Origin of the sequence: Fenollaria massiliensis, from assembly GCF_000312505.2 — a bacterium.
Classification (GTDB): domain Bacteria; phylum Bacillota; class Clostridia; order Tissierellales; family Peptoniphilaceae; genus Fenollaria; species Fenollaria massiliensis.
Genome location: NZ_HG326224.1, coordinates 57672 through 288357 on the forward strand (window position 1 = coordinate 57672; position 230686 = coordinate 288357).

At 32.7% G+C, this 230686-nt stretch carries 218 protein-coding genes, 2 tRNA genes, 3 pseudogenes and 2 riboswitches (2 of these 225 only partly in view); of the genes and pseudogenes, 59 read left to right on the forward strand and 164 right to left on the reverse strand.

Annotation, left to right across the window (positions count from 1 at the left end; translation table 11 throughout):
* Window positions 1-1373: the 3' portion of an alkaline phosphatase gene (locus BN30_RS00315; RefSeq protein ID WP_019213531.1), read on the forward strand. The gene continues 115 nt to the left of window position 1, outside the view; only the last 1373 of its 1488 coding nucleotides appear in the window; its start codon lies beyond the left edge, outside the window; it ends in the stop codon at window positions 1371-1373.
* Between the two features lie 74 nt (window positions 1374-1447).
* On the opposite strand, the gene tyrS is transcribed toward BN30_RS00315, so the two are convergent.
* On the reverse strand, window positions 1448-2668 hold the full coding sequence (gene tyrS / locus BN30_RS00320) for a tyrosine--tRNA ligase (RefSeq protein WP_019213532.1): 1221 nt from the start codon (window positions 2666-2668) through the stop codon (window positions 1448-1450).
* Between the two features lie 117 nt (window positions 2669-2785).
* Window positions 2786-3139: a class II SORL domain-containing protein gene (locus BN30_RS00325; RefSeq protein WP_019213533.1), complete on the reverse strand. Its 354-nt coding sequence runs from the start codon at window positions 3137-3139 to the stop codon at window positions 2786-2788.
* Between the two features lie 129 nt (window positions 3140-3268).
* Between BN30_RS00325 and BN30_RS00330 the strand changes: the two genes are divergently transcribed.
* Both BN30_RS00330 and BN30_RS00335 read left to right on the forward strand, forming a co-directional pair.
* Complete coding sequence (locus tag BN30_RS00330) at window positions 3269-4393, forward strand: THUMP domain-containing class I SAM-dependent RNA methyltransferase (RefSeq protein ID WP_019213534.1); 1125 nt, start codon at window positions 3269-3271, stop codon at window positions 4391-4393.
* Between the two features lie 11 nt (window positions 4394-4404).
* Window positions 4405-5514, forward strand: coding sequence for a SpoIIE family protein phosphatase (locus tag BN30_RS00335; RefSeq protein WP_019213535.1), 1110 nt, complete (start codon window positions 4405-4407; stop codon window positions 5512-5514).
* A gap of 17 nt (window positions 5515-5531) precedes the next feature.
* On the opposite strand, the gene BN30_RS00340 is transcribed toward BN30_RS00335, so the two are convergent.
* Complete coding sequence (locus BN30_RS00340; protein WP_019213536.1) at window positions 5532-6431, reverse strand: alpha/beta fold hydrolase; 900 nt, start codon at window positions 6429-6431, stop codon at window positions 5532-5534.
* 134 nt (window positions 6432-6565) lie between these two features.
* Here BN30_RS00340 and BN30_RS08530 point away from each other — a divergent pair, with 134 nt between their 5' ends.
* From BN30_RS08530 to BN30_RS00545, 41 genes and pseudogenes are all read left to right on the forward strand, one after another.
* The gene (locus tag BN30_RS08530) at window positions 6566-7303 is read left to right on the forward strand and encodes a copper homeostasis protein CutC (protein ID WP_019213537.1); all 738 of its coding nucleotides are present in this window, start codon (window positions 6566-6568) and stop codon (window positions 7301-7303) included.
* 218 nt (window positions 7304-7521) lie between these two features.
* Window positions 7522-7944 (forward strand): methylaspartate mutase subunit S, encoded by a 423-nt coding sequence (gene glmS / locus BN30_RS00350; RefSeq protein WP_019213538.1) that lies wholly within the window; start codon window positions 7522-7524, stop codon window positions 7942-7944.
* Window positions 7945-9324 (forward strand): methylaspartate mutase accessory protein GlmL, encoded by a 1380-nt coding sequence (gene glmL / locus BN30_RS00355; protein WP_019213539.1) that lies wholly within the window; start codon window positions 7945-7947, stop codon window positions 9322-9324. It begins immediately after the preceding gene.
* Window positions 9325-9333: 9 nt separating this feature from the next.
* Window positions 9334-10788: a methylaspartate mutase subunit E gene (locus BN30_RS00360; RefSeq protein WP_019213540.1), complete on the forward strand. Its 1455-nt coding sequence runs from the start codon at window positions 9334-9336 to the stop codon at window positions 10786-10788.
* A 25-nt stretch (window positions 10789-10813) separates the two neighbouring features.
* Window positions 10814-12052, forward strand: a complete 1239-nt coding sequence (locus BN30_RS00365) for a methylaspartate ammonia-lyase (protein WP_019213541.1) — start codon at window positions 10814-10816, stop codon at window positions 12050-12052.
* A 66-nt stretch (window positions 12053-12118) separates the two neighbouring features.
* The gene (locus tag BN30_RS00370) at window positions 12119-12958 is read left to right on the forward strand and encodes a fumarate hydratase (RefSeq protein ID WP_019213542.1); all 840 of its coding nucleotides are present in this window, start codon (window positions 12119-12121) and stop codon (window positions 12956-12958) included.
* Between the two features lie 13 nt (window positions 12959-12971).
* Entirely contained in the window at window positions 12972-13538 is a 567-nt protein-coding gene (locus tag BN30_RS00375) for a Fe-S-containing hydro-lyase (RefSeq protein WP_019213543.1), read from the forward strand.
* A complete protein-coding gene (gene citD, locus BN30_RS00380) occupies window positions 13517-13798 on the forward strand; it encodes a citrate lyase acyl carrier protein (RefSeq protein ID WP_019213544.1) in 282 nt (93 codons plus the stop codon). Before BN30_RS00375 ends, citD begins: the two co-directional genes overlap by 22 nt.
* On the forward strand, window positions 13788-14657 hold the full coding sequence (locus BN30_RS00385; protein ID WP_019213545.1) for an HpcH/HpaI aldolase/citrate lyase family protein: 870 nt from the start codon (window positions 13788-13790) through the stop codon (window positions 14655-14657). Before citD ends, BN30_RS00385 begins: the two co-directional genes overlap by 11 nt.
* Window positions 14644-16107: a citrate lyase subunit alpha gene (gene citF, locus BN30_RS00390; RefSeq protein WP_019213546.1), complete on the forward strand. Its 1464-nt coding sequence runs from the start codon at window positions 14644-14646 to the stop codon at window positions 16105-16107. The genes BN30_RS00385 and citF overlap by 14 nt, the downstream gene beginning before the upstream one ends.
* Window position 16108: 1 nt before the next feature.
* Window positions 16109-16585 (forward strand): PTS sugar transporter subunit IIA, encoded by a 477-nt coding sequence (locus BN30_RS00395; protein WP_019213547.1) that lies wholly within the window; start codon window positions 16109-16111, stop codon window positions 16583-16585.
* Window positions 16586-16848: 263 nt separating this feature from the next.
* Window positions 16849-17592, forward strand: coding sequence for a 30S ribosomal protein S2 (gene rpsB, locus BN30_RS00400; protein WP_019213548.1), 744 nt, complete (start codon window positions 16849-16851; stop codon window positions 17590-17592).
* A gap of 9 nt (window positions 17593-17601) precedes the next feature.
* Window positions 17602-18249: a translation elongation factor Ts gene (gene tsf, locus BN30_RS00405; RefSeq protein ID WP_019213549.1), complete on the forward strand. Its 648-nt coding sequence runs from the start codon at window positions 17602-17604 to the stop codon at window positions 18247-18249.
* A gap of 3 nt (window positions 18250-18252) precedes the next feature.
* Window positions 18253-18960, forward strand: coding sequence for a UMP kinase (pyrH, locus tag BN30_RS00410; protein WP_019213550.1), 708 nt, complete (start codon window positions 18253-18255; stop codon window positions 18958-18960).
* Between the two features lies 1 nt (window position 18961).
* Complete coding sequence (gene frr / locus BN30_RS00415) at window positions 18962-19519, forward strand: ribosome recycling factor (RefSeq protein WP_019213551.1); 558 nt, start codon at window positions 18962-18964, stop codon at window positions 19517-19519.
* A gap of 48 nt (window positions 19520-19567) precedes the next feature.
* A complete protein-coding gene (locus tag BN30_RS00420) occupies window positions 19568-20245 on the forward strand; it encodes an isoprenyl transferase (RefSeq protein WP_019213552.1) in 678 nt (225 codons plus the stop codon).
* Window positions 20245-21009, forward strand: coding sequence for a phosphatidate cytidylyltransferase (locus BN30_RS08535; RefSeq protein ID WP_019213553.1), 765 nt, complete (start codon window positions 20245-20247; stop codon window positions 21007-21009). The genes BN30_RS00420 and BN30_RS08535 overlap by 1 nt, the downstream gene beginning before the upstream one ends.
* Before the next feature lie 14 nt (window positions 21010-21023).
* Window positions 21024-22043 carry a M50 family metallopeptidase gene (locus tag BN30_RS00430; protein WP_019213554.1) on the forward strand — a complete coding sequence of 340 codons (1020 nt, stop codon included), beginning with the start codon at window positions 21024-21026 and terminating at the stop codon, window positions 22041-22043.
* The gene (gene ispG, locus BN30_RS00435) at window positions 22043-23092 is read left to right on the forward strand and encodes a flavodoxin-dependent (E)-4-hydroxy-3-methylbut-2-enyl-diphosphate synthase (protein ID WP_341348915.1); all 1050 of its coding nucleotides are present in this window, start codon (window positions 22043-22045) and stop codon (window positions 23090-23092) included. Before BN30_RS00430 ends, ispG begins: the two co-directional genes overlap by 1 nt.
* A 4-nt stretch (window positions 23093-23096) precedes the next feature.
* Window positions 23097-27350, forward strand: a complete 4254-nt coding sequence (locus BN30_RS08540; protein ID WP_019213556.1) for a PolC-type DNA polymerase III — start codon at window positions 23097-23099, stop codon at window positions 27348-27350.
* A gap of 679 nt (window positions 27351-28029) precedes the next feature.
* Window positions 28030-28638: a hypothetical protein gene (locus tag BN30_RS00445; RefSeq protein ID WP_019213557.1), complete on the forward strand. Its 609-nt coding sequence runs from the start codon at window positions 28030-28032 to the stop codon at window positions 28636-28638.
* 1 nt (window position 28639) lies between these two features.
* Window positions 28640-28864, forward strand: coding sequence for a S4 domain-containing protein (locus BN30_RS09515; protein WP_019213558.1), 225 nt, complete (start codon window positions 28640-28642; stop codon window positions 28862-28864).
* A 31-nt stretch (window positions 28865-28895) separates the two neighbouring features.
* Window positions 28896-29423, forward strand: a complete 528-nt coding sequence (locus BN30_RS09745) for an SAM-dependent methyltransferase (protein ID WP_242824740.1) — start codon at window positions 28896-28898, stop codon at window positions 29421-29423.
* 4 nt (window positions 29424-29427) lie between these two features.
* Entirely contained in the window at window positions 29428-31095 is a 1668-nt protein-coding gene (gene recN, locus BN30_RS00460) for a DNA repair protein RecN (RefSeq protein WP_019213560.1), read from the forward strand.
* A 1-nt stretch (window position 31096) separates the two neighbouring features.
* Complete coding sequence (locus tag BN30_RS00465; RefSeq protein ID WP_019213561.1) at window positions 31097-31651, forward strand: NUDIX hydrolase; 555 nt, start codon at window positions 31097-31099, stop codon at window positions 31649-31651.
* Window positions 31638-32939: a thymidine phosphorylase gene (locus BN30_RS00470; RefSeq protein WP_019213562.1), complete on the forward strand. Its 1302-nt coding sequence runs from the start codon at window positions 31638-31640 to the stop codon at window positions 32937-32939. The genes BN30_RS00465 and BN30_RS00470 overlap by 14 nt, the downstream gene beginning before the upstream one ends.
* The gene (locus BN30_RS00475; protein WP_019213563.1) at window positions 32939-33541 is read left to right on the forward strand and encodes a site-2 protease family protein; all 603 of its coding nucleotides are present in this window, start codon (window positions 32939-32941) and stop codon (window positions 33539-33541) included. Before BN30_RS00470 ends, BN30_RS00475 begins: the two co-directional genes overlap by 1 nt.
* The gene (locus BN30_RS00480) at window positions 33541-34254 is read left to right on the forward strand and encodes a segregation and condensation protein A (RefSeq protein WP_019213564.1); all 714 of its coding nucleotides are present in this window, start codon (window positions 33541-33543) and stop codon (window positions 34252-34254) included. The genes BN30_RS00475 and BN30_RS00480 overlap by 1 nt, the downstream gene beginning before the upstream one ends.
* Entirely contained in the window at window positions 34247-34795 is a 549-nt protein-coding gene (gene scpB, locus BN30_RS00485; RefSeq protein WP_019213565.1) for an SMC-Scp complex subunit ScpB, read from the forward strand. The genes BN30_RS00480 and scpB overlap by 8 nt, the downstream gene beginning before the upstream one ends.
* Window positions 34773-35489 (forward strand): pseudouridine synthase, encoded by a 717-nt coding sequence (locus BN30_RS00490; protein ID WP_019213566.1) that lies wholly within the window; start codon window positions 34773-34775, stop codon window positions 35487-35489. Before scpB ends, BN30_RS00490 begins: the two co-directional genes overlap by 23 nt.
* Window positions 35486-36079, forward strand: coding sequence for a tRNA 5-(aminomethyl)-2-thiouridylate-methyltransferase MnmM (gene mnmM, locus BN30_RS08550; RefSeq protein ID WP_019213567.1), 594 nt, complete (start codon window positions 35486-35488; stop codon window positions 36077-36079). The genes BN30_RS00490 and mnmM overlap by 4 nt, the downstream gene beginning before the upstream one ends.
* Window positions 36057-36923 (forward strand): MurR/RpiR family transcriptional regulator, encoded by an 867-nt coding sequence (locus BN30_RS00500; RefSeq protein WP_019213568.1) that lies wholly within the window; start codon window positions 36057-36059, stop codon window positions 36921-36923. Before mnmM ends, BN30_RS00500 begins: the two co-directional genes overlap by 23 nt.
* Window positions 36924-38083 (forward strand): annotated as a pseudogene (locus BN30_RS10430) (BaiN/RdsA family NAD(P)/FAD-dependent oxidoreductase); the annotation flags it as partial.
* A gap of 80 nt (window positions 38084-38163) precedes the next feature.
* Window positions 38164-39162: a (d)CMP kinase gene (gene cmk, locus BN30_RS00510; RefSeq protein WP_019213570.1), complete on the forward strand. Its 999-nt coding sequence runs from the start codon at window positions 38164-38166 to the stop codon at window positions 39160-39162.
* Entirely contained in the window at window positions 39162-39710 is a 549-nt protein-coding gene (locus BN30_RS00515; RefSeq protein ID WP_019213571.1) for a lysophospholipid acyltransferase family protein, read from the forward strand. Before cmk ends, BN30_RS00515 begins: the two co-directional genes overlap by 1 nt.
* Window positions 39710-41824 carry a bifunctional 4-hydroxy-3-methylbut-2-enyl diphosphate reductase/30S ribosomal protein S1 gene (locus BN30_RS08560; protein ID WP_034450060.1) on the forward strand — a complete coding sequence of 705 codons (2115 nt, stop codon included), beginning with the start codon at window positions 39710-39712 and terminating at the stop codon, window positions 41822-41824. The genes BN30_RS00515 and BN30_RS08560 overlap by 1 nt, the downstream gene beginning before the upstream one ends.
* Window positions 41825-41905: 81 nt before the next feature.
* Window positions 41906-43264, forward strand: coding sequence for a tRNA (N6-isopentenyl adenosine(37)-C2)-methylthiotransferase MiaB (gene miaB, locus BN30_RS00525; protein WP_423219271.1), 1359 nt, complete (start codon window positions 41906-41908; stop codon window positions 43262-43264).
* Window positions 43251-45791 (forward strand): DNA mismatch repair protein MutS, encoded by a 2541-nt coding sequence (gene mutS / locus BN30_RS00530; RefSeq protein ID WP_019213574.1) that lies wholly within the window; start codon window positions 43251-43253, stop codon window positions 45789-45791. The genes miaB and mutS overlap by 14 nt, the downstream gene beginning before the upstream one ends.
* Window positions 45792-47744, forward strand: coding sequence for a DNA mismatch repair endonuclease MutL (gene mutL / locus BN30_RS00535; RefSeq protein ID WP_019213575.1), 1953 nt, complete (start codon window positions 45792-45794; stop codon window positions 47742-47744). It abuts the gene before it with no gap.
* Complete coding sequence (gene miaA / locus BN30_RS00540; protein WP_019213576.1) at window positions 47741-48694, forward strand: tRNA (adenosine(37)-N6)-dimethylallyltransferase MiaA; 954 nt, start codon at window positions 47741-47743, stop codon at window positions 48692-48694. Before mutL ends, miaA begins: the two co-directional genes overlap by 4 nt.
* On the forward strand, window positions 48687-49961 hold the full coding sequence (locus BN30_RS00545; RefSeq protein WP_019213577.1) for a methionine gamma-lyase family protein: 1275 nt from the start codon (window positions 48687-48689) through the stop codon (window positions 49959-49961). The genes miaA and BN30_RS00545 overlap by 8 nt, the downstream gene beginning before the upstream one ends.
* A 38-nt stretch (window positions 49962-49999) precedes the next feature.
* Here the strand turns inward: BN30_RS00545 and BN30_RS00550 are convergent, their stop codons facing one another.
* From BN30_RS00550 to BN30_RS08565, 5 genes are all read right to left on the reverse strand, one after another.
* Window positions 50000-50974, reverse strand: coding sequence for a tyrosine recombinase XerC (locus BN30_RS00550; RefSeq protein WP_019213578.1), 975 nt, complete (start codon window positions 50972-50974; stop codon window positions 50000-50002).
* A 218-nt stretch (window positions 50975-51192) separates the two neighbouring features.
* Window positions 51193-52743, reverse strand: a complete 1551-nt coding sequence (gene rny / locus BN30_RS00555) for a ribonuclease Y (RefSeq protein ID WP_019213579.1) — start codon at window positions 52741-52743, stop codon at window positions 51193-51195.
* Window positions 52744-52897: 154 nt separating this feature from the next.
* Entirely contained in the window at window positions 52898-54325 is a 1428-nt protein-coding gene (gene cls, locus BN30_RS00560; protein ID WP_019213580.1) for a cardiolipin synthase, read from the reverse strand.
* An 11-nt stretch (window positions 54326-54336) separates the two neighbouring features.
* Window positions 54337-56163, reverse strand: a complete 1827-nt coding sequence (typA, locus tag BN30_RS00565; protein WP_019213581.1) for a translational GTPase TypA — start codon at window positions 56161-56163, stop codon at window positions 54337-54339.
* Between the two features lie 60 nt (window positions 56164-56223).
* Window positions 56224-56619, reverse strand: a complete 396-nt coding sequence (locus BN30_RS08565; RefSeq protein ID WP_019213582.1) for an ATP-binding protein — start codon at window positions 56617-56619, stop codon at window positions 56224-56226.
* Window positions 56620-56729: 110 nt separating this feature from the next.
* On the opposite strand from BN30_RS08565, the gene rd reads away from it, so the two are divergent.
* Window positions 56730-56888: a rubredoxin gene (gene rd / locus BN30_RS09760; protein WP_019213583.1), complete on the forward strand. Its 159-nt coding sequence runs from the start codon at window positions 56730-56732 to the stop codon at window positions 56886-56888.
* A gap of 125 nt (window positions 56889-57013) precedes the next feature.
* Here rd and yihA read toward each other — a convergent pair whose 3' ends face one another.
* The 16 genes from yihA to ftsE all read right to left on the reverse strand — a co-directional run bounded on the left by yihA (window position 57014) and on the right by ftsE (window position 75402).
* Window positions 57014-57598 carry a ribosome biogenesis GTP-binding protein YihA/YsxC gene (gene yihA / locus BN30_RS00580; RefSeq protein WP_019213584.1) on the reverse strand — a complete coding sequence of 195 codons (585 nt, stop codon included), beginning with the start codon at window positions 57596-57598 and terminating at the stop codon, window positions 57014-57016.
* Window positions 57591-59975, reverse strand: a complete 2385-nt coding sequence (gene lon, locus BN30_RS08570) for an endopeptidase La (RefSeq protein ID WP_019213585.1) — start codon at window positions 59973-59975, stop codon at window positions 57591-57593. Before lon ends, yihA begins: the two co-directional genes overlap by 8 nt.
* 76 nt (window positions 59976-60051) lie before the next feature.
* The gene (gene clpX / locus BN30_RS08575) at window positions 60052-61305 is read right to left on the reverse strand and encodes an ATP-dependent Clp protease ATP-binding subunit ClpX (protein ID WP_019213586.1); all 1254 of its coding nucleotides are present in this window, start codon (window positions 61303-61305) and stop codon (window positions 60052-60054) included.
* Window positions 61306-61308: 3 nt separating this feature from the next.
* On the reverse strand, window positions 61309-61890 hold the full coding sequence (gene clpP / locus BN30_RS00595; protein ID WP_019213587.1) for an ATP-dependent Clp endopeptidase proteolytic subunit ClpP: 582 nt from the start codon (window positions 61888-61890) through the stop codon (window positions 61309-61311).
* 12 nt (window positions 61891-61902) lie between these two features.
* A complete protein-coding gene (gene tig / locus BN30_RS00600; protein WP_019213588.1) occupies window positions 61903-63192 on the reverse strand; it encodes a trigger factor in 1290 nt (429 codons plus the stop codon).
* Window positions 63193-63316: 124 nt separating this feature from the next.
* Window positions 63317-63895 carry a LemA family protein gene (locus BN30_RS00605; RefSeq protein ID WP_019213589.1) on the reverse strand — a complete coding sequence of 193 codons (579 nt, stop codon included), beginning with the start codon at window positions 63893-63895 and terminating at the stop codon, window positions 63317-63319.
* Window positions 63896-63918: 23 nt separating this feature from the next.
* The gene (locus BN30_RS00610) at window positions 63919-64731 is read right to left on the reverse strand and encodes a TPM domain-containing protein (RefSeq protein ID WP_019213590.1); all 813 of its coding nucleotides are present in this window, start codon (window positions 64729-64731) and stop codon (window positions 63919-63921) included.
* 50 nt (window positions 64732-64781) lie between these two features.
* Window positions 64782-67619, reverse strand: a complete 2838-nt coding sequence (gene uvrA / locus BN30_RS00615; protein ID WP_019213591.1) for an excinuclease ABC subunit UvrA — start codon at window positions 67617-67619, stop codon at window positions 64782-64784.
* Complete coding sequence (uvrB, locus tag BN30_RS00620; RefSeq protein WP_034450078.1) at window positions 67609-69579, reverse strand: excinuclease ABC subunit UvrB; 1971 nt, start codon at window positions 69577-69579, stop codon at window positions 67609-67611. Before uvrB ends, uvrA begins: the two co-directional genes overlap by 11 nt.
* A complete protein-coding gene (locus BN30_RS00625) occupies window positions 69576-71177 on the reverse strand; it encodes a hypothetical protein (protein ID WP_019213593.1) in 1602 nt (533 codons plus the stop codon). Before BN30_RS00625 ends, uvrB begins: the two co-directional genes overlap by 4 nt.
* A 9-nt stretch (window positions 71178-71186) precedes the next feature.
* Window positions 71187-71447, reverse strand: coding sequence for a YdbC family protein (locus tag BN30_RS00630; protein WP_019213594.1), 261 nt, complete (start codon window positions 71445-71447; stop codon window positions 71187-71189).
* Between the two features lie 10 nt (window positions 71448-71457).
* Window positions 71458-72690: a S41 family peptidase gene (locus BN30_RS00635; RefSeq protein WP_019213595.1), complete on the reverse strand. Its 1233-nt coding sequence runs from the start codon at window positions 72688-72690 to the stop codon at window positions 71458-71460.
* 11 nt (window positions 72691-72701) lie between these two features.
* The gene (locus tag BN30_RS10520; RefSeq protein ID WP_084691346.1) at window positions 72702-73193 is read right to left on the reverse strand and encodes a M23 family metallopeptidase; all 492 of its coding nucleotides are present in this window, start codon (window positions 73191-73193) and stop codon (window positions 72702-72704) included.
* 1 nt (window position 73194) lies between these two features.
* Window positions 73195-73821: a coiled-coil domain-containing protein gene (locus tag BN30_RS00645; protein WP_019213596.1), complete on the reverse strand. Its 627-nt coding sequence runs from the start codon at window positions 73819-73821 to the stop codon at window positions 73195-73197.
* Between the two features lie 8 nt (window positions 73822-73829).
* Entirely contained in the window at window positions 73830-74729 is a 900-nt protein-coding gene (gene ftsX, locus BN30_RS00650) for a permease-like cell division protein FtsX (RefSeq protein ID WP_019213597.1), read from the reverse strand.
* Window positions 74719-75402, reverse strand: coding sequence for a cell division ATP-binding protein FtsE (gene ftsE, locus BN30_RS00655; protein WP_019213598.1), 684 nt, complete (start codon window positions 75400-75402; stop codon window positions 74719-74721). The genes ftsX and ftsE overlap by 11 nt, the downstream gene beginning before the upstream one ends.
* A 95-nt stretch (window positions 75403-75497) precedes the next feature.
* On the opposite strand from ftsE, the gene BN30_RS00660 reads away from it, so the two are divergent.
* Both BN30_RS00660 and BN30_RS00665 read left to right on the forward strand, forming a co-directional pair.
* Window positions 75498-76073, forward strand: a complete 576-nt coding sequence (locus tag BN30_RS00660) for a 5-formyltetrahydrofolate cyclo-ligase (protein ID WP_019213599.1) — start codon at window positions 75498-75500, stop codon at window positions 76071-76073.
* On the forward strand, window positions 76070-77263 hold the full coding sequence (locus BN30_RS00665) for a coenzyme F420-0:L-glutamate ligase (RefSeq protein WP_019213600.1): 1194 nt from the start codon (window positions 76070-76072) through the stop codon (window positions 77261-77263). The genes BN30_RS00660 and BN30_RS00665 overlap by 4 nt, the downstream gene beginning before the upstream one ends.
* 97 nt (window positions 77264-77360) lie before the next feature.
* Here BN30_RS00665 and tkt read toward each other — a convergent pair whose 3' ends face one another.
* The 49 genes from tkt to BN30_RS00920 all read right to left on the reverse strand — a co-directional run bounded on the left by tkt (window position 77361) and on the right by BN30_RS00920 (window position 127685).
* Window positions 77361-79340 carry a transketolase gene (tkt, locus tag BN30_RS00670; protein ID WP_019213601.1) on the reverse strand — a complete coding sequence of 660 codons (1980 nt, stop codon included), beginning with the start codon at window positions 79338-79340 and terminating at the stop codon, window positions 77361-77363.
* Between the two features lie 14 nt (window positions 79341-79354).
* Window positions 79355-80116, reverse strand: a complete 762-nt coding sequence (locus tag BN30_RS00675) for a WecB/TagA/CpsF family glycosyltransferase (RefSeq protein ID WP_019213602.1) — start codon at window positions 80114-80116, stop codon at window positions 79355-79357.
* Window positions 80106-81983 carry a polysaccharide pyruvyl transferase CsaB gene (gene csaB / locus BN30_RS09770; protein ID WP_278244156.1) on the reverse strand — a complete coding sequence of 626 codons (1878 nt, stop codon included), beginning with the start codon at window positions 81981-81983 and terminating at the stop codon, window positions 80106-80108. Before csaB ends, BN30_RS00675 begins: the two co-directional genes overlap by 11 nt.
* A complete protein-coding gene (locus BN30_RS10200; RefSeq protein ID WP_019213604.1) occupies window positions 81980-82294 on the reverse strand; it encodes a glycosyltransferase in 315 nt (104 codons plus the stop codon). Before BN30_RS10200 ends, csaB begins: the two co-directional genes overlap by 4 nt.
* Window positions 82272-83807 (reverse strand): O-antigen ligase family protein, encoded by a 1536-nt coding sequence (locus BN30_RS00690; RefSeq protein ID WP_034450083.1) that lies wholly within the window; start codon window positions 83805-83807, stop codon window positions 82272-82274. The genes BN30_RS10200 and BN30_RS00690 overlap by 23 nt, the downstream gene beginning before the upstream one ends.
* 1 nt (window position 83808) lies before the next feature.
* Entirely contained in the window at window positions 83809-84303 is a 495-nt protein-coding gene (locus BN30_RS00695; protein WP_019213606.1) for a DUF4330 domain-containing protein, read from the reverse strand.
* Window positions 84287-84769: a DUF4330 family protein gene (locus tag BN30_RS00700; RefSeq protein ID WP_019213607.1), complete on the reverse strand. Its 483-nt coding sequence runs from the start codon at window positions 84767-84769 to the stop codon at window positions 84287-84289. Before BN30_RS00700 ends, BN30_RS00695 begins: the two co-directional genes overlap by 17 nt.
* Entirely contained in the window at window positions 84770-85954 is a 1185-nt protein-coding gene (locus tag BN30_RS08590) for a glycosyltransferase (protein WP_019213608.1), read from the reverse strand.
* 46 nt (window positions 85955-86000) lie between these two features.
* Window positions 86001-87134 (reverse strand): nucleotide sugar dehydrogenase, encoded by a 1134-nt coding sequence (locus BN30_RS08595; protein WP_019213609.1) that lies wholly within the window; start codon window positions 87132-87134, stop codon window positions 86001-86003.
* A 10-nt stretch (window positions 87135-87144) separates the two neighbouring features.
* Window positions 87145-87270 (reverse strand): hypothetical protein, encoded by a 126-nt coding sequence (locus BN30_RS10365; RefSeq protein ID WP_019213610.1) that lies wholly within the window; start codon window positions 87268-87270, stop codon window positions 87145-87147.
* 33 nt (window positions 87271-87303) lie between these two features.
* On the reverse strand, window positions 87304-87648 hold the full coding sequence (locus BN30_RS00715) for a type II toxin-antitoxin system PemK/MazF family toxin (RefSeq protein ID WP_019213611.1): 345 nt from the start codon (window positions 87646-87648) through the stop codon (window positions 87304-87306).
* Between the two features lie 82 nt (window positions 87649-87730).
* Window positions 87731-88906, reverse strand: a complete 1176-nt coding sequence (gene alr / locus BN30_RS00720; protein ID WP_019213612.1) for an alanine racemase — start codon at window positions 88904-88906, stop codon at window positions 87731-87733.
* Window positions 88907-90049, reverse strand: a complete 1143-nt coding sequence (locus BN30_RS00725; RefSeq protein ID WP_019213613.1) for an NAD(P)H-hydrate dehydratase — start codon at window positions 90047-90049, stop codon at window positions 88907-88909.
* Window positions 90049-90951 (reverse strand): dihydroorotate dehydrogenase, encoded by a 903-nt coding sequence (locus BN30_RS00730; protein WP_019213614.1) that lies wholly within the window; start codon window positions 90949-90951, stop codon window positions 90049-90051. The genes BN30_RS00725 and BN30_RS00730 overlap by 1 nt, the downstream gene beginning before the upstream one ends.
* Window positions 90944-91693 carry a dihydroorotate dehydrogenase electron transfer subunit gene (locus BN30_RS00735; protein WP_019213615.1) on the reverse strand — a complete coding sequence of 250 codons (750 nt, stop codon included), beginning with the start codon at window positions 91691-91693 and terminating at the stop codon, window positions 90944-90946. The genes BN30_RS00730 and BN30_RS00735 overlap by 8 nt, the downstream gene beginning before the upstream one ends.
* On the reverse strand, window positions 91686-92552 hold the full coding sequence (gene pyrF / locus BN30_RS00740) for an orotidine-5'-phosphate decarboxylase (protein ID WP_026880601.1): 867 nt from the start codon (window positions 92550-92552) through the stop codon (window positions 91686-91688). The genes BN30_RS00735 and pyrF overlap by 8 nt, the downstream gene beginning before the upstream one ends.
* Window position 92553: 1 nt before the next feature.
* Window positions 92554-92976 (reverse strand): aspartate carbamoyltransferase regulatory subunit, encoded by a 423-nt coding sequence (locus BN30_RS00745; RefSeq protein ID WP_019213617.1) that lies wholly within the window; start codon window positions 92974-92976, stop codon window positions 92554-92556.
* Complete coding sequence (pyrB, locus tag BN30_RS00750; RefSeq protein ID WP_019213618.1) at window positions 92976-93899, reverse strand: aspartate carbamoyltransferase; 924 nt, start codon at window positions 93897-93899, stop codon at window positions 92976-92978. The genes BN30_RS00745 and pyrB overlap by 1 nt, the downstream gene beginning before the upstream one ends.
* Before the next feature lie 56 nt (window positions 93900-93955).
* Window positions 93956-94636, reverse strand: a complete 681-nt coding sequence (locus BN30_RS00755) for a hypothetical protein (RefSeq protein ID WP_019213619.1) — start codon at window positions 94634-94636, stop codon at window positions 93956-93958.
* A 167-nt stretch (window positions 94637-94803) separates the two neighbouring features.
* Entirely contained in the window at window positions 94804-95985 is a 1182-nt protein-coding gene (gene grdD / locus BN30_RS00760) for a glycine/sarcosine/betaine reductase complex component C subunit alpha (protein WP_019213620.1), read from the reverse strand.
* 10 nt (window positions 95986-95995) lie between these two features.
* The gene (gene grdC, locus BN30_RS00765) at window positions 95996-97537 is read right to left on the reverse strand and encodes a glycine/sarcosine/betaine reductase complex component C subunit beta (protein ID WP_019213621.1); all 1542 of its coding nucleotides are present in this window, start codon (window positions 97535-97537) and stop codon (window positions 95996-95998) included.
* 118 nt (window positions 97538-97655) lie between these two features.
* Complete coding sequence (gene grdB, locus BN30_RS00775) at window positions 97656-98966, reverse strand: glycine reductase complex selenoprotein B (RefSeq protein ID WP_084691347.1); 1311 nt, start codon at window positions 98964-98966, stop codon at window positions 97656-97658.
* A gap of 34 nt (window positions 98967-99000) precedes the next feature.
* A complete protein-coding gene (gene grdA, locus BN30_RS00780) occupies window positions 99001-99477 on the reverse strand; it encodes a glycine/sarcosine/betaine reductase complex selenoprotein A (protein ID WP_083304710.1) in 477 nt (158 codons plus the stop codon).
* 45 nt (window positions 99478-99522) lie between these two features.
* Window positions 99523-100809: a glycine/sarcosine/betaine reductase component B subunit gene (locus BN30_RS00790; RefSeq protein WP_019213626.1), complete on the reverse strand. Its 1287-nt coding sequence runs from the start codon at window positions 100807-100809 to the stop codon at window positions 99523-99525.
* A 56-nt stretch (window positions 100810-100865) separates the two neighbouring features.
* Window positions 100866-101180, reverse strand: a complete 315-nt coding sequence (gene trxA, locus BN30_RS00795) for a thioredoxin TrxA (protein WP_019213627.1) — start codon at window positions 101178-101180, stop codon at window positions 100866-100868.
* A 52-nt stretch (window positions 101181-101232) separates the two neighbouring features.
* Window positions 101233-102174, reverse strand: a complete 942-nt coding sequence (gene trxB / locus BN30_RS00800; RefSeq protein WP_019213628.1) for a thioredoxin-disulfide reductase — start codon at window positions 102172-102174, stop codon at window positions 101233-101235.
* Window positions 102175-102326: 152 nt separating this feature from the next.
* Window positions 102327-102425, reverse strand: a riboswitch (glycine riboswitch).
* A gap of 117 nt (window positions 102426-102542) precedes the next feature.
* Window positions 102543-104144 (reverse strand): Na/Pi cotransporter family protein, encoded by a 1602-nt coding sequence (locus BN30_RS00810; RefSeq protein WP_019213630.1) that lies wholly within the window; start codon window positions 104142-104144, stop codon window positions 102543-102545.
* Between the two features lie 8 nt (window positions 104145-104152).
* Entirely contained in the window at window positions 104153-104620 is a 468-nt protein-coding gene (locus BN30_RS00815; protein ID WP_019213631.1) for a tRNA (cytidine(34)-2'-O)-methyltransferase, read from the reverse strand.
* Between the two features lie 9 nt (window positions 104621-104629).
* Window positions 104630-105448 (reverse strand): Cof-type HAD-IIB family hydrolase, encoded by an 819-nt coding sequence (locus tag BN30_RS00820; RefSeq protein WP_019213632.1) that lies wholly within the window; start codon window positions 105446-105448, stop codon window positions 104630-104632.
* Window positions 105445-106863 carry a VanW family protein gene (locus tag BN30_RS00825; RefSeq protein WP_019213633.1) on the reverse strand — a complete coding sequence of 473 codons (1419 nt, stop codon included), beginning with the start codon at window positions 106861-106863 and terminating at the stop codon, window positions 105445-105447. The genes BN30_RS00820 and BN30_RS00825 overlap by 4 nt, the downstream gene beginning before the upstream one ends.
* The gene (gene nth, locus BN30_RS00830) at window positions 106860-107507 is read right to left on the reverse strand and encodes an endonuclease III (protein ID WP_019213634.1); all 648 of its coding nucleotides are present in this window, start codon (window positions 107505-107507) and stop codon (window positions 106860-106862) included. The genes BN30_RS00825 and nth overlap by 4 nt, the downstream gene beginning before the upstream one ends.
* Window positions 107488-107790, reverse strand: a complete 303-nt coding sequence (locus BN30_RS00835; RefSeq protein ID WP_019213635.1) for a DUF503 domain-containing protein — start codon at window positions 107788-107790, stop codon at window positions 107488-107490. The genes nth and BN30_RS00835 overlap by 20 nt, the downstream gene beginning before the upstream one ends.
* A complete protein-coding gene (locus tag BN30_RS00840; protein WP_019213636.1) occupies window positions 107790-108980 on the reverse strand; it encodes a glycine C-acetyltransferase in 1191 nt (396 codons plus the stop codon). The genes BN30_RS00835 and BN30_RS00840 overlap by 1 nt, the downstream gene beginning before the upstream one ends.
* A gap of 13 nt (window positions 108981-108993) precedes the next feature.
* The gene (gene queG / locus BN30_RS08600) at window positions 108994-109890 is read right to left on the reverse strand and encodes a tRNA epoxyqueuosine(34) reductase QueG (RefSeq protein WP_019213637.1); all 897 of its coding nucleotides are present in this window, start codon (window positions 109888-109890) and stop codon (window positions 108994-108996) included.
* Complete coding sequence (rodA, locus tag BN30_RS00850) at window positions 109887-111017, reverse strand: rod shape-determining protein RodA (protein WP_019213638.1); 1131 nt, start codon at window positions 111015-111017, stop codon at window positions 109887-109889. The genes queG and rodA overlap by 4 nt, the downstream gene beginning before the upstream one ends.
* A 184-nt stretch (window positions 111018-111201) precedes the next feature.
* Window positions 111202-111840, reverse strand: coding sequence for a 50S ribosomal protein L25 (locus BN30_RS00855; RefSeq protein ID WP_019213639.1), 639 nt, complete (start codon window positions 111838-111840; stop codon window positions 111202-111204).
* A gap of 23 nt (window positions 111841-111863) precedes the next feature.
* Window positions 111864-112925 (reverse strand): peptidylprolyl isomerase, encoded by a 1062-nt coding sequence (locus tag BN30_RS08605; protein WP_019213640.1) that lies wholly within the window; start codon window positions 112923-112925, stop codon window positions 111864-111866.
* A 72-nt stretch (window positions 112926-112997) separates the two neighbouring features.
* Entirely contained in the window at window positions 112998-116474 is a 3477-nt protein-coding gene (gene mfd, locus BN30_RS00865; RefSeq protein ID WP_019213641.1) for a transcription-repair coupling factor, read from the reverse strand.
* A gap of 7 nt (window positions 116475-116481) precedes the next feature.
* Window positions 116482-117045: an aminoacyl-tRNA hydrolase gene (pth, locus tag BN30_RS00870; protein WP_019213642.1), complete on the reverse strand. Its 564-nt coding sequence runs from the start codon at window positions 117043-117045 to the stop codon at window positions 116482-116484.
* Complete coding sequence (locus tag BN30_RS00875) at window positions 117045-117995, reverse strand: ribose-phosphate diphosphokinase (protein WP_019213643.1); 951 nt, start codon at window positions 117993-117995, stop codon at window positions 117045-117047. Before BN30_RS00875 ends, pth begins: the two co-directional genes overlap by 1 nt.
* A complete protein-coding gene (gene glmU, locus BN30_RS00880; RefSeq protein ID WP_019213644.1) occupies window positions 117949-119382 on the reverse strand; it encodes a bifunctional UDP-N-acetylglucosamine diphosphorylase/glucosamine-1-phosphate N-acetyltransferase GlmU in 1434 nt (477 codons plus the stop codon). The genes BN30_RS00875 and glmU overlap by 47 nt, the downstream gene beginning before the upstream one ends.
* A complete protein-coding gene (locus BN30_RS00885; RefSeq protein ID WP_019213645.1) occupies window positions 119382-120767 on the reverse strand; it encodes an MATE family efflux transporter in 1386 nt (461 codons plus the stop codon). Before BN30_RS00885 ends, glmU begins: the two co-directional genes overlap by 1 nt.
* Window positions 120768-120775: 8 nt before the next feature.
* The gene (locus BN30_RS00890) at window positions 120776-122425 is read right to left on the reverse strand and encodes a hypothetical protein (protein ID WP_019213646.1); all 1650 of its coding nucleotides are present in this window, start codon (window positions 122423-122425) and stop codon (window positions 120776-120778) included.
* Entirely contained in the window at window positions 122418-123209 is a 792-nt protein-coding gene (locus tag BN30_RS00895) for an ABC transporter ATP-binding protein (RefSeq protein WP_019213647.1), read from the reverse strand. Before BN30_RS00895 ends, BN30_RS00890 begins: the two co-directional genes overlap by 8 nt.
* A 23-nt stretch (window positions 123210-123232) precedes the next feature.
* A complete protein-coding gene (locus BN30_RS00900) occupies window positions 123233-123727 on the reverse strand; it encodes a TDE2712 family protein (protein WP_019213648.1) in 495 nt (164 codons plus the stop codon).
* A gap of 1 nt (window position 123728) precedes the next feature.
* A complete protein-coding gene (locus tag BN30_RS08610) occupies window positions 123729-124559 on the reverse strand; it encodes a CvfB family protein (protein ID WP_019213649.1) in 831 nt (276 codons plus the stop codon).
* Window positions 124560-124706: 147 nt separating this feature from the next.
* Entirely contained in the window at window positions 124707-125384 is a 678-nt protein-coding gene (locus BN30_RS00910; RefSeq protein ID WP_019213650.1) for a hypothetical protein, read from the reverse strand.
* Entirely contained in the window at window positions 125377-126396 is a 1020-nt protein-coding gene (locus BN30_RS00915; RefSeq protein ID WP_019213651.1) for a lysylphosphatidylglycerol synthase transmembrane domain-containing protein, read from the reverse strand. Before BN30_RS00915 ends, BN30_RS00910 begins: the two co-directional genes overlap by 8 nt.
* On the reverse strand, window positions 126396-127685 hold the full coding sequence (locus BN30_RS00920; protein ID WP_019213652.1) for a M18 family aminopeptidase: 1290 nt from the start codon (window positions 127683-127685) through the stop codon (window positions 126396-126398). The genes BN30_RS00915 and BN30_RS00920 overlap by 1 nt, the downstream gene beginning before the upstream one ends.
* Window positions 127686-127868: 183 nt before the next feature.
* Here BN30_RS00920 and BN30_RS00925 point away from each other — a divergent pair, with 183 nt between their 5' ends.
* Window positions 127869-128759, forward strand: a complete 891-nt coding sequence (locus BN30_RS00925) for a DUF4300 family protein (protein ID WP_019213653.1) — start codon at window positions 127869-127871, stop codon at window positions 128757-128759.
* 87 nt (window positions 128760-128846) lie between these two features.
* On the opposite strand, the gene rpsD is transcribed toward BN30_RS00925, so the two are convergent.
* The gene (rpsD, locus tag BN30_RS00930) at window positions 128847-129440 is read right to left on the reverse strand and encodes a 30S ribosomal protein S4 (protein WP_019213654.1); all 594 of its coding nucleotides are present in this window, start codon (window positions 129438-129440) and stop codon (window positions 128847-128849) included.
* A gap of 175 nt (window positions 129441-129615) precedes the next feature.
* Between rpsD and BN30_RS00935 the strand changes: the two genes are divergently transcribed.
* The gene (locus tag BN30_RS00935; RefSeq protein WP_019213655.1) at window positions 129616-131310 is read left to right on the forward strand and encodes a M3 family metallopeptidase; all 1695 of its coding nucleotides are present in this window, start codon (window positions 129616-129618) and stop codon (window positions 131308-131310) included.
* 31 nt (window positions 131311-131341) lie between these two features.
* Here BN30_RS00935 and BN30_RS00940 read toward each other — a convergent pair whose 3' ends face one another.
* From BN30_RS00940 to gcvT, 6 genes are all read right to left on the reverse strand, one after another.
* Complete coding sequence (locus BN30_RS00940; protein ID WP_019213656.1) at window positions 131342-132505, reverse strand: MalY/PatB family protein; 1164 nt, start codon at window positions 132503-132505, stop codon at window positions 131342-131344.
* 17 nt (window positions 132506-132522) lie between these two features.
* Window positions 132523-133371, reverse strand: a complete 849-nt coding sequence (locus tag BN30_RS00945; RefSeq protein ID WP_019213657.1) for a YitT family protein — start codon at window positions 133369-133371, stop codon at window positions 132523-132525.
* A gap of 64 nt (window positions 133372-133435) precedes the next feature.
* Window positions 133436-134902, reverse strand: coding sequence for an aminomethyl-transferring glycine dehydrogenase subunit GcvPB (gene gcvPB / locus BN30_RS00950; RefSeq protein ID WP_019213658.1), 1467 nt, complete (start codon window positions 134900-134902; stop codon window positions 133436-133438).
* Window positions 134896-136248, reverse strand: coding sequence for an aminomethyl-transferring glycine dehydrogenase subunit GcvPA (gene gcvPA, locus BN30_RS00955; RefSeq protein ID WP_019213659.1), 1353 nt, complete (start codon window positions 136246-136248; stop codon window positions 134896-134898). The genes gcvPB and gcvPA overlap by 7 nt, the downstream gene beginning before the upstream one ends.
* A gap of 1 nt (window position 136249) precedes the next feature.
* Window positions 136250-136630, reverse strand: coding sequence for a glycine cleavage system protein GcvH (gcvH, locus tag BN30_RS00960; RefSeq protein ID WP_019213660.1), 381 nt, complete (start codon window positions 136628-136630; stop codon window positions 136250-136252).
* A gap of 26 nt (window positions 136631-136656) precedes the next feature.
* Window positions 136657-137757, reverse strand: a complete 1101-nt coding sequence (gene gcvT, locus BN30_RS00965; RefSeq protein ID WP_019213661.1) for a glycine cleavage system aminomethyltransferase GcvT — start codon at window positions 137755-137757, stop codon at window positions 136657-136659.
* A gap of 357 nt (window positions 137758-138114) precedes the next feature.
* Here gcvT and BN30_RS00970 point away from each other — a divergent pair, with 357 nt between their 5' ends.
* Window positions 138115-139194, forward strand: a complete 1080-nt coding sequence (locus tag BN30_RS00970; protein WP_019213662.1) for an IS30 family transposase — start codon at window positions 138115-138117, stop codon at window positions 139192-139194.
* A 274-nt stretch (window positions 139195-139468) separates the two neighbouring features.
* On the opposite strand, the gene rpsI is transcribed toward BN30_RS00970, so the two are convergent.
* From rpsI to BN30_RS01010, 8 genes are all read right to left on the reverse strand, one after another.
* Window positions 139469-139858, reverse strand: a complete 390-nt coding sequence (gene rpsI / locus BN30_RS00975; protein WP_019213663.1) for a 30S ribosomal protein S9 — start codon at window positions 139856-139858, stop codon at window positions 139469-139471.
* A gap of 16 nt (window positions 139859-139874) precedes the next feature.
* Window positions 139875-140303, reverse strand: coding sequence for a 50S ribosomal protein L13 (gene rplM, locus BN30_RS00980; RefSeq protein ID WP_019213664.1), 429 nt, complete (start codon window positions 140301-140303; stop codon window positions 139875-139877).
* A gap of 114 nt (window positions 140304-140417) precedes the next feature.
* Entirely contained in the window at window positions 140418-142211 is a 1794-nt protein-coding gene (gene pepF, locus BN30_RS00985; protein WP_019213665.1) for an oligoendopeptidase F, read from the reverse strand.
* A 12-nt stretch (window positions 142212-142223) separates the two neighbouring features.
* Window positions 142224-142667 (reverse strand): large conductance mechanosensitive channel protein MscL, encoded by a 444-nt coding sequence (gene mscL / locus BN30_RS00990; protein ID WP_019213666.1) that lies wholly within the window; start codon window positions 142665-142667, stop codon window positions 142224-142226.
* A gap of 27 nt (window positions 142668-142694) precedes the next feature.
* Window positions 142695-143138 carry a deoxycytidylate deaminase gene (locus BN30_RS00995; protein ID WP_019213667.1) on the reverse strand — a complete coding sequence of 148 codons (444 nt, stop codon included), beginning with the start codon at window positions 143136-143138 and terminating at the stop codon, window positions 142695-142697.
* Window positions 143138-144904 (reverse strand): pyruvate kinase, encoded by a 1767-nt coding sequence (gene pyk / locus BN30_RS01000; RefSeq protein ID WP_019213668.1) that lies wholly within the window; start codon window positions 144902-144904, stop codon window positions 143138-143140. The genes BN30_RS00995 and pyk overlap by 1 nt, the downstream gene beginning before the upstream one ends.
* Window positions 144905-144912: 8 nt before the next feature.
* Window positions 144913-145872: a 6-phosphofructokinase gene (gene pfkA, locus BN30_RS01005; protein ID WP_019213669.1), complete on the reverse strand. Its 960-nt coding sequence runs from the start codon at window positions 145870-145872 to the stop codon at window positions 144913-144915.
* An 8-nt stretch (window positions 145873-145880) separates the two neighbouring features.
* Window positions 145881-149333: a DNA polymerase III subunit alpha gene (locus tag BN30_RS01010; RefSeq protein WP_019213670.1), complete on the reverse strand. Its 3453-nt coding sequence runs from the start codon at window positions 149331-149333 to the stop codon at window positions 145881-145883.
* Between the two features lie 125 nt (window positions 149334-149458).
* Between BN30_RS01010 and BN30_RS01015 the strand changes: the two genes are divergently transcribed.
* From BN30_RS01015 to BN30_RS01025, 4 genes are read left to right on the forward strand one after another with little or no spacing between them, the layout of a single operon-like run.
* Window positions 149459-149887: a DUF4190 domain-containing protein gene (locus BN30_RS01015; RefSeq protein WP_019213671.1), complete on the forward strand. Its 429-nt coding sequence runs from the start codon at window positions 149459-149461 to the stop codon at window positions 149885-149887.
* A 3-nt stretch (window positions 149888-149890) separates the two neighbouring features.
* Complete coding sequence (locus BN30_RS09950) at window positions 149891-150046, forward strand: hypothetical protein (protein WP_019213672.1); 156 nt, start codon at window positions 149891-149893, stop codon at window positions 150044-150046.
* Window positions 150043-150675 carry a prolipoprotein diacylglyceryl transferase gene (locus BN30_RS08615; protein WP_019213673.1) on the forward strand — a complete coding sequence of 211 codons (633 nt, stop codon included), beginning with the start codon at window positions 150043-150045 and terminating at the stop codon, window positions 150673-150675. The genes BN30_RS09950 and BN30_RS08615 overlap by 4 nt, the downstream gene beginning before the upstream one ends.
* Window positions 150654-151976: a DUF2812 domain-containing protein gene (locus tag BN30_RS01025; protein ID WP_019213674.1), complete on the forward strand. Its 1323-nt coding sequence runs from the start codon at window positions 150654-150656 to the stop codon at window positions 151974-151976. The genes BN30_RS08615 and BN30_RS01025 overlap by 22 nt, the downstream gene beginning before the upstream one ends.
* Before the next feature lie 89 nt (window positions 151977-152065).
* On the opposite strand, the gene BN30_RS09530 is transcribed toward BN30_RS01025, so the two are convergent.
* The 23 genes and pseudogenes from BN30_RS09530 to rpsT form a co-directional block, all read right to left on the reverse strand.
* A complete protein-coding gene (locus BN30_RS09530; RefSeq protein WP_019213675.1) occupies window positions 152066-152626 on the reverse strand; it encodes a folate family ECF transporter S component in 561 nt (186 codons plus the stop codon).
* A 56-nt stretch (window positions 152627-152682) separates the two neighbouring features.
* Window positions 152683-152775, reverse strand: a riboswitch (THF riboswitch).
* 59 nt (window positions 152776-152834) lie between these two features.
* Window positions 152835-153521, reverse strand: a complete 687-nt coding sequence (locus tag BN30_RS09535; RefSeq protein WP_019213676.1) for a TIGR03936 family radical SAM-associated protein — start codon at window positions 153519-153521, stop codon at window positions 152835-152837.
* A pseudogene (locus BN30_RS08630) lies at window positions 153505-154752 on the reverse strand (TIGR03960 family B12-binding radical SAM protein); the annotation flags it as partial. The gene BN30_RS09535 and the pseudogene BN30_RS08630, both read right to left, overlap by 17 nt.
* The gene (locus BN30_RS10435) at window positions 154704-155291 is read right to left on the reverse strand and encodes a radical SAM family protein (protein ID WP_341348916.1); all 588 of its coding nucleotides are present in this window, start codon (window positions 155289-155291) and stop codon (window positions 154704-154706) included. The pseudogene BN30_RS08630 and the gene BN30_RS10435, both read right to left, overlap by 49 nt.
* 76 nt (window positions 155292-155367) lie before the next feature.
* Window positions 155368-158697: a penicillin-binding transpeptidase domain-containing protein gene (locus BN30_RS01045; protein WP_019213677.1), complete on the reverse strand. Its 3330-nt coding sequence runs from the start codon at window positions 158695-158697 to the stop codon at window positions 155368-155370.
* 8 nt (window positions 158698-158705) lie between these two features.
* Window positions 158706-159197, reverse strand: coding sequence for a hypothetical protein (locus BN30_RS01050; protein WP_019213678.1), 492 nt, complete (start codon window positions 159195-159197; stop codon window positions 158706-158708).
* A 4-nt stretch (window positions 159198-159201) separates the two neighbouring features.
* Window positions 159202-160035, reverse strand: a complete 834-nt coding sequence (gene mreC, locus BN30_RS01055) for a rod shape-determining protein MreC (protein WP_019213679.1) — start codon at window positions 160033-160035, stop codon at window positions 159202-159204.
* A 4-nt stretch (window positions 160036-160039) separates the two neighbouring features.
* Window positions 160040-160741 carry a RadC family protein gene (radC, locus tag BN30_RS01060; protein ID WP_019213680.1) on the reverse strand — a complete coding sequence of 234 codons (702 nt, stop codon included), beginning with the start codon at window positions 160739-160741 and terminating at the stop codon, window positions 160040-160042.
* Complete coding sequence (locus BN30_RS08635; protein WP_019213681.1) at window positions 160734-161249, reverse strand: Gx transporter family protein; 516 nt, start codon at window positions 161247-161249, stop codon at window positions 160734-160736. The genes radC and BN30_RS08635 overlap by 8 nt, the downstream gene beginning before the upstream one ends.
* Window positions 161246-161629: a NusG domain II-containing protein gene (locus tag BN30_RS01070; RefSeq protein ID WP_019213682.1), complete on the reverse strand. Its 384-nt coding sequence runs from the start codon at window positions 161627-161629 to the stop codon at window positions 161246-161248. Before BN30_RS01070 ends, BN30_RS08635 begins: the two co-directional genes overlap by 4 nt.
* A 67-nt stretch (window positions 161630-161696) precedes the next feature.
* Complete coding sequence (locus tag BN30_RS08640; RefSeq protein ID WP_242824736.1) at window positions 161697-162338, reverse strand: 4Fe-4S binding protein; 642 nt, start codon at window positions 162336-162338, stop codon at window positions 161697-161699.
* A complete protein-coding gene (locus tag BN30_RS10255; RefSeq protein ID WP_242824737.1) occupies window positions 162298-162636 on the reverse strand; it encodes an RnfABCDGE type electron transport complex subunit B in 339 nt (112 codons plus the stop codon). Before BN30_RS10255 ends, BN30_RS08640 begins: the two co-directional genes overlap by 41 nt.
* Before the next feature lie 10 nt (window positions 162637-162646).
* Window positions 162647-163222: an electron transport complex subunit RsxA gene (gene rsxA, locus BN30_RS01080; RefSeq protein ID WP_019213683.1), complete on the reverse strand. Its 576-nt coding sequence runs from the start codon at window positions 163220-163222 to the stop codon at window positions 162647-162649.
* Complete coding sequence (gene rsxE, locus BN30_RS01085; protein ID WP_019213684.1) at window positions 163223-163816, reverse strand: electron transport complex subunit RsxE; 594 nt, start codon at window positions 163814-163816, stop codon at window positions 163223-163225.
* A gap of 9 nt (window positions 163817-163825) precedes the next feature.
* Entirely contained in the window at window positions 163826-164389 is a 564-nt protein-coding gene (locus tag BN30_RS01090; RefSeq protein ID WP_019213685.1) for an RnfABCDGE type electron transport complex subunit G, read from the reverse strand.
* Complete coding sequence (locus BN30_RS01095; protein ID WP_019213686.1) at window positions 164386-165342, reverse strand: RnfABCDGE type electron transport complex subunit D; 957 nt, start codon at window positions 165340-165342, stop codon at window positions 164386-164388. Before BN30_RS01095 ends, BN30_RS01090 begins: the two co-directional genes overlap by 4 nt.
* 9 nt (window positions 165343-165351) lie before the next feature.
* Window positions 165352-166707 carry an electron transport complex subunit RsxC gene (gene rsxC / locus BN30_RS01100; RefSeq protein WP_019213687.1) on the reverse strand — a complete coding sequence of 452 codons (1356 nt, stop codon included), beginning with the start codon at window positions 166705-166707 and terminating at the stop codon, window positions 165352-165354.
* Between the two features lie 51 nt (window positions 166708-166758).
* Complete coding sequence (locus tag BN30_RS01105; protein ID WP_019213688.1) at window positions 166759-168303, reverse strand: ABC transporter substrate-binding protein; 1545 nt, start codon at window positions 168301-168303, stop codon at window positions 166759-166761.
* Entirely contained in the window at window positions 168300-168875 is a 576-nt protein-coding gene (locus tag BN30_RS08645; protein ID WP_019213689.1) for a lytic transglycosylase domain-containing protein, read from the reverse strand. Before BN30_RS08645 ends, BN30_RS01105 begins: the two co-directional genes overlap by 4 nt.
* Window positions 168859-169458 (reverse strand): dephospho-CoA kinase, encoded by a 600-nt coding sequence (gene coaE, locus BN30_RS01115; RefSeq protein ID WP_019213690.1) that lies wholly within the window; start codon window positions 169456-169458, stop codon window positions 168859-168861. The genes BN30_RS08645 and coaE overlap by 17 nt, the downstream gene beginning before the upstream one ends.
* Complete coding sequence (polA, locus tag BN30_RS01120) at window positions 169448-172072, reverse strand: DNA polymerase I (RefSeq protein WP_019213691.1); 2625 nt, start codon at window positions 172070-172072, stop codon at window positions 169448-169450. Before polA ends, coaE begins: the two co-directional genes overlap by 11 nt.
* 134 nt (window positions 172073-172206) lie before the next feature.
* A tRNA-Lys gene (locus tag BN30_RS01125) sits at window positions 172207-172282 on the reverse strand.
* Between the two features lie 108 nt (window positions 172283-172390).
* Window positions 172391-172654, reverse strand: a complete 264-nt coding sequence (rpsT, locus tag BN30_RS01130; protein ID WP_019213692.1) for a 30S ribosomal protein S20 — start codon at window positions 172652-172654, stop codon at window positions 172391-172393.
* 157 nt (window positions 172655-172811) lie between these two features.
* Here rpsT and BN30_RS09955 point away from each other — a divergent pair.
* Both BN30_RS09955 and BN30_RS01135 read left to right on the forward strand, forming a co-directional pair.
* Window positions 172812-172909 (forward strand) — tRNA-Sec (locus tag BN30_RS09955).
* Between the two features lie 86 nt (window positions 172910-172995).
* Window positions 172996-175050, forward strand: a complete 2055-nt coding sequence (locus BN30_RS01135) for a phospho-sugar mutase (protein ID WP_019213693.1) — start codon at window positions 172996-172998, stop codon at window positions 175048-175050.
* 56 nt (window positions 175051-175106) lie between these two features.
* Here BN30_RS01135 and BN30_RS01140 read toward each other — a convergent pair whose 3' ends face one another.
* From BN30_RS01140 to BN30_RS08660, 27 genes are all read right to left on the reverse strand, one after another.
* On the reverse strand, window positions 175107-175298 hold the full coding sequence (locus tag BN30_RS01140; RefSeq protein ID WP_019213694.1) for a hypothetical protein: 192 nt from the start codon (window positions 175296-175298) through the stop codon (window positions 175107-175109).
* A 4-nt stretch (window positions 175299-175302) separates the two neighbouring features.
* Complete coding sequence (locus BN30_RS01145; protein WP_019213695.1) at window positions 175303-175959, reverse strand: P-loop NTPase family protein; 657 nt, start codon at window positions 175957-175959, stop codon at window positions 175303-175305.
* Complete coding sequence (locus BN30_RS01150; protein ID WP_019213696.1) at window positions 175952-176188, reverse strand: hypothetical protein; 237 nt, start codon at window positions 176186-176188, stop codon at window positions 175952-175954. The genes BN30_RS01145 and BN30_RS01150 overlap by 8 nt, the downstream gene beginning before the upstream one ends.
* A gap of 10 nt (window positions 176189-176198) precedes the next feature.
* Window positions 176199-177362: an AAA family ATPase gene (locus BN30_RS01155; RefSeq protein WP_019213697.1), complete on the reverse strand. Its 1164-nt coding sequence runs from the start codon at window positions 177360-177362 to the stop codon at window positions 176199-176201.
* The gene (locus BN30_RS01160; RefSeq protein WP_019213698.1) at window positions 177349-178350 is read right to left on the reverse strand and encodes a metallophosphoesterase family protein; all 1002 of its coding nucleotides are present in this window, start codon (window positions 178348-178350) and stop codon (window positions 177349-177351) included. The genes BN30_RS01155 and BN30_RS01160 overlap by 14 nt, the downstream gene beginning before the upstream one ends.
* A 10-nt stretch (window positions 178351-178360) precedes the next feature.
* Window positions 178361-179410 carry a recombinase RecA gene (gene recA, locus BN30_RS01165; protein ID WP_034450180.1) on the reverse strand — a complete coding sequence of 350 codons (1050 nt, stop codon included), beginning with the start codon at window positions 179408-179410 and terminating at the stop codon, window positions 178361-178363.
* 19 nt (window positions 179411-179429) lie between these two features.
* Window positions 179430-179897, reverse strand: coding sequence for a CinA family protein (locus BN30_RS01170; RefSeq protein WP_019213700.1), 468 nt, complete (start codon window positions 179895-179897; stop codon window positions 179430-179432).
* Entirely contained in the window at window positions 179881-180420 is a 540-nt protein-coding gene (gene pgsA, locus BN30_RS01175; protein WP_019213701.1) for a CDP-diacylglycerol--glycerol-3-phosphate 3-phosphatidyltransferase, read from the reverse strand. The genes BN30_RS01170 and pgsA overlap by 17 nt, the downstream gene beginning before the upstream one ends.
* Window positions 180404-181723 (reverse strand): 30S ribosomal protein S12 methylthiotransferase RimO, encoded by a 1320-nt coding sequence (gene rimO / locus BN30_RS01180; protein WP_019213702.1) that lies wholly within the window; start codon window positions 181721-181723, stop codon window positions 180404-180406. The genes pgsA and rimO overlap by 17 nt, the downstream gene beginning before the upstream one ends.
* Window positions 181716-184124, reverse strand: a complete 2409-nt coding sequence (locus BN30_RS01185) for an FtsK/SpoIIIE family DNA translocase (RefSeq protein WP_019213703.1) — start codon at window positions 184122-184124, stop codon at window positions 181716-181718. The genes rimO and BN30_RS01185 overlap by 8 nt, the downstream gene beginning before the upstream one ends.
* 24 nt (window positions 184125-184148) lie before the next feature.
* Window positions 184149-184973 carry an undecaprenyl-diphosphate phosphatase gene (locus BN30_RS01190; RefSeq protein ID WP_019213704.1) on the reverse strand — a complete coding sequence of 275 codons (825 nt, stop codon included), beginning with the start codon at window positions 184971-184973 and terminating at the stop codon, window positions 184149-184151.
* Window positions 184973-185410, reverse strand: a complete 438-nt coding sequence (gene dut, locus BN30_RS01195; protein ID WP_019213705.1) for a dUTP diphosphatase — start codon at window positions 185408-185410, stop codon at window positions 184973-184975. The genes BN30_RS01190 and dut overlap by 1 nt, the downstream gene beginning before the upstream one ends.
* A 12-nt stretch (window positions 185411-185422) precedes the next feature.
* Window positions 185423-187519: a polyribonucleotide nucleotidyltransferase gene (locus BN30_RS01200; protein WP_019213706.1), complete on the reverse strand. Its 2097-nt coding sequence runs from the start codon at window positions 187517-187519 to the stop codon at window positions 185423-185425.
* A gap of 48 nt (window positions 187520-187567) precedes the next feature.
* A complete protein-coding gene (gene rpsO / locus BN30_RS01205; RefSeq protein ID WP_019213707.1) occupies window positions 187568-187834 on the reverse strand; it encodes a 30S ribosomal protein S15 in 267 nt (88 codons plus the stop codon).
* Between the two features lie 125 nt (window positions 187835-187959).
* Entirely contained in the window at window positions 187960-188859 is a 900-nt protein-coding gene (locus BN30_RS01210; protein ID WP_019213708.1) for a bifunctional riboflavin kinase/FAD synthetase, read from the reverse strand.
* Window positions 188846-189727 carry a tRNA pseudouridine(55) synthase TruB gene (truB, locus tag BN30_RS01215; protein WP_019213709.1) on the reverse strand — a complete coding sequence of 294 codons (882 nt, stop codon included), beginning with the start codon at window positions 189725-189727 and terminating at the stop codon, window positions 188846-188848. Before truB ends, BN30_RS01210 begins: the two co-directional genes overlap by 14 nt.
* Window positions 189717-190670: a DHH family phosphoesterase gene (locus BN30_RS01220; protein WP_019213710.1), complete on the reverse strand. Its 954-nt coding sequence runs from the start codon at window positions 190668-190670 to the stop codon at window positions 189717-189719. The genes truB and BN30_RS01220 overlap by 11 nt, the downstream gene beginning before the upstream one ends.
* Complete coding sequence (gene rbfA / locus BN30_RS01225; protein WP_019213711.1) at window positions 190660-191049, reverse strand: 30S ribosome-binding factor RbfA; 390 nt, start codon at window positions 191047-191049, stop codon at window positions 190660-190662. The genes BN30_RS01220 and rbfA overlap by 11 nt, the downstream gene beginning before the upstream one ends.
* Before the next feature lie 11 nt (window positions 191050-191060).
* On the reverse strand, window positions 191061-193337 hold the full coding sequence (infB, locus tag BN30_RS01230; protein WP_019213712.1) for a translation initiation factor IF-2: 2277 nt from the start codon (window positions 193335-193337) through the stop codon (window positions 191061-191063).
* 4 nt (window positions 193338-193341) lie between these two features.
* Window positions 193342-193602 carry a YlxR family protein gene (locus tag BN30_RS01235; RefSeq protein WP_019213713.1) on the reverse strand — a complete coding sequence of 87 codons (261 nt, stop codon included), beginning with the start codon at window positions 193600-193602 and terminating at the stop codon, window positions 193342-193344.
* Window positions 193589-194716 carry a transcription termination factor NusA gene (nusA, locus tag BN30_RS01240; RefSeq protein WP_019213714.1) on the reverse strand — a complete coding sequence of 376 codons (1128 nt, stop codon included), beginning with the start codon at window positions 194714-194716 and terminating at the stop codon, window positions 193589-193591. The genes BN30_RS01235 and nusA overlap by 14 nt, the downstream gene beginning before the upstream one ends.
* A 9-nt stretch (window positions 194717-194725) precedes the next feature.
* On the reverse strand, window positions 194726-195175 hold the full coding sequence (locus BN30_RS08650) for a ribosome maturation factor RimP (RefSeq protein ID WP_019213715.1): 450 nt from the start codon (window positions 195173-195175) through the stop codon (window positions 194726-194728).
* Window positions 195176-195285: 110 nt separating this feature from the next.
* A complete protein-coding gene (gene rho / locus BN30_RS08655; protein ID WP_084691339.1) occupies window positions 195286-196509 on the reverse strand; it encodes a transcription termination factor Rho in 1224 nt (407 codons plus the stop codon).
* Window positions 196425-196700 (reverse strand): Rho termination factor N-terminal domain-containing protein, encoded by a 276-nt coding sequence (locus BN30_RS01255; protein ID WP_019213717.1) that lies wholly within the window; start codon window positions 196698-196700, stop codon window positions 196425-196427. Before BN30_RS01255 ends, rho begins: the two co-directional genes overlap by 85 nt.
* Window positions 196697-197665 (reverse strand): class II fructose-bisphosphatase, encoded by a 969-nt coding sequence (glpX, locus tag BN30_RS01260; protein ID WP_019213718.1) that lies wholly within the window; start codon window positions 197663-197665, stop codon window positions 196697-196699. The genes BN30_RS01255 and glpX overlap by 4 nt, the downstream gene beginning before the upstream one ends.
* Window positions 197666-197674: 9 nt before the next feature.
* Window positions 197675-198316: a fructose-6-phosphate aldolase gene (gene fsa, locus BN30_RS01265; protein WP_019213719.1), complete on the reverse strand. Its 642-nt coding sequence runs from the start codon at window positions 198314-198316 to the stop codon at window positions 197675-197677.
* An 8-nt stretch (window positions 198317-198324) separates the two neighbouring features.
* Window positions 198325-199122: a nitroreductase family protein gene (locus tag BN30_RS08660; protein ID WP_019213720.1), complete on the reverse strand. Its 798-nt coding sequence runs from the start codon at window positions 199120-199122 to the stop codon at window positions 198325-198327.
* A 131-nt stretch (window positions 199123-199253) separates the two neighbouring features.
* On the opposite strand from BN30_RS08660, the gene BN30_RS01275 reads away from it, so the two are divergent.
* Window positions 199254-201062 carry an ATP-dependent helicase gene (locus tag BN30_RS01275; RefSeq protein ID WP_019213721.1) on the forward strand — a complete coding sequence of 603 codons (1809 nt, stop codon included), beginning with the start codon at window positions 199254-199256 and terminating at the stop codon, window positions 201060-201062.
* A gap of 43 nt (window positions 201063-201105) precedes the next feature.
* Here the strand turns inward: BN30_RS01275 and BN30_RS01280 are convergent, their stop codons facing one another.
* The 24 genes and pseudogenes from BN30_RS01280 to BN30_RS01400 all read right to left on the reverse strand — a co-directional run bounded on the left by BN30_RS01280 (window position 201106) and on the right by BN30_RS01400 (window position 225172).
* On the reverse strand, window positions 201106-201495 hold the full coding sequence (locus BN30_RS01280) for an SdpI family protein (protein ID WP_019213722.1): 390 nt from the start codon (window positions 201493-201495) through the stop codon (window positions 201106-201108).
* Between the two features lie 40 nt (window positions 201496-201535).
* A complete protein-coding gene (locus BN30_RS01285; RefSeq protein WP_019213723.1) occupies window positions 201536-202399 on the reverse strand; it encodes a hypothetical protein in 864 nt (287 codons plus the stop codon).
* Window positions 202400-202610: 211 nt separating this feature from the next.
* Window positions 202611-203070, reverse strand: a pseudogene (tnpA, locus tag BN30_RS08665) (IS200/IS605 family transposase).
* 174 nt (window positions 203071-203244) lie between these two features.
* Window positions 203245-203451 carry a hypothetical protein gene (locus tag BN30_RS01295; RefSeq protein WP_019213725.1) on the reverse strand — a complete coding sequence of 69 codons (207 nt, stop codon included), beginning with the start codon at window positions 203449-203451 and terminating at the stop codon, window positions 203245-203247.
* Window positions 203451-204869, reverse strand: a complete 1419-nt coding sequence (locus tag BN30_RS10440; RefSeq protein WP_019213726.1) for an oligopeptide/dipeptide ABC transporter ATP-binding protein — start codon at window positions 204867-204869, stop codon at window positions 203451-203453. Before BN30_RS10440 ends, BN30_RS01295 begins: the two co-directional genes overlap by 1 nt.
* Window positions 204859-205854 (reverse strand): ABC transporter ATP-binding protein, encoded by a 996-nt coding sequence (locus BN30_RS01305; RefSeq protein ID WP_019213727.1) that lies wholly within the window; start codon window positions 205852-205854, stop codon window positions 204859-204861. The genes BN30_RS10440 and BN30_RS01305 overlap by 11 nt, the downstream gene beginning before the upstream one ends.
* A gap of 12 nt (window positions 205855-205866) precedes the next feature.
* On the reverse strand, window positions 205867-207702 hold the full coding sequence (locus BN30_RS01310; RefSeq protein ID WP_019213728.1) for an ABC transporter permease subunit: 1836 nt from the start codon (window positions 207700-207702) through the stop codon (window positions 205867-205869).
* Window positions 207703-207711: 9 nt separating this feature from the next.
* Window positions 207712-208698 (reverse strand): ABC transporter permease, encoded by a 987-nt coding sequence (locus BN30_RS01315; RefSeq protein ID WP_019213729.1) that lies wholly within the window; start codon window positions 208696-208698, stop codon window positions 207712-207714.
* Window positions 208699-208780: 82 nt separating this feature from the next.
* Window positions 208781-210730 carry an ABC transporter substrate-binding protein gene (locus tag BN30_RS08670; RefSeq protein ID WP_019213730.1) on the reverse strand — a complete coding sequence of 650 codons (1950 nt, stop codon included), beginning with the start codon at window positions 210728-210730 and terminating at the stop codon, window positions 208781-208783.
* 132 nt (window positions 210731-210862) lie between these two features.
* Window positions 210863-211510 (reverse strand): deoxyribose-phosphate aldolase, encoded by a 648-nt coding sequence (gene deoC, locus BN30_RS01325; protein ID WP_019213731.1) that lies wholly within the window; start codon window positions 211508-211510, stop codon window positions 210863-210865.
* 9 nt (window positions 211511-211519) lie between these two features.
* On the reverse strand, window positions 211520-212194 hold the full coding sequence (locus BN30_RS01330) for a TIGR01906 family membrane protein (RefSeq protein ID WP_019213732.1): 675 nt from the start codon (window positions 212192-212194) through the stop codon (window positions 211520-211522).
* Window position 212195: 1 nt separating this feature from the next.
* On the reverse strand, window positions 212196-212918 hold the full coding sequence (locus tag BN30_RS01335; RefSeq protein WP_019213733.1) for a YebC/PmpR family DNA-binding transcriptional regulator: 723 nt from the start codon (window positions 212916-212918) through the stop codon (window positions 212196-212198).
* A 10-nt stretch (window positions 212919-212928) separates the two neighbouring features.
* Window positions 212929-213654, reverse strand: coding sequence for an NAD(+) synthase (gene nadE, locus BN30_RS01340; protein ID WP_019213734.1), 726 nt, complete (start codon window positions 213652-213654; stop codon window positions 212929-212931).
* Complete coding sequence (locus tag BN30_RS01345; protein ID WP_019213735.1) at window positions 213655-214305, reverse strand: IMPACT family protein; 651 nt, start codon at window positions 214303-214305, stop codon at window positions 213655-213657.
* Complete coding sequence (gene hflX, locus BN30_RS01350; protein WP_019213736.1) at window positions 214292-215536, reverse strand: GTPase HflX; 1245 nt, start codon at window positions 215534-215536, stop codon at window positions 214292-214294. Before hflX ends, BN30_RS01345 begins: the two co-directional genes overlap by 14 nt.
* A gap of 88 nt (window positions 215537-215624) precedes the next feature.
* Window positions 215625-215750, reverse strand: a complete 126-nt coding sequence (locus BN30_RS10370; protein ID WP_278244153.1) for a hypothetical protein — start codon at window positions 215748-215750, stop codon at window positions 215625-215627.
* Between the two features lie 170 nt (window positions 215751-215920).
* On the reverse strand, window positions 215921-216811 hold the full coding sequence (locus tag BN30_RS01360; protein ID WP_019213738.1) for an exonuclease domain-containing protein: 891 nt from the start codon (window positions 216809-216811) through the stop codon (window positions 215921-215923).
* 336 nt (window positions 216812-217147) lie between these two features.
* The gene (locus tag BN30_RS01365; protein WP_019213739.1) at window positions 217148-217732 is read right to left on the reverse strand and encodes an MptD family putative ECF transporter S component; all 585 of its coding nucleotides are present in this window, start codon (window positions 217730-217732) and stop codon (window positions 217148-217150) included.
* A 10-nt stretch (window positions 217733-217742) separates the two neighbouring features.
* On the reverse strand, window positions 217743-218306 hold the full coding sequence (locus BN30_RS08675; RefSeq protein ID WP_479723589.1) for an energy-coupling factor transporter transmembrane component T: 564 nt from the start codon (window positions 218304-218306) through the stop codon (window positions 217743-217745).
* 129 nt (window positions 218307-218435) lie between these two features.
* The gene (locus BN30_RS01375; protein ID WP_019213740.1) at window positions 218436-219953 is read right to left on the reverse strand and encodes an ABC transporter ATP-binding protein; all 1518 of its coding nucleotides are present in this window, start codon (window positions 219951-219953) and stop codon (window positions 218436-218438) included.
* Window positions 219954-219955: 2 nt separating this feature from the next.
* Entirely contained in the window at window positions 219956-221665 is a 1710-nt protein-coding gene (locus BN30_RS01380; protein WP_019213741.1) for an ABC transporter ATP-binding protein, read from the reverse strand.
* A complete protein-coding gene (locus BN30_RS01385) occupies window positions 221658-223397 on the reverse strand; it encodes an ABC transporter ATP-binding protein (RefSeq protein WP_019213742.1) in 1740 nt (579 codons plus the stop codon). Before BN30_RS01385 ends, BN30_RS01380 begins: the two co-directional genes overlap by 8 nt.
* A gap of 103 nt (window positions 223398-223500) precedes the next feature.
* On the reverse strand, window positions 223501-224073 hold the full coding sequence (locus BN30_RS01390) for a TetR/AcrR family transcriptional regulator (RefSeq protein ID WP_019213743.1): 573 nt from the start codon (window positions 224071-224073) through the stop codon (window positions 223501-223503).
* Between the two features lie 445 nt (window positions 224074-224518).
* On the reverse strand, window positions 224519-225172 hold the full coding sequence (locus BN30_RS01400; protein WP_019213745.1) for a hypothetical protein: 654 nt from the start codon (window positions 225170-225172) through the stop codon (window positions 224519-224521).
* Between the two features lie 129 nt (window positions 225173-225301).
* On the opposite strand from BN30_RS01400, the gene BN30_RS08680 reads away from it, so the two are divergent.
* Window positions 225302-228238: a transglycosylase domain-containing protein gene (locus BN30_RS08680; protein ID WP_019213746.1), complete on the forward strand. Its 2937-nt coding sequence runs from the start codon at window positions 225302-225304 to the stop codon at window positions 228236-228238.
* A gap of 148 nt (window positions 228239-228386) precedes the next feature.
* Complete coding sequence (locus BN30_RS01410) at window positions 228387-228905, forward strand: hypothetical protein (RefSeq protein ID WP_019213747.1); 519 nt, start codon at window positions 228387-228389, stop codon at window positions 228903-228905.
* Between the two features lie 60 nt (window positions 228906-228965).
* Here the strand turns inward: BN30_RS01410 and BN30_RS01415 are convergent, their stop codons facing one another.
* Both BN30_RS01415 and secF read right to left on the reverse strand, forming a co-directional pair.
* Window positions 228966-229820 carry a bifunctional 5,10-methylenetetrahydrofolate dehydrogenase/5,10-methenyltetrahydrofolate cyclohydrolase gene (locus BN30_RS01415; protein WP_019213748.1) on the reverse strand — a complete coding sequence of 285 codons (855 nt, stop codon included), beginning with the start codon at window positions 229818-229820 and terminating at the stop codon, window positions 228966-228968.
* 153 nt (window positions 229821-229973) lie between these two features.
* Window positions 229974-230686, reverse strand: the 3' portion of a protein-coding gene (gene secF / locus BN30_RS01420) for a protein translocase subunit SecF (RefSeq protein WP_019213749.1). It continues 169 nt past the right edge of the window; 713 of the gene's 882 nt are visible here — the last part of the coding sequence; the start codon falls outside the window, past its right edge — the gene reads right to left on this strand; it ends in the stop codon at window positions 229974-229976.

Genomic DNA, 230686 nt, shown 5'->3' on the forward strand with positions numbered 1-230686 from the left:
AGTATGTATTTTTATTTATTGGTGATGGTATGGGGGCTGCTCAAGTAAATGCTGCTCAAATTTATGCTGGCGATAAAAAGAAAGTAGAGATAAAACCATTAGAGTTTTATAAGTTTCCAACAGTTGGTCTTGTTAACACAGAAGATTCTACAAGCTTCTGTCCCGACTCAGCTTCAACTGCAACAGCTATCAGCTCAGGAACTAAGACTCATTCAGGCGTTATAGGTAAGACAAGTGATCTTCAAAAAAATGTTACAACTGTTGCTGAAAAGATGAAAGAACAAGGTAAAAAGATTGGCATCATATCAACAGTTACCTTAAATCACGCAACACCAGCAGCATTTTATGCTAATGTAACTTCTAGAAAACAATACTACGAAATTGGCAAACAAATGGCTACAAGCGGATTTGACTACTTTGCAGGTGGATCATTAGCTCATAGAACTGGTGATGATAAGAAGAAAAAAGAAAAAGATCTTTATGATATTTTAAAAGCAAACGGCTATACAGTAACAGAAACTAAGAAAGATTTTGAAAAAATTAATAAAAATACTGGTAAAGTATTTGCTGTAACAGAAAGAATTCAAGATGAGGGAGCTATGCCATATACACTTGATCAAAAGAAAGGTGATATGACTTTAAGAGATACTGTTAGAAAAGCAATAGAAGTACTAGATAATGACAAGGGCTTCTTCATTATGGCTGAAGCTGGCAAAGTTGACTGGGCATGTCATGCAAATGATGCTTTATCATCTATACACGAAGTACTTGCGCTTGACGACGCTGTTCAAGAAGCTATAGATTTTTATAAAAAACATCCAGACGAAACACTAATCCTAGTTACTGCTGACCACGAAACAGGTGGATTAAGCCTTGGCTATCAAGGAACAGGATATGACACACACTTTGAAATATTTGATAAACAAAAATTAAGTTATGTTGAATTTGATAAAAAATTTGAAGAATTAAAGAAAAACAATAAAAATCTTAAGTTTGAAGATGCTCTAAAATTAGTTAAGAAATCATTTGGTCTAATAGTTAAAGATGAAGACACTAAGAAGGAAGATGAATTATTCGTATTAAATGATTATGAACTTGGCAAATTAAAAGCAGCTTTTACTGAATCAATTAAAGAAAAAGATAAGAGAACTAAATCTATAGAAACAAACTTACTATATGGTGGATATGATCCATTTAGTGCAACATTAACACATATAATTGATAACAAAGCTGGTATAGGCTGGTCAACATTTGCTCATACTGCAGTTCCAGTACCTATATATGCACTAGGGGTTACAGCTGAACTATACGAAGGAACATATCACGACAGCGAAATCTATAGTAAACTTATGGAATCTTTAGGAGCAAAATAATAAATTTAAATAAAATAAATTAGCTTACAGATGAAAATAGGGAGCCGAAGCTCCCTATTTTTTATATTTATTATTTAATAAATAACCTTATGAAATACTTTTTTACCTTTTTTAATTAGTAGTTCGCCATCTTTAAAGTCATCTAGCGTAATTACTTTTGAAGCATCACTTTCTTTTTCACCATTAAGAAGTATACCGCCTTGTGAAATAAGCTGTCTTGCTTCTGAGTTTGACTTTGTTAAGTTAAGCTCTTTTAATAAGTTTAGCAGACCAATACCATCTTCAAAAAGTTTTTTATCCATAGTAGTGCTTGGAATATTTTCTGAATCTGCTGATCCACTGAATAATGCACGGCTTGCCTCAAGTGCTTTGTCCGCATCTTCTTTACTGTGAACGTCTTTAGTAATTTCGTATGCAAGTATTTCTTTTGCTTTATTAATTTCGTTATCTTTTAGTTTTGCTAATTCATTTATCTCTTCCATAGGAAGCATAGTTAGAAGCTTTAAGAATTTAATAACGTCTCTGTCATCAACATTTCTGAAGTACTGGAATAATTCGTAAGGAGTAGTTTTTTCTCTATCAAGCCAAACAGCGCCAGAAACAGTTTTACCCATCTTAACACCATCAGCATTAGTTAATAGCTTTAAAGTCATTACATAAGCTTGTTTACCTTCAAGTTTGTTTATTAGCTCAGTTCCTTCAAGCATGTTAGCCCATTGGTCTGATCCACCAACTTGTAGGATACATCCATATTTTCTATATAGCTCAACGAAGTCATAAGCTTGCATTAACATGTAGCCCATCTCAAAGAAAGTTAAACCAGAAGAAATTCTGTTCTTATAACAATCATAAGCTAGCATCTTAGAAACATTGAAGTTAACGCCTATAGTTCTCATAAAATCAAGGTACTTTACATCGCGAAGCCACTCTTTATTGTCAACGTGCAATGCTTTACCATCTTTAAAATCAATGAATCTTGATAATTGTTCAACGAAGATTCTAGCGTTTTCATTGATTGTTTCTTCTGTAAGAAGTTTTCTCATATCTTGCTTACCAGATGGGTCACCAATCATAGTTGTAGCGCCACCAGTAAGACAGATAGCTCTGTGACCAGCTGCTTGTAAGTGTTTCATAACCATAAGAGTAATGTAGTGACCTACAGTTAGTGAGTTTGCAGTTGCATCATAGCCAGTATAGAATGTTATCTTCTCTTTATCTAATAATTCTCTTAATTCATTTTCGTAATTACAGTTATCGATGTAACCTCTTTCTTTTAATACGTCAAAAACGTTCATATAATCACTCCTTTAAATTGCCTTGATTATAACATATTTATAAATAATTTGTCAATCTAAAAGCATGAAAAAGACATGAAAAAAGATGGGCAATAATCCCATCCTTTAAAAGTCAAATTAAACTTCTTCTGTGTTTTCCCATAAACCATGGATATTGCAATAGCTTAGTGCAAGTAGAGTGCCTTTAACGTTTGCTTTTAATTTAACGCTCATAGAAGGTTCTGTAAATAGATCTGATTCTCCGTGAGCTGATGCAACATAGCTAGCTACTTCAACTGGAATTTGTTTTCCTTCTGGAACGAAGAATAACTTCATCCATGCTATGTGGTGTTCAAGTGTATTTGGATGAGCAATCTCATCTCCAACGCTTACGCAAACCTTTATATCGTCTGCTTCCTTTGCAACGTGTATAACTGGAACGTGTTTTTCGCTCTTCCAGTCAGCGCTTTTAATTAATTCTGATAATTTCATTTTATCAACCCCCTTGTGAAACATATATACCCAAAGATTATTTTTAATACACACTTATTTAAAATTATTCAAAATATATTCATTGTTTAATAAGCTAATATGTGTTATAATTATGTAGGAAGTGATATTATGTACGAATTAATTGCAACAAGTTCATTTGGCCTTGAGGCCATAGTAAAGAGAGAACTTAATGATTTAGGTTTAGAAGTAACTAAGACTGATAACGGTCATATCTATTTTAATGGTGATGCGATTGATATAGCAAGAGCAAACATTAATCTTAGATGTGCTGACAGGGTACTTATAAACTTAAAGAGCTTCAAGGCTGAGAGCTTTGAAGAGCTTTTTGATGGCATATATGAACTTCCATGGAACGATATTTTAGATGACGATTCTAATTTTATTGTTGAGGGTAGATCTCATAAATCAAAACTATTCTCAATATCTGACTGTCAAAGAATTACTGAGAAGGCTATTATTAAAAAACTTCAAATGAAGCATGATATAAGTAGATTCTCAAAATCATCACATAGACACAGACTTGAAATATCTCTTTTAAATGATATTGCAAGCATAACTCTTGATACATCGGGGGATAGTCTCCACAAGAGAGGATATAGAGATAAACAAGTAGTCGCTCCGCTAAAGGAGACTATGGCGGCAGCACTTGTAAAATTATCTTTTTATAAAAAGGATAGACCTTTCTTTGATCCATTTTGCGGTTCAGGAACCATACCTATAGAAGCACTTCTTATTGCAAGAAACATAGCTCCTGGACTTGATAGAGACTTTGATAGCATGAACTTTAAATTTTTAAACAGTGATTTATATAAAAAAGCTAGGATGGAAGCGATGGAAAAAATTGATTACAAATCAAAGGTTTACATTGATGCGAGTGATATCTCACACAAATCCATTGCCATAGCTAAACATAATCTTGAAAATCTTGGGCTAAGTGACGACATACGATTTTTTGTAAAAGATTTTAGAGATGTAGATATTAAAAATAATTATGGTGTAATGATTACTAATCCGCCTTATGGCAAGCGTCTTGAAGAAGATAATCTAAGGTCTCTTTATACTGATTTTGGTAAAAAGATTAAAAATTTAGATACATGGTCCATATATGTTTTAACATCTTATGAACAGATAGCGAGGGATTTTGCGAGAAAGGCTGACAAGAACAGAAAGCTTTACAACGGAAGTTTGAAAACTTATTATTACCAATTTTATGGCAAGAAGCCAGACAAATAGGAGTTGATACTGTGAAACTAGAAAGAAAAGATGAAATTTTAGATAAAATACTTTCAGTTGAAGTCCTTGATGCCATGGCTGATTGGGTTAAGGTAGTTAATATTAATGGCAAGATTCTTTATGCAAATCAAGCTCTCAAAGATGCTGTAGGCTATGATCCAACTGGTAGCAATACAGACGATTTAGATGATTTTTTAAAGCTTGATACCAGTGAAACTGCTAGCGCTATTGAAAAGAATGAAATAATACAAAAGGAGCTAAATATTGGTGAAAATTATTATCAGGTGAAATGCTCGCCAATATATGACGACAAGATGAACCCCATTGCCATAGTTGAAGTATTTAGAGATGTAACTAGAGAAAGGGTTCTTGAGCTTCAACTTATTCAAAGCAATGAAAATGTTTTTCACGACATGGAAATTACTAAAAGAATTCAAAAGAGTATACTTCCTGTTAAAGCAAAGTATAAAAATATCGCTATAGATTACTTATATGAAGCTACTGAAACACTCTCTGGCGATATGTTTGATATATTTGAGGTAGAGAAGGACACTTATGTAATTTATATTGCGGATGTTGCTGGTCATGGTATTGCTGCTTCAATGCTTACTATGTTTATAAGACAAACTGTAAGAAATTTAAATAAAGATAATTATGAGCCAGAACTAGCTTTAAAATATATTAGTGATAAATTTTTGGAATTAAATTTGCAAAGCGATAGATACATCACACTATTTTATGGAGTTTATTACGCAAAGACTGAAGAATTTGTTTATGCAAACGCTGGCCATAATTCAATGCCTATAATATTTAATGATAATAAGATATCTGTCTTAGAAGCAAAGGGTAGGCCTATTTTAAGCGTTGATTTAGGAAACAACTATGAAGTTAAAAAAACTGCTCTAAGAGCAGGTGATAAATTATTCTTATATACAGACGGTATAGTCGAGAGCAAAAACGTTCACGGAGAAGAATTTGGCTTAGATAGACTTATAAAAACAATACTAAGTAAACCAAATAAACTTCTTAAGGCGATAGACATAGCCGTGCTTCAATACTCATTTGGTGATCAAAGAGATGACTTCGCTATGCTTCTAGTAGATATAGATAAAATGAAATAAAAAAACAAAAGCTCTTCTTAAGCAAGAAGAGCTTTTAATATGTCTTGATATACTTTTTCTTTATTTATTTCGTGAAGCAGGTCGTGTTTTAAATCATCGTATTCGATCAGTTCCAAATTTTCTATACCAATACTTCTAAATAGGCCATATATTTGTTTAATACCTTGTTCGAAATTTGATAGTTGATCTTTTTTTCCAGAGAATAAATATATAGGTAAGTTCTTTGGAATATAGTCAAGATTATCTCTACTACAAGCTTTATCAACACCGTGAATAAGCATTTGGAAAAAACCGTTACTATACTTAAGCATACAATATTCATCATTTAAGAACTTTTCTGCTTCTACAGGATCAGATGTTAAAATATTTTCTCCAACATTTTTACTTAAAAAGTCAAATGATTTTTGATTAAGTGAATCATTTTTGGCATCATAGCCTTCCTTAGCTATAACAACTTTTAAAAATACCTTAAACAATTGATTTAAAAATACCGGTGTTTTAACGCTAGATAGAAGTATCATCTTGTCAATTTGATCGCCATATTTATAAGCATAAGTCCTTGCAAGTATTGAGCCCATAGAGTGACCAAGAAGAGCAATCTTCTTATCTGGATTTTCTTTTTTAATGATTGAACTAAGTACGTCAATATCGTCGACCATCTTCATCCAAGCATTATTTTCAGGCGCTAGACCTAAGTGTTCTTTGTCAGCGGCTGTCATTCCATGACCTCTTAGATCAAGAGCGTATGACGAAATGCCATTAGCTTGTAAAAATCTAGCAAACTCATCATATCTCATAGCATGGTCGTGCATACCATGAACAATCTCTACACAAAATTCAGGGTTTTCAGCTTTCCATTCTAAATACTTAATTTTCTTCTTGTCCTTTGCTGTAAATTCTAAATAATTCTTTTCCATATACCTCACCTTTAAATTTATTACTTCCCCTTTCAGATATTATACTATATTTATTTCTAATAATCAATAATTATCATATTATACGACAATTTATGATATAATACAAGTAATATAATCAAATTGGAGGGATAATTATGAAATATACTCTAGAAATTTGTTCTGATTCATTTGAATCAACACTCATAGCGCAAATAGCGGGAGCCGATAGAGTTGAATTAATCGCATCAACTGTTTTAGGCGGAATAACACCATCGTATGGTTTGTGTAAAAAAGTTTTAAATGAGCTAGAAGTACCTTTCGTTGCCATGATAAGACCAAGACAAGCTGGCTTTTCATACTCGAAATATGACCTTGATGTAATGAAAGAAGATATCATAGCTCTAAAAGAATTAGGTGTACAAGGCTTTGTTTTTGGATGCTTAAATGACGATGGAAGTATCAATATGAAAGCAAATGAATATCTACTAAAGTACTGCGAAGGCATGGACAATGTTTTTCATAGAGCCTTTGATATAGACCCAGACCTAGATGGCAATTGTAAAAAACTTATAGATATGGGATTTAAACGCGTACTAACAAAGGGCGGAGATAACAAAATCACTGACACATATAAAATAATAAATGAATTGTATGAAAAGTATCATGATAAGCTTGAATTTATTACTGGTGGAGTAAGGGAGAATAATATTGATTTTATAAAAGAAAATTTATTAGTAAATCAGCTTCACATATCATCAAATAAGGCTTGTATCGACAAATCAACACTTGCAAACAAAAAACTTTTCTTTGGAACTAATCCAAACGAAGAAGAAGGAACATATTATTTAGCAGATGAAGAATATTTAAAGAGGGTAATAAAAGCATTTAGATAAATATGACAAAAATTTAATATTTTATTTTGCAAGTAATATTTTCAAAATTGCAAAAATATTAAAAATATTCATATTTTTATTACCTTAATGACATATTTTGAAAAGTAACATTATTTTTATTCATTGACGATTTTAAGGCCTTCAAAATTAGTTTTTACTCTTTAAAAATCTCTGTACTTATGATAAAATGAGTATACTATTTGAATAGGAGGAGTACTATGAAAGAAAAAAATGGTAAGACAATCGTCCTAGGGGTAATCGGATCAGATTGTCACGCAGTTGGTTTAACTATATTGGACCATGCTTTTACAAACGCTGGATTTAATGTAGTTAACATTGGTGTTTTATCACCTCAAGAAGACTTCATCAACGCAGCAGTTGAAACTAATGCTGACCTTATCTGTGTATCATCTCTATATGGTCAAGGAGAAATTGACTGCAAGGGCATGAGAGAAGCGTGCGATGAAGCAGGTCTTAAAGACATTCCGCTATATGTTGGCGGCAACATCGTTGTTGGTAAGCAAAAGTGGGAAGAAGTTGAGCCAAGATTTAAAGATATGGGCTTTAACAGGGTTTATCCACCAGGAACAAGTCCTGAAATTACAATAGCAGACATGAAAAAAGACTTAGGAATTAATTAAATGAAAGCATATCTTTTTATTGATTTTGGAAGCACATTTACAAAATTAACTCTAATAGATATCGAAAAAGAAGAAATAATTGCAACAGCAAAAAGCTACACAACAGTTGAAACTGATGTAGCTGAAGGATATCACAACGCTTATAAGGAATTGATGTCACAAGTAACAGGGGAAATTGACATAATCAAGAAACTTGCATGTTCATCTGCAGCTGGAGGCTTAAAGATAGCAGCCATAGGCTTAGTGCCTGATTTAACTGCAGAAGCAGCAAAGAGAGCAGCCTTAGGAGCAGGAGCTAGAGTTATTAAGACATATTCATATAAGATGAACAATCATGAGGCTGAAGAGCTTAGAGATTCTAACGCTGATATGATTCTATTAGCAGGCGGAACAGATGGAGGCAACACTGAAGTAATTCTTCACAACGCACAAATGATAGCTGATTTTGGCATCACAAAGCCAGTTGTAGTTGCAGGTAACAAGAGTAGCTACGACGATATCGAAAAAGTGTTTAAAGATAAAGTTGAGTATAGACTTACTGAAAATGTTATGCCAAAACTAAATGAAATCAACGTTAATCCTGCCAGAGAAACAATCAGAGATATATTTATGGAAAGAATCACTAAAGCCAAAGGCATGACTCACATTGAAGATGATATTTCAGGCATACTAATGCCAACACCACAAGCCGTTTTAAAGGCTGCAGAAGCGCTTAGCTTAGGCACACCTGATGAAGATGGCGTTGGTGACTTAGTCGTAGTTGACATAGGTGGAGCAACAACAGATATTCACTCAATAGCCGATGGAGCACCTTCTAAACCAGGAGTAATCTACAGAGGTTTGGAAGAACCACTTTCAAAGAGAACTGTTGAGGGCGACTTAGGAATGAGATATTCATCTGAAAGCGTATATGAAGCATCTGGATTAAGAATGATCAAGAAGTACTTAGATGTTAGTGAGTATGATGTAGAAGATGAATTTAAAAAGAGATACAATCATACTGATTTAGTTTTCACGGATGAAAAAGAAATAAAATTCGATGAAATGATGGCAAAGATTTGTGTCGATATATCAATGAAAAGGCACTGCGGCTATGTAGAAGCAGTATATTCACCTCTAGGAACAATGTATCAACAAATAGGTAAAGATTTAACAGAGCTTCACCTAATGATAGGCACTGGAGGAATACTTGTAAATTCAGAACATCCACAAGAAATATTAAAAGCTGGTTTATATGACAACGAAGATTTAAACTCATTAAAACCAAGATATCCTGAATTTTCAGTAGATAAAAGATATATTCTATCTGCAATGGGTCTATTAACTATGGTTGACAAAAACATGGCAGTTAGAATGATGAAGAAATATATAGTTATATAGGGGGAAGCTATGAAAGTACAAAATAAAAGATGGACTGATGAAGAATTTTTCACGGAGCGCGAAAAAGTTCTTAAACAATGGCCCACAGGAGCTGAAGTTGATTCACAAGAAGCAATTGACTTTTTGAAAAAAATTCCTGAAGAAAAGAATTTTGCTGATGTAATGGCAAAAGCAAAAAGAGAAGGAAAAACTCTTGCTCAACCAAGAGCAGGTGTTGCACTAATCGATGCTCACATTGAATTGTTAACATTTTTAACAGATCAAGGAGGAGCAGATTTACTTCCATCAACAATAGACTCATATACAAGACAAAATAGATACGATGAATGTGAAGTTGGTATTAAAGAATCATTAAAAGCAGGAAGATCATTATTAAATGGATTCCCAGCTGTTAACCACGGCGTTAAAGGCTGTAGAATGGTTTATAATGCAGTTTCTAAACCGCTTCAAGCAAGACACGGTACACCAGACTCAAGATTATTATCTGAAATAATTCATGCTGGCGGATATACTTCAAATGAAGGCGGCGCTATAAGCTATAACGTTCCTTATGCAAAATCAGTACCAATAGATAGATGTTTACATGATTGGCAATATTGCGACAGATTAGTTGGCTTTTATGAAGAAAATGGTGTTCATATCAACAGAGAGCCATTCGGACCATTAACTGGTACACTTTGCCCACCATCAACATCAAACGCTGTTGCTATAGTTGAAGCATTGCTTGCAGCTGAACAAGGCGTTAAGAATATAACAGTTGGTTACGGTCAATGCGGTAACTTAATTCAAGACGTTGCTGCTATTAGATCACTTGAAGAACAAGTAAATGAATACTTAAAGAAATTTGGATATGATGATGTATTGATAACAACAGTTTTCCACCAATGGATGGGAGGCTTCCCTCAAGACGAAGCCAAGGCATTTGGAGTTATTTCTTGGGGTGCAGCGACTGGTTCATTAGCAGGAGCTACAAAAGTTATTGTTAAGACACCACACGAAGCTATTGGTATTCCTACTAAGGAAGCAAACGCAGAAGGTATCAGAGCTACTAAGATGGTCCTAAACATGACTGAAGGACAATTGCTTCCAGAAGGAAAAGAATTAAGAGCTGAAATCGAATTAATTAAAGCTGAAACAAGATGTATCATAGAAAAATTATTCGAATTAGGTAAGGGTGACTTAGCAGTTGGTACTGTAGAAGGCTTTGCACAAGGAGTTATGGACGTACCGTTTGCTCCATCAAAATACAATGCAGGTAAGATGATGCCAGCAAGAGATAATAACGGTGCTGTTAGATATTTATTTACAGGCAATTTACCATTCACAAAAGATATACTTGATATCAATAGAGAAAAACTTGAAGAAAGAGCAAAATTCGAAGGACGTCCAGTAAGCTTTGACATGACAACTGACGATATATTTGCTGTTGGCTTCGGTAGATTAATTGGTAGACCAAAAAAATAATTAATATATTAAAGGAGATGCGATTATGAAAATCAAAAAAGTTATCTGTTCAGCAGGTAAGACAGGTTTTTACTTTGATGACCAAAAGGCTATCAAATTAGGTGCAAAACATGATGGAATGTTCTATTTAGGAGATCCTGTAACTCCAGGTTTTAGATCAATCAGACAAGCTGGAGAATCAATCTCAGTTATGTTAGTTCTTGATGACGGACAAGTTGCACTAGGTGACTGCGCAGCAGTTCAATACTCAGGAGCAGGTGGAAGAGATCCACTTTTCTTAGCAGAAGATTTTATTGAATTTATCAATAAAAACATTGCACCTAAACTAGAAGGTAGGGAAATAACTACTTTCAAGGAAATGGCTGAAGAATTTGACCACATGCACGTTGATGGCAAGAGACTTCATACAGCTATAAGATATGGTATTACACAAGCTTTACTTGATGCAGTTGCTAAAACTAACAAGGTAACTATGGCAGAAGTTGTTAAAAAAGAATACAACACTGGCGTTGAAATTAAGAGAGTACCTATCTTTGCTCAATCAGGTGACGATAGATATCTAAACGCAGATAAAATGATTATAAAAGAGGCTGACGTTTTACCACACGGTCTATTCAATAACGTTGAAGAAAAAACTGGTAAAAACGGTGAACTTTTAAGAGAATATGTTGTTTGGTTAAGAAATAGAATTCTTGAACATAGAAATAATGAATCATATAACCCAATTTTCCACATCGACGTTTATGGAACTATAGGTGATGCTTTCAATAACGATGTTGATAAGATGGCTGAATATCTAAAGACTCTAGAAGAAGCAGCTAAACCATTCAAGCTAAGAATTGAAGGACCTATGGATATGGGTGAAAGAACTAGACAAATGGAAGTTCTTAGAGACTTAACTAAGAAGCTTGATGATGAAAAGATCAATGTAGAATTAGTTGCTGACGAATGGTGCAACACTTATGAAGATGTTGTTTACTTCGTTGATAATGGAGCTGGACACATGATTCAAATCAAGACTCCAGACTTAGGCGGTATCAATAACACTATTGAAGCTGTTAAATACTGTAAAGATCACCACGTAGGCGCATACTGCGGTGGTACTTGCAACGAAACTAACAGATCTGCTGAAGTTTTAGTAAATATTTCTATGGCTACAGGAGCTGACCAACAATTAGCTAAACCAGGTATGGGTGTTGACGAAGGTATCATGATCGTTAATAACGAAATGAACAGAGTAGTAGCACTAGTTAATAACAGATAATAATTTTTCATTGAAAGTAGCAATAATTTTATTGCTACTTTCATATTATACATAGGGGGTAAAATTTTGAGAGAAATAAAAAGTAGTGATATCACTAAAAAATTGAAAGAAGGACTTTTGGAGATAGCTTCAGTATTGCCAAGAGATGTAATGGATAGACTAGTTGAACTAAGAGATAAAGAAAAGTGGCCTCTTGCTAAAGAAACAATTTCAACTATTATAGATAATGATAATTTAGCACAAAGAGATAGCGTTCCTATGTGTCAAGATACAGGTATGGTTATTTGCTTTGTTAAGATTGGTCAAGATGTTCATGTTGATGGATCTATAAATGATGCTATAAACCAAGCAGTAAGAGAAGCGTATACTGATGGTTACCTAAGAAAATCTGTAGTTAAAGATCCAATTGACAGAGTCAATACAAAGGATAACACTCCAGCTATAATTCATTATGAAATAGTTGAAGGAGATGTATTTGAAATATCATTTGCGGCTAAAGGCTTTGGCTCAGAAAATATGTCTAAACAAAAGATGCTTAAACCTGCTGATGGACTTGAAGGTGTTAAGAAATTTATACTAGAAACAGTTGAAACTGCTGGACCAAACCCATGTCCACCGATAGTTGTAGGTGTTGGTATTGGTGGAGACTTTGAAAAATCATGTATTATGGCAAAAAAATCTCTTATGAGAGATATTGATGATTATAATAAAGACCCATTCTATGCTGATCTTGAGAAAGAATTACTTGAAAAAATTAATGAATTAGGTATAGGTCCTCAAGGTTTTGGCGGCAAAACAACAGCTCTAAGAGTATTTATAAATACTCATCCAACTCACATAGCCGGCTTGCCAGTAGCTGTTAATATTCAATGTCACGCTGCAAGACATAAAGTTATTTCATTATAAGGGGGATATAATTATGGCTATAGAAATTAAAACACCATTTACAAGAGAAACACTTAAAAATTTAAAAGCAGGAGACAATGTATTAATAACAGGAACTATATATACAGCTAGAGATGCTGCTCATAAAAGATTAGTAGAACTACTTAACGAAGGAAAAGAATTACCTTTTGATCCAAAAGGAGCTTGTATATACTATGTTGGACCATCACCAGCAAAGCCAGGCAGAGTCATAGGCTCAGCAGGACCTACAACAAGCTATAGAATGGATCCATACGCTCCACAAATGATGGACGCTGGCGTTATGGGTATGATAGGTAAAGGCAAGAGAGACGACAATGTTAAGGCTAAAATCGTTGAGCACGGCGCTTGTTATTTCGCTGCTATAGGCGGAGCTGCTGCAATAATCGCTGATAGGATAAAAACTGCTAAGATTATTGCTTATGAAGATTTAGGCGCTGAAGCTTTAAGAGAAATAACTGTAGAAAAATTTCCAGCAACAGTTATAGTTGACCCTACTGGTAAAGATTTATATATAGAAGGTAAGAAGGAGTATTTAGAATGGAAAGAAAAGAACGAGTAATTAGCAAAGCTGCTAAGGCTGGCTCGCTTGAATCAAACGATTTGATGATAATGATAGAGCCTTCAGATAAACTCGATATCACATTGAACTCTGTAGTTAAAGAACAATACGGTGATATGATTTTGAAGGCTGTTAACGAAGTTCTTGAAGACGAAGGAGTTACTAAGGCAAACATCGTTATTGACGATAAAGGTGCATTAGACTTCACTATCAGAGCAAGAATGAGAACTGCAATCGAAAGGAGTCAAAATGAACTATAGAACAATGTTATTTATGCCAGGTAATAATCCAGGCATGCTTCAATCGTCTGACATATTAGGTGCAGATGCTATAATTATAGACTTAGAAGATGCAGTATCATTACCTGAGAAAGACGCTGCAAGAGAGCTTGTTAAAGAATATTTAAAAACATTTAAATCTGAAGATAAAGGCGGCTCAGATATATATGTAAGAGTTAATCCTCTTGATACTGATTATTTTTATAAGGACCTAGATGCACTTAAAGGCTTAAATTTTGATGGAATCATGCTTGCTAAAGCATCTCAAGAATCAGTTGAAGCACTTTCAAAATATTTAGATGAAAATAATCAAAAATATGATATATTTTGCTTAATTGAAACATCTCAAGGCGTTGAAGATGCAAGAAATATCCTTGCAAAATCAAAAAGAGTTAAAGGTGTATTATTAGGAGCAGAAGATTTAACTTTAGACTTAGGAGCAAAAAGAACAAAAGAATCAGATGAAATTAAATACTCAAGAATGAGGATAGTTTCATGCGCAAAATCACTTGGCCTTCAAGCAGTTGACACTCCTTGGACAGATACAGATGATATCGAAGGTTTAATTATGGATACTAAGAAAGCTAAAGCCATGGGTATGACAGGTAAAGCGCTAATATCGCCAAGACACGTTGACCCAGTTAACGAAATATTCTCTCCAAGCAAAGAGGATGTTAATCATGCAGTCAGAGTTATGGAAGCTCTTAAAGATGCTAAAGAAAAAGGCCTTGGAGCGTTCTCGCTTGATGGTAAGATGGTTGACAGACCTATAATTTTAAGAGCAATAAATACATTAAAGATGTCTGGCAATTATAAGGAGGAATATGATGAGCTTTTATAATGATGATATTAAAATATTAGATAAAAAAGATTATCCTAAAAAAGAAGCAAAGCCAAGTAAAGTTTATGAAAGCATTAAAGATTTATTCGATAAGCTTGATTTAAAAGACGGTATAACAGTTTCTTCACACCATCACTTAAGAAATGGTGATGCAGTATTAAATATGATGATGCTTGAGCTTCAAAGAAGAGGTATCAAAGATATAACACTAGTTGCTTCATCTTTATTCCCAGTTCATAAAGAACTTATTCCTTTGCTTGAAGATGGCACTATAACAAATATAATTACTTCATATATATCAGGTGATTTAGCAAAAGCTATTTCAAAAGGAAAATTAAAAGGCAAAATATTAATGCAATCACATGGCGGAAGAGCTAGAAGCATAATTGACAAAAACGTTGTGATTGACTACGCTTTTATCGCAGCACCATCATCTGACCCTATGGGAAATATCTCTGGAGTTAATGGCGAAGCGTCTTGCGGATCTATGGGATACGCTATAGCAGACGCAATTTATGCTAAAAAGAAAATTGCCATTACAGATACAATAGTATCTTATCCTAATTATCCAAGCGATATTACTGAAGATTATGTTGATTATATCTTAAAAGTAGATAGCATCGGCGATAAGAATGGTATTGTATCTGGTACAACAAAAGTTACTAAAGACCCAGTAGGATTAAAGATTGCTAAGGATACACTTAAGGTTATGAAAGCATCTGGCTTACTTAAAGATGGTTTTAGCTACCAAAGTGGCGCGGGCGGAATTTCACTTGCCGTTACTGACTTTTTAAGAGATTACATGATTAAAGAAAATATCAAAGGATCATTTGCAAGTGGCGGTATAACAGGATATTTAACAGATATGCTTGAAGAAGGATTATTCACATCACTTTATGATGTACAATGCTTTGACCTTAAAGCAATTGAATCCATTAAAAAGAATGCTAATCACTTAAGAATGAGCGGTTCTGAATATGGTAATCCAGAGGTTTCAGCAGTTGTTGATAACCTTGATGTAGTTATATTAGGTGCTACTGAAATTGACCTTGATTTTAACGTTAACGTTATAACAGGAGCTGATGGCGTCTTAATGGGCGGTTCAGGCGGTCACCAAGACACAGCAGCTGGAGCAAAGATGTCAATTATCGTTTCAAAACTATTCTCATCAAGACTACCAGTTATTAAAAACAGAGTAGATGTAATCGCTACACCAGGTACAACTATAGACGTACTTGTAACTGAAAGAGGTATAGCAGTTAATCCATTAAGACAAGACTTAATAGAAAAGTTTAAAGAAAACGGTTTAAATGTTATGACTATACAAGAACTAAAAGCAATTGCAGATAATTTTATGGGTGAGCCTAAGGAAATAAAGAAGAAAGATAGAATTATTGGCTACAGTGAATATAGAGACGGATCTATATTAGACGAAATTCATGAGGTGTAATATGGGATTATTTTCAAAGAAAAAAGAACTTAATCTATACGCTCCAATCACGGGAGAGCTTATAGATATAACAGAAGTTAAAGACCAAGTGTTTTCACAAAAAATTCTTGGTGATGGCATAGCAATCGAACCAAAGGAAGGCGTTTTATATGCACCATTTGATTGCGAAGTCGTTCAATTGTTTCATACACTACACGCTATAGGATTAAAAGCAAAAGATGTTGAAATACTTGTTCACATAGGCATGGATACAGTTGAGCTTAACGGTGAAGGCTTCAAAGGCTTTGTCAATGAAGGCGACCATGTTAAAAAAGGTCAAAAACTTATAGAGTTTGATATTGATTATATCAAATCTAAAGGTAAAGAAACTACTACACCTATAGTAATTACAAATATGGATCAAGTTAAATCTCTTGATAAAAGTGATAAAAAAGACGTCGTTGCTAATCAAGATTTAGCAGTTAAAATAAATTTATAAATATAAAATAATTTGAGCGAGGCATATTATATACCTCGCTTTTTATTGTAGATGCGAAGCTATATATGACTAAGATCTATTTTAATTTTTAATAAAAAGAAAATATCTTTTATAAATAGAAAATGCTTGTAATTTATAAACTTATATGTTATAATTGATTAGTAAAAATATGCACACTTCACGATGTACGCCTCAGGTGCTAAACTTTAGTTAAGGCGGCAGGTGAATGAAGTGTAAAGAAAAAAACTTGGAGGTAGAAAGACATGGCAGTAATTGCAATGAAAGACTTATTAGAAGCAGGTGTTCATTTCGGACACCAAACTAGAAGATGGAACCCTAAGATGGCTAGATTCATTTTCACAGAAAGAAACGGAATCTATATCATCGACCTACAAAAAACAGTTGATCAAGTTGAACAAGCTTACAAATTGATCAAGGATGTTGTTGAAGAAGGCGGAAAGGTTCTATTCGTAGGAACAAAGAAACAAGCTCAAGAAGCTATCGAATCAGAAGCTAAAAGATGCGATATGTATTACGTTAACCAAAGATGGTTAGGCGGTATGCTTACTAACTACAACACTATCAAGGGTAGAATTAAAAAACTTGAAGAGTACAACAAGATGGAAGAAGACGGTTCTTTAAGCGTTTTACCTAAGAAAGAAGTAGCTACTATCAGAGCTGAAAGAGAAAAATTAGCTAGATATCTAAACGGTATCAAAGATATGGACGGAATGCCACAATTAATATTTGTAGTAGACCCTAAGAAAGAAAAGATTGCTATAAACGAAGCTAAAATTCTTGGTATACCAGTTGTTGGTTTAGTTGATACTAACTGCGATCCAGATGAAGTTGATATAGCTATCCCTGGTAACGATGACGCTATCAGAGCGGTTAAGTTAATAACTGAAACTCTAGCAAATGCTGTTATCGAAGGAAAACAAGGCAAACAAGAGCATTCTGAAGAAAAAGTAGAAGAAAAAGAAGAAATAAATAACGAAGAAAACTAGGAGGTAAATATGGCTATAAGTGCACAATTAATTAAGGAATTAAGAGAAAAAACTGGAGCAGGCATGATGGACTGCAAGAAGGTTTTAGTTGAAACAGATGGCGACATCGATAAAGCTATAGATCTTTTAAGAGAAAAAGGATTAGCTTCAGCTGAAAAGAAAGCATCAAGAATTGCGTCTGAAGGCTTAGTTGCTTCTTATATTCACTCAGGAAGAATTGGTGTTTTAGTTGAAGTTAACTCAGAAACTGACTTCGTGGCTAAGACAGATGAATTCAAAGAATTTGTAAAAGATATAGCTATGCAAGTAGCTGCATCAAACCCTGAATATCTATGCGAAGAAGATGTTCCTCAAGAAGCTATTGATAAAGAAAAAGAAGTTCTTATTCAACAAGCTATAAACGAAGGAAAACCTCAAAATATCGCTGAAAAGATGGTTGAAGGTAGAATGCATAAATTCTATGAAAGAGTATGCTTATTAGATCAACCATTCATCAAAGATCCAAGCATAACTGTAAATGATTTATTAAAAAATAAAATCGCTAAGATTGGTGAAAACATCAAGATTAGACGTTTCGTTAGATACGAAGTTGGCGAAGGCTTAGAAAAGAGAGAAGAAGATTTTGCTGCTGAAGTAGCAAAACAAATGGGTCAATAATATATGGCTTTTAAAAGGATCGTTTTAAAACTAAGTGGTGAAGCTTTAGCTGGTAGTGCAAAGACTGGTATTGATAATGAAGTTATTAAGTCAATCGCTAAAAGAGTAAAGACTATCACTGAAATGGGTGTTGAAGTCGGTATAGTTGTAGGCGGAGGAAACTTCTGGAGAGGAAGAGACTCATTAAATATACAAAGAGCAACATCTGACTATATGGGCATGCTAGGCACTGTCATGAATGCACTTGCGCTTCAAGACGCACTTGAGAAGATGGATGTACTAACAAGAGTACAAACATCTATCGAGATGAGAGCTGTTGCCGAGCCATATATAAGAAGAAGAGCAATTAGACAACTAGAAAAGAAGATGGTTGTCATATTTGCTGCAGGAACTGGAAACCCTTATTTTTCAACTGATACGACAGCTGCGCTTAGAGCTGCTGAAATCAATGCAGAGGCTATACTATTAGCTAAGAAAGGTGTAGATGGTATCTATGACAGCGATCCAAAACAAAATAAAGATGCTAAAAAGTTTGAAAAACTATCTTATCTTGATATACTAAGTAAGAATTTAAAAATTATGGATGCAACTGCAACATCTTTATGTATGGATAATAATATACCTCTTGTAGTATTTGGTATAGATGATCCGGATAATATTGTAAGGGTTGTTGAAGGTGAAAAGATAGGAACTATTGTAAAGGAGGATTAATATGCCTGATAGATTTAGTCAAGAATATGAACCGAAGATGAATAAAACAATAGAAGTATTTAAAGAAGATCTTAATTCTGTAAGAGCTGGTAGAGCTAACCCAGCATTACTTGATAAACTTATGGTTAGCTATTATGGTGTTATGACTCCATTGCAACAGCTTGCAAACGTTTCAGCACCTGAAGCAAGATTACTTGTTATTCAACCGTATGATGCATCTACAATACCTGAAATTGAAAAAGAAATTCAAAAGTCAGACTTAGGCATCACTCCATCAAATGATGGCAAACTAATTCGTTTACCGTTCCCTCAATTAACAGAGGATAGACGTAAAGAATTAACTAAGATAGTTTCTAAAAAAGGTGAAGATACTAAGATTATTATAAGAAATCTAAGAAGAGACCTAATGGATTCTATTAAAAAGGCTGAAAAAGATGGAGATATCAGTGAAGATGACAGAAAGACATTTGAAGATGATGCACAAAAATTAACTGATAAATACACTGAAAAGATTGATGCAATTACAAAAGATAAACAAGCAGAATTAATGGAAGTGTAAAATATTAACCCCCCTCTTTACAGGGGGGTTATTTACAAGGAGATAGTTATGATCCCAAATCACGTAGCAATAATTATGGATGGCAATGGCAGATGGGCAAAAAAGAGAAATATGCCAAGAACTTATGGTCACAAAGAAGGTATGAACAGAGTTATAGAAAATGTAAGGTATGCCTCAGATGCAGGTATTAAATATCTTACTTTATATGCCTTTTCTAAAGAAAACTGGAAAAGACCAAAAGAAGAAGTATCTTTTTTGATGAAGCTAATAATTATTTATATCAATAGCCAAATAGACGAACTTGATAAAAACAATGTTAAAATAGTTGTATCTGGTGATTTAGATGAAATATATCCTGAATCAAAAAAAGTTATTGATGGAGCCATAGAGAGAACTTCAAAAAACACAGGACTTATTCTAAATATCTGCTTAAATTATGGTTCGAGAGATGAGATTATTAGAGCTATAAATCTTGCTCAAAAAGATGGAAGAGAAATTAATTCTTACGTAGATCTTAAAGAATATTTTTATAACTCATATATACCAGATCCTGATTTAATAATAAGAACGAGTGGAGAAGAGAGACTATCAAACTTTTTACTTATGCAATCAGCTTACAGTGAACTTTATTTTACAGATAAACTTTGGCCAGACTTTCATAGAGATGATTTTGCTGAAGCATTAGAAAATTTTGCCAGAAGACATAGAAGATACGGAGGAATATAATGAAGAGCTTTTATAAAAGACTAATAACAACAGTAGTGGCGCTTTTACTACTAGGCCTTGTAATCTATGATATGAATCATATCTATAGATTTGCCATCTTTTTATTTGCTTCGTTAGCTTCATATGAAGTTTTGCACATGATGACAGACTCAAGAAAAAAACTTACATGTATTCTAGCTATTATGCTAAATCTCATCCTATACATTAATATATACACATCATTTATGCCAAATATGCATATTTTTGTTTTGATGCTTATATTATTTTCAATAATAAGTGTTTTGGATAAAGAATTTTCGTCTAGAAGCTTTATTAGCTTAATTTTTACTACATGTTTTATAATTATGCCATTTACAATGTTCTATAATATTGCAGATAGAAGTAAACTTATACTTGTATTTTTAATATCTACATCAAGCGATATCTTTGCTTATGTATTTGGCTCACTCTTTGGTAAACATAAACTAATAGAAAGAATCAGCCCTAATAAAACAATTGAGGGTTCTGTTGGCTCGTACATAACAAGTCTAGCTATAACATATCTTTATATTAGCTATTTTAATTTAAAAAGCAATCCTTATTATATAATTGGTTTAATTTTAGCACCTATAGTTGCTCAATTTGGTGATTTAATTTTCTCTAAGCTTAAGAGATATTATAATATTAAGGACTACGGATACATATTCCCAGGACATGGAGGCATAATGGATAGATTTGATAGCATTTTATTGGTATGCCCCTTTGTAATAATCTGTTTTTTTTAAGGAGCAATTGATTTATGAGTATAATAGTAGCATTTTTAGTATTTTTAACTTTAGTAACAATTCACGAGTTTGGTCATTTTATTTTGGCTAAGTGGGCTGGCATCAAGGTCAACGAGTTTGCTGTTGGCATGGGTCCAGCTATATTAAAGAAACAAAAAGGTGAGACTCTTTATTCACTTAGAATTTTTCCTCTTGGCGGTTACTGTGCCATGGAAGGTGAGGATGAAGACAGCGCTGACGAAAGAAGTTTTGATAACGCTAAAGCATATAAGAGGCTTGTAGTTATACTAGCAGGAGCCTTTATGAATATGCTGTTAGCGGTAGTGGCTTTTCTTATTGTGAATATGCAAAGTGGCTTCACTGACTTAAGTATTGATAAAATTGAAGCTAATTCTCCAGCATATATTGCCGGTATACAAGAAAATGATGAGATAATTTCATATAATGGTAAAAAGCCATTATTATTTTTAGAATTAAGAAATATGATAATTAATTCTAAAAATGAGAGTGATACACTTACTTTGAAAAGAGATGGAAAACTTATAAACGTAGAAATAAAACCAGAGCTAGCAACTATAGAGGATAACGGGAAAACTATCGAATATAAAAAGATTGGCATAATGCCTAAGGTGCGTTATGACTTTTTTGGTGCTTTTAAAGAGAGCATCAATACATGTAGATACGCCTTTAGATCAATGTTTGATTTTTTAGGCAGAGCTTTTAAAGGGAACGTCAAGAAAAATGAAGTTTCAGGACCTGTTGTCATAATTAAAACTATAGCAAGTGCAGCTAAAGTTGGTTTTAGCTCAGTTATGTTTTTATTGGGACTAATAAGCATAAACCTTGCTTTCTTTAATCTATTACCATTCCCAGCATTAGATGGCGGCAAGGCGGTTTTTATCTTATTTGAGATGATAACAGGAATTAAACCGAATAAAAAAGTAGAGTATATCGTAAATATAGTTGGATTTTCATTACTAATACTTTTATTCTTATTTGTGACTTATAATGACATTAAAGGATTGATTAGATGATAGAAAGAAAAAAAACTAGGAAGATTTTTGTTCGTGATGTAGCTATAGGTGGCGATGCTCCTATAACTATACAATCAATGACAAATACTGATACGAAAGACGTTGACAGAACGGTTAAACAAACTATAGAAATGGAAGAAAATGGCCTAGATATAATAAGGATGGCTGTTAATGACGAAGAAGATGCTAAGGCTATAAAAGAAATTAAGAAAAAAATTCATGTGCCAGTGATAGCTGATATACAATTTGATTATAAACTTGCTCTAATGGCAGCAAGGGAAGGCTACGACTGCATAAGAATAAATCCAGGCAATCTTAATTCAAGCTCAGAGCTTAGAGAAATAGTAGACATTTGCAAAGATAAAAATTTACCTATAAGAGTAGGAGCAAATTCAGGATCTATTTCTAAAAAAATATTAGATAAATATAATGGCGTTAATAAAGAGTCACTTGTTTATGGAGCACTTGAGCAAGTTGAGATGCTTAATAAGCTTGATTTTTATAATATAAAAGTATCTATAAAGTCATCCGATGTAAATACTTGTATAGATGCAAATAGAATGTTTTCATCAATGTGCGATTATCCTCTACATTTGGGACTAACAGAAGCTGGATCGCCATCTGTTGGTATAGTTAAATCATCTATAGCCATAGGAACGCTTTTAAAAGATGGTATAGGGGACACAATACGTGTTTCTCTAACATCAGACCCACTAGAAGAAGTTATCGCCGCTAAGAAGATTTTAAACGCATTAGGCATACGCAAAGACTCTGTGAATCTTGTTTCTTGCCCAACATGTGCTAGAACTAAGATAAATATCATACCTATAGTTGAAGAGCTTGAACCTTTACTAGCAAATATTAAAAAAGATATCACAGTAGCAGTTATGGGATGTCCTGTTAATGGACCAGGTGAATCAAAAAATGCTGATATTGGGATCAGCATGAGCAAAGAATACGCTTATCTATTTAAAAAGGGTAAGGTTATTAAAAAACTTGATAGAAATGAAGTAGTTGAAGAATTGTTAAAAGAAATCGAAAGAATGTGAAGCGATGATAAAATTATTTAAACCTGAAGAACTGAATATAAATATAGATTTTCTTTCAGATGATGATAAGATATTTTTCGAAAGTCCTGTTCTTAATGAAAAGACACTTAAAATAACTTATTATTATAATTTGAAAGAGCAAAGTCTAGCTCCAAAAGTAGATGAATTAATTAAGTCTACTTTTTTAAAATTCTCTTTATCAGATGTAAATATTAATGCAATACAATATACAAAGTGCAGTGAATATTTCAATTCAATAAGAAATGAATTTACTGATATCGATGAAAAAGCATTAAGCTATGAAGAAGATGATGCATCATATACATTTACACTTGATAATCAGCTAATACTAGATAGCTTCAATGCAAATCCTTTCCTTGAACTGATGAGATCTTTGTGTACAAGCTTTGAAAATAAGGCTATAAAAACTAAATGCAAAGAAATTGTTATCAATAAAGAAGAATTTATCGATCAATTAAAAAATAACGCTGAACAAATAAGTGAAAGCTTTAAAATTGTTAAAGAAGAAAAGAAAAAAAGCGAAGCAAGTGCTGAAAACGGCGGTAAAAAATCATTTTTCAGAAAGAAAAAAGAAATTGATAAAAATAAATGCATCAAGATAAAAGATATCACTTCTGACATGGACTTTATTACAATACAAGGAGAAGTCTTTGCTTATGAGTTTGTTGACAGAGATGATTATGCCTTAGTTAAATTTGCTGTAGATGACGGTGAAGAGGCTATCAGAGTTAGTAAATTCATAAGAAAAAATAAAGAAGGAAAATATGATTATGAATATGATATAGATAACGGAGTTAAATTATACCTTTGCGGCAATGTTAATCTTTTCCAAAATATCATGAGCATAAAGATTTACAGCTATGAAATAATTAATGAAGAAAAAACAGATGAAGAAACAGAAGATATAAAGAGGGTAGAAATAGGACTACACACTAAGATGTCAAGTCAAGAAGGCTTTATATCAGCTAAAGAATATTTTAAAGAAGCAAAAAAGAGAGGCTATGATTCGCTCGGCTTCATGGACAAAAATGTTGTTCAAAGCTATCCAGAAATTATGGATGCAGCTATAGAAACAGGTATTAAACCTTTATATGGTGTAGAAGCGAATTTATTTGACGATACAAAAACTTTAGTAAACAATTACAAAGGCGATAACAAAAACACCTTTGTTGTTTTTGACGTAGAAACTACAGGCTTTTCAGCAACTGACGATAGAGTTATAGAAATGGGCGCTGTGAAGATAAAAGATGGCAAAGTTATAGATAATTTCTCAGAATTTACTGATCCAGGTTTTCATATACCGTATAGAATTACAGAATTAACTACAATTGATGATGCTACTGTAGCTGGCTGTCCATCATTTGATGAAATATTAGAAAATTTTATGGACTTTTGTAAAGATTCAGTTTTAGTCGCTCATAACGCTGAATTCGATATTTCTTTTATTAAAAGCTCTATGCACAGAAAAGGAATCAAATTTGATTATGAATATATAGATACACTTGAACTTTCTAGATATTTATTGCCAGATTTGAAAAAGCATAGACTAGATACATTAACAGCTCTATTTAATATCAATCTAGAAAATCATCATAGAGCAATAGATGACGCGACAGCTACAGGTTTTGTGTTCTTAAAGCTTTTAGATTTATTAAAAGAACAAAATTGCAATAATCTTGACGATATGTCAAAAATCAAATCACAAAATTATTATAATGTTCACAATATTTCAATATTTGCTACAAATTTAACAGGTTTAAAAAATTTATATAGACTGATTTCTCTATCTCATATTGATAATTACAATAGACAGCCAATTGTTTATAAAAGTCAAATAGATGAAAACAGAGAAGGCCTTTTAGTAGGAGGAGGCTCTTACAACGGCCCTATATACAACGCCTTAATTAGATGTGAAGAGATCGATAAACTTAAAGAAATGATCAAATACTATGACTTTGTCGAGCTTCAACCAATGGGCCAATATCTTTATTTAATCGAAGATGAGAGCCTTCACGAAATGGATTCAATTAGAAATATCAATAGAAGGCTATATGATGCAGCAAAAGAAGTAAATGTTCCAGTACTTGCTAATGGCGATGTTTATTATATTGATCAAAGTGATAGTGTCTATAGATCAATTTTAGTCTTTAACAGAAAAAATTTTGTAGGAAGTAGAAAAGAATGTAATAACACAGATCATTATTTTAAAACTACAAAGGAATTATTAAATAGTTTTCCATACTTAAGCGAAGAGGAAACAAAAGAAATTGTTATTGATAATACTTTAGCATTTGCAGAGAAATTTGAAAATATAAGGCCAATTCCTAAAGATACCTTCCCACCATTTATTGAAAATTCAGATAAAGACCTTAGAGACTGCTGCTATAATAAAGCTACAAGCATATATGGAGATCCACTTCCTGAGATAGTTAAAAAGAGGCTTGATAAAGAGCTTGATTCAATAATTGGTAATGGTTATGCAGTTTTATACATCATAGCAAGAAAACTTATTTTGCAGTCAAATGCAGATGGTTACGTAGTTGGATCAAGAGGATCTGTTGGTTCATCTTTTGCGGCTACAATGAGTGATATAACTGAGGTTAATCCACTTATACCTCACTATGTGTGCCCAAATTGTAAGCACAGCGAATTTGTCGATGATCCAAAATATGATTCAGGCTTTGACCTTCCTCGTAAAAACTGTCCAATATGTTCACATGAGATGAATAGAGACGGACAAAAGATACCATTCGAAGTATTTTTAGGCTTTAATGGAGATAAGGAACCAGATATAGACCTAAACTTTGCGGGCGATTATCAATTGACAGCACATAAAAATACAGAAAAGATATTCGGTGAAAATTTTGTATTCAGAGCTGGAACCATTGGCACTCTAGCTGATAAGACTGCTGCTGCTTGTATCTTGGATTATCTTGAGAAGAAAAATAAAAATATTTCATATTTGCACGCTATGTTTTTAAGTAAAAGAATAAAAGGCTCAAAGAGAACAACTGGCCAACACGCTGGCGGGGTAATGGTAGTTCCTAAAAATAAGAGCATACTAGATTTTACTCCAGTTCAAAAACCAGCTGATGACATGGGAACAGATATAATTACAACGCATTTCGATTATCACTCCATAAGCGGTAAAATACTTAAGCTTGACCTTCTTGGTCATGATGTTCCTAACATTATAAAAAATCTTGAAGACCTAACTAATACTAAAATTGAAGAAATACCATTTGATGATGAAAAAACATTGTCAATATTTTCATCAACTGAGGCTTTAGATATTGATAAAGATGATTTAAAATTTGGCGTAGGAACCATAGCTATACCAGAATTTGGTACAAACTTTGTTAGAGGCATGCTTAAAGATACAAAACCAAAAACATTCTCAGATCTTGTTAGAATAAGTGGTCTTTCACATGGAACAAACGTTTGGAATAGTAACGCAGAAAAACTTGTAAATGAGATGAATGTACCTATGTCAGAAGTTATTTCTACTAGAGATGACATCATGAACCAGTTAATTGATGCAGGCATGGATAAATCTACAGCATTTAAAATAATGGAGTTTGTTAGAAAAGGTAAACCATTAATACAAAAGAAAATTGTTGATAATGAAACTATAATTATAAATTATGAAGATGAAATAAAGAAGTATCCACTACCAGAGTGGTACCTAGATAGCTGTCATAAAATTTCATATCTATTTCCAAAAGCGCACGCTGCTGCCTATGTTATGATGAGCTACAGACTTGCTTGGTATAAAATTTATTATCCAGCCGCATTCTATGCAACATATTTTACTCAAAAGATAAATGATTTTGATTATGACGCTCTTGTTCAAAAAATTGATAATTTAGATGCGTTGATGAGAGAAATTTCTCAAAACCCACAAGCAAAGAAAAAAGATGAAGATCTGTTATCTTTAGCAGAAGTAGTTAAAGAAATGCAGCTTAGAAATATAAGTATTGCGCCAATAGATTTAGATAAATCTCTAGCAACAAAATTTACTGTTATTGATGGTGAAATCATTCCGCCATTTACAGTAATTGCTGGACTTGGTAAAGATCCAGCTAATAACATAATTAGAGAGAGAGAACTTAAAGAGTTTAACTCAATTGAGGACTTTCAAAAAAGGACTCAGGTCAACAGCACAGTAATTGCATATTTAAAATCTATAAACTTTTTTAAAGATATGCATGAAACCAACCAGATAAGCTTATTTTAATTGACAAAATACCACTATTATAGTATAATCAAATTAGTGGTGTAGTATTCTAGTCAGTATTCTATATCATGAAGGCGGGGCTAAAAATCCGCCAAAGAGCGTATCGATGAAGTTCTTGATTTGTGCTTGTGACGCCCAGTCATGGGCATTCTTTGAGAGTAAGACAGATGGGGCGATCTACAACGGCATGTAGGCGTTGACCCTGCTGTCGCGGAGGCGTAAGATTTATCTTATGTAGACCTATTTTTTATAAATAGTGTAGCTTGCCTTGAGTGGTCTAGTGCGGATGATAAGGTCTTTTTATTGAACTTGTGGCCAGAGAACAATAAAAAAAGTTATCGAAACCTAAATTGCAAAAGAGGCTAAGGATATAAAATACTGTTTGGGAAAACTTCTAGACTAAATCGTAAGATGACTAAAAAGGGATTACAGTGCGGACTAAGTGGCAATCCAGTATTATATTTGGCAACAGTATAATTACTAAATTAATGGGAAACCGCTATGATTGGTGACATATAGCCTTAGTAAGGGAAAACCAACTGGACCTAAGCCGTAAGATTTACTTTTTTAGTTGCCACTATAGCTGATAGGTAACTATCAGCTTTTATTGTAAATTAATGTTTTAATATTATCAAATTAGGTAATATATAATAAGCCTAAACTTATATAGGAGTATATTTTGAAACTAAAAAATAAATATAAAGAAAAAAGTATAAATAAAATAGAAAAAAATAAAAAAAGCAAAACGTCTAAAACAGATTATAGGTGGACAATGCTCATAACCATGTTTACATTTATTATGTCTGTCGCCTTATCGTTTTTACTAGACCATTTACTTAAAGACGTAAATATTTTCGTCGGTGTTATTATGCTTCTTTCCGTTATACTTATTGGTATAATATTTGATATTATAGGCGTGAGCGTAACTAGTGCAGATCAAAAACTATTTCATTCAATGGCTGCAAACCGCATACAAGAAGGAAAAGTAGCTATTGATTTAATTAAAAATGCTGATAAGGTATCAAGCTTTTGTAATGACGTAATCGGTGACATGGCTGGAATTATCTCAGGTGCCTTAGGTGCGAGTCTTCTTAGCAAAATTTATGATAAATTTAACGATATAAACATAGCTCTTATAGGTACTTTAATTACAGCATCAGTCGCTGGTTTTACAGTTGGAGGCAAATCTTTAGGTAAATCCGTTGCAATAAATAAATATAGAGAAATAATATTTTTTATTTCAAAGATAATTTTAAAATTTAGAAATATTTTTAAAAATAATAAATAATATGAGATTAGATAAGTATTTAAACGAATTTAAAGATATTGATAGTAGGACAAAAGCTAAAAAGTTAATTCTTGGTTCATTTGTCTATGTCAATGGCAAAATTATACTTAGCCCAAGTTATGATGTTAATGAAAATTATATTGTAGAAATAAATGCAGATAATGATATAACAAGATATGTATCAAGGGGCGCGCTTAAGTTAATAAAAGCAATAGAATGCATTTAATTTAGAGATTAATGACAAAGTATGCATTGATATAGGAGCGTCTACTGGAGGCTTCACAGATGTTTTAGTAAAGAATGGGGCACGTTTAGTTTATGCTGTAGATGTTGGTAAAGATCAACTTCATCCATCTTTAAAAGAGAATGAAAAAGTTATATCTATTGAATCTTTTGATGCAAGAAATATTAAAGAGGATACTTTTAGTGAAGATTTTGATATAATTACATCAGATTTAAGTTTTATATCATTAACATTATTAGCTGATGCTTTTAATTTGCTTGTAAATGAAAAAAGTAAACTTGTAGTTTTAATTAAGCCACAATTTGAATCAGGCAAAATAAAGAGAAAAAATGGCATATTTAATGATGCTAAATTACATATAGATGCAATAAATAAAGTGATATTATCTTTTCATGCAAAAGGCCTTTATTTAAATGATATATGCAAATCGCCTATAGAAGGCGGGGAAGGTAATATTGAGTACCTTGCATTATTTACAAGAAAAGACATTGCAAGAAATATTGATATTAAAAAATTAGTAAAAGATTCTTTAAGTAGGTGAATATATGCTTAAAAAATTATATATTAAAGATTTTGCTATAATTGATTCATTAGATCTTGATTTTGACAATGGTTTTTCCGCTATATCAGGCGAAACTGGTAGTGGTAAATCCATCATTGTCGACGCCTTAGCTGTTGTGCTTGGTGCAAAAGCGAGCAAAAATCAAATTAGAGATGGTAAAGAATTTTCAAGTATTGAAGCTCATATTGATTTAGATAATAAAAAATTAAGCAAAATTAATCAAATTTTGAATACAAAACTGAAAAGTCCTATTATTTTAAAAAGAACTATATATAGGGATAAATCAAGTGAGAATTATATTAATGATATGAGTATAACGCTTAAAGATTTGAGTGAAATAAGTAATATTAGCATTAACATATTAGGACAAAAAGAGCAATTTACTCTACTAGACAAAAATGAACACATATATATACTTGATTATTTTGGAGATAATGAATATAAATCTTTACTTAGCGAAATTGAGGATTTATATAATAAAATAGATAAAACAAATAAGCGTTTAAAAGAGCTTCCAAGTAATCAAAAAGAGATTGATAATCAGATAGACTTTATTGAATTTCAAAAAAATGAGATCGATAAAGCTGAAATTTTGGAAGGTGAAGACGAAGAGCTAGAGGCCGAAATAAAAAGGCTTAACTCTAGTGAGGAGATAAAGAAAACATCTTATAAGATAAATCAAATTTTAAGAGAAAGTGAAAACTATAGCGTTGATGCCTTACTCTCAGATGCAAGTAACCTTGTAGATGATTTAAAAGAGTACTCAAAAGATGCTGCATCTTGGTACGAAAAACTCATGGATTATCAAGAGCTTATAAAAGATATAAATGAAGAGATAAATTATTTTTCTGATTCAATTGATTATGATCGAGAAAGGCTATATGAGTTAAATAAAAGAATTGATGAGATAAACAGGATTAAATATAAATATGGCAACACAATTTCAGATATTAATCTATATAGGGAAGACTTGGACAAAAAGCTTAAAGAAATAAAAAATATTGAGATAGAAAGGGAAAATTTAGAGAAATCTTTAATTGATTATAAAAAATCATTTGACATAAAAGCAGATGAATTAAGCAAGAAAAGAAAAGCACTAGCGAAAAAGATTTCAAAGATGCTAGAAGATGAATTAAAAACACTAAATATGAATAATATTCAGGTCGAGATATCAGTCGAGACGAAGAAGGCCATGAAAGAATACGGCTATGACGAAGTAGAAATACTTATGAGCGCAAATAAAGGTCAATCTGTTAAGCCTATTAGTGAAATTATATCTGGCGGTGAAATGTCAAGACTAATGCTTGCCATAAAAAATTTAGGAGCTGATTTTGACAATATTGACACTATCATCTTTGATGAGATAGATGCAGGACTTAGCGGCTACACAGCAAGCTGCCTTGCAAATAAATTAAAAGAATTATCAAATAAATACCAGATAATATCTATATCACATTTGCCACAAATTTTAGCTAAGGCAAAAGAACATTATCTAGTAGAAAAAGCTAATGAGAACGAAGCTACCATAAGCCATGTTCGTAGGCTTGACTATGATGGAAGAGTTTTAGAACTAGCAAGGCTATTAAGCTCAGGTAAAATTAGTGATATAGCTATAAAAAATGCTAAAGAATTATTAAAAAGTGAGGAATAGAATGGAAAATATTGAAGTAGAAACAACGTTAAAAAGCGAAAAGATTTATCAAGGCAAAATACTAAGTTTGCGTATTGATACTATTGAAATGCCTAATAAAAAATATTCTAAAAGAGAAATAATTGAGCATAAGCCTGCTGTTGTAATTATTGCAATAAAAGGAACTAAGCTTTTAATGGTTAGACAATACAGAAAGGCAGTTGAAAAAACTTTATTAGAAGTACCTGCTGGTCTTGTTGAAGTTCAAGAAACGCCTGTACAAGCTGCCACTAGAGAGCTTGAGGAAGAAACAGGTTATTTATGCGAAAACCCAAAATATATCATGGAGTTTTACACATCACCTGGATATTCTGACGAAAAAATCGATTTATTTTTGGCAGAAGATTTAGTAAAAACAGAGCAACACCTTGATGATGGAGAATTTTTAGAAGTAGAAGAGATTGAGATAGAAGAACTAAGAAAAAAGGTTTTATATGGAGAAGTTCAAAACGCAAGCTCAATCATTGCTATTAACTATGCTTATGATTATTTAAAAAATAAAAATGAAAATAATTAACATAATTGAAAAGAAAAGAGATAAAAAGTTATTAAATAAAAACGAAATTGACTTTTTTATCAGGGGTATATTAGATGAATCCATTGCTGACTATCAAACATCTAGTCTACTTATGGCAATTTTTTTGAATGGACTTAACGATGAAGAGACATATTATTTAACTAAGGCAATAATAGACAATGGTGAATATGTAGATTTTAAAGGTATTGACTCAGCTATACTCGATAAGCACTCAACTGGAGGTGTAGGAGATAAAGTAAGCCTAATACTTGGTCCAATACTTGCTTCTATGGGATATAAATTTTTAAAAATGAGTGGCAGAAGCCTTGGATTTACAGGAGGTACTTTAGATAAACTTGAATCGATACCAGGTTTTAAAGTTAATCAAAGTGATGAATGGATTAAAAAAACTGCTAATGATTTAGGCTTTTTCATAATAAGTCAATCAGAAAATATTGCCAAGGCTGATAAAATTCTTTACGCCCTTAGAGATGTATGCGCAAGTGTTGACTCAATACCCTTGATAGCTTCATCGATTCTTAGCAAAAAGTTTAGCTTTAGAAATGACTCCTTAGTAATCGATGTTAAATGCGGTAGCGGCGCTTTTATGGAAAATATTGACAAAGCTAGAGAGCTTTGCAAAGCAATGCTAGCTATATCAAAGGCTTTTCAAAGAAAAACTACTTGTATAATAAGTTCAATGAATAAGCCTCTTGGTAAAAGAGTTGGCAATAACCTAGAGATTATTGAAGTAATCGATTTTTTAAAAGGCAATTACAAAGATTATGATGACTTGTGCGACGAGATAAATCATATTGTTTATGAATTAATTCTTAATATAGAAAACGTAGAATATTCTTTTGTCAAAGAAAAAATTAAAAATGTTTTAGATAAGGGCTATGCTTTTGAAATGTTCTTAAAGTTTGTTCACAATCAAGGTGGAGACATATCGTACATTGAAGATATAAATAAATTTGATAAAGCTAAATATGAAACTGAAATTTTAGCTGATGCTAGTGGATATTTAAGTTCATATAAGCTAAAAGATATTGCCAAAACGCTTAATGAGCTTGGCGCAGGAAGACTAAAAAAAGAGGATAATATTGATTACACAGTTGGATTGATAAACGAAAAGAATATTGGAGACAAAATTGATAAAGGTGATTTGCTATTTACTATAAGATCAAATAAAGAGCTATGTCCAATGCAAATAAAGAAATTAAAAGAAAGTGTAGTATATGCAGATAGCTCAATAAATGATACTCACATTTTAGAGGTGATTAAATAATGCTAGATAATATAAATTTTCATGAATTTATTATAAGGTCAATAGCTGTTCTTGTAGCTATAATTCCTCATGAAATGGCACACGGCTTTGCTGCTTATCTATGCGGTGATGAAACTGCTAAAAATGATGGTAGACTTTCACTGAACCCACTACATCATCTAGACCCTATAGGAACTATTTGTTTAATATTTTTCAAATTTGGGTGGGCAAAACCAGTTATGATAAACCCAAATAATTTTAGAGATAGAAAAAAGGGTACATTTTTTGTTGCTATAGCTGGTGTATTAACAAATTTTATCTTGGCAATCATCTCTGTAATTATATTGAAGCATATGCATTTAAATGAGTTTATGCAAGAATTATTACTAAGTATTTTCTGGTTCAATATAATTTTAGGTGTATTTAATCTTATTCCAATACCTCCATTAGATGGTTCAAAGATACTATTTTCATTTTTACCATTAAAATATGAATATTACTTAATTAAATACGAAAGATATGGATATATAATATTGCTCTTATTAATAATGAGTAGTACACTTGATAAAATTCTGGTACCAATGGTTAATTTTATGATTAATTTAATAGGGAAGATAGTATAATGTATAATGTCGAAATAAGTAACTACAAAGGTCCTTTTGATGTTTTATTGGAATTAATAGATAAAGAGAAGATGGACATCTTTGATATACCTATCAATGAGATAACAGAAAAGTTTCTTGACTATATCAATACATCTGATGAGATTGATGTAGAGATGAGTAGCGATTTTCTTGTAATGGCTTCAAGACTTCTTGAGATAAAATCTAAGATGCTTATACCAGTTGAAAAAGATAACGTAGAAGAAGATCCTAGACTTGAACTAAGCAAAAATATTTTAGAGTATAAAATATATAAGGATGTGTCTTTATATTTAAACTCTATGTACGAAGAATCAAATAATTTTGTGTTCAAACCTATGGATGAGATCGATGAGAAAGAAGAAGTTTTAGATTTAAACTTTGATTTAGAAAACTTATCAAAGGTGCTTGTGGAGCTGCTTACCAACAAAAGAACAATTATAAAACAAGAGCCAAGCAGTATACGTAGAGAAAAATACAGTGTTAAAAAAATGACGCACGATATAGTTAAAAGGTTTAAAAAGAATAAAAAATTAAAATTAAGTGAATTTATTCCAGAAATTGTTGACGTAGCTTATGTAATCACATTATTTATAAGTGTACTAGAACTTATTCAAAACAAAGTGATTAACTATGAGCAAGAAGAAACATTCTCAGATATAAACTTCACATACATGGGTGATACTAATGAATAATATAAAACAAATTATTAAAGCGCTTTTATTTGCTTGGGGAGACCCACTTGATATAAAAGTAATTAGTGAGATATGTGAAATAGAGCTTGATGAAGCTGAAACTATGATAGAAGAATTAAGAAATGATATGGACTCAAGTAATGATGGATTAAAAATAATTAGAATGAATAGCACATATCAGCTTATTAGTAGAGACCTATATTTTCATTATGTAAAAAAATTACTTAGTGATAAAACAAAAAATAATCTAAGTAACGCATCTATTGAAACACTATCTATCATCGCATATAAACAGCCTGTAACTAAGATGGAGATAGAAAAGATTAGATCAGTTAAGTCCGACGGTCCTGTAAATACTTTACTTGATAGAGGACTTATAGAAGAAGTAGGTAGACTTGATACACCAGGTAAGCCTATACTTTATGGGACTACAGATATTTTCTTAAGAAGCTTTGGCATAGAAGATTTGTCTGAGCTTCCAAATATAAACATGGATATTGATATAGAAAGGCAAGATAATGGAGAAAGTGAGATTAAATAAGTTTATAGCTGAAAACGCAGAAGTATCTCGTAGAAGAGCAGACGAACTTATAGAAAAAAAGAAAGTAACAGTAAATAATAAAGTGGTTGAGAAAATGCCGTGTTTTGTCGATCCTGAAAATGATATAGTTAAGTTAAATGGTGATGTGATTAGCATTGATAAAGACAGAAAGATATACATAGCTCTAAATAAGCCGCTAGGTTATGTGACTACATTAAAAGATAAATACGCAAAAAAAATAATTTCAGATCTATATGACTATAAGATAAAAAAGAGAATATATCCTGTTGGAAGACTTGATGCAAATACAACTGGTTTATTGCTTTTAACAAACGATGGCGAGTGGTCTAATGGAATTATGCATCCAAAGCATGAAATATATAAAGAATATATCGCCAAACTTGATAAAGCGCCTAATAAAAATGATCTTAATAAGCTAAGAACCGGTGTATATCTTGATGGGGTCAAAACTGCGCCAAGCATTGTAAAGGTACTTAATGTTTATGATGAGAGCTCCTTAGTATCTATATCAATATGCGAGGGTAGAAATCATCAAGTTAGAAATATGTTTAAAGTATTAGGATATAAAGTACTTATGTTAAAAAGAGTTAAAATTGGTGATTTAGAACTAGGATCACTAAAGGTTGGAGAATTTAGAAAATTATCAAGGGAAGAAGTTGAATCATTTAGATGAAATATAAATTCTTAGATAACACTAATCATTTTATTGATTATATATTAAAAACTTTTTTGAAAGATAAAAAGATACTAGTAGATATGACTTGTGGCAATGGTCATGACAGCCTAAGAGTATTGCAAAATGCTCCAAATTATGAAAAATTATATCTTTACGATGTTCAAATCAAGGCTATAGAAAACACAAAATCTTTATTAGATTCATACGCATATAAGAACTGTATCTATCTTAACAAAAGTCATGATGATTTATCAGATATACATGAAGATATTGATTTTGCAATATATAATTTAGGTTATCTACCTGGTGCTGATAAAAAGCTTGTCACCAATTCAAAAAGCACAATAAAATCAATAGAATTACTATTAGAAAAGCTAAGTTTTGGAGCAATTGTTGTGATAACTACATATCCAGGTCATGAAGAAGGAAATGTAGAAGATATTAAGATTTATGATTTTTTAAATAGTTTAGATCAAAAAATTTTTAATGTTATTAAGCTAGAGTTTATCAATCAAAAGAATAAACCATGTAAAACATATATTTTAGAGAAGAGGAGTGAGGATGATGGAGAAAAATTTAATCTATAGAATTGAACAAAATAAAAAGCAATTTAGTAAAGGGCAGAGGTTAATTGCCGACTACATTCTTAACAATTTTCATAAATCAACCTTTCAAACTGCTCAAAAACTTGCTGTAGAGCTTGGTTTAAGTGAATCAACCGTAGTAAGATTTGCTACATTACTTGGTTATGACGGATACAAAGAGCTTAAAGACGATATTCATGAACTGGCTAAAATAAGTCTATCTAATATAGACAGAATAAAGCTAAGACAAATAAAAACCATGGATGAACTCGTTGAATCATGCTTAACAACTGATGCACACGACGTAAAAAGATTAAAAACTGATCTTGATAAAGAAAAACTTTATGAAGGCATAAATATTTTAAATAAAAGCAGAAAAATTTTCGTTCTTGGCTTAAGAACATCATCTTTCTTGGCAAATTATTTCTGCTTCTACTTAAAATTAATGGGTAAAGACGCTATCATAATTAATTCAGATGACGATATAGTTTATGAGAATATGTTACACATGAACGAAGAAGATACATTCTTCTGCATAAGCTATCCAAGATACTCAAAAAAATCAGTAAGCATACTTAAATACGCTAAATCAAAGGGAAGTAAGGTTATTTCTCTTACAGATAATACAAATACAACTATTGCTAAAAATAGCGATTTAGTTTTGGTTGCAAAAAACGATATAATTCTATTCATAGATTCATTCGTTGCTCCACTATCGCTTATAAACATAATCATAGCTGGATTAAGCTTTAAAAACTTAGAGTCAACTCAAGATTATTTAACAGAAATGGAAAGGATTTATAAGTCTTATGACATATATGATTTTGATCCTTATGAAGATAAATAAATGAACAATGTATATGATGTAGCTGTTATCGGTGCAGGAGCTGCAGGTCTTTTTACTGCTGTTCATTGCGCTAAGAGAGGTAAAAAAGTTATTTTATACGACAAGAATAAATATCCCGGTAGAAAGCTAAGAATAACAGGAAAAGGTAGATGCAATATCTGCAATTACTCTGATAATGAGAATATACTTAAAAATATTGTTCACAATTCAAAATTTATGTATAGTTCTTTAAATAATTATTCAGCAATTGATCTAATTAAATTTTTTAATGACAATGGCATAAAGACTAAAGTTGAAAGAGGCAATCGTGTTTTTCCTCAGTCTGATGATGCTATGGAAATCATAGAAATGTTTAAAAAGCTCATAAAAGATTTAAATATAAAATTTAAAAATGAAATAGTAGTTAAAGATATAGATAAAAACGAAGATATTTTTAAAATTATTACTAGCTCTGGAGCGGATTACGCAAGAAATCTTGTAATAGCTTGTGGTGGTATGAGCTACAAAATAACTGGCTCTAGTGGAGATGGATATAATTTAGCTCAAAAATTTGGACATAGCATAAAGCCTATTAGGGCATCTTTAGTTGCGATGAATACAAGTCTAGATAAAGATGACAGACTTGAACTTATGGGACTATCTCTTCGGAATGTAGAAGTAAGTGTTATAAATCAAAAAAGAAAAAAATTTTTAAAGAGTTTGGAGAAATGCTTTTCACACACTTTGGCATATCTGGTCCAATAATTCTTAGTGCTTCATCTTATATGAGTGCAAATGAAGCGTATAAACTCATCTTAGATTTAAAACCTGCATTGAGTGATGATCAATTAGATAATAAATTAATTTTACTTTTTGAAGAAGAACATTTAAAATCCATTGGAAAGGTTTTAGAAAATCTATTGCCAAAAAAATTAATTAATATGTTTTTAAAATCAATAAATATAGATTACTATAAAAAAGCATGTGATATAACTAAGTTTGAGAGAACAGCTATTATCAATAATTTAAAGCACTTTGATTTAAAATATGATTCTTTAAGAGATATAGATGAAGCAATAATTACAGCTGGCGGGGTAAATGTAAAAGAGATTGACCCAAAGACTATGGAATCAAAATTAGTAAAAAATCTCTACATAGTAGGAGAAGTCTTAGACATAGACGCTTTAACAGGTGGATATAATTTACAGATAGCGTTTTCAACAGCATATCAAGCAGCCATGAACATTGAGTAGGTGAGAGTATGATAGCGATTAGGGGAGCAGTAGATGCTCAAAATACAGCGAGTTCAATAATTAATCAAAGCAAAATTTTATTAGAGGAAATAATAAGAGTAAATAGATTAGATAAAAAAGAAATAAAATGTATTTTATTTACAGCGACCCAAGATATAGATAAGGCATATCCAGCACTCGCAGCGAGATACATTGGTCTTAATGATACAGCACTTATATGTTTAAATGAAATGCTTGTAGAAGGCCAAATGCAAGGCGTTATAAGAACTACTATATTTTATAACGATGATATAAATAAAATCGATATTTATTTAGGCAAAACAAAATCTTTAAGAAAGGATAAATACATGGACAATAATATTAAAATCTCAATAGACGGACCAACTAGTGCTGGCAAGAGCACTATAGCAAAGTTATTAGCACAAAAACTTAAAATAAACTATGTAGACACAGGTTCAATGTATAGAGCTTTAACATTGAAGGTTCTAAATAATAATATTGATCCTAAATCAGAAGAAGATGTTACGTCTATAGCTGATAAGACAAAGATAGATTATTTTGAAAATCACATCTTTCTCGATGGACTTTGTGTTGACGATAAAATTAGAAATGAGCTAATTGATAAAAATGTTTCTTATGTTTGTCAATATAGAGACGTAAGAAAAAGATTAGTTAGCCTTCAAAAAGAAATTGCTTCAAAATCATCTGTAATCATGGATGGACGTGACATTGGTACAGTTGTTTTGAAAGATGCTAATTATAAATTCTTTTTAACTGCCTCAGCTGATGTTAGAGCAAAAAGAAGATATAAAGAATATCTAGAAAAAGGCTTAGAAGTTAATTTTGAAGATATAAAGAACGATTTAATTCGTAGGGATGACTATGACTCACATAGAGAAGTAGATCCATTAGTAAAAGCGAGTGACGCTATTGAGGTTAACACAGATGATAAGAATATTGAAGAAACAGTAGAATTGATGCTATCGTATATTAATGGAGATAAATAATGTATAAAATAATTAGATTTATCGGTATAATAATCGGACACTTATGTTTTAGATTTGATATTAAAGGTAAAGAAAATTTAAATCAAGAAAATAATTTTATATTGGCTGGTAATCATAGATCAAATTGGGACCCAATATTTTTAGCTATGAATCTTGGAACCAATGTGGCTTTCTTTGCAAAAAAAGAGCTTTATGAAAATCCATTTATGAGATTTGTGCTTAATAAATCAAACGCAATAAAAGTTGACAGAGAAAAAGCGGATATCAAAGCAATAAAAGATGTTATGAGAACACTTAAGAATGGTAATAATTTAATTTTCTTTCCAGAAGGCACAAGAAATGTCGATGGCACTGCAAAAGCAAAAGAGGGAATACACTTAATTGCTAAAAGAACTGGCACAAATATAATTCCATGCCATATTGAAACAAACTATAAACTTTTTTCTAAAGTAAAAATTACTTTTGGAGAAATAATTAATGTAGATGAATTTGAACAATTGGAAGGAGATTTCTCTGAAAACTTAATGAAAAGGATATTGTCATTATAATGAAGATATATTTAGCAAAATATTATGGTTTTTGTTCTGGAGTTCGTTTGGCTGTAAAAAAAGCGAATGATTTCTTGGAAAAGCATAAAGAAGCAGAAATTGTTGGCGATTTAGTACACAATAAAACTGTGATTGATGAGTTTAATCGTCTAGGACTTAAACAAATTGATGATTATAAAAAAATTTTTTCAAATAATATTATCATACGCGCACATGGTGAAACAGTTGAAAATACTAAGTTTTTAGAAAAAAACCATAAAAATATTTGTGATACAACTTGTATAAAAGTAAAAAAAATTCACGAATTAGTGGAAAAATATTCAAATATAGGTTATAATATTATTATAGCTGGTGATAAAGAACATCCAGAAGTAAAAGCTATAGTATCTCATTCAAAATCAAAGGCAATAGTACTTAAAGATTTTGATGAAGCAAAAGATATTATTGGCTTAAAGCATCTTGCAGTTTTTGCTCAATCAACATTTATTTATGATAAATTTGATCAGATGTCAAAATACATAAAGGAGCATAATGAGGATGTACTTGTATTTAACACTATATGCAATGCTACTGAAAACAGGCAAAATGCAGTTAGAGAGCTTGCAAAGAAAGTAGATGTAGTTTTGGTCTTTGGATCAAATTTTAGCTCAAATACAAAAAAGCTATATGAAATCTCAAAGAATATAAATCCAAAAACATATTTACTTGAAAATATTCATGAGCTGGACATGAGTTTAATTAAACCAGATTATAAAATTGGTATTACAGCAGGTGCTTCGGCGCCTGATGATATAATTAAGGAGGCAATTAAAGTAATGGAAAATTTAAACCACGAAGAAACAATGAAAAAGGAGGATGCTAAAGAAACAAAAAAAGATGAAATGATAAAGGCAATTGATGATTCTTTCAAAAGAATATCAAGAGGCGAAATCATTGAAGGCGAAGTTCTTTATGTAACTGACAACGATGTTAGTGTAAACATCAACTTCAGAAGCGACGGTATTATTAAAAAAGAAGACCTAGCTGAAGAAGACGTTAATCCAAAGGATCTATATAAACAAGGTGATAAGATCAAAGTTTATGTAGTTAAGATTGACGACGGTGAAGGCAATGTTGTTCTATCAACTAAGAAATTGAAAGAAATGGAAGTTTGGGACAAGATCGAAGAAGTTAAAGACAGAAACGAAATAGTTTCCGTAAAAGTTAAATCACTTACTAAGGGTGGTTTGATTGTTAGCTATGAAGGAATTCAAGGATTTATACCAGCTTCACTAGTATCAGTTAGATATAAAGAAAATCTTGAAGAATTTGTTGGACAAACTTTAGACGTTGTAATTATTGACGTTGATATAAATAAGAGAAGATTAGTATTCTCAAGAAAAGCTGTTGAAAAACAAGAGCTTGACAAGAAAAGAGAAGAAGCTTGGGAAAATATTAAAGAAGGCGAAATAATTAAAGGAACTGTAGCAAGAATCGTTGATTATGGTGCTTTCATAGACCTAGGCGGAGTTGATGGCTTAGTTCACATCACAGACCTTACTTGGGGCAGAATTAGAAATCCTAAGGATGTTTTAAAACAAGGCCAAGAAATTGAAGTTAAAGTTTTATCAGTAGATAAGGAAAAGAACAGAATTTCACTTGGATTAAAACAAACAGTACCTGAACCATGGTCAGTATTTACTGAAAAATACCATGTAGGTGATGTTGTTGAAGTTGAAGTTGTTAATATTGAATCATATGGTGCTTTCGTTAGAATCATGGAAGGCGTAGACGCTTTACTACACGTTTCACAAATTTCTCACAAGAGAGTTAATGATCCAAAGGATGTATTAAAAGTTGGCGATCGCTTCGATGTTATGATTACAGAAATTCATGACGACAAAAAGGTAAGTGTATCTAAGAGAAGACTTGAAGAACCAGTTCAAGAAGAACATGAAGAAGAAGCTCCAGTAGCTGAAGAAGTTCATGAAGAAGAAAAACACGAAGTTGAAGAAAAACACGAAGTAAAGGAAGCTGAAGCAAAAGAATTACCTGTACAAGAAGATGATTTATCTGAAGATATGGGTGCGTTATTTAAAAATGCAATAGAAAATTCTGAATCTGAAGAACAATAATAATTGATTTTTAAAGGCACGCCTAGGCGTGCCTTTAATTAGTTAGGAGTTAGACAAATATTGAAAAGTATATCAAAATATATAAATGATTATCAAAATAAATACAATAAATCACCAAGTTTTATGATTAGAACTTATGGCTGCCAAATGAATGAACGCGACAGCGAATCTATAAGCTGGATTTTATCTAAAGAAGGTTTTGTAGAGACTAACAATATGGAGGATGCTGATATAGTCATATTCAATACCTGTGCTGTCAGACAAAACGCTGAAAATAAACTTATAGGTAATCTTGGCGATTTAAAGCATACAATGGAAGCTAAAAATTTAGAAAAGATTATCATGGTTTGCGGCTGTGTTATGGAAATCGACTCATCGAGACAATTCTTAGAAGATAAGTTCAAGCATGTAGATATCATATTTGGAACTAATTCCATTGCCATATTAGAAGATTTGCTTGAAGAGCATCTATCTACTAAAAAACAAGTTGTTAACATTGATTCCATTAATCTAAAGACAAGAGAAACAATTGGCCAAAATAGAAAATATAATTTCAAATCTTATGTCAATATTATGTATGGTTGCGATAATTTTTGTACATATTGCATTGTACCATACACAAGAGGCAGGGAAGTATCAAGAGACGCAAAAGATATAATCGCTGAAGTCAAGCATCTTGTTAATAGTGGCGTTAAAGAAGTGACTCTACTTGGACAAAATGTTAACTCTTATGGAAAAACTTTAGACCCTCAAATTTCTTTTGCTGAACTTATATATAAAATTGCTGATATAGATGGACTTGAAAGAATCAGATTCATGACATCACATCCTAAGGATATATCTAAAGAACTTATATATGCTTTTGATGAGATAGATAAGTTAATGCCATTTTTGCATATACCTGTGCAATCAGGCTCTGATAGAATACTTAAGCTTATGAACAGGAAGTATACTAGAGAAGATTATTTAGAAAAAATTGATATGATAAAGTCTCTAAAAAGAGATATAGCTTTATCGACAGACATCATCGTTGGATTTCCTGATGAAAGTGATACTGATTTTGATGATACCATTGATTTAATTAAAAGGGTAGGCTATGATCAAGCATTTACTTTTATATACTCAACTAGACCTGGTACTCTTGCTGCTAAGATGAAAAATCAAGTTCCTGATGATATTAAAAATGCAAGACTACAAAGACTTATTGAAGTGCAAAACGATATTAGCTTAGAAAAAAATAAAAAATATTTAGGTAAAACACTTAATGTATTAGTAGAAGGAACTTCTTCAAAAGATGACAATTTCTACTCAGGTAGATCTGAAGAGTTTAAATTAGTTAACTTTAAAGCTAATGAGAAAGACATTGGCAATATTGTTAAAGTAAAAATAAATGATGTTAAATCATTTTCTTTAAATGGTGAGAAAGTTGAAGATAGATAAAGACAAATTATCTCCTATGATGAAGGAGTATGTAGAACTTAAGGAAAAGAACCAAGATGCTATAGTTATGTATAGGATTGGTGATTTTTTTGAAATGTTTTTTGACGACGCAATTGAAGCGAGTGAAATGCTTGATTTAGTCTTAACAGGACGCGACTGCGGACTAGATGAGAGAGCTCCTATGTGCGGTGTGCCAGCTAAAGCAGTTGATTTTTATATCAATAAACTTGGTCAAATGAGTAAAAAAGTTGTTATAGTTGATCAAGTTGAGGACCCAAGACTAGCTCAAGGTCTTGTCAAAAGAGATATTGTTAAGATAGTTACGCCAGGCACTTCATCAAGCGGAGAAGAGCTTAATAAGTATATAATTTACCTTTATATTGACGACATGGGAGCATCCATCGTTAAATGTGATTATTTAACAGGTGATATCGATGCTCATGATTATAAGCTCAAGAGCAGCGTTTATGACATAGTTGACAGCATATTCAAGTATAATGTTGCCGAAGTTTTTATTAATGATGATTATCCAGAACTTGAAAACCTTATTAAGTATTTCGGTAAAAAGTCACTAGAATATGTAAAGACTTATAAGATTGATAATAATCTTGATGATATCATATCTATCTTAAAAGAAAATCACAATATAAATCTTAAGAAAAATGATTATAGAAAGATAATTGCTATATATTATCTTATATCTTATCTTGAATATACTCAAAAAAATGATTTGAAGCACTTTAAATTTGAAAATATCAATGATGATGTTAAAACCATGATTCTAGATGATCAAACTAGACTAAATCTTGAGATAGATTCATCGTACAATACTAAGTCAAAAACTTTATTTGATATACTTAATGATACCAAAACGGCTATGGGTCTTAGATATCTCAAAAATGCTATGCTTAAGCCACTTATTAACGCTAGTGATATAAACGAAAGACTTGATTTAGTAGAGTATTTTTATAAAAATGAAATAGAAATGACTGGTATTAGAAATTATCTTAAAAATATTCGTGACGTAGACAGAATTTCTAACAGAATCAATGAGATGACTGTTACAAAACAGGATATGCTAAGGCTTAAAGACTACATTATATATTCTGAAAATGCTGTAGCGCTTATAAAAGATGAAAATATTCGAAATAATTTTAAATTTTTTGCCTTAGATGACATAGTTAAGCTTATAGATATCGCTATAGATTCTATGGATAGTGACTATATAATTAAGCTTAATTACAATCAAGAGCTTGATAAATACAGAAGCCTTCAAAATGATTCTTTAAAGGAAATACTTTTACTTGAGGATAAAGATAGAAAAAATACTAAAATTAAAAATCTTAAGATAAAATACAATAAAATTCTTGGATATTTTTACGAAGTAACTAAATCAAATTTAAATATGGTTCCAGACTACTTTATTAAGAGAGCTACTCTTGTTAATAGTGAAAGATTTATTACCGAAGAGCTTAAGGCGCTTGAAACAGAGATACTTACAGCGAAAGATAAATTTGAATCGCTTGAAAAAGAGTTATTTAATGATATAAAGAATAAATTATTAGATAGCTTATCTAGAATAAAAAATTTAAGTGAAAAAATTGCTTATCTTGATTTTATAGTTAATCTTGCATATATTGCAAGAAAAAATAAATATGTAAGAGCAAGTATATCTGATGACAATCTTGTACTAAAAAATTCAAGACATCCTGTAATTGAAAAGAATCTCAAAGATACAGCCTTTATAGAGAACGATGCATACTTTGATACCAATAAGTATATAAAAGTCATCACAGGGCCAAATATGAGCGGTAAATCGACTTATATGAGGCAGATTGCAATATCTTTATATCTAAATCAAATAGGAAGCTTCGTTCCAGCGAGTGAAGCGAAACTACCTATTGTAGATAGGATATTTACTAGGATAGGTGCTTCAGATGATATATCAAGAGGTAACTCAACTTTTATGGTTGAGATGAAAGAAGTAAATGAAATATTAAAATTTGCTACAAAAGATAGTTTCATTGTTCTAGACGAAGTTGGTAGAGGTACTAGCACTAACGATGGTTTATCCATAGCCTTTGCAATACTTGAGTATATATCTAAGAAAATCAAGGCTAAAACAATTTTCAGTACTCATTACCACGAAATACCTCATTTAACTGAAGGCTTTAAAAATGTAGAGCAAATATCTATGGATATATTAGAAGATGGTGAAGATTTAATATTCTTAAGAAAGATAAAGAATGAAGCGCAAGATAAAAGCTACGGTATATATGTAGCAAAGCTTAGCGGTATCAATAATGACGTTATTTCAAGCGCTCAAGAGATGATGGATAGACTTGAATACCAAGACCTAAGTGTTAGAAAAAAAGAGAAAGAAAGTACAAATATTAGCTTAGATGAATACAAATACAGATCTTATGTAGATTCAATCAAAGCTATAAACATAAATTCAATGACTCCAATGGATGCTCTAAACGAGTTAAATAAGATAATTGAAAAAGCAAAAAAAATAGGTGATTAGATGATAAAAGTATTATCAAAAGAAACTGTTGATAAGATAGCTGCTGGCGAGGTTATAGAAAGACCAGTCTCAGTTGTCAAAGAACTTGTTGAAAATTCAATAGATGCTGGCGCTACAAATATAATTATCAAGATATATGATGGTGGAAAAAGAAAAATATCAATATCTGACAATGGCAGCGGTATAAACAGAGAAGATGTTAATCTAGCCTTTATTAAGCACTCTACAAGCAAAATCGAAAATGTTGATGATTTGTATAGGATACACACTATGGGCTTTAGAGGCGAAGCTTTAGCGAGCATCAAGGCCATAAGCAATGTTAGCTTGATAAGTAAGACTGAAGAAGAAGAGATTGGCTCTAAAATAAGCTTTTTTAATGGGAATAAAAGAATAGAAAATATATCCACCAATAAAGGCACATCAATCATTGTCGAAGATATCTTCTATAATATTCCTGCAAGAAAGAAGTTTTTGAAGAAAGATACTTATGAATCAAATCTTATAAATGATCTTCTTTATAAACTTGCTATAGCAAATCCAGCTATTGGCTTTAAATATATGAATAATGATAAGGTCATATTTGATTTATTTAGTAATCAAAGCTTATACGAAAGGATTAACAGTCTTTATGGCTATGATACAGCTATTAATATGAAAGAAGTTAATATTAATAGCGATAAATTTAAAATTAGAGGATATATTTCAAATAATCTTCTATATAGAAGCAATAAAAGGAATCAGCTTTTATATATAAATAATAGAACTGTTAGGAATGAAACTATCAATAAAGTAATAAACGAAGCGTATAAATCTACTATACCACTAAATAGATTTCCAGTCTTTTTCTTATTTATAGATATAGACCCAAGTATGCTTGATGTTAACATACATCCAGCTAAGACCGAAGTTAAGATACAAGATATGGATGAGCTACTAGTCTTATTAAACTCAAATCTAAAACGCATAATAAATAATGATGTTGAGCTTAAAATTGCCTTTTCAGATAAAAAAGATGAAAGGGAAGAGGAGACTAAGCTAAATATAGTAGAAAAAGATGAAGAAAAAAGTGATGATGCAGTAAGAATTACTTATGAAGAGGATATTAATGATATAGATAATACAAATTATGCTAAATCTAATGATAAAATATATGACGATGAATTTACTGAGGATGAAATTAATGATTTAGATGAAAATAATGCAGATATACCAGTTTTTGATGATGAAGAGTTCATAAATGACATAAATTTATTGCAAGATAGAAATAATAATATTAAAGAATCTAAACAAAATTATGAAGAGTTTTTAATATTTGATGACGAAACTAAAGAAGATAATAATAAAATACTTATGGACGATATCAATATACTTGACGCGTATAAGATAGAAGGCGTTTTGTTCAATACTTTTATACTGCTTTATGACTACAACAACGACTTCGTTGTTATGATTGATCAACATGCTGCTCACGAGAGAATACTATATGAAGAATTCACTGAAAAATTTAAGAATTCCAAAGTAAATTCACAGTTCATAGAAGGCGTATCTCCTGTAAAGCTAACTGTTAATGAAGAAGAAACAATAAAAGAAAATATGGCTCTACTTAATAAGTTTGGCTTTACTATAGATATATATCCTGATCATAATGTAGTTGTCAGAAGTATGCCTATAATATTTGGTGGTAATTATAGCTTAGACTTAATTAAAGATATCATCGGTATACTTGATAACGAAAAAACTAATATTTATGATTACAAAGTTGAAAAAATTATGAAGTATGCTTGTAAAAACGCTATCAAAGCTGGAGATAAGATATCAAATATTGAGATAGACAAGCTTATTGAAGACCTTAAAAAATGTAAGTATCCAACAACTTGTCCACACGGAAGACCAAGTATGGTTATACTAAAGAAGAATATGATTGAAAAGATGTTTTTTAGGATACAAGGATGAAAGAAAAAATTATAGTTATTTCAGGACCAACTGGTATTGGTAAATCAAAGGTAGCTGTTGAGCTTGCTAAAAAACTTGAAAATGCTGAGATAATTTCATCTGACTCTATGCAGATATATAAAGAAATGAGCATAGGTACTGCAAAAGTAACTGATGATGAGATGTCCGGTGTAAAACATCACATGATAGATGAAGTCAGCATTCATGATGATTTCTCAGTCTACGACTATCAAAAAAAGGCAAAAAAGCTTATTAGTGATATGAATAAACGAAGCACTATCCCTATAATTATAGGTGGAACTGGTCTATATATTAATTCTTTATTATATAAGCTTGATTTTAGCAGTGAAGCTGAAGATAAAGAACTTAGAGAAAAATTAAATAATGATGCAAATAAATATGGCAAGGAATATTTATATAATAAATTAAAAGAGCTAGATCCAGAATGCGCTGAAAAGCTTAGTATAAACGATACTTTTAGAATAATTAGAGCTTTGGAAGTTATATATAAGAGCGGCAATAAATACAGCGAAGAAAATAAAAATTTCAGAGAGCACAATGATGAATACGATAAGCTTATCTATATACTTCAAACAGATAGAGAGCTTTTATACGACAGAATAAATAAAAGAGTCGACAAAATGCTTGAAGCCGGACTTTTAAATGAAATTAAAAATATTATAAAGGACATGAGCCCGGATGAAATCGCTTCAAATAGAGCTCTTTTAGCTATTGGATATAAAGAACTTATAAGCTATTTGCAAGGTGAAATCACTTATGAAAGAGCTGTTGAACTGATTAAACAAAAATCAAGAAATTACGCAAAAAGACAATTAACATGGTTTAGACGTGAAAGCGAAGCTAATTTCATTGATATGAACTTTGATGATATAGAGCAAACAGTCAAAACAATATATAAAGATATTAAAAAAAGGTGGAAGAATGAATAATATTTACAAAAATTACGACTTATCTGATGCTGTCATAAATTTAGTTAATGATGCTTCTGATAATTTAAATGAAACATATAAAGAATATGAAAAAAATAAAGAGATCAATCAAATAAAAGTTATACATGCTATGCAAAAAAATAATCTGGCTGCATCAGACTTTTATTTTGCTACTGGTTACGGTTATGGTGACATCGGTAGAGATAAAATTGAAGAAATTTTTAAAGATATCTTTAATGCTGAAGATGCTTTAGTAAGAACTTCTATAGTTTCTGGTACTCACGCTATATATATAATGCTTTCTTCGGTTCTTAACCATGGAGATGAATTTATATACGTTACTGGAGCTCCTTATGACACTATACAAAAAAGTATAGGCTTAGTTGGAGATTTAAGGGACTCTTTAATGAAAAAAGGTATAATGTATAGCCAAGTGGAACTAAAAGGCGCTACGATCGATTTTGAGGCCTTAGAATTGAAAATCACAAAAAATACCAAAGCAATTGTTGTGCAAAGGTCAATTGGATATGAATTTAGAAAGGCAATCAATCTTCACGCAATAAAGAATGATATGCTTAAGTTTAAAGAGAAGCATCCAGACATTGTCATCATGTATGATAATTGTTATGGTGAATTTACAGATAGTATTGAACCAACAGATATGGGTGCGGACATCATAGCGGGATCACTTCTTAAAAATCTTGGCGCTGGCATAAGTTTAGGCGGCGGATATCTGGTTGGAAGAAAGGACCTTATTGAGCTAGCTGCAGACCGCTTATATGCACCAGGACTTGGTAAAGAGCTTGGCTTATCTTACGGCACGCTTAGAACAACACTACAAGGCTTATATATGTCGCCAAGAGTAGTTTGTGAGGCTCTTAAGACACAAAGTTTATTCTCTTATGTGTTTACAAAGCTTGGCTTTGAGTGCACTCCTGAGTTTAACGAGCACAAATCAGATATAGTTTGCGCAATAAAATTCAAAGACCCAGATATACTTATAAAGTTCTGTAAATCAATACAAAAAGCAGCTTGCGTTGACTCATTCTTAACACCAGAGCCTTGGGATATGCCAGGCTATGAGAACAAAATAATTATGGCATCAGGTAGCTTTATAGATGGCTCATCCATAGAGATATCTGCTGATGGCCCGATAAGAGAACCATATATCGCTTATTTTCAAGGATCAATGTCATTAGAGCAAGGTAAGCTTGGATTAATGATAGCCTTACAAGACCTAGTAGATGCAGGGAAGATATCATTATAATAAAAAAATACGAAAAAAATAAAAGTATTAGAGCAAATCTAATACTTTTTTCTATTGGCTAGTGGATTGTTTTCAATTGATTTCTTAAGAGTGCTATTGTCAAGATGTGTATATATCTGTGTTGTAGCAACTGATGTGTGGCCAAGAATCTCTTGAAGGGACCTTATATCAACCGAGCCATACTTATACATAAGGGTAGCGGCAGTATGTCTTAATTTGTGTACAGTGAACTTATTTTTATCAAGACCAGCCTCTAGTAAATACTTATCAAACATGTACTGAACAGCGCGATTTGACATACGAACCTTCTTTTGAGAGATGAAAAGGGCATGTTTATCGCTTTCTTTCACATCTTTTGGTCTCAATTCAATGTAATCCTTTATTGCACTAAAGGTAGCATCATTTAAATATAATTGTCTTTCTTTATTGCCTTTACCAACGACATTGATGTATCTATTCTCATTAATAGAGTCTAAATTAAGGCTAGTAAGCTCAGATATACGCAAGCCGCAGTTTAAAAACAGCATGATTATGGCATAGTCACGATTACGCATTTCATTATTTTCATTCTTCATTATAGTATTTAATAGCGTTTCGCATTGATTTAGAGTTAAATATATAGGTAGACGCTGATCAATCTTAGGCATTTCTAATTCATTTGCAACATTATTATCAATTAGATTAACCTTCATTAGATAAGCGTATAGAGCATGAACTACAGCAGCTTTTCTATATTTACCATAATTAGTATTATCAAGATCTTCATCAGCATAGGATATAAAAGCATATAGGTCATTAATTTGAAGCCTTTTAATATCATCAATAGTGACAGATGTATAATAATATTCATCGTTTTGATCTAAAATTTCTAGACGAATAGCGACAAAGTTAAGAAAAGATTTTAAGTCGTAGTAATAACTTTGGATAGTGTTAACGGACAAACCTTTAACTGATTTTAAATATCCTAAAAAGTCTTTAATATAGTTAGGATCATTTTTTTGTGTAATTGCCATATATTAGAGGCCCCTTTCGTTATTATGTGTTTATGTCACTAAATTTATATTTAGCGACATTTTATCCATTTCTATTATACCACCCTTTCTTATAAATGTCAACGCTTTTTTATCAAATTTTATAATTATAGATATTTACTTTTAGTATAAATTTATAATTTATTATTTAGACAAACAAAAAATGTGTAGACATTTCATCTACACATTTTATTTAAATACTATTTAGCGTAATCAGTACTTCTTGTTTCTCTAATGACAGTAACTTTTATTTGACCTGGATATTCCAAATTTTCTTCAATTTGTTTAGCAATATCGCGGCTCATTAAAAGCATTTTATCTTCATCTATAACTTCAGGTTTAACCATTATCCTAATTTCTCTACCAGCTTGTATAGCATAAGATTTTTCGATACCTTCGAATGAGTTTGCTATACCTTCTAGTGTTTCTAGTCTCTTGATGTATGATTCTAAGGTTTCTCTTCTAGCACCTGGTCTTGCAGCGGATATTGCATCTGCGGCTTGAACTATAACAGCTTCGACTGTTGTAGGTTCTTCATCACCATGGTGTGAACCGATAATGTTTAGAACTTCTTTGTTTTCCTTATATCTCTTGCAAGCATTTACACCTATTTCAACATGACTTCCTTCCATTTGTTGGTCAATGGATTTACCTATGTCATGAAGTAAACCTCCTCTTCTAGCAAGTCTTATGTCTGCTCCTAGCTCTTCTGCAATAGTTGCTGATATTTTAGCAACTTCTATAGAATGTTCTAGAACATTCTGACCATAACTTGTTCTAAATTTAAGTCTACCTAATAGTTTTACTAGCTCAGGATGTAAGTTACGTACACCAGCTTCGATAACGGCTCTTTCTCCTTCTTCTTTTATAACTGTCTCTACCTCGACCTTAGCTTTGTTGACCATCTCTTCAATCCTAGCTGGATGAATTCTTCCGTCAGCTATAAGTTTTTCCAAAGCAATTTTGCAAATCTCTCTTCTAATTGGGTCAAAACTTGATAATACTACTGCTTCCGGTGTATCGTCTATAATTAGATCTACTCCGGTTAAAGTTTCTAGTGTTCTTATATTTCTACCTTCTCTACCGATGATTCTTCCCTTCATCTCGTCATTTGGTAGGTTAACAACATTAACACTAACTTCAGTTACATAGTCAGATGCATTCTTTTGAATAGCATCTGCTATGATTTCTCTAGCATTCTTTTGTGCTTCTTCTTTTGCATCGTAAGTTGCTTGCCTAATATAAGCAGCACACTCGTGAGTCATTTCTTTCTTAACTTCATCCAAGATTATGTCTTTAGCCTCTTGAGTAGTCATTTTAGAAACGCGCTCAACTTCTTTTCTTCTTTCTTCAATTAATTGTTCAACTTCTTCTTCCTTCTTGCTTAATGAGTTCATCTTGTTTTTAAGTTGTTCTTCTTTCTTTTCATAAGATTGTGTTCTCTTATCAAGATTTTCTTCTTTGTTGATCAATCTTTTTTCCGATTTTTTCAGTTCGATTTCTTTTTCTTTTGCTTCTTTGTCGAGGTCATTTCTTAGTTTGTGAATTTCTTCTTTAGCGGATAGTATCTTTTCTTTTGCTTCTTGACTTGCCTTAGTCTTTGCTTCTTCGATAATTCTACTTGATTCAATTTCAGCGCTTTTAATCTTCTTTTCGCCTATAATCTTTCTAAGTATATATCCTATGATAGCTCCGATTACTATTGCAAGAAGAGCTGCAATCAATACTTCGCCTGATAAAAACTTATCCAAACTTAAAACACCTCCTATTAAATTTTATTGGTTTTAAGCATCACGCTTAAAGTTATTATACCACATATTCTTTATTTAAGCAAGGTTTTATATGATAAACATAGATATTTTTTATAGTTTAGTTAGTATTTATACAATAAAAAAGGACTATAAATTATAGTCCTGGTGATAATAATCTTGATATTGATTCCTTTATTCTAACGATTCTACTTCTCTTATTATACTTTTCAAGTGTTAATACAGATGATTTTTCAATATCTTTCAAAAACTGTTCGCTAAGTAGTTTATTTGTATTTTGATCATAGAATACTAGATTAGCTTCAAAATTTAGTGAAAAACTTCTAATATCAAAATTAGCTGTTCCAACTGTACATATATCATCATCTTTTATAACTTGCTTAGAATGTAAAAAACCGTTTTCATATTGATATACCTTGATGTTATCTTCTAATAGCTGTCCTACATGACTTAGTGTTGACCAATAAACAAAGATGTGATCAGGTTTATTTGGTATCATTATTCTAACATCAACGCCTGATAAAGCAGCTATCCTTATCGCCTCAAATATTGAATCATCTGGAATAAAATATGGACTTTGTATCCAAAGTCTAGTTTTTGCTGTACTTATCATTTTTAGATAAACGTTCTTTATGTTTTCAAACATTGAGTCTGGTCCTGACGTTACAAGCTGCATACTGTTTAAAGTCTTCTCATCATGGTCTTTATAATATTCTCCGTCAGCTTTAATTCCAGTTGCAAATCTATAATCAAAGTTAAACCTTCTTAAATACTCTTCAACTATATCCCCTGTTAGCCTAAAATGAGTATCTCTCCAGAAACCAAATTTTTTACTTTTGCTTATATATTCATTGCCAACGTTAAAACCGCCACTATATGCGATTTTACCATCTATTATAACTATCTTTCTATGATTTCTATAGTTAAATCTTGTTGTAAATTTAGAGAAGAACAATGGAAAGAATGAGTCAATCTGTCCTCCAAGCTTCTTAAATTCTCTAAAATACTTCTTTCTAATGCTTCTTGATCCAACAGCATCAACTAAGATTCTAACTTCTACCCCTTCTTTAAGCTTTTGATTTAGAAGATTGATAAACTTTCTTCCTAATTTATCTGTCTTAAAAATGTAATATTCTATATAAATATACTCTTGAGCCTTTATTACATCTTCGAATAAATCTTTAAATTTATCTTTTCCGTCAAAATAAAATTTTACATCATTATAATCAGTAAAAGTAGCATCGCATGTTGATAGGCACAAATTTATAAGCTCTTTTTGATCTGAATTTAAATCCTCAGACTTTGTAAGCGCAAAAAATTTCTTTTGATTTTCAACAATTCTTTTCTCTTTCTGATCAAGCATCATCTTTTCATCAAAAGTTTTCATTTTTCTGTAATCAAGGCCAAAGAACATATAAAGTATAAAGCCAACGAATGGCAAATACAGTAGTATCATTAACCATAGCCATGTCGACTTTATATTCTTTCTTTCCTTAAAAACAATAAACAATCCTAAAAGCAAGTTTAATATATAACCTATCAAAACTTGTAATGAGATATCCATCGCATTATCTCCTATTTCTTAGTATTCTTTGATTTGTACCTCTTATTAGTATCTAGTATTTTCTTTCTTATTCTTATAGACTTTGGAGTTACTTCGATTAGTTCGTCATCTTCGATAAATTCAAGCGCTTCTTCAAGTGATAGTACTCTTGGAGGGCTAAGTCTGATTGCATCATCAGAACCTGCAGCTCTTGTATTTGTCATTTGTTTTTTCTTAGTAACGTTAACTTCTATATCAAGGCCCTTTGGATTTTCTCCAACTACCATGCCTTCATAAACTTCAGTTTGTGGTCCAATAAATAGTATGCCTCTTCCTTGAGCTATATTTAGTCCATAGCTTGATGCTACACCAGTTTCAAAAGCAATAAGTGAGCCAGTTGTTCTTGTAGGTATCTCTCCCTTGTATGGCTCATATCCTAAAAAGATTGAGTTAATAATACCTTCTCCGTGTGTATCAGTCATAAACTCGCTTCTGTATCCAATTAAGCCTCTTGCAGGCATTTTGAATATAAGTCTTGAATATCCAGCTGAATTTTCTTTCATCTCTTGTAATTCAGCTTTTCTTCTTGATAATTTATCAATAACTGCTCCAACAAATTCTTCAGATACGTCTACAGTAACTTTTTCCATTGGCTCAAGTTTTTTGCCGTTCTCATCAGTTTTAAATAATACTTGTGGCTTTGATAATTGAAGCTCGTAATCTTCTCTTCTCATTGTTTCAACTAAAACTGATAAGTGAAGCTCCCCTCTTCCTGACACTTTAAATGCATCAGTTGAATCAGTTTCCTCAACTCTTAAGGATACATTTGATTGTAATTCTTTTTCAAGTCTTGCCTTTATTTGTCTTGATGTTACGTATTTGCCTTCTCTTCCTGCAAATGGTGAATCATTTACTATGAAGTTCATAGAGATAGTTGGTTCAGAGATTTTAACAAAGTCAAGGGCTTCTGGGCATTCAGGATCAGCTATAGTGTCGCCTATAGATATGTCTTCAATACCAGTAACTGCAACTATTGCCCCGCCTTTTTGCTCATTTGTTTCAACCTTATCAAGACCAATGAACTCATATAATTTACCTATCTTAACTTTTCTTTTCATTTCTGGATGAAGCTTATTGACTAAGACAGCCTCAGCACCATTTTTAATAGTACCTCTTTCAATTTTACCTATACCGATTCTACCTACATAGTCATTGTAATCGATAGTAGATATAAGTAATTGTAGTGGCTCTTCTTCATTTGATTCAGGAGCTGGTATATGCTCAATAATTGCATCGAATAAATCATCCATATTATCTTTTTCTATAGTAACTTGATTTGTAGCATACCCTTTTTTAGCTGATGCAAAGATAAATGGTGCTTCAAGTGCTTCGTCTTCAGCGCCTAATTCTATAAATAAATCTAAAACCTCATCAACAACTTCAACTGGTCTAGCTTCTGGTCTATCTATTTTGTTTATACAAACTATAACAGGTAGATTAAGTTCGAATGCCTTCTTTAATACAAATTTTGTTTGTGGCATAGGTCCTTCAAAAGCATCAACAACTAAAACAACACCATTAACCATCTTTAAAACTCTCTCTACTTCTCCTCCGAAGTCAGCATGGCCTGGTGTATCTATGATATTTATCTTTTTACCGTTATGTATAACGGCTGTATTTTTTGAAAGTATAGTAATTCCACGCTCTTTTTCAAGGTCGCCAGAGTCCATAACTCTGTCTTGTACGACTTGATTTTCTCTAAATGTACCTGATTGTCTAAGCATTTGGTCAACTAGGGTTGTTTTGCCATGGTCAACGTGAGCTATGATTGCTATATTTCTTAAATCTTCTCTTAACATATTATTCCTCCTAAACACTACCTTTTATTATAATACTTTTTTATAATAATTACAAGTATTTTAGCTCCTATGATCAATAAAGCTTGAAAAAATAGTGCACTTTATTCCATGGTCGAGTCTAGCCACTTTATCCGTCAAAGCCTCAACTATCTTAAGACCTCTTCCTCCTAGATTACAAACTTCTTTGTTTGAACAAATACTTAAAGTGCCAGCGCCTTCATCCTCTACTCTTAATTTGATAGTCTCATTATCTATTGATATGTATAGTTTAACCTTCTTATCCTTGCTGTATTGATTGCCATGTGATGCTGAATTTAACAAAAGCTCATTAAGAACAAGCCTAATGTTAAAAATCATTTCATTAGGCAGATACTCATATAGATTTTCTACTATCCTATCAACAAATACTTCAACACTCTCAATGTTTGAAGATACCGTTCCATAAAATTTATACATTATATCATTCCTCTACTAGTCTATTTATACCCGCTAAAATAAATTAATAACATATTGTTAGAAATAATATCTTTTGGGTATAAATATCTCGAAAGGAAGGAGGTAGCATTATGGACAAATACGAATGCGATGCATGCGGTTACGTTTATGATCCTGAAATAGGTGATCCAGACGGAGGTATAGCTCCAGGAACAGCTTTCGAAGACATCCCTGATGATTGGGTATGCCCAGTTTGCGGTGTTGGTAAAGACATGTTTACTAAAATGTAACTAAAATTTAAAAGCTGAAACGATTCGGTTTTTATCAATATGTACCTAGTACATAAAAAGGTCAGGCATTATTGCTTGACCTTTTTGCGTTATAAAAAAGACGATCAATACGATCGCCTTAATTATTAGATTATTTCCTCAAATTTATTTAAAACTTCTTTTACTCCCCTTTTATCTTGCGAGGAGAATGGTATTAAGCTATCCTTTTCAAGATTAATTAAAGATTTCTTAATAATGCTAATTTGTTTTAATATCTGTGATGATTTTAGTTTATCAAGCTTATTAGCAATGATGAGATAATCAGTACCTGTTGATTGAATATAATCATACATCATCAAATCTAATTTTGTTGGCTCATGCCTAACATCAATTATTTGACAGATTAAAGCAATATTTTGTGATTTAACAAGGTACTCTTCGATAATTTTCTTCCACTTTTCTCTTTCGCTCATCGATATCTTAGCATAACCATAGCCTGGAAGGTCAACAATTCTAAACATATTATCAATATTATAAAAGTTTATTGTTCTAGTCTTTCCTGGTGAAGATGATGTATATGCAAGTTTTTTTCTGTTAGTAAGAGCATTTATAAATGAGCTCTTTCCAACATTACTTCTGCCAACTAAAACGATTTCTTTAAGTCCATCTTTTGGATAACTTTTCTCATCAACAGCCATCCTCTCTAGGAATGGTTCATTAATCTTAAGCATCTTTATCACCATCTATAAATATAATTTTACTAAGTTCTTTAAAGTTATTAACGTAGTGTACATTTAAGCTTTCTTTAATATTTTTTGGAAGTTTTTCAAAGTCCTTTTTATTTTCCATTGGAAGTATAAGGTCTTTGATCTTCATTCTCTTAGCTGCAAGAGCCTTTTCTTTTAGCCCGCCAATTGCAAGTACGTTTCCTAAAAGTGTAATTTCGCCTGTCATTGCAAAATATCTGTTAATCTTTTGATCTGTAAGTGCAGATAATATCGCTGTAGTTATTGTAATACCAGCGCTTGGGCCATCCTTTGGTATGGCTCCTTCCGGAACGTGAACATGTATATCAAAGTCTTTAAACTTTTTCTTATCAATATTATAATATTCATAATTTGCCTTTAAGTAGCTAATGGCTAATTGACAAGATTCTTGCATAACTTTTCCAAGATTACCTGTAATATTTAATTTACCATCGCCCGGCATTAATTGCGCCTCTACGTTTATGGTATCGCCACCTACCCTAGTCCAAGCAAGACCCACAGCTTTACCAACACTATCTTGTTTGTCAACTAAGTTATATTCAAATATTGGTCCTTCTAATAATTTATCAACAGTTTTTACATCAACTTTTTTGATTAAATCATCTTCCATATATTTTTTATAAACTAATTTTCTAATTATAGATTGAACTTTTCTTTCAAGCTCTCTCACACCAGACTCTCTTGTGTAATTATCAATAAGTCTATAAAGTGCTTCATCTTCAAATTTTATCGCATCTTTATTTAGTCCAGCATTTTCTAAAGATTTTGGTACTAGATATTTTTTAGCTATATTAAGTTTTTCTTCGTCAGTATAGCCTTCTATCCTTATAATTTCAAGTCTATCTAATAAGGCTTCTGGTATAGTATCTAATGAATTTGCTGTTGTAATGAATAAAACTTCTGATAAGTCATAAGGAAGCTCTAAGTATCTATCAGTAAAATCACTATTTTGCGAGCTGTCAAGCACTTCTAGTAAGGCGCTTGATGGATCTCCTCTAAAATCTTGACCAATCTTATCAATTTCATCAAATAAAAATACTGGGTTCTTTGACTTAGCCTTCTTCATTAAAGAAATTATTCTTCCTGGCATAGATCCAACATAAGTTCTCATATGACCTCTTATATCTGCTTCATCTTTAATACCGCCAAGCGACATTCTAACAAAATTTCTATTCGTAGCATTTGCTATTGAATTAGCAATAGAAGTCTTTCCTACTCCTGGAGGACCAACAAAACATATAATTGATCCCTTTATAGCCTTCTTATTATTAAGTATTGCAAGGTACTCAAGTATCCTGTCCTTAACATCTTTTAAGCCATAGTGATCTCTGTCAAGGATTTCCTTAGCTAGTTTTAAATCTTTTGTATCCTTAGTTCTATTGTTCCAAGGAAGATCCTTAATTAGCTCAATATATTGAAGCGTTGAAGGATAATCGGGCGATGTAAGTGGTGTTTGCTCGAGCTTTTCTATCTCCTTGAAAGCCTTTTCCTCAACTTCTTTTGGAGCTTTTAGCTTTTTGATATCGTTTCTATAAACATCGAAAATATTTTTAGCTCCTGATTTATCAGCATTTAGTTCATTTTTAATAATTTTTAATTGTTCATGAAGGATGTAATCTTTTTGATTTTTGTCCATAGCATCTTTAGTTTTATCTTGCAGTGTTTTTAATACTTCTATAGTAACTATGGATTTATTTATAGTATCAATAACTATCTTAGTTCTTTCTTTTTTATCGTTTGCATTGATATATTCTTGAGTAATTTTTTTGTCAATATCAAGTCTTGAAAATATACTATCCAAAAATACATTATAATCTACAGTATTTGGCTCTATCCTGTCTTTACTTGATTGATTCTCCATAATCAAGGCATTTAACTTGTCAAGAGCACTTTTAACAACTCCAGAATATGTAATATTTTCAGGATTGTCAAATGAATAGTCATTCTCATCATTTAATTTTATAAGATGGCCATAAACAATGCCATCGCTCTTAAAAACATCACTTAAATAAACCTTAGAAAGAGTTCTAAAGTTCATCTTCATATATTTATTATTTGGAACTATGGATTCAATCTCAGCAAGTACACCAATTTCATATACAGACTTAGTACTAGATATAGTCTTTCTGTTTGCTTTTAGCTGATATACAGCAAAGATGCCATTAGTCTTTGATGCTTTAGCAATAGAATTTACCAAGTCTTCATTATCTAAATTTACACTGTAAAAGTTATTACTAACTAGATTTAAGTTCTCTATAGAAACGATTGGAGCCTTGATTCCATCTTCTCCATAGTCATCATCAAATGAAAAATTATCGATTATTTCTTCATAATTATCCATATCTTTCTCCTTTAATAAAAGGCCGAAACAATTATGTCCGGCCTTATTAAGCTTCTAAATAAGCAGTCTGCTTTATCTATGAAACAATTTTTTCTTCTTTTCCTTTACCCTCGCTTGGATAAGTTAATTTTTTCTTTCCATCTATAATAGAAGCATCAATTTTTAAAGTTCCATTGTACTTTTTAGATGGAAGTTCATACATTATATCAAGCATTACTTTTTCGATAATGCTCCTTAGTCCTCTTGCACCAGTCTTCATTTCAATAGCTTTTTGAGCTATCCTTCTAACTGCATCGTCAGTGAATTCAAGCTCAGCGCCGTCCATCCTTATAAGCTCTTGATATTGCTTGATAAGAGCGTTCTTTGGCTCCCTAAGTATCTTAACCAAATCATCTTCTTTAAGCTCATTAAGTGAGACAGTTACAGGAAGTCTACCAATAAGCTCTGGAATTAGACCAAATTTCATTAAATCTTCGCTTTCAACATGTTTTAAAGCTTCAGATTTTTGTTTTGATTTGTCAAAAATTTCTGATCCAAAACCGTAAGATTTTTTATTGGTTCTCTTGGCTATGATATCGTCAAGACCTTGGAAGGCTCCTCCAACTATAAATAGTATATTGCTTGTATCAACTTGAATAAACTCTTCTTGAGGATGCTTTCTTCCGCCTTGTGGTGGAACATTGGCAATAGTTCCCTCTAAAATTTTTAGAAGTGCTTGTTGAACGCCTTCACCACTAACATCTCTTGTAATGGAAACGTTTTCGCTTTTCTTAGCAATCTTATCAATCTCATCAACATAGATAATACCTCTTTCAGCTCTATCTATATCATAATTTGCGTTTTGAATAAGCTTAAGTATGATGTTTTCAACATCTTCTCCAACGTATCCTGCTTCAGTAAGAGTAGTTGCATCACATATAGCGAATGGAACGTTAAGTATTCTTGCTAATGTCTCAGCAAGAAGTGTTTTACCGCTTCCTGTTGGACCAAGTAGTAGTATATTACTTTTCTTTATCTCTACATCTTTATCTACAGTATCCTTTGTGATTCTCTTGTAATGATTATAAACAGCAACGGATAAAGTCTTTTTAGCGTCATCTTGTCCAATAACATAATCATCCAAAGACTTTTTTATCTCCATTGGTGTTGGTAAAACCATATCTTCAAAATCAAAAGTATCTTCATTTAATAAGTGATCTTCTTCCAAAATATCCATGCAAACGTTTATACATTCATCACAGATATATACATTTGGTCCAGAAATTAATCTTTTGACTTCATTTTGAGTCTTACCACAAAAGGAACATCTTATTTCATCATATTTAGACATCTATTAATGTTTCTCCATAACTTTATCTATTAGACCGTACTTAACAGCTTCCTCAGCATTTAAGTAATAGTCTCTGTCAGTATCTCTGTTGATAATATCAATATCTTGACCAGTTTTTTCTGACAATATCTTATTAATTCTCTTTCTTATTTCAAGAATCTTTTCAGCTTGAATACGAATATCTTCAGCTTGTCCTTGTGTTCCACCAAGTGGCTGATGAATCATAATATCAGCGTTTGGTAAGGCATATCTCTTGCCTTTAGCGCCTGCTGCTAATAAGAAGGCACCCATTGACGCAGCTAAGCCAACGCATATAGTTGATACATCGGGTTTTATATATTGCATTGTATCATATATGGCAAAGCCAGCTGATACTGAGCCTCCTGGTGAATTTATATAGATTTGTATATCTTTATCAGGGTCTTCTGCTTCAAGGAATAATAGCTGAGCAACTATAAGGTCAGCCATCTCATTGTGTATTTCGCCTGACAAGAAAATAATTCTTTCTTTTAAAAGCCTTGAGTAGATATCATATGACCTTTCTCCTCTGGAACTTTGTTCTACAACCATAGGAATTAATGCCATTTTATCACCTCATTAAATATATTTTACTTTTTTCTTTATATCGTCTATTGATTTTGAGTTTAATATGCCTCTATCTAAAAATTCTAAAGAGCCTTCGCTCATTGATTTTTTAAATTCTTCTTTGTCTTCAGCTTTGTACATTTCTGCTAATTTATCCAATTCTTTGTCATAATCTCTCTTAGTGGCTTTTATCTTATTGTCTTTTGCATATTTTTCAAGTATTAAACCAAGTTTAACTCTCTTTTCAGCTGGCTCTTTGAATGTTTCTTTAATCTCGTCATCTGTCTTGCCAGTATATTTCTTGTAATCATCGTAGTTAAGTCCTTGAGCTTGTAATCTGTATTGGAAATTTCTAAGCTCATTTTCAACTTCATCTTCAATCATTCTGTTTGGAACGTCAAATTTTGTTTCTTCGATAACTTTATCTAGAACCTTGTTTTCTCTTTGAGTATCAACCATTTCATTGAATTGAGCTTTTAATTTCTTTCTAAGGTCAGCTTTGAATTCTTTTAATGTATCAAATTCAGAAACGTCTGAAGCAAAGTTATCATCAAGTTCAGGTAATTCTTTAACCTTGATTTCATTTATCTTGCAAATAAACTTAGCGTCTTTGCCTTTTAAATCTTCAGCATGGTATTCTTCAGGGAATTTAACATTTACATCAAATTCTTCGCCTATAGCTCTATCAATTAATTGATCTTCAAATCCTGGAATAAATGAGTTAGAACCAATTTCTAGTTCGTAATCCTTAGCTTCTCCGCCTTGGAATGCTTCATTATTAACATATCCTTTGAAATCAAGTTTAACAATATCGCCTTTTTTAGTTTTTCTATCTTCAACGATAGTGTATCTAGCATTTTCATTTCTTAATCTTTCGATTTCATTTGTTACTACTTCTTTATCGAATTCTTCTTTAACGTCTTCAACTTCCATTTCTTCAAAGTTCGGTAATTCAAACTCAGGAACTACTTCTACTTCAAAAGTAAAGTTGATTTTTTCATTTTCTTTAAAGTCTTTTACATCAACATCTGGTTGATCAACAACTTTTAAATCAAGTTCTTCTAATGCCTTTGGATAGATTTCTTGCAAGCAAATGTTTATAGCTTCATCATAAAATACTTGAACACCATAGTTTTGTTCAATAATCATCTTAGGCACTTTGCCTTTTCTAAATCCAGGAATATTGAATTTAGATCTCATCTTCTTATAAGCCTCGTCTATCTTAGGCTCAAATTCTTTCCAATCTACGTCTACATTGAAGTAAACTTTATTTTTTTCTTTTTTGTCAAAATTAACTTTCACTTAATTCACTCCTTAAAATTACTTATGTTGTTATTATATCACTAAAATCACTATAAGTAAATAAATATTTTACATAATACACAAGAAAAAGCCAAACGCGATTAAAGTTTGACTTTTAATTAAATTATTTACCAAAATCAACGCTTGGTGCGTTCTCTGCTCCTGCTTGAGCTTCAAATGTTTTAAATTTATCAAAGCCTAGCATCGATGCAAAGATATTGTTAGGGAAAGTCCTAACTGATTTATTAAACTCAGTTGCTTCGTTATTAAAGTCACGTCTTGCAACTGCTATCCTGTTTTCAGTTCCTGCTAATTCATCTTGTAAGCTTAAGAAATTTTCATTAGCTTTTAAATCTGGATAATTTTCTACAACTATGTTAATGTTTTTAGCAAGTTCTGTATCTAGCTTTTCATAATCTTCAGGTGTTTTTGCATCTGTGTATCCGCTTCTAAGCTTAGCAATGTTTTCAAGTGTTTCTTCTTCATGCTTTGCATAACCCTTTACTGTTTCAACTAAGTTTGGTATAAGGTCTGCTCTTCTTTGATATTGAGTTTGAACTTCTGCCCAAGTTTTGTTAACATCTTCTTGTTTTCTAACTAAGCCATTGTACTTAGATGCTACCAAACCACCTAATGCAATTACTATTCCTAGTATAATTAAAAGTGGTGAAAATCTACCTCTTCTTTGTCTTTTTTCTTCCATAATTATTCTCCTTTATCTAAATTTTACCAAGATCCAGATGCTCCGCCACCGCCAGATGATCCGCCGCCAAAGCTGCCACCACCTGATCCGCCGAAGCCACCAAATCCGCCTGAACCACCAGAGCCTCCGAAGAAGCCGCCGAATGGATCATCATCATCGAAAAATATATTTCTGCGTCCTCGTCTATACATTCTTCCTCTTCTGCCATGTAAGTATCTATATCTATTAAGTCTAGATGAGAGTATTAAAAAAATAAAAATTATTAGTATTATCATAGGTAGGCTTATTGAAAAATCATCTTCAAGACCTAATTCATTAGGATCTATATCCTGAATCTTTACGTTATATTCTTCGCCAATGTAATAAATAATACTATCAAAAGCATCTCTGATGCCCTTGTCATATTCTTTTGCTTGAAAATTTGGTCTAATTACATTTCTTATAATTCTTCCTGCTTTAGCATCATTAATCGCGCCTTCTAGTCCATAACCAACTTCTATCCTTATTTTTCTATCATTTAAACTAATTACAAGAAGTACTCCGTTGTTCTTTTTCTTATCACCTACACCCCATTCTCTAAAAACTTTATTAGAAAATGATTCTATGTCTTTGCCACCTAAGTCCTTAACAGTTAGTACAGCGACCTGGCTGCCATAATCTTTCATCTTTCTATTAGTTTCATTTATATAGCTAATAGTTTCCTGTGAAATAACATTCGCTTCGTCTAAGACAAAGCCATTGTCAGGTTTAGACATAGCTTTCGCATTGAAAACTCCTAAGAAAAGTATTTGAACTATAAATATTATTATAAATTTTTTAAGAAAGCTCTTTTTCATACTTACCTCCGTATATAAAATATACCCGAAACGTCTTGCTTTTAATCTAATTAAAGCTTTCCTTCTTTTTCAAATATTTCTTTCAAAAATTTTCCTGTGTAAGAATTTTTATTTTTAGCTACTTCAATTGGTGTTCCAGTGGCAACGATGGTTCCACCCATGTCGCCGCCTTCTGGTCCAAGGTCTATGATGTAGTCTGATTGCTTTATAACATCAAGATTATGTTCAATTACTAAAACCGAATTATTTTGATCAACAAGTGTATTTAATACCTTTATAAGTTTAGAAACGTCATGTGAGTGAAGTCCTGTAGTTGGTTCGTCAAGTATATATATAGTTCTGCCAGTTGATTTTTTAGAAAGTTCAGTTGCAAGTTTAACTCTTTGTGCTTCACCGCCTGATAATTCTGTTGAGCTTTGACCTATCTTTATATATCCAAGGCCCACATCATAAAGCGTTTGCAATTTTTTTGCTATACGCGGTTGATTCTCAAAAAACTTTAATCCTTCCTCAACTGTCATATCAAGTACATCGGCTATAGTTTTATCTTTAAACTTAACTTCAAGCGTCTCTCTATTATATCTTTTACCTTTACATACCTCGCATGGCACATAAACATCAGGTAAGAAGTGCATTTCAACCTTTAATATACCATCGCCTTTGCATGCCTCGCAGCGACCACCCTTAACGTTAAAAGAAAATCTTCCCTTTTGGTAGCCTCTCATCTTTGCTTCTTGCGTCATGGCAAAGACATCTCTGATAAGATCAAAAGTGCCAGTATATGTCGCCGGATTTGATCTTGGCGTTCTGCCTATTGGGCTTTGGTCAATAACTACGACCTTATCAATATTTTCAATGCCTTCAACAGCTTTTCTCTTGCCAGGTTTGTATTTTGATTTATTAATCTTTTGTGCTAGTGATTTATAAATAATTTCATTAACAAGTGTTGATTTGCCCGATCCTGAAACGCCTGTTACTGTTACAAACTCGCTCAAAGGCACTTCTACATCTATGTTTTTAAGATTATTCTCACTTGCACCTATTACTTTCAAAACATTATCTTTATCAGTCTTTCTATACTCATCCTTTAGAGGAATTTTCTTTCTTCCAGACAAATAATCACCTGTGATAGACTTTTTACATTTCATTACCTTATTGATATTACCTTGAACAACGAGATGACCACCATGTATACCTGCTCCTGGACCAATATCTATGATTTCGTCACAATGGTGCATGATTTCTTCGTCATGCTCTACTACAAGTAAAGTATTACCTGCATCAGTTAGCTCTCTAAGAGCTTGTATCAGCTTTAAATTGTCTCTTTGATGTAAACCTATGGATGGCTCATCTAAAACGTATATAACGCCAACTAGCGCTGAGCCTATCTGTGTAGCCAGTCTAATTCTCTGTGCCTCACCACCTGATAACGTTTTTGCCATTCTTGATAAATTTAAATAATCAAGTCCTACAGTTATTAAGAAAGATAATCTCTTTTTTATCTCTATTAAAATTTGTTCAGCAATTTTTTCTTCTGTTTTATTTAGTTTTAAATTATTTATATATTCAAGCTCATCTTTTATACTTAATTGAGTAAATTCATAAATATTTAAATCGCCCACTCTAACAGCAAGTGCTTCTTTTTTAAGTCTTGCACCGTGACATTCAGGGCATTCAATCTCTTCTACATACTCCTCAGTATTATCTCTAATTGCTTGAGACATAGAATTTGTAAGTCTATCCATCATCACAGATAAAACTCCTGGCCATTTTTTGTTAAATTCCTTAGAAGTCTTAGTAAATAGTGAATTATATTTAAATCTTACATTGTAATCAGTACCATTTAGTATATCGTCTATCATCTTCTTAGGTGCCTTATTAAATGGCTCGTCCTCTTTAAAATCATATTTATCTAAAATAAATTTAAATATTTTATAATAATAAGTGCCCTTCTTTGAATTTTTAAATGGTTCTATAACCCCTTCTTCAAGTGAAAGTGAATAGTCTGGTATAACTAAGTCCTTGTCAATACTTCTAAAATATCCTAGACCGTTACATCTCTCGCACATACCAAAGGGACTGTTGAATGAAAATAATCTTGTAGATAGCTCATCGAATGATAAGCCGCAGTCAATACAAGCATACTTTGTTGAATAAGATTTTTCATATAAATCTAAATAATTTATCTTAACAAGTCCATTAGAATAATGTACTGCAGTCTCAAGCGAGCCTGTAAGTCTCGATAAAATACCATCTTTAATTACAAGTCTGTCTATAACTATGTCTATATCATGTTTCTTATTCTTGTCAATCTCAACTTTATCGCCAATCTCATGCATTTCACCATCTAAGATATATCTAACAAAACCATCTTTTTGAATTTGCTCAAGAACTTTTTTGTGCTGACCCTTTTGTCCTCTAACGATTGGCGCTAAAACATAAATCTTTTGTCCTTCTTTATGGCTCATAATAATGTCAGCAATTTGATCAATTGTTTGTGATGTAATCTTTTTGCCACAGCTTGGGCAATATATTTGGCCAATTCTAGCATATAAAAGTCTTAGGTAATCATAAACTTCTGTAACTGTTCCTACAGTTGATCTTGGATTGTTACTAGTAGTTTTTTGGTCTATTGATATAGATGGACTAAGTCCGCTTATAAACTCAACATTTGGCTTTGTAGTATTGCCTAAAAACATTCTAGCATAACTAGAAAGGCTCTCTACATATCTTCTTTGACCTTCAGCGTATATTGTATCAAAGGCAAGTGATGACTTACCTGAGCCAGAAAGTCCAGTTATAACCACAAATTTATTTCTTGGTATATCAATATCTAAGTTTTTTAAATTGTTTTCATTGGCACCTCTAATAACTATTTTATTCTCCAATGAATAACTCCTCCTTCTTCAATTCTTCAATCATATCTCTATATTTAGCAGCTTCTTCGAAATTTAAATCCTTAGCTGCCTTATTCATCTTCGTCTTAAGTTTCTTTATCTTATCTTGAACGCCTTTGGCGCTATAAGTATATTTTTCGCCCTCATCCATCGCTTTAGTTACTTCAATAACATCTCTAATGGATTTTTTAATAGTCATAGGCGTTATATTATTATCTTCATTGTATTTCATCTGTATCTTTCTTCTTCTAGATGTTTCATTAATAGCATTCTCCATAGACTTAGTTATAGTATCAGCATACATAATAACTAATCCGTTTGAGTTTCTCGCAGTTCTTCCTGCAGTTTGAACTAAAGACGTTTCACTACGTAGGAAGCCTTCTTTGTCAGCGTCAAGTATAGCTACTAAAGATACTTCTGGCAAATCCAGTCCTTCTCTAAGAAGGTTTATTCCGACTAAGCAGTCAAATTTTTTCTCCCTTAAATCCTTTATAATCTGCATTCTATCTATCGCTGTGACATCTGAGTGCATATAAGTAACATTGATTCCTAATTGATCAAGATACTTAGTTAAGTCCTCAGCCATCTTCTTAGTAAGTGTTGTGATTAAAACTCTTTCATCTTTTTTAGCTCTAATTCTAATTTCTTTTATTAAATCATCAATTTGACCCTTAGTTGGCCTTACTTCTATAAGTGGATCAAGTAATCCAGTTGGCCTAATAACTTGTTCTACTGTATTTTTAGACCTCTCTAGCTCATATTGAGCAGGCGTTGCGCTGACATATATAACCTGATTCATCATAGATTCAAACTCAGCGAATTTAAGAGGTCTATTGTCAAGTGCGCTCGGTAGTCTAAATCCATAATCAACTAGAGAAGTTTTTCTTGATCTATCTCCCTCGTACATCGCTCTTATTTGCAGCACACTTACATGTGACTCATCTATAAAAGTTATAAAATCCTTTGGAAAGTAGTCTATCAAAGTATATGGCCTTGATCCGGGCTTTCTTTGTGATAAGTGTCTTGAATAATTTTCTATGCCTGAGCAAAAACCAATTTCATTGAGCATTTCCAAATCATAATTAGTTCTCTCTTTTAACCTTTGTTCCTCAACCAATTTGCCGTGCTCATGAAGCCACTTAAGTCTATCATCTAGCTCAAGCTTAATGCTTTCAATAGCTTTTTTAACTTTATCATCTGTTGTCGCATAGTGAGACGCTGGGAATATTGATACATGCACTCTAGTGCCAATAATTTCTCCAGTTAATGAATCTATTTCAAGAATTTTGTCAATCTCATCGCCAAAGAACTCAATTCTAAATGCATTAGTCTTTTCTGATGCTGGGAATATATCAAGTATATCTCCCCTAACTCTAAATGTACCTCTGATAAAATTTATGTCATTTCTAACGTATTGTATACTAATTAATTTTTTAATTACATCATCTCTAGAAATTTGCATCTCAGGTCTGAGTGATACCATCAGCTTCTCATAATCAATAGGATCACCAAGACCATATATACATGAAACGGACGCAACAATGATTACATCTTTTCTTTCAAATAAAGCGGCTGTTGCAGAGTGTCTTAACTCATCTATATCATCATTGATCTGACTATCCTTAGCGATATAGGTGTCAGTTGCTGCTACATAAGCCTCTGGTTGATAATAATCATAGTAACTTATAAAGAACTCGACTGAGTTATCAGGAAAAAACTCTTTAAACTCACTGTATAACTGATATGCAAGAGTCTTATTATGTGCAATGACTAAAGCTGGTCTTTGTGTTTCTTTAATTATATTTGCCATAGTAAAAGTTTTGCCAGAGCCTGTTACGCCCAGCAAAACTTGATCCTTATATCCTTTTTTTATTCCATCAGACAGTGACTCTATCGCTTTTGGTTGATCACCAGTAGGAGTATATTCTGATTTTAGATTGAATTTCACTATATATCACCCTTGCTAATATCTATCTCATAAATTATCCTCTTTGTATAGTTCTTGTCTATAACCTTAGTGCTCTTAAATAATTTCTTTAAATCATTTGTTAAATATAAATTTAAATTGTCCACGTTTTCAAAAAGGACTTCCTCTTTAAAATTATTATCCAATTTGTGCAATATTAAATCATAAGACTCGTGATTTATATCTTTTTTTGCTAAAATATAGTCATCATTAATTTTTTTAATGTATGAATAATCACCTTTAATTATCATCTTGTAAAATCTTTCGCTTAAATTATAAGTATATAGGCTTATGCCTTCAACTTTATTATCACTTCTATAAACAAAAGAATTATCATCAGCGTAATAATAATTTTCTACCTCATCAATGAAGTCATAATCCTCAAAATCTTTAGTGATGTATAGCATTTGATTTACATCATACTTTGATAAATATACATAATAACCGTTGATGTACGAAGCTTTTATGATATTATCTTCAGCACTAAACAATTCTAGATAATTATCGTCATTAATATCAAAGTCATATAGCTTTGTTATATTTGCTTCAGCTTTGCTAATAACTAATAAAGAACTCTCGCTCTTAAAGCTTGCATCTATAACATTTACATCGTTTTTATATTCAATAAACTTATATTCATCTTTGCTAGCAAAATAAACTACACTACGTAAATCTGATGAAGTATCTTTATAATTTATAATTATGTCGTCGTTCTTATTATTTTTGTAAATAGATTTGATTGAACCATCAAAAGATAAAATTTTCTTAGATTTTTGCTTTTTAGTGCTATAGATATATATATTATTTGTCTCGTTAGATTTTTTGTTGTAATAAATAGCCTTTTCTGTGTTAAGCGCGAAAATATTGCCATTGCCAATAAATTTTGATATATCGTCTTCATTTATAGCTAGTACTTTACCTTCATTGGCATCAAAATCTATGCTAATATTTTTTATTGGATGCTCATAATCACTCTTATCATAGACAAACTTATACTTTATTTGCCAAATAGGTTTATCTATATAAACTAATTCCGCTGAATCTGGTAGGTTCGTAATTAAATTATACTTTTGCTTAACAAAATTTATTGCATTATCCTTAGTGTATTTTATATCTATAGTTTTAATATTTTCTTTGTCAATAACAAAGTCATCCGCTTCAATGTCTTGTGGAAGCTTTTTAAGAAGTTTAATGCTTATATATGGCGCACAAACATTCTTAGAGCTTTTCTTAGAAGAAAGCGTAATATGAAACTTACCTTTTTTGTAAATAAGAGAGGAAACCTCTATATCATCAGTTAAGCATGGCTTAATTACCATGCTTAATAATGAAGTATCGTTTTTATCAATTTCAACCCTGTCATTTTGCACATCAATTTCTTTTAAATAATTGATTTTTCTAAGTACAAAAGCAAGCTCTTTATTTTCACTTAATTCAATCTCTTCTCCTTCTTCTATAGGAGAATCAATGTCATCAAAGCTATAGCTCTTGTCGTTGTCCTTGATAAATAGTGGACCATTTGAACAAGCGCTTAATAAAATTATTGAGATAAATATAATTAATAAAGATATATTTTTTCTCATCTAATTAATTTATATTTCTTCGTCTTCGCTAGACTCATCATCTGAGCCTAAGTCTATATCATTTAATAAATCTCTTAATTTTCTTGCTTCAGCGTGTGTTAGCGATATACCCTTTCCCATCCTGCTGTGATCTTCTTTCCAGTTTCTTATGTCAACTTTGCCGTCAGCACCGTTCCATGAAATAACATTCACTTCTTTAACCATGCCTCTGCCATTATTAGAAAATTCTCCTAATTGTTCTAGTATTTCGTATTCAAAATCTTTTGCCATTTTAACTCTCCTATTTATTTAATATTTCTATAGCTTTTTGTATTTGATTATCTTTTGCAAGATTATCTATAGATATAGTTTTTACTTCTTTATTTAATTCTACTTTAATATCTGGGGCTATGCCCTTGCCATGTATATTAACTCCACTTGGTGTGTAATATGCACTTGTTGTTAGCTTTAAGCCTTCTCCATCCGGCATATTGAAAACTGTTTGAACTATGCCTTTACCAAATGTTTGCGTACCGATTATAGTAGCTCTCTTTCTGTCTTTAAGTGCCCCAGCAACTATTTCTGAAGCTGATGCAGAGCCTTTGTTGACAAGAACAGCTATCTTGATATCATCTGCGCCCTTAGTTGCGTTTATTGTTTCCTTGTTGTTTTGCTTATCAAGTGTGTACATTATTAGTCCACCATCAAGAAAAGTGTTAACTACTTGTGTTGATGTTGTTAATAGTCCTCCTGGATTATTTCTTAAATCAAGTATAAGTTTTTTCATGCCTTGTTTTTTAAGCTCTTTGTATTGCTTGTCAAAATCATTATATGTTGGTGTATCAAAACCTGATATACTTATATAGCCAATATTATCTTTTAAAAGCTTTGATGAGACAGTTTGTACTTTTATAATCTCTCTGACTATTTCAAAGTCAATAAATTTAGCTTTGCCATTCTCATCTCTTCTAAGTACTGTTATTTTAACCTTTTCGCCAGGTTTCCCTCTCATAATCTTAACAGCATCATCCATCTTATCAGCAGTAAAATCTTTTCCATTAATCTTTATAATCTTATCATCAGTTTTTAATCCTGCTCTATCTGCTGGAGTGCCTTTCATTGGAGCAACAACTGTGATTAAGTTGTCATCTATGGATCCGCTGACGTATATGCCAAGTCCAGCAAACTCTCCATCAGTCTCTTCGTTGAATTTTTTGTATTCATCTTCAGTCATATAGTATGAGTATGGATCTTTTAAGCTATTTACAGCTCCTTTTAGCATACCTATAAGAACGTCGTAATCATCAGCTTTCTTATAGTAGTTTTTATCTATCATACGCTTTACTTCATTTATTCTTTCTAATACGTATTCATCATTAATTTTTTTACTTGACTTCTCATTATCATCTTTTTTTGCAATAATCTTCTTATCAGCAAGTTTTTGGCTAGAATTACCAAGGTTATATGAAATAACATTGCTAGTTAAAAATAATGCTAAGACCAATATCGTTATTAGTATCTTTTTTAATTTCATTGTATCCTCCATTATTTAACCCAATTAATAGGGTTTGTGAAATTACCGTTCTTTCTTACTTCAAAGTGCAAGTGCGCTCCTGTTGAAAATCCAGTTGATCCAACTTTTGCTATCGCTTGACCCTTAGTAACTTTTGCTCCTTTGCTTTTTAAAAGTCTTGAGCAATGCGCATAACCTGTAACTATCTTTCCACCGTGGTCAACTAAGATTAAGTTACCATATCCACCATACTTGCCAGCGAAGATAACCGTACCGCTTGCTGCAGCAACAATATTTGTTCCAGTAGGTGCAGGTATATCTATACCCGAGTGTAATCTTCTTATATTAAGTATAGGATGTGTTCTATAGCCATAGCCAGAACTGATTCTTGTATAACCTGGTAGTGGCCAGCCAAGTTTACCTCCTACAAATTTCTTAGTACTTGATTGAAGTTTAAGTATTTGTGCACTAAGATTTCTAGAATCTCTTTCTAATTTTGCAAGACTCTTCTTGGCTTTTTCTATATCATTTTTTTAATATAGTAAATTGTTTTTCTTGTTCTATCTTTAATTTTGAAACTTCATCTTTTTGACTTGATAGTTTATTTTTATTTTGAACTTGAGTCGTTTTTAGATTTTCTAATGTAGTTTTTATCTTGACAATGTTGTCAACTTCGCCTTCTATGCTCTCTATAAGCTTCTTATCCCTCTTAGCCATCTTTTGAACCATGTTTTTCTTGGACAAATAATCATCTAAAGATTTTGATGAAAGAAGTACTGTAACATAGTTATCGTCACTGTTCATATACATGCTTCTAAGTCTTTTTCTGAATAAAGAATCATTTTCTTTTAATCTTTCTTTAGCATCTTCAAGCTCAGAACTTTTTTGAGCTATCTTTTTGTCGGTATCAATTATGGCAGTATTAAGATTAACAATGCTAGTATTAAGTATTGATATATTGTTACCATATTTTAATATGGTGTTATATACGCTTGTAGACTCTTTTTGTTTTATATTAATCTCAGTTTTAGTATCTTTTATCTTCTTGTCAATATTTTTCTTTTTGTTCTTTAGCTTTCCTGCTGCAAAAACACTTTGAAAGCTTAGAATTATGATCAATAAAACAATAATAAATCTCTTTCTATTAAACAAAAAATCACCTATACTTTCAATAACTTCTTCAATGAACCAATGCTGCCAAGCATACCAATACCTACAGCTAATGTAATAAATATTATGCTGAAGTCATCTAATATACTCTCTGGACTTACAATTGCCTCGTTAAGTAGGCTGCTATTTGAAACTACAATGTATTCGTAGATGTATGAGTAGCCAAATTTCACTACCATTATAGCTAGTACAGCTGCAATAAGGCCAATCAATATACCTTCAAAAACATAAGGGCCTGTAATGTAGCTATTTGTAGCCCCAACATATTTCATTATCTCAATTTCTTTCTTTCTTGAACTAATTGATAATTTTATAGTATTTGATATTAAAAATATTGATATAAATATCAAAGCTACAATCAAACCAAAGCCACCTATTTGCATATACTTAGATATTTTAAGTAGATGAACTACTTCCTCAGATAAGAATCTTACATCCTCAACACCTGGTATGAGCTTTATATTAGCTGCAACATCGTTTATCTTTTCTATATCTTCAACGTTAACTTTAAAAGCATTTGGAAGCGGATTATCTTCTTTGTATTCCTCCAATAAATAGCTTTTGTTCTCCCATTGTTCAAACATACTTTCAAGGCCTTCATCTTTTGATATAAATTTTACGTTTTTTACCCCGTCTATATCCTTAATCTTGCCTTCAAGTTCCTTAATTCCCGCATCATCAACGCCATCTAGTAAGAATACCTTAACTTCATTTATCTTTTCTTTAGTATCGCCAACAACTTTATTTACACTTAAAACTATTATTAATACAGTTGAAAGTATTAATAAAACCGACAATATTGATATTATCGATGCAAAAGCCATGCTAAAGTGTCTTGCTATCCCTTTAAAACCATCTTTTATAATATTTATCAATTCTCTAGATTTCACAGTAATACCCACCTTCATACATATCACTAACAACGCTTCCGTGGTTTAAAGTGATTACTCTTTTCTTCATCTCGTCAACTATGTTTTTAGCATGTGTCGCCATGACTATGGGTGTGCCTCTATTGTTAATGTCTTGCAATAGATTCATTATCTCCCATGCAGTATCTGAGTCAAGGTTACCTGTTGGTTCATCTGCGATGATAACATCAGGTTTATTAACCAAGGCTCTAGCAATGGCTGTCCTTTGGCACTCTCCACCAGATAACTGATGAGGGTAAGATTTTGCTTTATCACTTAAGCCAACCATGCTTAGTATAATTGGCACACTTCTTCTAATCTCTCTAGGTTTCTTGCCAATGATTTCCATAGCAAATGAAACGTTCTCATAAACAGTTTTATTAGGCAAAAGTCTAAAATCTTGAAAAACAACGCCTATATATCTTCTGATATAAGGTATCTTTCTATTGCTAACATCTGTAATATCTTCGTTATTTAAATATATCTTGCCGCTTGTGGGCCTAATCTCTTTTAATATTAATTTAGTTAAAGTTGACTTACCTGCTCCAGATGGTCCTATTAAAAATACAAACTCACCCGGTTTTATATGTAAGTTTATATCGTTTAGAGCAAGGACTTCACCATACTTTTTACTAACGTTTTCTAATCTAATCAAAAAAATAACACCTCTTGTCATTTATATTCATTTTGTGGTAAAATATACATATATATTATAATACAAAACAGATAAAAAATAAAGGGGGAATTTCTTTGAATAAGAAAACACTAAGATCTCAGCTCTTAGAGATAAGAAACAATATCTCCGAAACAGATAGAATTAATAAATCAAAGATAATTATTGATAAATTGATGGCGACTCATGAATATAAAAACGCTACTAATATCATGGCTTTCGCAAGCTTTGGCACTGAAGTTAATACTCATGACTTTATAAAGACAGCGCTTAGTAGCGGCAAGAGAATTATCTTACCTATTTCAATAAAAGAAGATAGAAGCCTTTTTTTACAAGAAATTACAAATTTTGATGAATTAAAACCATCGACTTATGGTATACTAGAACCGGAGAAGAAAGAAAATTTCGATAGAAAAAAACTCGACTTAGTTATAGTTCCTGGTGTTGCCTTTGATCACAGAGGCTTTAGGATGGGCTATGGCGGCGGTTACTACGACAGATTCCTAGCTTCTCTTGATAAAAGAACTAAGATCGTTGCTATAAATTTTGAAGAGCTTTATGTATATAGAGTTGTTATTAGTAGATTCGATATGAAGGTTCCTGTTCTTATAACAGATAGAAAAATTAGAAATTTCCAAAGGAGAGTATTATGAAAAGATATATTGGTACAAATGTAATGGGTTTAAGATGCCCTATAATTACAGCAGAAGATAATATTGTAGACATCGCTGTAGATACTATATTAAAAGCTAGTGAGGCTGGAAACTTTAAAATCGATGATAGAGATGTTGTTGGTTTAACTGAATCTATAGTTGCTAAGTCAATGAATAACTTTGCCACAATTGATGATATAACTAATGATGTTAAAAATAAATTTAACTGTGATGAAGTTGCTCTAATTCACCCTATTATGAGCAGAAATAGATTTGCAATTTGCCTAAAAGGTATTGCTAGAGCTTTTAAAAAAGTATATGTTTTATTAAGCTACCCTCACGATGAGGTTGGTAACCACCTTTGTGACCCAGATGAGCTTGATAACTTTGACATCAATCCTTATGGAGAAATAATCGAAGAAAAAGAGTTTAAAAAATGCTTTCCTGATACTAGACATATATTTACAAAAGTTGACTACATTGAATATTACAAAGAACTTATTGAAGAAGCTGGTGCAGAAGCAGTTATGCTCTTCGGAAATAATGAAAGAAATGTACTAAAATATACTAAAAATATCTTAGTTTGTAGCATACACACTCGCATTAGAACTAAAGAAAAACTTAAAAATGCTGGTGCTGAAAAGATTTTCTGTCTATCAGAAATTTTGAATGCTCCTGTCAATGGATCTGGATATAATGAAAAATATGGTCTACTTGGTTCAAACAAATCTACTGAAAACAAAATAAAGCTGTTTCCAAGGGATTGTGACAATGTCGTATATGCTATACAAGAAAAAATTAAAGAAAAAACTGGCAAAAAGATTGAAGTTCTTGTTTATGGCGATGGTGCATTCAAAGATCCTATCGGCAAAATCTGGGAACTGGCAGACCCTGTTGTATCCCCTGCCTTTACTGATGGCTTAAAAGGTACACCAAACGAATTAAAACTTAAGTACATCGCTGACAATAGTTTTGCTGGACTTAAAGGCGAAAAGCTAGAAGAAGCTATAAAAGAAAAAATTCATAATAAAGGAAATAACTTAGTTGGTTCAATGGAATCACAAGGAACAACACCAAGACAATTAACAGACCTTATTGGCTCACTATGTGATTTAACAAGCGGTAGTGGTGATAAAGGCACGCCTATTGTATATATAAAGGGTTACTTTGATAATTTCTCAGAAGAATAATAAATATAAAATTGCTCATATATTCAGTATGAGCTTTTTTTACGCATAAAAATACCCTCTCTACTCGTAATGAGTAAAGAGGGTTTTATAATTTTAACTATTTTTCTATAAGTTTGCTTACTTCTTCTTCAACGTGTTCTTTAGTAATTCCGTATTTTTCAAATAAGACTTTTCCTGGTGCTGATGAACCAAATCTATCGATACCAATTGCAGTACCTTCTAGACCAACAAATCTGCCCCAAGGCATTGTTGAAAGTGCTTCAACTGATACTCTTCTCTTAACATTTGATGGAAGTATCTTTTCGATATATTCTTTGTCTTGATTTAAGAATATTTCTTGTGATGGCATACTAACAACTCTTATTGACTTACCTTTTGCTTCTAAATCCTTAGCTGCTTCTATTGACAAAGCTACTTCTGATCCTGTTGCTATGATTATAGCGTCAATTGCATCTTTTGCTTCTTTATGAACTATATAAGCACCTTTTAAAGCTTCTTCTGATGAATTATCAAGAAGTTTTAATCCTTGTCTTGAAAGTATCAAGCATGTTGGTGTTTTTTTGCTAATTAAAGCTGCTTGCCAAGCGTAGCAAACTTCTCTTGAGTCAGCAGGTCTAATTACATTGATGTTTGGTATGCTCCTAAGCATTGCTAAGTGCTCTATAGGTTGATGAGTTGGTCCATCTTCGCCAACGCCTATGCTGTCATGAGTTAATATATATATTGCAGGTAAATTCATTAGTGATGCAAGTCTTATTGATGGCTTCATATAATCTGAGAAAACTAAGAATGTTGCTGCATAAGATCTTAGTCCGCCATGAAGTAAAATTCCGTTAACAATGGCTCCCATTGCGTGCTCTCTGATACCGAAGTGTATGTTTCTTCCTTCTGGACATTCGCTTGAGAAGAATTTTTCATCATTCATAACTGATTTATTTGATGGACCTAGGTCAGCTGATCCGCCCATAAGATTTTCTAATACGTGACTTACCTTGTTAAGAACCTTGCCTGATGAGCTTCTTGATGCATCATCTTTTAGTTCTATATCAGTGCAAGCCTTTAGTACTTCTTCACTTACTTCTTTATCGTAGAAGCTCATAAGCTTGTCATAATCTGCTTTGTATTTAGCTTTGTATGCTTCTAATTTTTTGTACCAATCTTCTTCATATTTTTCTAGCTCTACGCTCTTTTCTTTCATATAATCAAGAACGTCTTTGCTCACATTGAAGCCTTCTTCTTCATATCCAAGATTTTTTCTAAGTGCAGCAAGTGATTCAGCTCCTAAAGGTGCTCCGTGAGCGTCAGCGCTTCCTTCTTTGCCAGTAGCACCATAACCAATCTTAGTCTTAATCTCAATTAATGTTGGTTTATCAGTGCTTTTCTTTGCTTCAGCTATAGCCTTCGATATAGCCTCGATATCATTACCATCTTCAACGTATAGAGTGTTCCAGCCAAGTGCTTCATATCTTGCTCTAACATTTTCAGTGAAAGCAAATTTTGTATCGCCTTCTATAGTAATGTTATTTGAATCATATAAAACAACTAATTTATTTAGCTTAAGTGTTCCAGCTAAAGATGATGCTTCATTTGAAATACCTTCTTGTAAGCAGCCATCGCCGCAAAGTATATAAGTCATGTGGTCAATAAGTTTATTGTCATCTTTATTAAAAATTGCTGCTAAATGCTTTTCGGCCATAGCCATACCAACGCCCATAGCAATGCCTTGACCAAGTGGTCCTGTACTTGCTTCAACGCCCTTTGTATGCATATACTCAGGGTGACCTGGTGTAAGTGAGTCAAATTGTCTGAAATTTTCTAAGTCTTCAATCTTTAGTCCATAGCCATATAAATTTAGTAATGAGTATAGAAGCATTGATCCATGTCCTGCAGATAAGATGAATCTGTCTCTGTTTATCCAATCAGGATTCTTTGGATTGTGCTTTAAGTGCTCATTAAATAATGTAAATGCCATTGGCGCTGCTCCTAGTGGCAAACCAGGATGGCCTGAATTAGCTTTTTCAATAGCTTCCGCCGATAATACCCTAATAGTATTTATTGCCTTTTGTTTAACGTCCATATTAACCTCCTATTTCAATTTATATACTCTACTGCGTTTTTTGTAAAAATTATCTTCATTAAAAATCTTGGTATGTCCAGTTGTCTTTTAAATCGTTTAGGTTCCTTTATGAGTCTATACAGCCATTCCATACCTATCTTTCTTATAAAAGCTGGCGCTATCTTGACATTGCCAGCTAATACATCTATGACACCGCCATTAGCAATTGCAAGCCTTGAATTAATTTTGTCTTTATTATAATAGATAAATTTTTCTTGATAGCCCGCTCCCATACCTACAAAGATGGCGTCCGCCTTTGAATCATTTATCTTTTTTATCAAAGCTTCTTCTTCATCGCAAGATGAATTGCCATTGTGACTGCCTTTAAAATATCCGTTGTTATAGCCTGCTACGACTATGTTTGGATAATCATGATTAATCTTCTCTATAGCTTTCTCAGCTATGCCAGGCTTAGCTCCTAACAAAAACAGTGAGAGACCTTTTTCGTTCATTAGCTCCAAAATCTTGATAGATGTGTCATAGCCTGTAACTCTTGATTTTAGCGGCTTTTTCTTTAATTTTGATGCTATCATTAGACCAATTCCATCGCATAAATTTAGTGATGCTGAGTTAATTATTTCTTTAAATTCATCATCTCTTCCAGCTCTCATAACTATCTCTGGATTTGGTGTGTAAATATAATTAAGTTTATCATTATCAAAAAATTCATTAATCTTCGCAATGGTTTCTGACATGTCAATATTATTTATTCTTACACCTAAAATTTTAATGTCCATAAGCATCATCCTTTAAAAGTTCTAGTGCAAGCTTGCTTGCTTCTATTGCTTTTTTCTTATTTTCTTCATTAATAGAACTTAATTTATTTATAAAATCTATTCTATTATTGCTAATGTATTCATATGCCTTGATTAAATCATAATAATTAATACCATCTACGTCAATATTTATGCTCTCATCAAAATCTTTTAGAAGCGTCTCGGTCTTTGGATCATAAGAAAGTCCAATAAATGGCAAGTTTTGATGAATTGCATATATCATAGCGTGTAGTCTCATAGCAACGATAAAATCAGCGTTTTTCATAAGATTCATAAGTATTTCAACTGGATATTTTTCATCGATTATCTTGCTTGATTTTAAATTTGCTGCAATTTTTTCTGATATAGTCGTATCTCTTGGCATCTGCATTGGCATGAAAACAATATTTTTTCCTTGATCAATAAGATAATTTAAAAATTTAACTAGCTCATCTATAAGTTTTTCGTCATTCATCCATGACCTAACCGAAACTAAAACTGTATCTTTATTTATATCAAATTTCTCACGAATACTTTCATCACTTGCCTCTTTTAGATTAAAGACTGGATCTGATAAAACTTTTACATTTTGATTATTGACCCCAATTGATTTAATGAAATTATATGAATCAATATCTCTGAGCGTGATATAATCTACTTTATTAAGTACTCTTCTTGTGAAATTTCTGTTGAATTTTTTATTTATCGGTCCAACACCATTCGAATAAACAAAAACTTTTTTCTTATAGTGCTTAGCAAGCTTCATTATTAATAAATAGTACCAAATTGATCTGGAACTTGTCTTGTCTTGTAAGAGGCTTCCGCCGCCGCTTATAAGCATGTCAGACGCTTTAATGCTCTTAATTACATCAAAGAGCTTAAATCTATCAACAGCTGAAACACCATATTCCTTCTCAGTTAGACTTGGATCCTTTGACAGTACTTTTATATTTAGATTTGGATCCAAGGCTTTAAAAGACTCAAGTATTGACTTTAGTATAGCATCATCGCCTGAGTTTGAAAAACCAAAGTAGCCTGACATAATAACATGCTTTGCTAGAATCTTCTTATAAATTTCTACGTGCTTCTCAGCCATCTTTATATGAGTGAAATTATCAATGATTCTAGTATATAAATTTTCACCAAGTTTTTTACGCTCATCAGCATTATTTTTTAGCTTAAGTATATCTGCAGCAAGAGCCTTATAATCTTGCTTTTCAAATAGCTTTCCTGTTTCGCCATCTAAAATTATCTTAGGTATGCCGCCAACTCTTGACGCTATAGTAGCTTTTTTAAGTGAGCCACCCTCCATTATGACATAAGGAAATGATTCACTTAAGCTGCATAAAACGTTTATATCAATCGCATTCAGAAAATCATATGGATGAGTCTCGTTGCCTAAGAAATAAACATTTTGCTCTAAGCCTAAATCTTTTCTTAAGCTTAATAAATGCTCTTTATCTTGACCATCGCCTGCAAGTAAAAATATGACAGATTTATCTTTATCAATCACTTCTTTTGCCGCTCTTAGAAATGTTTCATGGTCTTTAACTTTGTCAAGTCTAGCTAGTATGCCAACTATAAACTTATCCTTGTAATCAATATTTTTCTCTTTTAAATAGCTTTCTTTATCTTTTATTATTTTATCTTCTAAAAATATACCATTGTATATAGTAAATATCTTATCCTTATCAAAGCCTCTACTTACAAGCATGTCCTTGAAACTATCAGAAACAGCTATGTAATTATCAAATCTTTTTAAGGCAAACTTATTAAGATTAGTAAAAACTATATTTTTATAAAAATTATCTTTAAAATCTAATAAATAATCGCTGTGAACAGTAGTTATGAACTTGGCATTAACTTTTTCTTTAAAAAGTAGCTTATAAGATTAGCTCTTGCACCATGTGAGTGAACTATCTCAAAACCTTCACTCTCAATGAGATCTTTAAGCTTATTAACTACAGAAAAATCAAATCTGCTTCTTTGTTCGATAACTTCTACATCTATGCCGTATTTTTTTAGATCATCAGCAAAGGGCCCTTTGATAAAGCAAACTAATTTTACATCAACTTTATCTTTTAAACCGCAAAGCAAATTTATGATGTGAGTCTTGGCTCCGCCAGTATCTCCGCCACTAATTAGATGAAGTACTTTCATAATCAATTCCTTTGTTTCTTAATCCCATGATTAGTGCTGCATACATAACAAAATATATAATCATAGCTGGGAACTCAAAAATATTTTCTACAGAATTTTGTATTAAAACACCTAATGCGCCGCAAAATAGTCCGCATGCTAATATTTTGTTATCTAAATTCTTTTGAGTGAATACAACTTTTAATGTAGATATTAAAAATCCAAGTATCATAAAGCCAATCGCGCATACGCCATAGTAACCTGTTTCAACCAAGGTCTTTAAATAATAATTATCTAAGTAGAATGGTGATAAATCATTGTTTATAGCAACTGCTCCGCCATATCTACCAAGGCCAACGCCCCAAAATTTATGCTTTGACCAAACTTTTAAACCTATAGTCCATCTATAGATTCTTCCGCCACTAGCTGATTTAAACATATATTCTGGTGTAAGCATATATAAAAGTCTTGTTGATAATGAATTTCCTGAGACTATAAATAAAGAGCCAAGTATTACAAATGGAGTTAATACTCTAACGTTTGTAAATAAAATGAATACAAGCATAGCTAATGCAAAAGCTATCCACGCTCCTCTTGAGTATGTTAATAACAAACCTAAAAGCATTACCATAGTCTCGATAAAATATACTGCTTTAAGCTTTTTATTCTTTTCAATTAAAAATAATGATATTACCAATGGTAAAATTAATACAAATATAACACCAAGTATATTAGGCGAACCAACTATAGAAAAGGCTCTTACCTTTATCGATTCGCTTGAGTCTATCCAATTGCCTGGCATTTTCACTTTAAATATAAATTGATATATGGCATGAAGACCAAGTAAAAATCCGCCATGCGATATAAATTTTGACACAGTCTTGACAATATCTTCACTTGTGAAGAATTGCGCAAAAATGTAGTACCACAAAACATGTTGAAACATTGCTCTAAAGCCTTCTATAGCTATCTTAGTGTTTGGTTGAACTACAAGTACATGTATTATTCCTAGAATAAAATATATAGCTAGAACAAAACCAAATGGAGTGAAATTATACTTAATGCTGCCATTTGAGTTCATTCTTCTCATTGCTAGATAAAAAATCATAAATAAGAAATAAAATTCATCCCAATAGTTTGCAAATGAGCTAAGTCCAGGAATTTTTCTGATAATGTAGTCAGTAAATATATAAAAAACTAATACTAAGACAAAAATAAAGCCAAAGTATTTTACACCTGTTAGCTTAATAAAGCCCTTGTAAATGATTGACTCATGAAATGAATTATTAAATTTATCTACTAAAACATAAATAAAGCTATCTCTATAAACCTTGTTAAGCTTTTTATAAAAGATAGACATCTTCATGTCAATCTTATTTAATAACTTATATAAAAAGCTTCCCTTTAGACTGTCACTATAAGTCCTTTGCTTGTATTGAGGCTTAGTATAGTCAAATAGAAAGCTTGATCTAAGTAGAGAAAGTATATAGACATATAATCTATATAAAAAACTCTCTTTGAATAGTTTTTCCATCTTAATCAACTTTCTTTCTATCAGCTATAAGAGCGCTAAGTCTGTAGTTATCAGACTCTAAGAATATTGTTGAGCCAAGTCTTAGCTCTTGCTTGCCAAATTTAAGTGAATTGCTTACATTAGAAAAATTACCTTCTATAGTAACTACAGTTTTTTCCTTAAGTGGATCAATCACTTTTTTAATCTCACCATTGTTATCAACTGTGTTTACGTAGTAGTCTTCTCTCTTGACATCTTTAACAAAGATATCGAAGTGATTTTTCATCTCTCCTAGTTGATCGCCAATTCTTATGCAATCAGTATTGCCTTTATTTTCATATAAATAAAGTGTTGCCTCATACTTTTCAGTAGTTTTACCTAAAGTTATATCAGCTACATCTTTTCTCATTAGTTTAAGTGAAGCAAAGAAAACTAAGCCTATTACAATCAATACTGCTAATATATCTAATAAACTTATTTTGCCAAATAATCTTAATTTATTATCTATTATTTTCATCTACTTCCTCCACATTTGTTATATAGCCAAGATATGCGTGGTCTTTTGTTTTAACGTACATATCAACGCCTGCTTTTATCTCTTGTCCACCTAAAGACATGTATGGTCCTGTATAGTTAACATTTGCCTTAATCCTAACTATAGGGTTAACAAATTCTGCGTCATCAACAACGATTATATCGCCATTAGTCTTTACCAATTCATTCTTTCTAGCTTGAATATCAACGCTAATAATTTCTCCGTCTTGAAATGTTTCTTGAGCGAATAATTTATCTCCCGGCTTTAAATCTTTGATTGAATCTCTAGTAATATTATCTTTAGCTTCTGCTGTGATTATAACTGTTCTTTTTGCCTCTTTACCTATGCTTGACTTAATGTTCTTTCTGTTTATAAGTAAAAATACAAGTAATAACAATATTAATATAATAAATATATCAAATATATTTATCTTGAATTTCTTCTTCATTTATTCCTCCAAAATTTTGTTTATAATGTTATTAAGCTCTTCTGCTTGTGCCTCTCTTGAATATTTTTTGATAAGCTCTTTATCGCCATAATAATTATTCTCGCTCTTATAGTTTTCATATAGCTTCATTATGGCGTTTTTAATCTCTCTAGTCTCACCCGGCTCAGCGACTATACCCGTCTTTGTCTCTTCTATAAGCTCTCCTGCTGCTCCGTGCTTTGGAACTATGGCTAAAATATTTTTATAAGCTCTTAGATATTCAAAAACTTTTCCTGTATAAAAATTCTCAGAACCTTTGCCCTTACCTATTAAAAGCAAAAGTACGTCTGCCTCAAGAAGTTTTCTTATTGATTCTTCATGAGCTAGATAAGATAAATAATTAATTTCTTTTTCTAAATTATAAGTCTTTTTATACTCTTCTATCTGAGAGTCCTTTACATTGCCAGCTATATTTATCCTAATATCGCCCTTATCAATTTTGCCTTCATCAATAAGCTCTTTCAAAGCTGATAAAAATTCATGCAAATTTCTTCTGCCATATAAAGCGCCTGTGTGAATAAAGGTGAATTTATCGCTCTTTTCTTTTGGATATATGCCTAAAAAGTCCTCTTCATCGTAACCATTGGGTATATATGTGGACTTGCCCTTAAGCTCAGGCAAATCAGCAATAAAATTATCAAGCATAAATCTAGTATTTGTAATGAAATAATCGCATTTATAATTTATTTCAAGCTCAGTCTTTTTTGATAATTTCATCTTTATTCTTGATGAAAAGCTATCTAGGTGGAATGGATTATTCGTCCACTCATCTCTATAGTCGACTATCCACTTCATCTTAGGAAATTTCTCTTTTAGATACAATCCAAATAAATGTGCTGAATAAGGATAACTTGTAGTATATATAACATCTGGATTAAATTCTAGAGCTATCTTTTCAATCTCTTTTTTATTAAATTTATACCAAAAAACTTCAGCATCTGGAAGCGCAAAAAACTTAGCATAGACTTTTTTAATAAGACCGCTATTGTTAATGTCATGTGCCTTAAGTCTGATGACTCTCACATTTTCAGGAACATCATTTAATAAGCTGTCATCTTTTAAGTCTTTGCTAGCATCTTTTGATACGACTAAGACTTCATTGCCGAGCCTTGATAGATACTTTACAAATTTTAAACTTCTTTGCACACCACTTCCACCTATTGGCGGGAATTGATTTGCAATAAATAATATCTTACTCAAGTTCTCCACTACCCAATAAATAATAATTAAATCCTAGTTCTTCAACTTTTTCTCTATCAATAAAGTTTCTTGTGTCAAAAATATTCTTTTTATTCATAACTTTCTTTATTTCTTTATAGTCAAGAACTTGGAATTGACTATGATTTACGCCTAAAACCAATAAATCTGCACCTGTAATTACTTCTCTAATATCACCATAAAGTTCATTAAATTCAAGTATTTGATCGTTTTTGAATGGATCATAAACAGCTACATTATAATCATCATTTAGTAAAGCAATAAGATGAGTTATTGGACTTTCTCTAAAGTCATCAATATTTGGCTTAAATGATGAGCCAAGTATAGCTATCTTAGAGCCTTTTTCAACTATCTTCTTTATCTTATCGGCTGTAAATTTAGGCATAGAGTCATTTATATCTCTTGCTTGATGAATTAGTTTCGAATTTTCTTTATCCGCTGTTACCAAGAACCATGGATCTACTGAAATACAATGTCCGCCAACTCCTGGTCCAGGAGTATGAACATTTACTCTTGGATGTTTATTAGCTAATTCAATTAGTTCCCATACATTTACACCTAGTGTATCACATATCTTAAGCATTTCATTTGCAAGAGCAATATTTACATCTCTAAATGTGTTTTCAAGTAATTTACATACTTCAGCTGTAGTTGCATCTGTTGTAAATACTTCTGCGTCAACAAATGTCTTATATACATCTCTAACGATTTCAGCAGATTTTTTGTCAACACCGCCCACTACTCTATGGTTATTTTTAAGCTCATATAAAATATTTCCTGGAATAACTCTTTCAGGACTGTGGGCTAAATATATGTCTTCAGACACTTTTAAGCCAGACTTTTCAAGTATAGGCTTAACAACATCTTCTGTAGTACGTGGTGGAGATGTTGATTCTAAGACAACTGTATCGCCTTTCTTAAGAACTTTTAAAACATCGTGACATGCATCCTTAATATATTTTAAATCGCAACTCTTGTCTTCATTAAAAGGTGTTCCAACACAGATGATATACATATCAGCTTCATGAATCCTATCTGAAACCTCTATCTTACCCTCTTCTATAGCTTTGTCTAAAATTTCTTTAAGACCTGGTTCATCAATCTCCAAAGTTCCATTCTTAATCTTTTCGATTTTTTTCTTTTATTGGATCATATCCAAATACTTTGAAATGATCACTTAATATTGTGGCTGTTGGTAAGCCAATATATCCTAATCCTAATACGGAAATGGTTTTAATACTCATTTTATCCTCCTATAATTAATATGTAAAATAAAATTATTTATTTAACGCTAAACTTATCTTTAAACCGGCATCAACCTTAGCCATCAGCTTATCGGTTACGGTTCCAATTTTTTCTCTCAATCTTTTCTTATCAATAGTTCTGATCTGCTCAAGTAAAATAACACTATCTTTAGGCAAGCCAAATTCCGGTCCATCTATTTCTATATGGGTCGGTAGTTTAGATTTGTTAAGTTGACTTGTAATTGCAGCTACTATGATGGTTGGTGAATACTTGTTACCTACATCGTTTTGAATAACAATGACTGGCCTCACACCACCTTGTTCAGAGCCTATGACAGGTGATAAATCTGCATATATAATATCACCTCTTTTTATCATATTCTCACATCCTTTCTGATAAGTAAGACAATTATATTATAATTTAAAATCGCTTATAAGTCAATAACTTTACCAGTTTAAGCTATATATCTTTATAATTATGTGAGCTTATTTCTTTATCGTTATAATAATATTTTCTAGAAATTCTATCTTTCATATCTGTTAGCACTTCATAATTAATAGTGCCTTCAATTTTAGCAATATCATCATAAGTCATAGCCTTGTTAGTGCCGTCACCTATGATAGTTACTACATCAGCTACTTGAGCATCTGTTCCTGTAGCATCAATCATAAATTGATCCATACAAATGTTTCCAATGCTGTTTAAAAGTTTATCTTTGTATAAAACCTTTAGCTTGTTTTGTAAAAGTCTTCTTACTCCATCTGCGTAACCTACTGGAATAGTAGCAACTTTAGTCTTTTTATCAGCAATGAAAGAAAAAGTGTAGCTAACACCTTCTCCTGCTTCTATCTCTTTAACGTTTGATATGCATGCTTTTAATTGCATTAATTTTTTTAAAGGTAAATTTTCTTTTATAACTTCATCCGATGGGAAGTAGCCATAAAGAATTATGCCTGCTCTAACATAATCAAGGTTTAATTCCTTTAAATCCATGATGGATGCTGAGTTAGAGACGTGTTTTATCCTTATATTAAGTCCAGAATCTTCGAGCATGGATACAGTTTTTTTATAGTTATCATATTGCTTTTCTGTTAAAGTCTTGTCTTTTATATCAGCATTAGCAAAATGTGTAAATATACCTTCTATATCGATATTTTCAAGTTTTGAAATCTTTAAAATATCTTCTACAGACTTTGCTCTGTGGACTTCATCTGCTTGAAAGCCAATCCTTGACATACCAGTATCTAAAGCGATATGTATCTTAGCTAATTTATTTTGTCTTATAGCTTCATCACTAAGTTTTTTTGCCTTTTCATAGCTAAATATAGCGCTCGTTAAATTATATTTAACTACTTCTTCTAAATAATTATCCTCCAAGTAGTTAAGCATAAGTATATCCTCTTCAATGCCTGCTTTTCTAAGCTCCATAGCCTCGCTTGCAACTGATACAACAAATCTGTCAATACCTAAGCCTTCCATAAATTTTGCAAGAGCTACAGCTCCATGACCATAAGCATCAGCCTTAATAACTGGCATAATCTTCGTTTCAGGTCTGATAGCCTTTTTAATTGAATTGATATTGTACTCAAGATTGTTTAAATTAATTTCAAGCCAAGCGGCTCTATTGCCATTCATTTATTTTACCTCCATCAACTTAATAGCCTTGGGTATAAACTCAATTATATCGCTTGCTATTAAAGAATATTCTGTGTATTTTTCTTTTGCAAGATCCCCTGCTAAGCCATGTAGATATACTCCGAACTTTGCTGCGTCAAAGACTTTAAAGCCTTGAGCAATAAGCGATGCTATAATTCCAGATAGTACATCACCAGAGCCTGCTGTCGCCATGCCAGGGTTTCCTGTATTATTTATGTATTCAATATCTTTATCCATGACAATAGTATTATGACCTTTTAAAACTACCACCACTTCGTATTTATCACTAGCGATGCGCGCATATTTTTTAGGATCTTTTATAATTTTTTCTATGTCAACGTCTAATAGTCTTGCAAGCTCAGCAAAATGCGGTGTGATAACAGCTCTATAGGCTAATTTATCTACATACTTCTTTAAATAATGAAGACCGTCTGCATCAATCACAAGTTTTTTATTTGAAGCGACTATATCTTTATAAATTTTATCTCTATCGTCAAAGAATGACCACGCTGGCCCAAAAAGCACAGCGTCCATATCAGCTAAATCATAATTATCATTAGTTCTAATTATTGTTTCAGAAAGCTTTACACTAAGTATATCTTGTATATCCTTATCAATGTATAAATAAGATAGACCGCAGCCAGTCCTCATCGCAGCGAGCGACGCAAAATAAGGCGCTCCAGTCATAGACAAAGAACCAGCAAATATGGCAAGCTTGCCGTAATCGCCTTTATGTGTAAAATCATTCCTCTTTTTAAATATTTTAAATTCATCAGCAATATTTCTTTTATAAGTATTTTCGTCAGTACTTGCAACGCTTATGGCATAGTCACCGTCGTGTGAGATTGAGACAAAAAAATTTATACCATTCACATAAGCAAATGGTACATCGTTTTTTCTCTCTATAGAGATATCTTTATATTGTAAGCCAGCTAAATTGCCGTTCAAAGCCTTAATAATAGCTTCTTTAGCCGCAAAAATTCCAGCACAAGTTTCATCAGCCTTGGCTGATGATTCTATATAGCTTATCTCTGCATCACTAAAGAAGCGATTCAAAAACTTTTCATTTTTCATTAATTTTCTAATTTTAGATATTTCAAGTATATCTACGCCTATACTCATTAAATTATTCCTCTAATCTCTTCAAAACTTTCTATCTTATTATCGTTCATGTATTTTTCTAAGTCTTCTGCCATATTTGCCATAATCATAGGCTCTGTAAAATTCATAGTTCCTACTTGAACTGCACTTGCACCAGCCATGATGAATTCGATGACATCTGTGTAATTTCTGATGCCTCCCATGCCAATAACTGGTATATTAACGGCTTTTGCCACTTCATATGTCATTCTCAAAGCTATAGGCTTGATTGCTGGGCCCGATAAACCTGCAGTTTTGTTATTAAAAACAGTTTTGCGTCTGTCTATGTCTATAGCCATAGCGTTAAATGTGTTAACAAGGCTTAGTGCATCTGCGCCGACTTCTTCGCAAGCTTTAGCCATCTCGACTATATCGTTAGCATTTGGTGAAAGTTTTACTATAAGTGGTTTATCTGTTATGTCTCTAACTTTTTTAACAACATCTTTTGCAACGCATGTTTTTATACCAAAAGCCATGCCACCACTTTTAACATTTGGGCATGAAATATTAAGCTCTATCATTTGAGCCTCTGTTTCAGATATTAATCTAACTGCTTCTAGATAATCTTCTATGTTATTGCCGCCAATGTTTACAAGTGTGATAAGATCTTTTGATAGTAAAAAATCTAGTTCCTTATCTATAAAAGCTTGTATGCCTGGATTTTCTAAGCCGATGCTATTCATAAGGCCACTTGATGTTTCATAAAGTCTAATGCCTTCATTGCCGTCTTTTGGGTTAAGTGTAAGTCCTTTAGTTGAGACGCCGCCTAGTTTTGAGATATCGTAGTATTCTTCATACTCTTTACCAAAACCAAAGGTACCGCTAGCAGCTATAAGTGGGTTTTTAAATTCAATATCAGCTATTTTAACTCTTAAATCAGTCAATTAAAAACACACCTCCTCCAAATATTGGACCGTCCTTACAAACGCGTCTCATACCAACCTTAGTCTTTATACTGCATCCTCTACATGTGCCAACACCACACGCCATTCTTGATTCCATGCTAACTAAGACTTTATTTCTATTGTGAGCCTTTAATAATAAAGCCTTCATCATTGGGAATGGTCCGCATGTATAAATCTTATCATATTTTTCACTCTCAATTATGTCTATGATGTAGCCTTTATAGCCAACTTTTCCGCTTTCAGTAGATATGTATGTGTTTTCAACATATTCTTCGAAATCTTCAATAAGATATGGATTATCTCTAAAACCAGCATAATAATCTATGTTTTTAGTAATATTTTGTATAGATCTAGCAAGGTATTTTAGAGGCGCTATGCCAACAGAGCCACCAACTAAAGCTATTTTTTCATCTTTATTAGGTAGAGGAAACTTATTTCCAAGTGGTCCAAGAAGATATAATTTATCGCCTTTTTTAAGCTTCATCATGATATCTGTTCCTCTGCCAACATTTGCAATAAGTAGATAGATATTGCCATCCTCATCTATATCATAGATGCTTATAGGTCTAGCTAGAAGAGGGTCTGTTCCTTGCCAAGATTTAATCATATAAAATTGTCCAGGTGCACCTTCAAACGGTCCACTAACTTTTAAAACGTAGATATTATCAATAATGTGATTATTTTCTAATATCGTACCCTCTTTGTATGCATTTCTAGCCACAAATATCCTCCTTCATCTTTAAAACAGCTTCTCTAATATATTTTGTATAATTTTTATCATCATAATCAGCTTCATCTTTGTGCTTAATATGGCTTGTTATTATTCCTCTAGATGAGTTTACAACTCCGCCGTCAAGCTCATTTAGTAATTTTCTAACAGTTGAAGCCTTTCCGCCTTGAGCGCCATAACCTGGAATTAAGAAAAATGTTCTTGGGAATCTCTTTCTTATATCATCTTGCTCGCCGCTGTCCATGATATTATCACCAACAACGAAACCTAGAGATGAGTATCCGTAGTCACCAATGTATTTTTCAGCAATCTTATCAAGATTGTCTCCTATTATATTATACAATGTTTCGCCTTTACTTTCAAGGTATTCTATATCTAAAGCGCCAGGATTTGAAGTTCTTAGTAAAACAAATATTCCTTTTTCTCCACTTTCCAAATAACTTAGATATGGTTTTATACTGTCATATCCCATAAATGGTGAAAGAGTGATAAAATCTGCTTCAAAATCTCCTTCAAAGTGTGCTTTTGCATACATTTCAGCAGTCTTAGCAATGTCCGATCTTTTGATGTCACCTATGCTTAATTTATTTTTTCTTCTTAGATATTCAAGTGTTTTTTTGTATGCCATAAGTCCTTCAACACCTAGTGCCTCATAGTATGCAATTTGAAGTTTATAAACAGCGACTAAATCCTCTGTTGAGTCGATTATATCTTTATTAAACTTAAATACTCTATCTGCAATACTTTCTATACTATTTAAATGTTCTGGAATATAGGACAAATCTGTGTCTAAACCGACACAGATTGGACCCAATTTTTGAACTTCTTCAAATAATCTATCTATAATCATATTATTCGCCATAAACATGATCACAGTATGCACATTTGTATTTGCCTTTTTCTTTATCAACTAAGACAAACTTATGTGGTATATTTCTTTCAACAGATGTTATACAACGAGGATTCTTGCATTTTATAACGCCTTCAACAATTTCTGGAAGAGTTAAATTAATCTTTCTTTCAATCTTTTCATCTTTGATAACATTTACTGTGATGTTTGGATCTATAAAGCCTAGTGCAGATAAATCTAGGTCTATTTCGTTTTCTATCTTAATCATATCTTTTCTGCCCATCTTTTCGCTGTGAGCGTTCATGATTAAAGCTACAGTGTAATCAGCTTCTCTAAGATTAAGATATTCAAATATTTGTATGCCATGTCCAGCTTGTATGTGGTCTATAACTATTCCCTTTGAAATACTATTAATACTTAACATTATTTAACCCCCAATAACTTTGCTATAAGTGCCATTCTTATATACATACCGTTCTTTACTTGTCTAAAATACCAAGCTCTTGGATCGTCGTCAACTTCAACTGCTATCTCATTAACTCTTGGTAGTGGATGAAGAATTGCTAAATCTTTCTTAGCATTTTTAAGTTTTTCAAGATCAAGCACATAGCTGTCTTTTAATCTTACATAGTCAGCTTCATTGAAGAATCTTTCCTTTTGCACACGAGTCATGTATAATACGTCTAAGTCATCAATTACATCTTCAAGTCTTTCTACTTCTGTATATGGTATAGATTTTTTATCAAGAACTTGTTCTTTGATGTAGTTTGGAACTTTTAATTCATCTGGTGATATAAGTACAAACTTGTTATTACTATATCTAGACATTGCCTTGATTAGTGAGTGAACTGTTCTACCAAACTTTAAGTCGCCGCATAAACCTATAGTCATGCCATCAAATTTGCCCTTAGCGCTTAGTATTGTAAATAGGTCTGTAAGTGTTTGAGTTGGATGTTGATGTCCGCCATCGCCTGCATTAATTAGTGGTACTGTACATGCGTTGTGTCCATATTGAGGAGCACCTTCCTTTGGATGTCTCATAGCAATGATGTCTGAGTAGCAGCTAACAGTTCTTAATGTATCTGCTAGTGTTTCACCCTTTGCTACAGAACTAGAGCCCGGCTCCGAAAAACCAATAACACCTCCGCCTAATCTTAACATAGCGGCTTCAAATGAAAATCTGGTTCTCGTGCTGGGCTCATAGAATAGAGTAGCTAGGATTTTACCGTCACAAACGTGAATAAAATCCTTTTCATTTTTTACAATTTCTTTACCTAGATCAAATAGCTCATCTAGCTCCTCTAGGCTTAGATCTTCCGGATCAATATAATTTCTTCCCTTAAGCATAATATCCTCCCTATATTTTTTTATCTTTATAATCATACTACTAATAAAATTAAAAGTCAAGAACTTTTTTTACTTTTTTCAAATTTTATAAACTTGTATGCTTCGTCAATTTTTTTGATGATATCAAGTCTAATTTTCTCTAGTTCTTCATCATCTTCTTGCTTGGAAAGTATTGACATAAGATAATTATACCTCATATCAATAAGTTCACTATTGGTATTATCATCAGAATAAAGAGCACTTAAATTATTATAATATTTAAAGCTCTCGAAATTTTCAAGCGTATAATTTTCAATTAATAATTTATCATTGTATTTGAAATTCTTAAAAAACTTTTCTTTCTTAGCTAATTTAGCATTGCTGATATGTGCAAGAATAATTATATACATTATAAATATAATCGTCATAATTATAGTATATTTAATAAAATAATGATTAGTATAAACATCAAGACTTCTTTTAACTAGTAAGCGAATTATGATAAAGTGTAAAAAAGCCCTTCTAGTTGCGTTACTCGCTATAATTCTAAAGACATAAAACGTTTGTGTATCTTTGACTCTTGGTCTTATGATTAAGTAATAAAAAATCAATGATACACTTAAAGCTATATCAAGCCTATGTACCTTAGATACAGGTAGTAAAATAAAATTAAGTATCATTAAAGAAAAACTTGATAATTCTATAATAGATCTTAGGTCCATAATATATTCATTAAAGTATTGTTTATTTTTTTCCATAGTATCACCAAGTATATTATACCATTAAATCATAAGTTTTTCATACCTTTTATAAGATATTTATACTAAAACATATACATTTTTTGCAATATTTTCAAGAAGCTAAATTAATCACATAATTGCCATAATATTTTTGCATAAAAAAATGAGGCTTGCGCCTCATTTTATTAGCAATTTGCATCACTTGTTATATATCCAGCTTTTGTTAAAACTTCTTTAGCTTTATCAAGGTTCTTTGCACTTACCATGATAACTGGTCCTGTACAACCCATACCGCTTTCAGCATAGATGCTTTCTTTCCAAAGTGCTTGTACTGAATCTTCTAGTTCTAGTATATCGATACCAGCAATAGCTTCTTCAACAACTTCCTTTGGTGGAGCTGCAACAGCTTCCTTTGGTCCGTCATCTTTCTTTTCATTTGCTTTATTTAATGATGCTAAAACATCTTTTAAGCCAGCTGCATTAGCTGCTTCAAAAGTCTTCTTAGCTACCTTGTGTAAATTACCTTTAACAAGGCCTGCAGCATATGTTAAAGCGTTAGCTACAACAGGAACTCCTGATGCTCTAGAAACTATAAGTATAGTTCTGTCAAATCCTTCACCAATACCAGGTCCATATCCAAAACCATTAGCTTCGTATGATCCACCTGTTGTGAATGATGAGAACATCTTCATAAGGATGTTACCTGTTAGTGAGTCATTAACTACAACGTCGCACGAAGCTTGTAATAAGTCGTTTCCTCTCATTACATCTCCACCGTCAGCTCTGTGTGACTCAGCAAATTTTATATTAAATCCGTTATCGTTTAATTGTTTAAAAGCTCTTTCAACTTGTCTAGCTCCGTCAACATTTAGTATACCAAGACTTGGATCTTGATTACCTAATGCTTTAGCTACTATTAAGCCATAGATACCATTAAGAACCATTGCTTCTACTCTGTGTGCAGAAGATGTTCCTGTAGTTGTTGCTATAAGCATTTCTTTACCAAATCCAGGAGTTACTGCTCTACCAACAGTTGATACTCCGATTGGGAAATTGTAATGCATAGTAACGCATGCATCTATCTCTCCAGCATCTAGTAGTTCTTCCATCTTCTTATATCCTTGATCTTCATCAGAAACTTCATATTGAGTTAAATTTGTTTCTGCTTTAGGACCGATAAGAACAACTTCTATTGAAGAATCTCTAGATTGAGCAAGTTCTGCAGCTTTAACTAAGTTTTCAGTACCATGTTCGCTACCAAAACTTGTTAGGCCAACACGTACTTTTTTACCGAATGAACCAGTTTCTAATCCATCTGCGATGTCATTAAAAACTTGTCCAATCATTTTCTTAATGTTGTCTGACATATCGTCACCTCTAATTTTCTTCAGTGAATGATTTAGCGAAATCTCTCATTGCATCTGCTACATATTTCTTAATAGTCTCTTCAGATGCTGCACCTTCTTCGCTAACCTTTCCTGGGTTCTTTTCGATTACTATAGAAACACCGTCGAATAGGTTTGTCATTCTACCTAAGAATAAGCTTCCCTTACCAACAATCATAGCTCTTTTTACTGCTCCGCTCTTGATATCATCTATAACAAATCCAAGATAAGGTGCTCCTGAAGGTATATGGCCTTGAGTTGGAGCCCAACCTTTCATACCATGTTCAACGATAAAATCAGGAAGTGCAGTTCTTTCGATTTCGCCATTCTTTACAGCTAAAGCTCCTATCATCTTAAAGTTAGCTTCAGGAACGTCACCTGCTCCAGCTGGTCTTGTTATATCTGGATTTTGCATTTCTACTGAATATTTATCAACATCTATGATTTTTAATCCAGCTTTTGTTAGTGGATTTGTAACTAAAGAAGTGATAACTGCTTGTGGTGATGAACCAGTGCCAACTGTATGTCTGCCGACAATATCAGTTCTTATTATTGGATGTTCTCCATCATTTTGAGAAACAACAAAAGCAAATCCTGCAACGCAGTCTTCGATAATTGGCATTTCCTTCTTAACGTGGTCTCTACCATTCATACCAAGTTTAGCACTTGAACCACCAGCTACAACCATAACATTCTTAAATGTACCTGCTTGTACAAGAGATGCTGCTGAGATAAGTGAGTGAGTAGGTGCAGCACAGAAACCTCTTACGTCTGAACCTGATGCGTTAACTAAACCAGTTAATTCTGCTATAGATTTAGCAAAGTTACCGCCACCCCTTTGATTCATATCGCCACATGCTTCTTCTGAACATTCAATAACGTATTCAATTGATGCAGGATCAATATTGTTCTTTTCTATACAGTTTAAAGCAGCAAATATACCTGATGCTTTAACAACAAGGTTTTCAAACATTACGTGAGCTGATAAGTTTTGGTCAACATCATGTGCTCTCTTTACGCAACCAACAATTTTATCTTCGTTCATGATTGCTTCAGCACCGTGATCATTGATTAAACTTTCTATTTCTGCTAATTCAGTGCCTTTTCCTAATCTAGCGATTAAATCGTCATTGATTAATGGATGTTCTTCGAATTCTTTTCTAACTTGATCAGTAAATTCTGGAGTTAAGAAAACTAACTCGAAAACGTCAGCTACTTTCATCATACCGATTAGTTCAGATTGTGGAAGAATTTCACCCTTAACACCGTGTCTATCTGCGCCAGATAATAAGTGTTCATGCCATGGTTCAGGCACTTCTCTTAACTTAGCTGGAGTTTCATTACCTATATAAATTTGGTTAGGTAAATAGTTAACACAGTCTTCGAAACTTCTTAAATGTTTTGGAACTGCCTTTAGATACTCTGAATCTGGATGTAGAGTTCTTTCTGTTGTTTGTGTTGTTCCATTGTGGATTACCATATCAGGTGCTTGTAATAATACAAATGATGCACCCTTTAATACTGAATAATTCATCCATACACCTCCGTAATATTTTTTTATTATGAATTATCTATAACATAGTATAACTATGACATAAACATAATTATGTACATCGCCCTTAATTAAAAGGGCGACTTATTATTTACAATAATTATTTATCGAAAACAGTTTGTCCGTCAACTTCAGTTTCTAAAGCATGTAATGCTTTTTCAACTAGTTTTCTTCTTAGAGAAACTTCTTCATCATGATCAAGTTTTGGATCTCCAAGTGGATGTGGAATAGCTATTGTAGGAACTATTCTGTTAGCACCAACTGTTAATGAAATTGGAACTACTGTACACATGTGAACTACAGGGATTCCTGCACGTTCAATTTCTTTTACCATTGTTGCACCGCAACGTGTACAAGTACCTCAGGTACTAGTTAATATAACTGCGTCAACTTTGTTTTCAACTAATTCCTTAGAAAACTCTGCTGCGAATTTCTTTGCGTTTGCAACGGCAGTTCCGTTACCTACTGTTGTGAAGTAAGCATTGTATAACTTACCAATTTTTCCTTCTTTTTCAAATTCTCTCATTATATCTAATGGAAGAACTCTGTTAGGATCATCGTTAGCATATACTGGGTCATATCCACCATGAGCAGTTTCAGCATTTTCACTTGTAAATGCATCTATACCTGTGATGTCATATCTACCATATTTAGAAGCAGATGAAGATTCAATGTGATCAGGGTTACCCTTAGCACAAATACCGCCTGAAGTAACTAAAGCTATAGTAGCTTTAGAAATATCTTTAACAGCTGGATTTGGATCAACTCTATCGAAGTTAGGCATTGGATATTCTGTTACAAATTCTTCACCTTTTAACTTCTTAATCATCATATCTACAGCTCTCTTTGCTCCTCTTTCTTCTACGAATAAATTGTATCTTACTCCTCTTTCGATGTATCCTTCTTCAGCTGGAGTACCGATTTCTTCATTCTTAGCTAGTTTTAGAGCTAATGGAGCCATCTTCTTAACAGCGTCAACCATACCAGCTGCACTGTTCTTTGTGCTTACTATATATACTGATTTCTTGAACATATCTGCGCCTGGGTTTTCAATGTACATACCAGTTACAGCAGGAATGCCAAGTTCATTTTGTACTGCATCTGTAATTGTAGCACAAGCTACACCGTATCTTCCTGCGTTAAATGCAGGTCCTGCGATGAATAGATCCGGTTCATATTTTTTAACCATTTCTAGTATAGCTGCTTTTGCTTCTTCTATGTTTTCTCCGAAATATGAGTCACCACATACTATAGTTGCAACAATTTCAGCTTCTCCTTTGAATTGACCATTTAAAGCCATTCCAGGACCCATAACCTTTTCTTCAACATAAGGTTTTATATCAGCTTTTTCTTCTCCACCAACACCGGCAAAGAATTGGTTAATATAATGAACTACTTTTAATTTACTCATCATATTTCCCCCCTTTTACTAAAATTTTTGGGCACTATTTATATTGAGTGTACTCATCTCTGATATTTTTGATTTCACTAGTAATAGCGTCAACGTCTAATACCATTTCCATCATGCCTATTTGTTCGTCATAAACACCTGCATCTACACTTTCCTTAAATTCAGGTTCTAATGCATGGTATACCTTAAGTCCCAACGAGACTCCGGCTAAAGGACCAGCCCATGTAGGGTCACCTGCTGTAACAGTTTCAGCTGCTAAGCCTGCTGTTTCAGCTTCTCCTCCACCAAGTAAAACTATGATGTTTTCTGCACCGTATTTATCTACGGCTTCTTTTACTCTGTTTTGGTTTTCTAGGTCCATAGCGCCTGCAGCTGTTCAGACAAAACACTCAGTAGCTGAGAATACAACTTCTGCTGGAGTTGTCTTTACACACTCTTCCATAGCAGGACCAGGAATACCGTCTCTGTCGCCAATTATAACAACTTTTGAATTTTCATTAAATATTGACATTCAAAAACTCTCCTTTCCTTTTTTAATTTTAAAATTTTTAATTAATTATTTGCCTCTTGCTGTTAAATATCCGAAACCTACTTCAGAAGTAGCTCCTGTTATAGCTTGGATTTCAACTGTTACTGAACCATCAGCCTTTAATGAACCGTCAAATCCACCTGCGATTGTATCGATAAATTCAGGGTGACCTATAACTTTGTCCATCTTAGGTAGTTCAATTAATTCATTTGCGTTACCGCCAGTAATAACTGCATCTGCAGCCTTGTCAGCGTCTGCTAATGATTGAGAAGCACCGTCTCTACCAGCGTATTCGTCTGTAATAATTACAGTCTTAACGCCTTGGCCTTCGATCTTCTTGCAGTTCATGATTAAGTCTGTATCTGGGTTACCAAAACCTTCTTGTGAAACAACAGCTCCATCAAGATCTAGATATCTAGTTAATTTAGCAGTCCAGTTTGAGCTTCTTTCCTTATCTGCAAGATAAACGTTTTCGTTAGTGATAATCATACCAACAAAGTTGATAGTTTTACCGTGTTCTTTGTACAATTCTTTAACAACTGGGTTGTTCATGTGTACATAAGATGGGTTCTTATCGCATGATGATACGCAGTTACCACTGATTATAGCTCCGTCAAAAACTTCAGTTGGGTATAAAATTGTAGGAACTATTTGTTTTGCATCGACACCATAAACGTATGTGTCATGTAGAAGTCCTTGAGATTGTAGCATTTGAACATATGCGACTCTTGGAAGTCCTTTGAACTTTTCAGCACCTTCCATTAAAGGTAATGTTTCATAAACTTCTGTTTCATCTGGAGTCAAGTTTCTTGCTGCTTCTGCTAAGTAAGCTGCAGTCTTGAATCCACAATATCTTAGAGCTTTTTCATGTTCGTGTTGCTTTAAACCATCAACTGGTTCAGCAATAACAACGATGTTGTTAGTTTTTGAGAATGGTGTATATTGAGCACCTGGGCCTGTCATGTCGACAATACCTTCTTGGAAACCAACAATTTTACCTGTTGTCATTACTGCACAACCTTTAAGAACGTTTGTTTTACCTGAACCAACTACATCAACTTTTGAAAGAATTCCAGGGAATACTCCGCCAGGTCCTTCAACTTTAACTCTTGGTTCAACAACATCTTTAACCGGTGTGATTCTAACACTTTCTCCCGGTCTAGCGATTTCTACGTCTACAGATTTAATGTGTTCATCTTCCTTGCAAAGGTTGATGATGTCTTCTTTATTTACATATAGAACTCCATTTTCTACCTTTGTCTCTTGGCCGAATTGAACATCTTTAATAAGCACGTTGCCTATTTCTAGACGCATAATCTCACCTCCCTTAAAATTTTAAATATATTTAACTATATAATAGTAAATAAACTTTAGTTATATTTTTCTAACATTTCTCTAACTGATTCTTTAGTAGCGTCTTCTTTAACTCTTGAATCAACTTGAGAACCATCTTTATAGATAGCAATTACTGGTAAACCCATAACTTTTTCGCCAATTGCTAATCTTCTTCCTTTTGAAATATCGAATGATGTGAATTTAACGTTTTTGAATTCATCTTCCATAGCGTGGATGTGTGGCATTAAAGCCTTGCATGGTTCACATGTAGGTCCCCAGAAATCCACTAATACATATCCTTCAGCTTGTTTAACTTCTTGTTCGAAATTGTCCTTTGTTACTTCTAACATTACGATTCCTCCTTAAAATTTCTTTAAATTCTTTAATTTATACTTGAGACTATTAGTCTGCAAAGTGCTCGTTAATATACTTTTCAGCTTGTGTAGCTGCTATAGCTCCGTCTGCTGTTGCTGTAACAACTTGTCTTAATTCTTTCTTTCTGTTATCTCCAGCTGCAAATACTCCAGGGATATTTGTGTGCATGTTTTCATCTGTTACGATGTATCCGCCTTGCATATCTAGTAAGCCTTCAACTATATCGTTCTTTGGAGTATATCCTACGAATACGAATAAACCAAATGTTCCGTCGTTTTCGTCAGCAAATATTTCTCTTCTTTCTTTTGTCTTAGTATCTTCAAGTACTATGCTTGTTAGAATACCATCACCTTTTACTTCTACAACTGTTGCGTTCCAGATATAGTCAAGTTTTGGATTCTTGTATGCTTTTTCCTTAATACTTTCAGCTGCACGTGCTTCATCTTTACCTTTTCTGTAAACAAGTGTAACTTTTCTAGCAAATTTAGATAGATACATTGCTTCTTCGAAAGCTGAGTCTCCACCACCAACAACATAAACTTCCATGTCTTCAAAGAAGTTAGCGTCGCATGTTGCACAGTAGCTTACGCCTCTGCCTGTGAATTCTTGTTCGCCTGGGCAACCAATCTTTCTTGGTGTAGCGCCTGTAGCAACTATAACAGTTTTGCCTTCATAAGTTTTGTCTTTGCAAACAACTTTTTTAACTTTATCGTTAAGTTCTAGTTTTTCAACTGTGTCTATAACGAATTCTGCGCCAAAGCTGTCTACTTGATCTTTCATTCTCTTAATTAGGCTTGGGCCTGAAGCTTCTTCAACTGAACCAGGATAGTTAGCAACTTCATCAGTTATAACTATTTGTCCGCCTGCTTTTTCCTTTTCTAGGATAAGAGTTTTAAGTCTTGCTCTTGAAGCGTATAAGCCAGCTGCAAGTCCTGCAGGGCCTCCTCCAATAATAATTACATCATACATTATGATATTCCTCCTTATACTACATATTGTTAATTAACAAATTGTCCGTAAATTAAAAAACAGAAAACAAGCCACTCTTGTTCTCTGTCTATAACCTGTGAGATTCTCTTAAACAAGATTGCTCCATCGGTGCTAAAAGCTTTCCAGAGTACTGTCAAAATACGGTTCTTTTACCTGAGACTTTTGAATTAGAGTAGTGAGCTCAAATTCTTTACCCTTCGGTGACATACGTTCTCTCCCGCATCTGTCGTCCAGTTCTTTACTAACTATATTATACTACAAATAGTATAAAATTGCAAGCTTTTCTGTATTTTATTTTTTTATATCTGAATTAAAAATTCTTTGCTATTATCCTATAGTTTTATAATTTATTCAAAATGTTTTAATATATATCCTGCGATATTGTCTGCATGGTCACCTATTCTTTCAAGATTCGATATTGTGTCTAAGAATATAATGCCTTGCTCTTCTTCGCATTCGTTTGACATAAGTCTTCTAAAGTGTTTCTCTCTAAATTCTTTTTCGCATACGTCTATCTTCTTTTCTACTTCAACTATATCATACGCCATATCTTCAGACATTGCTCTATATGCACTCATTGTAAGTGTAAATACTTTTACTGTTAAATCATACATTTCATTAAGTTCTTTTTTGCCTTCTCCAGTAAAGTGTATATCCATGTTTATTCTTTCTTCACTTAGTTGAGTTATATTTTTAACATGGTCTCCAGCTCTTTCTATGTCGTTTACTATAAAGAATAAATCATCGACTGTTTCGTGTTGTTCTTTAGATAGTCCTGATGTTGACACCTTTACTAAATAATCTATTATTTCTTTTTGAAGACTGTTTATAAGATCTTCTCTATCGTAAATAACTTCCATAAGCTCAATTTTTTTGTTAATTAATAGATTTCTTGAATCTTCTATGTTTTGTAAAACTAAATCATTCATTCTTGTCAATTCATCCACAACTGTTCCTATGGCTAAACCTGGTGTAGTTAATATACGATAGTCTAGGTGTATAGCGTGCTTGTCTTCTTTATTGTCGCTTTCTGGAATGATTTTTTGGGCAAGCTTAACTAATAATTTTGCAAATGGCATCATCCAAAGTACATTTATTACATTAAAGAATGTATGTGCCATGGCAATTTGTGTTGTTGTCGAAGCAAAAGTATTGACAACATAAGCTTCTATCGGATTCTTTAATAATAATAAAAATACAATTGAGCCAAAAACGTTAAATATAAAATGTATAAATGCTGCTTGTTTTGCTGTTCTACTTGCTCCAATACTTGAAATAAGTGCTGTTGTTGTCGTTCCTATGTTTTGTCCAAATAATATTGGGAAAGCTATGTGCATATTAATAATGTTTTGTGACGCAAGTGCAAGTATTATGGCTTGTGCTGCTGATGATGATTGAAGTATAGTTGTCATTACAATTCCGACTAAAAGTCCTAACCACGGATTAGTTAATTTTGCCATTAAATTGGCATAAAATGCGCTTTCTCCTAATGGCCTCATCGCGTCGCCCATAGCTGCCATACCAAAGAATAGTATACCAAGTCCTAAAACAATTTCCGCATAACTTTTTATTCTTTTCTTTTTACCAAGCATAAATAATAAAACACCGATGAATATCGCTATTGGTGCGTATCTAGAAATATTTAGAGCTAGCATTTGGCCTGTGATTGTTGTACCAATATTTGCTCCAAAGATGATTCCAACTGCTTGATATAGGTTCATTAGTCCTGCGTTTACAAAGCCGACAACCATAACTGTAGTAGCTGATGAACTTTGTATAATCATTGTTACTACAGTACCAACTAATATACCCATGAAGGTATTTTTAGTTAAAGCGCCAATAATATTTTTTAATTTGTTTCCTGCTGCCTTTTGAAGTCCGTCTCCCATAAGGCTCATTCCATATAGGAATAAACCAAGGCCGCCCATAAGTCCTAATAAATAATCCATATCATCACCTATATAAGATTCATAAAATCAAGCTGTCTTAATGCTTCATACAATATAACCGTACAAGAGTTTGCCAGGTTTAACGATCTTTTTAAATCTTTAATCATTGGTATTCTTATTGCTCTTTCGCTATATTTTTTAATCAAATTCTCTGGTAAACCAGCTGTTTCTTTGCCGAAGAAAATAAAATCGCCATCTTTAAATTTAACATCAGAATAAATATTATTGGTCTTTGTAGTTGCCAAATAAAAATTTATATCTTTATTCTTTTCGAAAAAATCGTCTAAATCTTCATATATTGTAAGATCTAGATACTTCCAATAATCAAGACCAGCTCTTTTTAAATGTTTGTCGTCTAAATCAAAGCCAAATGGCTTAATTAGATGCAATCTTGAATTTGTTAAGACGCAAGACCTCGCTATCGCTCCTGTGTTGTGCGGTATCTCTGGTTCATGTAAAACTATATTGATTGCCATGAGTTCCTCCTAGAAATATTGTTTTAAGAATTTCATTATACCGTCATGATCATTGTCATAATCAGTTATGAAATCTGCTTTTTGTTTTAACTCGTTAGTAGCATTACTCATGGCAACACCAACTTTCGATTCTTCTATCATTTCTATGTCATTATTGTTGTCTCCAAAGGACATTAAATTATTTAGATCCAATCCTAAGTTTTTACATAGATATTTTAACGATCTAGCTTTATTTACCCCTTCTGGAACAATCTCAATATTATTAGTCCAAGAACTCGATATTTTAATTTTATCAATTTTGCTTAGCTCTTGTCTTACTTCTTCAATATATTTTTTATCTTCTTCTACTAGTAATACTTTAAAATAAGAATTGTTCTCGCATGACTCTTTAATTTCTTTTATGTTATTATATTCAATTATATCTATAGTATCTTTTATATTTTTAGGTACTCTTGAGTATGTGTTTAGTGATGTAGTTCCCTTAAGCCTATAAAACTCATTCACTCCGTAAAAATGAAAGTTCATCTTATAATCATATAATAAGTCAACAACTTTTATAAAAGCATCTGTATCAATTGGTTTTTCATAAACTCTTCTGCCTTCATAGTCTGTGACCACGCTTCCATTTGTGGCTACTATTGAAGTTTTAAATGGCAATATGTGTGCATAAGCTTCGATTGATTTATGAAGTCTACCGCTTGAGAGAACTATTTCAACTCCATTTTCACTTAATCTTTCAAGCTCCAGTGATGTGCCTCTACTTACCATTTTTTCACTATTTAATAAGGTGCCATCCATGTCGAAGGCAAGTATTTTTATATCTATCATGGCAAAATCACCGCATCGTTATTCCCACTATCTTGGACAGAGCTATCAATATCTGCAGATTTTTCAGAAACTCTAACTATTGTATCTCTCTTTGGATAATAGTTTTTTGTAAATTGTTTATTTGAAATAACTTTTCCATCTTTAGTAATAATTTTATTAGTTACTACTCTATATCCATCATAACCCTTGAAATCAACTACTCTCTCTCCTGGTTTAAGACTAGGATCAACTTTTTCAATGGTTTCAGATTTAATTACTTCAACTATCTCTGATTTGAAGCTTATATCGTAATCTTTTTTAGTTTTGTCTCCGTATACATAAAATGTTACTTTATTTTTTGTAACATTTGAGTCTATATATATAGGAAAATCAAAATCATTTTTAAATCTTAAATTTTTTGTTCCTCTCCAAACAGCACAATCTTGTCCCTTTGGTACATAAGCAGCTGCTCTTGAATGAGGATGTCTTTCAATTATTTTAACTCCTGCCCTTATAAGAGCATTATATAGTGTTGTTGAAGTTTGGCACATGCCTCCTCCTAAGCCGTCCTCATATTCTCCACCCTTTAATACATGAGCATTTTTATAACCTTTTGCTGCAGTTACGTCTCCTATAGCATTGTTAAAATTGAAAGATTCTCCAGGAAGCAATAATTTCTTTGAAACAGTATCTGACGATACTCTTATATTTGTCTTTCTCTCATTTGAGCTAGTACTGATGTCTGTTGTAAATGAGCCTATAAGTCCATTGATTTTCTCTAACTCAGAATGTTTTTTCTCTGGTTCAATAGTCTCAACACTTGCAGTAACTGTTTCTTTACTATTGTTTATAGCATCAATTATATCATTTTTTAATTTTTCTGAATTTAATTTTTTTCCTTCTTTACTCTCAGTAGAAGTTATTTTGCCATTACTCACGCTAAATTCTGCATTTACTGCGTCCGAATTAGTTTCGCTAGCAATTTTGGATACAAATTCATCAACATGTGAGTAATCAATTTCTTTATCAATATTGATATTTAGTGGATTTTTTTTAAGTGCTTCAAATTTATTGTATCTTTCTTCTAGTTCTCCTTCTCTTGCATAATCGTATGCTTCGTTAACTGCTTTATCAACGTCCATCTTATGATCTAGATTTTTTAACTCAAAGTTATAATTTTTGTCTTCAACAGTTACGTTGATATTTTTTCCTTCTAATTCACTCGCTTTTGCTGTAAGAATTTTTTCTTTTGCCTTTTCTTTTGAAAGCCCTCCAACATCAATTCCATCAATGGTGATGCCTGAGTAAATATTATCTCCTTGTAGCGCTTCTTCCATAGCTTCTATCCTTTTAAGCTCTTTATATTTTGTATATCCAAAATATCCTCCGCCTAAAATTAATATTAGGACTATAAATATTGCTAATCCTTTTTTCATTTATCCATTCCCCTTCTATATAAACAAATCTCGCTCAAATCGCATTCCAAGCACAATGGTCTTTGTGCCTTGCATACTCTTCTTCCATGAAATATCAAAAGATGATGGGCAAGTGACCAAGTGTCCTTTGGAAGCTTTTTCATAAGTGCTTTTTCAGTATCCAATACATTGTCTTCATGAACTAAACCAATTCTGTTTGAAACTCTAAATACATGAGTATCAACAGCTATCCTTTGTTCGCCAAAAGCATTTGATAATACTACATTGGCAGTTTTTCTTCCTACTCCTGATAATTCTACTAGCTCTTCAAATGTTTTTGGCACCTGGCTATCGTATTTATGTACTAATATATCGCAAGTCTTTTGTATGTTTTTTGCCTTATTTCTGAAAAAGCCTATGGATTTAACCATATCTTCAATTTCAGAAAGAGGTCTTTCTATGTAATCAACTGGTTCTGGCATGATTTGAAACATCACGTCAGTAACCTTATTAACTTGCTTATCTGTTGTTTGAGCTGATAATATCGTTGCTATCAAAAGCTCAAATTCATTTCTAAAATGCAGCTCAGGACCTGCGTCGGGATAATCCTGACGCAGTATGTCCAAAACTGTATTTACTTCTTTTTTATTTAATACTTTTTTCATAACTATACATCTCTTTATCTATGTTTGTAATTTCAACCCTATCGTCATTATCGATAAAGTTTATAATTTTCTCGATAGTTTTCTCGTTATATTTACTTTCATTTGAAACGAAGGAAAATCCTAAATCACTTACCTGCCACTTATCGTTATCTGCAGCTTCGCAAACAGAGACATTAAACCTTGACCTTATTCTTTCTACGATGGATTTAACAACCATGCGTTTATCTTTTAAGCTCAAAGCATCATATATAGTTATGCTGATAAGCATATTCGTAACGAACATTATTGTAAAATGTTCATTTCCTTTCCTACTTTTTCAAATATTCTGCATGCTTCATCAAGTTGTTCTTTTGTATGAGCTGCTGTAACCATGCATCTTACTCTACCAGTTCCTCTTGGTACTGTTGGGAATACTATAGCTGAAACGAATACTCCGTTTTCAAGTAATTTTCTTGAGAATTCCATAGCTTTTGCTTCTTCGCCAATAATAACTGGAGTGATAGGTGTTTCGCTGTGACCTGTATTAAAGCCAAGCTTGCTTAGTTTTTCCTTGAAATATCTAGCGTTATCCCAAAGTTTATCAGTGTATTCACTGCTTTCCATTAGCATCTTGATAGCTTCAGTTATAGCTCCAACTGATGCTGGTGTTAAGCTTGTTGAGAATAATACTGGTCTTGCTCTATGGATAAGCCATTCATACATAGTTTCTGATCCAGCTACATATCCACCGATACAGCCAATAGCTTTTGATAAAGTACCGATTGAGAAATCAACTCTTCCGTGTAAATGGAAGTGGTCAACTGTACCTCTACCATTTTCACCAAGAACTCCTGATCCGTGAGCATCGTCAACATAAGTCATGCATTCGTATTTTTCAGCTAAATCAACGATGTCAGGAAGCTTAGCTATATCTCCATCCATTGAGAAAACGCCGTCAGTTATGATAAGAACGTTTCTATAATTTTTTCTCTTTTCTTTTAAAACATCTTCCAAGCTATCCATATCAGAGTGCTTAAATATAGCTCTATCTGCTTTAGAAAGTCTTGAACCATCGATGATTGAAGCATGGTTTAACTCATCAGATATGATTAAGTCGCCTTTTTCAGTTACTGCTTGGATAGTACCTGCGTTGCAGTTAAATCCTGATTGATAAACGAAGGCTCTTTCTTCTCTTTTAAACTCTGCTAAAACTTTTTCAAGTTCTTCATGGATATCCATGTTACCAACTATGGTTCTAACAGCTCCTGAGCCTGCTCCGTATTTTTCTACCATTGCGATAGAAGCTTTTTTAATTCTAGGGTTATTAGCAAAACCTAAGTAGTTGTTTGATGATAAGTTTATTACTTTCTTACCATTTAAAATAATTTCAGCATCATCAGGTGAGCTTAATATAGGTAATTTTCTATAAACTCCTTGATCTTTTAACTCTTGGATTTTGTCTTTTAAAAATCCTAATTCGTGTACATTTGACATAATACCCTTCCTTTCATTTGACTATATCATTTTTATTATTATCTATAATATTTGCATTTCTTTCGAGGATTTTTTTGCCTCGCCATAAGGCTGCCATGGCTTTATATTTTTCTTTAAATTCTCTATTGCTTAAGTTAAAGTCATCTTTATATACAAGTCCATAGTCATCCAATTCATGAAACTCTTCATGATAAACTTTTTTGGCATTTTTATTATAAGGGCAGACTTCCTGGCAAATGTCACAGCCATATATGTAAGTCTTTATATTTTTCTTTTCAAATTCACTTAAGTCGCCTTTTTTTTGAGTGATGTACGATAGACACTTTGTCATCTGCATCTTATAGCCGCAAAGTGCTCTGTTTGGACAAGCCCTCTCACATATATCACATGAGCCGCAATCAATTTTTAGACTTTCATCATAAAAATCACTAGGCTCATTACTTATTATATACCCAATAAAGATAAAAGAACCCAAATTTGGATTAATAATGCAGGTGTTTTTACCTAAAAATCCTAAGCCCGATTTTTTTGCAAGAAGTCTTTCAATCAAAGGACCTGTGTCAACAAAGACATGACTTTCACTTTTCTCATCTAAAAATAATTCTTTATCAATTTTATCAAGCTTTTCCTTGAAAATTTTGTGATAGTCATATCCATAAGATGACCTTGATAATAAATAAGATCCTTCTTTTCTCTTAGCTTTTTTATAATTATAACTTAAGCCAAAAACAATTATACTTTTAGCATTCGGAAAAAGAGTTTTTGGATTTAATCTTTCTTCCTTATTGTACTTAGTAAATTCATTTGATGCATCTCCAAGCAAATCTAATCTTGATGCATCGGTAATCCTAAAGGCATCAACGCTGTATTTTTTTATTAATTTATCAAGTTCACTGTGTTTTATAATCATTTTAATAAATCAAAGCTATCGTCAGTAAATCTTTTTGCTCCTCTATTATAATTAACAGAAAGAACTAGACCTATGCAGGCAAGGCCTGTTAATTGGAAAGTTCCTGCATAGCTTATAAATGGTAGAGGAATTCCTGTAACTGGTAAAATTCCTAGTATCATACCTATGTTTTGCACTATATGAAATAGAAACATACCTAAAAACCCTGATACCATTGCGGAGCCAAAAACATTGTTAGAACTCTTAGCTATAATAAGCATTCTTCTTAACATGGTGTAATATAAAAATATCATTATCGCTCCGCCTAAAAAGCCAGTTTCCTCACCTACTATAGCAAAGATTGAGTCAGTATGTTTTTCTGGAACGTATTTATATAAATTTTGTGTACCCTTAAATAAACCTCTGCCAAAAAGTTTACCTGAGCCTAGTGCGATTTTGCCTTGAATAACTTGTCTACCCGAGCCCATAGCATCTCTTGTTGGATCAAGAAAGTCATATATTCTGTTCTTTTGATATTGATTCATTGAAAACCATAATGCTGGTATCGATAAAATTCCTAAACCTATAGCGTACATAACATATTTTAAAGAAATTCCTTGTGAAAATATCATTATGAAAATGAAAAATACATATACAATTGCTGTACCAAAATCTGGTTGTAAAAGAATCAAAAATACTGGTAAGAATGCAAATGCAAGTATTTTAAGCAAAACAAATGGATTATTTAAATTTTCTATATTTTTATCTATGTACTTTGCAAGTGATATTATTAAACCTACCTTTACAAACTCTGATGGCTGAAATGAAAATCTTGATCCTATCTGTATCCAGCTTTTCGCATCGTGAACAGTTTTTCCAAATATAAGTGTTGCCACTAATAATAAGATGCATCCCGCATATATGAATAGGTATAGCTTGCCCCATATATTGTAATCTATTATCATCAAAGTAAACATCACAACTAGCCCTAATGCTAAAGACAAAAAATGTGTTTTCATTAAGCCGTTTTGTACTGGCTTTGCAAATGATAGAGTAGTTGAATATACCATGATGGTGCCAAAAGCAAGTAGCGCCAGTATTGACATTACTAAAATTATATCTATTCTTAACTTAGGTTTTTTAATCATATTTTTCTCCTTTGCATACATATTTATTATAAAATAAATATTTCTCTAAGTCAAGAAGTATACTGATTATAATTTAATTTTTAATTAAATAATTTTACTCAATTTTTAATTTGCATAAAATGATTTTACGCAAAATAAAAAAGCCTCGCTACTCTTAACGAGTGGCAAGGCCATATAAACAATATTATTCGTTGTCTTCTTCTTTTTCTTCTTTACCTACTACAGGTACATCAGCTGCTGAAGTTTCAACTGCTTCTTCTTCTTTTTCTTCTCTTGGTGCTGATAATGAACATACAACTTCATCTAGATCTATAAGTACTTCAACATCTTTGTTGTCACCAACTATATCCTTAACTGTGAATGAGTCATCATATTCCATGTTTTGAACATCAATTGAGAAGCTATCTGGAATGTTGCTTGGTAATACAAGAACTTCGATAGTATCAAGTTGTTGATTTAATACAGATGGTTGTTTTCTGATTTCATCTCTGTTAAGTAATTCAACTGGAACTTCGATCTTAATCTTTTCGTCCATGTTAATTCCTTGGAAACCAACATGTAGAATTTGATTTTTGAATGGGTGTCTTTGAATTTCCTTAATGATAGCTGGTCTAACAGCTCCATCGATGTCAAGATCTATGATACTTGTCATACCTGCTTTTTGGTATAACATTTTGAATTCTAGATCATTGATAGTAATGTGTTCTGATTCTTTTCCTTTTTGGAAAATTGCTGCTGGTAATTGTTCATTTTGTCTAATTTTATCAACTTTATTTTTTCCTACAGCTTCACGCTTTTGTGCTTTTAATTTGTATTCAGCCATAATATCCTCCTTAAATTTATTACTTATTTATTATCTGATTTGTCTTCAGCTTCACTGTCATCTTTTGTTTCAGTGTCTTTGCTGTCGTCTTTAGTATCAGCGTCTTTGTTATCAGCATCTTTTGCTTCATCATCTGCCTTTACATCGTCATCTTTAATTTCTGGTAAATCCATCTTCTTAACGTCTGCATTTGCTCTAAGCTCTTTCATGTATCCAACAAATTTTTGAGTTTTTAATGTTTGTTCTATCTCAGCTTTTAAATCTTCAAGTTGATCTTTTTTATCTTCAACTTTTACTATGTGATATCCCATATCACTCTTAAATACTTTTGAGTAAGAACCGATTTCAGTTGAGCTAACTGCATTTAAGAACTCTTCTGGCATTGATGATGCTTGAACTTCGCCCATCTTACCGCCATTTGATGCTGAGTAAGTATCGCTTGATTCTTTCTTAGCTAGTTCAGCAAAATCTTCACCAGCTTGAAGTCTATCGTAAAGCTTTTTAGCGTCATCTTCATTGTCCGCCATGATTTGGCTTAAGCTATACTTTATAAGCTTATCCTTGTTAGAATCATAGAATTCTTTGATTTCTTCATCAGTAATCTTATTGTCCTTATAAAAAGATTCTTCTAGTTTTTGTTGCTTATAATCTTTTTTGATACTATCTTTAATGAAATCATCTGTTATATTTTGTTGTTTCAAGAATTGTTCGTATTGTTCTTTACCGCCCATATCCTTGATTGTTTGTTCATATAACTTGTTTACTTCTTCATCTTCGATAGCAATCTTCTTCTTATCGATTTCTTGATTAATAAGTTCATCAACTATAAGTTTTTCAAGTATATTATCTTTAAGCTTATCCTTAAAAGAAACACCGTCTTTATCAGTTTTCTTTAGCGCTTCTTCTCCAAGTTGTTGCTTATACATACGTTCATATACTTTATAGTTTTCTGTGAAATCTTTTTCACTTATTGCTTTTCCGTTAACTGTTGCTACTGCATCTTCATCTGCTTTTTTACAAGATGTAGCAAATAAGATTGACATCACAGTTAAAACAAGCAAAATAATTTTAATGTTTTTCTTCATCATATCTCCCCTTAATTTTTACTCATAGAATTATTATATATCTTTTTAAATAAATTTTCAAGCTTTTTTTATCTATTTACTCATTTTAAATAAAATTAATATATCTTTTATGAGTTTTATCTTGTTTTCACCCTCTATAGATATTCTTATAACATTCATATATCTCTTGTTTATATAAAGTCTGTTCTTATATTTCTTATATATATCAGCTATCCACTGAGGATTGATAACTTTATCGTTTAAAAATTCTATCCTAAAATCGCCACCTACCTCATTAATTGATGTTATTGAAAATTCTTTTGCCATGGATCTAATCTCGCTTATATCGATTAGATTAACTATTGATTTAGGTATATCGGCAAATCTGTCAACGATTTCATCTATAAGCTCGCTCTTCATCTCTTCGTTTTCAACTGCAGCTATCTTTTTATATAGATCCATCTTAATGTATTCGTCAGGAGCAAAATCATCTGGTATATAAGCATCAACGGTGATGTCAACTCTTGTATCAATATCTTCTTTAACTTCATATCCTCTAAGCTTCTTTATAGCAAGATTTAAATATTTGATGTATAAATCATAACCGATCGCAGCGATGTGGCCGTGTTGAGACGTTCCTAATAAATTACCTGCACCTCTAATTTGCAAATCACGCATAGCAATTTTATATCCACTTCCAAGCTCAGTAAACTCTTTTATCGCCTTTAGTCTCTCTTCTTGTGTTTCAGTAAGAACTTTATTTTCTTTATAAGTGAAATAGCCGTAAGCAATTCTATTCATTCTGCCTACTCTTCCTCTTAACTGGTAAAGCTGGCTTAGACCCATATTTTCTGAGTTATAAACGATAATTGTATTTGCATTTGGTATGTCAAGTCCTGTCTCGATTATAGTTGTCGATAGCAAAACATCATATTTATGATACATAAAATCCATCATAACTTTTTCAAGTTTTGACTCAGTCATTTGTCCGTGACCGATGGCAATTCTTGCTTCAGGAACTAAATTTTGTAATTCATTATACATTTTTTCAATGTTCTCAACATTATTAAAGACAAAAAACACTTGACCGTCTCTATCCATCTCTTTAAGTATCGCATCTCTAACAAGACTCTTATTATATTCCAAAACATAAGTTTGTATAGGATATCTATCTTGAGGCGCTTCCTCTATAACAGACATACTTCTTATGCCTGACAAAGCCATGTGCATGGTTCTAGGTATTGGTGTGGCTGAAAGTGATAAAACATCAACATTTTCCTTAAGTTTCTTAATTTTTTCTTTATCTCTAACACCAAATCTTTGTTCTTCGTCTATGATTAATAAGCCTAAATCTTTAAATCTAACATCATCAGATAATAATCTATGTGTTCCAACGACTATGTCTATGCTATGAGTTTTAAGTTCTTCGGCCGTTTGCTTTTGCTCTTTACTTGTTCTAAAGCGAGACATCATGGCCGAACGGATTGGATATTTATTAAATCTCTCAATAATTGTCTCATAATGCTGCTGACAAAGTATAGTTGTTGGACATAAGAATGCAACTTGCTTACCATCCATGATGGCTTTGAACGCTGCTCTAAGGGCTACTTCAGTTTTGCCAAAACCAACGTCCCCGCATAAAAGCCTATCCATGGGCTTATTTGACTCCATATCTCTTTTTATATCGATAATTGCTTCGAGCTGTCCCTTTGTCTCTTCATAAGGAAAGGACTCTTCAAAGTCTCTTTGCCAAGCAGTATCTTTTGAAAAGGCATAGCCTTCTTTTTCTTTTCTTATTGCATATAGCTCAACTAAATCTTCAGCCATCTTTTCAATAGCCTTCTTTGATTTTGATTTTTGCTTGATCCAGTCATTTGTAGATAATTTATTTATCTTAACGTCTTTGCTATCTTTATCAGAAAACTTCTGTATCCTATCCATCTGAGCGATTGGTACATAAAGTTTGTCCTCGCCCTTATACTGTATATATAAGAAGTCTTTTTTTACGCCAAGAACTTCTAGCTTAACTATGCCCTTATATATACCTACACCATGGTCTTCATGAACTATATATGTTCCTTCGGATATATCTGAAATATCAAGCTTCTTTGAAGATTTTTTCTTTCTAAGTTTTTCTTTTTGCGAGCCATAAATATCATTTTCAGATAAAACTATAAATTTATTTTCACTAAATACAAAACCTCTAGTAGATGAATCATTTCTTAATAAGAGTTGATTTGATAAAATCTTGTCATCTACTTCATCCTCTTGTATAAAAGCTATGTCATTATCTTTTAATAGAGAATAAATTCTATCGTATCTTTCAATATCTTTTATAGATAAAAGTATCTTATAGCCTCTAAGCTTATAGTGTCTTAAATCACCAAGAAGCGCTTCATACTTAGAATTATATTTTGTTACAGAATTTAAATGTAAATTGTAAATAGCTTTTGGATTAAAATCTTTTGTATTTAATAAAATATTTGACAGTAAAACTAAATTATTCTTTTTAATCCTATTAAGAACGTCACCATATGACATGATGGCGTTAAACTCTTTTTGAAGTATCTCGCCATTCTTATATAAGGACTCCATCTCTTGAGAGTGAAAATTTATGTACTTATCATACTCTTCTTCAAGTCTTTTACTCTCATCTAAATAAATATAAGTATTTTCATCAAAATAATCAAAGATGCTGCACTTGAATTTATCAGGGATATATCTTAATAGTAGAGATCTGTTCTTATCAAAACTATCTTCCTTAAGCATCTCAAAATATTCTTTAAACTTCTCATTCATAAGTGAGTATGAGCTCTTGTTAGCTTCTTTTGTCTTGTCAAAGTCTTTTTTTAAATTATCAATAATATTTTTTTTGTATTTATCAAGAATTAAAATTTCTCTTGCAGGATTAATAATAATTTCTTCAGTCGTTGCAATAGTTTTTTGTGTATCTTTGTCAAAAATTCTTATTGAATCAATTTCATCAGAAAAAAACTCTATCCTAAATGGCATATCAGAAATCGAGTCAAAGATATCCACAATAGAGCCTCTAAGAGCAAACTCGCCTTTATTAGAGGCGATACTTGCTCTTTTGTATCCAAGCTCAGTTAAAGAACTAGTTAAGTCATCTATATTAACGACTTGACTAGTTTTTAAACTAAAGCTTAGGCTCTTATAGATATCTTGACTGATAAGCTCTTCATCAAGAGTTTTTACATCCATTATCAAGATAGAGTTTTTGTCCTTAAGTACAGACATAAGTGTCTGTATCCTTGAATATTCAGTTTCTAAAGAGGAGTCGCTAACATTATAAAAAAGCATCTCTCTCTTTTTTAAATAATATACATTGGAATGAGAATTTTTTAAATCCTCATAAATTCTTCTTGCTCTTGCTTCATCATACGTGATGATGATGGAGCTAGTATCAGTTTCATCTTGGATAGTTTTAACGCTAACGCCTATAGCTTCTTCTACAAGACCATTTATAAAAATGGGACTTAATTCGTTTTTAACGTCATTAACTATATCTTTGTATTGAAAAGCTAATAAGCCTTTTTGTAAAATATCCATGTTCCACCTATTTTCCGTTGTACATATTCATCGCATAATCTTCGCCCTTATCAAGTATACAAAGGCACGCTTTTGCTGCGTTTTTATATGTTTTTTCTATATCTACTTTTTCTTCTTTAGAGTATCTAGACAGAACAAAGTCTGCCAGATCAAAATGTTCCGCCTTTTTGCCTACACCAATCTTTACTCTAGTAAATTTATCGTTATTAAGCTGATAAACTATAGACTTCAAACCATTATGTGTGCCAGCGCTTCCTGACTTTTTTATCCTAAGCGTAGCAAAATTTATATCGATATCATCAACTATTACAATTAAATCTTTGATATCAAGTTTATAGTATGCCATAAACTCTCTTATAGCAATACCACTCTCGTTCATATATGTCATAGGCTTCATTAGATAAAGCTTATCTCCATTATATGTCGTGTAGCCAAATTGTGCATGAAACTTAGCATTATTAAGCTTTACATTTAGTTCGTCCGCTAATATATCTATAGTCTCAAAGCCAGCATTATGCCTAGTTCCATCAAAGCGATCTCCAGGATTGCCTAGTCCTACTATAAGTTTCATTAATCAAATATCGAGCTTATTGATTCGTTGTTATGAATTCTTTCGATTGCCTTAGCTAGTTGATCAGCTATGCTTACAACTTTAATCTTGTCAGTAACGTTACCAATGTTTAGTGGTATTGTATCTGTAATTATAAACTCTTCAAGCTTACTAGAGATAAGTCTTTCAATAGCTGGTCCAGATAGTACACCGTGAGTTGCGCAGCCATAAACCTTCTTTGCTCCACCCTTTTCAGTTAAATATTCAGCTGCATGGCAAATAGTTCCTGCTGTATCTATGATGTCATCAACTAAGATACAAGTTTTGCCTTCAACGTCACCTATAACGTTCATAACTTCTGATACGTTTGGCTTTGGTCTTCTCTTTTCAATTATAGCGATAGGAGCGTCTAATTCATTAGCAAAATTTCTTGCACGAGTAACTCCACCAAGGTCTGGTGAAACTACTACTACATCTTCTAGATTTAATGTCTTGAAGTATTCTGCTAAATGCTTGATAGCTGATAGATGGTCTACTGGTATATCAAAGTAGCCTTGGATTTGTCCTGCATGAAGATCCATAAGAACTGCTCTATCTGCTCCTGCTTTTTCAATTAGATTAGCAACTAGTTTAGCTGTGATTGGTTCTCTTGGTTTAGTCTTTCTGTCTTGTCTTGCGTATCCATAGTATGGAATAACAGCGTTGATTCTGCCAGCTGAAGCTCTCTTGCATGCGTCTATCATGATTAAAAGCTCCATAAGGTTATCGTTAACTGGTTCATGAGTTGGTTGAACGATAAATACGTCAGCGCCTCTTACTGTTTCTTTGATATTTACAGCTATTTCTCCATCTGAGAAATGTGTAACTTCAGAATCAATAAGCTCTGCACCTAAGTGCTTGCATACATCTTTTGCTAATTGTCTATTAGCGTTTCCTGTTAAAACTTTTAGTTGTCCTAGAAATGAATTCATTTTTCTTCCTCCATATTTTTTTATTTTTTACCCAATCTATCTTATCAACTTGTCTAGCTCTTGCTATTGACAAAGAATCCTTTTTAACTTCTGTTATTATGGTTGAGCCAGCAGCTACATAGGCGTTCTCACCTATGGCAACTGGTGCAACTAAATTAGAATTGCTGCCTATAAAGGCATTATCTTCTACTTTTGATCTGTATTTATTCTTTCCATCATAGTTTGCAAAGATTACGCCGCAGCCGATATTTACATTGCTGCCAACATCTGCGTCGCCCACATACGCTAAATGACCAGCTTTCGTGCCATCGCCTAAGCTAGCATTTTTTATTTCAACAAAGTTACCAACTTTACAATCTTTGCCAATTTTTGAATTTGGTCTAAGGTGTGCGTTTGGTCCTACCTTTGTCCTCTCATCAATAAATGAGTCTTCAATCAATGAGCTCTCTATAGTAACTCCTTTTGCTATATGTGAATTATTTATCCTAGTGTAGCCATATATCTTTACATTATCTTCAATAATCGTATTTCCTTCAAGTATAACGTCTGGATATATCTCTACGTCTCTGCCAATTTTAACATTTTCTTCTATATATACATTGGATGGATTTTTAAAGTAAACACCTTCTATCATCCATTTTGTAATAATTTTCTTTCTTACAATTTCTTCAATTTTGGATAAATCTAATTGATTGTTAACACCTAGAGCAATATTTTGATCATCGCTTATATATGCATCAACCTTTTTATTTTTACTCAATAGATAAGCAACAGCATCGGTTAGATAATATTCTTTTTTAACGTTATCATTCTTCAAATTATTTATTGCGTCTAAAAAATCTTTGCCCTTGAAGCAATAAATTCCTGAATTAACTTCTTTTATCTTAAGCTCCTCATCGTTTGCATCTTTTTGCTCAACTATCTTAGTAAGATTATTATCTTTATCTCTGACAATTCTGCCATAACCATCACAATTGTCTAAGATGGCGCTTAATATAGTCATGTTATTATCGTTGTCTTTATGAAATTTAAGAAAATCTTTTAATATCTCTTCGTCAACCAGTGGTGTGTCTCCAAAAATAACTAATACGTTATCATCATTTTTTATATGGCCCTTGGCAAGTGATGCTGCATAACCAGTGCCATAAGGCTCACCTGGCCCCATTTTTTGTTCGATAAACTCTATGCTTTTATCTGAAGAAAATTCTTCGATAACCTTATCTTTGTTGTTGCCAACAATTAAATATCTCTTGTCAAAGCCAGCTCTTTCAGTCGCATCTAAAACATACTTTAACATTGCCTTTCCGTTTATCTTGTGCAAGACCTTAATCAGAGATGATTTCATTCTAGAGCCTTCGCCAGCTGCTAGAATTATAGCTTGATTCATTAGATTATATCCCCTTTCCAATTACCTTTTCTATATAGTATGTAGCCATACAGTGATGTACATAAATTTGATAAACTCATCGCAAGCCATATTGCGATAGGTCCCATCATAAATACATGTTTAAATACCAGTATCATAGGTATTCTTAATACCCAAAGTCTTCCAAGAAGCATCTTCATCGCAAGATCAGTTTTTCCTGAGCCTTGGAAAAGTCCTTGATAAACATTATAAAGACCCATGCAAAAATTTGTTAGCAAGATGAAAAACAAATATTCTCTTGAAAGATACATAAGATTTTCGCTTGCATTATTTAAAAATATTCCTAAAACTTGATCTCTAAATATCCAAACCACTATTGAGCCTAGAATGCATATAAAGTTTGACATATTACAAGCGGTTCTAAAGGCGAGTTTTACTCTGTCATAATTTTTAACGCCCTTATTTTGACCAACTATGCTTACTATTGATTGGCCTATACCTCCTGGTGGCTGCGATATGATTGATGTGACCCTGTTTATTGTTACAAAAGCAGTTAGTGTATCTTGACCGTAGGATAAAACAAAAGTATTAAGTATGATAAAGCCTAGTGCTTCACCTGATTGACCTACACATGACGGAACGCCTATAGAAATAATCTTTTTACAGGCAGCACTATCAAATTTATATTTAAAAAAGTTTATATCAATTAAACCTTTTTTTATTGCACATATAATTAAAATTATTGCCATAAAAGCTTGTGACAATATAGTCGCAAGTCCCGCTCCCTTAATCCCCATGTTAAGTCCTTGTAGACCAATGAATGGAATTTTATCATATATAAATATAGGATCAAGTATAGCATTGATTATTGTTGATATACCGCTGACTGTAGTTGGAGTTCTTGTATCTCCAGCTGATTGGAACATAGAATTCGTTGAGAAAAATATAAATACAAAAGGTATTCCTAGATATAAAATATCCAGATAAGCCTTGCTCTCTTCGAATAATTTTCCTTCTGCGCCCATTAGTTTAAGTATGGTCGAAGAAAAAACTATCCCTATACTTACTAATATGATAGACAGTATAATGGTTAATATATAAACATTTTCTTTATATGTTTTTACTTTTTGAACATCACCTCTACCAATGAGCTGAGAAATAAGACTCGTCGATGCTATTGATAAACCGATACCTATAGATATAAACAAAAACATAACTGGCCAAATAAATCCAGTCGATGCGAAACTTATCTCGCCAATACCTGATACCCAATAAGAATCAACTAGATTGTAGAGCGTTTGTATTATGTTGTTTAAAACTATGGGTGTTGCGAGCGTTATTATTGTCTTTTTCATGTCGCCATGAAGAATTAAGTCTCGTCTTTCGTCCAAATCTATTGCTTTCATTGTTTCCCCTATTTTTTAAGTAAATATATTAGTGCTCCTAAACCAATTAATGAATATAAATATATAAATGGTGTGTTTAAAAATATAAGTAAGGCATTTAATCCTGCAAGCAATGCTGTTATAAACATAGCCGCCATGCCAGCCCAAAAGTATCCCTTTTGTCCATTCTTAATCTTTGTTATGTCCAATGAGAATGGTATATTCTTCAGTAAAAGGTCCGAAGCGATGATACCTGATAGCATTATAAATATGATTGGATTGATATAGTCAATAAACCAAGCATTTTTTACAAATAATGACATAAGCATCGCATTTATCAAAACTGGCACAAATATAAAGGAAAATAAGCCTCCTTTTTTCACGCCATTTCTAAATTCTTTAAGTCTTAGATTGCCTGTGATTAAATGTATTACTGATGCTTTATAATTTGTAGCATAATTTAAAATTTGCCAAATGCCCAGAGCCATCATAGATGACATGTAATTAATTAAAGTCACGAACCTCGCATGATCTCTTAAAACCATATCAGCCATTGGGTCGCTGCCCTTCTTGAACGCAGCAAATAAAAAGATTAGTGGATAAACAATTATCATAAGTGATATAGAGCCTAATTGAAATTTTAGTTTTTCATCAGAGCCCTTCATCCAAAATACCATGTTCACCCCAGCTCTTTCCATATCATTCTTGGCAAAAAACTTATTTGTTAGTCTTTGTAAAAAGCTTGACTTTTTATTTATTATAACTTTATCCTTCTTTGATAAAATTTCTTCAAAATCTTTGGATATAGCTGTATTTATCGCTATAAATCCAATGAAAAATACAATTAAAAGTACTGTATAAATTATATTTATAGTTTCAAAATTGCCATATAATAGCTCAAATGGTCCTGTGAACCACATTGGTATGAATAAATATTTAAAAGCTTCACTTGAAAATATTTTTATCGCCATTTCTTTATCAACAATGTGTCCAAAAACTTGAAAGCCTATCATAAGTACAACAAAGATCAGTACTTGTACTGTTGTTATTATAGATTTGATATTAAGATTTTTAAATATTCTAAATAATACATAATAAAATATATATTCAAACATTACAAGGCTTACAGATAGCATAACTACTTCAACTAGTAGTATAGGCACTTCTTGCGGCCTTTTTACTAATGTAAGCAAAAGTGCTGGACCAAACATAATTAAGGCTAATTTCACTACATATATGATTAGTGATATTAACCTTGCTAAATTTATTTCTTTTTCGCCAACAGGTTTATAAAGTAAAATGTCTCTATCTCTTGTATCTATAAGAACTTCAGTAAAGTCTACAATGATTCCTGCGAAAAATAAAAACATTCCTACAGCGAAAAGCGCTGTGTACCTTATTTTTATATCATCAATACTAGCGCAAAGTCCTGCTAGTATTAGCCCATAAATTAAAAATAATATATAGCCTCTTTTGAAAAAATTGCTATTTTGAAAGAATTGTGATATTTTACTATTGCTTTCTTGACCCGAAAAGCTATTGGAAAAAGCAGATGTTCTTCTGTTTTCCATGATAAGCTTAGCCTTAAGTATTGCTCTAAGCTTGTCGTAGTCAACTTTTAGTCCTTTAAAAAGCGGCTTGAATAAATCAAGCACTTTTAGTGAGAATAATTTAAACATCACTCTCACCCATGGCTTTAACGAATTCTTCCGCTAATTCTTTATGATTTGTAAATCCAGTTACTTCATTGAATATATTTTCAAGCGATTCATCAGCGCCCTCATTGTTATTAAGAGTCTTTTTAATATTGTCAATGCTGTCATTTAATATAACTTTTCCATTTTGCAATAAAATTATCTTATCTGATAGTTTTTCAACTACTTCCAAGATATGTGATGAATAAAATATAGTTTTACCTTTATTTTTAAGCGAGGCAAGTATTTCTTTTATTACTAAAACTGAGTTTGCGTCAATACCGCTTAGTGGCTCATCTAAGAATACTATGTCTGGGTCGTGCAATAAGGATAAAACAAATAGATACTTTTGTCTCATACCCTTTGAGAATGATGATATTTGTGAATCCATCACATCTTTCATCTCAAGCACTTCTAGCATAGTCTTAGCTCTTTGAACAGCGCTTTCAATATCAATTTCATAAAGAGCTGCGTTTAGCTCAATATTTTCAATTGCTGTCAAATTCTCATAAACTTCACTCGCTTCTGGCACGTAGCCTATCTTTTTCTTATAATCAAGCGAATCCTTAATATTTTTACCAAAGACAGTTACATCTCCAAAATAATCTCTATTAAGGCCCATGATTATCTTGATAGTTGTTGATTTACCAGCACCATTGGGTCCTATATAGCCAATTATCTCTCCAGAATTAACTGTAAAATTTACATCTTTTAAAATTTCTTTTCCATCAAAAGCATTTGATAAGTGCTCTACTTTTAATATCTCCATACTGCCTCCTGATGTTTTATTAATTATTTGCCTTGAACTAAATCAACGATATAGTCTTTAAAGTCTTTACCGTTAACTGTAACTGCTCCTGTTCCTCCGAAAATATCTACATTTATTTTAAAGAAGTTCACTACTATAGTGTCTCCATCGATATATTTTTCTTCTAAATGACCTGGAACGAAAATTAATGTCTTGTTAGCATTAAGTCCGTCTAAGTTAAGTTTTTTGATTGGCTCAACCATCATGTTTACAACGCCTAAATCCTCTGTCATCCACATATTGTTGTTCCAAAACTTCTTTTCTTCTTTTGAAGCGTCGCTTAAAAGTTCATTATTTGATATAGCTGATAGTACTTTTCTAACTGATTCTTCATTGAATCCTTCGCAGAAAGTGTATTTCATTTCATCTCTTTCTGCTACGCTTCTGATATAGTCTTCAGAAACCTTTTCTCTCTCTGAAATGCTTTGCCAAAAGAAAAGCATCATCTCAATTACTTCTGTGTTAATTTTTACTGACATATTAATCCTCCTTAATTTCGATGGAATCGTCATTTATAATAATTTTTCTTTGTCTATACAAAATGGCGATTGCCCTTTTAAATGATGATTTACTCATGTTAAAGACCTTCCTTATATCATCAGGATCGCTCTTATCTGCGTAATTCATCTTACCTTTATGCTTTAATAAAATTTCATATACCTTAATCGAGTCACTCTTGTGCTCGTCATAAGCTGACTTTTCAAGTTTAGTGCTTAATAAAAGCCTTCCGTCCTCGCGAACAGTTTGTACCCTAAACTTCATTCTCTCGCCTACTTCATGGTCTTCGAAGACATCCTTCTTTTGAACCATGGCTTCATATTTGTCATCAACTGCTATGAATAAGCCAAATTCTCTAGAGATATTGTAAATGATACCATCAACAATATCGCCTTTTTTAATATTATCAGACCTCTCTAAAGTCTTTCTTATCTTCATAGTAGTCGCAAGTCTGCCAGACTTGTCTATATATAGCTTAACAAGTACCATGGAGTTAAGTTTTGGATCTCTAATTGCTTCTGAAAATGGCAATAAAACATCTTTTTCAAGTCCCATGTTTAAAAAGTAGCCAATTTTTGTTTTGCTAACTACCTTTAATGCCTTAATCTCGCCTACTTCAATATATGGAAGTCTAAAAGATGATACAATTTCATTATCTACTGGATAATTAAAAATTTTAACAGTATCGCCTATATCATGATGCTTTTCATCGGACTTGGCATGATATCTGTTATGATCAAAGTCTTCTAGTGTATATTCATTTCCATTCTTAGCAATTATTTTTGCTTCAATTGTTTTTCCTAAATTGTTCATTTAATACCTCTTCATAAAATTTCATGATAATTATATCATAAACAATAATTTTTTTCAATATAAGTCTAGTCAATATAAGAACTATAATAGAGCTAATAAAATCACATCTAACATGAAAAACACCTCTAATAATAGAGGTGAATCATCTTATTTATCTCTATAAGCAATCATTATGTCTTCAAGTATCTCTGGCGATGTTTTTGGTGTGTATGAAAGACAGTTTGCTCCTGCGTTTATTGTCTCAAGTATATGCTCATCGCTGTGACCGCCTGTTGCTATGATAGGAAATTTCTCTCCAACAATCTTTCTTACGTGTCTAATTAAATTTGCTGTTTCTCTTCCGCCAGCTATATTAAGTATTCTTGCTCCAGCATTGATCTTGCCTTCAATATCGTCATTAAATGAAGCGATTGAAGCAATTACAGGTATATCTATATACTCAGACATCTCTTTAATAACTTCATTTTTCATAGGAGCGTTTACAACTACGCCAAAAGCTCCGTGAAGCTCTGCTTGAAAAGCTATCTGTATACTTCTTTGGCCAGTAGTCAAGCCTCCACCAACACCAACAAAGACTGGTCCTGGTGAAACATCAAGTATCGCCTTTGTTATTGATAACTCTGGTGTAAATGGATATACAGCTATAACTCCATCTGCATTAGTATTTCTGATGATGGCAACATCAGTTGAAAATACTAAGGACTTAATCCTTCTTCCCATGATGTTTATGCCTGAGCATCTATAAACTGCTTCAGGAACTTTTTGTACATGTCTTCTAAGAACTGTATCGACACTTGGTATATATTTTTTCTCTTCGTTATTCATTTCTCTCTACCTCTTTATCTGATTTGAAATTAACTGTAAAGAACGCTCCAACTATGATTGGTGCGTAAAATGTAAATACTCTCCAAAGTATCACTACTATGGCAATTGACGAGATATTTTTATATAATGGCCCAAATATACCCAAGAATGCTCCTTCAGCTCCTAGTGCAGCTCCTGGTAGAGGCACATAACCTGAAATCAGTGCGACCATGCATGCAGCGCACACACTTAGCACTACATCACCTGTTACTCCTCCAAAGGCTGAGAAAACTACGTGAGGTATTGACCACAAAGATATATTTTGAAATGCTACAAATATTGCGCACGGCAAAAGTTTATATAAGCCTTCCATCTTAAATACTCTAAATGAGTCATAAAATGAATCTATCTGTCTATCTAATCTTTCTATTTGTTCTTTAGGATTCTTCTTGTTAAAAAATCTTACAATCTTAACTATAATTTCTTTACTCTTTCTTGGGAATATTATTACGCTCGCTATTAAAAATGTTACTAAAACGCTTAAAGCAACGCCAAGAATCATCATAAGACCAGTGAACCATGCCTTGCCTAAGCTGTGATAGGAATAATATATCGAGAACAATCCCAAGATAAGTGTAACGACATTGTTTATTATAAGTAATAAAATTACTACCGACGATGAAAGACCCGGAGCTAAGCCAAAATCTCTCATTCTTAATACTTGCATTGGCTGTCCACCTGTTGATGATGGTGTGATTGCGTTAAAAAAGGCTCCCGTCATAGTTACCTTAAATGCATCAACTGGCCTAAGTTTTGCGCCCAACACTTTTAAAAGTGCATTAAGAGAAAGTGAGCCAAAAAACCAAAATAAAAATATCAAGAAGGCTGCTAATAGCAAGTAAAATCCATTAGCTTGCCTCACTGTTGATATGATTTTCTCTGGTCCGTCAATAAAGTATGCACTTAAAAGTACTATTACTATAGATAAAGCAATTACGATTAAAGAAAAGATTTTAGTCTTTTTACCCTTCATTATTTGAAAAATTCTGTGAATATCTTATACAAGTTATAATGATCTTCAACGCTTCCAAATTCTCTAACTGAGTGCATGCCAAGTATTGGGTTACCGATGTCAACTGATTTTATATCTAATTGAGTTGAACTGATAGGTCCAATAGTTGATCCGCCACGAACGTCTGATCTATTTAAGAAGGCTTGTACCTTTGCTCCAGCATTTTCTGCAAATTGCTTAAATACAGAAGCTGACTCAGCGTCCGATGTATAGCTTTGATTTGCAGCGTACTTAATACAAACGCCTTCGCCCATCTTAGGCATGTTTGTTATATCGCACTTTTCTGGATAATTAGGGTGATAAGCGTGAGCAAGGTCAGATGAGATCATAAATGATTTTGCCTTTACTCTATAAAATTCTTCATCATCTAAACCAAGGGCTAAAATTATTCTTCTCATAACATTTTTTAAGAATGGACTGTTTGCGCCTTGTTTAGTCATTGAGCCTACTTCTTCATTATCAGAAACATAAATTAAATTTATTGCATTTGAAGCCTTATTAGCAATAAGCGCCTTATATGATAGATGAGCCATCGCTAAGTTATCAAGTCTGCCAACTTGAACAAATTCATCGTTTAAGCCGACAATCTTGCCGCCTTCTCTGTCATATAAGAATAAATCAAAATCAAGAATATCTTCTCTAGATACTTTTAATTCCTTTGCTATGATATCTTCTAATTTAAGTTTTTCCACAGTATCGTTAATTAGCTCAAGAATTGGAAGAGTATCCTTTTGAGCGTTTATATCAAAACCCTTGTTTACTTCTCTGTTTTGATGTATGCAAAGACTTACTATACTCATAAGATCCTTGTCAATATTAATTAAATGCATCTTAGGATGAAGTGCATCTTCTTTATTCTTTGTATATACTCTACCTGCTAGCGATAAAGCTCTATCGAACCATGTGTGCAAGATAGCTCCACCATAAACTTCAGTATTTAGCTTGTGATAGCCGTTTTGATAAATATCTGGTTCTGGTTTAACTCTAAAGCATGGACTATCAGAGTGAGAAGCGATGATCTTAAAAGCAAGATCCTTTTTAGTATTTGGTAATTCAAAAGCTAAGATGGCTGAATCATTTTTCTTTACAAAATACTTTCCTCCTAAGCTTAAATCCCACTTGTCTTCTTCTTTTAATTCTTTATAGTCACTCTTATGTAGTTCTTCTTCCATCGCCTTAACAGCAAAAAAAGCACATGGACTTGCATCAATAAACTTGATTAAATCCTTTGCTAAAGTTTTTGAATTCATATCGATTCCTCCCTTTTATATAATAATTATAAACTATGCTATATTTTATGTCAAGAAAAAGAAAAATAGAGCTTTTTAAATATTTATGTAAATATAATAATATAAAAACTGTAACCATTTTGTAAAGCTTAGCTAATTGACAATTAAATTTTAGTGAACTATAATTTTACATGAGGTGATTATATGAAAAATATATTAAAAATACTATTAACTTTGACCATGGCACTACTTTTTGTTTCATGTGCTCCTAAGACAAATGATCATGGTAATGAGGCAAGTCAGGTTGATAAGCAAAATGAAACTCCAAACGATAAAGATGACGATACCATAATGTATACTAATCTTTCAAGTGATGAGACTAAGGACGAATTAAAAAATGCGCTCCTTGATAAAGGTCTTAATGAAGGCGATGTAGATTCATTTATGAGTAATCTTGATACTTATAATGAAAGTGCTGACACGAGCGAACTAGCATCTAGCTTTACTAAATATAGTGACGATGTAGCTTATAACAATAGCATAGACAAATTTACTGAAAAAAATCCTGATTTTTTAGGCATAAATTGCAGAATAACAACATTTTCACTTATGAAAAATAGCATGGATGTAAATAAAGAGCTTGAAGATAAATCCTCTGTTTTAGATTTTGATAAAAAAGCAATTAGTGATAAGTCACTATTAAGCGAAGATGAGATGAAAAAGTTTATCACTTACTATGCTCCAATCAATGTTAAGGATGAAAAAGCGAATTATGAAGATTTAATTACTAAAGAATTTAGTGAAAGAGGCATTAAATTTAATAATGATAAGGTAAAAGTTATTTCTGTTTACTTAAATTCAAAAGACGAGATCGATGGCAATATACTCTTTATTGGCCACACTGGTTTAATGTATGAAAATCAAGGCAAGTACTATTTCTTAGAAAAATTAAGTTTTCAAGAACCATATCAGCTATTAAAATTTAACTCAAAAAAAGAAATTTACGACTACTTAATGAAAAAATATAATCAAGATATGGGTGAAGGAACTCATGAGGCTATAATTACAGAAAACGATAAGGTCTTCACATACTAAAAAAGACGGATTAGTCCGCCTTTTCAAAATAAAATAAGTATTTACAATGAAAAAGCTCTCAGAACATATGTACTGAGAGCTAATTTATTAATGAGAATAATATTCTACTACGTAAACGTCTTCGATTTCTATTGGAATATCTTCTCTTTCTGGTAGTCTAGATAAAACTGCTTCGAATTTATCAACATCTTTTTCAATGTAAGGATATGAGTTTCCAACAACTGTTTGGAAGTTTTCCTTGAACATTTCATTTGATCTTGATTTTTCTTTTAAGCTGATCTTTTGTCCAACTTGTAATTGATAAGCTGGTTTGTCAACTCTCTTGCCATCAACAAGGATGTGTCCGTGAACAACCATTTGTCTTGCTTGTCTGATTGATTGAGCAAATCCTGCTCTAAGAACAAATGCATCTAATCTTGTTTCTAGTAATTTGATAAGAGCGTGACCTGTTTGATCCTTAGATTTCTTAGCCTTTAAGAATGCCTTCTTTAATTGAACTTCTGGCACTCCATAGTAAGCTCTTAATCTTTGTTTTTCTAGTAATTGAAGTCCGTAGTTAGATAATTTCTTATCTGAACGTGCAGCTCCTTTTTTCATACCTTTTGTAGCTTTCGCTAATCCATAGACATTTAAGCCTAATCTTCTGACCGTTCTTACTCTTGGTCCGTTTAAACTTGACATTAAAACACCTCTAAAAATATATTTGCCGCGGTATATTTTTAACATTCATAGTTTATCACAAATGTTTTAGCTTGTCAACCACTTTTTTAATTTTTTATGTAAATATTCATATTTCATTGAAAAAGTACAAATAATGATATATAATTATTTATATCATATAAAAAGGATGAAAAATATGAAATTTGATGAAATTAAAAAACTTTATAAAAGAATAGATATAATTAGTGAAGCAAATCTAATTAATTTTTATGCCAATCGCCTCGCTAGAACTAAAAGTTTTGATGAAAAAAACTCTATAATCAGAGAGGTTGATATTATTAAAAGACGATACGATAGCTTTTATGAATACGTATTTATCAGGTTCGCACAGGATAGCAGCGATAAGTTTTTTAATGGTGAGTTCAAATACATTGAGGACAATGAAGATGAATTTAAAAAAGCATGCGTAAAATTTGCTCAAACCTTGCTTGATGACGATGACTTAGATAAACTTAAGAAAAGATGGGGCAAATATTTCTTTGATAAGCTTGAAATAAAGCAAAACTTATATTATAAGGATGTAATCGGTTTAAACATAAATGAAAATAAGATATTAAAAGAGATTAGCGATCGTAGAAACGCTATATCAATCCCTATTGATAATGAAATTGTTACTAGCAGAAACTTAATTACTCATCTTACATCACCAAACAGAGAAAAAAGGAAAAAAGTTGCCCTTGCTATGAATAAAAATAATGTCAAAAGCAAAGACTTTTATGCGGAAAAGTATAGAGACCTTGTTGTTATTAGACACAAGATAGCTAAAAGACTAGGTTTTGATGGCTATCTTGACTTTTCAGATAAAGACAGATGCAGGATTGATTACGACCATAACGATATTATTAATTTTAGAAATTCGATTAAAAAGCATCTTGCAAGTAATATGCATATAATTACGGATATACAAAAGAAAAAACTTGGCGTAGATAGTTTATATACTTATGATATGAGGGTCTACTTTAAAGAACACAATACAATCCCAATAAAAGATCCATATCTACTGTTAAAGAAAATATCTGAAAATTTAAAAAATGACAGTCCTTTCTTATCAAAGGTAATTGATAAAATGTTTGATGATAATTCACTTGATTTAAATCCGAGGAAGGACAAGGCAAAAATTACTTTTGCTTCTTATCTGCATAACTTTGATACTTCTTTTATATTTACTAATTATGAGGCTAATCACTCAGAATTCAATAAATTTATCACTTGCCTAAGCTATGCCCTTCTAAACTATCAAAGTTCTTATAATGAAATTATAGAATATACAAGTCCTGAAGATGACATCATTCGTGCATATACAACAGCTTTTTCATTTATTGTGATGAATTTTATTGATGAACTTTTTCTTAATGACGCAAAGAAATATGCTACAGCTTATAAAATCAAAGTTTTATATGATATTCTCTTCTATTGCTTAATTAGTGAATTTGAAGAGAGCCTTTATCTTGATATAAAAACTGATATTGAAGAGAGATATGAAATATTTAGAAAACTTCATGCCGAGTACTTCCCTTTTATCTCGGTTGATAAAAATGAGTTTGATGTTGGTATGTGGTGGCTTAACTACAATAACTTGTTTAATACGCCAATGCTTTCAATTAACTATGCTATAGGCGATATTAGTGGACTTGATTTTTGTAATAATTTCTTAGATGACAAAAAAGATGCATTTAAAAAGATGAACACGCTTATGGATAACGCAAGCAAAGAAGACTTTTTGACAAGTATTAAACTAAGCGGACTTAAAAATCCATTCATTGATGATAATGTAAAGGATATCACAATTAAATATATAGAAAATTTAGCTAATGAATACAAAAAAATATAGAGGCTCATACCTCTATATTTTTCTTTTTATATTAATTTAATGCTTTTATCTCTTCAATCGACTTCTTAAAACTATTTACTAAGAAATCAATAATCTCTCTTGGATAAGCCAGATTAATTCTAACTGATTTTTCATCTCCAAACATTGCCCCATCAGATAAGAATATCTTGTTCTTTACAAATATTTCATGCATTTTCTTCGGCTCGCATTTTAAATCTGATAAATCGATCCAGATTAAATAAGTTCCTTCAGGCTTTTCAAATTTAATTTTATCTATCTTAGAAAATTCTTCAAAGACATAATTTATATTTCCTTCAAGATACTTAATCATCTCTTTATACCAAGCTCTGCCCTCATTATACGCAGCCTTTAGTGCGCATAAACCAAAGGGATTAACCGCACCCATTAAAGATCTACTAGAAACATCGTTTATTTTTTCTCTAAGCTTGTCATCAGGTATTATTACATAAGCAGTATTAAGTCCCGCTATATTAAATGTTTTTGATGGTGCCATAAATGAAACTACTTTTTCATAATTTTTAAACACTCTCATCACAGGTGTATAATAATTGCCATTAAAAGTAAAATCTTGATGCATTTCATCGCTTATCACATATAAATTATATTTATAAGCAATTTCAGAAATTTTTTCTAGTTCAGGCTTTGTCCATACCCTTCCAACTGGATTATGAGGATTACATAAAACTATAGCTTTTGCTTCTTTTGCTTTTTCTTCTAAATCTTTAAAGTCTATCTTATATTTACCGTCTTCAAAAATAAGCTTATTTTGAAGTATCTCCATATTTTTTAAATTTGAGAAATTAAAAAACGGTGGATATGCTGGTGTCTGAATGATTACTTTCTCGCCATCTTCAATTATACTTCTAATTACAAGATCTAGTCCTGGAACAGTTCCTGGCGAAAAAACGATCCAATCTTTCTTTATATCAAGTTCATGCATATCCTTTTGCCAATTGATTATGGCTTCATACACATCGTCGCTTGGAACAGTATAGCTATAGAAGTCTCTGTCAGCTCTTTTTAAACAAGCAGCTTTAACTTCAGGAGCTGTTGCAAAATTCATATCAGCAATTGTAAATGGTATGACAGTTTCATCATTACCTGCTTCGCGTGAAGTTTCATACTTGGCACACGACAAACCTCTTCTGTCGATTACTTCATCAAAATTAAACATAGTACCTCCAAAATTTATTAGTCAGAAATATTCCTCCATCTAAAACCATAAACCTCACTTGCGTTCATAACAACCAAGAAAGAGTTAGGAGCGTTCTTTTCAATAAATCTTTTCAAAAGCAAATAATCTCTTCTTGAGCAAACAGTCATAATAACAGTGCGCTCAATGCCTGTGTATGCGCCTACTGCTTTATAAAGATTTGCTGAGTGATTAAGCTCTTTAACGATGTAGTCCTTAACTAAATCAGGTTTTTCAGTGTTTATGATGATATTTTTAGATGTATTCAAACCATCTATAGTAAAATCTATAATAAGTCCATTCATTATAATGCCAAGTAAGGAGTATAGTCCTATCTTTAGTCCGAAAACTATACCTACAAACAATGTAATTACAAGGTCACATAAAAGTACACCCTTACCTAAATCAAGTCCTGTGAACTTATTTATAATCTTTGATAAGATGTCTGTACCACCAATTGAAGCATATTGATTAAGTATAATTGCCATGCCTACAGCTGACACGATAACCGCTATAATCATTTGAAGTAATAAATCATCGATTATAGGTCCATCTAGTGGAACAATTTTTTCTAAAATAAATATAATAAGTGATATGCCTAGTGAAGTAAGCACAGTTTTTACTCCAAACTTATTACCGATGAATAAAAATCCTAACGCGAATAAAACTATGTTTGTCGCAAATAAAACATAACTCATTGGTAAATGTAATAAATACGATAAGACTATGGCAATGCCTGTTGCTCCTCCTATAGTCATATTAGTTGGAGTTAAAAAGAAATAAACGGCTATGGCAACCATAAAGGCTCCCAAAACTATTAATAAATTAGACTTTAATTTTGCGTTCATATTATACCTTCCTACAAAATTTTATGTATTAGGGGCACTTACACGTGCCCCCATATATTACTTACTATTTTTCTTCTTTTGTATATGTTAAAACTGGTGTTCTAGCTGCCAATGTTTCATCTGGTCTAGATACCATTGTTGTTAATGGTGCATTTAGTAAGTCTTCTGGATTTTCTTTAGCTACTTTAGCAATATCGTTAAGAGCAGCTGCGTAAGCATCCAATGTTTCTTTACTTTCTGTTTCAGTAGGTTCAATCATTAATGCTTCATGAACTATAAGTGGGAAGTATACTGTTGGTGGATGGAATCCTCTGTCGATTAGTCCCTTAGCAACATCTAGTGTTGTTACACCTGTTTCAGTATTCTTAAGTCCGCCTAAAACAAATTCATGCATACAAATTGTATCGTATGGAACATTGTAGTTTTCTTTTAATTGGCTTAATAGATAGTTTGCGTTTAAAACAGCGTTTGTTGATGCTTTTCTTAAACCATCTGAACCCATTGTTAAGATATAAGTGTAAGCTCTTACTAGGATAGCAAAGTGTCCGTAGAAGTCCTTAACCTTACCTATACTTTGTGGTCTGTCATAATCTAAGAAGTATTTATCACCGTTCTTAGCTATAACTGGCTTAGGTAAGAATGGAAGTAATTCTTTCTTACAACCAACTGGTCCACCGCCTGGTCCTCCACCGCCGTGTGGTGTAGAGAATGTTTTGTGAACGTTGTAGTGAACAACGTCAAATCCCATGTCTCCAGGTCTTGAGTGACCCATAACTGCGTTCATGTTAGCGCCATCGTAGTACAATAGACCGCCTTTTCTATGAACTATCTCAGCTATCTTTTCAATATTTTTATCAAATAAACCTAATGTGTTTGGATTTGTAAGCATTAGACCAGCAACTTCTTCAGTCATAGCTGCTTCTAGTGCTTCAAGATCAACTAAACCATTTTCATCTGATTTAATTTCTATAGGAGTAAATCCGCCCATAGAGCAAGTTGCAGGGTTTGTACCATGAGCAGAGTCAGGAATAATCATCTTATTTCTGTTCATATCTCCTCTTGCTTCATGATATGCTCTAATTAGAAGAACGCCTGTTAGCTCACCGTGAGCACCAGCTGCTGGTTGAAGAGTTGCTCCGTCCATGCCTGAGATTTCAGCTAAATCGTTAGCAAGGTCATACATTAATTTTAAAGCGCCTTGTGTGCATCCGTCTCCTTGGTATGGATGAAGATCTCTAAAGCCTTCAAGTCCAGCCATTTCTTCGTTTATCTTAGGGTTATACTTCATTGTACATGATCCTAATGGGTACATGCCAGTATCAAGTCCGTAGTTTTTCATTGAAAGATTTGTATAGTGTCTTACTACGTCAACCTCAGATAATTCAGGTAAATCAAGTTCTTCATTATTTAAATAATCACTTGGAATTACGCTATCTAATTTTAAATCATCAACGTCAAGATCTGGTAAATTGTATCCAGTTCTACCGGGTCTTGAAATTTCAAATATTATTTTGTCATATCTATCTAACATTCAACACCCTCCAATACCTTAACTAATTTATCCATTTCTTCTTTTGTTCTCTTTTCAGTAACAGCAAGCATAAATGTGTTCTTGTATTCATCTCCGTAGAACCAAGAAAGCTTAAATGCATCCATGAAACCGTTAGCTTTAAGAGCTTCATTAATCTTATCTACACAAATATCGCTAGTAATAACGAATTCTTTGTAGAATGGTTTATTGTATAATAATTTAAATTTACCAGATTTGCAAAGTTCTTTTTGTAGATAATGAGCTTTTTTAGCGCATTGCTCAGAAACTTCTCTTAAGCCCTTCTTGCCCATAAGCGCCATGTAAATTGTTGCGCAAAGTACGTTTAAGCCTTGGTTTGAGCAGATGTTTGAAGTAGCTTTATCTCTTCTGATATGTTGTTCTCTAGCTGTTAATGTTAGTACCCAAGATCTCTTACCATTTCTATCTACTGTTTGACCAGCGATTCTGCCTGGTAATTTTCTCATAAACTTATCAGTTGATGAGATAAATCCTAAGTATGGTCCACCATAAGATAGTGGTATACCAAATGGTTGAGCTTCACCAACAACGATGTCTGCGCCGTAGTCGCCAGGTCTTTGAAGTATACCTAGTGAGTTAGTGTCAACGTCAGCGATGAAGTATGTTTTCTTGTACTCATGAGTTAAGTCGCAAGCAGCCTTCATATCTTCGATAACACCGAAGAAGTTTGGATTTTGCATGATTACACATGCAGCATCATCACTTAGTTTATTCTTAAGATCATCTAAATCAGTAGCTCCGTCTTTGATATCAACTTCAACTACTTCTATGTTATGGCTGTGTGTATATGTGTCTAAAACCATTCTAGCTGATGGGCTTAATGCTTTTGATACTATAACTTGTTTCTTACGAGTTGTATTGCAGCACATAAGAGCTGATTCAACAACGCCGTTAGAATTGTCATATAGTGAAGCATTTGTAATAGGTAGTCCTACTAAATTACTCATCATTGTTTGGAACTCAAATATCATTTGAAGAGTTCCTTGAGATACTTCTGGTTGATATGGTGTATATGAAGTGTAGAATTCACTTCTTGAAGCTATAGCTCCAATTACTGAAGGAATGTAATGGTCATATGCTCCTGCTCCTAAGAAACAAACTTTCTTATTTGTTGAGCAGTTCATATCTGCAAGTTCAGTCATGATCTTTCTAACTTCTAATTCTGATTTGTGTTTAGGTAGGTTTAATTCACCTTTAAATCTAACACTTTCAGGAATACAGTCAAATAAATCTTCTTCAGACTTTACACCTATCTTGTCAAGCATCTCTTTTATATTTTCGGGAGTTTGACTAAGATATGGATACATATTAGTCCTCCTTAGCGAATTCAGCGTATTTTTCGTCGTCCATTAAATCGTCTAATTCAGATGGATCGCTCATTTCAATCTTGAATATCCAAGCATCATAAGGTCCTTCGTTGATTAGAGCTGGCTCATCATCAAGAGCTTCGTTAACTTCAACGATCTTTCCGCTAGCTGCTGTGAAAACTTCTGAAGCCGCTTTAACAGATTCAACTGATGCTACTGCGTCGCCTTTTGAAAATTCATCATCAATTTCAGGTAGTTCAACATAAACTATGTCGCCTAAGTTGTGTTGTGCATAGTCAGCTAAACCAACAGTAGCAACGTTTCCGTCAACCTTAACCCATTCATGATCTTCTGTGTAAAGTAATCCTTTTTTAATTTCCATAATAATTTCCTCCTGTGATTTTATATTTATTTTTTAACTTCTTTTAAGAATTTTCTGCTAATTTGTTTAGCTTTTTGAGCTTTTCCTCTGATGATAACATCAAATTCTGCGCCCATTTCCTTGTAAGATGCATCGATTAAAGCGTTACCGATCTTTTTACCAAGTGTTGGTGATAGATATCCAGTTGTAACGTAGCCAATCTTCTTGCCATCTTTTTCAATTTCATATCCTTCTCTTGGTATAGCTTTGTCAATCATTTCAAAGCCAACAAGTATTCTCTTGTTATCAGCTTTGATCTTCTTAAGAGCTTCTTTACCAATAAAGTCAGCTTCTTGATCAAGTTTTACAAAGAAGTTTAATCCTCCTTCTACTGGTGAAACATCTTGTGATATTTCATGACCGTATAATGGTAGCATTGCTTCGAATCTAAGTGTATCTCTACATCCTAGTCCGCATGGTTCGATTCCGAACTCTTCGCCAGCTTTTAATACTTCCTTGTAAAGATGTACTATTGAATCATTGTCAGTGTAAATTTCAAATCCGTCTTCGCCAGTATAACCTGTTCTTGAAATTAATACTTTTTTACCAGCTAGCTCAAATCCATCAACAAAGTGGAAGAACTTTATTGTGTCTAAATCTACATCTGTTAATTTTTGTACAGCTTTTTGCGCAAGTGGTCCTTGAACAGCTATTTGAGATGTTTGATCTGAAACGTTTTCAACCTTAACATCAAAGTTTTTAGCTTGTTTTGTAATCCATTCAAAGTCTTTTTCAACGTTTGCTGCGTTGATTACTAAGAAGAACTTTTCTTGGTTATATCTGTAAACTAGTAAGTCGTCTACAGCACCACCATTGTCGTAACACATAATGTTGTATTGTACTTGACCATCTTCAATAGCGTGTAAGTCATTAGTAATTAGATGATTTACAAAATCAAATGCATCCTTACCTGTAACCCAAACTTCACCCATGTGAGATACATCAAATACCCCAAGTTTTTGTCTTACGGCATTGTGTTCTTCGATTAAACCTGCGTATTGAACTGGTAGTAACCAGCCAGCATAATTTACGATTTTGCCACCTAGTCTTACGTGTTCATCGTATAAAGCAGTTTTTTTGCCTTCCATTTTTTATCCTCCTTAATCTACTATTATAACATACAATATTTTTATTATTACAAGGAATATTACGTCTCATGCTAAAGCTAAGAACATAATATAAGGCCTCCATGTAAAACAATATTGTTAATTATTGAAACTAATGAAGATATCTCCTAAAAAACACTTTACTATGTTCTCTAGACAAACCTTCATCATTATTATACCATATAAATTTAATTTTTACCATTATTTTCAAATTTTCTTTATTTATTTTCAAAAAATTTGGAAGATTGTATAATTAAGTTAGCCACCAAATAAAAAAATCATGTGTACATATGGTATAGTATTAGTAACAAACAAAAAAACAACTATACGGAGGTACACATGACTCATATAAATTATACCATAAAATTTACAGAAAGCAAGAAAAATTCACACCTGTCACTTCATGAAATGTCATTAATACAGGCATGGAAGTTAGATGGAAATAGCAACAGAGAGATAGCAAGAAGGCTAAACAGAGCCCCACAGACGATTAACAATGCAATAAAAAAAGGCACAGTAAAACAAAATAGAATAGTAAAAAGTAATAATACTACATATACTTACTACGATGAAAAATATTTTGCCTTAACGAATTATGAAGTATATAAAAGCAATAGATCTTCTTGCGGAAGAAGACCAAAATATATAGATATAGGCGAATTTCTTAAATGGGCTGACCATAAAATGTTAAAAGATAAATGGTCTCCAGATGCATGTGTTGGATATGCAAAAGCAAATAGACTTTTTCCATCATCAGAGATACCATCTACGAAAAGCTTGTACAACTGGATAAATAAGTCACTAATGAAAACAAAAAATATAGACCTATTAGAAAAAGTAAAGAGAAGAAACAAAAATAGCATAAGAAGAACAAGGCAAAACAAGAAAAAACTTGGCATATCCATAGAAGAAAGACCAGATAAAATAAAAACAAGAGAAGAATTCGGTCACTGGGAAATAGATACAGTTATAGGTAAAAAGAAAAAGACAGATCCAGTACTACTTACTTTAGTAGAAAGAAAAACAAGATATGAAAAACTGATAAAAATACATGGTAAAACGCCCAATGCAGTAGACCTTGGACTTAAGTTCTTAAAAGATAAAACACAGTTAAACAAAGAAATATTTAAAAGTATAACATCAGATAATGGCTCTGAATTTTCAAGCTTATCAGAACTAGCAGAATATGTAGATATATATTTTTGCCATCCATATACATCATGGGAGAGAGGAACTAGTGAGTGCCAACACAAATTAATAAGAAGATTTATACAAAAGGGCACGTCACTAGAAGAAGTATCAAAAGAAAAAATATACAGAATAAACGAGTGGATGAATAATTTACCAAGAAAAATCTTTAATTACAAAACTGCAAAAGAAGAGTTTATAAATGAAGTAAAGCAGCTTAAAAGTATATAGTGTAATAAAAATAAATACTTTTAAGCTATACTATACATTTTGTTTGTATGATGTTTGGGTGGCTAACTTATTGTTGCAATTTATATTTCAAAAAATTTTAATTATTTCTAAATAAACACAAAAATATTATAATTTTAAAAAGTTTCTGATTAAATAATTAGTAATTTAGATAAAATATTTATAGTATCTAGTTCAATTTTTTATTTAAATTTAAGTAGACGCACAAAAAAAGGCCTTGCATTTGCAAGGTCTTTCGTAATATATAGTAATAAAACTATCTCTTTGAGAATTGTGAACTCTTTCTAGCTTTCTTGAATCCGTATTTCTTTCTTTCTTTCATACGTGGATCTCTAGTTAAGAATCCTGCTTTCTTTAAGATTGATCTGTATTCAGGATCAACTTCAAGTAAAGCTCTTGATAAGCCGTGTCTTATAGCTCCAGCTTGTCCTGTAAATCCGCCACCGTTTACTAAAACGTATACATCAAATTTACCAAGTGTATCTGTTAAGTTAAGAGGTTCACGAACAATGTTTTTTAACAATTCTTCTTTTAAATATTGATCAATATCTCTGTGGTTGATAGTAAATTTACCATCTCCAGGCACTAGTCTTACTCTTGCTACTGAAGATTTTCTTCTGCCTGTTCCTTGAATAAGTTTTTCCATCTATTCGTCCTCCTTCCTAAAAATCATACTTTTCTGGCTTTTGAGCTTCGTGGTTATGTTCTGGGCCAGCATATACTTTTAATTTTCTAAACATTTGTCTTCCTAATCTGTTCTTTGGAAGCATACCTTTAACAGCTAATCTGATAGCCATCTCTGGATTGTTTTGCATCATATCTTGGTAACTGATTTCTCTAAGTCCTCCAGGATAACCTGTGTGATAATAGTGTTTCTTTTGTATTAATTTCTTACCTGTTAATTTCACCTTATCAGCGTTTACGATGATAACGAAATCACCTGTGTCTACGTGTGGTGTAAAAGTTGCTTTGTGTTTTCCTCTTAAGATCTTAGCAACTTCGCTTGCTAGTCTACCTAGGACTTTGCCTTCAGCGTCTATAAGTAACCATTTTCTCTCAATATTTTGAGCATTGGCCATAAATGAACTCATTTTCTTCCTCCTTTAAAAACATTGTTTTTAAAAAAGTTTCCGGGTCTTTTTTAAAACACTAACAAATATTTTAATACAAATTTATATAATTGTCAAGTATTTTCATTGATTTTTTTATAAATTTTTGCTTAATTCTTCAATTTTATCAACTATTGATGAAATATATTCTATAGTCTTCTTTAGTGAGTCTGTATTTGTTATATCTACGCCTGAAAGTTTTGCCCACTCAACTGGATTATATATACCGCCTTGTCTTATTGCGTTTAGCCAGTCTTTAACAGCTTTCTCATCGCCTTCAAGTATTTTTCTTGAAACGTTTGTAGCTATTGATAAACCAGCTGAGTATGTGTATGAATAAAGTCCTGAGTAGTAGTGTGGCTGTCTCATCCAAGTCATTTCACAGCCATCGTTTAATTCGACTTCACCTTGCCAAAACTCTTCTAGTGTTTCCTTAAATAATCTATTTAGTGTATCTGCATCTAAATTTTGTCCCTCATCAACTAAGTTATATGCCTTTCTTTGGAAATATGCTTCTAGGAAGTGTGTAACAAAGTTATGATAATATGTCTTGGCAATGATCGAGAAATAAATCCATCTAAGCATTCTTGGATCTTCTGTCTTTTTCATAAGGTAATTTGCAAGCATCATCTCATTCATTGTCGATGGTGACTCTGCATAGAACATAGCTGTGTTAGCATCAAAGTATGATTGATACTTTTGTGATAACATAAAGTTTCCAGCATGACCAAGCTCATGAATCATAGTAAATACGCTGTCCATCTTGCCTGTCCATGTCATTAGTATATATGATGGGAAACCGGCTGGTGTTGCGCAGTACGCTCCAGTGTATTTACCTTTGTTTTCAACATAGTCGATATTTTTGCCTTCTAAAACTTTTTTGATTTGTTCTAGATATTCATCACCCAATACATTTAATGCGCTATAGATATAATCTTTTGCTCCATCAAGTGTTATCTCTGGATCAAATTCTGGATCTATATTTGCTTTTAAATCATAATAATTTATCTTTTCTAGTCCTAGTCCTTCTTTTAAAGTTCTGGCAAACTTTCTCATAACTGGTGAAAGCTCTTTCATAATTGTATCAAGATGATTTTCATAAATATCTCTAGGAACTTCTTGATTAGCAAGTAAATAATCTGTTACGCTCTCGTAGCCTCTTAGCTTTGAAATGATTTTATCTTTTTGCATGTTTAAGTTAAATGCTGCGGCTGTGCTATTAACAGTTTTAGATAAATCTTTATAGAAATGATTGAATGATTCCCTTCTTAAGTCCTTATCTTCATCGTATTCATATTTTTCTTCAAATAAAGCGTATGAGTTATTATATTTTTTGCCATTGACCTCAAATTGTTCAAATGTCAAGTCTTGAAGCTTGATTGTGTTATACAATTGCTCTGGAGCCATTGTTAATGGTGTAAAAGCTTGTATAACTTTTTCTTCCGCATCGCTTAAATAAGTTTTCTTCTTTAATATAACGCTATGGAAATATGCTTTTAATCCATCTACCTTCTCTAGCTTTTCAAGCATTGGAATATCAAGCTTTGCTATCTCAAGTTCTACGAATAATGTGTTTTCATCAAGCTTGTTATACATGTTTAGTAGCTCGTAAAAGAACGCTAGCTCAGATGAATTTGTTAAGTCAACGTCTTTATTAAGATATGCATAATCAATAACTAAAGAAAATCTTTCTATTAGTTTTTCATATTCTTTAAAAGCTTTAACTATTGTGTCAAATTCATTTAATTTGCCTTCATAATTCTCTTTTAATTTTAATGATGCTTCTAAAACAGTATCCGCCTCTTTTTTAGCATCTTCCTTTGATTTAAATATAGCTGATGTGTCCCATGTTAGGCTCTTATCAACTTCGTTTCTATTTAGTATTGTCATAAATCTCTCCTATTATTTTAATTCTGATGTACAGTTAGGGCATCTTGTTGCGCTTATGTCTATAGTTGATTTGCAATAAGGGCATTCCTTTGTTGTTGGTGCTGCTTCTGGTTCAGGCTTCTTAGTAAGTGATCTAGCTTTGTTTACAGCCTTGACCATAATAAATATAACAAAGGCTATAATTAAGAAGTTTATTACTTGTGTTATAAATAAACCGTAATTTAGTGTAGCTGCCCCAGCTTCTTGTGCTTGTGCAAGTGTTGTGTATTTGCCGCCATCTAGTGTAAGGAAATAATTGCTCATGTCTGTGCCACCAAGTATAAGTCCTATAAGTGGCATAATTACGTCATTAACAAGTGAGCTAACAATCTTTCCGAAAGCTCCACCAATGATAACACCTACTGCTAGGTCCATAACATTACCCTTTGAAATGAATTCTTTGAATTCTTTTAACATTTTTTTCTCCCCCTGTTTTAAAATTTTTTAATCTATATCCACATCTAATTGAATGTGTTCAATATGATTTTTATCGAGTAATTCTAGTGCATAATCATCTACTCTGTATGCGTTTGAATAATAAATCTTACTTATTCCTGCTTGTATCAAGGCTTTTGTACAATTTAGACATGGGAAATGAGTTACATAGCACACACATCCATCGACCTTGATGCCTTCTTTTGCACAATATAAAAGTGCATTCATCTCAGCATGTATAGTCGCTATGCAGTGACCGTCCCTCATTGTGTGGCCTATCTCAGAGCAATGCGGATTGCCCTTGATGCTGCCATTGTAACCGCTTGAGACTATTCTGTTATCCTTATTAACTAATAAACAGCCAACGAACGCCCTATCACAGGTAGATCTTTTAGCTATCATGTGAGCGATTGACATAAAATACTCTTGCCACGAACTTCTTGTGTCCGCCATTAAATCACTTCCTCTTCATTAAAAATTTTTCCTTCGTAAATTTCTCCAGTTGATGCGTCAATGCTGATTATGTCGCCAGTTTTAATACTGTTCATCGCATCGCCCACTCCAACAACTGTTGCTAGATGGTAATTTATGCCAACTATTGCACCTTGACTTGTTAAACCGCCTTCGACTGTAATTATACCTGATGACTTTTGTATAAATGGTAGCATATCTTTATATACCCCTATCGTTACTATAATATCGCCATCTGAAAAGTTTTCTTCTAAGTCTTTAGCATTTTTTGCAACACAAGCTCTTGCACTTATCTTGTGCTTGCCTATGCCCATGCCTTTACACAATATCTTTCCAACTGTCTTTACCATCATAATGTTTGTTGAACCAGTCTTTCCAAGCGGCATACCAGCCGTCAATATGACTAGTTCTCCCTCCTTTACAAATTTTATATTCTTTAATATATTTACAGATTCATAAAATAATTCATCTATGCTTGAAGCAAGTTTTGCTCTGATTGGGTAGACGCCCCACTCGATTGATAATTGTCTTCTGACTTTTTCGTTTGTAGTAGCTGCGATGATTGGTGATTTGGGCTTAAATTTTGAAATATTTCTTGCCGTAAGCCCTGATGATGTTGCAGCTATAATCACTTTTGCGTTTAAATCATAAGCTGCTTCTCTAGTCGCTTTAGCGATTGAGTTTGTGATATTGATCTCGTGTTCATCGTTTGTGCTATCTACTAAAATTTTATAATCAAGGCTATCTTCAATCTTTAGCGCAATTTTTCTCATCATCTCACATGCCTTAACTGGATAAGCACCTGCTGCCGTCTCGCCTGAGAGCATTATCGCGCTCGAACCATCTAAGATAGCGTTAGCAACATCAGTTACCTCTGCTCTTGTTGGTCTTGGGTTTCTAATCATTGAGTCAAGCATCTGTGTCGCTGTGATAACGAATTTGCCTTTAAGATTGCATTTTCTAATTATATCTTTTTGCACTAAAGGTATGTCCTCTTCATCAAGTTCAACACCCATATCGCCTCTAGCTACCATTATGCCATCAGATACTTCGATTATTTCGTCAATATTTTGAACGCCTTCAAGATTTTCTATCTTAGAAATTATTTTAATATCTTCTCCGCCATTGCTCTCAAGAACTTTTCTTATCTCTAATACATCTTTTGCGCTTCTAATAAATGAAGCAGCAATGAAGTCTACATCATTTTCAATACCAAAGATTAAATCCTCTATATCTTTTTCTGTAAGCGTTGGTAAATTTACTTTAACTGAAGGAAGATTAACTCCTTTTCTATCGCTTAGCTCGCCCGAGTTAACAGCCCTCATATAAACATTGTTCTCATCGACTGATTTTACAGCGAACTCAACAAGGCCGTCGTCAATTAAGACTCTGTCATTTGCCTTCAAATCCTTGGCAATGTCTTTGTATGTGACAGAAACCTTTGTATCATCGCCCTCTATGTCCTCGCTCGTTAAAATAAAATCTTGTCCTTGCTCTATCCTAATCATGCCATCTTTAAAAGTTTTTATCCTTATCTCAGGGCCCTTTGTGTCAAGCATAATTCCAATAGGTTCATCTAAGTCATCTCTAAGCTTTTTTATAGTCTCTATCCTTTTTTTATGCTCTTGATGAGTACCATGTGAAAAATTTAGTCTAGCCACATTCATGCCCTCATTTACAAGTGCTTTTAAGACTTCATAAGTATCAGAGCTTGGTCCAATTGTGCAAACTATCTTAGTTTTTTTCATATTTTCTCCTAAATTGATAATATATCAACCATCTTTAATAAATTTTTGTTAAATTCTTTTTTTGCTTCAAGTGCTTCATCTATATCTAATTCTATAATCTTGCCATTTTTATATCCTAAAACTAGTCCTGACTTGCCACTTATTAATAAATTCACAGCGTCATAACCAAAGTCACTTGCTAGTATCCTATCTTGAACTGTTGGTACACCGCCTCTTTGAACATAGCCAAGAACAGTAACGCGAGTCTCTATGCCTCCCTTTTCTTCGATAATCTTTTCAAGCTCGTAAGCATCAAGTGCTCCTTCAGCTGCAACGATTATATGGTGCTTTTTGCCTCTCTTCTTACCATTTTTGATCTTATTAATAATAGCATCTATATCTAATTTAACTTCTGGTACAACGATTGATTCAGCACCGCCCGCTATACCTGAGTATAGAGCGATATCGCCGCAATTTCTTCCCATTACTTGAAGCACTATTGCCCTGCCATGTGATTCAGATGTATCTCTTAATTTACTTATAGCAGAAACAGCCGTCTCAACCGCAGTCAAAAAGCCAATAGTGTAGTCAGTATAGCCAAGATCGTTATCTATAGTGCACGGAATGCCTATAACTTTAATGCCTCTTTTAGCTAGCTCCCTAGCTCCTCTAAATGTTCCGTCGCCACCAAGAACCACTATGGCATCTATTTTAAATTTTTTAATCACATCAAGAGCCTGAGTCATGCCTTCTTCAGTCATAAATTCTTCGCTTCTAGCAGTTCTAAGTATAGTTCCGCCTCTGTGTATGATGTCCGCAACGCTTGATAGCGTCATCGTTTCAATATCACCCTTAATAAGACCGTTGTATCCTTCTTTTATTGCTAGAACCTTTAAATCGTTATATATAGCAGTTCTCACAACTGATCTTATTACAGCATTCATGCCAGGTGCATCGCCACCACTTGTTAGTATAGCAATAGTCTTCATTCTTCCTCCTATTTTATAACTATATCATCTTCATCTAAATACATTTTTAAATCTTCGTATAGCTTTTCATTGTCTATGTCAATGGCTGTGCTATCGTTCGATTCAATACTTGATTTTGTCTCTTCAAAGTAGACAACAACAGGATTGTCTCCCTTATATTTCTTTAATATATCTAAAATATTTTTCTTTTCATCTTCGCCTAATTCTTTTTTTATTCTTAAATAAAGAGTTTCTTTTCTTTTTTCAAGTTTTTTAACTCTATCTGCAATGATGTTTATCTCATCATTGGCACTTATTTGTAGTCTTCCCTTAACTACAACGTTTTCCCCTTCTTTAATAAGATTTCTATAATTTTCATAAATTCTTGGGAATATAACTACTCTTATGCTATCATAAAGGTCTTCAAGCTCAATAAATGACATCATTTGATTGTTTTTAGTAACTTTCTTTGTGACAGATGAAATCATTCCTGCATAAGAAATTAGCATATTATCTCTAAGGTCTGTATCTGTCTCATCAAGAACCTTTTCTTTCATCTCAATAGAAGAAAAATCGCTACTTGCCCTAAGCTCTTCTGTAAATTCTTCAAGTGGATGACCTGAGAAATATATACCCGTCATCTCTTTTTCTCCATCGAGAAGCATAAATTTCGATAGCTCTGTTGCATAAGGTATTTTGTAACCGACATTTGAAGAGGTATCTTCACCAAGTCCGAATAAGCCCATCTGTCCCTGAGCATTGTTCTTAGCGTCCTTCTGTATACTCTTTAAAATGTAGTCGTATGAGCCAAGCATTTGGCTTCTATTGAGTCCTAAAGAATCAAGTGCTCCAGCCATAATCAATGACTCAACTGACTTTTTATTCATGGCAGTTTTGTCTACAGCGTTTGTCTTTGTTAAAAAATCTTCAAATGATGTGAAGCCATCAATTTTGCCTCTTGCCTTAAGTATCGAGTCTATAACGTTTGTGCCAACATTTTTAATTGCTGAAAGGCCAAATCTTACGCTATCATCCTCTGTTGTGAATTTTCTAAATGATTTATTTATATCTGGTCGTAAAACTTCTATGCCAAGTCTTTTACACTCTTCAAGGTACTTTATAACATCTGTTGTATTACCCATAACTGAGCTAAGTAGGCTCGCCATATATTCTTTTGGATAATAATATTTTAGATAAGCAGTTCTATAAGCAACGACTGAATAAGCAGCTGAGTGAGATTTGTTAAAAGCGTAATTAGCAAAATCAAGCATATAATCAAAAATTTGATTAGCTACATCTTCTTTAATTCCATTTCTCACAGCGCCTTTGATTATAACCTCATCTCCATCGTCCTTACCATAGATAAAGTTTTTTCTCTCTTGCTCCAAGACCTTCATCTTTTTCTTGCTCATGGCTCTTCTAACTATGTCAGCGCCGCCAAGTGAGTAACCAGCAAGGTTTCTAAAAATTCTCATAACCTGCTCTTGATATACTATGCATCCGTATGTCTCTTTCAAAATAGGTTCAAGATGCGGATCAAGATATGTTATCTTCGATGGATCATGCCTTGACTCAACAAACTTTGGTATAGATTGCATAGGTCCTGGCCTGAATAATGAGTTGGCAGCGATTAAATCCTCAAACTTTTGTGCTTTAAGCTCTTTTAAGAACCTTCTCATGCCTACCGATTCAAATTGAAATACTCCAATAGTTTCTGCATTTGTAAATAAATTCATTACATTTTTGTCATCGTATTCCATGTGTTCAAAATCAACTTTAGTAGCATAATTTTTCTCTATCATATCAAGAGCGTCTTGAATCACGGTTAAGTTTCTTAGTCCAAGAAAGTCCATCTTCAAAAAGCCTAATTCTTCAAGCTCCGTCATTGTGAATTGAGTTGATATTGATTCTTTATTTTTAACCAATGGCAAATGATTTGTAATTGTTTCTTCTGTAATCAAAATACCAGCTGCGTGAGTACCGATGTTTCTTGGCAGTCCCTCTAATTGCCTTGATATATCGATTATCTTTTTCGCTTCCTCATCTTCATCATAAGCTTTTTTAAATTCTGGATTTCTCTCCAATGCTTTGTCGATGGTGATGTCTAAGTCTCTTGGAACCATCTTAGCAAGCGTATCTGCCTTGTTTAAAGGTACATCTAAAGCTCTAGCAACGTCACGAATAACAGCTCTTGCGGCAAGTGTACCAAAGGTAATTATCTGGCTAACTTTATCTTCACCATATTTATTAATAACATAATCAATTACTTCAGATCTTCTTTCGTATCCAAAGTCAACGTCTATATCGGGCATTGAAACCCTCTCTGGATTTAAAAATCTTTCAAAAAGTAAATCATACTTTAGTGGATCAACGTCAACAATGCCTAATGCGTATGAAATAACACTTCCTGCAGCTGAACCTCTTCCGGGTCCAACTGGTATACCATTTTCTTTAGCATACGTAATAAAGTCTCTAACAACTAGAAAATAGTCAACATAGCCCATGGAGTTAATTATGTTAAATTCCTCCTCCAACCTATCTTTTATATCGCTACTTACTTCACCATATCTCTTTACTAGACCTTCTTCGCAAAGTCTGTGTAAATACTCAGCGTGAGTGATGTCCTCATCTATCTCAAAATTTGGCAAATGTTTTTGATGAAATTCAATTTCTATATTGCATCTATCTTTTATAATTTCTGTATTTTTTATCGCCTCAGGCACATAAGAGAATAATTTTTCCATCTCCTCAGGGCTTTTTACATAAAACTCTTCGCTTGGAAAGCGCATTCTGTTCTCATCGTCAATTTTAGAAAGAGTTTGTATACATAAAAGCACATCATGAACCTTAGCATCCTCTTTGCGTAAGTAATGGCAATCGTTTGTTGCAACTAAGCGAATATTTAATTCCTTTGACAGTTCAATCAAATAATTATTCACATAAGCTTGCTCTTTTATGCCATGATCTTGAAGCTCTAAGAAAAAATTATTTTCTCCAAATATATCCTTATACCTAAGAGCCGCTTTTTTTGCTCCATCCATGTTTTGGTCAAGTATCATCTTTTGTACTTCTCCGCCTAAACATGCTGAAAGTGCAATAAGTCCTTCGCTGTGCTCATAAAGGTATTTAAAATCAGTTCTTGGCTTATAATAATAGCCATTGATAGAGGCGTCTGAAACTATCTTTATAAGATTTTTATATCCTTTTTCATTTTCACAAAGAAGTATCAAGTGATAATAAGGTGTTTCCTTGTCTTTAACAAGTTTATCATCACAAACATAGACCTCGCAACCAATGATTGGCTTGATGCCCTTTGCCTTTGCTTCTTTATAAAATTTGATTACGCCATACATATTACCATGGTCAGTTATGGAACATGCATCCATACCAAGCTCTTTAACTCTGTCAATAAGCTCACTTATCTTGTTAGAGCCGTCAAGCAATGAGTATTCAGTATGTAAGTGTAAATGCGTAAAACTCATAAAATCACCTCTAGTATTTATTATACCATATATTTTATAAATTTAATATTCTTATTCTTGTAATTTTTCTTTCTTTTATGTATAATATTTATTAATTGGGTATATAACAATATAGGAGGGATAATATGAATAATAATTATGAAGATAATAATTTCAACGAACAAGAAGTTTTAAGTGAAGAAGAAATAAAACAAAGACAAGAAAGAAAAAGAGCTAAAGGTCAATACTATGATTACAACAGAAACGACTATAACTATGACTATAAGAATAATGCTGGATATGACAGTGGCACTAACAAGGGCATGACATCCTTAGTTCTTGGTGTTATATCATTATTTTGTATTTTCTTAGGTCAAGCATCTTTTATAGGAACTATACTTGCCATAGTTGGCTTGATTATGGGTGTTGACGCAAGAAACAAAGGTGACAGAACTTATGCAAAGACAGGCATAATACTTAATACTATAGGTATTGCAGCTACTTTATTAGTTACAGTTGCTTGCATCGCTTGTATATCATGCATTGGCTGCTCACTAATGAATTATATGTGGTAGACTATGAAACCATTTTACACAATATTTGGAATAAGACTTGCTAGTTACGGCTCGCTTATAGCTCTTGGCATCGTTGTGGCAAGCCTTGTTTATTGGTATAGAAAAAAGAATATCCAGCAGATAAAGAAACTATTTTTTATTCAATTGTCTATGGTATGATAGGAGGCTTCATAGGAGCTAAGCTTCTCTACTTAATTACAGACTTTAACTTTGTTATAGAAAGTTTTAAGAATTCAAAAGATATATTTACAACGCTAAGTAATATACTAGCTGGCGGCTATGTTTTTTATGGCGGTATCATAGGGGCTCTCATAGCTTTATATATTTACGCTAAAAAATATAAGCTTAATTATCTAGATATAACAGACTCGATGGCTCCAGAAGTACCACTTGCTCACGCTTTTGGCAGAATCGGCTGCTTTATGGCTGGTTGCTGCTACGGAATGCCATGCAATAGTAAATTTTGTGTGATATTTCCAAAGGAAAGCGTTGGGCTAAGCGGCGTAAAGCTCTTCCCTGTTCAATTATTAAGCTCTTTAGGCAACGTGATAATATTTATAATATTATTTATTTACTCAAAAAAAGACAGATCAAAGGGTAAAGTTACAGGTCTTTATATGATGCTATATGGTATAGGAAGATTTTTAGTTGAATTTTTAAGATACGATGACGTAAGAGGACACTTCTTATTCTTCTCAACATCACAATGGATATCGATAATACTCGTTCCATTAGGCTTTATACTATATAAAAAAGGTGAAAACTTATGCAAAAAAATGCAAAAATAAAAGAGATAATGCTCTTTCAAAACATTGACTACAAAGGCCTTGAGGAGCACCTTAATAATTTAAGAAAAGAAGGATACAAGATTAAAGATATTAAAAAAGCATCGATTAGCTTAGAAAAAGCTGTCGATGCTAATAATTTTGAATATTTTTGTGAAAGCTATCCATTTACAAAGTCTAGAAAGAATAAATTTGGCGCCTTCTCCACTCATCTTTATGATATGGAGAGCGCTGGATTTAAATTCGTCTGCGGCTTTAAAGATATAAACATATTTGAAAATCACAATGCTAGCAAAAAAGCAATAAATGACGCTGATGAGAGTAGCTGGAAGAACATCTCAAACATAAGATTCTTCTCAATATCTGTTTTTATATCATTATTCATGATATTTTTAGCGAGCAGCATATTTTTATTCTGGCCAAACATTGACAAGTTTATAAATCTAAAACAGTTCATGTTTATGGTCTTCATACCGCTAATATTCTTAACTTTGTCAATTATGTACTTAAGAAGAATCATCTATTTTTACTCAAAAGCCTTACGTAAAAAATTTAACAGCGATAAAGCTTTTAAATTCGGTAGAGTTTTGATGATTATCCTAATCACGCTTATAATACTTATGGGGCTTTCTTATGTGGGACTTGATATTTACAATTATTCAGTGGGAAACATTACTTTAATCAAGTTATTCTCATCATATTTTTTCCTAATTGGCTCAGCCCTAACATTTTTATTGTATAAATTACTTATTGAGAAAGTTTTTGATAAATTTTTCCCAAGATTCTTATTCATTGCGATATCTTTGTTTATGGTAACAAATTTACAGACAAAACTTTTAGATATGCCCATAAACAACGCTATGGATCAAGAAATATTTGAAGTTGATAGCAATATTAGCAAACACTCTTATTACAATAACAATAAATTCATTAGCAAAAACTTTTTTATAGACAAGTACACAAAAAACTATAGCTACACTACCGATAAGAATAATATCGGTGAGGTTTTAACCATGACTAGCGAACACTACCACGGCAAAAAAACTCAGATACTTGACTATATCTACAAAGTTATTAAAGATAGAAACATTTTTAATAATCAAGGCGAGATCGAATATTTAAATTTTGATGAATTCGATGATGAATATGTAGAATCATATATCGCGAGCGTACATCACATATCTACTCTTGTATTTAGATTTAAAGATGATATCTACCTTGTTGATGGTAATTTCAGAAAGACTAACGAAAAGGTTATTGATGAAGCAGTTCAGTCTATTTTAAAAGATAGAGAAAATAAATAAATTAAAGGCAGAGCTTAGTACTCTGCCTTATCTTATGTAAAATGCCTCACAGGAATGTTATGAGGCATTTTTAATTATTAAAATTTTAATTAAACTTCAAATTTAACCTTTCTAACTCTGAAAGCTTCTACTATAGCTGTAAGAATAAAGTACACTAAGAATATTTCGATAGTGTTCTTTAGTATTCTTGCTGTCATTAGTGCTACTAGTGCTTTTCCCATATATATGTGTAAAAGCGCTGAATTACAAATAATGTTAATAAATATTGCTCTGAATAAACTTGTTGATATAATTACTTTATTTTGTAGTTTTCTGTCATTAAGCATAGCTGAGAAACCTTCGCCTTTTGATAATTTCCAAAGAATAAATCCTGGGAACCATCCTAAAAGTCCTTCTAATATTGTAAAGAAGACGTTAAAACCAAATTGGCTTGGTGATAGCATAAATTTAATAACGTCCGAAACTATACCCATCATGAAACCGTAATAAGGTCCTAAAACCATACCACCAAACATTAGTGGATATCCTCCAAACGAGAAAACTAATCCAGTAGCAATTTTAATCTTCAAAAATTTAGACATTAAAATTGTTAATGTAACGAACAATGCACTTAGAACTAATTTCTTAGTCGTAAATCTTCCTTTTTGCATAAAAAAATCCTCCTAAAATAAAATTCCAGAGGCTGTTCTAAATAATATAATATTTATACAGCGGAAGCGAAGAAACACCGCGGCTCAATGCCATTCGTTTAAAAGCTACATCCCATCTTTTAACACTAGCGCATTTCCTCTACTCTGTAATTCGTATTATATCATTATTATTTATAATTTACAAGTCTTTTATAAATATTTTTTATAATTAAAGAAATATTTCCTTTAATCCATCTTCATCTTGGTATAAACCTATGCGTTCAAGGTCAATATCAAGTTCATCCATATTTATATTTGTATAATTATTTAGTATATCAAAGATAAGTGCTGGCTTTAATGAGCCATTCTCACTAATTTTGATGTATGCATATATAGCATCATCTTTAAGCTCTAAGCGCTTAAGATACTCTTTTGCATTTTCTTTAACAAAAATTCTTCTTTTACCTTTTTTTCTCTTTCTCTCAATTTCAACTATATCCATGGAGTTGATTTTATCAAGTTCTTTAGCTATATCGACGTCTTTATTTTTATCAAAAAATGTATTTAATAATTTAAAAGCATATACAACTGATTTCACTTTATTTGATATGGACTCATCGTCATCATACATTGCTTCAATAATCTTGATTCCAGCTGGTAGTCTCTCATTCATCTTTATCAAAAAATCTTTTAAATCAATTCTTGAATTAAGATAAATCTCCATGTACTCGCTGTTAGACTCAATTCCAAGTGGCAATGGATATGCTATAGACATCCTTGGATGCGGATTGAAGCCTTCTGAGAATTTTACGTCAACCTTATTTTGAAAAAGTGTTCTTTGAAATAAATCTACAAGGTCTAAGTGTGAGATGAATTTTAAGTATCCGAGTTTTGTAAATTTACACAAAATTTTCATGCTTACCCCTCATTTCACAATTCTTTATACCACAAGCGTTACAAGAAATTCTACAGTCCTTTGTAGTTTCAGCCTTAATTGATTTTTCGTACTCTCTTTTCAAAAATTCTTTACTAACGCCAACATCGATTATATCCCAAGGCAAAACTTCATCAAATGATCTCTCACGTCTCGCATAAAAGTCTGGATCAAGATTATATTTTTTAAATGCATTTAAATAATTTTCATAAATAAATTCGTTGTCTACTTTTTCTGCTTTTTTCTCTTCTTTATATGCATAAATAAGTGCATCTGATAATTTTCTATCGCCCCTTGCTAAAACTGCTTCGATGTAGCTAAGCTCTGGATCGTGATAATTATACTCGACCTTTTTATCTTTAATAATTGAGCGAAGTATGCCAATCTTTTCATAAAATTCATCTATGCTGTCTTGCTTAAACCATTGGAATGGTGTAAATGGCTTCGGTACAAAGCATGATGTGCTCACAACAAGCCTAAAATCACCCTTAATATCTTCCCTATCTCTCTTGAAGAATAGGTCTCTAACTAAATAAGCCAGTTCTTTTATGCCTCTAATATCTTCTTCTGTCTCAGTTGGAAGACCTATCATGAAATATAGTTTTATCTTGGACCAGCCTTCACCAAAAACATAAGTCATTACATCAACTAAATTTTCTTCAGTAACATTTTTATTTATAACGTCTCTAAGCCTTTGACTGCCTGCCTCAGGAGCAAATGTTAAAGAAGACTTTCTTACGTCTGAAAGGTCTTTTAAAACATCTATGCTCGGCGAATCCAGTCTTAAGGATGGCAGCGAGACACTTACATTATTTTTCACAAAATACTCTTTCATCTCACCCGCTACTTCTCTAAGATTAGTGTAATCACAAGTACTTAGCGAAAATAAACTAACATCGTCGTATCCAGTGTTATCTATCATAGTCTTTGCAATATTTTTAATATTTTCTTCAGATTTTTCTCTAATAGGTCTATAAAGCATGCCTGCTTGGCAGAATCTGCATCCCTTTGTGCATCCTCTAAATATCTCAACTACAGCTCTTTTATGAACCACGTCGATGTATGGAACTATCATTCTATCGATTTGGAACATCTTGTCAACGCTTGAGATATAATTTCTTTTCACTCTGTCTTTGCAATTTGGATTTAATTTTTCATAATTTTTTATAGTTCCGTCCTCATTGTAATGAGGTTTATAGAATTTTGGCACATAAAAGCCATCTTCTTTAGCAAGCGTTTCAAGAAATTCATCTTTGCTTTGTTTTTTTCTTTTTTAATCTTTAAAAGCTCCAAGAATCTTGGCATCATCTCTTCGCCCTCGCCTATTTGAAATACGTCTATGATATCAGCTATTGGCTCAGGATTAACAGCGCATGGCCCTCCCGCTACTATGATTGGATCACTTTCTTTTCTATCTGAGCTCTTAAACTCTATATTAGCTAAATCAAGCATCCTAAGGATATTTGCAAAGCTCATCTCATATTGCAAAGTAAATCCTACTGCGTCAAAATTTTTAATTTCTTCTTTATTTTCTAGTGAGAAAAGCTCAAGATTTTCTTCTCTCATCATTTTTTCCATATCATAGCTAGGCAAAAAAGCTCTCTCACATAGATAATCCTCATTTTGATTTATCAAAAAATAAAGTATATGAAGTCCTAAGTAGCTCATTGCAAGCTCATAATTATCTGGAAAACAAAAAGCAAACTTCACCTTAGTTTTTTCAAAATCTTTAACTATTGAGTTTTTCTCCATACCTATATATCTTGCGGGTTTTTCCACAAGCTTAAGTATTTTTTCTAATTTCTTTCTATTAATCAATATATTCTCCTTACTTTAAGACCTTTGTCACAAGTGGTAGGTCATTTGAAATATTTTCTTTATTCATGCCAAGGTACTCTGCTATGGCTTCTCTTACCATAGGTCCAGCATTTATACCCATGCCGCCTTGGAAAACTAAGGCGCTTACAGCTATCTCTGGTTTTTCATAAGGCGCAAAAGCCACAAACCATGAGAATGAATCGTATGGCTTGTTTGTGTATGGATTTACACCATTCTTTTCAGCTGTACCGGTTTTACATCCTACATTGATAGGGAAATTTTGGAAAAGTGGTTTTGCCGAACCAAACTTACTTACCTTGTACATACCATTTTTAACAACATCTAATTCACTTTTACTCTTTAAGCCAATATCCTCAAATTTTCTTTCAAAATTATATACATCTTCAAGTCCATCATAAGACTTAATTGAGTCAATCAATGTTAATTTATTGCGTTCACCGCCATTGGCAATGGTAGCAACATAGTTTGACATCTGTATTGGTGTATATGATGAATCACCTTGACCGATAGTTACATAAAGTGTATCAGCAAGATTCCACTTAGCTTGATTTAAATAAGTGTACTTAATTATATCAGCTAAGCCCTCACGCTTGCCATGGAGCTTCTTTTCTGTATCAAAACCAAGCTTATCAAGCTCTTCAATAACTTGATTTCTTGTCATATTTGGTCCCTCTTCAAGCCAAGACAATATCTCATTTATCGCCTTGTCTCTAAAAACTTCATCGTATCTAATGCCATTTTTCACATAATTTGCAAGATTTTCATTCAAATAGTTTCTTAAATAAAATCTCATGTTTTGTAATTTCTTTTCAGGATTTGGAACGCCGCCAGAAAATTCGTTTGGAACGTTAATCTCAATACCTGTTTTGTCATTAAGGCCAAATCTTTTCGCCATATCAACAATATCATCAATTGATAGCTTTATTTCAAGTTTCTTTCCTAATCTTTGGTTCTCTCCCATTGCTAAAGAATAGAAAAAGTAGTTACAAGAAACTTTTAAAGCATCACTTAAATTGACATCGCCATGCGTCCTGTGATAATCAGTCCATAAAAGGCATCTAAATTTCTTTGTACCAAGCTCTGCGTATCCCATGTCCCTAATTTTTGTCTGAGGGCTAAGACCTTTCTCAAGTGCCGCAAGTCCAGTACACATCTTAAATATAGAACCCGGTTGCACCGCAGTTTGTGTCGCTACATTTAGTAGCGGTCTTGCTGCTAATGGGTTTTTAACTTCTATAGGGCCCAAGCTGTCCCAATCACTTTTACTAATTCCTGTTGCGAATAAATTTAGATTATATCCAGGATAGCTTGCCATAGTCAATACTTCACCTGTGTTTGGATTATTTAAAACGATGGATCCAGAGCTTGTATTATCATAAGTTCTCTTTCTCTTTCTATCCCACTCCATCTTGAAATCACCGTACTTACTAGCAAAGGTGCCGCTTCTTGGTATAGTCTTTATTGTTCTTTCAAGAAGTTTTTCGCATTTCTTTTGTAATTCAGCGTCAATGCTTAAATAGATGGTATTGCCTCTTTCAGGTTTTGTCTCTGAAATAACTCTAGTTTTGTTACCAATTCTATCGACCTCGACAACCATCTCGCCGTCTTTACCTTTGAGTACATCTTCATAAGATTCTTCAATACCAGTTTTACCAATGATTGAGTCAGGTAAATATTTCTTTTGATTTATATATTTTTCAATTTCGGCATCGGTTGATATCTTTCCTAAAGAGCCTATAACGTGGCACATAACTGAGCCCATCGGGTAATACCTAATTGGCTCGATAGAAATATTTATACCTGTATTTAAATATAATTTTTCTTCGATTTTAGCAACTGTTTGTGGTTTAATACCATAAGCAAATTTTATCGGTTGATAAGCAAGTTGACCTTGCTTTAAAAATAGCTCATATATGCTAAGAAGAGTTTTTGCTTCATAGCGAGCATAATCCTCGTCAATGCTGTATTTTTCCATAGCTTTACGAAGTGTTTCTTCTGGAGTTTTGTCTTCGAATTTGTCTTTAAACTTGAAAATTCTCTCCAAGAATGTCCTGTACTGAATTAAATCCACATACTCAAAATCACCTGCTATAGAAATCCTTGTTTGTACTTCATCTTCGAGTAAGCATTTTTGAGCATATGGCCTAATTTTATTATTACTAATAAACTGATCCATAATTTCCTTATTGTCCGCTTCTTTAATAAGTTCGTCAATAGCTGGTGTATCTGAATCAAATTTTTCGTCTTTATATCTATATAAAACATCTAAGCTATCTGGATTAATTATAGCCTCAACCTTTGTTTCGATATTCTTAGACCTGATTAGGTCGATCAAAATCTTTCCTGGAGCAATAATTTCATCGTCTTCGTTCTTATATGCTTTTCCCAGCATATTCTTTAGTGATGTGTTTTTGAAAATATTGATAAAATCGTCTTTAGCACTTGTGTCATAAGTAATAAAATTTGGATACTGCTTCATAAGTGCTCTTTTTTGCTCAAGATATGACTCATAAAATGTGTTTACACAGTCCTTAAGCGCAATTTTTTCAAGACCATTATCTTTAAATTTTTCATAAACAAGCTTTCTAATCATAGGATGAGATAGTATTCTGCTAAGAATTGTGTCATCACTAACTATGATCTCAGTAACTAGCCCTCTTGGGCTTAGTCCTTCATTAAATTCGTTCTTTTGCTTAAAATCAAGAAATTTATCATTTGCTACGAATTCATATTTGTCTCCAGTATTTTTATATTCAACTGGAAAGTCAACAAATTTTGATTTTATCGCATATAAAGCTCTATTAGCAAGTCTTACATCGTAACTCTTCTCATCATTATTAAAAGTCATGTACATGTCTAAGCAGCTATCTAAAACATCTTTATTTTTTATAAAATCTATCACAGTTTTTATAGGTGACTTGTCTTTGCTGATGTAGTCAGCATCATCCTTATACGCAAAATAATTAAAATCTATAGGAAAGTCGTTTTGATATATGACTCCATCCTCCTCAAGACTTGTTGCTAGCTCAAGAAGAGCTTTATTTCTATCTTCAGCCTCTAAGTTTAGCATATCATCCTTAAAAATTTGCACAGTAAAAGAAGGAAGATTGCCAGCTATTAACCTTCCGTACCTGTCTCTAATCTCGCCTCTCGGAGCTGTAACAGTTATCGTTCTAATTTTAGAATTGTCAGAAATATACCTGTAGTGATCGCCTTCAACTAAAGTTAAATGAGCAAGCTTTAATACTAAAATGCTCAAAATAACTATAATCACAAAATTTATAAATGTATATCTCTTATTCTTTTCAAGATTATTCATGATATCACCTAGATGTCATAATTTTTATATCTAAATATCCTCTTTGATATTAAATAGCTTAGCACTCCATATAGCGCTACAAAAACTATCTTTATAGAAAAGATATTTTTAGCAAGATGCGAAATAATAATGTCTACACCCATAAAACTTAATAGTATGTATGAGAATATTATATAAAATAAATACACTACTATGTTTACTATAGCTATACTTAATAAATTTTCCATATTAATGTTATCTCTAATAAAATATATTATTAAATAAATTATTGTAAATAAAAATAAATTTAAAAACAAAACCTCATGAGCAAGTAAATCATTTAAAATTGCTACAACTATGGTCCAAATTAAGCCTTCTCTGCTCTTTGCTAATAATGCAAGCGACACGACTAAGCAAAGCGTCATGTTAAATATAAAATTAATTGGCAAAAAGTTTGGTAATATGGCTGCTTTTAAAATATAGTTTATAAATAAAAAAATTAAAAACGCTAAAACTTTCATCTCATTACCTTTTAATTATAAATACATTTGAAACATCTTTTATATCTACTGCCGCCTTTACCTTTATAAGCTTCTTTAAATTTGATTCATCGTTTATAACTTCAACTACTTCCCCTAAATAAATATTTGGTGGGTACTCATCTGATGAACTTGATGTGATAAGCTTGTCGCCAACTAAAACATCGGCATTTGAATCAAACATATAGCCTTCGATCTTAGAATCAAAAGTTCCGCCCATAACGCCCGACTCATTGTTTCTAAGTATATTAAAACTTACTTTAAACTTATCATCATTAAGAGAAATAACTCTTGATGAATCCTTTGATGCGTCTGTGATTTTGCCCAAAAGTCCTTCGATGTATACGTTGTTTTGTATTTCAGAAGCGCCTATAACTATATCGCCGTCTTTAACACCATCTTTTTTTCCTTTGTTTATGGTAAATCTCTTGTACCATTCATCAGGATCCATGGACGCTATCTTGGCCTTTGTTAAATCGTATTTTGTATTTTGCAATAAATTGTATTCTTTTTTAAGATATGATGACTTCATAATCACAGTTTCGAGCTCTCTGTTCTTATCTTCAAGTATACTTACTTTTTCTTCAAGCTCTTTTATCTTGCTCTTTGAATCATCTTTTGAAAATAAACCTTTAAAACCGTTAGAAATTCTGTTCGCGCCGCCATAAAAAAACGATGATATCTTAGACATAATATCACTAGGCGCAGACTCAACGCTATTAAGAGATTTTTTCTTATTATTTATAGCAATAATAAGAACTATGGCTAATAGTAAAACTAAAATTGTTAAAATTACTTTATGTTTTTTAATAAAATTCATTATATCACTCCATGAGATTATGTTCTTTAAAACTAAAGAAAGTATCTCCAATAATTAAATGATCTAAAATAGATATGCCAATAATTTTCGAGCACTCTACTAGTCTATTCGTTAGCAGTTTATCCTCGTGTGATGGGCTCGAATCACCACTTGGGTGGTTATGAATAAGTATGCAGCTACTTGCATTGCACTTAACTAAATCTCTAAATACATCTCTTGGATGCACTTGAGTTGAGTTTACTGTGCCTTTTGAAACTTCAATTATTTTAATAAGTTTAAGTTTTGTATCAAGTGCAAGCACTATAAATTTTTCTTGAGGTTCGTTCATAAACTCATTTCTATATGCTCTATAAACTTTTTTTGGATCGTTTAGACTTTCAGCTTCATATAAACTTGATGGACCAGTCAGTCTCCTAGCAAGTTCAAGCGCAGCTATAATTTGGCAGGCCTTAGCCTTTCCAATACCGCTAATTTCAGTTAAGTCCTCTACCTTTAAAGATGCATAGCCATTTAAATTGTTAAACCTTTTTAAAATCTCTTTAGATAAATCAATTGCGCTATAGTTTGTTGTGCCAGTGCCTATGATTATAGCTAAGATTTCAGCTAGTTCAAGTGCTTCTCTACCACGGCTGATAAGTTTTTCCCTTGGTCTGTCATCAAGCTTAATGTCTTGCATCATTATTTTTTTCTCTTCTATATTATTCATTGATAAACCCTCTTATATTTTTAAATCTATTGATAAAAAGCTCTGCAATTTTAGCAATTACTATAGATGCAAATGTTCCTATGATGACTAGTATTGGTAAATATGCAAAAATAATCTTATTTGATAATATTATTGATGCGCATAATATTTGTCCAAAATTGTGAAAAAAAGCTCCAACAGCGCTCACACCATAAATGCTAAAATACTTATTTAAGTATCGCTTAAATATATACATAAATATAACGCTTAATATACCTCCACTCATCGACATCAAAAAGGCGATGATATTGCCAAATTGAAGAAAAACTAAAATATTCTTTATGATTATTATAAATAAGCCGTATTTAAAAGAGTATAGATACAAAACTGCAAGAACTGCGATGTTTGCAAGACCTATCCTTAATCCTGGTATGCTAAATGATAGCGGTATGAAGTTTTCTATGATGCTTAAAACCACTGCAAATACAGTGAATAAAGCAATATAAATAAAATCTTTCGTCTTCATCATTTAATCACTGCATCCAACTCTTCACTATCTTTTTTATCTGTCCTTGACTTTATCTCAATGATCATTCTATTTGGTATACAAACTATACTTTGACTAATTGAATGTATCTTTCCTTGTAAAACATCAAGTTTATTTGGACAGTCAGCCTCTAAGACTCTTACATAGTCCTTAGCAATTTCTATCTTGTTAAATCCATACTTAGTCTTTAAAGGATATATGTATGTTTTATCCTTAAATTCAAGATTTTTATATTCTTTGCCATCAACAGAGATGGCTATGTACTTATCATTTGAATTAGACGCGAAAAATTTATCTTTAACGATAAAGATAAATGAAAATAATATTAAAAAAATTATTAAAACGACATCTAATTTTTTCATTTAATAAACCTCTTTTTATCGTTTTAAGGGTATGGCTCTACCATACCCTTAAAAGATAATTATCTAATTATGCTTCTTTATTAGCAGTTTCAGCTTCCTTTGCAGGAGCTTCTACCTTTGGAGCCTCAGCCTTAGGCGCTTCAGCATTAGGCGCTTCAGCCTTAGGTGCTTCAGCATTAGGTGTTTCTACCTTTGGAGCTGCTGGCTTTGGTTTTAAGTTCTCAGCATGAATTGCCTTTGTAGGACATTTTTGTGCACATATAGTACAGTTTATACATCCTTCGTAAACAATGTGAGCTAAGTTATTTTCAAAAGCAATAGTATCTTTTGGACAGTTCTTTACACAAATCTTACATCCGATACATCCTATACCGCATGCTTCTTTAACTTTTTTACCCATGTTAGTGTTTTTACACTTAACAAATACCTTGCTCTTATATGGAACCATCTCAATAATTTTCTTTGGACAAGTTCCAACGCAAATCTTACATGATTTACATTTTTCTTTTAATACATGAGCAACGCCATTTATCATCTCGATAGCATCGAATGGACATGCTTTTACGCATGAAGCGCATCCAACGCAGCCAAATTCACAAGACTTTGGTCCGCCTGAGATTTGTGATGCAAATGAACAGCTTTCTATGCCCTTGTAATCATATTTTATTTTAGTTTTTATCGCAGTCGCCTTGACATAATACGTTGGCAACCATCTTTTCAGCGCTACCTACGTCAACACCAAGTATTGCAGCTATCTTACCTGCGCATGTTGCTCCACCTACTGGACATGTGTTAACAGGTGCTTCTCCCTTTGCAATTGCATTGGCAAGTCCTTCACATCCTGGAAAACCGCAGGCACCGCAGTTAGCTCCTGGTAGTGCAGATAAAACCTTATCTACTGTTGGATCTAGTTTTACTTCAAAAACTCTTGAAGCTATTGATAGTAAAACAGCAAAAATCAAGCCTATGATACCACAGACTGCTATAGGTATTAAATATACTTCCATAGTGTACCTCCTATACTAGTCCTGAGAAGCCCATGAACGCTATAGACATAAGTCCAGCTGCGATCAATGCAAGAGGCATTCCCTTAAGTGGCTCAGGTACATCAACAAGCTCTAGCTTTTCTCTTAGTGATGAAAGTAGTATTAGTGCTAAACCAAAACCAAGTGACGCACCAATGGCGTTTGTTATTACTTCAAATATGTTATAATCACTTTGAATATTAAGTATAGCAACACCTAGTACCATACAGTTAGTTGTGATTAATGGTAGGAAAACACCCATTGCTCCATAAAGAGCTGGAGATATCTTCTTGATAACCATTTCAACGAATTGTACTAAGGATGCTATGATAAGTATAAATACAATTGTTTGTAAATATCCTAAGTTAAATGGGTTAAGTAAAAGCATTTGAACATAGTAAGTAATGATTGAAGCAAGTGTTACTACGAATGTAACGGCTACACTCATTCCTGTTGCTGTCTCTACTTTACTTGAAACACCAAGAAACGGACAAATTCCTAAGAATTGAGCGAAAACATAGTTGTTTACAAAAATTGTAGAAATAAGAATCTTAAATATTGTTCCCATCTAGTTTTCCTCCTTCTTCTTTTTCAATAAGTATATGTTAAAGATTGCTACAAATATACCTAGAACAATGAATGCTCCTGGAGGTAGTACGAATAGAGAAGCTCCATGGAATATTTGGTTACCCCATATAGAACCTGCGCCTATTAACTCTCTAACAAAACCTAATGCACATATTGCAATAGCATAACCTAAGCCAGATGCTAAGCCGTCAATTATCGAGTAAAAAACATTGTTCTTTGATGCAAAGCTTTCAGCTCTAGCAAGTATCATACAGTTTACTACTATAAGTGGGATAAACAAGCCCAATTGCTTGTACATATCTGGTAAATATGCATGCAATACTAAGTCAATGATAGTAACAAATGTTGCTATGATAACTATATATATAGGTATTCTTATCTTTGAAGGTATTACCTTTCTTAATAAGGATATGAAAAAGTTCGAAAGAATTGTAACTATTAAAACTGCAGCTGCCATTGTAACTGAGTTTTTTAGAGTACTAGAGATGGCAAGTACTGAGCATAGACCAACTAATTGTGATAATATTGTATTATTATCAATCATACCGTTTTTAAATATTTTTGATATTTTCATCTCGCACCTCTACTTTAACTTACTCAAAGTGTCAATTGCTTGATTAACAGCTTCTACAGTTGCTCTTGAAGAAATTGTTGAGCCTGATATAGCTTGTATCTCTTCTCCAGAAGCGCTCTTTGATAAAACTAGATCTTGACTTGCATCTATATCAACAAATTGATCTTTAAACTCATCATGTTCGATTCTATCTCCTAGTGATGGTGTTTCTTTGTGTGATAAAACAAGTATCTTTGTAATTTTATCTTCTGCAATGCCTGTTAATATAACAACGTCTCCGCCATAACCTGATCCAGCAGTTTTGAATGTATATCCAATTACTGAACCATCTTTCTTTGCTTCATATATATCTTGTATTTTTTTATTTTCACTCTTTAAGCTTTCTAATTTTGCTGCGTCAAGCTCATCAAAACTATCAGCATCTGGAATTAGCTCTTTAAATGCAGCTTGAGTTTCTTCGTATTCTCTTTCGTCAATGATAGGTTTAGTTAAGCTGTTTGTATAAGATAGTATTCCTCCTGAGAAAGCCGCAATGATAAATAATATTAAACCAAGTTTTATTGTTTCTTTCATTTGCTCTTAACCTCCCCAAATACCTTAGGTGTAGTTAATGACTCGATTAGAGGTGTAGCTGTGTTCATAAGTATGATTGCGTATGAAACACCTTCTGCCATACCGCCATACACTCTGATTATAGCTGTGATTATACCGCATCCTATAGCAAATATAATTCTTCCGTTTGGTGTTACTGGACAAGTAACGAAGTCTGTTGCCATGAAGAAGGCTCCTAAAATAAGACCTCCACCAAGTATATGGTATGGCAATAAGCTTATGTCAACGCCAAATGCTGCTAATAATACTGTTGTTGTTAAAATGTATAGGCAAGGTATCTTCCAATCAATAACTTTCTTTACTATTAGATAGATTCCTCCTAAAACTAATAGTATTGAACAAGTTTCACCTATAACTCCACCGATATTACCAATTGCCATATCCATAAGTGATGGCAATTCACCTGTTGTTCCAGCTTTCATTAATTGAAGTGGTGTAGCTGATGCTACTCCATCAGGTGTAATGTAATTAGTAATTAGTCCTGGCCAAGATGCCATGATAGCTGCTCTTGCGGCAAGTGCTGGGTTCATAAAGTTAGAACCAATTCCGCCGAAGATTTGCTTTACTATGCATATTGCGAAGAATCCGCCAAATACAGGCATCCACCAAGGTGCACTTGCTGGTAAGTTAAATGCTAATAAAATTCCTGTAATTACAGCTGATAAATCGCTTACTGTAACTTTCTTTTTGAATAATTTTTGCATAAATACTTCTGCTACAACGCATGAAATAACTGATACAACAGTTAACATCAAAGCGTTCATGCCGAAGAAGTAAATGCTTGCTGCTAGAGCTGGTAGCATAGCTATGATAACGTCTAGCATCATCTTTTGTGTAGTAGACTTAGAACGCAAATATGGAGCTAAGCTTACTCTATAAAGCTTTTCACTTTGAACATTTTTATTTGTTTCCATATTTCCCTCCTATCTAGATCTTCTTAGAGACTGTTTTATCTCTCTCTTTGCTACTGAAATTCTTTCAGCTAAGAATCTCTTTGCAGGGCAAACGAATGAACAAGATCCACATACTATGCAGCTTTGAGCGTTGTACTTGTCACACATCTTTAAATTGCCTAATTCTTGATATCTTGAGATATAAAGTGGCATTAAGTGTACTGGACAAGCGTCAACACATTTACCGCATTTAATGCATTGGCTTTCTTCTTGATCTTTATAGTCGTTATCAGTTAAAAGGATTATGCCTGATGTGTTCTTAGATATAGGTGTATCTAATGAATATTGTGCAACACCAGTCATTGGTCCACCAACTATAACTTTTGTAACGTCTCCATTAAATCCACCAGCTTCTTCAACTAGGTCTCTAATAGATGTTCCAACGTATGCGTTGATGTTCTTTGGCACTTTAACACCGTTACCTGTAACTGTAACTACCCTCTTATGTGATGCGTGACCAAATGTTACTGCATCGTAAATAGCAACGAATGTACCAACATTACTTACAAATGTGTTAACATTCTTAGTTCTTCCTCCTTGAGGAACTTTTCTTCCTAAGATTGAGTCAACCATTCTGTAAGCGTCTCCTTGAGGGAACTTTGTCTTAAGTACTGCTACTTTGATAAACTTATCGTCTTTAAGCTTTTCTTCTAGTAGGTCAATAGCGTCTTTTTTATTATCTTCAATTCCTATGTAAGCACTGCTAACGTTAAGATATTTCATAACTATCCTAAGTCCGCCTATCATTCTGTCTGAATATTCAAGCATCATTCTGTGGTCACATGTCAAGAACGGCTCACATTCAGCAGCATTAATGATTATAGTGTCTATGGTGCCATCGTCAGACGATTGTATTTTTGCAAACGATGGGAACGCTCCTCCACCCATACCTATAATTCCTGCTTCTTTAATTAGTTCGATGATTTTTTCTTTAGATAGATTTCTAAAGTCACCGTAACCCTCCATTAAAAGTTCACTACAATTTGGATTGCCTAAGGCCTCTAATTCTTCATCACTTGCTTTTTCAATAGTAATTGAATTTACAAGCCAGCCTCCAGTAGTGTAAACTTTGCCAATATCTCTAACTATACCAGAAATACTAGCATGAACAGGTGCAAATAAAGATGCATCACTGTCACCAATCTTTTGGCCTTCTCTAACGAAGTCGCCTTTTTTAACAAGTGGTGTACATTCAGCGCCTACATGTTGGTTTAGTGGAATAACAACTTTACTTGGCTCTTTTTGCTCTTCAATTGCTTGTTTTTCTGATAGTTCCTTATACTCGGGCATATGAACGCCTCCAGCAAAGGTCTTAAGTATTGACATAAAATCACCCCATTTCACAAATAAATATTATAACATTAAATTCGAATAATATCAAGACTTTGCGCTCACAATAATTAAATCTTTTATCTTCGAATAAACATTTTGAAAATTAATTTTGCCATCATAAATCATATTTTCTTTCAGAACTAAAGCATTCTTCTCATAACCAAGCGGTATATATATCTTTTCGTTTTGAAGAAAATTATTTATTTCTTTGTATTCAATCTTGTTAGTATATAAATTTTTTAGTAGTTCTTCATATCTATCGTCAGAGTAGCCACTAAAATTTGCTTCTGATCTGTTTGAAAACCTATAGTTCAAATCAAACGAATTATTTACTAGGTACTCTCCTACATATATGTCGTAGTTTTCAGTAAAGCTAATGTCATTTGCATTTTTGCCGAGCATCTCAACCTTAAATCCAGCGTTATCAAGCTGTGTATAAATTATGTTGGCTATAGCTCTTTTCTTGGCATCGTTTTTATTATAAAGTATATTTAATTTAATAATTTTATTGTTTTCATCGACATACTGATGATTTTCATTCTTTTTCACACTGAGCTTAGATAAATCTTCTTTCTCTTTTATATCGTGAAGACCAAATATAGATTCTTCAGGGTAAAATCCTTGACATAGCGATAAATTAGTAGAAAAAACTTCCTTATTTATTATATCTTTATTTATACTAGCCTCAAGTACTTTTCTTAAGTCAAGTGATGGATTCTTCTTATAATTAAATCCTATATAATAAAGCTTATTCGATGCAAACTCAAGTGCTGTGTACTTAGAGCTGTTTAAAAACTCTGAGTAATTTGTATCAAAAGCCGTGTATATATCAAGCTTTCCTGTTTCAAAAATGCCTTCAAAGTTACTAGGATTATCTATGACAATGCCTGTAACTGTATCAATTGATGCTTGACCATTGAAATAAGATTTATTTTTCTCCAAAATAAGCGTCTTGTTATTTTCATAAGACTTAAACTTGAATGGTCCTGTGCCATTAGGCGTATAATTTTTATAATCATCAGACGATGATATTATAGGAAAAGTTAATTTATATAAATTATTTTTACTTGCGCTTGCAAATCTCACTTCTACAGTGTTATTATCAACTCTATTCATAGCAAAGTTTTGCGAACCATTAAAAATTTTATTTGACTCGTCATTAATCAAGTTATAATAAAATGATCTATCCTTATTATTCAATATATAATTATATGAAAAAATTACATCATCTGCGCTTAAAATTTTGCCATTATGAAATTTAACGCCTTCTCTTAACTTTATTCTATAAGTTCTGTCGTCAATTTTTTCGACTGAACTTGCTAACAAATTATTTAGCGATGAATCATCATTAATTTCTAAAAGGCTTGAATATATCAAATCTTTGAAATAAAAATAATACAAGTTATCATTAAGTATTGGATTAAATGTTTTAAATGGTGTTAGCGGCAGATTGATATTGCCTCCTTGTGACAATAAATATGCTTCTCCATCCTCTTTATTTGCGTCTTCTTTATCATCAATTTTATTACAAGCTACAAAATTGATGCAAAGAATAAAAATCATTATTAATAAAAATATTTTCTTTTTCATCTTACGTAATCCTCCAATAAATTTGAAAGCTCACCAAGAAAAATACCATATTTATCCATAAAACTAATTATATTTTTTGTTAATTTGATTTCTCTAACATATTTTCTTGTTTCGTTAAAGTCAACATAGTTGTCCATATCTTCTTTACTGTATCCTTCAGAATTGACCCAGCGTTTAGCATTTTCTGGTCCTGCGTTATATGCAAGAAGCGCGTGCTCTTCGTCTGAGTCCATAATTTTCATTAAATGTGACAAATAATATGTTCCTAGTCTAATATTATTATCAGCAGACTCTATCTTATAATCTTCTATCTTTAGTTTGTTCATAAGCCAAAGCGCTGTTGATGGCATTAGCTGCATAAGGCCTATAGCGCCTTTTGATGAAACTGCAGTCTCTTTAAAGCGTGATTCCTTGAATATAACCGCTTTAACTAAGGATCTATCGACATTGTATTCAGTTGAGTATTTGTCAATAATATCGTCATACTTTTTGGGTATGAAGTATAGATAAACTAACTCCACCAAAAATATTATTATAAATAGCTTTATTATAAATTTAATTAGCTTTTTCATTTATTCTCTCCAAAGTTTTCAAGACTTCTCTCTTTAAATCGTCTTCTGAGGCATTGTTATTTATAATATAATTAGACGCTTTAATCTTTTCTTCACTCGTAATGCGAGTGTCTATCATAGCTATAGTCTCTTTTTCACTAATTTTATTTCTATGCATAAGTCTTGAAACTTGTATTTTTTTATCAATATTTACAAAGATAATGCCTTTAATCTCAATTTTAGAATCAAGAAAATATTCACGTGCTTCAAAAAACATTGGCACTTCGATGAAATTAAATCCATCTAAAAGCATTTCTTTTATTTTTTCATAAACAAGTGGATGCACGAAGGCTTCTACTCTATTTTTTAAGGATATGTCTTTAAAAAGAGTCTCTCTTAATTTATCTTTGTCAAGCTTTTTATCAATTGTAAAAAATTTTTCGCCAATTTCTTTTTTAAAGCTCTTCAAAAACTCTTCGTCCTTGTAAAGTTCCTTCACTACATCATCTGCGCTGATGGTATTGTATCCTTCTTCAGCTATAATCTTTAAAACTGATGATTTTCCTGAAGCAATAGATCCAGTCAATATATAATTATTTTGCATCGTACCAATTATCCGCTTGATTAATATCAACTTTTAGATTCATATCAAGTCCATCGATATCTTCCATAAGAGTCTTAATAATCTTTCTAACCTTGTCAACTTCTTCATTCTTTGCTTCAACAACGATTTCGTCGTGAACGGTAACTATGATGTGCGCATCGATACCTAATTCTCTAAATTTATTAAATATCTTAACTATGGAAATCTTGATTATGTCCGCGCTAGTGCCTTGTATAGGCATATTTAGCGCAACTCTCTCGCCAAAAGCTCTTATATTGTAGTTTGAATTTTGAAGCTCTGGTATATTTCTTCTTCTATTAAAAAGTGTCTTAACATAGCCATCTTCTTTAGCTTTTTCAACTACATCATTCATATATTTATGAACGCCTGAGAATTTTTCAAAATAGTTGTCGATATATTCTTTAGCTTCTTTTCTTGAAATCTTTAGGTCTTGTGACAATGAATAATCGCTTATACCATAAACAATACCGAAGTTAACTGCCTTTGCTCTGCTTCTGTGCTCACTATCAACCTCATCAAATGGTATGTTAAATACTTCTGACGCAGTTTTTCTGTGTATGTCAAAGCCCTCTTCAAAAGCGTGAAGCATCTTTTCATCTTTTGCGATGTAAGCAAGTATCCTTAGCTCGATTTGTGAATAGTCGCTGTCAACTAGTGTGTAGCCATCCTTGCTCACAAAAGCTTTTCTAATCTTTCTACCAGCCTCAGTCCTTATAGGGATGTTTTGAAGATTTGGATCTTGCGATGAAATCCTTCCAGTTGCTGTATTTGTTTGATTGAAATAAGAATGAATTCTTCCTGTATCATCGATTAAGTCCTTAAGTCCGTCAATGTATGTTGATTTAAGTTTTTGATAAGTTCTGTACTCAACAATCTGGTCAGCAATTGGATGTTTGTTTGAAAGCTTCTCCAAAACCTCAGCATCAGTTGAATAGCCAGTCTTAGTCTTTTTGATAGGCTTTATGCCAAGCTTATCAAATAATATTTCAGATAGTTTTTTAGGCGAATTTATATTAAATTCTTCACCTGCTAAGCTAAATATAATTCTTTCCTTTTCCTTAATAAGCTCATCGTATTCGTCTCCAAGCCTTAAAAGCTCGTCCCTATCTACCCTAAATCCAGTAAATTCCATGTCGGCCAAAGCCTCGCTAAGAGGAAGCTCTATGTCGTAGAAAAGAGTTCTTTCGTCTAAACTATCAATCTTTTCCTTAAGTATTGGATAAGAATCTTTTATAGTTTTAATCTCGTTACTTAAAACTTCACTTGCCACACCCATGTCAATAGCTGAGACTTTTTTATCTCTAATTTTTTCCTTTTTATAAATGTCATCAAAAGCATTAATTTGTCTTTGCAAATAGTCCATAGCCATGTTTTGTATACTATAGTTTGACTTGTTTGAATCAATTAAATAATAGGCGATGGCAGTATCAAAAGCAAAATTTTTGATCTTGATGCCTTCTTTTTGCGCTAAAACATAAGCTTTTTTTATGTCATGCGAAACTTTTTTAATATTTTCGTCCTCTAAAATATTTTTTATACAAGATAAATTGTTAGTTTTGATGATATAAATTTTATCTAGTATAAAAGTGATATACAAAATATCTGAAGTGAAATATTTATCAGTATCAGTAGTGATGCTAAATATAAATTCATTTTTAACATTTTCAAGTGCATTTAAATTATCTCTATCAATAATTTCTACATCTAAATTATTTTCCGCTACCTCTATTTTTTTGCTGCCTTCTAAGGAATTTAATCTTGAATTTAGTTCCAATTCTTCAAAAATTTCTCTAAGAGCATCATTATCAGCATCGTTAATTTTGTAATCATCGATATTCATTGATATATCAACATCTTTAACGATAGTCGCAAGCTTTTTAGATAAGAAAGCCATGTCCTTGCCATCAATTATCCTTTGATTAGTCTTGTTAATTTTAAGCTCGTCAATGTGATTATAAAGATTTTCTATAGTCCTATACTCGCTAAGAATTTTAAGAGCAGTCTTTTCACCAATACCATAAATACCAGGGATATTGTCCGATTGATCACCCATAAGAGCCTTTAGATCGATGAATTCATCAGGGCTTAGTCCATAAACCTCGTTCATCTTTTCAATATTATATGTATCAAACTCACTAACGCCCTTCTTAGTGATAATAACGTCTGTATCATCTTTAATTAATTGTAGATAGTCCTTATCACCAGTTATTAAAAGCTTCTTAATATATTTATCATCAATCATAGTTAATGTGCCTGCAAGGTCATCTGCCTCAAAGCCAGCCTTGTCCAAAACCTTAATACCCATCTTAGTAAGTATATCCTTAAGTATTGGGAATTGAACGCTTAGTTCATCAGGGAACTTCATTCTATTGCCCTTGTAATCATCATAAATATCTTTTCTGAAAGTTTTTTCTTTTCTATCAAAGACCACACACATGTATTTTGGCTCGTAGTCAGCCTTAATCTTGTCGAGCATGTTTAAAAAGCCATAGATACCGTTAGTAAATATGCCTTTTTTGTTACTTAATAATCTAATTGCATAAAAAGCCCTGTTAAGTAGGCTCGAACCATCTATAATTACAAAATTTTCCATTATAATCACCTGCTAATATCTTAACATTAAATGGGGTATTTGTCAATTGCTTAGAATCACAAATACGCTCAATTATTATACTTATTAATAAATATAAGCATAAAAAAAGAAACGTGCAATAACACGTTTCTTCGTGGTGGACCATTAGGGACTCGAACCCTAGACCCACTGATTAAGAGTCAGTTGCTCTACCACCTGAGCTAATGGTCCAAAACTACTTTACTATTATACAACAAGATTTTTGATTTGTAAAGGGTTTTTTAAAATTTTTTTAAAAAATTTTAAATTAGTTAAAAGAGACAATAAGGTCTCTTTTAACTAAACAGCCTTATTTAACTTGTGAGTTAATCTACTCATCTTTCTAGCAACTTTATTCTTGTGGAATAAGTTTCTTTGTTCTGCTTTCTTTAACTTTTTATCTATAACTTTAAGTACTTCTCTAGCTTCGTCTGTTTTGCTTTCACTAACCAATAATTCAAATCTCTTTATAAGGTTCTTAAGCTCAGTTTTTCTAGATTTATTTACTAAAGTTTTATTCTTAATAACTGATATTCTTTTCTTCGCAGATTTAATGTTTGCCAATAATCTCACCTCCAAATTTCATAACATTGATATTTTACCATAAATTTTTGGAAATAGCAAGACTTTTTTTAATTTTTATTGATTTTTTATAAAAATTCTCATAATAAATATAAATAACTTGTAAATTCATATCAATTATGCTATAATATATAGGTCTGGGGGTAGATGAGTCCTGGTGGGCTCTCCGGTCTTCAAAACCGTGCATGTGGGGTTTGTAGCTTCATAGGTGTGTTCGATTCGCACATACTCCCGCCATATATTGATCAAACTATTGTAGTTTGATCTTTTTTTATTGTTTATCTTCCCTATATGTATTATAATATATACAAAGGAGTGATTTAATGAGCAAAATTTTGAAATTCAAAAACAGCGATGACGATATAAATAAGAATAAATCATATACACAAATCATAACGTCTAAGCCTTACTGCTTCACTTATGCTAATTATAAAAGTGGGCTTATTCTTTCTTATCTATATATAAATGAAAAGGCTTATAAGGTTAATAGCTATTACGAGGCGTATGAGTCTATGCTTAAGCTTCTTTCTAGTGATCATGGTGAGGCCATAAAAAAGTATTTTATTGAGAATAATCTTTCATCTACTAAGAGCTCTGATTTTAAAAGGCCTTACAAGCTTGTGAATGTCTACATAGAAACGAGCTATGCAAGCAAGAAGATTCTTAAGATAATGGATGATCTTACAAGAATTTTTAATATGAAATATTATTTGCTCTCAAATAAAAAGAAAATTAGAACTAATAGTACTAATGACAAATACAAAACTTGGCTTTCGTATTCAAGTTTAAGTAGCGATGACGATGCTCTTCTTAAAAAGATGAGTGAAGATGAAATTAAAAATAATTTTGCGACTGACCTAGTCTTTGGAACTGCTGGTCTTAGAGGTAAGCTTGGTCTTGGTACAAACATGATGAACGTATATACAGTTAAACTTGCTGCCAAAGCCATCGCCCTAGTATTAAAAGAAAAGTTTGATGCGCCATCTGTAGTTATTGGCTACGATACAAGGCATATGTCTCGTGAATTTGCTCATCTTAGCAAAAACATTTTCACGAAAGAAGGCATTAAGGTTTATCTTTTTGATGATGCGTTGCCAACGCCTTTCGTGAGCTATGGCATAAGGCATTACAAGGCCTCCTGTGGGGTCATGGTAACTGCGAGCCACAATCCGAAGGATTACAACGGCTACAAGGTTTACAATGAGCACGGATCGCAAATTCTTGAAGATATGGCTGAGCTTGTGCAAAATAAGATGAAGACTGTAAATTTTGATAATATTTCTATTACAGATAATAATGAAAAATATCTTAAGATAATTGATGATGAGTTTTTTGACTCTTATTATAAGGATCTCTACTCTATTAAACTTGATGTAGATATGGATAAAAATTTAAATTTTGTCTACACACCTCTCAATGGTACTGGTCTTAAGCCAATTGTCAAAGTGATAAAGGATTTTGGCTTTAAAAATTATCATATACCTAAAATTCAAGAGCATCCAGACCCTGACTTTACTAGCTGCCCTTACCCTAATCCTGAGTTTAAAGAAGCTTTTAACGAGGCGATAAAACTGGCTAAAGAAAAAAATGCAGATGCGATATTTGCAAGTGACCCTGACTGTGACAGAATCAATATGGCTGTGAGAAATGATGACGAATATGTGATTTTGGATGGCAACAGGCTTGGCGCGCTTATGCTTGACTTCATTCTTAATCATAAAAAGGCCGAAAAAACTTCATATCTTGTTAAATCAATCGTTACATCAGATTTTGCAAAAGCCATTGCCGAGGATCATGGTCTTGAGTCTAAAGATGTTTTGACTGGTTTTAAAAACATTTGTAAGCTTGCAAATGACTTTGAAAATACTAGTGAGAAGCACTTTTTCTTCGGCTTTGAAGAAAGTATCGGCTATGTTTATAAAGATTTTGTTAGAGACAAAGATGCTGTAAACGCTTTTATGATACTTATTCAAATGACTTCTTATTATAAAAAGCATAATATAAATATCTTGGATCACTTAAATGAACTATACAAAAAATATGGCTACTTTGTTCAAGCGCAAGAGTCTATAGTCTTCGAAGGACTTGATGGCAAGGACAAGATGGATAAGATTATGGATAATTTTAGAAATAATTATAAAACTGAGATAGATGGACTTAAATTTATTAAAAGGATTGACTACTTAAATGATGAAACTGGCCTTGATAAGTCAAATGTGCTTAAGTACTACATCGATGATTATTCATGGATAGCGGTAAGACCATCTGGCACAGAGCCTAAGATTAAATTCTATTTCTCGATAAGAACAAAAAATGAAGATGAGGCAGAAAAAGAATTAGATAGAATTAAAAATATATTTTTAGAAAAAATTAAATAATTTTACAATGTAAAAGGCTATGAAATAACTCATAGCCTTTATTTATTAGTATTCAATTAATCATCTATAAGCGCGTCTAGCTCTTCAAGTCTATCTATCCAAGCTAGATCATCTTTTTTCTTTTGCTTTTTATTTTTCTTCTGCTTTACACAATTTTTATCACTAAACAATGATAAAATTAATATTATAGGGAAAAAAGCTATCATAAAAATTATTTTAACTAAGCCAATTAGCATCTTAATAATCATAAGCCTACTTCTCCACTACTTCTGAAACATTATCACGCTTGATAACTTCAAAAGTTTTGTCGCCTATGTTTGATAGATATTTTGAGTGCGTTACCATAATTATCTGCCTCTTAAAGCTTTCGCTTACCTTGGATAAAAATTCTGCAACATTGTAAATATAATCTTCTGAAACGAATTTTGCTGGCTCGTCAAGCAGTATTGGCCCTTCAATCTTGGGATTAAATACTTCTATCATCGCGAAACGAAGCGCAAGTGAGATGATGTCAACATATCCGCCGCCTCTTTGCTCTTGTGGATCAGTAAGAACTTTTTCGCCATCTACTTCATCTTCTAGAAAGAAGTCAACAGCGACTTTACCATTGATGCTCTTCTCTTCAATCACGAACTTGCTTTGCGAGGCAAAAATTTCATGAAGTGCGCCTGTAACCATGCTCTCGATGCTCTTAATTGCTTGTTTTCTTGCGTAGTCACTAGTTTTTTCTAAAAGCAGCTTTGTTTTTTCGAAGACCATGTTCTTCTCGTCCAATAGCTCTGCTTCTTTCATAAGCGAAGCTTTTTTCTCAAGAAGCATCTCCCTCTTGGTTTTATCTTGCAAAATTTTATTTTCTAGAGACTTATTAAATTTTTTAATTCTATCAATCTCTAAAGCGTAATTAATCATTGTCTTTTAAAAGCTCCTCTGCCTTTGTAATTTCACTAGCTATTTTATTTTCTAAATTTTTTATCTCTGCTTCAAGGTTTTCAGGCTCTATGCCAAGCGCTTTTATCTCTTTAATGATGTTCTCCCTATCATTAAGAAGAATGTTTAGCCTCTCCTCATACTTAACCTTATTTAGTTTTGCCTTGTCTAAACTGTCTTTCAAGGCCTCAAGTCTATTTGTATAATCCATAATATCACCTTTATAAATATTCTTTCACAATCAAGTCGATGTGTGCCTTGTCAACGTCTGAGTTGCAATATGGGCACTTCTTTAGCTTGATAAGTAGTTCTGTGTATTCTTTTAAGTCTTTATTTAAATTGTCATCGTTTTCCTTAATGAAATACTTACCTTTTTCAATTGACACATTTAATTCGTTTAAACGTTTTTTTAATTCATTAAGCTTATTAAATGCATTTAAATTTTTGATTATGGTATTGTCTATATCAAGCTTTTCTGTTATATTTTTACTTTTCTTGTAAATGGCTTCGGTTTTATCGATATCTAATTTTATCAAAGCTAGTTTATTTTGATAAGATTTATATTTATTTAAAATTTCATAAGACTTAGAAATATTTTCTATAAGCGCTTCATTGGATAAAATTTTATCGAAATCATTTATCTTTTCAATTAAATAGTCTTTATTTTTCTTGTTCTCATCAAGTCTGTCTTTAAGTGAATTTATTAAATTTAGCTTTTCTACTGATTCTTCTATATTTTTTGTAAGTGTCTCTCTATCTTTAAGTAATTGTTCTTCTTTTTCTATATCTTTATATATTAAAATTTTTTCATCAAGCTCTTTAATTTCTTCATTTATCCTCTTGATATCAGACTTTTGAGATTTTATATCCTTATTTGTATCATCAATAGCTTTGTCAACTACATCTAAATTATACATCTTACCGATAAGAGCTGACTTTTGTGTCGCTGTATAGCTAAACATGAAAGGTCCATCGTGCTGAAACTGTATATTGAAGTTGATGTCACTCGCCTTATCAAGCGTAATCTTTTTTATCTTCATCACGTTTGATACTTCTGGTGGAAGCCCTGTTCTTAAGCTGTTAAACTCTTGAACTTCGGCAGTCCTCTCATTATATATGATATATAAATTTTCTTTTTTCGAACGCTTTCTCTCAACTGAGTAATCATTATTAAAATAAATTCTGACAGATACAAAATCTTCGTTATTTCTAAGCATACCAAGTCCTTGCGGTTCATTGAAAAATACCCAGCGTATTGCTCTTAGTATCGATGTTTTGCCGTTGTCAGATGGTCCGACGATTACGTTTAGTCCATCCGCAAAATCAAGCGAAGTAAATTTATGCGATTGAAAATTAATTAGATCTATCTTTTTAATCTTGACCATGAATATCTTCCTCCGCCTTCTCTAAGCGCTTTTTCGCCTCGTCTATAACTTCTTTCTCAACACCCTCCGACTTAATAATCTCTTCTAAAACGCTATAGTAGTCATACTTATCAAAGTCTGCCGCTTCTTTTATTGTGTTTTCAAAATTAAGAACTTCTAATTTATCATTCTTGTGCTTTTCGATGTACTCTCTATCTAAAACTTCATAGCCAGGTTTTGCGCACTTCACATCTATAAGCTTGATATCTGGTTTTAGGTCATCATTTATCTCGATTAAAGCGTACTGAGGCATCCTCTTGTACTCTTCAGTCGTGTTTGAGCACCTTGTAAGCGAACCAGGATTTAAAAATATTCTATCGTTAAGGCTTATTATTCCAAAACCTGTGTGGTAGTGACCTGATAATGTTAAATCCGCCTTAGTGTTGATTATATCGGTTACAACGGTGTGTTCTATCTCTTTTATAAATGGTTTTTCTAATAGCATGCCATGAACGACATTTATCAGAAACTCGCCATCTTTTTTATCATATTTGCTAAGTAGATAGGCTTCTTTATCTTCAGCGTCCATCTTGTATATATATGGTGTACCAATAATTTTAACGCTATTGCCATTAGAAAATTTTTCTTCAATAGTATTTTCTCTATCGAGCATCTTAACAACGCCAAATGACTCTAGTAGTCCTAGGTGCGTTCTTGGAAGCGTATCGGGATTACGTCCATATATGTCGTGATTGCCGCTAACCACATAAAATTTTACATTATTCTCTTTTAAATAAAAAAGAATCCTATTAAATTTCACAAGACAAATAGTTGAAACGGTTGGAGTATCAAAAAGATCTCCACCGTGAACTATAAAATTGGCTTTGTTTTCAACTACAAAATGAGCAGCCTCGTCAATCTTATTAATTACCGTTTCAAAATAATTATCAAGTCTATTTATAGGATTTTTTTCTTTTATATGTGTATCTGTTATAAATACAAATTTCATTATATCAACTTTATTCTTCTGTATTTTCTTCTGCTTCTAAAGCTTCGTCTTCTTTTTTACTTGCTTCTCTGACCTTTAATTCTATCTCTTCCATAAGCTCAGGTTTTTCTTTGAATAATTGTTTAACATTTTCTCTTCCTTGGCCAAGTTTTTCACCGTTGTATGAGAACCATGCGCCAGCTTTTTCAATTATGCCTCTATCAACTGCAACGTCTAGGATGTCGCCTTCCTTAGAGATGCCTGTTCCATACATAATATCAAATTCAACTACCTTAAATGGAGGAGCAACTTTGTTTTTAACAACTTTAACACGAACTCTGTTACCTACGATGACATCTTCTTTTTTGCCAACAGCTGTCTCTTCTTTTTGCTTGATTACATCAAATTTTCTTATATCAAGTCTAACTGATGAATAGAATTTCAATGCCTTACCGCCAGTAGTTGTCTCAGGGCTACCAAACATGATACCAATTTTTTCTCTTAATTGGTTAATGAATACTACTGTTGAATTTGTTTTTGATATAACACCTGATAATTTTCTCATCGCTTGTGACATAAGTCTTGCTTGTAAACCGATTGTTGCATCACCCATAGCTCCTTCGATCTCAGTCTTAGGTACAAGTGCTGCAACTGAGTCAACAATAACTAAATCAACGGCACCGCTCCTAACAAGTGCTTCTGCTATGTCAAGACCTTGCTCGCCATTATCCGGTTGAGATACTATAAGTTTATCGATGTCAACGCCCAAGTTTCTTGCATATTGTGGGTCCAAAGCGTGTTCTGCATCTATAAAAGCTGCTGTGCCACCTCTTTTTTGACATTCAGCAATAATGTGTAGTGTTAATGTAGTCTTACCACTTGATTCTGGTCCGTAGATTTCAATGATTCTTCCCTTAGGTATACCGCCTATACCTAAAGCCATGTCAAGCGATAAGCAGCCAGTTGGAATGCTTTCAATATTTAGCTTAGCGTGATCACCAAGTCTCATTATTGAACCTTTACCAAAATCTTTCTCAATCTTTTTCAAAGCTTCATCAAGAGCTTTTTCTCTTTCGTTCATGTCCATTTCTTCACCTCTATTATTTAATTATTATTTCTAAAATTAAATCGATTAAATCGTTCTTTGCTTCTTTTATTATATCACATCTTGGGCCTGTATAAACCTTTTTATGTAAATATTGATGATTTTTATAGCTTATACCATAATAAACAAGTCCAACCGGAATCCCATCATATGACGTTGGCCCAGCACTTCCTGTTATGGCGTAAACGATGTCAGTATCAAATAAATTCTTCGCTCCATCAAGCATAGAAGATAGTACCGCAATAGATACTGGTGTGTATTTATCAATCAATTGCTTATCAACCTTCAGTGTATTTATCTTAACTGATGATTGATAAGAAACAAGTGTGCCGCGAAAAACATCAGATGCGCCAGAGACTTTAACAAGTTCGCTTGATATTAGTCCACCTGTTATTGACTCTGCTCCTGATATGCTTAGATTATTATTTTTTAAAATTTCAATAATTTTATTGCATTGTTCCATTGAATACTTCCCTATTTTTATATAGATAATTTATCATAGATAATATTGTTAGTGCTACTGAGACGTATAATAATACTTTTCCTATTATATACATATTTCTATTTATCAATATAATTGTTAAAAAGAAAAATATTACCGAGAAAAACTGTGTTGTTGTCTTAAGCTTACCGAAGATATCGGCAGCTATAGATATATTTTTCTTTGCAGCAAGCATCCTAAAGCCTGATATAAGTAATTCTCTAAATAAAACTACTATGACTACCCATGGCTCAACGAAGCCCCTATCTATAAACATAATGAAGGCACTTAGAACAAGTATCTTATCAGCAATAGGGTCTATAAACTTGCCAAAATCTGTAATCATATTGTATTTTCTAGCTACGTACCCATCCAGAAAATCGCTAAATGATCCTAGTAAAAATATTAATAGACTAGATATGCCGCTTTGATCATAGTAACAGCTTAAAACAAAAATTGGCAGCAACAATATTCTAAACATTGTTATTTTATTTGCTAGGTTCATAAATTTCACCTCTTAAATCATATTCAAGTGCTTCAATAATTTTTACATCTACAAAGCTTCCTATCTCTAGGTCTTTATCGCTCGTCACATAAATTTGTCCATCTACATCAGGTGCATCCATAAAGCTTCTTAGAGTGTATTCGCCTGCTTCACCATCTTCGACTAAGCATTTCATCACAGTTCCTACTCTTTTTTCAAGACTTTCTCTTGAAATATTCATTTGCGCGTCCATAATTTTTTCTCTTCTTTCAGCTTTTGTCTTTTCATCAAGTTTTTCATTGAAAGAGTAGCTCCGTGTACCCTCTTCGTCGCTATATTCAAAAACGCCAAGCTTATCAAATTTTTCTTTTTTAATAAAATTAAGTAGCTCTTGAAAATCTTCTTCTCGCTCACCTGGGAAGCCGACTATAAATGTAGTTCTTAAAACTAGATCAGCTATCTTAGTTCTTAATTTTGTGATTAATTCATGAATTTCGTCTTTATCAATATGTCTATTCATCATCTTAAGAACGTGGTCCGAAGCGTGTTGAAGCGGTATATCCATGTAATTAAGTATTCTATCTGATGAGTTAAATGTTTCGATTAAATCATCTGTGATATTATCTGGATATAGATACATAATTCTTATCCAAGGCATTTTAGTCCTCTCTAGTATTGCTTTTAAAAGCATATCAAGTGATGGACTAGAATATATGTCCATGCCGTAGTCTGTTGTGTTTTGCGCGATAAGAATAACTTCTTTAGTGCCAAGCTTATGTAGATGATTAATCTCATTAACTATATCGTCAATGGACCTTGATCTAAGTCTGCCTCTCAGCTTTGGTATTATGCAGTAAGAGCAGTTATTGTTACAGCCCTCAGCAATTTTAACGTATTCAGTGATGTCCGCAACATCTTTTTCAATATATTCAATATCCGCGTTTATGTTATCGATATAAACATCATCTTTATTATTTTCTTCATATTCTTTAATTATTTCGGAAATATTTTGAAAATTACCTGTACCAACTATGATATCTATCTCAGGAATCTCTTCTTTTAGCTCTTTTGAGTATCTTTGAGCAAGGCATCCGCTAACAATAATCTTAGCTCCACCCTTCTTTTGATTAATCATATCAAATATAGCGTCTATGGACTCTTCTTTCGCTGCATTTATAAATGAACAAGTGTTTATGATTATATAATCAGCTTCAGATGGATTATTTATTATAGTATAGTCGTTATTCTTTAATTTGTATGCCATTGTCTCTGAGTCTACATCATTTTTTGAGCAGCCCATAGTAAGTATAAATACTTTATTCAAGTCCTTCACCGCTTTCACCGTATAAATTTTCTAAATCTTCTTCTTCAATTAAAACTTTTCTTGGCTTAGATCCATCGTAGCCGCTAACAACGCCCATCTCTTCCATTTGGTCAACGATTCTTGCAGCACGTGAGTAGCCTATCTTAAGTTTTCTTTGTAAATATGATATAGATGCTTGTCCGTCAGCTACAACCAGCTTAACCGCCTCATCATATAGATCGTCCTTATCATCTTGCATTGTTTGGCTAGTATTATTCGTGCTTATGGATTCAACAGCATCTTGATTATAATTTGCTTCACCTTGATTTCTTATGAAATCGCAAACTCTCTTAACCTCTTTATCGCTGACAAAGGCGCCTTGAACTCTAATTGGCTTTGAAAGGTTCGATGGATAGTAAAGCATATCGCCCTTGCCTAATAATTTTTCAGCACCGCTCATGTCAAGTATAGTTCTTGAGTCAATTTGCGAAGAAACTTGGAAGGAAATTCTCGAAGGAATGTTCGCTTTTATAGTTCCTGTAATAACATCGACCGATGGTCTTTGAGTCGCTACAATTAAATGCATGCCAGCTGCTCTCGCCATTTGAGCAAGTCTACAGATAGCGTCTTCGACCTCTGTTGCAGCAACCATCATTAAATCAGCAAGCTCGTCTATAATTATAACTATCTGAGGCATTTTTTCTGTGATAGTATCAAGTTCATTATAGCTTTGCATGTCCTTGACATTGTTCTTTGCGAATAATTGGTATCTCTTCTCCATCTCTTGAACTGCCCAGTTTAGTGAGAATTGCGCTTTTTTAGCGTTTGTCACAACCGGTATCAAAAGATGAGGAATATTATTATAAACATTTAATTCAACAACTTTTGGGTCAATCATAATTAATTTTACTTCATCAGGTCTTGCCTTATAAAGTATACTCATGATTATGGTGTTGATACAAACACTTTTACCTGAACCTGTTGCACCAGCGATAAGTAAGTGTGGCATATTAGCAATGGAGCTGATGATGGTATTACCTGTAACATCTTTTCCTAAAGCAAGCGGCAATTTTGATTTTAAATTTCTAAATTCGTCGCTATCCAGAATTTCTTTTAATAAAAGCGTATCCTTATTCTTATTAGGCACTTCTATGCCTACCGCGCTCTTGCCTGGTATAGGCGCAAGTATCCTTATGTCAGTCGTTGCAAGTGCTAGAGCTAAGTTATCTGATAGACTTAAAATCTTACTAACTTTAACACCAGCAGCTAAACTTATCTCGTATGAGGTAATAGTTGGGCCGCTGTTAACCCCAATAACTTTAGCATCAACGCCAAAATTGTTAAGCGTATCTTGAATAATCTTTATATTGTCCTTAATCTCTTTACCTTTTGAACTTGTGTTAGTAACTTCAACCTCTTTTAATAGATTAAGTGACGGAAACTCATAATGAACTATATCTTCTTTATGAATTTCTTTTTCAATATCAATTTCTTCGTTATTATCTTCCGTCTCTTCAGTTTTTCGAGTTTTTTCTATCTCTTTTTTAATAGTCTTAGGCTTTTTATCAGTTTTTGGATTTTCTTTAGCCTTAAGATCGTCTTCTGTTTTATCTACTGCTTCTGTATTTTTAGTATTTGATGAATCATTAATCTTTATATCGATAAAATCATCGTCAAAGCCTTCAAGATTGATATCATTTGTGTTTGTAACGGTATTCGTATCTGATTCACTATTTATAGTCTTGATATCATCTTCATCATTAAAGATATCATCTGAAGAAAGTATCTTTTTATTTCTCATTTCTTGTCTTTTAATCTTGATCTTTTCAACACTAGTTTCAATTCCATCTTGAATTTTATTCATAGTGTCATCAGTTTTTTGGATAATATCAGCTCTTTTAATGCTTGTTAGCGTATAAATGTTAATTATATTAATAATAACTAAAATGATAACAGTACCAACGCCACCAAATAATCTATAAAAAAGGAAACCAAATACACCGCCTATTAGTCCGCCAGAAGCAAGTTCTCCTGCTGATTCAGTCGCTTGAGAAACGTGTGCTGAGAATGAACTCATAAGTGATGTAGATGAATCAAAAATAATTAAAAGACTTAAAAATATAATGCTTAATGATATTATTAATTTTTTTGCAAATGGTCTAGACTTTGGTATCAATAAAACCAAAGCTATTGCCAATAGATAAAATAAAAATATATTGTATCCAAGTGAAAAAAGGTAGACAAGACCACTCTTTATCCATCTGCCAAAAACACCAGTTGCATCACTATTTGCAAAAATTAGCAAAAATATGGACGCAAAAAGTATTATTAGGCCTGATATCAATAAAGATTCGTTCTTATCTACCTTTTTATTTATTTTGCTCTTATTTTTTATATTTGTTCTTTTTTTTGTAGTTTTCATACAATCCCTTCGCTTACATCTCTTTTATAAGTAGTTTGCTACAATACAAACAATTCCTAATACTACTAAGTAATAAGAAAATACATGGAATTTCTTATTATTAGCAAGTACTTTTATTAATCTAATCGCTAGTACTCCTGTTATAAAGCTTACTATAAGTCCGACTATCGCGTTTAAATCAAAACTTACAGTCGCTCCCTCTTTATATATATCTTTTAATCCAAGTATAAAGCCACCAAACATAGCAGGTATTGCTAGTAAAAATGAAAAATCGACTGCATCCTTCTTATTTATTCCTAGTGCATGAGAAATAAATATAGTTGAGCCTGATCTTGATATGCCTGGCAGTGCAGCAATGCCTTGTACTGCTCCAATTGCAAGCACTCTTGGTGCTCCAGCCTTAGTGATTCTCCTTGTTTTACTATACAAATTAATATCAATATAATATATCAATATTGCTGTTATGACGAAAAATACACCTATAAGTGATAATGACATATATAATTGATCTAGATACTTTTCTATATATAAAGCGATGAAAACTGTAGGTATAGTCGCTAGTATGATGTATAGAGCTAGTTTTTGATAATGGTTTAGCTCTATTTTTTCTCTTTTGATTAATGAAGCAAGCATCTTAAAAAACTCTACTATCATGTTTATAACTTGTTTATGATAAACAAGCAAAATTGAAAGTAAGGTTCCAAAATGCAAAACTTGTGAGAAAAATACATTACCTTCTTTTATATTAAATAAAATTTGAACTATTGCCAAGTGACCTGATGAGCTTATTGGCAAAAACTCTGTTATGCCTTGAATTATAGCGAGTATTATTGCTTTAATTAATGTCATTATTTAACTCCTGTTGAACCAAAGCCGCCATCTTGTCTTTCAGAGTCTGAAAGCTCATCTACTTCTTCAAAATTTATTTTTTCATATTTTGATAAAACCATTTGAGCGATTCTCATACCATTTTCAATAGTAAAATCTTCTTTCGAAAAATTTATAAGAGGAACCTTTATTTCGCCTCTATAGTCACTATCGATAGTTCCGATACCATTGACAAGGCCAATGCCGTGCTTAATGCTAAGTCCTGATCTTGCTCTGATTTGAACCTCGTAAGAAGAAGGTATCTCTAAATAGATACCTGTACTTACTAATCTAAACTCGCCAGCTTTTAATACAAGGTCTTCATCAAGTGAAGCTCTTATGTCAACGCCAGCTGAATTTTCTGTTTGGTATTTTGGTATTTCATTTTTACTCTTATTTATTATCTTAATAGTTGCCATAATTTTATCCTATTATTTTGATTCCCCGTCAGAATTTTCTACTAAAGCTTTTCTTGAAAGATTGATTCTGCCTTGTTCATCAATAGATGTAACCTTAACCATAATTTCATCGCCAAGCTTTAATACATCTTCAACTTTATTAACTCTGTCTTTAGAAATTTGTGAAATGTGTAATAAACCTTCTTTGCCATTTAACACTTCAACAAAAGCTCCAAAATTAGTTATTCTATTAACTTTACCAAAGTAAACTTCGCCTACTTCAACTTCTTTGACGATGTCTTCTATCATCTTCTTAGCACCGTTAAGTCCTTCAGTAGTATCAGCTGAGATGTATACGTCACCGTCATCAGTTATATCAATCTTAGCGCCAGTTTCTTCGATAATCTTGTTAATTACCTTTCCGCCTGAGCCTATAACATCTCTAATCTTATCTGGATCTATCTTGATTGTTGCAATCTTTGGTGCATATTCAGATAATTCTTTTCTTGGTTCACTAATAGCTGATGTGATTACACCAAGTATTTGGAATCTCGCTTTCTTAGCTTGTTCTAGAGCCACTTTCATGATCTCTTCGTCTATACCTTGAACCTTGATATCCATTTGCATAGCTGTGATACCATCTTTAGTACCAGCTACTTTAAAGTCCATATCTCCAAGGTGATCTTCAAGTCCTTGAATATCTGTTAATATCTTAGTATTTGCATCTGATTTAATAAGTCCCATAGCAATACCTGCTACTGGTTTTTTAATTGGTACACCAGCATCCATAAGAGCAAGTGTTGATCCGCATATACTTGCTTGTGATGAAGAACCGTTTGAGCTTAGTACTTCTGATACAAGTCTTATAGTGTATGGGAACTCTTCAAGTGTTGGTATAACTGGAACTAAAGCTCTTTCAGCAAGGGCTCCATGGCCTATCTCTCTTCTGCCTGGGCTTCTAAGCGGTCTAACGTCTCCAACTGAATATGGAGGGAAATTGTATTGATGCATATAGTGTTTTTCGCCCTCTTCAACCAAGCCGTCTTGTGATTGACTGTCGCCAAATGAGCCAAGTGTAGCTATAGTTAAAACTTGAGTTTGACCTCTTTTGAATAATCCTGATCCATGAGCTCTAGGTAATAAGCCTACTTCTGCAGAAAGTGGTCTGATTTGTTCAGTATTTCTTCCGTCAGGTCTTAAGTTTCTTTCAAGTATACCTTTTCTGAACTCTTCACTAGTGATATCATCAATAGTTTTAAGTATGCTCTTTTGATCTTCTGGATATTTTTCAAGATATTTATTTAGTATAGTATCCTTAAGTGATTCGCTGTTTTCAATTCTTTGGATCTTGTCAGCTTCAAATATAGAGTCTTTAATGTCTTCTCTAAACTCTTTATCGATTTCATTAAAAATTTCTTCTTTTGCTTCAAATTTTTCAAATGAATATTTTTCTTTACCTATCTTTTTGATAATTTCTTCTTCAAATTCGCAAATTTCTTTGATAGCTTCGTGTCCCTTTAGTATAGCCTTTATCATTTGATCTTCAGAAACTTCATTTGATCCTGATTCTACCATCATGATAGCGTCCTTTGTGCCTGAAATACATAGGTTTATATCAGACTTTTCCATCTCTTCTTGTTTTGGGTTGATAACGTATTCACCATCTATAAGTCCAACGTAAACAGCTGCTGTTGGTCCGTTAAATGGTATATCAGAAATACATAAAGCAACTGATGAACCAATCATAGCAGCAATTTCTGGACTATTGTCTGGATCAACTGAAAGTACTGTTGCTATGACTTGTACGTCATTAAAAAAGCCCTCAGGAAATAAAGGTCTAATTGGTCTATCAATCAGCCTTGAAGTTAAAACTGCTTTCTCTGAAGGTCTTCCCTCTCTTTTTATATATCCTCCTGGTATCTTGCCAACAGAATAAAATTTTTCTTCGTAATCAACACTTAATGGGAAGAAGTCTACCCCTTCTCTTGGTGCTTTTGTGCTTGTCGCATTAACTAAAACATAAGTATCTCCATACTTAACTAAGCAAGAGCCACCAGCTTGCTCGCACATCTTTCCTGTTTCAATTTCTAAAGGTCTACCTGCTAAGGTAGTTTTAAAATTTTCTTGCATCTCACATCTCCTTTAATCTAATAAAAGAGCGGGATATCCCCGCCCTCTTTATCCTCTGATATTTAATCTGTCTATCAATTCACGATATTTTTCAATATCTGTGTTATACAAATATTTTAAAAGACCCTTTCTTTGACCGATCATTTTAAATAAACCTCTTCTTGAGTGATGGTCTTTCTTGTGTGTCTTTAAGTGTTCTGTAAGGTCATTGATTCTCTTAGTAAATATAGCTATTTGTACTTCTGTAGAACCAGTGTCCCCTTCGTGCATTTTAAAATCATCAATGATTTTTGATTTTTCTTCTTTTGATAACATTTTGTTTCCCCCTTAATAATATTTGCCTCAGCCAAGTGTATCGACGGGAACGATATACATAGCATAAGGTACCTATATTAGTATATCATGAACTTTAGCATTTGTAAAGCATTTTATACTCATAATTATAAATAATCTTCAAAATTTTTTGCAAAATCTATATCGCTCTTGATTTGCTTAATCAAATCATCTTTATCTTCAAAATTTAACATATCTCTGATCCTATAAATAAAGTATAATCTCACAGTATCATCGTATATGTCATCTTTAAAATCGAAAATGTTTGTCTCAACGCTTACAAAATCTTCATTAAAACTTAAGTTTTTGCCAACGCTAGTAACTGATTTATATATTTGGTCTTTAATCTTAATCTTTGTTACGTATACGCCTTGATATGGAATGATGTAGCCTGTGTTTATATTTAGATTTGCTGTTGGTATACCAACTGTTGAGCCATATTTCTTGCCATGGATAACCTTTGACTTTATCGAATAGTACCTTGATAATTCTTTGTTTGCACTCATCACTTCGCCTGATAGTATCAATTTTTTAATATTGCTAGATGAAATTTTTTGCATTTTTTCGTCTAGTTCAAAATTTAATACTATGGCTTCGCCGCCTGCTTCTTTCATCATCTCTTTAAGAAGGGCTGTGTCTCCTAATTTGTCAAGGCCAAAAGTATAGTCCTCGCCTGAATAAGTTTTTATCGCTTTTAACTTATCTAATAATATATCTTTAACAAAGGCTTTTGGCTCTGTTCTTTTCAGTTCATCTGTAAAATCAATTACATAGACTGTATCTATACCAAGCTCTTCAAGTATCTTGATCTTATCATCTATAGTCGTTATGCTTTTTGCATTTTTAAAATCGAGTAATAAAACAGATGATAAAACTTTATCTCTTTTGGCATCACTTATGCAAGTCTTGATTATTTTTAAGTGTCCTAAGTGCATTCCATCAAAGTAACCAAGCGCTATATAGCATTTTTCACTTGTAAACTCATCTTTTAAGTTAATTATCCTCATATTTATAAACCTTTTTCATATAAATATTCTTTCTGCCACTCTCATCTTTTTTTACATAGCCCACGCCGCAAAATTTATCAGCGCAGTAAACCTTGTAATATTCTTCATTGTATGCATTATTCACATAAGAATTCATACCATTTTGAACGGCTTTAAACCTTTTTTCATGAAGTTTTAGTACAGGCAAATCTATGAGTGTATCGACTGGAATAAGGTCATCCTCTTCCATATCATCTATGCATATAGCCTCATCAATATTTAATGGACCGCTATAGTACCTCATAAGATAATCTATATATGATATAGTTCCTAATCTTTGCGCTATATCAAAGGCTAGCGTCCTAATATAAGTTCCTGTTGAGACATCACTCATGACTATGGCATAAGATTTTTCTTTGTTAAATTTCAAAAGTCTGTTTTTATAAATTTGAACAGTTTTTGCTCTTGAAGCTGTGTCTATGTCGATGTTTTCTCTGGCTAATTTATACATAGGCACTCCATTAATCTTTTTCGCGGAATATTTTGGCGGAACTTGCTCGTAAGCGCCTTCTATCTCATCCAAGACTCTTAATAAATCACTTTTTTCAAAGTCCCATGCTTCTTTATCGGTAAATTCTCCTTCAGCATCTAGAGTCTCTGTTGTTTTGCCAAAAATTATTCTATAAATATAAGCTTTTTTATCAAAATCCAGAAAATCTATAAACTTAGTTGCTTCACCGACCGCTATGGGCAGTACGCCAAAAGCCATAGGATCTAAGGTGCCTATATGTCCGGTCTTCATCTTGCTCAGATGCTTTACCTTATTTGTATAATATCTACTAGACTTGCCTTTTTCCTTAAAAACATTGACTACTCCGCTAGTTTGCATTGTCAACATATCCTTTCAATCTCTTAACTAGCTCATCTAAACTGCCCTTATAAGTTAATCCAGCAGCGTATTTATGTCCGCCGCCATCAAAGTCTTCTCCAATGCTACCTACGTCGTATTTGTACTTGCTTCTTAAAGAAACTTTGTAAATATCGTTAAGTTCTTTGACTATGGCAATCATGTCATAATCTTCAAGTCCTTGTAAAAATGCAAGTATATCGTCAGTATCGTCCCTACTTGTGTTAGTCTTAAGAAAATCATCATTCTCCAAAACTAAATAAGCAAAATCTTTATAGAAATTTATTTTATTAATAGCAAGTTTATATAAATCAAAAATATTTTTACTCATGCTTCTATAAAGCTTTATATTTATCTCATTTATATCAATTCCATAGCTCATAAGCTTGGAAACTTTTTGCATAGTCTCATCTGTTGTCGACGAGTACATAAACCTTCCTGTGTCAGTATCCATACCGATGTAGAGCATAGTGGCAATTTCTTTATTCATAGGCAGCTCAAGTTCTTTTATGATATCATAAACTATCTCAGCGCTTGATGAATACTCTTCTAGAACATAATTTATATCTCCAAAATACTTATTGCTCTTGTGATGATCTATGTTGATAATTTTTTTCGCAAATTTTAAATTATCTTCATTAAGAAGTCTTCTCTCATCAGCGCAATCAATTACTAAAAGCACATCGCACTCGCTCATGTCATCATCATAAAACTTTGTTTCTTCGATAAACTTGTATTTACTAGGAATATCATCAGGCTTAATTATATTTATAGTTTTATTTTTATATTTTTCTTTAAGTGAAAGATAAAGGCCAAGCGTTGACCCCATGTTGTCCCCGTCTGGAGATTTGTGAGAGATAATGTTTATGCTAGATGCATTTTCAACCGCTAGACCAATATCTTTTATACTGTTATTACTCTTCATCTTCTTTTTGCTCTTCGTTTGTTTTTTCTTCGCTCTCTAAGTTTAATTTATTTAAAATCTTTTGAATTTCTATACTATATTCAACGCTTTCATCAATTTTAAATCTAAGTTCAGGAACTTGTCTGATTTCTAAAACTTTTGCAAGACGTGATCTGATATAGCCCTTAGCATTTTCTAAGGCGCTTAAGGTATCTTCTTTAGTTTTTTGGCTGCCATAAATTGAGAAATATATAGTAGCCACAGAAGTATCATTAGATAGCTCAACCTTAGATACGCTAGTCATTTGATCAATTCTAGGGTCCTTAAGTCCTTCGATTAGTAACTCAGAGATAATTCTTTGTATTTCAGATTGTACTCTATATAATCTTCTCTTGTCCATAATATCACCTATTAAGCCTTAACTTCTTCTATGATGTAGGCTTCCATTTCGTCGCCTTCCTTGATGTCATTATAATTTTCAAGACCTAGACCAGCTTCATATCCAGTAGCTACTTCTTTAGCGTCATCTTTAAATCTCTTTAATGAAGAAATGCCTCCGTCATGAATAACCACATCGTCTCTAAGAAGTCTTATACTTGAATTTCTTGTAATCTTTCCGTTGTCAACATAGATACCAGCAATGCTTTGTCCGTTAGGTAATCTAAATGTAGCACGTACAGTTGCTCTACCTAAAACAGTTTCCTTAGTCTTTGGCTTAAGCATACCCTTAACAGCGTTTTTGATATCATCTATGATGTCGTAAATAACTCTATATGTCTTAACTTCAATGCTTTCAGCGTTTGCTAAGTCCATCGCACCATTGTTTGGTCTTACGTTAAATCCTATGATAATGGCGTTTGATGCGCTAGCAAGCATTACGTCAGACTCACTGATTCCGCCTACACCGCTGTGTATAACGCTTACCTTAACTTCTTCGTTTGAAAGCTTTGTAAGTGATGAGGCGATGGCTTCGATTGAACCCTTGTTGTCCGCCTTGATGATTACATTTAAGTCTTTTAGCTCGCCTTCTTTGATTCTGTCAAATAGATTGTCCAAAGAAACTTTTTGAGTAGCTGTAATCATTTCTTCTCTTTGCTTTTCTTTTCTCATCTCAGCAATGGCTCTAGCCTTCTTTTCAGATTCAACTGCGTAGAAAAATTCGCCTGCTTCAGGAACTTCGCTTAAGCCCATAATCTTAACTGGTGTACTTGGTGTTGCCTTCATGATGCCCTTACCGTTATCATCAACCATAAGTCTAATTTTACCGCAAGATGTTCCTGATACAACATAGTCGCCCTTCTTAAGAGTTCCTTTTTGTACTAGAACAGTCGCTGTAGGTCCTTGTCCTTTATCAAGTTGAGCTTCAATTACTGTACCCATTGCTCTTCTATTAGGATTTGCCTTGATGTCTTCCATCTCAGCAACTAGAATAATCATTTCAAGTAGTTCATCTATATTGATTCTCTTCTTTGCAGATACTTCTACTGTAATAGTTGATCCACCCCATTTTTCTGGAAGTAAATCATTATCTGCTAGCTCTTGATATATTCTTTCAATATTTGCTTCTGGTCTATCTATCTTGTTAATAGCTACGATGATAGGTACGCCAGCTGCTTTACTGTGAGAGATGGCTTCCTTTGTTTGTGGCATGATACCATCATCTGCTGCGACAACTATTACTGATATATCAGTGATTTGCGCTCCTCTAGCTCTCATTTGTGTAAAAGCTTCGTGGCCTGGTGTGTCTAGAAAAACTATTTTTTTGCCTTTAACATTGATGCTATAGGCACCAATTCTTTGAGTGATACCACCTGCTTCACCAGCTTGTACCTTAGTTTGTCTAATCGCATCAAGAAGTGATGTCTTACCATGATCAACGTGTCCCATAACTGTAACTACTGGTGGTCTAGTAACTAAAGTGTCTTCACTGTCTTCAAAATCAAGTTCTAGTGCTTCTTCTTCTGATTGAGGTACTTCTAATTCAACTTTTACACCAAATTCATCGGCCATAAGTGAAGCTGTATCGAAGTCAATACTTTGGTTTTGATTAAGCATAAGTCCAAGCATTATAAGCTTAGTAATTAATTGATTTACACCAACGCCAAGCTTTTCAGCAAGGTCCTTAACAACGATAGGATCAGTGATATAAACCACTTCATCTTTAGCTTTTTTAGCTTCTACTTTTTCTTCTTTTACTTCTTGAGCTTTTTCTACGTTGTTTTTATTTTGCTTGTTTTTGTTCTTTTTATTTTTCTTATTTGATTGATTTTCTTCTTTATTACCTTTATTTATATATTTTTCTTCTTTATTTTTATGCTTATTTTTATTCTTATTATCGGCACTATCCTTCTTGTCTTCATGTTTTGCCTCTTGTTTTGTTTCTTTCTTTAATTCTGGCTTATTAGCCTCATTTTTTGCGCCCTTATTTGTTTTATTAGCTTTTTTATCACTTGCTTTTTTATCTATTGTTTCACTTTCTTCTTTAATTTTGTGTATCTTTTTCTTTGGTTTTTCTTTGACAGCTATTTTATCTTCTTCTATAAAAAGATCTCTTATCATATTAGCTGTTTCTTCATCTACACCACTTAAGTGAGTCATTGGCGGTAGATTTAGTTCTTGGAGTTTATCTAGTAGTTCTTTTGTTTCCATATTCAATTCTTTCGCTAATTCGTAAACTCTTGTCTTCATATAATCACTCCTTCTTTACATTTCTTAGCTCCTCTAAGGTTTCATTATCTATATTACATTTTAAAGATTTTTTAAATAAATTCTTTTCAATTGCATGATTAATGCATTCTTCGTTATTGCACACATAGCTTCCGCGGCCTTGTATTTTTTGATCTTTGTCAATAAATACGCCCTTCTCAGTCTTAGCTAGTCTAAGCATTTCATATTTATTGTGAAATGACCTGCATGCGACGCATTTTCTTTCGAAAGTTTTATTCTTCGTCATTTCTAAATAAATCAATTAATGAATCATTTAATATTTCTTGATTGTCAGCATCATAGTACGGCTCACTTGTTGGTCCTGTAAATGTGCTAGGATCTTCTGGATGAATATCTATCTTCCAAGTAGTAAGTCTAGCAGCTAGTCTTACGTTTTGTCCTTGCTTGCCTATAGCTAAACTGATTTGTGAGTTAGGTACTATGGCGATGGCTGATTTTTCTTCTTCGTTTATTTCGCAGCTAACTACATCTGCTGGTGATAGAGCGTTCTTTATGAATATCTCTGGATTTTCATCATAGATAATTATATCTATCTTTTCTCCATTAAGCTCTTCAACGATTGAGTTAACTCTTTGACCCTTTTGTCCAACGCAAGCGCCTAGTGGATCTATGCTATCATCTTTTGCGTAAACAGCAATCTTTGATCTAGATCCTGCTTCTCTAGCGATTGAGTAGATATCGATAAGTCCTTCTGTTATTTCAGGCACTTCTAGTTCAAAAAGTCTTCTAACTAAGATAGCCTTTGCTCTTGAAAGAACTATTTGTGGTCCTTTACTAGTCTTTCTAATCTCTGATATAACTAGCTTTAATCTGTCTCCCATCTTATAGACTTCATTTGGGATTTGTTCGCTTGGCGGAATTATGCCTTCGACCTTGCCCATGTCTATGAAGATGTTTTTATTTGAGATTCTTTGGATTTGTCCTGTGATAATTTCGCCTTGTCTTACTATAAATTCATCGTGAATTTTTTCTCTCTCGGCGTCCTTTATCTTTTGTATTACAACTTGTTTAGCTGTTTGAGCAGCTATTCTGCCATATTCCTTTGGAGCTTCTTCAAAATTAACTGTATCACCAACTTTATATTTGGAGCTAATTTTCTTAGCATCTTTTAAAGATATTTCATTGACATCGTCTTCAACTTCATCAACAACAGTTTTTTGCGAATAAAGTTTTATATCTCCTGTCTCTCTGTTGATGTCAACTACAACATTTTGCTCGGTTTGAAAATTCTTTCTAAAGCTTGATACTAATGCAGTCTCCAAAGCATCAAAAATAACATCTTTAGATATACCTTTGCTTTTTTCTAATTCGTCTAAAGCTTCTATAAACTCTTTGTTCATCATACCCTCCTAAAATTCTATAGCCTGCGTAAGTTTTTTTACATCGGCTCTTTTGATTTCAATAATTTTTCCATCACAATCAAGTGTGAATGATTCTTCATCGTATTTTTTAAGTATGCCTATGTGCTTTTCGTTATTTTTTAGTTTTGCATCGAGTTTTATGTCCATGTTTCTTCTAAAATCATCATCCGTCTTTATAGGTCTATCTATACCCGGAGATGATATTTCTAAATAATACTTGTCCTTGAGTTCTTTTTCTGCTTCAAAAATTGGATCTAGCTTTTCTGATGCCTCTTGAAGTAGGTCTATATCAAGACCATCCTTCTTGTATACAAATACAGTTACCGTCATCTCGCCTTTTTGTCTTGTAAAAGCAATATCAACTAGCTCTGCCTTTAAATCTTCAAGCGCCTTAGCTACACTTGGACTAAGTTTTTCTTTTAAACTTTTGTAATTCATATCTCTCACCCCTCATTATAAAATAAAGAGTGGCGAGCCACTCTTCAATGCAAAATATTACCTTATATATTATATCATATAATAAGACTATTTACAAGTCTTTTATAAAATTAATCATTCTTAATTAAAGCTTTGTCTAAACTATTAACAAGTTCCTTATTAGATGATGTATTCGTCATGAATTTACGTAAATATTCAACCGCGTATTCATTTCCGTTCTTATTCATCAAGGCTCTAAACTTTCTTTGAATCTTTAAAGTTTTTTCATCTAATAATAATTCATCCTTCCTTGTGCCTGAATTTAATATGTCAATGGCTGGAAAGAGCCTCATGTTTGATAGGTCTCTATCAAGATAGAGCTCCATGTTGCCAGTACCTTTAAATTCTTCGTAAATAACTTGATCCATCCTCGAGCCAGTATCAATCAAAGCAGTTGCTAGTATGCTTAGACTGCCTTTATCCTTGAAGTTTCTTGCCGCTCCAAAAAATTTCTTCGGTCCAAATAAAGCGCCTGGATCCAAACCTCCCGATAGCGATCTACCTGTTGGCGTTATCATCATGTTATATGCTCTGGCAAGTCTTGTGATGCTATCAAGAAGTATAACTACATCCTTTTTATGCTCGACAAGTCTCTTTGCTCTCTCAAGCGTCATTTGTGATACCTTTATATGATTTTCAAGATCTTCGTCAAAAGTCGAGTAAATCACATCGCCATTGATGCTTCTCTTAAGATCGGTAACTTCTTCTGGTCTTTCATCAATTAAAAGAACTATAAGTTTTATCTCTGGATGATTTATGTTAATGGCATTGGCAATCTTTTTGATTAAAGTAGTCTTACCAGCCTTTGGCGGCGCAACGATAAGTCCTCTTTGTCCCTTGCCTATAGGTGAGATTAAATCAATAAACCTTGTAGATAGTTCATCTTTAGTCGTTTCAAGCTTAATAAGCTCATCTGGATACTCTGGAACCAAATCATCAAAGTCCGCTCTCTTAAAGCAAGTATCAAGACTATCTCCATTGACCTTATTGATATAAACTACGGCATTCTTAGAATTTTCTTCATTTGATTCGTCTTTTTTTCTGACCTTGCCAGTGATTTCGTCGCCTTGTCTTAATAAAAACTTTTTTATATAAGTTGGCGAAACATAATAATCATTGTCGCTTTGTGAATAATTTTCTCTTCTTAAAAATCCAAAACCATCTGGAAGTATCTCTAAGATGCCTGTTACTTCAACCGTTTCAATACCATCTATAGAGTTATCTTTAGTTGTTTTTGAATCAGTTTTTTCTTCTTTTGATTTATTTTTTTCAATGTTTGCGCTATTATTATTAATTTTTCAAAAAATTCATCCAAATTCTTACATGACTTAAAAGCATCCTCATCATGATTTGTGCGGATGCTCTTAAGAATATATTCAATAAGCTCAAGTTTTTTTAACTTAGTAAAGTTTTTTAGCCCATAGTTTTTAGCAAAATTTTGTAGCTCTACTAATTTATAATCATCTAAGTGATTATCTACAATCATTTAGCGTACTCCGGCTTTTTATCTAGTATATGAGTTGCTTTGATAAATCTAATTGTGCCTGTTTCAGCTCTTAGTACTAGTGTTTCTGTCTCACAAACGTTTTTCTTGATAAATTTAACTCCATCAAGTAATTCGCCGTGTGATACACCTGTTGCTGAGAAAGCAATTTCATCGCCTTTAACAAGATCGTCAAGATGAAGTATTTTATCTGGATTTATGCCCATCTTGATACATCTTTCTTTTTCTTTCTCATCTTTTGGTAAAAGTTTACCTTGCATTTCGCCGCCCATGCACTTAAGTGCTGCTGCAGCTAAAACGCCCTCAGGTGCACCACCACTACCAAGAAGCATATCAACGTTAGTATCTTCAAAGCAAGTTTGTATTGCAGCGATAACGTCGCCATCATTAATAAATTTAATTCTAGCTCCATTGTCCCTAAGCTCTTTAACTATAGCATCGTGTCTTGGTCTGTTTAGCATAACTACAGTTGTTTCAGAAACTTCTTTGTTAAGTGCCTTAGCAACTGCTTTTAAATTTTCTGTAACAGACTTTTCTATATCAACAACGCCCTTAGCCTTAGGTCCAACAGCAATTTTATTCATATACATGTCAGGAGCATGTAAAAGACAGCCAGCTGGTGCAACGGCTACAACTGATATAGCGTTTGGCATACCATTGGCAATTGAGTTTGTTCCATCTAGTGGGTCTACAGCTATGTCAACTTTAATTGCTCCGTCCTTGCGATCACCAATCTTTTCGCCTATATATAGCATAGGCGCTTCATCAATCTCGCCCTCGCCTATAACTACAGTACCGTCTATGTCAACAGTATCGAACATTCTTCTCATAGCTTCAACTGCAGCTCCGTCAGCAGCGTTCTTTTCGCCTCTTCCAAGCCATGGAGCAGAGCTTAATGCAGCTGCTTCAGTAACTCTGGCTAAATTCATTACTAAATTTCTATCCATAATTCTCTCCTATTTAACACTTTCCCAATCTTTTAAAAATCTTTCTATACCACTATCTGTTAATGGGTGGTGAAGCATTTGTTTAAATACCTTATATGGCACTGTAGCTATGTCACATCCTAGTCTAGCGCATTCAACTACATGCATTGGATGTCTTACAGATGCTGCTATAACTTCAGTATCATAATCATAGTTATCAAATATATCCATGATTTCTTCGATTAAATTAAGTCCGTCTGTTGATATATCATCAAGTCTACCTAAGAATGGGCTTACATAGCTAGCTCCAGCTTTTGCAGCTAGAAGTGCTTGTGTTGAAGTAAATACAAGTGTTACGTTTGTCTTTATGCCCATAGCGTGTAATTCTTTAACAGCTATAAGTCCTTCTTCAGTCATAGGTACTTTTATAATGATGTTTTTGTGTATCTTAGCAAGTTCTTTTGCTTCTTCTACCATCTCATCATGTTTAAGTGAAACAACTTCTGCAGATATAGGTCCATCTACAATGCCAGTTATTTCAGTAACAACTTCTTTAAAATCTCTTTTTTCTTTAGCGATAAGGCTTGGGTTTGTAGTAACTCCATCAACTACTCCCCAATTAGCGATCTCTCTAATTTCATTAACATTAGCTGTATCAATAAATAGTTTCATATTTCCTCCTATAGCCTAATCTTTGCTATCAATCTAAAGCCGTCAACAATCTCTTCGTCTTCAGCTAGTTCCCACATGTTTTTGTCATTTCTCATAAGCAGCATACTTCTTAAGTAGTACATCATGATACCTGCGTCTACATATGATGGCTTTCCATTGTTATCGTCAATATATAGATAAACATAGCTTCCTTTTATTACAAATCTCCATGGTTGAAGGTTTGATGTTGATGGTGCAAATCTTGCATAATAGAAAACATCGTCTAAACCTAAATTTTCAAGCATTTCTATATCCATGCTGTTAGCAAAACTGCCATCGAAAACGATTTCTTCAACTGGTTTTCTTTCAGAATATTTATCAAGGTCGAATGGGTTTGATGGTTTTTCATATCCAATAGCTAGAACGAAGTCTGAATTGTTTGCATACATATCAAAAACTTCTCTCTTTTTATCTTCGGATACGCCAAATAAATCAACCCAGCAAGTAGCAATGTCAAGACCATGTAGCTTTGTGATTAAACTTTCTGTGTAATAACTTTGCAAGATCATTGATTTTGCTGAGTCATCGCTTCTATTGATAACGATATAGTGAGGTGATTTAATCATAACACCTGAGTAGCCAGCGTGACCATCTAAAGCTTCGTAAACCATCTTTCCGTCCTTAACAATGTTAAAGCTTACAGAGCTTTGTCCATCTTCCTTAGATGTTTCAGAGCATATAGCTTTGATTTTAACAAGTGTATCATCGCTTAGCGGCTTAAGTTTAAAATCTCTCACTGATTTTCTAGTTTTTAGAAAATTATTCATTAACAAAATATATCTCCCCCTTAAAATAATATGTAAAATTATGACTTACGGTTTTATTATACCACATGTGGACTTACTTAGCAAACCTTTATTTTTCTTTAAATTTGTTATATAATATCTATGGTGATTAAATGAAATTAAATCCAAATCAGCTCGAAGCATCTAGACATGATAAAGGCCCCGCCCTTGTCCTAGCTGTTCCTGGCTCTGGCAAAACTACTGTTATAGTGAATCGTATTAAATATCTTATCGAAGATAAAGGCATTAGCCCATATAAGATTCTTGCTATAACCTTTGCTAAGTCCCAGCAGCTTGATATGCAAAGAAGAATACTTGAAGCGCTTGACGAAAATTATTCAAAAGAGGTCGGCGTTTTAACCATTCATGCCCTGTCATACAAGATTATTAGAGAGTTTGAGAGATATAAAAAAATTAAATACACCCTGCTTGATGTTGAAAATGCACCTAAATCGAGAAATATTCTTAGAAAGATATATGTGGATAAGCTAAAAAATTATCCAAGCGAAGAAGATTTAGATCAAATACAATCTATACTTGGCTATATTAAAAACACCAACGAAGACTATATCGATGCCGATGGTCCTTATGAATACAAGGTCGTGGTCGATGATTTTGAAGCTTATAAAAAGAAAAAGCGTCTCATAGATTTTGATGATATGCTTGTTATGGCAAATGATTTACTTGAAAAAGATAGACATATTATTTCAAAATTTAAGGACAAATACGAATACATCCTTCTTGATGAGGGCCAAGATACCTCGTCCATACAATTTATGGTACTTGATAAGCTTATTAATAAAGATAATAATTTTTTCGTTGTTGCTGATGATGACCAATCTATATATAGGTTTAGAGGCGCTTGCCCTGAGAGGATACTAAATTTTGAAAAGCATTATAAAGGCGCCCACATCTATAGGCTTAGTGAAAATTATAGGTCTACGCCAAGCATAATCACTGCTTCTAATAGACTGATTAGAAATAATAAGCTAAGATATGTAAAAGAATTAAATGCGTCTAAAAAAGGAAGTGCTCCTGTCAATGTGAAACTCTTTGGCAAAGACCTCGACGAGTACCGCTATATAGCAAAGTACTTGAAGGATGCGTCTGGCACTGTAGCTATTTTATATAGAAATAATATTTCTCAAATACCGCTTGCTGAATACTTAGAGCGCTACATGATTAATTTTACTTCTTATGATAAAAAAGATAGATTTTTTAGTCACTGGATTATTGAAGACATCTTTGATATATATAATTTTTCTCAAAATATGAATGACGCTAGTCTATTTAGAAAAATTTATTATAAAATTAAAGGCTATTTATCTAAGCAAGACATAAATGAGATATACACTTTAACAGATGTCGATGTCCTAAAGACCTTATATAAATCTGAGGCTATTCAAAGCTATAAAAAAGATTATATTCTTGAGCTTATGAAAGATTTCAAAAGCATAAAAAAGATGAAGCCTTCAAGTATCATTGATTATATTGAAAATGATATGAATTATAGAGGCTACTTAAGGACTAAGGGCCGTGACAACAGTGAGTCCTTCAACAAACTACTTACTATGCTCTACTTTTTAAAGCAAATTGCTCTCTATACTAAAAATATGGATGAGCTTAAATTAAGGCTCAATGTTTTGAAAAATAAAATCTATAGCCAAAATGAATCGAATGTGATTTTATCAACTATACATGGCGCTAAAGGTCTTGAGTTTGACACAGTGTTTTTGATTGATATAGTTGATGATGAAATACCTGGCTCAAATAATGCGAGCGATGCCGAGTTTGAAGAAGAAAGAAGAATTTTCTACGTTGGAATGACTAGGGCTAAAGAAAACTTAAATATCTTTGCTTTTAAAGAGAGAAATAACACGGACTACGATATAAGTCCATTTATAAATGAAATTAAGGGCTAACGCCATAAGAAAAGGTCAAAGCAAAAACTTTGACCTTTCTTTTTTAATTAATTTGTTTACGGCTTCCATCGCTGTTGAAAGTCGCTTTTAGTTTTAGATTTACATAAAGTATCGAGCCTAGCATTAGAACTACTTGTACTAGCATAAGTATTATGACTAAGTTTCCTGTGTAGTCCTTGTCATTACTGTAAAGCAGGAATAATATAACAAGGCTAAGAGAAAGCAATCTTCTTCCTAAGTTTATCCAAACTATTGGAAAAAGTTTTTGTGCATAGTCCCAAGTCTCTTTGTTCGTCATAGAAAGTTTAGTTCTAAAGCCTATGGCTATGTTTGGCTCTTTGCTCGGAAATTTTTTATAAATCTTTCCCGCTACGATAAGTACAAGTGGGATAAAAGCCGTGGATATCAGCATAATTAACTTGTATAAAAACATGTACTTACCCACCCCCTATAAATTCTTTGACTAATTTAGGCTAAAAATCTCCATCATCATAATCATCATCTGTCTTTTTTGCTTTTTTCTTCTTTATTGTACTTTTCTTTGAAGACATCTTCATTAAAACAAAGTAAGCAGCTACTACTAATAAAACTACTAGTATAAGTATGATTATTAGCTTAACTGGGCTCTTTTTATCAGATTTTTTAGCTTCTACTGGCTTAAATAATGGCACTTGATCAGTCTTATATGGCTCGCCTTTCTTAAGATTTTCAACAGTTAATTCCATATCAGCTATCTTATTTTGCTTAATTTGCTCATAGACATCTTTTGTTTCAAGTATTGCATCTTCGGCCTTTGTATTATTTTTTATTCTATCATTTAATAAATCAACTGCTATCGCCTTATTGACCTTGCCTTCGCTTGCAAGTAGTATGCTTGGTTTGCTTGTTTGATCAATGCTTAGATATCTAACATTACTCATGTTTTTTGATTTAACTAAAGTTATGGCTTCAAGCAGTCCATCACTGATGTCTGAATATGTCTCAACTATAAGTCCCTTATTTGATTTGACTAGTCCAACTTGCATAAATGGTCCAATCTTGTCCTTTATTATCATAATGGCGTTTCCTTTATTGACAAAGGAATCTTCTAAAGTCTTGTTAGCATTATTAAATAAGTACTCTGTAGAAAGATTATAAACTGGTATTACATATCCAACTAAGTCTTCTCTTTCGTTGTTTTCTTCTTTCATCTTATTGTTTATGACTAAGTTAAGTCTTTCTACTTCTGCATCATTTAGCACATAGCCATTCGGCACGCTAACTTTAAGATCAGCAGCATAAGCTACGTTCGTAAACATAAGTAATAATATTAATAAAAAACATACTTTCCTTTTCATAAGAAAACCTCCTTTATTCTTATTCTTTATTTACCCTTAAGCACGTTAAACTAAACAAGAACTAAAAATTTTATCTACATCTCATAAAATATTTTCTTAAATAAATATCCCCCGGCCTAGCCGGGGGTTTTTCTCATGCGGCCCAAAGGGCCTGTATTACTAGCCACGCCTCAAGGACGTTGGTTAATCTGTCACTTGCAAATTATACTAGCTACCCTTTAAAAGGGTCTAATTGTATCAAAATGTCAGCTGTTCACTAAGCTGGTCTTGTTTCAATTGATTTTGTATATACTCTTGTATGATTTTTGTATTTTTTCCTGCTGTATCTACATAATAACCTCTACACCAAAATTGACGTCCTCTGTACTTATATTTTAAATTGCCCCATTTTTCATAAATCATTATACTGCTTTTTCCTTTAAAGAAATCCCCATGAAGCTTGATACTGCTAATTTGGGTGGTATTTCTACCAACATGTGTACATGATCTGGGCAAACTTCTGCTTCTATTATATTAACTTCTTTCCAACTACATAATTCTCTTAAAATTTGTCCTATTTCAAGTCTTTTATCTCCAAAAAATTCTTTCCTTCTATACTTGGGTGCAAACACTATGTGGTATTTGCAATTCCATTTAGTATGTGATAAACTATGTGTGTCATTCAATGACATTTTTAATTCCTCCCTTATTTGATTTTATATTGCAATTGACAGATTACAATTATATTATATCAATAGGGAGGTTTTTTTGTTTGTTTATCACCGCTAAAGCTAAACTGAACCCCCAGTCTAACTGGGGGTTTTCTAATACAAAAATAAAGCTACGATTACTCGTAGCTTTACTCTTTATCTTGGTCTAGTTAATATTAAAATTATAATCAAAACTATAAAGATTGGTCCGAATACTTTGGCTGCCGCTAAAAACATAGCAGCAAAATCACCTTTTTCAGTTTTTTCTTGCTCTGTATGAATTAAATTACCTTTTTCATCATACTTGCCAGATTTTTTCTTTAGTTCTTCGAACGAACGATCAATTTTCTTTTGAAAAAACATTATTTATCCAAATTTAGCTTATGATGACATGCAACAAAGTGTCCAGGTCTTACTTCTTCAAATACTGGAACAACAGTTTTACACTCTTCAGTAGCATATTTACATCTAGTATGGAACTTACAGCCCTTAGGTGGATTGATAGGACTTGGTATATCTCCTTCTAGAATTTGAATTTCTTTCTTAGAATCAGTAGTTGGTATTGCGCCTAAAAGTGCTTCTGTATATGGATGCACTGGTCTAGCGTATAACTCCTTAGAATCAGCAAATTCAACTATATTTCCTAAGTACATTACACCTACCTTATCAGAAATGTATTTAATAACTGACAAGTCATGTGATATGAATAGATATGTTAGGTTTTCTTTTTCTTTTAAATCAATCAACAAGTTAATAATTTGTGATTGAATAGATACGTCTAGAGCTGATACTGCTTCGTCGCAAACGATGAAGTCTGGCTTTAAAGCAACACTTCTAGCGATACCAATTCTTTGTCTTTGACCGCCAGAGAATTGGTGAGGATATCTGTGAATAAAGTAATGAGCTAGACCGCAGTCTTGCATAACCTTTACAACGTAATCTTGTAGAGCCTTATCTTTTTGTTTGTAGATATCGTGAGCTACTAAACCTTCAGATATAATTTGACCTACAGTCATACGAGGGTTAAGTGATGAATATGGGTCTTGGAAGATAAGTTGCATATCTTTTCTTAAGTGTCTCATCTCTTCATATTCAAGTTCAGCTAGGTTTACACCAGCATCTCTATATCCCTCAGCTTTTTCGTATTCAGCATGTCCCTTAACTTCTTCTCTAAGAGAATCAAGTTTTGCTTCAACATTTTTTAATTCGCTCTCAGATGCTGAATCTTCTTTTCCATCTTTCTTAGCAAGAAATATTTTGTTATTTAATTCTTGTTCCTTTGAAAGTAATGATTTAACTTCACTTTCATTGTCATGATATATTAAAGCTCCAGCTATTTGTGCAAGGTCTTTGTAAAGAAGTTTATATTGCTTTTCAGCCTCTCTAAGCTTATTTAAAGCTTCGCCCTTTTCCTTGCCTTCAGCAAGTGCTTCATAAGCAGAAGTATCCTTTTCAATCTCAGCTTTAAGCTCTTTTAATTTATTCTTATGGCTAGCGAAACCATTTATTAATTTATATACATACTTAGGGTTAACTTCCCATCTTGTTCTTCCGTAATAAATAGTTCTACCGTCAGTTTGTTTGTATAATTGTAGTAATGTTCTTCCGAAAGTAGATTTACCGCAGCCAGATTCACCAACTAAGCCGATAGTTTCTCCCTTGTAAATATCCAATGAGATATCATCATTAGCCTTTACATATTTAACTTCCTTGCCTACTTTTTGTACAGGGAAGTATTGTTTTAAGTTTTGTATTCTAAATAGTAATTCTCTATTTTCCATCGGATCTTACCCCCTTTTCAGGATAGAAACATCTTACTTCATGATTGTCATCTACTTTAACTAAATCTGGTTGATAGTTATCACACTTTTCAGTTCTATATTTACATCTAGGAGCAAATTTACAGCCCTTAGGTAAATTTAGTGGATGTGGAACAGCTCCAGGTATTGCATCTAGCTTCATGCCTTGAGGAGTATCCAATCTTGGTATAGATACCATAAGTCCTTCTGTATATGGATGCATGAATTTACTCTTACCTTCGAAGATAATATCTCTTGGTGCTTTTTCAACTACTTGACCACAATACATAACAGCAACGTCATCTGCCATTTGGTTAATAACGCCAAGGTCATGAGTGATAAATAATATTGAAGTACCGATTCTCTTCTTAAGATCATTCATTAATCTAAGTATTTGAGCTTGAATAGTAACGTCAAGAGCAGTTGTTGGCTCGTCAGCTATAAGAAGCTTAGGAACACAAGCAAGTGCCATGGCAATCATAACTCTTTGTCTCATACCACCTGATAATTGGTGAGGATATTGTTTAGCAACAGTCTCTGGATTTGGTATCTTAACCATGCTAAGCATTTCAACAACTTTTTCAGCTGCTTCTTTCTTGTTCATTCCTTGGTGAATAATGAACGGTTCACTAACTTGTCTTTCAACAGTAAATACTGGGTTTAGTGAAGTCATTGGCTCTTGGAATATAACAGAAACATCATTACCTCTGATATGACCCATTTTGTTCTTAGGTATATCAGTAATATTTTCTCCGTTAAACCAAATTTCACCACTGTCAATATATCCATTACCATCAAGTAGTTTAATGATACTCATGGCAGAAACACTCTTACCACTACCACTTTCTCCTACTACTCCTAATGTTTTACCTTGTTCTACTGAATAGGAAACGCCATTAACAGCTTTGATTATTCCCTTTTTTGTTGTAAAAAAGGTATGCAAGTCTTTTAATTCTAATAATGCCATTAATCTTACCTCCTATCTTTCAGCTGATCTAGGGTCGATAGCATCTCTTAGGCCATCACCTATTAAGTTAATACAAATTACACAAACACCTAGTATGATAGAAGGGAATACCCATCTCCACCAGTATCTTTGAATAATTATAGAGTTGTTAGCACCGTTAAGCATATTACCCCAAGTTGGATATGGTGCTGGAACACCAAAGCCAAGGAATGATAGTGATGCTTCAGTAAGCATACTTGATGCGAATGATAGTGTAGCATTAACTATAATTATAGATATAGTGTTTGGTAATATATGTTTAAATATAATATTCTTTTCTTTAATACCTAGTGATCTTGCAGCAACAACATACTCTTGCTCTCTAATTGAAAGTACTTGAGCACGAACAAGTCTTTGAAGTCCAGTCCAAGATAGTAAACCAAGTATAATCATGATCATAAAGATCTTTTGGTCTGCAGTCATTGTTTGGCCAACAAGTGCTGATAATATCATCGCAAATGGTAGGAATGGTAGTGAACCTATCATTTCAGCAACCCTTTGTAATACGTTATCAACCCAGCCTCCAACGAAGCCTGAAATACCACCAACGATTACGCCGATGATAGTCGAGATTATAACTGCGATAGCACCTATAGTCATAGATTTTCTACCGCCGTTAAGAATTCTGTTCCAGATATCTCTGCCTAGGTCATCAGTACCTAATAAGTAACCTTTGTGACCATAGCTATATACCTTTCCAGATTGATCAACAACATGTGTTTGATAGAAACCAGTATAAACTTTATCTACCTTTTTACCTCTAAGTTCTTGAGGCACATTAAGTTGTCCTAATGAGTTAGAACCCCATTCAATGATAGTATCATCTTTTAACTTAGCAAGATATGAATATCTTTGTCCATATATATTCTTAACCTTACCTTGTATATCTTCAGGAACGTCCCACTCACCAGTTGTAGTTGGGTTACCCCACATATAAATCTTGCCTGATTCTCCTACAGCTACAAATGTATTGTATGAAGAAGCAAGGTCAACAACTTTTTCATTAATTTCAGGTATCTTAGATAAACCTGACTCTTGTGCACCTAAGTGAACAACTTTGCCGTCTTTTGTTATAGCGCATGCTGTATTAGGGTTTGGAACTATCTTAGCAATATTTCCTTTATATTCATGACCTTCTTTGTAGTCATTAACGCCCATGTTACCCCAAGCGTATGTGTCTCCATCTTCATCTAAAGCATAAGAAACTTGGTCTGAAGCAGCGATATCAACAATTTTTGTTCCAAGCAATTCTGCTGGTGCCTTAGCTTGTTGTAGTCTGTTATTACCCCAGCCAAGAACTTTACCATCATCAGTAAGAGCTATTACATGGTCAGTACCACAAGCTACTTTAATGATGTTTTTTCCAGCCTTCTTTACTTCTTTAGGTATTTTTCTAATATCAACCTTTTTGGAGATATTAGTTTTGCCCCAAACAAAAATCTTACCATTCTCATCAACAGCAGCACTAAATGTAGATCCAACACTAAGTGTCTTGATATTCTTAAGTCCATTTGGCAACGGAAGTATATCGAAACCTGGAGCTATGTTAGCTTGTGTTGTTTCAACATATGATAAGTCTAAAGGATTAAATAAAGGTCCTATCAATACTAATAAGAATATACCAAAGAAAATGAAAAATGCAGTCATTGCTACCTTATTTGAAAGGAATACGTTTAATATGGTTCTAAAAGGAGTTTGAATGTCATCCTCAACCATAACGTCTTTTTTCTTTTTCTTGAATAAACTAAATCCTTTTTTCTTTGGAGGTATTTGGTTTGTTTCTTTTAAGTCTTTTTTATCTTTTTCCATTGTAACCTCCTAATTTTCTACTCTAACTCTAGGGTCAACTAAGCCGTATGTCAAGTCAGTAACTAAGTTTCCGATAAGAGTTATTATTATATAGAATAACTGAATTGCAAGTGCTAAGTCATAGTCCTTTTTGTTTAAAGCATCTATGTAGAACTTACCCATACCATTTAAATTAAACATTGACTCAATAATTAGTGATCCAGAGAATATACTCATAAACCAGCCAACAATTAGTGTAACTACTGGTAAAAGTGCATTTCTCCATGCGTGTGAATAAATTACAGCTTTTTCCTTTAAGCCCTTTGCTCTTGCAGTCTTAATATAATCCATGCTTAATGCGTCATCCATAGCAGCTCTGACATATCTTGTCATACCGCCAAGTGAGCCAACTGTCATGATTATTAGAGGAAGTGCAATGTGCTTAAAGATATCAAGTGTATCCTTAATACCTGTATAATTCTTACCTGCAGTTCTCATACCACTTACTGGGAACCATTGTAACTTAACACTAAAGACATATATAAACAATAGTGCTGTGATAAATACTGGTATAGAATAACCTATAACAGTTAATACCTGTGTTACTTGGTCGAAAACTGAGTTCTTTTTAACGGCACACGCTATACCTAAAGGTATAGTAATGCCTAGACCTATAATTATTGCAAAAATATTAATAAATATAGTAAGTTTTAAAGGTTCTTGTACAACGTTTACAACCTTGTCTTTATATACTCTTGAGTCTCCTAGGTCACCTTGTAGTAGTCTACCAAGCCATTTACCGTATCTAACTATCATAGGATCATCAAGACCATATTGTTTTCTTAAGTCTTTGTATCTCTTATTGTACTCTTCAACTTTTAATTGTGCCTTCATTGGTTCAAGCTCTGCTCTAGCCGGGTCAGAAGGTATCATATTATATAAGAAGAAAAGTAAAATAGACATAACAAAGAATACGAATACCATGTAAAGTATTCTTTTTATAACATATTTTCCCATCATCATCCACCTTATCTGTATTTTTATAGAAGGCAATATTTCTATTGCCTTCCACAAAATGTTTTTTTAATTCTAATGTTTACTATTCTGTTACCCAAGCATCTAGTATAGTTGCTGTTAATCCCTTCATTTCTGAAGTTACCCAATGTTTAAGTTTAGCATTGTAGAAGTCATGGTATTGGTTAGAATATAGAGGTAGGTCAGGAAGTAATTCGTTCCATCTAACTATGAACTTAACGAAGTTGTCCTTGAATGCGTCTCTTTGATCTGGAGCAACCATAACCATGTCTGTAGCAGTTTTTTCTAGCTCTTTATCGAAGATGAAGTTAGTGTTGTAACCCATCTTAATCATTTCTTCTTTTGTTGAGTAATCATATTTTCTATCATACCATGGAGTAAAGCCTGAAGCTAGGTTGAACATGTTATATGTTGGAACTCCATATTTAGCATCTTGTGATGCGTCTCTGTATAACCAGTTTAGTAATTCGTCAAAGCTCATTGCGTCTCTTTGAATCTTGATACCTGCTTTTACAAGGTCAGGGTTTTCAGCTAGTTTAACAACTAGTAGGTCAGATACTTCGTTGTTTTCAGTAGATGCCCATTTGATTTCAAGTGGCATTAACTTACCGTCATCCATCTTCTTGTATCTGATTCCGTCGCCTTCTTTAAATTCAGCGCCTGATTCGTTTAGAGTGAATCCAGCTTTTTCTAGTAATTCTACAGCCTTAGCTGGGTCGTATGGATAAGAGTTAAGCTTTTCTTCAAGTTCTTTCTTTGTTTCTTGATAGAACCATTGAGCAGTACCATAAGGTCCGTTTACAACAGAACCATATCCGCCTGTAAATTGTTTAGCGAAATCGTTTCTGTCTAGTAAGTAAGCAAGTGCTTGTCTTACTTCTGGGAATTGAGTTGGTCCAACGTCGCAAGAGAATGCGATCTCACCATAACCAGCTCTTGGATAGTCAGTGTAAGCAAAGCCTTCGCCTTCTGTTAAGTCCATACCAGCGTTGATTGTCTTACCATCACCGATTTTATTGATTATATCAACACCACCAGTTTTTAAGTCGTCGATTTGAGTAGCTTGAGTTATCTTTTTAAGAATAACTTTTGAAATTAGAGGTTTTCTACCAACTCTATCTCCTTGGAAGTTAGGGTTGATAACCATTGTTGCTAATTGTTGTGCTTCGTCGTATTTTTCTAACATATATGGACCGCTTGAAGGTAGAGTCTTTTTATCTCTTGCAGCTTTAACTGCGTTTTTGAACTCTTCAGTATTAATATCTTCAACAAAGTAACATCCATCGCCGTCATCTTTAATGTCTACATCTTTGCCTAACCAAAATTCTAGATCTTCTGGGCTTGATGCAACAGAGTTTAATTCATAGAAATATGGTGTGTTATTAGGATTAATTGTTGCTGAGAAAGTGTAATCATCAATTAGATGAAGACCAGCAAATTCTTTAGTTTCTCCCTTACTAAATGCATCGTAACCAACTAGGTCGATACCTGCTGTGTTTTTACCTTTACATAAGTCTGGTCCAATAAGTTTTGAACTCCATAGCATAGTTGCTGCTACATAGTTCTTTGCTGTGATTTCTTTACCGTCAGCAAATTTAAGACCTTGTTTGATTGTGAATGTGTAAGTTTTTGACTTATCTTCGTTTTCTTTAGTGTCATACTTTTCAACGATTGAGTCGTCAATTACGTATTCACCTTCATCAGTTTGATCAACTGTACCGTAGCCTTGAACTAAACGTCTAACGTCAGCATCTGATGCGTTGTTTTGCCATACTCCTGAGAAGTCTCCACTCATTTCAGTAGTAGTACCAATGATTAATTGGCCACTTGGCTCAGTTGGTCTTTCAGCTGTTTCGTCATCTGCTGGTTCTTCAGCATTTTCGTCATCAGCTGGTGCTTCTGTTTCAGTATCATTTTCTGCTGGTTCATCAGTCTTCTTACCGCATGCGAATGCGAAAGCTGATAATACCATAGAAAGTACTAATAAAAACACTAATGTCTTTTTAAGTTTCATTAATATTCCCCCTTAAAATTTTTTCATATAATAACGGCTATATGTTACATATATATTACACTATTTTTTATAAAAATGCAAGCTTTATTTCTAAAAATTCATATTTAGATTTATGTTTTAAATAAAAAAATTTTAATTTTCTTTATAATTTATTATGTCTAAACCGTGTGAAGTGCCGATAACATCAGCACCTGCGCTAATGAATTCAATCGCAGTTTTATAATCAGAAATTCCTCCGGAGGCTTTTATTTTTATTTTCTCTCCAAAATTTTCTTTTATAAATTTTATGTCTTCTAAATTTGCTCCGGACTTCGTAAAACCTGTTGATGTTTTCACAAAGTCAGCCCCTTCTTTTACTAAAATATTTGTTATAAAATATATATCTTCCTTGTTAAGAAAGGATGTTTCTATAATAAATTTGATTATATGGTCTTTACAAGCTTCTCTTAAACAATTTACCTCTTTACTCAGATATTCATAGTCTCTCATCTTGATTCTTCCGATATTCGAAACAATATCCAAATCGTTTGCTCCATTTTTAATCGCATCTTTTGTTTCAAATATTTTTGATTCAGTCGTAGCATAACCGTTAGGAAATGCTATCACTGTACTTAAGTAAATATTTTGCAAGTTTTTACGAGCAACTTGCAAAAATGAGGGTGCTATGCATAGTGATCTGAAATTATATTTTCTTTGCTCTTCTACAAGCTTTATAATATCAGACTCACTTGCGTCTTGTTTTAAATTGGTTTGATCTAAAAATTTAGCTATATCTAACATTTATGAATTTTATACTCCCTTCTTCTCCATTTTACTACTACATCTCGCTACATAGTAAAAGCTACAAATATGAATAACGAATATCGATATTGTATAATAAGCCAAGATTTTTATAAAGCCACTTATAAAAAATTCTTCTGGCATTAGTCTTATTAGTAGGTCTGTGCTTGGGTCGAGCTGCCATAGTTGATTATTAAAGAATATCTCATGAAATTTTACGAAGGCTCCAGAAAAGTCTGTTAAATATAGAGCTCCAAAAATTATTGGCACTAAGTATCCTATAAACAAGGTATTTCTTAGCTCTTTAAACTTAAATACGTTAATCTTTTTCCATGCGTATAAGAGTATTATAAGTAAAGTTATTGCTGCAGCTATAATTTTAATAATGTTTAGTACTTTATATATATGTCTTACGTCTCTCATGTGGCTTATTTCTTTTTCGTTTAAGCCAATTAAGCTTAGGTGCTCATCAGCATTTTGGCCTCTTAGGTAGCCTGCTATAACTTTTGAAGCGACTAAGACTTCTTCCTCTGATCTATCGATATAATCAAAATCATCTAAGTGCTTTGCGTTCATATAAACAGCGTTTTCGTCATAGGAAACTGTTTGAATTGCTTGACATAATATAAGTGCTATTATATTAAGGGTTAATATAATAGCAACTGATAATTTAATATTCTTCATTTTAATCTTCTAAGTTATGTGAAACGCTTTGAACGTCGTCTGATTCTTCAAGGTCGTCAACCATCTTCTCAAACTTAATAGCTTGTTCTTCGTCAAGTTTTACTGTTGTTTGAGGTATGTTTGCTATGTCAAAGTCACTTAGCTTGTAGCCTCTGTCTTTTAGTCCTTCTACTACCTTGTTAAAATCTTCAACAGATGTGTAAATTTCATAGCCTTCTTCAAATGCTTTAAAATCTTCTGCACCTAAGTCGATTGCGTCCATTGTTAATGTGTCTTCATCAACTGAATCATCTTTTTCTATAGCGATAAAGCCTTTTTTATCAAATAGATATGATACGCAGCCTGTTGTTCCCAAGTTTCCGCCGTGTTTATCAAAGGCGTGTCTTACGTCTGAAGCTGTTCTGTTTCTATTGTCTGTTAAGCAGTCAACGATAACAGCAACACCGCCGACACCGTATCCTTCATATACAACGTTTTCATAGTTTGCATCGCCTTCTCCGCCTTCACCTTTTTTGATAGCTCTTTCAATGTTGTCGTTTGGCATGTTCTCAGCCTTAGCTTTTTCTATCGCTGATTTAAGTGATGGGTTAAACTCCGGATTTGATCCTCCTTCTTTAACCGCTACAGTGATGTATCTAGCAAGTTTTGTAAATACTGAGGCTCTTCTTTGGTCTTCTTTACCTTTCTTAGCCTTTATTGTTTTCCATTTTGAATGTCCTGACATTTTATTCCTCCTAATATATGTTTTTAAAATAATCTATATCCGATCTTTTATGTTTGGTTGAATTATATAGCTTTTTTATTCTTTCTTCTTTTTCTTTGGCAATGGCCTCGCCTTCGAAATATTTTTCAATATCATCGTAAGAAACGCCTAATTCGTCCTCATCGCTCTGACCTTTCCAAAGTCCTGCCGATGGTTTTTTGTTTATTATCTCATCTGGCACGCCTAAAACTTTGGCGATTTCATAAACTTCTCTTTTATAAAAATCTCTTAATAAATATATATCGCATGCGCTATCTGCCCACTTAGTGAAGTAGCCGACTAAGTACTCACTTTTGTTTGATGAGCCAAGTACCATGTATGATAAATTTTGTCCATACAGATATAAATTTGTCATCCTAAGTCTTGGTTTTATATTTGATAAACTCATCTTAGAAAAGTCATCTGCCTTAGCACTTTTAACAAAATCATCATAAGTACTTGTTAGATCAACCCTTGCAGTTTTTATGCCAAGCTTATCTGCGACTAATTTCGCATCTACTTCGTCTTCTTCAAGTGAGTGTATCGGCATGACTATAGCTAAGTGATCATCGCCAAAAGCAAGTTTTGCAAGGCCTGCGACAACTGCTGAATCGACTCCACCTGAAAGCCCGAAAACCGCTCCTTTTAAACCAGTTTTATCCCTTTTATCTCTTAGCCAAGATACCATGTCTTGAACTATTTTTTCATAATCTTTCAATTATTTCACAATCCTTTTATCAATATGCGCCTTTATATATTCATCTGCAAACTCATAATCAAGCTCGCGATTAGAAAGATTTTTAAGCGTTTCTAAAAGTTCTTCGCTGTCCTCTTCCTTTATGTATATGTCCGCACTAATATTTTCCATGTATTCTAAATTATCTAAATCATAAACTGTATGTGATAAATAGTTTTTAATTTTGTCAAATTCTGCGTATGGAAAAGTCAGTTTATACTTAAGAAAGCTGCCATAGTCATAAATTTGGCCTTCAATGCTCTTCTTAAACGCGCCTGAGTAAGCTCTTACAAGGCCTCCAACGCCTAACTTAATGCCTCCAAAGTATCCAGTCACAACGCAGACGATATTTGAAAGTCCCTCCATCTCCATAACTGAAAGTATGGGTCTTGCAGATGAACCTTGTGGCTCGCCGTCTTCATCGTAGCGCTTTGTAGGAATATTACTATTAATAATATAAGCGCTAACGTTATGAGTCGCGTCCTTGTATTTATCTTTCATCTCGTTAATGAAGGCTATAGCCTCTTCCTCGCTCAGAACATGCTTTGTGTTTGCTATGAACTTTGATTTATTTATCAGATCCTCGGCGCTTACTTGCTCCAGGACCGATCTATACTCTTTATTCGCACACATATTCTTTATATTTATTGTAATCTTTTTGAGAAAGCTTCACTTTTATGTACATCGAAGCTTCGTCATACTTTGTAACTTCTACAGCATAGCTCTTTTTAAGCCTATCGATGATGGCACTATCCTTAAAAGCAAGCCTCATAGTTACCTCTTTATAATCCTCTTTAATGATTGCCTCTATCTTATCAATAAGTTTTTTTACATCGTCATCATTTTTTGCTGATATATAAATTGTATCTTCAGCATCTTTTAAGGATGATCTTCTATGCTCATCAAGTTTATCTACCTTATTATATACCCTTAAAACTTTTTTGTCCATAAGTCCTAAAGACTTCATTAAATCAAGTGTAGTCTCAATTTGTAGATGCATGTTCTCATCAGATATATCTACCACGTGTAAAATTAAATCCGCATATTTTAACTCTTCTAGAGTGCCTTTAAATGCTTCAACTAGCTTAGTTGGTAAATTTGATACAAAGCCAACAGTGTCTGAGGCAATAAATTCAGAGCCAGATGAAAATTTTATCTGTCTAACAAAAGTTTGAAGTGTGGCAAATAACATATCCTTTGCCAAAACTTCCTTAGCACCGCTCTCAGATAACCTAATCATGCTGTTTAATATAGTAGATTTACCGCAGTTAGTGTAACCGATGATGCTCACATAAGGAACATCGCTTTCATTTCTTTTTTTAGAAATATTGTCCCTTGATTTTTGAGCTTCCTTTAATTTATTTTTAATTCTATCAATTTGCTCTTGTATGTGACGTCTGTCAGTTTCAAGTTTTTGCTCACCGGGTCCTCTAGTGCCGATGCCGCCTCCCTCTCTTGATAGATAATTATTCATACCAACAAGTCTTGGCAGTCTATATGATAGCTGAGCAAGCTCCACTTGTAGTTTCGCTTCAACAGTTTCAGCCCTTAGAGCAAATATATCAAGTATAAGATTAGTCCTATCGACCACTTTTATATCGAGTTCGTCCTCTAAGTTTCTTGTTTGAACGCCGCTTAGCTCGTCATTAACAACAAGTAAGTCAATATCATTCGCTTCTATAAGCGTTTTTATCTCGTCAAGCTTACCCTTGCCCATATAGTAACGAGGGTTTAAAACGTCCTTACTTTGTTTCACTCTGACAATGGCCTCAGCATCGCACGCTTCAAGAAGCGCCTCAAGCTCATCAAGATACTCATCAGTCTTTGAATCAAATTCAATTGTATATATAATTGCTCTCTCCATATAGCACCTCTTTGTAATTATATCAAAGCCTGTGTTAAATGTCAAAATATTTATTGTATATAAAATAGCGTAGACATAATTAATTCATCTACGCTAATGTTTTTAAATGTTTTAGTTTTTTATTTTTTTCAATCATTTGTTTATATAGTTTCATAAGCTCAGCAACACACTCCGACTCACTCATCTTCCTCCAGTCAAAGCCGTATGCTTCCATAACTGCCTTGCCTTAAACTATTCAGAATGGATATTATTTAATACCTATAAATTAGAGTAAAAATAACGCTATTTGCACCCTTTTGTTTTAAAACATTAAAAAGTATCCAATAAAAAAAGACGGCATTTCTACTGTCTTAAATAACATCTTTTATATCTTAACTTTTAGCACTATTGGCTAATCAAATCATAAAATGTCAATTCATCTATAATGTCTATATCATTACCTTCTAGTTTTAATTTTTCAGCCTTCTTATGTTTTGATGACTTCTCACCTTTAAGTATTGCATTATAATCGTTATCTCCAAGTATTAAGTAATTAGTTTTATTATTCACGCCACTATCAAGTATTCCTCCTAAATTAACAATTATCTGCATAGCATCTTTTCTTAACATCTTCTCTAGCTTTCCTGTAAATACAACATGCCTATTGTAAAAAAAGTTGTCTTCATCTATTTCAACTACATCTGGCGTTATTGAGTTTATATCAAATTTAGTCCTTTTAGTTTTCCATAGATCATTAATAGCAATGTTGTTTTCACTCATGTGTATTTTAATACAATCATAAAGTTCCTTTGTTGAAACGCAATCTGAAATAGAGCGATGCTCATTATTGTGTAGATTTAAATATTTTGTCATATCAGAAAGTCTATGATGCTTCAAATCTGGATACAACTTTCTAGAGAATTGCATTGTATCCATGTATTTATTATCAAGCTCTGTTTTAAGGCCACAATTTAAAAACCTAATATCAAAAGATGTGTTATGACCAATAATTATATCGCCTCCAATAAAGTTTAGTAATTTATCTTTAATATCCAATATAGATGGCATGCCTATAAGCATATCATTAGTAATGCCTGTTAGAGAAGTTATAAAATCATCAACTTCATATTTTGGTTTAATTAGTTGTGAATATTTTTCTACTATTTCATTATTTCTAACTCTTAACACACCTACTTCTATAATTTCATCATAATAAGATGATAAACCTGTTGTTTCTGTATCTATCACACAATAATTGTCTATTATTTCTTTTGTATAATTTTTATTGCTTGGCATAAAATCACTCCTTTAATATCAAAGTTTACATTTATTATACCATATAAATAGACTTGATGAATATATACTAATATAACAACGAAAGGATTTAGAAGAAAACAAAATGGATGCCACCTACTTTATATAGGCTAGCATCCACGAATGTAAACCAAGTATTAACGTGTCCAGTTTTTTTTGGTACACATCACTTGGCTAAAGTCCTCTAAAATGAAAGAAACATGCTCTTTGTACATATCTTAAATTTGATTTTTTATGATAATCACCAGTAGAAATTAAACAACAGATGTAAATTAACTCCATTATTTAATCCATTTTTCCCTCACAAATAAATATTGATTAAATCACTCCGGCTTTTTCAAAATGTTTTTTAAGTATTCTTGTTGCAATAAAAGCTCCTATGCAAGCAAGAATAAAAGTTATCAAACCAAAGCATACTGCCCACGAAACTTTGAAATAAGATAATGCTTCATTTATTTGCGCTTCGCTCATTTTCCATTTTGTTGCTCTTTCCACAAAAGAAGCAGTTCCGAATAAAATCACAGGAATTACTGTTCCTAAAAAATCTGCTAATGCAAATGTCCCATATCCAATAATCATTCGTCCCTTGCTCTCATAATTTCCTATAATCAAATCACATATAATTCCACCGATTACAGCAAAGACTGCATGAGGCAAATGTCCTCCTGACAACGCAATTAAACCAAGAAGCGTTCCTGATATTGTAAATACGCCCTTCTTTTTAACTTTCACAGCCATAAGAATATAAACGGTGGCAGCTACCATAAAGCTAACTCCTGAAGCAATAAATCCTCCAACAACTGTTGTTGCCATAGCAAATGCAACTGCCATGTATATGACAATTCCAATTGCATTAAAAATTCCGATTGTAATAAAATCACGACCATTTAATTTGTTTTTCATAAAATTCCTCCTAATAAATTCTCTGTATTACTATCATTAGAGCAATCATAAAAGCTCCTAATAGTCCAATAGTTAAGTCTGCACATCTAAACTGCAATTCTGTTAATGTTACCCTGTTCTCATCACTATCAAGTCCTCTAATGAGTGCTGAAGCTGACAATTCATCTGAAATCTTAATCATTCTCATTAAAAGCGGAACAAGTGTATATTCAATGTATTTAATTGGGTGTAGCAATGGAAAAAATCTACTTGTTACAATTCCTCGAATCTTCATATTCTCTTTTAATGCCTTGAGTTCTATTTTTATAGTTGGTACAAACCTAAGCAAAACACTAAAAGGTATACCAATGCTTCTTGGTACTTTCATTCTATTTAATGCTTCAAGCATTTCACTTACACTTGTAGTCTTTGTTATATATCCACCAAACATAGCAATTAAGGTCATTCTTGATGCAAAGTAAATAAACATATATATTGCAAATACGATGCTTGCTTCAGAAAACTTGCTAATCCCTAACTCTATGCAGTATAAAAGCACAAAAAACAAGATAAAGCGTAACGCCCTTTTCCACATACTGCTATATACATACAAAAAAAAGGCAAAAACAATTAGAAAAAAAGTAGAATTGTATCGCTTATAAAAAAGCTCGTAAATCCAACAATTGGAAGTAGAGTAAGCTTTATTCTCGGATCAATGGTTTTTCTATCTGCCAAGCTTACTACCTCCTCTCATCTTGTCTAATATGAGAAATTTATTACTTTCACTCATATCTAAAACAGTTTCTATTTTTCCATCTCCCATTACCCATAGCTTGCTCACCGTGTTTGCTAAAAACTCAAAATCATGACTTATTACCAAAACTGTTGTCCCATTTTTTAATTGTTCTTCAATCAATTTTGCCACCGAAAGCATTGAGTCTTTATCACAACCTGATGTTGGTTCATCATAGATGAAAACTTTTGCCTGTTTCATCATTCCACAAGCTATTGTCAGTCTTTGTTTTTCTCCTCTTGATAAAGCAAACGGATGCTTATCAATGTATTTGTCTAAGCCAAGTACACTCAAAATAGACTTTGCCTTTTGAGTATTTTCTTTTTTATCTTTACTTGAAATACCAAGTAGCATTTCATCAAGTACACTTTCCGAAAACAACTGATAGTCTGAATCTTGAAAGACAAAATATGACATATCCATTAAATCTTTATGATTAAGCGACTTATCTTTTCCCGCCCATATTGTTCCCTCTTTTATCTTCTCAAGTCCTGAAATCACTCTTGCAAAGGTGGTTTTCCCGGTACCATTTAAGCCTATAAGACCAATGGCTTTTCCACACTCCATATTGAAATCAAGATGATTTAAGATGTACTTGTTTTGTTTCTTTCCACCCTTAGCTACATTCGGATAGCAAAATCTCAAGCCTTTTCCGTTGATACTTTCATCATTTAATTGATATGAATCTTTCTTCTCACTTATCCTGTATTCTTCTAATTCAAGAGTTCTTAGTCCATTTTCATCCCAAAACTCCCCTTCAAGACGGATAACTTCTTCCCGACTCAAGTCCTGTGCAATCTCTCCATCTTTCACCAAAAGAAAACGATCAAATAAAGATTTTACATAGTACAAACGATGCTCAATTAGAACAACTGTTGTTCCTTTTTTCTTTAATTTCTCCAAAATTAAAAACAGGTCAAATGTTGCTTTCATATCCAAATTTGCTGAAGGTTCATCTAAAATTAAAACTTTCGGATTCATCGCATAGATGCTTGCAATAGCTATCTTTTGTTTCTGTCCGCTTGATAATTCAAAAACAGATTTTCCTTTTAGTTCCTCAATATCCAGCTCTGCATATACCTCTTCTACTCTCTGTTTGATTTCCTCTCTTGATTTACAAATCGTTTGAAGACCAAAAGCTATTTCTTCATCTGTAGTTGTCGTAAAAAACTGACTTCTTGGATCTTGAAATACAGTCCCTACAATATGCCCTATTTCATGAAGTAATAATTTGCTTATATCTTTTCCTGACACAAAGGCTTTTCCTTGCATTTTGCCTTTATAATAATGCGGAATAAGACCATTCATTACACTTCCAAGAGTGCTTTTACCACTTCCACTTTTCCCTGAAATTAAAATAAATTCACCTTTTTTAATTTCAAGATTGATATTTTTTAAAGCAGTTCGCCCATCTTCCCATTCATAAGAAACATCTTTTAAGAAAATCATGATTATACCTCGTACTGAGCTTTCCATAATTTTGTGTAGTAACCATCTTTCTCAAGAAGTTCCCCATGCTTTCCTTTTTCAAGTAAATTTCCTTTTTGAAATACGAGAATTTGGTCAGCTTTTTGAATTGTTTTTAAATGATGAGCCACTACAAGTACAGTTCTATTCTTTGCGAGTTCTGTAATGGCATCTTGTATCAAAGATTCATTTACAGGATCAACATTACTTGTCATTTCATCAAGAATTAAAATAGGTGCGTCCTTTAGAAAAGCTCTTGCAATAGATATTCTTTGTCTTTGTCCGCCTGATAAAATCCCACCATTTTCTCCAATATCAGTTTCATAACCTTTTGGTAAACTCATAATGAAATCATGTATCCTTGCTTTCTTTGCAGCTTCAATGATTTCTTCTTTCGTTGCTCCTTTTTTACCTACCTTGATGTTTTCTTCAATGGTATTATCAAACAACTGAACATTTTGCATGACAATACTAATACGATCTAAAAGCTCATCATAAGGAATATCCCTTATATCAGTTCCTCCGAGTGTAATTTTTCCTTTATGCACATCATAAAATCTTAAAAGCAAGTTGGTTATAGTAGTCTTTCCACTACCTGATTCTCCAACTAAGGCTGTCATTGTTTTTTCAGCAATAGAAAAGCTCAATTTTTCCATTTTAAATTCATCTTTTTCATAGGAAAAATCTATGTTTTCAAAAGCTATATCATTATCTTTCGGAACAATTCCATTCACTTTGTCCGGGATTACATCTGCATATAAAATTCTTGAAAGTCTTTCGTAACTATCTACCGCCGAAACATAGTACATATAGTGTTGTTCCATAGAAGCGAATGGCTTATAAAACTCTTTTGAAATTACTGCAAAGATAATAAAATTAAGTACATCAAGATTTCCCTTTACAACAAATATTGTTCCTGCAATTAAAAGAACTAAATATCCAATATCCAGTAAAAACCCAAATATAGATAATTGTTTTGCCTTGAATCTTGAAGCTGATTTACTTGTTTCTCCAAACTTCTTTGTTTTATTCATAAGCTCATAATCCAAGCTCTTATTGTTTGAAAAACTCTTTAATACAGGTATTCCTCTCACATATTCAACAAATAGGCTAACCATATCAAGAAGTGCTGAGTTATTCTGATTCTCTATTTTTTCAGATTGCTTAATTGTCAGATATAGAAAGATAAGTGCAATCGGAACAGATACAGCCATTAGAATAGCAAGTTTTAAATCAATACTTGCAAGACCAATAAATACGACTGCACCTATCAAAAAATCGCCAAACATTCTTGACCACATGTGTCCTACAACAAGTGACATATTATCAACATCTTTGTGTAAAATTGTATTTATTTCCCCAAGTCGTTCATTGGTATAAAATCCTAAGCTGAATTTTTTCAATTTAATAATCATGCGTTCTCTTATTTGCTGAACAATATCAAAACCTGCACTATGCTTTTTCATATCTGCGACCATATTACAAATACCTTTGAACACTACAAGTAATCCAATCGCAATAAAATATTTATATAGGCTTGCTAAGCTCGTTCCTCCAAAGATTTGGAACAGTATAGAAAATACGATAACAATCATGGCTATGGAGCTGAGTCCATAAAGGGCAAAGAATACACTTGATATAATCAAATCTCTCTTGCCGGTTTTTGTTAGTAGTTTTAACATTTCTCTAAACATTTTCTGTTACCACCTCTTTCAAATTCCATCTATCTACCTTGTTCTGTGCTTCAACCATATCCTTATAAAAATCACATCTTTTCATCAGCTCTTCATGGCTTCCTGCATCAAGAACAACGCCCTTATCCATAACTATAATTTGGTCTGAATCTCTAATCGTATTTAGATGATGAGCAATTGTAATGATAGTTTTATCCTTACTTAAATCATCAATCGCTTCACCGATTAGTCTTTCATTTTCACTATCAACAGCTGCCATTGCCTCATCTAATATTAAAATCGGTGCATTTTTAAGTATCATTCTCGCAATTGATATTCTTTGTTTTTCTCCACCGGATAACTTAACTCCCATTTCACCTACTCGTGTTTCATATCCATTTGGCAACGCTGAAATAAAATCATGGCATCTTGCTTTTTTAGCTGCTTCTATGACTTCTTCTTTTGTTGCATTTAGTTTTCCGATTGCTATATTTTCAAAAATGCTTAAATCAAAAAGGATAACTTCCTGTTGCACACTACCAATCAGCATTGATATATTTTCCCCGCTATATTCTTTTATATCCTTTCCATTTATTAGTATTTGTCCTTCGTCTGCATCCCAAAATCCCATAAGCAAATTAGATACAGTACTTTTCCCGCAACCACTTGCTCCTACAAAGGCATTCAAACTATTTTTCTTAAACGTCAAATTGATATTTTTAAGCTGAAAGCCATCTTTTCCATATGCAAAATTCACATCTTTAAATTCTATGTTTCCAAATTCTAAACCTTGTTCTGTATTTTTGTTTGGAAGCGGAACTGTTAAAACTTTTCCTATAGACTTTAATGCTTCCTTAAACACAATAGAAAAATGTTGCAATGTTGCAGTCTTACTTATTGATGCAGTAAAAGCAGATGATAAAATTATTGAAAGAATAAAATTAGGTGTTGTAATATTCCCATGATAAAGAAAGATACTTCCCAAAATCATGACAATTACCACTCCAATTTCCATAAATATGTCAATGAGTCCCATTGGGATTGTAACCATCCCCATGCTCTTTTTAACCCAGTAAACATATTCTCTTGCCGTTTTTAATGTTCTTTCACTTATCTCCTCTTCTTTAGCAAAAGCCTTAATAACAGAAATATTTTTTACATATTCCATTAGCTCTTCTCTCATCTTTTTTTCGTGGTTAAAATAAATAGCAAAGTTTTTATCCATTGTTTTCTGTGAAAGAACTTTTACCAAATACATAAGTGGAGCTCCGGCAATCATTCCAAGAGCAAGACGCCAATCCACAAAAATCATAGCTACAAAAATAATGGTAGGTAGAAGTGTAACTGACATTATTTCAGGAAGACCATGGGCAAGGTATACTTCCACTTGTTCCACATCATGCTGAACAATGTTGGTAAGCTCACCTGTATTATGTTCTTTAAAAAATCCTAAACTTAGTTTTTTTAGATGATCAATAATATCTAACCTAAGTTCTGTTAATTTTTCGTATGCTTTCTCATGAGCAACCTTTGTTGCAAAATAGTAAAAAACACCTTTTAACACAAATGATATAAAGATTCCAAAAAATACATACTTTAAATTGCCTTCGTTAATATTGTTTGTGATTAAAGAACTAATCAAATATACAAGTAAGATTTGTGGTATCAAATCAAATACTATTTTTAAAGCAAGAAGTGAATTGGATAAACCATTTTTCCCTATCACTTTTTTCCTTAATTCTTTTTCTGGCATGAACAACGCTCCTTTCAAAATTGAATAATATTGAATTTTAATTCAGTATTAAGGTTTAAAGTAAGACTTTGCTGATTACGCAAAGTCTATTCTTTAGTGCTCATTATAGGGATTCCACTCCCTTGTAATAACACTTTGCAATAAGTTTTAGCATATCTTTTGCCCACTTTTCACTTTGATAATGCCTTGCTATTTCAAGAAGCCCCTCTGTAAAGTTACTGGCTAAAATATGGGCAAGCATTGGATCATATTCTTTTTCTGATTGTCTTTTTAGGCTCACTTCAATATGAATCTGCATTTGCGATATAAGTTTTTGTTTTGCTTCTGTATGCTTTGTACCTGAGCTTTTATCCATTAAAATAATTAACTTCTTACGCTCTTTTAAAAGTTCATGAATATAATTCTCGCCGACTTCATCAAACCTTTCAGAAGCAGAGCCTTTTTCCAAAGATTCTTCCTCATTAAAAGCTGACTCAAAATTTATATAAACAGAACTTACCACTGCATCAAACAAAACCTCCTTATTTTTGAAATAGGTATAGATGAGTGCCACAGGTATATTCGCTTCTTTTGCAATTTCTGTTAATTTGGCACCTCTATAATCCTTTTTATAAAATACTTTTTCTGCTGATTCGAGTATTCTATTTCTAACTTCTTCTTTTAATACTTGTGCCATATCACACCTCTTTCGAATGAAATACTGAATTTCAATTTAATAATAAATCTAAATTCAATATTTGTCAAGAGTTATAGTAGAAAATCATACTTAAGTATGATATAATTGTTAGTGATTTTATATATGCTTAATGCTGTTCTTATACTATTGGTATATGAGCAAGCACAGTAAGTGTAGGGATACTCACAAAAAAATTAATGGAGCAGACCTTTTATGAGATGCATAGTTCCATTAGGCTCATTTGCTCACTATTTAATTATTTCATTTGCCTTTTTCTGTATCTCATAATAATCATATCCTTTTCCTGCCCATTTCTCTGCAAATTCTTTTGCTCTTTTCCTTTGCTCTCTTTGTGTTAACATAATCCACCTCTATAAGTAATTAATATTATTAAGTTTATTATATCATAAATCTTTTCTTATTATAATATATAAATAAATTATCTTTATTTATCATCAAGCCTATATATCCACGTCTCTGTAATCTCATCTACACCGCCATTAAATAGATTTTTCAAATGCATGGCGCTTTGGTCTACATCATCTGCTTCGAAAAATATTTCTTCGTAATCATTAAAAAGTTTTTCGCAAAGGCTTTTAAAAAATTCATCCGCCTTATATAAATCGCTTGTGTAAACATAGGCAATTTCATTATCTTCTACAAAGGCGAGACTCATGCTTCTTTCATCGTTATAATAAAGTTCTTTTGTTAAAATTTCTTTAAATTCGTCAAAATCAACGCTTAGTGGATTGATGCTCTCATGTGTTTTTTTATAATAATCAAAATATATCTTTGCTAATTCATCGTAAATTGCCTCACCTTCTTTTGCGTGAAGAAGTTTTAGCCCCGAGATATCTTTTAAAAGCATATCACTTTTTCTTACTGTCATGCTATAGCAAACTCTTACCCTATTAAAACCATGTTCTTGAATAAAATTTCTCTTTTCTGTCTCACTACCATCTATCATCATTTGCAAGGGTGCATGATTTTCTTTGCTAATCGTTTTAAATGTATCTGTATTAATATTTTTCATATCTTCAAGATCAAATTCTAGATATATATTTTGATTATGAAAATGATTTTTATATGTGTTTATCATATATTTCCTCCTAAATTAATAAATATTATATCATAAAGACGATAATTATATTAATATTTTATTAAAATATATACTAAAATCTCTTATATGTGGTATAATACAAGTATACTTAATATTAGGAGTGATAATATGTCTAATAATAAATATAGAAGAAAGCCGAGGTTTACGCTGAAAAAGCTTTTGGTCATCACGCTGATGACTGTGCTTATATCCTTAACTTTATTTGCTGGCAGCGTGGGGCTTGCTTTTGTTAATATACTTACTACTGCCCCTGAGATTGATCCATACTCAATTAACAGCGGTTTTGAAGAAACTTCTCTTATCTTTGATAAGGATAAGAATTTACTAGAAAAGGTAGAGACTGCTGAATACAGAACTTTTGTTAAATTAAATAAGGTACCTCAATATTTGAAGGATGCCTTTATAAGTATTGAAGACGAAAGATTTTATGAGCACCCTGGCGTTGACCCTAAGGGTATTTTGTCATCGCTTTATGAAAATTTTAAGGCTGGTGGCGTTGTTCGTGGTGCTTCAACTATAACTCAGCAGCTAATTAAAAACACATTTTTATCTAATGAACAAACTCTTACAAGAAAACTTAAAGAAATTTATCTAGCTCTTAACTTAGAGACAAAACTTAGCAAGGATCAAATTCTTGAGTCTTATCTAAATATGATTTCTTTAGGACAAAACTCATACGGTGTTCAAGAGGCTTCAAGAACATATTTCTCTAAGAATGTTGACGAGATCAATATCGCTCAAGCTGCTCTACTTGCTGGCATTGTAAAGGGTCCTAACATCTATCAACCGTTCTACAGGGTTAGTCCTCTTAAGTTTGATGAGGCTACTATGAGAAAGATTGGTGAGACTGAAATTTTAGGCGAAAAATATATTCTTGTATTTAACACAAAATCTGTTCAAAGACAAAAAGTTATACTTAAAAAGATGCTTGAACTTGGCAAGATTAATAAAGCTGAATACGATGAAGCAATAAATTTTGATGTTGTAGCAAGCTTAAAGCCAAGTGCAAAGAAAGAAGCCGAAATTACAAGCTATGCGACTGATTATGTTAAGAATCAAGTTGTTGAAGACCTCATGGAAAAGTATCAAATCACTAAGCAAAAGGCTCAAGAAAGATTATTTACAGGCGGTTTAAGAATATACTCAACCATTGATACAAAAGTACAAAAGAATCTTGACGAGGTCAATAGGAATTTTAATGGGATACTTTTAGGCGATCTTAAAAGATACAAAGCTCCTCTACTTGTTGATAGAAACTTAGATAAAGGCGGTAATATCGTTGATAAAGATGGCAATTTAGTTTATTACAAAAAAGAAAATCTACTTACTGACGATGGTTATCTATTTATTCCAAAGGGTGAGTTTAGTATAAATGCCAACGGTGACTTAGCGATTACTAGCTCAAGAATATTGGCATATAAAAAATCAACTGACATACAAGATTACTATACTATTGATGGTTCGAAAAACCTTCTAACTCATAGAGTCGGTGGTCTTGCAGTTCCTGATGCATATTATTTAAGACAAGCAAGACACAGCCTTATCATAAAAGCTGAATTTTTTGAAAAGAACGATAAATTCTACAAAGTTAATGAAACTGGAAACTTATTTATAAATCCAGAATATTTCTATAATAATAAAACTGGTTTGGTTCAGCCGCAATCAGCAACTGTGATTATGGATTACAAAACTGGTCACATCGTTGCGATGATTGGTGGACGTGATGTAAAGGGTTCAAGAATTTTAAATAGAGCAACTGACACAGCTAGACAGCCGGGCTCATCTATGAAACCACTTGCGGTATACTTACCTGCTCTTGACAATGGCTTTACTGCTGCCTCACCTATACTTGATATACCGATGATTACAGCTGATGGAAAGGTATGGCCAAACAACGTTTATACTGGTTTTAAAGGTATCACAACTCTTAGAGAATCACTAATCTACTCCATAAACGTAAGCTCTGCTAGAACTTTGAAAAAGATTGGTATACCAACATCAATAAAATATTTGAAAAAATTAGGTATAATAAATGAAGAAAATCCTTCTAAGGATAATTTTGTTCAAGCGAGTGAAAATAAAACTCACAACGATGAAAACCTTGCTTCTTTAGCTCTTGGTGGTATGACAAAGGGTGTTAGCCCTCTTGATATGACTGCTGCCTACAGCGCTATCGCAAACGATGGTGTTTATAATGAACCGATTATTTACACTAAAGTTTTAGACAAAGACGGAAACATTGTTCTTGAAAAAGAAGCTAAGCAAAGAAGGGTTGTTAGCCCACAAATTGCTTATGTAATGAAGGATATACTTAGATCGACTGCTTATGAACACACTGGCAAAAACGCCATCATAAAAGGTCAAGCAAGTGCTGGTAAAACTGGTACAACTGACTACAATGCTGACTTCTGGTTCGTTGGCTTCACTAATTACTATGCAGCAGCCACTTGGATGGGTAATGACTCACCAAAGATTACCATAACTCAAAACTCGTGGTTAGCAGCAAAACTTTGGGGCCACATAATGACGAAAATTCATCAAGACAAAGAAAGCAAACCTCAATTTGCTCAGCCAGATGGCATAGTAAAGGCTTATGTATGTACTAAATCTGGTAAAAAACCAAATCAATTTTGTTCATCTGACCCAAGAGGCGTCGTCAGAGAGGAGATATTTGCTAAAGGAACTGAGCCTACTGAAACTTGTAATGTGCACGTAGCCTTAGAAGTTAACTCATCAAACAATAAGCTAGCAACTGAATTTACTCCAGAGGAGCTAAAAATTACTAAGGTCTTCACTGCTCTAAATCCTGCTTATAAGCCTTCCGAACACAACGGTATTTTGCCAAAAGACTACAGTTACTACCCTCCAGTTCAATCAGATACTCAAGAAGATTTGAATAATTATAATCAAGAACATGGCATTGATCTTAACGAAGAAGGCACTAACTGGAACGATGTCATAACAGATTTGATTAATCCAGAGAAAAAAGATGATAAAAAAGAAGAAAAGAAAAATGATGATAATGAGGTAAAAATATTACCATAGATTAAAATAGATAAACAAGGCTTAATTTAGGCCTTGTTTTTTTAATCTATACTTTTGCCTTTTTATATAAAAAGTTACAATGATAATACATTAAAATTTTGGGTATAATTTAGTATGAAAGAATTAATTTTATAAAGGAGATGGGCTTATGAATAGTGAGAAATCATTAAGAAAATATTGGCTAGTACTTGCAATAGTGCTGATTGTTGCTGCGATAGCTATATATTTTATATCAAAATCAAATAAAATAGATTATGCTAGAGTTTCGAAGGAGATGAAAGACTTTGCCTCACTTGAAGAGCCAAGCATAGAGAAATTTATAAAGAATGGCTACGTAGACATTACTGAGCCGCTTGAACATGATGCTGGTATTGATCTTAGAAATAGTCTTGGAGGACCAAGTGTATATGTAAAAACTGTAAGAGTCGATGATAGCGGTACTTACTACGGCACTATATACTGGAAAAACAGAGACGAATATAAACTTGCAAAGCAAGAATTTTCTACAGACAATAAAGATAGAATAAGTATATATGATGCAAATCCAGTAGCCTTAAAGGAAATATTAACAAAAGAAGAAGATGGGTTAAACAAGGTATATGCAGTCACTATGGCAGTAAATCAAGATGTGACTAGCGAAGAAATATATCTTTTCTCGTTTAAATAATTTAATCTGCATATGAAAAAGTGCTAAGCATAAAATTTTGCTTAGCACTTATTATTTATCCTACTTTTTATTTAGTTTTTCTACTGCTCTTAATACTTGGTTTAAAAGTATTGTAGTTGTTATGCTACCTACTCCACCTGGTACTGGAGTTATCTTTGCTACGTAATCAACTAGAGCATCGTAATCAGCGTCGCCACTAATCTTGCCTTCCTTATCCATACTTACACCAACGTCTATAACTATAGAGTCTTCATTGAAATATGATTTGTCAAGCATCTTCGCTCTGCCAAGCGCTGTGAATACTACATCAGCACTCTTACAAACAGCTTTTAAATCCTTTGTCTTTGAGTGACAGATAGTAACTGTGGCATTTTCATTTAGTAGCATCATAGCAAGTGGCTTACCAACTACCATGGAACGGTTGATTATGGCAACATTCTTGCCTTGGTAATCATATCCAGTTCTTCCTAAAATTTCAACAGCTGCTCTTGGTGTAGCTGGTTCAAAGCTATCTTTCTTTCCTTCAAATATAGCTTCAAGATTAATTGGGTTCATGCAGTCAATATCCTTATCTGGATTGATAAAATTAACAACTCTTTCTGCATCAATTTGTTTAGGAAGTGGTCTAAACACAAGTATACCATGTATCTTAGTATCATTATTTAGCTTATCCATAAGCGCAAGAAGCTCTTCAGTTGTTGATTCTCTAGGTATATTAAATACTTCTGAATCAATGTTTAAGCTCGCACTAACCTTAAGTATTGCTTTTTCGTATGATATATCGCTTGGGTCCTCGCCTAGTCTAACTACGGCAATCTTTGGAGCAATGCCTTTCGCACGAAAAGCCTCAATCTTCTTAGTCATGTCAGCCTTAATCATGTCTGCAACTGGTTTACCTTTTAATATTTCTGTCATATTAACCTCCTTATGATATAAATTTTTCTTATATTAAAAATATTTATTATTCATTTACTTAATACATTCATACCCAAATCACAATAATTTTAATACCATATTATATTTTTATAAAAAAAGAGGAGACATCTCATCTCCCCTTATATAAATTAATTAAGCTCTTTTGTTTTTTGCGCCGTGACCAAAGTTCTTTTCAAGTAATCCCCATGTGTATGGTGCGATGAATGTAGATGATAACATACCTTCAATGATACCAACAAGTAGTGGAATACAAAGTGCCTCGATTACGTGACCACCTAGAACGTATAGAACAACAACTGCGATAAGTGTTGTAATTGTTGTTAATACTGTTCTTCTGAATGTTGAGTTAAGTGATGACTCAATAAGCTCAGCATTATCCATCCTTGGATGCATTCTCTTGTTTTCTCTGAATCTATCAAAGATAACTATAGTTGCGTTGATTGAATAACCTACGATAGTTAGTGCTGCTGCGATTAGTGATGAATCGATTTGTAGATTAAAGATTCCGTATGCGGATACTATAACTAAAACGTCGACGATTAGAGCAAATACGGCTGCAACACCATATTTCCATTCAAATCTAAATGTTATATAGATAAGCATTAAGATTGATGCGATAATGATGGATATAACAGCTTTTTGTCTAATTTCTCTACTGATTGATGGACCAGTAGTTGTATCTTCGATATTGTTTCTGTCAACCTTGTATTCTTCTTCAAATGCACGGCTGATTTGATTCTTTTGCTCGTTTGTTAAAGCAAGTGTAGACTTGATAACGATAGTTTCTTTGTTAGCACCAGCATAAACAACGCTTGCGCCCTTATCAACTTTACCTACTATGTCAT

Excerpts from the sequence above, each read along its gene's own strand:
- tyrS (WP_019213532.1), bottom strand. The coding sequence starts at position 2,668 with ATGAACGTTTTTGACGTATTAAAAGAAAGAGGTTACATCGATAACTGT.
- BN30_RS00325 (WP_019213533.1), bottom strand. The coding sequence starts at position 3,139 with ATGAAATTATCAGAATTAATTAAAAGCGCTGACTGGAAGAGCGAAAAA.
- BN30_RS00330 (WP_019213534.1), top strand. The coding sequence starts at position 3,269 with ATGTACGAATTAATTGCAACAAGTTCATTTGGCCTTGAGGCCATAGTA.
- BN30_RS00340 (WP_019213536.1), bottom strand. The coding sequence starts at position 6,431 with ATGGAAAAGAATTATTTAGAATTTACAGCAAAGGACAAGAAGAAAATT.
- BN30_RS08530 (WP_019213537.1), top strand. The coding sequence starts at position 6,566 with ATGAAATATACTCTAGAAATTTGTTCTGATTCATTTGAATCAACACTC.
- glmS (WP_019213538.1), top strand. The coding sequence starts at position 7,522 with ATGAAAGAAAAAAATGGTAAGACAATCGTCCTAGGGGTAATCGGATCA.
- glmL (WP_019213539.1), top strand. The coding sequence starts at position 7,945 with ATGAAAGCATATCTTTTTATTGATTTTGGAAGCACATTTACAAAATTA.
- BN30_RS00360 (WP_019213540.1), top strand. The coding sequence starts at position 9,334 with ATGAAAGTACAAAATAAAAGATGGACTGATGAAGAATTTTTCACGGAG.
- BN30_RS00365 (WP_019213541.1), top strand. The coding sequence starts at position 10,814 with ATGAAAATCAAAAAAGTTATCTGTTCAGCAGGTAAGACAGGTTTTTAC.
- BN30_RS00375 (WP_019213543.1), top strand. The coding sequence starts at position 12,972 with ATGGCTATAGAAATTAAAACACCATTTACAAGAGAAACACTTAAAAAT.
- citD (WP_019213544.1), top strand. The coding sequence starts at position 13,517 with ATGGAAAGAAAAGAACGAGTAATTAGCAAAGCTGCTAAGGCTGGCTCG.
- BN30_RS00385 (WP_019213545.1), top strand. The coding sequence starts at position 13,788 with ATGAACTATAGAACAATGTTATTTATGCCAGGTAATAATCCAGGCATG.
- citF (WP_019213546.1), top strand. The coding sequence starts at position 14,644 with ATGAGCTTTTATAATGATGATATTAAAATATTAGATAAAAAAGATTAT.
- BN30_RS00395 (WP_019213547.1), top strand. The coding sequence starts at position 16,109 with ATGGGATTATTTTCAAAGAAAAAAGAACTTAATCTATACGCTCCAATC.
- rpsB (WP_019213548.1), top strand. The coding sequence starts at position 16,849 with ATGGCAGTAATTGCAATGAAAGACTTATTAGAAGCAGGTGTTCATTTC.
- tsf (WP_019213549.1), top strand. The coding sequence starts at position 17,602 with ATGGCTATAAGTGCACAATTAATTAAGGAATTAAGAGAAAAAACTGGA.
- pyrH (WP_019213550.1), top strand. The coding sequence starts at position 18,253 with ATGGCTTTTAAAAGGATCGTTTTAAAACTAAGTGGTGAAGCTTTAGCT.
- frr (WP_019213551.1), top strand. The coding sequence starts at position 18,962 with ATGCCTGATAGATTTAGTCAAGAATATGAACCGAAGATGAATAAAACA.
- BN30_RS00420 (WP_019213552.1), top strand. The coding sequence starts at position 19,568 with ATGATCCCAAATCACGTAGCAATAATTATGGATGGCAATGGCAGATGG.
- BN30_RS08535 (WP_019213553.1), top strand. The coding sequence starts at position 20,245 with ATGAAGAGCTTTTATAAAAGACTAATAACAACAGTAGTGGCGCTTTTA.
- BN30_RS00430 (WP_019213554.1), top strand. The coding sequence starts at position 21,024 with ATGAGTATAATAGTAGCATTTTTAGTATTTTTAACTTTAGTAACAATT.
- BN30_RS08540 (WP_019213556.1), top strand. The coding sequence starts at position 23,097 with ATGATAAAATTATTTAAACCTGAAGAACTGAATATAAATATAGATTTT.
- BN30_RS09515 (WP_019213558.1), top strand. The coding sequence starts at position 28,640 with ATGAGATTAGATAAGTATTTAAACGAATTTAAAGATATTGATAGTAGG.
- recN (WP_019213560.1), top strand. The coding sequence starts at position 29,428 with ATGCTTAAAAAATTATATATTAAAGATTTTGCTATAATTGATTCATTA.
- BN30_RS00465 (WP_019213561.1), top strand. The coding sequence starts at position 31,097 with ATGGAAAATATTGAAGTAGAAACAACGTTAAAAAGCGAAAAGATTTAT.
- BN30_RS00470 (WP_019213562.1), top strand. The coding sequence starts at position 31,638 with ATGAAAATAATTAACATAATTGAAAAGAAAAGAGATAAAAAGTTATTA.
- BN30_RS00475 (WP_019213563.1), top strand. The coding sequence starts at position 32,939 with ATGCTAGATAATATAAATTTTCATGAATTTATTATAAGGTCAATAGCT.
- BN30_RS00480 (WP_019213564.1), top strand. The coding sequence starts at position 33,541 with ATGTATAATGTCGAAATAAGTAACTACAAAGGTCCTTTTGATGTTTTA.
- scpB (WP_019213565.1), top strand. The coding sequence starts at position 34,247 with ATGAATAATATAAAACAAATTATTAAAGCGCTTTTATTTGCTTGGGGA.
- BN30_RS00490 (WP_019213566.1), top strand. The coding sequence starts at position 34,773 with ATGGAGAAAGTGAGATTAAATAAGTTTATAGCTGAAAACGCAGAAGTA.
- mnmM (WP_019213567.1), top strand. The coding sequence starts at position 35,486 with ATGAAATATAAATTCTTAGATAACACTAATCATTTTATTGATTATATA.
- BN30_RS00500 (WP_019213568.1), top strand. The coding sequence starts at position 36,057 with ATGGAGAAAAATTTAATCTATAGAATTGAACAAAATAAAAAGCAATTT.
- cmk (WP_019213570.1), top strand. The coding sequence starts at position 38,164 with ATGATAGCGATTAGGGGAGCAGTAGATGCTCAAAATACAGCGAGTTCA.
- BN30_RS00515 (WP_019213571.1), top strand. The coding sequence starts at position 39,162 with ATGTATAAAATAATTAGATTTATCGGTATAATAATCGGACACTTATGT.
- BN30_RS08560 (WP_034450060.1), top strand. The coding sequence starts at position 39,710 with ATGAAGATATATTTAGCAAAATATTATGGTTTTTGTTCTGGAGTTCGT.
- mutL (WP_019213575.1), top strand. The coding sequence starts at position 45,792 with ATGATAAAAGTATTATCAAAAGAAACTGTTGATAAGATAGCTGCTGGC.
- miaA (WP_019213576.1), top strand. The coding sequence starts at position 47,741 with ATGAAAGAAAAAATTATAGTTATTTCAGGACCAACTGGTATTGGTAAA.
- BN30_RS00545 (WP_019213577.1), top strand. The coding sequence starts at position 48,687 with ATGAATAATATTTACAAAAATTACGACTTATCTGATGCTGTCATAAAT.
- BN30_RS00550 (WP_019213578.1), bottom strand. The coding sequence starts at position 50,974 with ATGGCAATTACACAAAAAAATGATCCTAACTATATTAAAGACTTTTTA.
- cls (WP_019213580.1), bottom strand. The coding sequence starts at position 54,325 with ATGGATATCTCATTACAAGTTTTGATAGGTTATATATTAAACTTGCTT.
- typA (WP_019213581.1), bottom strand. The coding sequence starts at position 56,163 with ATGTTAAGAGAAGATTTAAGAAATATAGCAATCATAGCTCACGTTGAC.
- BN30_RS08565 (WP_019213582.1), bottom strand. The coding sequence starts at position 56,619 with ATGTATAAATTTTATGGAACGGTATCTTCAAACATTGAGAGTGTTGAA.
- rd (WP_019213583.1), top strand. The coding sequence starts at position 56,730 with ATGGACAAATACGAATGCGATGCATGCGGTTACGTTTATGATCCTGAA.
- yihA (WP_019213584.1), bottom strand. The coding sequence starts at position 57,598 with ATGCTTAAGATTAATGAACCATTCCTAGAGAGGATGGCTGTTGATGAG.
- lon (WP_019213585.1), bottom strand. The coding sequence starts at position 59,975 with ATGGATAATTATGAAGAAATAATCGATAATTTTTCATTTGATGATGAC.
- clpX (WP_019213586.1), bottom strand. The coding sequence starts at position 61,305 with ATGTCTAAATATGATGAAATAAGATGTTCCTTTTGTGGTAAGACTCAA.
- clpP (WP_019213587.1), bottom strand. The coding sequence starts at position 61,890 with ATGGCATTAATTCCTATGGTTGTAGAACAAAGTTCCAGAGGAGAAAGG.
- BN30_RS00605 (WP_019213589.1), bottom strand. The coding sequence starts at position 63,895 with ATGGAAGAAAAAAGACAAAGAAGAGGTAGATTTTCACCACTTTTAATT.
- BN30_RS00610 (WP_019213590.1), bottom strand. The coding sequence starts at position 64,731 with ATGAAAAAGAGCTTTCTTAAAAAATTTATAATAATATTTATAGTTCAA.
- BN30_RS00625 (WP_019213593.1), bottom strand. The coding sequence starts at position 71,177 with ATGAGAAAAAATATATCTTTATTAATTATATTTATCTCAATAATTTTA.
- BN30_RS00630 (WP_019213594.1), bottom strand. The coding sequence starts at position 71,447 with ATGGCAAAAGATTTTGAATACGAAATACTAGAACAATTAGGAGAATTT.
- BN30_RS00635 (WP_019213595.1), bottom strand. The coding sequence starts at position 72,690 with ATGAAATTAAAAAAGATACTAATAACGATATTGGTCTTAGCATTATTT.
- BN30_RS00665 (WP_019213600.1), top strand. The coding sequence starts at position 76,070 with ATGAAAAGATATATTGGTACAAATGTAATGGGTTTAAGATGCCCTATA.
- tkt (WP_019213601.1), bottom strand. The coding sequence starts at position 79,340 with ATGGACGTTAAACAAAAGGCAATAAATACTATTAGGGTATTATCGGCG.
- BN30_RS00675 (WP_019213602.1), bottom strand. The coding sequence starts at position 80,116 with ATGGACATTAAAATTTTAGGTGTAAGAATAAATAATATTGACATGTCA.
- BN30_RS10200 (WP_019213604.1), bottom strand. The coding sequence starts at position 82,294 with ATGAAAGTACTTCATCTAATTAGTGGCGGAGATACTGGCGGAGCCAAG.
- BN30_RS00690 (WP_034450083.1), bottom strand. The coding sequence starts at position 83,807 with ATGGAAAAACTATTCAAAGAGAGTTTTTTATATAGATTATATGTCTAT.
- BN30_RS00695 (WP_019213606.1), bottom strand. The coding sequence starts at position 84,303 with ATGAAAATAATAGATAATAAATTAAGATTATTTGGCAAAATAAGTTTA.
- BN30_RS00700 (WP_019213607.1), bottom strand. The coding sequence starts at position 84,769 with ATGAAGAAGAAATTCAAGATAAATATATTTGATATATTTATTATATTA.
- BN30_RS10365 (WP_019213610.1), bottom strand. The coding sequence starts at position 87,270 with ATGAGTATTAAAACCATTTCCGTATTAGGATTAGGATATATTGGCTTA.
- BN30_RS00715 (WP_019213611.1), bottom strand. The coding sequence starts at position 87,648 with ATGATAAAAAGAGGTGATATTATATATGCAGATTTATCACCTGTCATA.
- alr (WP_019213612.1), bottom strand. The coding sequence starts at position 88,906 with ATGAATGGCAATAGAGCCGCTTGGCTTGAAATTAATTTAAACAATCTT.
- BN30_RS00725 (WP_019213613.1), bottom strand. The coding sequence starts at position 90,049 with ATGAGTATAGGCGTAGATATACTTGAAATATCTAAAATTAGAAAATTA.
- pyrF (WP_026880601.1), bottom strand. The coding sequence starts at position 92,552 with ATGATTATAGATAGATTATTTGAAGAAGTTCAAAAATTGGGTCCAATC.
- BN30_RS00745 (WP_019213617.1), bottom strand. The coding sequence starts at position 92,976 with ATGTTAAGTATTAATAGTATTTCAAAGGGAATAGTTATAGACCACATA.
- pyrB (WP_019213618.1), bottom strand. The coding sequence starts at position 93,899 with ATGCTTAAGGGAAGAAATTATATTGATCCGGAAGATCTAAGCCTAGAG.
- BN30_RS00755 (WP_019213619.1), bottom strand. The coding sequence starts at position 94,636 with ATGGAAAAAAATAAACAATACTTTAATGAATATATTATGGACCTAAGA.
- grdD (WP_019213620.1), bottom strand. The coding sequence starts at position 95,985 with ATGTCAGACAACATTAAGAAAATGATTGGACAAGTTTTTAATGACATC.
- grdC (WP_019213621.1), bottom strand. The coding sequence starts at position 97,537 with ATGAATTATTCAGTATTAAAGGGTGCATCATTTGTATTATTACAAGCA.
- BN30_RS00790 (WP_019213626.1), bottom strand. The coding sequence starts at position 100,809 with ATGCGTCTAGAAATAGGCAACGTGCTTATTAAAGATGTTCAATTCGGC.
- trxA (WP_019213627.1), bottom strand. The coding sequence starts at position 101,180 with ATGTTAGAAGTAACAAAGGACAATTTCGAACAAGAAGTTAAACAAGCT.
- trxB (WP_019213628.1), bottom strand. The coding sequence starts at position 102,174 with ATGTATGATGTAATTATTATTGGAGGAGGCCCTGCAGGACTTGCAGCT.
- BN30_RS00810 (WP_019213630.1), bottom strand. The coding sequence starts at position 104,144 with ATGGATTATTTATTAGGACTTATGGGCGGCCTTGGTTTATTCCTATAT.
- BN30_RS00815 (WP_019213631.1), bottom strand. The coding sequence starts at position 104,620 with ATGGCAATCAATATAGTTTTACATGAACCAGAGATACCGCACAACACA.
- BN30_RS00820 (WP_019213632.1), bottom strand. The coding sequence starts at position 105,448 with ATGATAGATATAAAAATACTTGCCTTCGACATGGATGGCACCTTATTA.
- BN30_RS00825 (WP_019213633.1), bottom strand. The coding sequence starts at position 106,863 with ATGAAAAAAGGATTAGCAATATTTATAGTCCTAATATTAATTTTAGGC.
- nth (WP_019213634.1), bottom strand. The coding sequence starts at position 107,507 with ATGAAAAAAGTATTAAATAAAAAAGAAGTAAATACAGTTTTGGACATA.
- BN30_RS00835 (WP_019213635.1), bottom strand. The coding sequence starts at position 107,790 with ATGTTCGTTACGAATATGCTTATCAGCATAACTATATATGATGCTTTG.
- BN30_RS00840 (WP_019213636.1), bottom strand. The coding sequence starts at position 108,980 with ATGTCAAATGTACACGAATTAGGATTTTTAAAAGACAAAATCCAAGAG.
- queG (WP_019213637.1), bottom strand. The coding sequence starts at position 109,890 with ATGATTATAAAACACAGTGAACTTGATAAATTAATAAAAAAATACAGC.
- rodA (WP_019213638.1), bottom strand. The coding sequence starts at position 111,017 with ATGATTAAAAAACCTAAGTTAAGAATAGATATAATTTTAGTAATGTCA.
- BN30_RS00855 (WP_019213639.1), bottom strand. The coding sequence starts at position 111,840 with ATGGCTGAATACAAATTAAAAGCACAAAAGCGTGAAGCTGTAGGAAAA.
- BN30_RS08605 (WP_019213640.1), bottom strand. The coding sequence starts at position 112,925 with ATGAAGAAAAACATTAAAATTATTTTGCTTGTTTTAACTGTGATGTCA.
- mfd (WP_019213641.1), bottom strand. The coding sequence starts at position 116,474 with ATGGATATTTTACAAAAAGGCTTATTAGCTTTTCAATACAAAGATATA.
- pth (WP_019213642.1), bottom strand. The coding sequence starts at position 117,045 with ATGAAACTTATAGTAGGACTAGGCAATCCTGGAGATCGCTTTGATGGA.
- BN30_RS00875 (WP_019213643.1), bottom strand. The coding sequence starts at position 117,995 with ATGAATTCATTTCTAGGACAACTAAAAGTTTTAACAGGAAACGCTAAT.
- glmU (WP_019213644.1), bottom strand. The coding sequence starts at position 119,382 with ATGAATCAAGCTATAATTCTAGCAGCTGGCGAAGGCTCTAGAATGAAA.
- BN30_RS00885 (WP_019213645.1), bottom strand. The coding sequence starts at position 120,767 with ATGAAAGCAATAGATTTGGACGAAAGACGAGACTTAATTCTTCATGGC.
- BN30_RS00890 (WP_019213646.1), bottom strand. The coding sequence starts at position 122,425 with ATGTTTAAATTATTCTCACTAAAAGTGCTTGATTTATTCAAGCCGCTT.
- BN30_RS00895 (WP_019213647.1), bottom strand. The coding sequence starts at position 123,209 with ATGGAGATATTAAAAGTAGAGCACTTATCAAATGCTTTTGATGGAAAA.
- BN30_RS00900 (WP_019213648.1), bottom strand. The coding sequence starts at position 123,727 with ATGTCAGTAAAAATTAACACAGAAGTAATTGAGATGATGCTTTTCTTT.
- BN30_RS08610 (WP_019213649.1), bottom strand. The coding sequence starts at position 124,559 with ATGAACAATTTAGGAAAAACAATTGAAGCAAAAATAATTGCTAAGAAT.
- BN30_RS00910 (WP_019213650.1), bottom strand. The coding sequence starts at position 125,384 with ATGAATAACGAAGAGAAAAAATATATACCAAGTGTCGATACAGTTCTT.
- BN30_RS00915 (WP_019213651.1), bottom strand. The coding sequence starts at position 126,396 with ATGAAGGGTAAAAAGACTAAAATCTTTTCTTTAATCGTAATTGCTTTA.
- BN30_RS00920 (WP_019213652.1), bottom strand. The coding sequence starts at position 127,685 with ATGAATTCAAAAACTTTAGCAAAGGATTTAATCAAGTTTATTGATGCA.
- BN30_RS00925 (WP_019213653.1), top strand. The coding sequence starts at position 127,869 with ATGAAAAATATATTAAAAATACTATTAACTTTGACCATGGCACTACTT.
- rpsD (WP_019213654.1), bottom strand. The coding sequence starts at position 129,440 with ATGTCAAGTTTAAACGGACCAAGAGTAAGAACGGTCAGAAGATTAGGC.
- BN30_RS00935 (WP_019213655.1), top strand. The coding sequence starts at position 129,616 with ATGAAATTTGATGAAATTAAAAAACTTTATAAAAGAATAGATATAATT.
- BN30_RS00940 (WP_019213656.1), bottom strand. The coding sequence starts at position 132,505 with ATGTTTAATTTTGATGAAGTAATCGACAGAAGAGGTTTGTCGTGTGCC.
- BN30_RS00945 (WP_019213657.1), bottom strand. The coding sequence starts at position 133,371 with ATGAACGCAAAATTAAAGTCTAATTTATTAATAGTTTTGGGAGCCTTT.
- gcvPB (WP_019213658.1), bottom strand. The coding sequence starts at position 134,902 with ATGTTAGATAGATATGACAAAATAATATTTGAAATTTCAAGACCCGGT.
- gcvPA (WP_019213659.1), bottom strand. The coding sequence starts at position 136,248 with ATGTATCCATATCTTAGTCAAACTCCCGAAAATATAAAAGAGATGCTT.
- gcvH (WP_019213660.1), bottom strand. The coding sequence starts at position 136,630 with ATGGAAATTAAAAAAGGATTACTTTACACAGAAGATCATGAATGGGTT.
- gcvT (WP_019213661.1), bottom strand. The coding sequence starts at position 137,757 with ATGGAAGGCAAAAAAACTGCTTTATACGATGAACACGTAAGACTAGGT.
- BN30_RS00970 (WP_019213662.1), top strand. The coding sequence starts at position 138,115 with ATGACTCATATAAATTATACCATAAAATTTACAGAAAGCAAGAAAAAT.
- rpsI (WP_019213663.1), bottom strand. The coding sequence starts at position 139,858 with ATGGAAAAACTTATTCAAGGAACAGGCAGAAGAAAATCTTCAGTAGCA.
- rplM (WP_019213664.1), bottom strand. The coding sequence starts at position 140,303 with ATGAGTTCATTTATGGCCAATGCTCAAAATATTGAGAGAAAATGGTTA.
- pepF (WP_019213665.1), bottom strand. The coding sequence starts at position 142,211 with ATGACAATACTAAATAGAAACGAAGTTGATAAGAGCCTAACATGGGAC.
- mscL (WP_019213666.1), bottom strand. The coding sequence starts at position 142,667 with ATGTTAAAAGAATTCAAAGAATTCATTTCAAAGGGTAATGTTATGGAC.
- BN30_RS00995 (WP_019213667.1), bottom strand. The coding sequence starts at position 143,138 with ATGGCGGACACAAGAAGTTCGTGGCAAGAGTATTTTATGTCAATCGCT.
- pyk (WP_019213668.1), bottom strand. The coding sequence starts at position 144,904 with ATGAAAAAAACTAAGATAGTTTGCACAATTGGACCAAGCTCTGATACT.
- pfkA (WP_019213669.1), bottom strand. The coding sequence starts at position 145,872 with ATGAAGACTATTGCTATACTAACAAGTGGTGGCGATGCACCTGGCATG.
- BN30_RS01010 (WP_019213670.1), bottom strand. The coding sequence starts at position 149,333 with ATGAGTTTTACGCATTTACACTTACATACTGAATACTCATTGCTTGAC.
- BN30_RS01015 (WP_019213671.1), top strand. The coding sequence starts at position 149,459 with ATGAATAATAATTATGAAGATAATAATTTCAACGAACAAGAAGTTTTA.
- BN30_RS09950 (WP_019213672.1), top strand. The coding sequence starts at position 149,891 with ATGAAACCATTTTACACAATATTTGGAATAAGACTTGCTAGTTACGGC.
- BN30_RS08615 (WP_019213673.1), top strand. The coding sequence starts at position 150,043 with ATGATAGGAGGCTTCATAGGAGCTAAGCTTCTCTACTTAATTACAGAC.
- BN30_RS01025 (WP_019213674.1), top strand. The coding sequence starts at position 150,654 with ATGCAAAAAAATGCAAAAATAAAAGAGATAATGCTCTTTCAAAACATT.
- BN30_RS09530 (WP_019213675.1), bottom strand. The coding sequence starts at position 152,626 with ATGCAAAAAGGAAGATTTACGACTAAGAAATTAGTTCTAAGTGCATTG.
- BN30_RS09535 (WP_019213676.1), bottom strand. The coding sequence starts at position 153,521 with ATGAAAATTTTGTGTAAATTTACAAAACTCGGATACTTAAAATTCATC.
- BN30_RS10435 (WP_341348916.1), bottom strand. The coding sequence starts at position 155,291 with ATGGAGAAAAACTCAATAGTTAAAGATTTTGAAAAAACTAAGGTGAAG.
- BN30_RS01045 (WP_019213677.1), bottom strand. The coding sequence starts at position 158,697 with ATGAATAATCTTGAAAAGAATAAGAGATATACATTTATAAATTTTGTG.
- BN30_RS01050 (WP_019213678.1), bottom strand. The coding sequence starts at position 159,197 with ATGAAAGTTTTAGCGTTTTTAATTTTTTTATTTATAAACTATATTTTA.
- mreC (WP_019213679.1), bottom strand. The coding sequence starts at position 160,035 with ATGAATTTTATTAAAAAACATAAAGTAATTTTAACAATTTTAGTTTTA.
- radC (WP_019213680.1), bottom strand. The coding sequence starts at position 160,741 with ATGAATAATATAGAAGAGAAAAAAATAATGATGCAAGACATTAAGCTT.
- BN30_RS08635 (WP_019213681.1), bottom strand. The coding sequence starts at position 161,249 with ATGATGAAGACGAAAGATTTTATTTATATTGCTTTATTCACTGTATTT.
- BN30_RS01070 (WP_019213682.1), bottom strand. The coding sequence starts at position 161,629 with ATGAAAAAATTAGATGTCGTTTTAATAATTTTTTTAATATTATTTTCA.
- BN30_RS10255 (WP_242824737.1), bottom strand. The coding sequence starts at position 162,636 with ATGGAAGTATATTTAATACCTATAGCAGTCTGTGGTATCATAGGCTTG.
- rsxA (WP_019213683.1), bottom strand. The coding sequence starts at position 163,222 with ATGGGAACAATATTTAAGATTCTTATTTCTACAATTTTTGTAAACAAC.
- rsxE (WP_019213684.1), bottom strand. The coding sequence starts at position 163,816 with ATGAAAATATCAAAAATATTTAAAAACGGTATGATTGATAATAATACA.
- BN30_RS01090 (WP_019213685.1), bottom strand. The coding sequence starts at position 164,389 with ATGAAAGAAACAATAAAACTTGGTTTAATATTATTTATCATTGCGGCT.
- BN30_RS01095 (WP_019213686.1), bottom strand. The coding sequence starts at position 165,342 with ATGGAAACAAATAAAAATGTTCAAAGTGAAAAGCTTTATAGAGTAAGC.
- rsxC (WP_019213687.1), bottom strand. The coding sequence starts at position 166,707 with ATGTCAATACTTAAGACCTTTGCTGGAGGCGTTCATATGCCCGAGTAT.
- BN30_RS01105 (WP_019213688.1), bottom strand. The coding sequence starts at position 168,303 with ATGAAAAAGAAAATATTTTTATTAATAATGATTTTTATTCTTTGCATC.
- BN30_RS08645 (WP_019213689.1), bottom strand. The coding sequence starts at position 168,875 with ATGAAAAAGCTAATTAAATTTATAATAAAGCTATTTATAATAATATTT.
- coaE (WP_019213690.1), bottom strand. The coding sequence starts at position 169,458 with ATGCAAAATAATTATATATTGACTGGATCTATTGCTTCAGGAAAATCA.
- polA (WP_019213691.1), bottom strand. The coding sequence starts at position 172,072 with ATGGAAAATTTTGTAATTATAGATGGTTCGAGCCTACTTAACAGGGCT.
- BN30_RS01135 (WP_019213693.1), top strand. The coding sequence starts at position 172,996 with ATGAGCAAAATTTTGAAATTCAAAAACAGCGATGACGATATAAATAAG.
- BN30_RS01140 (WP_019213694.1), bottom strand. The coding sequence starts at position 175,298 with ATGATTATTAAGATGCTAATTGGCTTAGTTAAAATAATTTTTATGATA.
- BN30_RS01145 (WP_019213695.1), bottom strand. The coding sequence starts at position 175,959 with ATGATTAATTACGCTTTAGAGATTGATAGAATTAAAAAATTTAATAAG.
- BN30_RS01150 (WP_019213696.1), bottom strand. The coding sequence starts at position 176,188 with ATGGATTATACAAATAGACTTGAGGCCTTGAAAGACAGTTTAGACAAG.
- BN30_RS01155 (WP_019213697.1), bottom strand. The coding sequence starts at position 177,362 with ATGGTCAAGATTAAAAAGATAGATCTAATTAATTTTCAATCGCATAAA.
- BN30_RS01160 (WP_019213698.1), bottom strand. The coding sequence starts at position 178,350 with ATGAAATTTGTATTTATAACAGATACACATATAAAAGAAAAAAATCCT.
- recA (WP_034450180.1), bottom strand. The coding sequence starts at position 179,410 with ATGAACGAAAGAGAAAAAGCTCTTGATGAAGCTTTGAAAAAGATTGAG.
- BN30_RS01170 (WP_019213700.1), bottom strand. The coding sequence starts at position 179,897 with ATGGAACAATGCAATAAAATTATTGAAATTTTAAAAAATAATAATCTA.
- pgsA (WP_019213701.1), bottom strand. The coding sequence starts at position 180,420 with ATGAACCTAGCAAATAAAATAACAATGTTTAGAATATTGTTGCTGCCA.
- BN30_RS01185 (WP_019213703.1), bottom strand. The coding sequence starts at position 184,124 with ATGAAAACTACAAAAAAAAGAACAAATATAAAAAATAAGAGCAAAATA.
- BN30_RS01190 (WP_019213704.1), bottom strand. The coding sequence starts at position 184,973 with ATGACATTAATTAAAGCAATAATACTCGCTATAATTCAAGGCATAACA.
- dut (WP_019213705.1), bottom strand. The coding sequence starts at position 185,410 with ATGGCAACTATTAAGATAATAAATAAGAGTAAAAATGAAATACCAAAA.
- BN30_RS01200 (WP_019213706.1), bottom strand. The coding sequence starts at position 187,519 with ATGCAAGAAAATTTTAAAACTACCTTAGCAGGTAGACCTTTAGAAATT.
- rpsO (WP_019213707.1), bottom strand. The coding sequence starts at position 187,834 with ATGTTATCAAAAGAAGAAAAATCAAAAATCATTGATGATTTTAAAATG.
- BN30_RS01210 (WP_019213708.1), bottom strand. The coding sequence starts at position 188,859 with ATGAGGATAATTAACTTAAAAGATGAGTTTACAAGTGAAAAATGCTAT.
- truB (WP_019213709.1), bottom strand. The coding sequence starts at position 189,727 with ATGCAAACTAGCGGAGTAGTCAATGTTTTTAAGGAAAAAGGCAAGTCT.
- BN30_RS01220 (WP_019213710.1), bottom strand. The coding sequence starts at position 190,670 with ATGAAGAGTAATAACAGTATAAAAGATATTGGTCTAGCGGTTGAAAAT.
- rbfA (WP_019213711.1), bottom strand. The coding sequence starts at position 191,049 with ATGGACAAGAGAAGATTATATAGAGTACAATCTGAAATACAAAGAATT.
- infB (WP_019213712.1), bottom strand. The coding sequence starts at position 193,337 with ATGAAGACAAGAGTTTACGAATTAGCGAAAGAATTGAATATGGAAACA.
- BN30_RS01235 (WP_019213713.1), bottom strand. The coding sequence starts at position 193,602 with ATGACGAAGAATAAAACTTTCGAAAGAAAATGCGTCGCATGCAGGTCA.
- nusA (WP_019213714.1), bottom strand. The coding sequence starts at position 194,716 with ATGAACAAAGAGTTTATAGAAGCTTTAGACGAATTAGAAAAAAGCAAA.
- BN30_RS08650 (WP_019213715.1), bottom strand. The coding sequence starts at position 195,175 with ATGAATTACAAAAGTTTAAAAGAAAAACTTAGTCCAAGTGTAGCTAAG.
- BN30_RS01255 (WP_019213717.1), bottom strand. The coding sequence starts at position 196,700 with ATGATTGTAGATAATCACTTAGATGATTATAAATTAGTAGAGCTACAA.
- glpX (WP_019213718.1), bottom strand. The coding sequence starts at position 197,665 with ATGGATAGAAATTTAGTAATGAATTTAGCCAGAGTTACTGAAGCAGCT.
- fsa (WP_019213719.1), bottom strand. The coding sequence starts at position 198,316 with ATGAAACTATTTATTGATACAGCTAATGTTAATGAAATTAGAGAGATC.
- BN30_RS08660 (WP_019213720.1), bottom strand. The coding sequence starts at position 199,122 with ATGAATAATTTTCTAAAAACTAGAAAATCAGTGAGAGATTTTAAACTT.
- BN30_RS01275 (WP_019213721.1), top strand. The coding sequence starts at position 199,254 with ATGAAATTAAATCCAAATCAGCTCGAAGCATCTAGACATGATAAAGGC.
- BN30_RS01280 (WP_019213722.1), bottom strand. The coding sequence starts at position 201,495 with ATGTTTTTATACAAGTTAATTATGCTGATATCCACGGCTTTTATCCCA.
- BN30_RS01285 (WP_019213723.1), bottom strand. The coding sequence starts at position 202,399 with ATGAAAAGGAAAGTATGTTTTTTATTAATATTATTACTTATGTTTACG.
- BN30_RS01295 (WP_019213725.1), bottom strand. The coding sequence starts at position 203,451 with ATGTTTTTTCAAAAGAAAATTGATCGTTCGTTCGAAGAACTAAAGAAA.
- BN30_RS10440 (WP_019213726.1), bottom strand. The coding sequence starts at position 204,869 with ATGGAAAATAGAGAATTACTATTTAGAATACAAAACTTAAAACAATAC.
- BN30_RS01305 (WP_019213727.1), bottom strand. The coding sequence starts at position 205,854 with ATGGCATTATTAGAATTAAAAGACTTGCATACCTTTTTTACAACAAAA.
- BN30_RS01310 (WP_019213728.1), bottom strand. The coding sequence starts at position 207,702 with ATGGAAAAAGATAAAAAAGACTTAAAAGAAACAAACCAAATACCTCCA.
- BN30_RS01315 (WP_019213729.1), bottom strand. The coding sequence starts at position 208,698 with ATGGGAAAATATGTTATAAAAAGAATACTTTACATGGTATTCGTATTC.
- BN30_RS08670 (WP_019213730.1), bottom strand. The coding sequence starts at position 210,730 with ATGAAACTTAAAAAGACATTAGTGTTTTTATTAGTACTTTCTATGGTA.
- deoC (WP_019213731.1), bottom strand. The coding sequence starts at position 211,510 with ATGTTAGATATAGCTAAATTTTTAGATCAAACCAATTTAAAACAAGAC.
- BN30_RS01330 (WP_019213732.1), bottom strand. The coding sequence starts at position 212,194 with ATGAAGAATATTAAATTATCAGTTGCTATTATATTAACCCTTAATATA.
- BN30_RS01335 (WP_019213733.1), bottom strand. The coding sequence starts at position 212,918 with ATGTCAGGACATTCAAAATGGAAAACAATAAAGGCTAAGAAAGGTAAA.
- BN30_RS01345 (WP_019213735.1), bottom strand. The coding sequence starts at position 214,305 with ATGTGTGCGAATAAAGAGTATAGATCGGTCCTGGAGCAAGTAAGCGCC.
- hflX (WP_019213736.1), bottom strand. The coding sequence starts at position 215,536 with ATGGAGAGAGCAATTATATATACAATTGAATTTGATTCAAAGACTGAT.
- BN30_RS10370 (WP_278244153.1), bottom strand. The coding sequence starts at position 215,750 with ATGGAAGCATACGGCTTTGACTGGAGGAAGATGAGTGAGTCGGAGTGT.
- BN30_RS01360 (WP_019213738.1), bottom strand. The coding sequence starts at position 216,811 with ATGCCAAGCAATAAAAATTATACAAAAGAAATAATAGACAATTATTGT.
- BN30_RS01365 (WP_019213739.1), bottom strand. The coding sequence starts at position 217,732 with ATGAAAAACAAATTAAATGGTCGTGATTTTATTACAATCGGAATTTTT.
- BN30_RS08675 (WP_479723589.1), bottom strand. The coding sequence starts at position 218,306 with ATGTGGAAAAGGGCGTTACGCTTTATCTTGTTTTTTGTGCTTTTATAC.
- BN30_RS01375 (WP_019213740.1), bottom strand. The coding sequence starts at position 219,953 with ATGATTTTCTTAAAAGATGTTTCTTATGAATGGGAAGATGGGCGAACT.
- BN30_RS01380 (WP_019213741.1), bottom strand. The coding sequence starts at position 221,665 with ATGTTTAGAGAAATGTTAAAACTACTAACAAAAACCGGCAAGAGAGAT.
- BN30_RS01385 (WP_019213742.1), bottom strand. The coding sequence starts at position 223,397 with ATGCCAGAAAAAGAATTAAGGAAAAAAGTGATAGGGAAAAATGGTTTA.
- BN30_RS01390 (WP_019213743.1), bottom strand. The coding sequence starts at position 224,073 with ATGGCACAAGTATTAAAAGAAGAAGTTAGAAATAGAATACTCGAATCA.
- BN30_RS01400 (WP_019213745.1), bottom strand. The coding sequence starts at position 225,172 with ATGATAAACACATATAAAAATCATTTTCATAATCAAAATATATATCTA.
- BN30_RS08680 (WP_019213746.1), top strand. The coding sequence starts at position 225,302 with ATGTCTAATAATAAATATAGAAGAAAGCCGAGGTTTACGCTGAAAAAG.
- BN30_RS01410 (WP_019213747.1), top strand. The coding sequence starts at position 228,387 with ATGAATAGTGAGAAATCATTAAGAAAATATTGGCTAGTACTTGCAATA.
- BN30_RS01415 (WP_019213748.1), bottom strand. The coding sequence starts at position 229,820 with ATGACAGAAATATTAAAAGGTAAACCAGTTGCAGACATGATTAAGGCT.